The organism is Streptomyces sp. NPDC043176, from assembly GCF_056436715.1.
Map to the genome: position 1 here is coordinate 114,417 of NZ_JBWKCA010000007.1, position 229,422 is coordinate 343,838.

The following is a 229,422-nucleotide window of genomic DNA, read 5'->3' on the forward strand; positions in this document are numbered from 1 at the left end:
CGGGATGCGTCCCGCGACCCGGCCGCCGATCAGACCGCCGACGACGGCCGCCGCCGTGACGGTCAGGGCCAGGCCCCAGTCGAGGGAGACGCCGGAGAGGTGGCCCGCGAGTCCGGCGAAGGACTTCATCGCGATGACCAGGAGCGAGGTGCCGACGGCGATGCCCATCGGCAGACCGCCGAGGACGGCCAGGGCCGGTACGACGAGGAACCCGCCGCCCGATCCGACCAGGCCGGTGACCGCGCCGACCGCGAGGCCCTCGACGGCGATGTGTGCCAGGGGGAGATCCGTGTGCGAGGGCCGGGAGCGCTCGCGGCCGGGCCTCGGTCCGCGCAGCACGGCCGCCGCGGTCGCGAGCATCATCAGGGCGAACGCGAGGAGCAGGACCGTGCCGGGGACGTGCTCGGCGAGGCGTCCGCCGCCGTAGGCGCCGGCCATGCTGAAGGCGCCGAAGAGCAGGCCGGTCCGCCACCGGACCCGGTGGGCGCGGGCGTACGGGACCAGGGCGGCGATGCTGGTGACGCCGACCACGAACAGCGAGGTGGCGATCGCCTCCTTGGTCTCCTGTCCGGCCAGGTACACCAGGATGGGCACGGTCAGGATCGAGCCGCCGCCGCCGAGGACGCCGAGGCTGACCCCGATCAGCAGCGAGGCCGCGACGACGAGCGCGGTCACCGCCCGCTCCGCAGCTCCGCGATCACCGCGCTGACGTCGGTCCGGGGCCCGCGGTCGTACGGGAGCTTGGACAGCAGGACGCCCATCGTGCAGGAGTCGCTGAGCGCCGCGTAGGCGAGCCCCGCCCCCACCGCCGTACCGACGAGGTGGGCGCCCGGCACGAGAACGCCGACGAGGCCGGTGGCCAGCACGATCGAGCCCGCGACGAGCCGGACCTGGCGCTCCATGTCCCAGCGCTCGGGTCCTCGCCGCACGGGCGCCTCGGCCGCCTCCCAGGCGTTCATGCCCCCGTCCAGCACGCGCAGGTTCGGCAGCCCGACCTCGGCGAGCGCCTCCTCGGCCTGCGATGCGCGCGCGCCGGAGCGGCACACGAGCACGACCTCCTCGTCGAGGTGGGAGCGCAGTTCCGCGCGGTGCTCGCGCAGGGTGTGCAGCGGCACGTTGTACGAGCCGGGGATGTGCGCGGTGCGGAACTCGGCGGGGGTGCGCACGTCGAGGAGGCGTGGCGCGTTCCCCTCGTCGGTGAGTTCGCGCAGTACGGCGGGGGTGATGGCCTGGACGGTGCGCTTCACGCTCATGGGAGTCTCCGAGGGTTGAATACGGGTCGGGGTATGTGCAGGGGTGTGGGGCCCCGGGGCGGGTGATTCGGGGGTGGGGTGGAGGCCCGCGTCGAGGCCGTCGGGGCGGCGTGCGGCTCACCGCGACGGAGTCGGTGGCGGGCCCGCGGGGCCGGCGGGCGGTCAGACGGTGGCGGCGGGGTCCGCGACGAGGGCCCAGGCCGCGTAGCCGTCGAGGACGTCGGAGACGTCCTGGATGCCGCGGTGGCGCAGCAGGCTGGCCGCGATGGACGAGCGGTGGCCGCCGGCGCAGTGCAGGACGAGCGGCCGGTCCGTGGGCAGTTCGCCCGCGCGCGTGGGGAGCTCGCTCAGGGGGACGTGCAGGGCTTCCGGGATGAAGCCGTCGGCCTCGCGCTCGCCGCAGGTGCGGACGTCCACGACGAGCGGCGGGTTGTCGCCGGCGAGGGCGGCCTTCAGGTGCGCCGCGGTGAGGCGGCCGGCGGGAGTGACGTCGGCGTCCATGACCCTGAGGGCGTCCTCGGGGTTGCGCAGGTAGCCCGCGACCCGGTCGAAGCCGATGCGGGCGAGCCGGGTGACGACCTCCTCCTCGCGGTTCTGCGGCGCCATGACGACCAGCTCGTCGGACGGGTCGAGGACGGTGCCGGCCTGTTCGGCGAACCTGCCGTCGGCGGGCACGTTGACCGCGCCGCGCAGGTGTCCGGCCGCGAACTCCTGCGGGTCTCGGGTGTCGACGACGACCGCCCCGCCGGCGCGCAGCCCGGCGAACTCGCCCAGTGTCAGCGGCCGGCCCGCGGCCGTCATGTCGTAGCGGACCCGGTCCTTGCGGTTGAGCTCCGCGTCGTACGCGAAGTAGCCCGGCGCGGCGGACCGGCCGGCGGTCACGAGCGCGACGAACTGCTCGCTGCTCATCGGCGCGCACGCGTAATTGGTGGCGCGCTGCTCGCCGATGGTGGACTGCTTCTCGGGCGACAGGTTCTTGCCGCAGGCCGATCCGGCGCCGTGCGCGGGAAAGACGCGGACCGCGTCCGGCAGGCCCATCAGCTTGTTCTGCACGCTGTCGTGGAGCATCGCGCCGAGCTCCTCGGCGGTCACGCCCGCGGACGCGAGCAGGTCGGGGCGACCGACGTCGCCGACGAACAGGGCGTCGCCGGTGAGCGCACCGTACGGAACCTCGTCACCGGCCCGCTCGTACACCAGCACGCTGATCGACTCGGGCGTGTGCCCCGGAGTCTCGAGGACCTCCAGGACGACGTCTCCGAGCGTGATGCGCTCACCGTCCGCGAGCTTGCGGATCGGGTACTCGGTCTCGGCGCGCGAGCCGTACCCGATCCAGGCGCCGGTCTCGTCCGCCATCTCCAGGTGCCCGGCGACGAAGTCCGCGTGGAAGTGCGTGTTGATCACGCCGACCACGGTGAATCCGCGCGCTCGGGCGTCGGCGAGGTACTCGGACACGTCCCGGCGCGGGTCGACGACCACGGCCTGCCCGGTCGTCTCGTCGGCGATCATGTACGACGCCTGGGAGAGGCAGTCGAGGTAGTACTGACTGAAGAACACGGCGTATCCCTTCCGAAAGGACGCACACTCGCGTCGGCGTGCGACGGCCGAATGCCGGGGTGCCCCGCCCGGTGGGGCGGGGCGTCGGGGTGCCGGGCCGTCGGGGGCGAGCCGGCACGGCGAGGGGCGCCGTCCGTGGAGACCGTGGGGCGGCGGTGTTCGGCTGCCGGCGATGGCCGGAGTACCCCCGGGGGTATTGATGTGCTCGACCGTAAGTCCACTCCGTGCGGGAAGTCAAATACCCCCCCCGGTATCCGAACGGTCGGGGCGGCCGATGTCTCGATGGCGACGAAAATACGGGTGGGGGTATGCTCATCTGCGTGTATGGGGGTCGCCCCGCTTCGGCCTGAGATCACCACCCGCGGCTCCGCACGTGCGGACCGGCCCGCATCGCCACCGGCGCACCTGCCGTCCCGCCCGCGGCCGCGTACCCCGCTCCGACGGACGGATCGCCGAATTCACTTGCGCGTCCTCACCGCACAGGTGAACGTCACCCTCGACCCACGACGAAGGCAGAAGGACATGAGCACGCGAACCCACCCCGTCGACCACGAACTCATCGAGGCCGCAGCGCACATCGCCCGGACGCGATGCCGGGGCGACGACCACACCATGGCGGCTGCCGGCCGCACTCGGGACGGCCGGATCGTCACCGCCGTGAACGCCTACCACTTCACCGGCGGCCCCTGCGCCGAGCTGGTCCTCGTCGGCACGGCCGCCGCCCAGGGCGCGTACGAGCTGAGGACGATCGTCGCGGTGGGCGACAACGACCGCGGCGTTGTTCCTCCCTGCGGCCGGTGCCGCCAGGTCCTCCTCGACTACTTCCCGTCCCTCGACGTCATCGTGGGCGAGGGCGACCGCCTCCGCGCCGTCCCCATCCGCGACCTGCTGCCGGAGAGCTACGTCTGGGCCGATCACCGACTCGACGCCGAGTGAGGCTTTCTCGGTGGCATCCGCAGGAGAATCTGCGTCCCGAGACATCGCGTGACCACGAGGTGGCACGACTGCTCGCCCTCGGTGCCACCTTCCTCACCGATCACCGGCATCCCGACGGCTCGGGCTGGGCCGTCCTCGCCGACCCCGAAGGCAACGAACTCTGCGTTCTGCGCAGCGAGTCCGACCGAGCCGCAACGAATTCCTGACGCTCCCGCACCACCCTGACCCGTCACGTCGCCCACCGGGAAATACGGATGAGGGGCCCCTGGCCCGCTGCTACCGTGGCGTGATGGGAACGATCAAGGAAGTCCAAGTCACCTTCGACTGTGCCGAACCGGACCGCGTCGCTCGTTTCTGGTGCGAGGTGCTGGGCTACGTCTCACGGCCGCCGGAAGGGTTTGCCACGTGGGAGGAATTCGATCGTTCGCGCCCGGAGGGACATGAGGTGTCCTGGTCCGCGTGCACCGACCCGACGGGCAAGGGGCCGCGGCTCTACTTCCAGCGGGTTCCTGAAGGCAAGGTCGTCAAGAACCGTGTACACCTCGATGTGCGGGTCGGCACCGGTCTCGTGGGGGCGGAGCGACTCGCCGTGCTCGAGGCCGAATGCGCGCGGTTGACCGCCCTGGGCGCGGTACGCGAGCGACTGCTGCCGGCCGACGGTGTCAACGAGTCCTGCATCGTGATGCAGGACGTCGAGGGCAACGAGTTCTGCCTCGACTGAGCGTTGCCCCGGGCGGCGCGAGGTCGATTCGCCGCCCTGGCGTGCTGCCGAACAGCATGAGGGGCACCGGCAGCCGTAGTGACCGAACGCGGATCGCCGGCGGCGGACCGCGCCATTTCTCGCGGGGGGTCCTGGCGGTGTCGCGTAGGCGTGACGAAGGGCGGATGGAAGCCCGTTTCCTCAGCATTTCCGAACTGGGCGAAGCCCCATCCGTGGCAGTCGTCGTCGACGTCATGCGTGCTTTCACCGTGGCGGCGTGGGCCTTCGCCCAAGGGGCGGAAAAGATCGTTCTGGCCGGGTCCCTGGACGACGCCCTGGCACTCAAGACCCGCCACCCGGACTGGGTGGCACTGAAGGACGGACCGCCGGCGCCCGGGTTCGACGCCGTGAACTCTCCGGGAATGCTGCGGTCCGTCGACCTCGGTGGACGGACCGTCGTGCAGAAGACCACGGCGGGGACCGTCGGCGCCCTCGCCGTCAAGGACGCGTCCCTCGTGCTGTGCGCCGGCTTCGTGGTGGCGGAGGCGACGGCTCGACTGCTCCGGACCCGACAGTGCGAGAGCGTCACCTTCGTGGTCACCGGCGAGGACGGACGCGCCGACGAAGATCTGGCGTGCGCCCAGTACATCGCCCGCAGGGCCACCGCAGACGGGGCCGGCGCCGCCGAGTTCCTCCGCCGCGCCGCCCAGTCGCGTGCCGCCTCCGAACTGACGAACGGCGTACGCCAAGGAGTGCACCCCGACGACGTCGCCCTCTGCCTCGAACTCGACCGGTTCCCCTTCGCCATGGTGGCCTCCCCGGAGGACTCGCTCATGGTGCTGCGCCCGTCCGTCGTGCCCTCGACGACCGACGAACCGTCCGCCTGACAGCCAGGGCGTTCCTTCTGGATCACTCCCGCAGGAGAGGGGGGCCAGCGCGGCGCGGGAGGAGTGGGCGGCTTGCGGCGGGGGTCAGTTGTCCAGGGCTTCGTCGAGGGAGAGGGCGGCGGTGATCAGGGCGAGGTGGGTGAAGGCCTGGGGAAAGTTGCCGAGTTGTTCGCCGGTGGGGCCGATCTCCTCGGCGAAGAGACCGACGTGGTTGGCGTAGGTGAGCATCTTGTCGAAGGCGTAACGGGCCTGTTCGAGCCGGCCGGCGCGGGCGAGGGCGTCGACGTAGAGGAAGCTGCACAGGGAGAAGGTGCCTTCGGAGCCGCGGAGGCCGTCGGGGGAGGCGGCGGGGTCGTAGCGGTAGACGAGGCTGTCCGAGACGAGTTCCTTGTCCATCGCGTCCAGGGTGGAGAGCCAGCGGGGGTCGCGGGGAGCGACGAATCCGGTGACCGGCATGAGCAACAGGGAGGCGTCGAGTACGTCGCTGCCGTAGTGCTGGACGAAGGCCTGGCGCTCGTCGGACCAGCCGCGCTCCATCACCTGGTGCAGCACCGCGTCACGGGCGGCGGTCCAGCGGGTCAGGTCGGCCGGGCGGCCGAGTTCGTTGGCCATCCGTACGGCACGGTCGAAGGCCACCCAGCACATCACGCGGCTGTACGTGAAGTCCTTCTGGCCGCCGCGGGTCTCCCAGATCCCCTCGTCCGGGCGGTCCCAGTGCTCGCACAGCCAGTCCACCGTGGCGGCGAAGCGCTGCCATCCGTCGTAGCCGGCCAGCTGTGCCAGGTCCCGGGACTGGGCCAGGGCGTAGACGGCCTCGCCGTAGATGTCGAGCTGGAGCTGGTCGGCGGCGCCGTTGCCGGCCCGGACCGGTGCCGACCGGCGCCAGCCCTCCAGGTGGTCGAGGACCTCCTCGTGCAGATGCGGGTCGCCGTCCACCCGGTACATGATCTGCAACGGCTCGCCGCTGACCGTACGACCGGCCCGCAGCCGCGCGCCCAGCCAGCGGCGGAAGGCGTCCGCCTCCTCCGTGAAGCCCAGGTCGACCATGGCGCGCACCGACAGGGAGGCGTCCCGGACCCACGTATAGCGGTAGTCCCAGTTCCGCTCGCCCCCGACCTGCTCGGGCAGCCCCATGGTGGCGGCGGCCACCGGCGCGCCGGACGGCGCGTACGTCAGCAGCTTCAGCGTGATCGCCGAACGGTTGACCTGCTGCTGCCAGCGGCCGCGGTACCGGCAGCGGCTGATCCACTCGTGCCAGAACGCGCGGACGTGATCGAAGGCGCCCTGCAGACTCGCCGCGTCGGCCGGCGCGGGCGGCTCCCCACCGGGCACGTCCACGGTGAACACGGCGGCCGCCCGCTGCCCCGCCGACAACTCCACCGTGGCACGGACGTCCTCGCCGTCCCGCTCCAGGGGAACGGCGCCGAGCACCTGGAGACGCGCGGCGGCCGACGTACCCGTGAAGCGGGCCACGGCACCGTCGAGCACCAGCTCGTGCGGCTCCCGGCCGTAGTCGAACCGCGGCCGGCACTCCAGCGCGAAGCGCACCGTGCCACGGACCACCCGCAGCACCCGCACCAGGGTGTGCCGGTCGGCGGGCACGGTCGGATCCGCCGCGAGCGGCATGAAGTCGGCCACCTCGCCGACTCCGTCAGGCGTGAGGAAACGCGTGAGCAGCACCGCGCTGTCCGCCAGGTACAACTGACGCACCGTCGTCCCCGGCGTCTCGACGGTGACCGAGAAGTGCCCGCCGCGCTCGTGGTCCAGCAGCCGCCCGAAGACGCTCGGCGAATCGAACCGAGGCGAGCAGAACCAGTCCACCACCCCCTCGGCCGACACCAGCGCGCACGTCTGCAGGTCTCCGACGAGACCGTGGTCGGCGATCGGCGGGTAGCGATGCATCGGCGGCGTCCTCGTGGGCTCGGAGTCGGGGCTTCAGGCGGTCCTCAGGTCCACCCTCCGACCCACCGGACTCCCGAGCCACCGGTACTGCTCCGAACAGGAACGCAGCTCCCGACCGGCCGCGGCAGGGGCCCGGGGCCCGGCAGGGCCCCTCCCGTCGACTGCCGGGAAACAGGCGGGAAACAGGCGGGGCAGTGAGGGGAAACCACGGGCCGCGCCACTCCGCTCAAGCGATCATGGACCCGATGCCTCCCTCCGTACGAAAGGTCGCCCGCCATGCTGATCTACGCCTTCCGTGACGCCGACGGCGCTTGGTACGGAGACCCCGACGCCGCCATCCACGACCTCCAGCCCCGGCGCGGCACCCTCACGCTCCCCGCCACCGCCCAGGGCCAAGACCCTGGTGTGTTCGACGGCCGGCAGATCGAGGTTCTCTACGCCGCATGCGAGGCCGAGCCGAGCCGGACCACCTATCGGCTCGACGACGGCAACGCCGTCCCGGCGACCTGGCAGGTCCACGAGTTACTGGCTCCTGCCTACCGGCCCGGTCTCCGCGAGTTCGCCGAATCGCCGGATGCCGCGGCGGTGACAGGGGCAGCGTCTCCCTCCCCGCCGGCTTCGTCGCAGGCGCGGGAGACCTCGACCGTACGGCTCGAGCTCGGCAACGCGCACCGCCGTTACAGCCTGCACGCCGACCTCCTGCCCGGAGGGCGTACGGCGATCAGCGTCGTCGTCTGCACCCCCGACGGCCTCATCGTCGGCGAACTCGCCGGAGAGGTGGACGCGGCCGACCTCGGCGAGATCAGCCGCCTCTTCGCCTCGGCCCCCGTCGCTCCCGCTCCTTCCCCCAGCCTGCCCGCCCCCTCTCCCTCTTCCGAGTCGGGCCACTCGGTACCCGCCGCCCCCGTCTCGGCCCGCGCGGCTTCCGACGTCCCCGACCTCCCGGCGCCGCCCTCCGGTGCGCCCGCTGCGACGACCGACCCACCCGCCGGCACCCCGGCCGACACCAAAGCCACCCGCCACGGCCAGGCCTGGACCACGGAAGCCATCGCGCGACTCACGGAGCAGTACCGAGCGGGTACAAGCCCGGCTCGACTGGCCCAGGAATTCGGGCGCAGCGAGAAGTCCGTCCGCTGGAAGCTCTACGGCCTCGAACTCGCGCCGCACCCCGGAGACCCCGCCCCCGCTCCCCGCCCTCCGGCCGAGCCCGAGGTGGCCAAGGCGTACACCGTGGACGAGAAGCGGCAACTCCACCCCAACGCCTACAAGCCCTGGGAGGCCGCCGACGACCTGCGGCTCGCCGAGCGCTGCGCCCAAGGGGCCTCGCTGTCCGAGCTGTCGCAGGAGTTCGGCCGTAACGAAGGCGCCATCGCCTCTCGGCTGCTGAAGGTCGAGGCCAAGGGCCCCGCCGTCGAGGAGGCGTACGAGTACGGCGGGTAGGCGAGGCGTGGAGCGCCTCGCGGTGTCCGTGCCCGCGTACTCGTCCGTATCTGCGTCCGTGCCCGCGTACTCGGCCGTGGCCGTGGCCGTGTCCGGGTACTCGTCCGTGTCCGGGCACTCGCCCCTCAGTACGTGAAGGTCGCTTGCGGCCCGGGCAGGGACTGCTCACCGAACGCGTTCGTGACGATGACGGGGACGGTGCCCAGGATGCCCAGGACGGGCGGGACGACCACGAGGCTGTGGGGTGAGGCGGGTACGACGCTGAGGGCGCCGACCCCGTTGAAGGTGACGGTGGTCGCGGCGTCGAAGCCGTGGCCCGTGATCGTGGCTTTGCCGCCGCTCCCCAGCACGCCGAGTGCGGTGTTCGGGCTGATGCCGGAGACGAGGGGAGGGTTCACGCCGATCTCGATGGAGAGGTCGTCGAGGACCGGAACGATCGGCAGCGCCAGGCCGACGGCGGCGGTCGGATTGGTACTGGTGCTGCTGGGCCGCATCTCGTCTCCCTGCACGAGCAGCCCGATGACCTCGTCGGCGGCGTTGACGAGTACGGATCCGGAGTCGCCGTGCCACAGGAACAGCCCGCCGAACGGGAAGGTGTCCACACGGAGGCGCTCGATCCCGACCTGTCCGGGATTCATGTGGGCGACGACGACGCCGCTGGTGAATCCGGTCGAGCGACCGCGCTTCCTGACGGCACTCCAGAGGTGAGTGCCGGGTGGGGCGCCGGACGAGCCCGCGAGAGCGCCGATGTCGAGCACGCTGCAGTCAGGCGTCCCACGGCCCGCGTCCGGTGCGAGGACGGCACAGTCCCAGTCGGTCCCCGCCTGTTCCACGGTGCCCAGGAGCTTGGACTGGGCGGCGAGCGGCTGCGGCTGGAACATCTCGAACCCGGGGGCGGGGGTCACGTGGTCCGCCGTGAGCAGTCGCCTGGCTCCGTCGCCGCGTCGCTGTGCCACACAGCCCAGCGTCCCCACGTGCACCTGGAACGGGTCCTCCCAGCCGATGGAGATGCCTCCGCGCGGCGCGTCGAAGAAGGTCGAGTCGTTGACGAGCACGACCGGCTCGGGATGGCTCTCCACGACGTCGGTCGCGTACCCCTCCCACGTCCGTGGGATCGTCACTTCCGGAGTCAGCCGGGCCTCCGGGCGTTTCTCCGGGACGTAGACGATCAGTGCCACCTCTTCGACGTACGTACGGCCGATCCGCTTCAGACCGACGCCGAACGACACCTCGGCCGGCTGCACGCGCGCGTACGCCTCCCTGAGGCCCTCCAGGGCCTCGTACGCCTCTGACGGAACGACTACGGGCTCTCCGGGCTGCAGCATCTCCATCCCTCCGCTCGGGCCGAGAGGAACACCGCTTCTTCCCGTGCGGGGGTGGGCCATCGGCCGGGGCTGCCGTGCTCGGCACGGGAGCCGGCGCCCGGATGGCCCGCTCCGGCTGGGGGTTCAAGGCTGAAGAGCGCTGTTCCTCAGTCTGAACGTGGCGTCCCTGCGGTAGTTGTCGTTGTCCTGGAACTCCTCCGCCCACATCTCGAAGTCGCGGTCTTGAAGTGGTGGCGGAGATAGGAATCGTCCGGGGGCCAACACCTCGAAGGGAGTGGTGACGCCTGTCGAAGAGTCCTGGCGCCAGCCAGAAGTTGCTGTCCCTCCAGCCGGACTTCCTCGAAAGATCGGGGTCGAGGAATGCTTCGAACGTGCGATGACGAACGAATCTGGCAACCGGGGTGTTGACGGCGAGGAGCCTTGCCGGCCGGCTGAAGTATCGGACACGGCTGATTCCTCCCCTCGGGGCTGGACCGAAGGGGGCAGGGAGCGGAGCTCGACCTGACGCGCCGCATACGGATGTGTCGCGTAGGGGCACACCGGCCCTTCACCTCGATTTTCCCGCCCTTGCGACCGGATCGCGAGTCGGGTAGCGGTGAACTCGCCTCAGAACAGGGTGAACTGGATGGGCCCTCCCCTTTCCGTGACGGAGAGTTGTCCCGTCCCCTCTCCTCACGACGCGCGTCGACGCAGGAAGCGGAGGCGGCCCGGCGGGTGTTCCTCGCCGGGCCGGAGAGCGTTCAGGGCGCAGGGGTCGTGCCGCCTCGAGCGTGGACAGCGCTCCGAATCCGTAAAACGAGCACTGTTAACATGCTCGACATGATCATGACGGGGTCGAAGAAGCGCGTACCCGACGGGGCTGAGTCCGGTCCCCAAAAGGCTCTGATCATCGCGTGTTTCGTCAGTAGGGTCGGAAACGGGCTCTTCAATGCCGCGGCGATTCTGTATTTCACGTTTGTGGTGCACCTGCCTGCGGCGCAGGTGGGGATCGGGCTGACGGTCGCGGGTCTGAGCGGGCTGGCGGCGGGGATACCGGCGGGGAACCTGGCTGATCGGTACGGGCCGCGGACGGTGTGGCTGACGAGCCTGGGGTTGCAGGCCGTGACGATGGCGGCTTTCGTGTTCGTCGACGGTTGGCTCGCGTTCGTGGCGGTCGCCACGCTGGACCGGCTGGCGGCCACGGCGGGCGGCGCCGCGGGCGGCGGGCTCGTCGCGCGGGTGGGCGGGGAGCGTCCTGCGACGTTTCGGGCGAGGCTGCGGACGTACGTCAACCTGGGCGTCGTCGTCGGGACCCTGGGGGCGGCGGTCGCCCTCCAGATCGACACGCGTCCCGCCTACACCGTGCTGATCCTGGCCAACGCCGCCAGCTTCGCCGTCGCCGGACTGATCGCGTTCTTCGGGGTCCCGGACTACCGGCCGCTGCCGCGGCCGAAGGAACACCGGCAGTGGTCGGTGCTGACCGACCGGCCGTACGTGTCCTTCGTCGCGCTCTACAGCGCCATGGGTCTGCAGTACCAGACCGTCTCGCTGCTGCTGCCGATCTGGTTGAGCGCGCACACGGACGCTCCGCGGTGGACCGTGGCCGCGGTGTACGCGGTCAACAGCGGGGTCTGCGTACTGCTGCAGAGCCGGCTCGGGTCCAGGGTGGAGACGACGGGGCAGGGCGGCCGGGCGTTCCGGCTCGCGGGACTTCTGTTCCTGGTCAGCTGTCCGTTGATGGCGTTGACGGCCGACGTGCCGATGTGGGTCGCGCCGGCGCTCGCGATCCTCGCGGTGTGCATTCACAGCGTCGGGGAGGTCTACGAGTCCTCGGGCGGTTACGCGCTCGGCTTCGGGCTTGCGCCCGACCACGCCCAAGGCCAGTACCAGGGTCTTTTCGGCATCGGCTTCGACGCGGGCCAGGCACTTGCCCCGGTCGTCCTGACCGGCGTCGTCCTCGCGCTCGGACACCCGGGCTGGCTCCTTCTGGGCGTCTTCTTCGCGGCCGTCGGCGCGGCGGGACCTCCGGTGACCGCCTGGGCCGAACGGACCCGGTCCACGCAGGCGAAGGCGGACGCGGACGGGGCGGGTTCCGTGCAGGAGCCGGCGAGGTGAGTCGCCGTAGCCCTCGCCCTCGTCGACGACGACTGAGCTGAGGGGCGAGACCGTCTGTCAGCGAGGCCACCGGCGTCCGCCTCGGCGACCTCGCCGCCCGCGCCGAGACCCCACCGCTTCGTAGACGTCCGACCACTCGCGTCGGCCTCCGTTGTGGTGATCCACCACCGCTTCTCCGCCGACGGCGGAATCCGCGTGATGCCGCGCACACAGCGGCGGCGGCCCGCGTCGTGCGTGTTAGCTTCCGGCGGTGATTCCTCCGACGGCGGACGCCCGCGAAATTGTCGCAGTAAAGCCTGGTCAGGATCCGGTGACCGGTCCGGCGGCTCTCGACGGCACGGACCCGCTGGGGCTGCTCGACCTGTTCGGCGCACCGTTCGTCCGTGACCCGTACCCGTGGCTGGACCTGCTGAGGGAACAGGCGCCCGTGCACCACGACCCGGCTACCGGGTTGTGGTTGGTCAGTCGGCATGAGGACATCGGCCGCGTCCTGCTCGACACGGACGCGTTCCTGCCGGACAACGCGCAGAACGCGGTCACGCCGCTGCCGATCGCGGTCATGCGGATCCTGGTGCGCGCCGGGTTCACCCTGCCGCCGGCGCTCGCCAACAACGGGAGTCCGAGCCACGCGGGGCTCCGCCGGGTGGTCGCGCGTTTCTTCGACGCGCGACGGGTCGCGGCGGCCACGCACGTGGTCGAGCGCATCGCCGACGAGGTGCTCGACGAATCGCTGGGTGAGACATCGGGCGGGGTGTCGGGCCTGGTGCTCGACGAAGCGCTCGGCGAGGTGGGGAGGAGCGGGGCGAGTCCCGCAAGGCGTGACCTGTTCCGTTCGTACGCGCAGGTACTTCCCTGCCGGGTGCTGATGGAACTCCTGGGCATCCGCGGTGTCGAGCCCGCGACCCTGATCGAGTGGAGCGACGCGGCGCTGGAGCTGTTCTGGGGCAGGCCTTCGCTCGCGCGGCAGCTGGAACTCGCGGAGCTCGTCGCGGAGTTCCACCAGTGGCTCACCGCGACCGTGGGGGATGGCATCGCCCCGGCCGACTCGTTCGTCGGAGCGCTGGCGGCGCACCGCCTGCCGGACGGCACGCTGCTCGACGTCGGGACGGCGGTCGCCGCGTGCTTCTTCGTGTTCATCGCGGGGCAGTCCACGACGGGGCAGCTCATCGCGACGGTGCTCCGCAGGGCACTGGACGAGCCGGGGATCTGGGCGCGTGCCGCCGAGGAGGAGGGGACGGCGGAGGCGTGGGTGGAGGAGGTGCTGCGGCGTGAGCCGCCGGTGACCACGTGGCGGAGGGTGACCGCGCGGGCGACGCGGCTGGGCGGGGTGGAGCTGCCGGCGGGTGCGCAGGTGCTCCTGATGCTGATGGGGAGCGGTTCGGACCCCAGGGTCTTCGCGGAGCCGGAGCGGATGTGTCCGGGGCGGGCGAACGTCCGTCGGCATCTGGCCTTCGGGGCCGGCCGCCATCTCTGCCCCGGGGCTTCGCTGGCCCGGATGGAGGCGGCGGTGGCCCTGCGGGCGGCAGCCCGGCGTCTGCCCGGCATCCGCCTGGCGGAGGGGGCTGCGGAGTCCCCGATGCTGGGTCTGCTGTCGTTCAGGGCGCCGCTGGAGGTGGTCGTGGAAGCCGGCGACGGCGATGGGCGGTGTCCGGAAACCGGTCGCTGAGCAGCGGTCTCGCGCCGAGGGCGAATCGGGGACGTGGCGGGGAGCGTGCAGGTCGGCGCCCTTCACGGGGGTCGCCTGGCAGTCATGTGCCCGACATGGGGTGCAGTCCTGAAGTTGTCGTCTCTATGGCAACGCACGCCACACTTCGACGCCCGGAAGTGGTGGGACGACATGTGGGCGGGAGTGACCCGCTCTCTCCAGGATGGCGGCATCCCCACCCCCATCTGGAGACGCGAATGAAGATCAGAAAGCTCCTCGTGGCCGCTCTGGCGGCCGTCGGTGTCGCCGCGACGACGGTCGGCGGTGCGAGCGCCGCGGTTCCCGCGCCGACGCAGGGCTCGCTCCAGCAGTACAACATCAGTGCGACGTACGTGAGCGGGCTCTCGTCCGGCGGGTTCATGGCGAACCAGATGCACGTCGCCTACTCGGACGTGTTCAAGGGCGCGGGCATCTTCTCGGCGGGCGCCTACGACTGCGCGCAGAACAACCTCAACACGGCTTTGTACGCGTGTATGGACACCTTCATGGCCCGCAAGACCCCGGCGCAGCTGGAACAGTTGACCCGGGAGCGGGCCACGGCGGGGAAGGTCGACCCGGTCGGCAACCTGTCGGGCGACAAGGTGTGGCTGTTCCACGGCACCAACGACGGCACCGTCGACGCTCCGGTGAACGACGACCTCGCCACCTACTACCGCGACTTCGGCGCCGACGTCGTCTACGACGACACGTCCGCCGCGGGCCACGCCTGGGTCAGCCCGATCGGCCCCAACTCCTGCTCCTCCACGGACTCGCCGTACGTCAACAACTGCGGCGGCGACCCGGTGCGGAACATGCTGACCCACCTGTTCGGCAGCGTGGCACCGGCGAGTTCCTCGGCCCTGACCGGCAGGCTGGTCCGGTTCGACCAGAGCACGTACGCCCCCGGCGGCAGCCCCGGTGCGATCAGCATGGGCAACGAGGGCTTCGCGTACGTCCCCCAGTCCTGCCGGAGCGGCGCGGCCTGCAAGCTGATGGTCACCCTGCACGGCTGCTACCAGTACTTCGGTCTGGTCGGCAACGCCCTCATGGACAAGGCCTATCTGAACGAGTACGCCGACACGAACAACATGATCGTCCTGTACCCCCAGGCCACCACCATGACCGGCAACCCGCGCGGCTGCTGGGACTGGTGGGGATACAAGTCGGCCGACTACGCGCAGAAGAGCGGCCCGCAGATGACGGCCGTGATGAACATGGCCAGGGCGCTCGGCGCCGGCACCGCGGGCGCCCCCGCACTGCCCGCCCCGACAGGGCTCGCCGTCACCGCCACGACGGGCGACAGCGCCGCACTGTCCTGGAACCCCGTCTCGGGCGCCGCCTCCTACAACGTCTTCCGTGACGGCACCAAGGTCAACAGCGCCCCGGTGACCGCCACCACGTACACCGACTCCGGCCTGACCGCCGGCACCACCTACGCCTACGCGGTCGCCGCCGTGGACGCCTCCGGCACCGTCGGCGCCAGGACCTCGCCCGTCAACGCCACCACCACCGGGGCCGCGATGTGCGTGACGGCCGGCAACTACGCCCACACGCAGGCCGGCCGGGCCCACCAGTCCGGCGGCTACACCTACGCCAACGGCTCGAACCAGAACCTCGGACTGTGGACGCTCCTCGCCACCAGCACCATCAAGGAGACCTCCCCGGGCTACTGGGTGAAGTGCTGACTCCTACGGGGACAAGGCCTTGCCCGTGATCCCACGGGCAAGGCCTCTTCCCGGTGCCGGGGAACCGGCGGCCGCTGCCGGACGGTACCGGCGCGCCGGGGCGTGCCGGGGGAGTGGCCTCAGGGGACGAGCCTTCCGTCGCGGAGGGTGAGGACGCGGTGGCTGACGTGTCGGACCGCGGCGTGGTCGTGGGAGATGAGCAGGAAGCCGAGCCCCAGGCCGTCTTGGAGGTCCATGAGCAGGTTGAGGATCCCCGCGCGCAGGGACGGGTCGAGTGCGGAGGTCGGCTCGTCGAGTACGAGCAGATCGGGCCGTGTCGCCAGCGCGCGGGCGATGGCCGCCCGCTGGCACTGGCCTCCGGACAGCTCGTGCGGGAACCGTTCCCCGTGGGCGGGTGAGAGGCCGACGAGGTCCAGCAGCTCGTCGACCCGGGCCGAGGCGCCGGTGTCCGGGCGGCGTCCGTGGACGCGCAGCGGCTCCGCGATCTGGCGGCGGACCCTGTGGCGCGGGCTGAAAGCGGCGTACGGATCCTGGAAGACCGGTTGGAACCGGGGGCGCAGAGGCCGGAGTTCGCGTTCGCGCAGACCGGTCAGTTCGATGCCGGCGAAGCGCACCGACCCGGAGCGCGGACGCAGCAGGCGCAGCACCGCCTGAGCGGTCGTCGACTTGCCGCAGCCCGAGGGGCCGACCAGCCCGACGGCCTCCCCGGAGCCGACGGTGAAGGACACCCGGTCGACGACCGTCCGCGCCCCGTAGCCCACGACCAGGTCGCGCACGTCCAGAAGCGGGTTCACGCCGCCTCCCCGAAGGGGTGGTGACAGGCGACGTCCCGCCCGTCGACCGTCCGCAGCTCCGGCTCGTGTCGTCGGCATCGCTCACCGGCGTACGGGCAGCGGGCCGCGAAGGGGCAACCCGGACCCTCCGTCTCCGGGAGGGGCGGAGCCCCGGCGAGGACGGGCAGCCGCGAGCGGTGGGGCCGCCCGGGGCCGGGCAGCGAGGCGAGCAGCCCTCGCGTGTACGGGGCGGCCGGACGCTCCAGTACGAGCTCCGCCGGGCCCCGTTCGGTGATGCGCCCGGCGTACATGACGGCCACGCGGTCGGCGTGCCGCCGGATCGCCGCCAGGTCGTGGCTGATGAGCAGCAGCGCCGCCCCGGTCGCGGCGCAGCGCTCCCGCAGCAGCGTGAGGACGAGTTCCCGGCGTCCCGGGTCGAGCGCGGTGGTCGGTTCGTCGGCCACGACCAGAGCGGGCCGGTTGACCAGGGCCATCGCGATCACCGCCCGCTGCCGCATGCCACCCGACAGGGCGTGCGGGAACGCACCCGCCGCTTCCGGTCCGAGACCGACGCCGGCGAGGGCGCGCCGCGCGCATTCCCGCGCCTCGCGGCGCCCCACGCGCGTCACACTCCTTACGGCGAAGGCCAGTTGGTCCTCGACGCGGTGCACGGGCGACAGGGCCGACATCGCGTCCTGGGGAATCCACGCGAGGCGACGCCCGAGATCGGCCGGGGAGACCGCGCCACCGTCCAGCAACACCCGACCGTGGACCACGGCCCCGTGCGGGACCATCCCGAGCAGGGCCCGCGCGGTGAGGGACTTGCCGGCACCGGACTCGCCCACCAGGGCGAACACACCGCCGGCGGGCAGGTCGAACGAGACGCCCCGGACGGGCTCGCCGCCGGCGAGGCCGATCCGCAGACCGTCCACCCGGAGCAGGGGAGCGGGGGGCTCAGTCGAGGAGAGAGACAAGGGAACGGGCTTTCCGTGACGTGAGAAGGAGACAGCGACGGGCGCGTGCGCGGGCACCGGAGCGAGGGGGTGTCCTGCCGATCGGACCGGGCTCGCGAGGCTCGGCACGCTTGCTCGGGCGCGCCGGGCCGCGGCCACCCGGCCCGCCGAGAGACGACAGACAGACGGCGAGGGCGGCGAGCAGCGCCAGGGCCACCGCAGGAGAGAGCGCGGCGACCGGCGCCCGCTCCACGTAAGGGGCCGACTCGTCGAGCAGCAGCCCCCACTCGGGCGACGGGGGCTGCGCCCCGAGCCCCAGGAAGCCGAGCGACGCCAGCGCGAGCGCGATGCCGGGCAACCGCAGCACGGCGTGCCGCGCGACCGGTCCGGCCACCGACGGCAGGACGTGCCGGGTCCAGATCCACAGGGGTCCCGCGCCGATGGCCCGCTGCGCCACCAGGAAGTGGGACGCCCGCGTCTCGCGGACCAGGGCCGACGCGTGTGCCGCGAGCGGCGGCCAGGACACGAGCGTCACCGCGAGTGCCGCCGCCCCGCTCCCCGGCCCCGTCACCGCCGCGACCAGCAGCCCGGTGAGCACCGGCGGAAGCGCGTTCGCGACGTCCGCGAGCCCCGCCGCCGCCCCGGGGACGAAACCGAGCACGAGCGCGACGAGCCAGCCGGCCGCCGTCACGGCCGCGGCCGTGCCCACCGTGGCCGCCGCGCCGTGCCCGAGCCGGGCGAGTACGTCCCGGCCGAGCGCGTCCGCACCGAGCGGAAGCGACCCCGAGGGAGCGGCCAGCCGGGCCGCCACGTCCACCGCGTACGGATCCCGCAGGAGCCCCCAGCCGATGACCGCCGTCAGCACCGCGGCGAGCGCCGCCGGCACGGCGGGGCGGACCCGCCGCCGACGCGGCGCGGGCAGGCCCAGCACGGCCTCGCGTGACGCGGGCCCGAGCAGCCGGCGCCGTACCACCGAGGCCGCCGCTCCCACGGCGAGACCGGTGCCGAGCAGGGCGAGGACGCACCCCTGGAGCAGCGGAAGATCCCGGGACGTGGCCGCGCCCAGCGCCGTACGGCCGATGCCCGGCAGCGCGAACACCGCCTCGACGGCGACCGCGCCGCCGGTCAGACCGACCGCCACCATGCCGAACTGCCCGGCGAGCGCCGGCATCGCCCGCCGCGCCGCCGCACCGGTGATCCGCCATCTGCCGACGCCCGCGCCCCGCCAGGTCTCCACCCACCGCTCGCCGAGTACGGCCGGCAGCGCGTCGGCGACCAGCCGGCCGAGCAGCGCCCCGGCGGGGACGCCGAGGGACAGGGCCGGCAGCACCAGGTGCGACGGACCCGTCCAGCCCGACGTGGGCAACCACCGCAGCCACACCCCCGCACCGAGCAGGAGGACCACGGCGAGCAGGAACTCGGGAACCGCCGCGAGCACCGCGGCCACCGCACCTCCCGTGGCACGGCCCCGCACGAGGGCCGGGGCGGCGAGCAGCGTCCCGACGGCGAGCGCGACCACCAGCGCGGCGGCCATCAGCGTCAGGGACACCCCGAGACCCGTCACCACGGAGGGCAGCACCTCGGCGCCCGACACCCACGACACTCCCACGTCGCCGTGGAGCAGTCGCGTCAGCCAGCCGCCGAGCAGACCCGCCGGGCCCGCGTCCAGGCCGAGATCGGCGCGGATCGCGGAGAGCGCCTCGGCGGTCGGCGCCTGCTCGGCGGACCGGGTCCGCAGCAGGGCGAGCGCCGGGTCCTCGCCCGACAGCCACGGCAGCAGCCCGACCGCGGCCACGACGGCCGCCGTGGCGACGAGCCGTACGACTCCGGCCCGAACGGCCTCCGCCGCACGCGGGCGGTGTCCTTCCGGCACGTCGACGACCGGGCGGCCCCCGCCGGGTGCGGCCACGCCCGTACGGCCGTCTTCGCGGCTCAGGACGGGCGACTTCACCGTACGAAGGTGTCGAGGGTGACGAGTTCACGCTCGCGGGGGTCGTGGGCCGCGCCCACGACACCGGCGGCGTCTCCCTGGATCACCCGCTCGTGCAGCAGCGGCACGGCCGCGTCGGTGGCGAGTACGGCGGCTTCGGCGGCGACGACGGCCTTCCTGCGGGCCGTCCCTGTTCCCGTCGCGGCGGCGGTGGCGAGCGCGGAGTCGACGGCGGGGTCCGAGAGCCGGGAGATGTTGAAGGACCCCGAGCCCGCGAAATCGCTGTACAGGTAGGCGGCGGGGTCGCCGGAGTCGAGGACGGTGGCCCGGGACAGGACGAACGCGTCGAACTTCCCCGCCAGGGCGTCGGCTTCGATGTGCGCGTACTCCCGCACCTCCAGCTCGACCTTGAACCCGGCCTCGCTCAGCTGCCGTTGGAGGAGCTGTGCGACCTCCGGCAGTTCGGCGCGGTCGGTGAAGGTGCCGATGGTGATCGCCGCACCCTTCGGGTCCGCGGGGGCCGGCCGCCGTACGGGCCGGCGCAGCTCCGCCGCCCACGGCAGCGCCGGCCCGAGCAGTCCGCCGGCGACGTCCGCCCGGCCCTCGTACACGCCGGCGACGAGGGCGCCGGCGTCCACGGCCGTACGGGCCGCCGCGCGCAGCGCCGGATCGCGGAAGGCGCCGCGCTCGGTGTTCAGGTACAGGGTGTTGGTCCGGGGCATGGGGACCTCGGTGACGAGGCGGCGGTCCAGCAGCCCGGCCTGGGACACCGGCACCGCCTCGACGATGTCCGCCTCGCCGCTGCGCAGCGCGGCGGCGCGGGCGGTGCCGTCGGGCACATAGCGCACGTCGATGCCGCTCGCCTTGGCGCGCCCGCCCCAGTAGCGGTCGTACCGGTCGAGAGTCGCCGAAGCGGTGCCGTCGGCGCGAACGAGGACGAACGGCCCGGTTCCGGCGCCGACGGGGTCGACGGTCCCGCCCCGGTACGCCTTGGCGGCGAGGATCGACAGCTGGGGCGAGCTGAGCCGCTGCGGTACGAGGGGGTCGTCCTGCGCGGTGGTCACGCTGACCGCGTGCGAACCGACGGTCCGCACGGTGAGGTCGAGACCGTCGAGGATCCGGGGCTTCGGGGAGGCGGTCGCGGCCGCGGCGAGCGAGCGGACGACGTCGTCGGCGGCGAGCGGACTGCCGTCGTGGAAGGTGACGCCCTCCCGCAGGGTGAACGTCCAGGTCCGTCCCCGCTGTCGCCAACCCGTCGCGAGCCACGGGAGGGCGTCGCCGTCGCCGTCCAGCCGGACCAGCGTCTCGGCGGTCGACCAACGCGACAGCTTGAAGGCGTCGTCGGACAGCGGCGAGAGCCCCGACCGCGGCGGCTGCATCATCGCCACCCGTAGGCGCCCGCCGCCTCCACCGCCTCCCTCCGTGTCCCCCGGGCCGGCGGCGAAGCAGCCGCCGAGCAGGGTCGACGCGGTGATCGCGGAGAGGGCGGCGAGGGTGGGGCGCCGGAGGCGGTGGGTGCGCGGGGGACGGCGAGACACGGGATTCCTCAGGGGTGGGGGACGAGGATCCAGACCCTAGCAGAACGATAATCATTTTCATTAAGGGGGGTGTGAGTGCCTCTCGGGGTGAGGTCGCCGTGCGGGGGCCCCGGGGTGGGGGAGTCGCGGGAAGGGCCGGGAGTGCGGGGGCGTCGCGCCCCGGTCTGTCGGGTCAGGCCGTCTCGAGTGCGGCGAGGGTGTCGTGCAGCCAGGCGATCTCGGCCTGTGACGTCGCACGGGCGATGAGCAGGACGCCGCTGCGGAACGGGTCGGTGATGTCCTCCGCGCGCAGGGGACGGGTGCCCTCGTAGAAGAAGCTGGCGGGCTCGCCGAGGAAGGCGAGTCGCCGTCGCAGTACGGCCGCCTGGTCGGCGGGGGCGTCGAGGTGGCGCAGGAACGCGAGCACGGTGAACCAGCGGTTCTCGTCGCTGATGTCCAGGTCCTCGGGTGCGCGAAGCCGGGCCAACAGCGCGGTGCGCCCGGCCGGGGTCAGGTGGAGGGTGTGCCGGGGTGCGGCGACGGTGCCCGGTTCGGTCTCGCGCGTGAGCAGGCCGTCGGTTTCCAGGCGCTTGATCGCCGGATAGAGCGTGCCGTCGCTGATCGGGCGGACGTGTCCGGTGAGGGCGGCCAGGTGGCGGCGCAGTTCGTAGCCGTGGAGCGGCTGGTCGTACAGGAACCCGAGGATCGCGAGCTTGAGCATGCGGACATGCTTTCAGATTCCCCGACCTATGTCTCGCTTCCGATATACCTCGGCATCGAGGTATGGTCGGGCGTCCTGATGCCCGAGTGAGGAGTCGGCCATGCGCCATGCCCCCGTGACCCCGAACGACGACCTGATCCGCTGGGTGGAGATACCCGGCGGCGGGCCCGCCCGGGTCTACCTCCACGGCCTGGGCGCCAGTTCGCCGGTGTACTGGTCCGCCGCCGCCGCGCACCCCCTGCTCACCGGCCGCCGCTCACTGCTGCTCGACCTCCTCGGCTTCGGCGTCAGCGACCGCCCGACCGCCTTCGCCTACACCCTCGAGGACCACGCCGACGCCGTGGCCGCGGCCCTCACGGCCGCCTCGGTGACCGGCGCCGAGGTCATCGGGCACAGCATGGGCGGCACCGTGGCGATCCACCTCGCCGCCCGCCACCCGCACCTCGTCTCACGACTCGTCCTGGTCGACGCCACCCTGGACCCGGCGCCACCGGTCCCCGCCCCGGGCAGCAGCGCCATCCACACGTTCGCCGAGGAGGAGTTCCTCACCCACGCCTGGCGGCGCACCCGCGAGCGGGTCGGCCCCGCCTGGTGGTCGACCATGCGCCTCGCCGGCCGCGAAGCCCTGCACCGCAGCGCCGTGAACCTCGCCCGTTGCGGCACCCCCACGCCCCGCGAGCTCCTCCTCGAACTCACCCTGCCCCGCACCTACCTCCACCCCGCGGCGGACGCCCCGGCCGACGGTGAACGGCTCACCCACGGGGGAGTCACCCTCGTCCCCGTCCCCGACAGCGGCCACAACATCATGCTCGACAACCCCGAGGCCTTCGCCCGCGCAACCGCCGCCGCACTGACAGGACGTGACTGAACAGCCGGGTCCGACCTCCCGGCCCTGCCACGTTCCTCGGCGCGTCGGCCATGGGCCCCGACACAGGTGAAGCCGCCTCGGCGGAAACGGAGGCGACGGCTCTGCTTGCGGGAACCGTCACCGGACCCCTCGCGGTTCGGCAAAATCGTTTGAGCACGGGCGGTGGTAGCGACAGGATCGTCGACAGACCGATGAGTTCTGCCCGGCGCCGCAGTCTGTCAGGGGGACCTGCCACGTGCGGAGGACAGTCAGATGACGGAAGGCACCATGCTCGCACCAACCGCAACACCCACAGTCTCACCTGCCCGCGTCACCGCCGTGCTGCGGATCCTCGTGCTGTCGACGTTCGTCGTGCTGCTCAACGAGACGATCATGGTCAACGCGATTCCGCGACTCATGCGGGAGTTCGAGGTCACGGCGGCGGCCGCGGGATGGCTGTCGACCTCCTTCATGCTGACGATGGCCGTGGTCATCCCGGTGACGGGATGGTTCCTCCAGCGCGTGACGACCAGGACCGCCTTCGGCCTGGCCATGGCACTGTTCCTCGCCGGTACGGCACTGGCGGCCGCCGCGCCCGCGTTCCCGGTGCTGCTGGCCGCTCGGGTCATCCAGGCCAGCGGCACCGCCGTCATGATGCCGCTGCTCATGACGACCCTGATGACCCTCGTACCCCCGCACGACCGCGGTCGTGTCATGGGCAACATCACGCTCGTCATCTCCGTGGCGCCCGCCCTCGGCCCCGCGGTCTCCGGCGTGCTGCTGCAACTGGGGCCCTGGCGCCTGCTGTTCCTGGCCGTGCTGCCCATCGCGGGCGCCATGGCCCTGTTCGGTCACCGCAAGCTGGTGAACATCGGCGAGCCGCAGGCCGGCCCGATCGACTGGCTGTCCGTCCCGCTGGCGGCGGCGGGGTTCGGCGCCCTGGTGTACGGCCTGAGCGAGCTCGGCGCCGGGGACGCGGCGAAGGGCCCGGTGCCCCCGTCGGTCACCACCCTCGTCGGCGCCGTGTTCGTGGCCCTGTTCGTGTGGCGGCAGCTGGCCCTCCAGCGCACGTCCACGCCGCTCCTCGACCTGCGTGCACTGACGTTCCGTCACTTCTCCGTGGGCCTCACCCTGATGTGCCTGTCCTTCATGGGCCTCATGGGCGCGTTCATCCTGCTGCCGATCTACCTGCAGGAGGTCTGCGACCTCACCTCGCTCCAGACCGGACTGCTGCTCATTCCCGGCGGCCTGACCATGGGTCTCCTCGGACCGCAGGTCGGCAAGCTCTACGACCGCTTCGGCGCACCCCGCCTCGTCGTGCCCGGCGCCGTCCTCACGGCGCTGTGCCTCGCGGTGTTCGCCCTCACCGGCGAGAAGACCTCGCCGTGGGTCATCCTCGCCGTGCACGTGGCCCTCAGCGCCGGCATGGCGTTCGTCTTCACCCCCATCTTCACCTCCGGCCTGTCCGTGCTGCCCCCGCACCTCTACCCCCACGGCTCCGCCATCCTCGGCTCGCTCCAGCAGGTCGCGGCCGCCGCCGGCACCGCCCTGGTCATCAGCGTCATGACGGGGCACACGGCCACCGCCCTCGGCGAGGGCGCGGAGCCCGTCAGCGCCCTGTCGACGGGCATCCGCTGGGGCTTCGGCGTCGGCGCCGTACTCGGCGCCCTCACCGTGCTGGTCGCACTGCTGGTCCGCACCCCGCCCACTCCGCAGATGCCCGGCGCGCCCGAGGCCCAGGACGAGGACGGCACCACGACCGGCAAGACCGCGAGCGCGCCCAGCTGACGCTCCGGTGGACGGCCGACCGGGACCCGTACCACGGTCCCGGTCGCTGCCGTCGCCTCCGGGGCACGAGACGGTCCGGGGTCGGAGTGAGTACGCGTACCCACTCCGACCCCGGTCTCCGCGCCCATCCGCCACGCCCGCCGGGCCGCATAGTCTCCCCGCATGCCCGACGAGATCACGCCGAACACCGCCCTCCCCGACCCCACGGGGTCACGGGCCTCCTCCTTCCTCCGCGCGACCCTGGGATGTGGGGGCGCCGCGCTCGCCGGCGTACTCGTCCTGGTCATCGCCCTGGCCTGGGGCGCTTCGGGCTCGACGGACTACCCCCGGGCCGCACCCGAGGAGATGGCGAACCGCGCCCTCCAGCGGTCCCAGGAGGCGTACGACGTCCTGGGGTTCGAGCGCACCATCGAACCCGGGGTCGAGGACATCGGCGTCAGCACGCAGAACACCCTCGGCTCGGCCTTCTGCCACGACGGCGGCCTGTTCGGGCTGGAGGACAGGACCGTCGACGGCGCCTACTCGATGAGCCACCGCTGGGCGCTGGACCACGTGCCGGCCGACCAGGCGGAGCCCGGACTCCGCCGACTGCACCGGTACTTCGAGGACCACGACTGGAAGATCACGGCCTACCGCGAAGGCGGGCAGGGCAGGGACTGGGAGTTGTTCGTCCAGCGCGACGGCGGCGACGAGCGGATGTCCTTCACCTGGTACGCGGACCGGGAGTACTTCACCGGCGGAGCCGGCGTCCCCTGCGCCTACGACCCGGAGTGGAAGGACGGCGACGTCGGCCCCTCCGGCGACGACCAGAGGCCGCCCGCCTTCGGGCCGGCGCGGCACCGGTAGGGCCCCGAACGGCGGACCTCGCCGACGGCCGGGCGGCACCGTCGTCCTTCGTGGCATCGTGGAGGCACGACCTTGGAAGTCCGCCCGGCATCGGTGTTCGAGGACGTCCGTGCCCTGCTGGGGCCGAAGTCTCCTGGCGCCGACGTCTGCTGGTGCCTGAGCTACCGGATCCCCGCCAAGCTCAACAAGGAACTCCGGGGGCCGGCCCGTGGCGAGCACGTCGGCGAACTGTGCCGCAGGCAGCCCCCTCCGGGAGCGATCGCCTACGACGGCGACGAGCCGGTCGGCTGGGCCGCCGTGGCACCGCGCGCGGACACGTCCTTCGCCCGCAGCCGCACCATCCCGCACGTCGACGAACTGCCGGTGTGGTCCCTGTGGTGCGTCCGCGTACGCCCCGGCCATCGCAAGCAGGGGGTCTCGCACGCCCTGATCGCCGGGGCGGCGGAGTTCGCCCGCTCCCACGGCGCCCCGGCGATCGAGGCCTACCCCCTGGACAACGGGGACGCCAAAGTGGACACGACGATGGCGTACGCCGGGATCCGGAAGGACTTCGAGCGCGCGGGCTTCACCCACGCGGCCGACACCACCTCGGTGCCGGCCGGACACCCCAGGGTCCTCATGCGACTCGACCTGCGCTGAGGTCACCGCCCCGGCGCGCGGGCGGCTCGCCTCCGGTCAGGACGTCACCGGGGCGGAGGCGGCCTCGGGGACCGGCGCCTCGTCCGGGTCCTCGTCGCTGAGCTGGTCGCGCAGGTAGTTCCAGAAGACCGCGATGACGGCGGCCAGGGGGACGGCGAGCAGGCTGCCCACGATGCCGGCGAGGCTGCCGCCCAGCGTCACCGCCAGCAGGACGACGGCCGCGGGCAGGCCGAGGCCGCGACTCTGGATCATGGGCTGGAAGACGTTCCCCTCCAGCTGCTGCACCACGACGATGATCGCCAGGACGATCAGCGCGTCGGTGAGGCCGTTCGACACGAGCGCGATGAGGACCGCCACGAAGCCGGCGAACAGGGCGCCGATGATCGGTACGAACGCGGAGACGAAGGTCAGCACCGCCAGGGGCAGGACCAGCGGGATGTCGAGGATCCACAGACCCACGCCGATGCACACGGCGTCGAGGAGACCGACGAACGCCTGGCTGCGCACGAACGCGCCCAGGGTGTCCCAGCTCCGCTCCGCCACCACCGGGACGTCGACGGCGAGCCGACCGGGGAGCTGGCGGGTGAGCCACGGCAGGAACCGGGGGCCGTCCTTCAGGAAGAAGAACATCAGGAAGAGGGCCAGGAAGGCCGTGACGACGCCGTTGAACACCGTGCCCACCCCGGTCGCGACCGCGGTGACCATGCTGCCGATGCTGTCCTGGACACGGGCCATGGCCGTGTCCAGGGCACCGGAGATCTCGTCGTCGCCGATGTTCAGCGGCGGCCCGGCAGCCCACTCGCGCAGTCGCGCGATTCCCTCGACCACACCCTTGGAGAGCTCCCCGGACTGAGACGCGACCGGTACCGCGATGAGCGCGACGACACCGGCGACGAGGAGCAGGAAGGAGACCGTGACGACGCCCGCGGCCAAGGCCGGCGGCCAGCCGTGCCGCCGCAGGAAGCGCGTCAGCGGCCAGGTCAGGGTCGTGAGGAACAGCGCGACGACGAGCGGCCAGACCACCGACCACATGCGGCCCACGATCCATAGGGTCACCCCGGCCATCAGCAGGACCGACAACGACTCGACGGACACGCGAGCCGCCGTACGCAGCGCGGCGGTGGCTTTCGTGGAACGCAAGGTGGCAGACATGGGGACCACCCTATGAACCCCGGGCGGGCACGGTGCCGTCGGGTGCTCCTACTCCTCCGTGGGGCCGAGGTCGGCGGTGGAACGGAGCTCGACCGTACGGGCACGGGGGCCGGCGTGGAGTTCCAGGACGACGATCACGTTGGTGCCGGCGCGCAGCACCGGGGCCGGGACGTACAGCGACCGCTGCGGGCCGCGGGACCAGTACCGGTCGAGCGGGAAGCCGTTGATCCGGGCGTTGCCCTGGGTGAAGCCGTCGAGGTGGAGGTGGGTGTCGGCGGGCTTGGTCACCTCGAAGGTACCCCGGTGGAAGGCGGGGCCCACCGGAGTCGTCGCGGTGGCGGCGAAGGGGACGTCCGCCGTCGTGGTGAGCGGCAGGGGACGGTTCGTCCAGGCCGTCGGCTCGACCCCGTCGAGAAGGACCTGCCCGAGCAGGCCCTTGCGGTCGTGGATGCCCTCGCCGTAGTTCACCCGGCCCTGGTTCTCGACGAGGATCGACAGCGTGCTGCCCGCCCGGGGGGCCGTGAAGGCCAGAGCGTGCTGGTGGTTCTCGCGCTCCAGGACGCCGACGGGTTGTCCGTCGACGAAGACCTGGGCGCGGTCGCGGACGTGTTCGATCTCCAGGAGCGCCGGGCCCTTGAGGGGCAGCGTGGTCTCGTACAGGACGAAGCCGAAGTCCTGCTCCAGCTCCTCCATGGTCAGCGGCCGCCGGGAGTCGATCCGCGGCGCCAGCCCGGCTGCGTTCGGCAGCAGTTCGGCGCTCTCCGTCAACGCGACCGCGGGGACGGCGAGTTTGGGGCCGGGTGGGGGACGGGGCCGTCCGGCACGGGGGCGACTCGGTCGCGGTGGGCCGCTCGTCCGAACCACGCGTCACCGGTGGGTCGACTCGCGCGCCGTGAGGTCGCGCGACTCGACCACGCGTCACCGGTGGTTCACTCGCCGGGGAACGACACGTCCAGGTCGCGGCGGATGCCGTCCAGGACGCGCATGATCCCCAGCGTCTCGGAGAGCGGCATCAGGTCTGACTCCAGCCGCCCGGAGCCGATGCAGCGGGCGGCTTCGGCGGCCTGGTAGCAGAGGCCGCCGGTGAGCGGGTCGGGGACGAAGGTGTCGAGGAGCTCGTGGTTCGGGCCGATCAGCCGGACCTGGGCGGGTCCGTAGAAGTGGCCGTCGATCTCGAGGCGCGCGTGCGTTCCCGAGACCGAGGCCGTGGTCGGCGTACGAGCGAAGATCGTCGTGTTGAGGACGCCGTGCCCTCCGGAACCGCCGGTGACGACGATCGACGCCTGGCCGTCGACCCCGGTGAAGGCCTTGGTTCCCACCGCCGTGACCGAGGCGAACGGTCCGAGGACCATCGACGCGAAGGAGACCGGGTAGATGCCGAGGTCGAGGAGCGCTCCGCCCGCCAGTTCGGGGGCGTAGAGACGGTGCGTCGGGTCGGGCTCGGCGGGGAGGCCGTGGTCGGCCATCACGGTGTGCACCTCGCCGAGCAGCCCCGACGCGAGGACCTGGCGGACCACGTCGATGTGGGGCAGGAAGCGCGTCCACATGGCCTCCATGAGGAACACCCCCCGCTTGCGGGCGGCCTCGATCAACTGCTCGGCCTCGCGGGCGTTGCGGGTGAACGCCTTCTCCACGAGCACGTGCCGGCCCGCGTCGATCGCCTGCATCGCCTGCTCGAAGTGGCCCGAGTGCGGGGACGCGACGTAGACGATGTCCACGTCGCGGTCCTCGACCAGCTCGGCGTAGCTGCCGTACGCCGACGGGATGCCGAAGCGGTCGGCGAACGCACGGGCACGGCCGGCGTCGCGCGAGCCGACGGCCACCACCTTCTGGTCGGTGTGGGTCTGCAGCGCCTCGACGAAGGAGGTGGCGATCCAACCCGGCGCGACCACACCCCACTTGAGGACGGGAGCGTCCCGGGGAGAGGGCGTCCGCGGGGCGGGCAGCACCATGCGGGCCGTGCCGTGCTCTTCGGCTGACTGGTCGTGCGGCATGAACTTCCCATCGGTTCGGGTGCGGAGCGGGTGAGCCGGGCTTACGACGGCGTCTCGCCGGCGCTCGGTACGTGTCCCTCGGCTTCCGTGCACACGGCGCGGAGACCGGCACCCCACCCGTCGGGACGCCGGGCGGTGGCACGTGGAGAAACGTGGTCTCGATCGCCGCGGTCGGGGACGGACGAAGGGCCCCCCGCGACTGCTCCGACACGCCGCGCAATCGATTGCGCTACGGTAGTTCGAGAGCGCCGGAGGCTGTCAAGTCCCCTGTCTCGCATCGTGGATCAGGTCCTCGGAGGCGACCGGCGGGAGGCCGTGACCGTCCTGGCGGCCGAAACGGACCGGGCACCTCGAGAGCGGGCCCCGGCCGAGGTCAGGTCGATTCGCGCGGGACGAACCGGGTGGACAGGGCGACCCGCACGGGGTCGGCGCGACCGTCCAGGCGCTCCAGGAGCAGACGTCCGCAGGTGGATCCCACCTCGTAGGCGGGGTAGCGGATCGTGGAGAGTCGGGGACGTGTCAGCGAGGCGACCTCGATGTCGTCATGGCCGATCAGTGCCAGATCGGACGGGATCCTCAGGCCCATGTCCTCCGCCGCCTCCAGTACGCCGATGGCCGAGCGGTCGTTGACGCAGGCGACGGCGGTCGGCGGATGCGCGCGGGACATCATGCGGCGCAGGCCGGCGGCGCCGGCCTCGCGGGTGTGCTTCCCCCGGACGACGAGATCGGCCGGCAGTTCCAGACCGTGCCGGCGGGCGGCGGCACGGTAGAGGGCCAGGCGCGGGTCGCCGTTCGGTGTGCCCGCCGGTCCCGCGACCATGCCCAGTCGGCGGTGCCCCCGCTCGGCGAGGTGGCCGACCGCGTGGTCGATCGCCTCGCGGGAGTCCGCGCGTACCAGATCGAGACCGGCCAGCTCGCTGTCGGCGCTGACCACCACCGGGATGCCCGCGGCCCGGAGCGGGCCGAGGTCGTCCGCCACCAGCCACTGCGGAGTGATGACGACCCCGTCGAGTCGGCGCCTGACCACGTCGTCGAGGTAGGACAGCTCCTCCGCGCGATCCGCGTTCGTGTTGCAGACGACGACGTGCAGGCGCTCCCGCCGCAGCGCGTCCTGCAGGCCCCGGGTCAGCTCGGCGTAGAACGGGTTGGCGATGTCCGGGATGATCAGCGCCACCATGCTGGACCGCCCGGTACGCAGGCTCTGGGCCACCGTGTTCAGCCGGAATCCGAGCCGCGCCACGGCGGCCTGGACCGCCTCCCTCGTGGCGGGCGCCACGGGCCGCTTGCCGCTGAGGACGTAGGAGACCGTGGTCACCGACACCCCGGCGGCGCGAGCCACGTCGCTCATCGTCACCGGCTGCTGTTCCATCTCGCGTCTCCCTTTCCCGTGCCCGACGCGACCGTCTGCCCGACGCGCATGTCCGGCCCACCTGACCGCCTGCCCGTCCGGTTCGCGCTCGAAGTCCGTCCGAGCGAGATCGCCTACGCCTACTGGACCACCCGCAAGGTCCTCGACGCCATCGGCCACCGGGCCTCGTTCGGTCTGAACTGGGCCCCGTCCCCCATGATGTAGCAGGACATCGACCCCGCCGCCCCCGCCCTCGGCGTCGTCGCGGAGACCGGAGGGCGCCACGTCCTCCACTTCTGGCGCAAGCACACCCCCGCCCTGCTCGACGGCGAACCGGAAGGACGCGCCCGCAGACTCGGCTTCCTGCGCAGGGCCGTCGATGTCGCCGCCGGGCTGGAAGCCGAGGCGGTGTCCTTCTTGAGCGGCGTCCCCGAACCCGGCATGGACCACGACGAGGCGCTCAAGCACCTCCAGGAGGGATGCGCCGCGGTCGGCTCCCCCGCCGACCCCGCCGACGGCCCCCTCCTGCTGTGCTCCCGCGCCGCCCACGCCCGCGACCGCGTCCACACCACCGAGGTCAAGCGGTTCCTCCTCGCCTGCCCCGACGAAGCGCTGACGATCCGACGGCTGTGGGCGACCCCCGCACCCCGACCTCTGTGAACAGTATTGAAAAGACATGTGACATGTGCCATTTTACTGCGCAGCCCGTCGTCGACGGGACCTCTACTCCCTTCCCCAGGAGTGCATCGTGCGTACCAAGGCGCTCGTCACCGCCCTGCTCCTCGCCGCCTTCGCGGCCACCCCCGCCCAAGCGGCCCCGGCCGACCCCAAGCCGGACCACGTCTTCGCCGATCCCGGCCAGCGCCCGGCGCACGGCACCGCCAAGGGCGCTCCCGGAGCGACCGGCGCCACCGGCGGCAAGCTGGAATCGCGCATCCTGCCGATCGTCCACGACTGCAGCCCGTCGCTGCGCATACGCGCCCAGGAGATGACGGCCGCCCAACTGGCGGCGACCTGCGCGAGCCTGGCCAACCAGGACGCGTACTTCCACGGCGTCGTCAAGGACTCGGGGCCGGTCGCGAACGACTACAACACCACCCTCGAGGTCGACGTCTTCAACTCCAGCGCCGACTACAAGACGTACGCGGGCCGGATCTACGGCATCGACACCGACAACGGCGGCATGTACCTGGAAGGCGACCCGGCCAAGGCCGGCAACCAGCCCCGCTTCATATGCTACGAGCGCACCGACGTGAGCCCCGGCTGGCAGATATGGAACCTCAACCACGAGTACACGCACTACCTCGACGGCCGCTTCGACCTGTACGGCGACTTCGGCGCTGGCCAGACCACGCCCACCGTCTGGTGGGGTGAGGGCATCGCCGAATACGTCTCCTACTCCTACCGCGGCCTCACCTACGCCAACGCCGTCGCCGAAGCGGGCAGGCACACCTACTCCCTGCGCACCCTCTTCGACACCACCTACGCCAACAGCGACGTCAACCGCACCTACAACTGGGGCTACCTCGCCGCCCGCTACATGGTCGAGCGGCACCCCGCCGACGTCGCCACCGTCCTCGGCCACTACCGCACCGGCAACTGGGCCGCCGCCCGTTCCCACCTCACCGCGCTCGACTACGAGGCCGACTGGAACGCCTGGCTGACGGCCGTGGCCGCCGGCGCCTGACCCGTACACCCGCCGCCGGGGGCAGCCGGAGCCGTCCGTCCGCCGCGTCGCGGTCGCCGGCCGCCCCCGACGGAACGACGAAGTCCCGCCCTCTCGGAAACGGGCGGGACTTCGGCCTTCGACGAACGGTCGGACGTCAGAGGTGCTCCTCGAGGAACGCCCGGACCTCGACCGTGCTCGCGGGCCCCGTGCCCTGAGCCACCGCCTCGCCGTCCCTCAGCAGCACGTAGGACGTGGCCCCGGCGATCCCGTACCGCTCGGTCGCCGCCGGATGACGCGTGATGTCGACACGGACGGCCGTCAGACGACCCGCGTACTCGTCGGCGATACCGCCCACCACGAGGTCCATCACCCTGCTGGGCTCGACGGCCTTCGGCCAACTCCCGGTGAAGTACGCGAACACCGGGCCTTCGCTCACCCTGAGGATGAAATCGAACTCCGCGTCCTCGCGGGGCTGGTGAACCCGCTTCGCTGACATAAAAGCTCCTGACCTCACGTTCCGCAGTCCACGTCCATCATCTCCCGCCGACCGCTCCGGCCCCGTCACGGACCACTCGGCACGCGAGGCCGCGGACCGTCGCCCCCGGGCGACGACAGCGCCGCCCGCACGGCGGCCTCGGCATGCAGGCGCGCGGTGGGAAAGACCGGGACGGGACTGTCCCCGCCACCGATGAGCAGCTCGATCTCGGTACAGCCCAGAATGATCCCCTCCGCGCCGCCGGCGACCAGCCCCGCGATGACCTCCCGGTACGCCCCGCGTGACTCCTCCCGCACGATGCCCAGACACAGCTCCTCGTAGATCACCCGATGGACGACCCCCCGCCCGGCGGCATCGGGGACCAGCACCTCAAGCCCGCGGGCCTCGAGGCGGCCCCGGTAGAAGTCCTGCTCCATCGTGAACGCCGTCCCCAGCAGCCCGACGCGGCGCAGCCCCGACGCGCGCACCGCCTCCGCGGTGGCGTCCGCCAGGTGCAGCAGCGGGACGGAGAGCGCCCCTTCGACCTGATCGGCCACCTTGTGCATGGTGTTCGTGCAGATCAGCACCATGTCCGCCCCCGCCGCCTCCAGTGCCCGAGCCGCCGCGGCCAGCACCTCCCCGGCCTCCGCCCACCGTCCCTGGACCTGCAGTTGCTCGATCTCCGCGAAGTCCACCGAATAGAGCACGCACCGCGCCGAATGCAGCCCCCCGAGCCGCTCACGCGTGAACTCGTTCACCAACCTGTAGTACTCCGCCGTCGACTCCCAGCTCATCCCGCCGATCAGCCCGATCGTCTTCACCGCCACGCCCCTCGCCTCGACTCCCGCCGGTAGCGGCGGGAAGCCCCGACCGCTCATCCATAAGGCACTCAGCATGCCAGGCGGTTTGACATAAGCCTCACTTGGGGAAGCCCGTGGCGGTGGACATGGCGGCCACGTGGACGGGGGGGGGCTACGCCGACGCGGAGGGTACGTCGGCGTGGAGGCTACGTGGACGTGGAACTACGTGGACGTGGAGCTGGAGGAGGGCGTAGACGTAGACGTGGGTGAGGAGGAGGACGAGGACGGAGACGAGACTGAGGAGGCGGACGTACTCGACTCGGGATCCCAGTCCCAGTCGCCGAAGTAAGCCGCCACCCCGGACCGGCGGGCCTCCGAGAAGGCGGCCAACCGGGCGAAGTCCCGTACCGGCATCAGCGGCCGCCACTCCTCCAGCGGCAGGAACCCGGTCATCGAAGTCCCCGCTTCCCGGCCTCCGGAGCGGGGACGAGGAGGCTGCGGTCGAGGCCGGGCTCATGGGCGATCGGATCGCCGGGCTCCAGGAAGTGCAGCGCGACCGGCGCGCCGGCCCGGTAGGCGTCGAGCCCGGCCCGGCAGTACGCGACCATCGGCTCCGGCAACGCGTCGAACGGGAACCACCCCATCGCGTCGCACTTGTCCGGTTCCATGACCTCCGGGGTGCCCCGCCAGCGACGGACCTCGAAGAAGAAGCCCACCCGTTCCCGCCCGCCGGGCGGCCGATGGTGCACCGTGACCGCCGCCCGCACATCGGCCGGCTCCACCACGAGGCCCGTCTCCTCGAGCGTCTCGCGTACGACGGCGGCGACGACGGTCTCCCGCTCCACGTGGCCCGACGGCGCGTGCCACAGACCGGCCGCGTACACCTCACCGGCCCGCCGGGACAGCAGTACCTCCGGCCCTCGCTCTCCCTCGCGGACGGCGATCACATGCACGTCCACCGGCACGGTGTGCCGCATGCCGCCGCTCACGCCCCACCTCCCGGTCGCCGTGCCGACGGCACGGGGAACGCCGCGCCCCCCGCCGGCCCGGTCCGTTCGGCGGGTCGCCCCGGCAGTGGTCGCGCCGGTGCGGCGCTCGGGGGGTCTGCGGCAGCGAGCGCGGGCAGCGCCCATCGCAGAGCATCCGCGCCGCCGTCGGAGGTGACATGCTGCGGTCCGTCGCCATCGGGAATGTCGACCCGGTACACGTCCGGCCGCCCGGCGCGTACCCACCGGTCGTGGACGGCCTCGAGATCGGCCCACACGTCCCGGCGTCCCCGCACACGGACCACCCCCTCCCCGGGACCGGGCACGGCCCAGGAGTCGTCGTCGGGCGCGACGATCCTCATCGCCCCGTCCTGGAAGTCCCATACGAGCCCCTCGGCGAGATACGCGGCCGCGAGCCAGAAGCCGTACGCGTCCCGATCCGGCGGCGCGAGCCGCGTGGTGCGCGGGCGGCCGGGGTCGGCCTCGACACGGGGGCGGTGGTGGACGGCGGTCAGCCACCGGTAGCCGAGCAAGGGCCGGGTACCGCGCTGATCGCCCCGGAGTACGGCCTCGAACCGGCCCCGCGGGGTACGAGTGACGAGCACCTGCCCGGGCCAGCTGGGCGTCCTGGTGGCGAGCGTCGTCACCAGCCGTCCGCCCGGGGCGAGTTGGTCGAGCCACGCTGCCGGGACGCTGGGAACCCCGAACCCGGAATGGACCCGGTCGTACGGAGCCGACGCCGCATGCCCGTCGAGCGCGTCGGCGGCCACGACCCGGACGCCGAGCCCGAGCCGGTCCAGGTTCCTCTGCGCGAACGCGGCCATGTGCCGGTCCTGTTCGACGCCGATGGCGTTCCCGGGGCCGACGACGGTGGCCGCGAGCGCGAGGGAGATGCCCGGGCCCGGCCCGAGATCCAGGAACCGCTGCCCGGGTGCGAGCCGTAGTGTCTCCAGCGCCTTGACGGTGGCCGGGAGCCCGGTGGACATCGAGGTCATGTGGCCACCCGTGACCGGCCCGCGCCCCAGCGCGTCGAGGGGTTCTCCGTCCCGCTGGAGGAGGACGGAGTCACCGTCGTACACCAGGTCGAGCCATTCCTCCCGGTCGTCGGGATGGCGGCCGTCGAGGAGGCGCCAGTCGATCGGATCCGCCGCCGGGCCACTGACCCGTACATAAGCATGCGGAAGAAGAACCTCCCTGCGCACCCGCAGCAGAGCGTCCCGCAGACGCGGGTCCTGGAGCACACCGTCGGCTTCGAGGCCCTGGACCAGCGCGGCGCGCCTGCTGTCCGGATCGGCGGAGACCCTGGACAGGTCACTGCTCATGACGATCGTCCTCCTTAAGCGAGAGGGAACGGGGAGGTGCTGAGGGTCGTGCCGGTGCCACCGTGTCCACGGCCACGGCCGGCGTCAGGGGCCGCGGGGGAGCGGGGGAGCCGGCGAGCCCGGCCAGGAGACGGCGGGCGCCGAGGCCGTGACGCGGACGGCCCGGAGCCGTACGCGAGTGTGCCGCGTCCGCGGATCCGGCGGCGGCGAAGCAGCTCAACGCACCCACCCCGTCTCCGTATACGGCCGTCCGGCCCGGATGCCTTCGATCGCCGTACGCGTGTAGGCGACGATCGGCTCGGGCAGGTCCTCGACGCCGCACCACTGCCAGCCGACGCACTTGTCCGGCTCGCGCACCTCCGGCACGCCCTCCCAACGGTCGGCGCGGAAGAAGAGCTGGATCCTCGGCAGTCCGCCGGGCTCGACCAGGTGCACCGTGTGGACGAGGGAGAGGTCGGCCGCCTCGATGACCAGCCCGGCTTCCTCGTACGCCTCGCGCACCAGGCACGCGGTCGCCGCCTCCGCCTCGCAGTGACCCGCCAGGGTGTGCAGGAAACCGCCCGCGTACGCCGAATCGGGATGCCGGCGCCCCAGCAGGACCTGGCCGTCGCGCTCGAGATACAGATGGACACCGGCGATGTGCGGCACGGTCCCAGGAGGCCCCGCCGCCGAGGCGACCGCACCCGCGTCCAGCTCCGTTGCCCTCGCCGTTGTCGTGGTGGGGGAGTCCGCGGACCCTGTACGGCGACGGGCGGAGGAGGGAGTCGTCATGACAGCACCTCGCCCTCACCGAGCGGGCCACCGGGCTCGCTCGCCGCGTCCTTCCCGGGGTCGGGCTGCTTCGGCACCGGCACCGACGGGTTCCTGAACTGACGGGCCTGGAGCTCGTACGCCTCCCGGAACGCTCCCGTGCCGGTGGCAGGGTCCATGAGCTCGGCGAACGTACCGTGCTCGACGACCCGCCCCCGGTCGAGGACGTAGATCAGGTCGGCGTGGCGCACGCTGTGGAGACGGTGGGTGATGAGGACGGTGGTCTGTCCGGTGCCGGCGAGCCGGTGGATCTGGTCGAAGACGCGCTGTTCGGCCGCCGGGTCCAGCGCACTGGTCGGCTCGTCGACGATCAGGACCTGCCCGTCGCGGGCCTTCCCGCGAGCCAGACCGATCCGCTGCCACTGTCCGCCGGAGAGCTCCTGCCCGCCGCGGTAGCCGCGGGCCAGCAGGGTGCCGAGGCCGCGGGGGAGTCCGGAGACGACCTCGTCCGCTCCGGCGTACGTGGCCGCCGCCGCGATGACCGTGTCGTCCATGGCGGCACTGCTGCGGCCGATGCCGATGTTCACCCGCGCGGTGAAGGGCCACCGCTGGAAGTCCTGGGCGACCAACGCGACCCGGGAGAAGATCCGTGCCCGGCAGGCGTCGGCGGCACTGACGTCCCCCCACATCACCCGCCCCTCGGCCGGCAGGTGCAGACCGCACAGAAGCTTCGAGACGGTCGACTTCCCGGACCCGTTCCTGCCCACCAGGGCCACGGTCCGGCCCCGGGGAATGACCAGGTCCACCTCCCGCAGGGACGGCTCGTCGGCACCGTGGTAGGAGAAGCCGACCTTCTCGAAGCGAATCGCGTCGAAGTCCTCCGGCACGTCCACCCCGGTCTCCGGGATCGCACGCCGCTCCGCCTCGACGCAGAGCCGCTCCAGGTCGGCGACGAACAGGGACTCCTCCTGGATGTCGGTGACCCGCAGCACGAGATCGGTGATGCTCGCCGACCCGGCGCGGATCGCGAGCACGGCGGTGCCACCCACGGCGAGCGCCATCTGCCCGTTCCACAGCAGCAGCCCCAGCACTCCGTACGCGGCCACCGTCGCCACCCCCCGGGCGCCGTCCGCCAGCAGCCCCGTACGAGCCGCCACCCAGGCGAGCCGGGTCTGCTCCCGCTCACTCGTCTCGGCCATGCCCCGGAAGTGCTCCAGCAGGAACGGGCCCACGTCATGGACCCGGACCTCGCCCGCCGCCTGCTGGTCGATCAACAGACCACTGATCAGCTTCGCGGCACGCGCGTGCTGCACGAACCGGTGCCAACTCGCGTACCGCGCCCTGGCCATCGTCAACGACCCCCACGCACTGGGCAACGCCATCGCGGCCAGCAACGGCAGCAGCGCCCAGTGCAGCACCGTCAGCACACTCGCCGCCGCCACCAGCGAGATCGCCGAGGCCACCACGGCCGTGCAGTAACCGACCATCCGGCGGGCCCCGTCCGCCCCCCACTGCGCCGAGTCCATCAGCTTGTGAAACGCGTCGTCCTCGATCGCGTCCATCTCGACCCGCGCGACCAGCCCCAGATACCGCTCGGTGGCCACCCGCTGGACCTTCGGCTCCAACACCCCCGTCGAAGCCGTCGACGCCGACCTCAGCAACGAGGACACGACCGCCATCACCGACACGACCGCCAGCGCCGGCACCGACGCCCTCAGCCGGTCCACCAACGCCCCTGCCGCCAGCAACTCGCCCAGCAGCCCGTTCACCGCCACCAGGCTCAACGCCTGCGTCAGCCCCCGCCCGGCCTCACTGGCCCCCACCGTGTACAACGCCCGCCGGTCCGCCGCCCTGGCCAGCCGAACAGCCACCGCCACCTGCCGGGGAAAGCCCACGGCCATGCTCCACATGCCCAACTTCACCCAGGTCCCGCGATACTGGTTCCAGCCCTGCTCGTAATCGAGCCGCCCCCCGAACAGCAACTCCTCGGACGCCGAATGCCCACCCTCCTCGTCATCGACCGACGTGCTCTTGCCATGAGGACGAGGGGGAACGGAACGCATGGCGATCTCCAGGGGCCGGGCCTGCGGGTGTCGACAGGCTCAACGACCACCCCAGGCCGGTCGAACACACGTCTTTCGGACGCCGTGCGAACCCCGGGACTGAGCGAATCCGCGTGCGTGCCGAGTGCACCGACCCTTGCGGCCACGGGGCCGTGGCCCGGCGGAATCATGGCCGAAACGCCGCCATGGCCCACCGCGACGACCGCCGGCCGACGGCACACGGTGGCGGGCCCGGTCGACACCGCCCCTGCCACGCCCTCAAGGAGCGGCTGTGACCGGCACGTTCACCACGGAACCCAGACGCGTTCCAGTGCGCGGTGCGGGGGAGCGGGAAGTTCGATCTCCACGGGATCGTCGGGGTGGACGGTTCCGCCTCGACGGACGACGGCCACGAGCAGCACCCCCATAGCGATGTCGATCGCTATGGGGGTGAGCACCCTGGCCAGGGTCGGTCTCACTGTCTCGTCGACTCGCATGGGCCCAGTCTGGACGCACACCTCACACCGGTGCCCATCGCCCCCTCACCACCCCAGCTGCGGCTCTCCCAGCACCGCGCCGCCGATGCGCGCGGCAAGCTCCCGTGCTCGGGTCGAGCCCCCGCGGTTCCCGCTTCCGTGGACGAAGACCGTGTGGTGCTCGGCCCACCGGTCGAACTGGGATTCTTCGCCGTGGAACACGATCTGGACCCCGTCGTGGTCGGCGCTCGCGTATCGGCCCGTCTCCGGGTCGTGCGGCCACAGGCCGCGCCAGCGCACATCGGCCAGGCCCTGGCCGAGCGCGGCCACGAACCGCTCCTCCACCGTCCCTCTCGGAACCCTGGCCATGACGTCCCACGGCAGGTGTGCCTCCAGCGACGCGTCGTCCGCGCCGGCCACGTCGAGGTCGAACCGGAGGGCCTCACCCGTCGGGCCGGTGCGCAGGTCCGCGTAGTCGAAGGTTCCCTCGGGCAGGACCGCCACCATCCGGCGTACCTCCTCGACCGTTCGCAGCTCGGCGTAGAGGTCGGCCTCGTCCTCACACTCCGCCATCAGCGCACGGAGGCGCTCGGCCCGCGCGTACGCCATGGTCGCGTCGGTGGTCCGGAAGACGGGGTGCGCCCGGGAATTGCCCATGGCCGAACCGTCACACGTATCTGCGGGGCTCCGCCACCGTGATTCGGTGATCGGCGCGGCCGGGCGCACCTTGGCGGACCCTTGGGCGAGACGCAGGGCCGGCGGTGACGCCGCCGCATGGGCGGCCTCGACAGGGTTGCCGAATATGTAGACCGGTCTATTCTGGTGTCATGATGGGAACCAAGGGAGCCGAGACCAGCTCACGGCTGGCGGAGTCGATGCTGGAGCTGATCCAGCGGCACGGGTACAGCGGTACGGGACTGAACGCGGTGGTGGAGCACGCGGGGGCCCCGAAGGGGTCGCTCTACTTCCATTTCCCGCGGGGGAAGGAGGAGCTGGGGGAGAGGGCCGTCGAGCTGGCGGCCGCGAGGTTCGGGTCGCTCGTGGGCGGCTCGGCGGCGGCGCCGGCGACGGTGGGTGAGGTGCTGGGCCGGGTGATCGAGGAACTGGCGGGGATGCTCGAAGGGAGCGACTTCCAGCTGGGGTGTCCGGTCTCGGTGGTGACGCTGGAGATGGGGGCGGAGAGCGAGCGGCTGCGCGGCGCCTGTGCCGACGCGTTCGAGTCGTGGATCGCACCGGTGGGTGAGCTGCTTGTCGCGCACGGCCGGCCTCGCGCCGTCGCCCGTGCGCTCGCGACCGCCGTGGTGAGCATGGTGGAGGGGGCGGTGATCGTGTCGCGGGCGCAGCGGTCCACCGAGCCGCTGCGCTGCGCCGGCCAGGCGATCGACGTACTGCTGGCGGCGCAGGACGGGGAGGACGCGGAGTGAGAGCGGACGAGCGGCACGCGCTGGTGCTGGGAGCGAGCGGCTTCATCGGGCGCCACGTGGTGCTCGCGCTCGGTCGGGCCGGTGTGCGCGTGAGTACGGCCGGCCGGAGCGAGGAGTCGTATCAGCGGCTGGCCCGGTGGCTGGACGGCCGCGGGCACGGCAAGGCGCCGACCGACCTCAGGGTCGACTACGGCAAGGCGTCGCTGATCGAGGGGGAGTGCGGCGACGTCACCGAGATCTACAACTGCGCCGGTGCCTTCAGGTTCGGGATGTCGGTGGACGAGGCGCGTCACGCCAACGTCGACAGCGTGCGCACGGTCGTCGAGTTCGCGGCGCGGTTGCCGGACCTGCGCCGGCTGGTCCAGGTCTCCGGGTATCGCGTGAGCCGGCTGGACTCCGCCCCGTGGAGCGAGGAGCGCCGACGCGAGACCTATCGGGACCTCGGTCCCTACGAGGCGTCCCGGGTGGAGGCGGACGCCGTGTTCCGCGACCTGGCAGAGCGGCGGGGCGTCCCCTGGTCCATCGTCAACCCGGCCAGTGTCATCGGGGACAGCACCACCGGGGAGTCCGACCAGTACCTCGGGCTCGCCTCCAACCTGCAAGAGCTCTGGGAGGGCGCGCTCCCCGCCCTCCCGGGCGACGGGCGGACGTTCGTCCCCGTGGTCGCGGCCGACCACCTCGCCCGGTTCATGACCCTGCTGCCGACGGATCCGGCGACCGAGCGCGGCGCGTACTGGCTGCTGGACGACGACACGCCCGCACTGCCCGACCTGCTGACGTTCGTGGCGGAGCACTACGGCGTCAAGGCGCCCCGGGCGCGGATACCGGTGCCCCTGCTCAAGAGGCTTCCCCGCCGGCTCACCAAGGCCGATCCGGAGACCCTGACCTTCCTGTCGGCGGACCGCTACCCGACGGGTTCCGCTCATGCCTTCGCCGGCCGGCACGGCCTCGTCATGCCGGACACCGCGACGACGGTACGCCGCTGGGCCGACCACCTGGCGGCCCACCGCTTCGGCGGCGCGCCGGCGAGCGACCGGCGGTTCACGAATCCGGGCGGAGTGCGGACGTTCGAACTGGGGGAGGCGGGCGCGTCGACGGTCGTACTGCCCGGTCTGCCGGTCAACGCCGACACCTGGGCGCCGGTCGTCGCGGCGGTCGGGCACGCCCGGGCCGTCGACCTGCCGGGCCTGGGCATGAGTTCCGGAAGCCGCGACGACTGGCTCACGTGGTCGACCGCGCTGGTGACCGAGGAGGGCGCCCGTCACCTGGTCGGCCACTCCGTCGGTGCCGCCGCCGCCGTCGAGGCCGCGACCGCGCATCCCCACGCGGTGGAGCGGCTCACCCTCGTGGCACCGTTCTTCCTCCAGGGCCGCCCACCCCGTGTCATGACGTGGACGCCGCTGACCCGCCTGCTCCTGAGCCGGACGACGCCCGAAGCGCTCGCCGAGCGGCTGACCGGTGCCACGGCCCACGCGGCCCCGCTCCGATCCGCCGTCGCGGACCTCCGCCGCGGGACCGTCGCGGCCACCACCGCCCGGCTCCTCGCCGCCGCCGCGAGCGCGCGGTGGCGCGAAGACCTCGTCGGCCGGCTGCGGCGCTACCCAGGGCCCGTCCACATCGTCGTCGGCTCCCACGATCCACTCACCGGTGACGGGCGGTCCCTCCTGGACTCACTTCCGCACGCCACCGTGACAGTGATCGACGGCGCGGGGCACCATCCCCAACTGACACACCCGAAGGACGTCGCCCTGGCCATCGGCGGAGCACGCGCCCGTCAGGCGTAGGGCGATCACCGGCTCCCCGCCGCGCGAGAAGCAGGGCGTCGCATCGGCGCCCGACGACGTCACCCGCGAGTTCGGCACCGCACTCGACGTCGCCCTGCTCGGGGCGTTGCTCGCCGACGGCTACCGCAGCGCCGTCGACGGCCGGCTGCGGGGCATCCCCGAGGGCCCGGCGGACACCGCCCGGGAGGGCGTCGCCAACGCCGTCCAGGCAGCGGGCGGCGCCGGCCGACGCGTCGCGGAGGCAGGCCGGAATGCCGTGTGACGTCGGCACGCGGCCGCGGCTCCGGCCCGCGCGACGAACCGCGGGCACCCGCCCATACTGAGGAGGACGGCAGCCGTCCACGGGTGCGTACGGACAGGAATCGCGGTGGCATGGAGCAGGTGCCCTTCGACGAGGTGACCACCAGCGCGGCCCGGGACGCGGGCGGATGGCTGGGGGCGCTGCCGGTCGCGGTGGTGGCCACGGGCGCGGACGGGGCGATCGTCCGCTGGGACCACGCGGCGGAGTGCCTGCTCGGCTACACCCCGCACGAGGTGCTCGGCCGGCACATCGCCGACCTGCTCCACCCGGGTGCGGACCGCAGTCTCGGCCGGTCGTTGTGGGAGGGCGCCGCCACCGGGCGCGGGGTCATGGGAACGGTGACCGCCTGGCACAGGGAGGGACGTCCGCTGGACCTGGAGATCTGGGCGTGCCCGGTGCCGGCCCGGCACCGGGGCGGGACGACGGTGCTGGTGTTCGCGGCGGAGGCGGAGGCGGCACGGCGGATCCGCGGCTCGTCGGCGGTGTGGGACGGACTGTTCTCCCGTTCCCCCGTCGGCATCGCGGTCCTGGACACCCAGCTGCGGTTCCTCCGCGTCAACCCGGCGCTGGAGGCCATGAACGGGCTTTCGCAGGCCGCCCACATCGGGCGCCGCCTCGTCGAGATCCTGCCCGACGTCAACGCCGCGGACATGGAGCGCGCGATGCGCCGGGCCCTGGACGAGGGCAGGCCCGTCCTGGATTCCCGCCGTACGGGCCGCACGCCGGCCGACCCGGACCGCGACCACGTGTGGTCGGGGTCGTACGTCCGGCTGGAGGACTCCGACGGACGCCCGATCGGGCTGGCCGCCACGCTGATCGACATCACCGCCAAGGAGCAGGCGCAGCTCGAAGCCGAGAAGGGCCGGCGCCACCTCGCCCTGGTGAACGAGGCCACGATGAAGATCGGCACGAGCCTGGACCTGGAACGCACCGCGCAGGAGCTCGCCGACATCGCCGTGCCCGACCTCGCGGACGCCGTCACCGTCGACGTCCTGGAGTCCCTGGCCGCCGACGGCGAAGCCGGCGCGGGCCTGCTCGGGGGCGCCATGCTGCGCCGGCTGGCCAAGGCCCCGCTGACGGGCTCACCCGTCACGACCGTCCTCGCCCCGCTGGGGCGCACCCTCGTCTTCCCCGTCAACGCGCCCTACACCCGCGCGCTCGGCGAGCGCCGCCCCTATGTCGTGTCCGAGTTCGACGAGCAGGCCGTCGCACCGGCCGCCGGCCACTCCGGGAGGCCCGCGGAGCTGCTCGGGCTGGGAGTGCACTCGTTCATGATGACCCCGCTGCTCGCCCGCGGCGTGGTGCTGGGCCTGGCCACCTTCTACCGGACCCGTCCCATCGGCCCGTTCACCGAGGACGAGGTCGACCTCGCCCGCGAACTGGCGGCCCGCGCCGCGGTCTGCGTGGACAACGCGCGCCTCTACCACCGTGAGCACGACACCGCCGTCGTGCTGCAGCGCAGCATGCTGCCGCAGCACATCACCCCTCCGCCGGGGATCGAGGTCGCCCACCGCTACCTTCCCGCCAGCGACGTCAACGAGGTCGGCGGCGACTGGTACGACGTCATCGCGCTGGAGGACGGCAGGGCCGTACTCGTCATCGGGGACGTCATGGGGCACGGCACGGCCGCCGCCGCGGTGATGGGGCGGCTCTCCGCGAGCGTCAGGGCCCTCGCCCGCCTCGACCTCGCCCCCGAGGACATGCTCAGCCAGCTGGAGGCCGCCCTGCGCGATCTCGCCGACCCGATGATGGCGACCTTCCTGTCCGTGGTGGTCGACCCGGCCACCGGCCACTGCCGCATCACCCGGGCAGGCCACCCGCCCCCCGCGGCCGTCCTCCCCGACGGCACCGTGCGCCTGCTCGACGTACCGCCGGGCCTGCCGCTGGGCGTCGGCGGCGTCGCCTTCACGACCACCGACCTCACCCTGCCCCTCGGCAGCCTCCTCGTCCTGTACACCGACGGCCTCGTCGAGGCCCGGAGCAGCGACATCGACGCCCGCCTGACCGAGCTGACCGATCTGCTCGCCGAACCCGTCCCGTCCCTGCATGCTCTCTGCGACCGTCTGCTGACCCACCTGGTACCGGCTTCCTCGGACGACGACATCGCCCTCCTCGTCGTCCGGATCGGCACCCCTCCCTGAGCGTGCGGGGCGCCGGCCGTGGATGTGCGAAGCGCTCCGGCGAGTGCTGCAATGGGTTCGGTACCGGCTCCGGTCACGTCCGCCGACACACGACGGGACGGGGGTTGGGCTCGGTCATGTCCTCCCGACAGTGTGTGGAGCGGTGATGAGCAACGAATTCCAGGACATGGGTCCGGTCGACTATCTGGTCATCGAGTTTCCGGGCAACCGGATGACGGGCAAGGGGATGTCCCTCCTCCTGGACCTGGTCGACCAGGGCATCGTCCGCATTCTCGACTTCACGTTCGTCCGGAAGGACGCCGACGGCAGCGTCACGGCGCTGGAACTGCGGGACCTCGACGCCGACGGCGAGCTGGACCTGTCCGTCTTCGAGGGCTCCTCCTCCGGACTCCTCGGGCAGGACGACCTCGACGAGGCGGGGATGGCCCTGGAACCGGGCAACTCGGCCGGCATCCTGATCTACGAGAACGTCTGGGCCGCCCCTCTCGCGCGGGAACTGCGGCGGAGCGGTGCGCAGCTCGTGGCCGGCGGACGGATCCCCGTCCAGGCGCTCCTGGCCTCGCTGGATGCCGCGGAGGGCGGCAGCGCGGCCGCCTGACGGCTGCGGACGCCCCAGGACCAGGGCACCGATCCACTCGAACAACGGCCAAGGAGGAACGACATGCCAGGACTTCTTCGAGGTGTGGCGCGTACGGCAGTGGTGGCCGGGACGGCGACCGCCGTCTCCAACAGGGTCTCGCGACGCCAGGCGGGCCGTTGGGCCCAGCAGGAGGAGGTCGCGGCCGAGCGGTACGCGCCGCCACCGGTCGCGGCACCCGCACCGGCCGCACCGGCCCCCGACATGAGCAGCAAGATCGAGCAGCTCAAGGAACTCGGACAGCTGAAGGAGCAAGGTGTGCTGACCGAGGAGGAGTTCGCGGTGCAGAAGGCCAAGATCCTCGGCTCCTGAGCGTCCGGCGGTCCTGTCGCGGGTGGTGCCCCCGACGGGCCGTCGTGGCGTCGGCCGTGCCCTGCCGGCGTCAGTCGTGGGGTACGACGGCGACCGGTGCGCGGCTGTGGTGCAGCACCGCGTGGGCCACGCTGCCGATGTGCGCGCCCAGGGCCGGACGCCGGGTGCGGCGGCCGACCACCACGAGGGAAGCGTCGCGGGAGGCCTCCACCAGTTCCAGGCCGGCCGAGCCGGTCCGGACGTGGTGGACGGCGCTCACCTCGGGGTACTTCGCCCGCCAGGGCGCGAGGACCTCGTCGAGCGAACGCTCGATCTCGGGTGCGGCGGCGAGCCGGATGTCCGGCACCATCGCGGGACCGAGCCCCGCGAGCAGCGGAAGCTGCAGTGCGAACACCGCGTGCACCGGCACACGTCGCCGAGCGGCCTCGTCGAAGGCGAACCCCAGCACCGTGTCGGCGGCCTGCCGCACGTCGACCCCCACCGTCACCGGTCCCCGCGGACCGGGTGTGCCGTCGGCCCGTACGAGCACGACGGGCCGGTCGACCGCGCCGGCGACCGTCAGGCCGGTCGAACCGAGCAGATAGCCGGCCATGGTGCCGAGCGCGCGCGAGCCGAGCACCAGGAGGCAGCCCTCCTCGCCCGCGGAGACGAGGGCCGGGACGGGCCCCGAGGCCGACAGCCGCGTGGTGACCGAGAGTTCGGGATGCCGGGCGCGCAGACCGGCCGCCGTACGGGTGAGCAGCTCCTCGGCCCATGACTCGTCGGGTTCCCGGGACACGAACGGCAGCAGGACATCGGGCGAGGGTTCCTTCGCGTGCACCAGGCGCACGCCGGTGCCGCGCAGCACGGCCTCGTCCGCGGCCCACTCGGCGGCGGCGCGCGCCTGCTCCGTGCCGTCCACGCCGACCACGATGTCCTGTGTCATGATCGTCCACCTCCCGGTGGGATGTCGTCGTTCTCGTACGGGAGCCGGTGCGCGAGAGCGGGACGACCCCGTCGACGGTCACGCACATGCGTACGATCGCCGGGATCGTGCCCCGGTACGGCACGGTGCTGCCGACCTCCACCCGGCCGTCGCGCACCTCGACGTTCGGCCGGGCGGGATCGAGGCCGAGGGTGCCGACGAGCACGTCCTCGGTGATCTCGCGACGGATGTCGGAGTCCTCGCGCAGGAAGACCCCCAGCCTGTCCCGGCGGCTCACGATGCCGACCGGCCCGTCCTCGTCGTCCACGATGACGAGCCGCTTGACGCCCTGCACCTCCATCAGACGTGCCGCCTCCACCGCCGTCCACTCGGGGCCGGCGCACACCGGGGGAGCAGACATCAACTCCTCGGCCTCGGCCCGTTCCCACGCCTCCAGCCCCGGCACGGCCGGCATGTCTCCCGAAGCGGCCGCCCGGTCCGCGGTCCCGCGCGGCAGATCGCCTTCCGAGACGACCCCGATCACCCGGTCCCCCCCCCGTCCACCACCGGCACCGCGGTGACCCGGTGCCGCGACAGGATCCGCACGATCTCCTTGAACGGCGCGTCACCGCGGACAATCACCACGTCACGGGTCATCAGCTCGCCGATCCTGCGATGGCGCATCACCTGCGCCTTCCGCGCGCAGGCGCTCTCCGTGGACCCCACCCTGATACGCGGACCCTCCCGGCAGGAGTGCCGAACTGGCCCCTTCCGGGACCGTTGGTCCCTTGGAGGGCGGTCCGTTCGCCCGCGGGGTGAGGGAAAGGCCTGGTGGCCGGGTCACGTCGCACTCGGCAGGTGGTGGCAACGAGGGGATCGCCGGTGAGGGAAGGCCCCGTGGTCGTGGGCGCGGACGGTCCCGACGCCGGCCTCACGACCCTGGACTGGGCGGTCGACGAAGCCCTGTGGCACGGCCGGCCGCTCCGTACCGTGTACGCCTCGCTCTGGGAACGGTACGAAGGCGTCGCACCGTCCGCGAGCACCGACCGGCCCTGGGGACAGATCGTCGCGGAGAACGTCGTCGGCACGGCTGCGGAACGGGCCCTGCGCCGCGCACCCGGTCTCGACCCGTCCACGGAGGTGCTCGCCGAGGACGCGTCGAGCGCGCTGCTGAGGGAGGTGCAGGAGGCCATGGTCCTGGTCGTCGGCTCACGGGGTCGGGGAGGGCCGGCCGACCTTCTGCTCGGATCGGTCGGCCTCGTCGTGGCCGCCCGGGCCCAGGGGCCGTCGCCGTCGTCCCCCAGCGCGTCGACGCCCCCTCGGAGGGAGACCAGGGAGGAATCGAGCCCGGCACCGGGTGAACCGGGTGGGGATGCCAGGATTCCGTGCCGGTGGCCACGGGCCAGGGGCCGCGGTGGCCGAGCGCTCTCGGTCGGGACCGAACGGCCCGTGCCCCGGATCGCCGTCACCGTGCCAGCCTGGGAGGTGTCGCTCCAGGGCGCCGCGCCCGGCGCCCGGTCGTCGCCGGAGGAGGAACCATGAACAGCGAGATTCCCGTCCGGCCCGGGCTGGGCGATCTCGTCGTGGGAGTCGACGGGTCCCCCTCGGCGCGCTCCGCCGCCCTCTGGGCCGCCGCGGAGGCGGACCGCAGGGGCCGTTCCCTGCGTCTGGTGCACGCCGCCGACATCGACCGGCGGTCCTACTGGTCCGATGCCGAGACGATGGAGTCGGTGCGCCGAGCCGGCCACGACCTGCTGATCAACATGACCGGCTGGGTCCACGAGCGCTGTCCCGACCTGCCCGTGACCAGGGAGCTGAGTCGCCTGGAGCCGGTCGCCGGGCTGCGGGACGCCGCCGGCGACCGCGGAACGATCGTGGTGGGCAACCGGGGGCTCGGCGGTTTCTCCTCCCTCCTGCTCGGCTCCGTGAGCCTCGGCGTGGCGGCCCGGGCGGAGGTGCCCCTGATCGTCGTGCGCGGGGAGGGCGAGCGGCCCGAGACGGGCTCGGTCACGGCGGCCGTCCGTGACGCGACGGACCTCGACTGGCTCCCCCTGGCCGCGGCGGAGGCCGATGCCCGCAAGGCGACCCTGCGGATCGTGAGCGTGTGGAACGTGCTCGCGCACATGGGCCACGTCGCCACCATGCTCGACGACCTCGACGGGATCGCCCTGCGGCGCGTGTGGGAGGCGAAGTCGCTCGCCGACCGCGTGCGCGAGTCCTACCCCCGGTTGACCGTCGACCACCACGTGGAGACGGGCACGAGCACCCCGGGAATCCTGATCGACGCGACCGGCCGCACCGACCTGCTGGTGATGGGCCGGAGCCGGCGACGGCTCGGCGTAGGGCCCTCCCTGGGCCGCGTCGCCCACGCCCTGATCCACCACGCCCACTGCCCGGTCGAGGTCGTCCCGTCCGGCTTCGTGTCGAGGAGCGAGGGGCCCTGAGCGAGGCCCTGGCCGGCGTCGACCCCCGTGAACTGTCCGTCCCGGCCCTCGTCTGGGCCGCCGACGAAGCCGTCCGCAGAAGGGCCTGGGGCCCGGCTGCGACTGGTCGCCGCCGTCCCCCTCCCCCCGGTCCACGACCGTCTTCCGTACGGTGTGGTCGCTCACGAGAGCTCTCCGCACGGCCGAGCGGAGTCGGCCCTCGCCAACGCCGAGGACCTCGTGCGGGAACTGCACGAGGTCTGTGCACCGCGACGGATCTCGTCGGCGGGGCCCCGCCACCGTGCTGCGCGACAGGACGCGGGGCGCCGCACTCGCCGTGGTGGGTTCGGGGAACCTCGGCAGGGCCGCCGAAGTCCTCAGCGAGGACGCGGTGATCGTCCCGCTGACGGCACGGGCAGAATGCCCGGTCGCCGTGATCCGCGCACCCGAGCGCACCAGCCTCCCTCCGCCGCTGATCGTCGTCGGCGTGGACGGCAGCAGGGACTGTCGTGCCGCCCTCGCCTTCGCCGTGGCGGAGGCGAGTCTGCGCGAGGCACGCCTGGCGACGGTCTGGGTCCGGCCCCGGCCCCTGGTGTCCCACGGCCACGAGAGCGAGTCCCCGGCCCCGGGAGGCTGACCCGCTCGGCACTGGGGTGTCCGAGCCCCGGGCGGCACGGTGGGAGAAACGGGGGACCGGCCCCGGAGCCGAGGGGCGAGGGCGACGAGGAGGCCGAGGCGCGAGCCCCCTCGGGCTCCCCGGGCCCCAGGTGACATCCGTCTGCCCGGGTCCGTCCCCGACAGCACACGAGGAGGCAGGACGATGACCGGAGACAAGGCGGAACGCAGGCGCAGCCCTCTACGGCTCCTCCCGCCGGACCGTACGGCTCCTGACGACCGTCCCCGCCGACGACGTCGACGCCTCGTACGAGGACGGCATCCTCACCGTCCGCGCCCCGATGCCCGAGAAGAGGACCGGCACCCGGCGGAGCATCCCCGCACGGCGGGCCGAGGGCAGGGGGAGGGGAGCGGCCGTGAGCCCGATGCACGTCCTGGTGGCCCACGGCGGCCAGCACGGCGCCCACCGCCGGAATCGCCGACGAGATCGGCCGGACGCCGCGGGACGACGGGTTCGACGCCGTCCTCCTCCCTCCTGCCCGCCGACACCGACGTCAGCGGCTACGACGAGGTCGTCCTCGGCGGCGCCCTCTACCCCGGGCACTGGGAGGGCAAGGCAAGGGCGGAGACTTCCGCGACCCCGCCCGGATCCGTGCGTGGGCGCACCACATCGGAAGCGACCTCGGCGCCGCACGCTGACCGGCGCCCTTTCTGCACCCGGCGCCCCTCCAACACCGGCGCCCCTCCAGTGACCGGCGGACCGTCCCGCCCGGGAGGTGAGGCATGAGCCACCAGCAGCCGTCGGATCCGGGCCCCGGGCGCCGGAGCGGCGGGTGCGGATGGTCGGGGGCGGGGCCCAGGCCGAACGGCGGGTAGGGAGCGCTCTGCGGGGCCATGGTCATCACCTCCCCCTCGGCTTCACATGCTCACCGCAGCCGGTCGACGGCCTTGACGACGCCCCCTCTCTCTCAGGACCGCCCTCCTCCGGTGGCCGTGGGAGGGCCGTCCGGGCCCCACGGGCGGCCGTGGTCGTCGGCGTACGCGGAGAAGACCTCCTCGGGTGTCCCGCCGGTGTTCAGGAAACGCTCGTCGAGCACCGTGGCCAGGTCGTCGAGGGCAGTGCGCAGCACCGCCGCCGAGAGCCTGACGTCGGGGTGGCCCGCCGTCGCCGCCCGCTTGGCCAGGTCGGTGGCGTAACCCAGCTGGCCGGGCAGGGACGTGTTCTCGTCCCCGTCGTAGAAGTAGTACGACTCGGCGTACTGCAGGAAGTCGACCGTGATCGTGGACAGGGCCGAAGCGAGACCGTCCAGGAGAGCGGCCCCGCCATCGGAGTCGATCGCCCGAGCGGGGGCAGAGCTGCGCCGCACGTGCGAAAGCCGCAGGGCGAGAGCCCTGCGGCGGGCCAGAGCCGGGTAGACGCCGAGGATCCACGCGACCGTCGCCGACAACAGGACGAAGCCCACCAGCGCCTCCATCGGGGCGAGGGTGCGCAACCACCCCGACGTCGGCGCGATGTCGCCGAGGCCGAGGGTGGAGAGGGTGACCAGCGAGACGTAGAGCGCGTCGACGAGGCCGGCGTGCTCGGCCGGGTCGAGCCCGGTGCTGTACGAGAAGTCCTCCGGCATCCGAGGCCAGTACACGAGCCCCCAGCCGACGGCCACGGTGAGGGCCCACACGGCCACGACGGCCATCATCCCCATCGGGCCCGCCAGCCCCGCCGACCGCCACCGCGTGGCACGCAGGGCCGACAGACGCCACACCGTCCGCATCACCGTGCGGCTCAGACCACCGTGACGCGTGGGATGCCAGAGCGTATGGAACACGTCCCGGAGGATGTACAGCACCAGCACGGCTCCCGCGAGCGTGGAAAGCCACGTCATCCCGGCTCCTCGTCGGTGGTCGTGGGCTAGGCCGTCCTTCGAGCATGCGCGACCACGCAGACCTCCGCACGGGGGCGACACGCCGGGGCCCGTCGGGTCGAGGTTCCCTCAGTGACGGGATCCGGTGGCCCGCTGGTGGGCCGAGCGGACGAGGACGGAGACCAGGGCGGCCAGGTCCGCCGCTCCGGCGTCGTCATCCGCGTAACGAGTGGTCTGCAAGGGGCCGACCTGGTCCAAGCGAACTCCCTCCAGCTCCAGGACGTAGGCGAGGGCGAGCATGGCCAGGCGGGCGTTGCCGTCCGGGAAGGGGTGGAAGAAGGCCACGTCCAGAGAGACCCTGGCCGCGCGGGAGGCCAGGGGGACTCGCGTATCGGCGCTGTCGCGCAGACAGTGCTCGAAGTCGCGTCCGGTGCGTGGCGTCAGTGCGTAGCGCTCGCGGCCGCCCTTGGCGAAGGCGTCGCCCTGTCGGAACCGAACCTCGGGCACGCCAAGGATCAGCCGCTGCCATCCGGCCAGAAGCCCGCAGGCGAGAGGGCGCCCGTGGGCAGCGTCCGTGCGCGACCGAGCCAGGGCCGCGAGCAATCGGCGGCCACGATCGAGGTCAGAGGAACGACTTCCTTCCCCGCACCAGGCGGTGAGGCCGTCCACGATCGGCTCGACCCGGGCCGGCGCCTCACCCGCCGCGGAGGCCCAGTCGATCCGGTTCCTGACCTGCAGCCAGGCGGCCAGGGCATCAGTGCTCATGGTAGGGCCGCACTCCGGTCAGATCGGCTGCGAGATCCTCGCCCACCGTGTCGATCAGGGTCCGCGACGGCACCGTCCAGCTCTCGAACCGTCCACCGATCGCGGTGTCGACCGCGTTCTTCGCCTCGTCCGCCCGCATGCCCGTGGAAGAGAGGAACCACGTCAGCACCGTGTGGCAGAGCCCGTACCAGCCGCATTGGGCACCAGTACGGTCCATGACCACGGTCACGAGTCGGGTAGCCGCCCGTTCCAGGTGCCGGCTGCGATCCTCCGCGGCCGCCTCGTCGGGCGGAGCCAACCGCTCGAACCGCTCTGCCAACTCCTCCAGCCAGTCGCGCCACTCCAGCAGCGACGCCACCACGTTGGCGGCCGTTACCGCGGGTCCCCCCACGGAATGGGAGGCGCAGCACCAGTGGGTGACCACGCCCCCGCCGCCGCCCTCTCCGACCGCCCAATCCCATCCACAGGCCCACCGGCCGTACCGGGCGGCCAGAAGCGCCGTGACCTCGGTGGCGAAGCGGTGTTTCTCTTCCCACCCGACACCGTCAGGAGGCGCCATCGAGGCGATCACCGCGGTGACCTCAGACGCCTCCGCTTCGTCCCAGGCGAAGGGGATGAGACCGGGATCGACGACAGACCACGGCAGCCGGGCCGGAGCGAGTTCGACGTTGATGGCCGTGACGTTCCTCCTGCACCGAACGGGACAACCAAGCGATCATGCCAAAGGCTCGCCGTCTCGTCACGCCGTAGCCCACACGTCGCCGGACCGACTCCGGCAGAACTCCTGACCGGACCGGCAGGATTCCCTTCCGCAAGAGACCGAAGCCGGCCCGCCCGGCGCAGGGCGCCGTCACCCCAGGCGCAGGAATCTCCGGACGTCGTCGTACCCGTCGACAGCACGACCGTCCACGTCCGTCGGGTCCGCCTCGGCTCGTACCGCCAGGGACTCCGCCAGCGCCAGGGCTTCGTCGCCGAGGCCCCCGAAGCGTCGCGCGGTGTGTCCCAGGCGCAGGCCGGCCAGCCCGAGCAACGGGCTCCTCGACTCCGCCCGGGTCCACGCGTCGGCGTGGAAGACGGCCTTCGACACCGTCTTGGCCGTACGAACGGGCGACGGTGACCGGCAGGAGCCGTTCGACGCCGAAGGCGAGTACCGCCGACTCGTCGACGGAAGGTCCCGCTTCGACGGGGCGGCGGCCTTCCTAACCGCCCGTGGTCTCGGACTTCCCGTGGGGACGCCCGGTGATCCGCCGGGCCGCGACACCGTCTGGGCCGTCGCGACACTCAAGGAAAAGGCGTTCCGCGCCCTGGTCGACGCCCACGGGGCGCCGGTCTTCACGGACACGGGCCGGCCCTGGAAGCCCTTCGTCGGGCCCGGGTGCCCTGCGCCGCCGTGTCCGCTTCCCGGCACGCCCGCTCTCCCGGTCATGTCCGCTCTCCCGAAGGCTCTCGTTCCCGCGTGACGGCATCGGCCGGTACGACCCCGGGCTCGCGACCGCGCCCTATGGCGACCGCCGCGAGGCCTGCCGCCAGTGAGACCAGGCCTCCGGTGAGGAAGCCCCACCGGACGCCCCAGTGATCGGACAGGGTGCCCACGAGGAGGGCACCGAGGGGCGTCGACCCCTGGAGGATCAGCGTGTACAGGGCGAGGACGCGGCCGCGGAGTTCGGGGGGAACGCCCAACTGGACGCGGTGGTTGGCGGCCTGGGCGAAGAAGATGGCCGCGCCGCCGGTGAGGAACAGGAGGACCATGGAGGGCCCGTACGACGACACGACCCCGACCGCGGTCTCCAGTACGCCGAAGCCGACGGCGGCGCCCGCGACCAGCCCGGCCGAGGGGCGGCCACGGCGCATGGTCGTCATGAGGGCGGCCACCAGGGACCCCGCCGCGAAGACGGCGGTGACCACGCCGAAGGTCGAGGCGTCGGCGTGATGCACCTGGGCCGCGAGGAGAGGCAGGGTCAGCTGGAAGTTGAGACCGAACAGCCCCACGACCGCCACCAGCACCAGCGGCACCACGAGGTCGAATCGGCCGGCTGCCTTCAGACCGTCCGACACCCGCCCCCGGTCACCGCGTCGCAGGGGCCTCGCGGTGCCGCCCCGCATCAGACGCAGGGCGACGACGGTGGCCGCGTAGCTCGCCGCGTTCACCAGCATCACCCAGCCGACTCCGGCGGCCGAGATGAACAGACCCGCCAGGGCCGGGCCCACGACGCGGGCGACGTTGAAGTACGCGGCGCTGAGCGCCGAGGCGTTGGGAAGGAGGTCCGACCCCACGAGCTCGCCGACGAAGGCCATCCGCGTCGGCACCTCGACCGAGTTCACCACGCCGAGGGCACACGCGAACAGGTACACGTGCCACAACCGGACCCCACCGGACAGCACCAGCACCGCCAGGGCACACGCGGCCACGCTCGACAGCACGTTCACGACCGTCAGCAGGGCCCGCTTGTCATAGCGGTCCGCGAGCCGACCGCCGTACAGCGTGAACAGCAGCAGGGGGGCGAACTGCAGCGCCGTCACCGCACCCAGCGCGCTCGCCGAGCCGCCGGTGAGTCCGAGCACGAGCCAGTCCTGCGCGACGACCATCATCCACGTACCGGCGACCGACACGATCTGACCGAGGACGAACAACCGGAAGTCCCTCACACGCAAGGCGCGGAAGACTCCGCCGGCGCCCGCGCCCCCCGAACGCCCGGCGCCCGCGCCTCCCGAACGCCCGGTGAACCCGAACCGCCCGGGAGTCCGTACGCGCCCGCGGCCCGTCACGCCGCCACCGGCTCCCCAGCCACCCACCGGCTCCCTCTCCCTCCTCGGCATCCGCGCCACCACGGACCTGCCGACGCGGAACGTGCCCGGAGGTTACGGAACGCGGGTCGGGGGCCGGTCGAGCCCTGGGACACCGAGAACCGATGTGCGCGCGCCCGCGGCCCGGAGAGCGAGGTCAGTCGATGCAGAACTCGTTGCCCTCGATGTCGAGCATCGGGATGCACGCGTCCTTGCCGTCGTACAGCGTTCGCACGTGCACCGCCCCGAGGGGGACCAGACGCGCGCACTCGGCCTCCAGCGCGGCGAGGCGCTCCTCGCCCACGAGCCCGGTGCCGACCCGCACGTCGAGATGCAGCCGGTTCTTCGCGGCCTTCCCTTCGGGGACGCGCTGGAAGTACAGGCGCGGACCCTCACCCGAAGGGTCGACGCAGGCGAACCACGCGTCCCGCTCCTCCGGAGGCTGCGCAAGCCTGTACTCGTCCCACGTGGCGAAACCCGCCGGCGCCGGCGGTACGACGTACCCCAGCACCTCGCACCAGAAGCGAGCGAGACGCTCGGGCTCCGCGCAGTCGAAGGTGACCTGGAACTTCTTGGTCGCAGACACCCGCGCACCGTACCAAAGGGCCTCTTGCCGCCACCTCTTCATTTCCGCGCACTCGACCGCGCCCGCCGCCGCTTGACGGCGAGGGGACGCGGCGGCGGGATCAGTCCTGTCCGGGGCCGAAGCCGCCCGTCGGGGGTTCGGGCAGCCAGTCGCGTGTCGGGTCGTACTCCAGCCAGCGGCTGCGCCCCGCCTCCTCCGCGCAGGCGGCGGCGAGCCCGGCCAGTCCCGGGTGTCCGTCTCCCGTGCGCCACAGCAGCGACCAGGCGTACAGAGGGGTGGGATCCACCAGGGGGACGGCGCGCAGACCGGGGACCTCGGGCAGCGGCACGTCGGCGGGCACGAGGGAGAAGCGCCGCGGGTCCCGCGCCACCTCCGCGAGGAAGTGGGCGAGTCCCAGATTGACGCTCGGGGCGGTGCGCCGGATGCCGAACCGGTCGGCGAACCGGCGGAGGAAGTCGAGCCGGTCCAGGGCGCCGGGGGCCCACAGGACACTGTCCCGCAACTGGTCCGGCCGCAGGGCCGGTTCGGAGGCGAGCGGGTGCCGGGTGCTCAGGACGGCGTCCATCGGCTCGAGGCGGACGAGGCGGTGGACCAGCAGGGCGGGCAGCGGGGGATGGACCCGGCCGAACGCCGCGTCGATGTCGCCGCGCAGCAGCGCGGTCGTCACCGACGGCAGGTCGCGCCCGTGCCCCAGCGTCAGTTCCCCGGCCTGCCCGGCGACGTGCGCCAGCGTCCGCATCGGCGCGTAGAGGTGCCCCCACACGTCCACGCGCAGCGGATGTTCCGCACCGGACACCGCCGCCACCGCGGCGTCGGCGGCGGCCACGGTCTGCCGAGCCGGCGAGAGGAAGCGCTGCCCGGCCTCGGTGAGGCGTACCCCGTTGCCACCGCGATGGAAGAGCTCGGTACCGAGCAGGGATTCGAGCCGCGCGATCCGCTTCGACAGCGCCTGCTGCGAGATCGCGAGCGTCCCGGCCGCCCGGCCGAAGTGCAGCTCCTCGGCGGTGCGCACGAACGCCCGTACCTGCGCCACGTCGAGATCCATGACTCCCACCCTAGGGGGTGTCCCGTCTTGTCGATCATGCTGGGCTCACAGGCCGCAAGCGACAACCGGCGGTTGTCGACGATGCTCGTTCGTTGTTGGATCGAGGGGTGGCCGCCGGGGTTGCATCCCCTCCATGCAGAGATTGATTCCCACGGGAGAAGCGGAGCGCCCCGTCGCCTTCGCCGAGGTCTCCCAGCCCGTGCCGCGGCCGGACGAGGCACTGGTCAAGGTCGAGGCGTTCGCCCCGAACCGGGGCGAGCTGTTCCTCCTCGAAGACCCCCGGCCGGAGCTGCTGCCGGGCAAGGACGTCGCGGGGCTCGTCGTCCAGGCGGCGGCCGACGGTTCCGGTCCCGGCATCGGGACCCGTGTGGTCGGACACCCGGCGCAGGGCGGCTGGGCCGAGTACGCCGCCGTGCCCACGCACTCGCTCGCGGTGCTCCCGGACAGTGTCGACAGCGTACGTGCGGCTGCTCTGCCGCTGGCCGGGGTGACCGCCCTGCGGCTGCTGCGCACCGCCGGTTCCCTGGCCGGCCTGCGGGTGCTGCTGACCGGCGCCTCGGGCGGCGTCGGCCACTACGTCACCGAGCTCGCCGTCGGGGCCGGAGCCGGACTCACCGCCGTGACGGCCACGCCGGAGCGCGGCGAGCGGCTCGTGGAGCTGGGTGCGAAGGTGGTGCACGAGGTCACGGACGCCCGGGGGCCGTTCGACGTCGTCCTGGAGTCCACGGGTGGGGCCGATCTGCCGCTCGCGCTGTCGAAGGTGCGTCCGGGCGGCCTGCTCGTCTGGTTCGGCCAGGCGAGCCGCACCCCCGTGTCCCTCGACTTCTTCCGACTCCTCGGTGGGCCCGAGCGCGTGACGATCAGGCACTTCCACTACGCGGGCGCCCCGTACGGCTCCGATCTCGCGGCACTCGTGAGCCTCGTGGCCGAGGGCCGGTTGCATCCGGAGGTCGGCCGGGTCGCCGACTGGGCGCGGGCCGCCGAGACCCTGGTCGACCTGCGAGAGCGCCGGATACGCGGCAAGGCCGTCCTGCTGACCGGAGGAGCGCGATGAGCCCCGGCGAGTTCGCCGCCGCCCAGTGGTCCCGTGCCACCGGCGCGGGCGTGGACCCGCACGAGTACCGGCGCGTCACCGACGGCCTCACCTCCCTCGCGGACTGGGGGCCGGCCTTCCTCCGTACCGGACACGCCCACCTCCGGCGCGCGCGGGACGCGGGATCGTCCCGCTCGGCGGGGGAGCACCTGCTGGTGGCGGCCCGGTGGTTCCACCTGGCCACGCTGGCGCCTTACGCGGAAGCGCCTCGTGCCGCCGCCGAGGCGGACCAGGCCTTGGGCCGGGCCCTCGCCCTCCTGGAGCCCGGCGCGCGGCGGGTGAGCGGCGACGGGTTCACCGGTTGGCTGCGCGGCCCCTCCGACGCGCCGGGGACGGTGGTGGTCGTCCCCGGCCTGGACTCGGCCAAGGAGGAGTTCCTCGATCTCGTGTCCGCCCTGCTGGCCAGGGGGCTGGCGGTGTTCGCGATGGACGGTCCCGGGCAGGGCGTGCTCGCGGCCACCACGACCTTCGTGCCGGACTACGAACGGATCGTGGGCCGGGTCGTCGACGTCCTCGGGGTCGCACGCGTCGGGCTCGTCGGCCTGAGCCTGGGCGGCTACTTCGCGGCCAGGGCCGCGGCGCTCGAGCCGCGCGTGGCAGCCGTCGCCGGCGTCAGCGGCCCCTTCCGCCTCGACTGGGAGGAACTGCCGCCGCCGGTACGGGACATCATGGCGCGACGTGCCGGGGGAGCCGATGCCGCCCGCGAGTTCGCAGACCACGTGGACCTCACCGCCCTGGCGCCCCGGATCGCGGCCCCGCTGCTGGTCGTGGACGGCGGCCAGGACGCCATCCCCGGCGTGACGAACGGCGAGCCCCTGGCCCGCCTCGCGCCGCACGGCACCTACCTGTCCGTCCCGCACGGTGACCACCTCCTCGGCAACGCGCGGCCGGACTGGCTGCCCCACCTCGCCGACCACCTCACGCACAGCCTGACGGGAGCACCGGCATGAACCGCTCCACAGGCATGAACCGCTCCACCGGCAGGACCCTCACCGTCAACGGCGGCACCGGAAGGCACCGCCGCTGACGTCGGACGGAGGCCCGAACGTCGTCGGCGCCCGAAGTCGCCCGGCGGCTTCGGGCGCCCGGAAGAGGTGGCCGAGGCCGTGGTGTTCCTCGCCTCGGCCGACGCGTCCTGCGCCAACGGCCGGGACTTCGTCGTCGACGACGGCCTGCTCGGCGCCGTACCGACCCGACGTCGTCCGGGCGCGTACGCGCGACTCAGGCCGCCGCCTCCGCGAGGCGGGTCATGGCGGACCGCGCCCGGACCTTCGGGATGAGCAGCCACTGTCCGGCCGCGGCGCCGAGACACAACAGCACACAGGCCGCCCAGAGCCCGGTGGCCCGCCACTGCAGCAGCCACGTGCCCATGAGGGGGGCGGCCAGTGCGGCCGTGGACCAGGTCATGCCGTAGAGCCCGTAGTAGCGTCCGCGCAGGGCGGCGGGCGCGAGGGACGCGATGACGGCCTGGTTCACCGAGCTGACGGCCACTTCTCCCAGCGTCCACACGGCGACGGTGACGGCGTATCCCACCGGGGTGGACACCAGTGCCGTGGCGCCGTACCCGGCCCCGAGGACGACGATGCCGCCGATGAGGACGTGGCTGTGGTCCAGTCTGGAGAGCAGCGGGCTCGCGACGGGCTGGACCATGATGATGACGACGGCGTTGGTGGCCATCACGTATCCGAAGGTCGAGGGCGCGATGCCGTCGGTCTTCATGGCCAGCGGAAGCGTCGACAGCCCCTGGCAGAAGACGATGCCGTACGCGAACCACGATCCGAGGTAGGCCAGCATCAGCCGGTCCTTCGCGACGTCCAGATAGCTCCCGGAGCGGGTGTCCGGCTCGGCCGGGCGCCGGGGAGCCGCCGTCGGCCTGCCCAGGAACCACACCAGGAGCCCGGCGGCCACGCAGGCGACGGAGTTGACCCAGAACAGCAGCGTGAAGCCGTGGCGGACGAGCGAGCCTCCGAAGACCATGGAGAACGCGTAGCCGAGGTTGACCGCCCAGTAGAGGAGGCCGAAGGCCTTCGTCCTGTCGGCCGGGGCGTACCGGGCGGCGATCATGGAGGCCGACGCGGGCCTGTGCATCTCCGCCGCCAGTCCGACCAGGAAGGCGAACACGGCGATCAGGGCCACCTGGTCCACCGCTCCCAGGAGGAACAGGAAGACTCCCGTTCCGGTCATGCCCAGCGTCATCGTCGCCCGGTAGCCGATGCGGTCCACCAGCAGGCCGCCGCACAGCTGCGAGATGATCCCGCCGAGGCCGGACGTCGCGAGCACCACACCGACGACGGAGAGCGAGACGTTCTTCTCCTGCGTCAGGTAGTAGCTCAGATAGGGGATCACCATGGATCCCAGCTGGTTCGTCAGGGTGGCGCCCCAGACCACCCAGAACTGACCTGTGAGGGCCCCGGTCCACCGACGCCACACACCGCCGTCCTGGGCGGGCCGCGCGGTGGTCCCCCGGCTGCCCGGGGCGAGCTCCTCTTGCGGATTCGTCATGCGTCACGCCTTCCGCCGGACAACGACTTCCGGCCCGTACCTTCCGGCCCTGTACCTTTCGGCCCGTACCTTCCGGCCCTGTACCTTTCGGCCCGTACCTTCCGGCCCTGTACCTTCCGGCCCTGTACCTTCCAGAGAACCGCCTCGCCGGTGACGCGGTGAGCACCCGCGTCACCCGCGGAATCAGTCGGGGACGTAGGCGAACGCCTTGTCGGAGGCCAGGAAATCCGCCAGGTCGAGGAGCGGCTCCGGGGATTCGGCGGTCGCGATGAGGCGGGCCAGCTTGCCGCCCGACGTTCCTCGCGCCCAGTCCGGGCGGTCGCCCACCCCGTAGAACAGCTCGGCCTCGACGACCTCGTCGAACGCCGTCAGCTCTTCCACGGTCGGCACCCGGGAGAGAGTCACGTCCCGGGCGGGCGCCTGGGGGACGTACTGGCCGGTGCTGCGCAGCCGGGGGCCCATCGGCGCGATGGGGCGACCGGTGGCGATGCGGGCCATCGCGGTCACGACGTCGTAGTCGAAGCTGAGCTGGAGCATCTCGATGGCGGCTCCCCCCAGCCGGCTGTTGACCTCGATGATCCGCGGTCCGGCCGCCGTCAGCATGACCTCCGTGTGCACCATCGAGTTCCTGATCCCGACGGCGTGGATGGCCTGTGTGGCGCACTCCAGGATGGAGTCGATCCGGTGCGCGGGGAGGCTCGACGGAAAGACGTTGCCGTTCTCGCGGAAGGGTTCGGTCAGCGGGAACTTGTCGGTGACGGCGCAGTGGGTCACGGCGCCGTTCTGCACCAGCGACTCGACGCTGACGTACGGCGCGTAGCGGGGGTCGTCGTGCCACCGCTCGCCGATCAGCATCTCCTCCAGGACGAAGCGCACCGAGCCGTCCCCGCGCGGATCCGCCGTGTAGCGGGCGGTCGCCATGTCCCACAGGCCGGCCAGGTCGACGTCCTCCGTGACCTGGTAGGTGGCCATGCTGCCGACGCCGGCCGACGGCTTGAGGACCGCGGGGAGGCCCACCTCGGCCACCGCCCCGACCAGATCGGACAACGAGAGCACGGAAGCGAACCGCGGCACCGGGACCCCGCCCTTGGCCAGCGCCGCGCGCTGCTCCTCCTTGCTCCGCAACGCGGGCAGCGATTCGGGCGAGTTCGCCGGCAGCCCCAGCGCGAGGGCCGCCGCATGGGTCTCCGTCACCACCAACTCGCTGAACCCGAGAATTCCCTCCGGACGCCACTTCCGGGAGAACTCCAGAACGGCGCCCAAGGCGTCGTCGCCGCCGAGCAGGGGCGAATGGGCGCAGTAATCGTCGAGCGTGCGGGCGTGTGACGCGTCCTTCTCGGGGTCCCCTGTCGGCGCCCAGAGGACGTGCACCTCGAAGTTCGCGGTGAGTTTCGGCAGGTACCACGCCGGAGGCGGCGGGCCCGGACCGTCGAGGAAGACGAGCCTGGGCAGGTTCTTCTGAGAGTCCACGCGTAACTCCTGCAGGACAGAAGGGGAGTTGAGGCTACCGGCGAGCAACCTACGAGGGCCCGCACACCTAGTCAACACCAGAGTCACATAGATGACTTCCCCTTGCGTGGTGAAAGAGCGTCAATCGACACCATCAGGGCCAAAAGCAGTGCCTGGCTGTCTCGAATCGGGCCTCCGGGGGCGGGGAAGGGTCGCTTCTCGGCCGAAGCTGTCAACTGTCAGTCAAATGAATGACTCCTGCATTGACTCTGCTCGCGGGGGCTATCTAGCTTGAGGCCCGCAGCTCCCGAAGGACTCCACTCCACCCATCGATCCCGAGGTGTTTCGTGTCCTTGAACATCACCCTCCTTGTCGGCGGCCGGAGCACCGAACACGATGCGTCCCTCCACGGCTACCACCACGTGCTGAGCGAATTACGCAAAGAGCCGCATCGCGTCGTGATCGACTCCGTCTGCTACGTCGACCGCACCGGCGCGGTCCACTTCTTCGACAGCGGCCCCTGGCCGGAGGACGAGAAGGACCTCCTCGCGGGGGAGGCCCTGTCCCTGGGCGCGGCCGTCGAACGCCTCGGTGCGGGCGGCTCGTTCGTCTTCTCCCTGCTGCACGGCAACGAAGGCGAGGACGGCGGCTGGCAGGGACTGGCCGAAGTCGCGGGCATCCGGGGGAACTTCGGCCCCGTGCTCGCCTCCGCGCTGGGCATGGACAAGTACCTCCAGGCCACCCTGGCGACCGCTCTGCTGCCCGGCCTGCGCGCTCCGCGCTCCGTCCTCGTCCGCGCGGACTCCTTCGACGCGCGGCGGGTCCTGCAGGAGATCGGACCCGGTTCCCTCGTGGTCAAGCCCAACCGCATGGGCGCCTCCCTGCTCACCACGTGCCTGCACGATCCGGACGAGCAGGAGCTGGCGACGGCGGTCGCGGCAGCCGCGCCGTACGACAACCAGGTCCTGGTGCAGGAGTTCGTCAGCGGCCGCGAGTACTCGTGCAGCGTCTACCGGGAGGACGGACGCTTCGTCGACCTCCCCGTGGCGGAGGTCGTGGCCCAGGGCTTCTTCGGTCACGAGGAGAAGCACGTCAAGGGGCGTGCCCGTGTCGAACTGTGCGCCGAGGACCCCACCACCAAGGCCATCCGCGACTACGCGCAGTCGCTTTTCGAAGCCACCGAGGTGGCGACCTTCGCGCGCTGCGACTTCCTCGTCAGGGACGGCGAGACGTACTTCCTCGAAATCAACACCCTGCCCGGTCTGATGTCCGGCAGCATCTTCCCGATGGCGCTGGCGGCAACCGGCCGCACCATCGCCGACCTCGTCGTCGCGGCGTCCGGGGACCAGGCGTCCCGCCCCGCACGCGACAAGGTCAAGGAATACGACATCAGCCACTGACCGGGCGATCGGACCAGCACACGCATTCGGTCACGACACTGATGGGACGGTCATGTCCGTACAGCAGAAAGAACGACTCCAGCCGATTCGCACCCGCGTCGTCCGGCTCCAGCCGCACGGCTGGCGGGGCATCCTCGTGAAGGACGAGACCCGCCAGATATCCGGGGCGTTCAAGTACCGGGGCAACGCCCACAAAGTGGCGGGGCTCGCGGCCGGAAGCACGCTCGTCACCGCCTCCACCGGGAACCACGCGTCCGGTCTCGCGGAAGCGGCCTCGGCCCGCGGTCTGCCCCTCCGGGTGTTCGTCCCCCGAACGACCCCGCTGGCCAAGCGGCAGCGGATCACCGGCGCCGGCGGCGACGTCGTCCTCGTGGACGGCGGTTACGACGACTGCGAGGTCCTCGCGCGCAGGTACGCCGACGAGCACGCCGCCGTCTTCGTGCACAGCTTCGACGATCCCGACATCATCCAGGGCCACCGAAGCCTCTACCGCGAGGTGCGCGAGGAGGCCGGCCTCCCCGACGCGGCGTTCGTGCCCGTGGGCGGGGGAGGTCTGGTGGCGGCGGGCATCGCCGAGTGGGGCGACACCGCCACCAGGATCGTGGGCGTCGAGTACGAGAGCGCCCCCGCGATGCGGATGTCCCTGCGGGCGGGACACCGGATCACGCTGGATTCCGCCCGGGGTCTGCCGGAAGGACTACTGGTCCGGCGCATCGGCGCCCGATCCTTCCAGGCCTGCAGGGACTACGGCCTCGAGGTGCGCACCGTCGACGAGACGGAACTGCACCGGGCGATGCGCATCCTGTGGGCCGAGGCCGGCATCCGGGCCGAGGGAGCGGGTGCGGCGGCGTTCGCCGCCGCGTTGCGGAACCCCGACCCCCGCAAGGTGGCACTCTGCGTGGTCTCCGGCGGCAACATCGACGATCAGACCTGGAGCGACTGCATCCTCGGCTGAGCCGGGGGAGTCTCGTCGATCAGGCCCGGTCGGCAGGATCGGCAAGACCCCCTGGACCCGTCCCCTACGGTTCCCTCACGCCCAAGGTGACGCCTCGCCGTGCGAAGAACCGGGGCAACGCCTCCCACGGCACCTCGGCGAAACGCTGCGATACGCCGGGCAGGCCGGACGGGTTGTGGATCTGGAGATGGCCGGGCGAGCAGCCGACGGCAAGGACCAGGTGCCCACCGCGGCCGGGAGGCGTGGTGTCCGGCTCCCGGATCGAGGGGTGGACGGAGAGCATCACCAGCTTGCCGTCCTCCAGATGGCCGGGGATCTCCTCGATCGGCAGCGTCCCGTGGACTTCGGCCTCGAGGTCCCACCGTCGTGCGGCGTGTTCGGCGAACGGGGCGTAGATGAGGCCGTCCACGCCGTCCTCGCGCCGGACGTACGCGCCTGCGTCCAGGAACTCCCGAGCCAGCGTCAGGAGATTCGGCGGCTTCAGGTCCCAGTACTCCAGGGCCATGCGCAGACAGGCCATACCGCAGACACGCCAGGACCAGAAGGCGTATTCCTCAGCGCTCTCCGCGCCCGAAACACGCCACGCGGGATCGTCTTCGGCCTTTACCCGGCCGGAAAGAAGTTCGGGGACAAGGTCTGCGGATTCCCATTGCGAGTAATACGGCACGTCATGCCGGACTGAAATGTTCCTCATATTCCTTCCACGTGCCGGTCATTCGCGTGGGATTCGCATCTCGAGCGGAGTGAATCAGGACGATAGCATGGCGTCCGGCGTCCATCGTCGGCGCGGGGCTGATCAAGTCACCCCTCTCCGGAATGAGTCGATGTTTTTCGGCCACGCCTGTCGACCGCCTGGCACCCGTACAAAGGAACAGTCATGAGGGTATACATCAGCGCGGACATGGAGGGCATTACCGGGCTCGTGGACGCCGAGGACGTACAGCCGCCGGGCAGGGATTACGAACGCGGTCGTCGGATGATGACCGAGGACGTCAACGCCGCCATTTCCGGGGCTCTGTCCGGTGGCGCCGCCGACATCCTGGTGAACGACGCGCACGGTCCGATGCGCAATCTGCTCCTGGAGGACCTGCATCCGCGGGCCCGTCTCATCAAGGGCCGCCCCAAACCCATGAGCATGCTGGAAGGCCTGGAGGCCGACTTCGACGCCGTGCTCTGCGTCGGCTTCCACGCCCGGGCCGGGTCACCGGGCGTCATGAGCCACAGTTTCATGGGCCACGAGATCGAGGACATGTGGCTGGACGGTCGCCCGGTGGGCGAGATCGGCCTCCTCCACGCCACGGCGGCGGCCATCGGCGTTCCCGTCGCCCTGCTGACCGGTGACGACGCCGCGTGCGCGGAGATGGCGGAGTGGGACAGCGGTGTGGCGACCGTCGCCGTCAAGACGGCGCGGGACCGGTTCGTCGCCGAACTGCGGCCCCCGGCCGAGTCGCGCGCCGCCATCCAGGCCGCCGCGCACGGCGCCGTCGCCGACCGGCCGGCCCCCTCGCGTGAGCCCGTCCCGGCGCGGAGTCCGAGGACCCTCGCGGTCCGCTGGCAGTCCGCGGCGGTGGCGACCCACCTGCTCGGCATCCCCGGCGTGACACGGAGCGACAGCAGGACCGTCGAGGCGACCGCCGAGATGCCCGACCTCTACCGGCTGCTGGGAATCTTCCTGCGGGTGGCCACGACCTTGACGAACCAGCGCCCCTACTGTTGAAAGGCCGCCGCGACCACCACGCCCGTCGGTCCGATGCGCGAAAGCGAGCAGTGTTTCGCTCCACCCCTTGTGAAGAGACCATGGACGGGTCCGTACGAGTCATGGACGAGGCATGAACTTTCCTCGTAATATGTCTGCCCTTGACGCATTCGGAGAGTCAACCCTGCCGCACCACGTCCACCGGCACGTCGACCGCCCCGCTCCGGCCCACAAGGCGACCATCGGAGCGAGACCAGGAGTCATCGAGCACACGCATGCCGCTAGGGCCACTCGATCTCGGCAGGCATCCGGGACATCCCTTCGATGCCGACAGCAGCGCCGCTGTCACTCATCGCGCCGGCGGCGCCTTGCGTACGGGTGGACCGTCGAACACCGCGGGGCATGTGACTCTCCTACCGGATCAGAGGACGTTGCATGGAGATCGAGCAGCCTGCCTTCGGGCGGCGGCTGAGAAGACTTCGTCTTGAAAGCGGACTGACGCAGGGAGATCTGGCCGGTGGGCCGGTCTCCACGAGCTACATCTCGCGCATCGAGAGCGGCAGCCGCCTGCCGTCCGCGGAGACCCTGCGCCACCTGGCCGGGAAACTCGGACTGGGCGTCGCCGAGTTGGTGGCCGACGACGGCCCCCGGGAGTCCTGGGGAGCGACCATGGCCGAGGTCTCCACGGCTCTGGCCGACAACGACCTCCCCAGGGTCATCGACCTGCTGGAGTCGCACTCGGAACCGCAGACGCGACTTCCGGAGGACTGGGCCTGGCAGGCCCTCTGGGCCCGCTCTCGCGCTCGCTGCGAAATGAAGGACCCCGTCGGACGGCGCGATGATCTGCGTCAGTTGGTGGTTCTCACCAGGAAATGGGAATCTCCCTGTCTACTCGGCAGGCTGCTCGTCGAGCTTTCCGGAGCGGAACGCAAGCTAGGAGGCATCACCGAGGCCCGCACCGCCGCCCAGGAGGCGCTGTGCCTGGTCGACGGATTCCCCTCCGGCACCCAGGCCCTCAAGGTGAGCGCCCGTCTGGCGCTCATCGCCGCGGAAACCGAGGCCGGCCTCCTGGCGCAGGCCGCCGCAAGGATTCCCGACGTCCTGCACATGGCGGCCGACGCCCCCTCGGAGCTCACCGTCCAGGCGTACTGGACGTGCTCCGGGGTGAGAATCCGGCAAGGACTCTTCCAAGAGGGCCGGAAGCTGATCGAACACGCCCTGTCCGCGATGGACAGCCGACGCGACCTGCTCGGCTGGGCGCGCCTGAGACTTGCGGCGGTGTCCCTCCAGCTGCGCTGCCCCGACCCTTCCTCTCCCGAGATCCACACCTGGCTCCAGGAAGCGGCCGACGCGCTGCGCTACGTGGGAGAACCCGGCCATCACGCCGAACTCACGGCCGTGTCGGCCCGCGTGCACCTCATGGAAGGCAGACCGGCCGAGGCCGAGACGGAAGCCGCGGCCGCGGAGGACACAGGGCTCCTCGCCTTCCACGACGGACTGCGGACGAGGCTCCTGCGGGCCGAGGCCGTCATGAGACTGGGCCGGAACGAACAGGGGATCCGGCTGGCCCGGAGCGTCGCCGAGGAAGCCGAGGCCGCCGGATATCTGGACCTGGCAGCGGAAGCGTGGAAGGCGGTAGCGGTGTCCAAAGAGCTCCCACCGGCTGTGTGATGCACCCCGCCCCCCTCTTCCGTATGCGACCGATCTTCCGGACACAACGCTGACAATCTCAGGTCGCACACCTTTCAACCTATTCACCGCACTGGGAAGTGAGAACACCGAAACCAGTCAGTGAATCATGGCGAGAACTCGCGCGGTCACCCGCGCCGACGCGCGGTCCCGCCCGGCCCCCACGCCACTCACCGAACCGCGTCGCGGTCGTGTCGAAGGGAAGCCCGTCGCGTCCATCTGCGAAGACCCGGCAGGCGTTCCCCGACGCGACCGCCATCGCGTCACAGGCGGCCGGACGTAGCAGGCGGCTTCCGGGTTGATCGGGGGATATGCCTCGTGTCTCGAACTCGCCAGCCCACGTGCCTCATCAATGCCCGGATTCCGACGCGATCGATCACGCCCTCCCCGGGGTCGGGGCCGCAGCGCTCGCCGGGCACCTCAGACCGTGCCCGCCCGCAGGTCGTCCAGGACCGTGCGGGCCGCCCGCGCCCCCGAAGCCAGCGCGCCCTGGAGGGAACCCGTCGCCCGGTGGTCCCCGCACACGTACCGGCCGGAAGCCCAACGCACCTCCCGGGACAGCGGAGTGGGGCCCGGCATGGCCGGCAGGGCGTCGGTCACCGTGACGCGGTGGACGGGCTCCCAGTCGCCCGTGTCCGTGGCGTACACCTCGCCCAAGGCACCCAGGACGGTGTCCGTGTCCGCGGGGCCGGGAGAGCCGAGCACGGAGGTCGACACCAGCGCCCGTCCGTCGGTGGAGAAGCCGGGATGGACGGCGGTGAGGACACAGGTGTTGAGGAATCTGCGCCTGGAGTCGACGACCAGCACCGGCTCGTCCAGGGGAGGCCGGGCGGTCGCGTGGTACAGCGTGGTCACGGTCCGGCCGTCCGGGACGCGAAGCCCCGGCAGCAGCTCGGCCGCGACCCGCTGTCCGACGGCGACCACGACCGTACGGGACCGCACCTCGCGCCCGTCGGCGAGGACCACGCCGTCGGACGTCAAGGCGGAGACGGTGCTTCCGGTCCTCAGGACCCGCTGCGGCAGCCGTGCGGCGAGCTGGGCGGGCACCGCGCCGATTCCCCCGGCCGGCAGACAGAGGCTGCCGCGCAACATGCTCCGCCACACCAGATGGAAGTACCGCGCCGAGGTCTCCAGCCGGTCCTCCAGGAACACCCCGGAGAGGAACGGCCGGAAGAACGTCTCCACCAGCCGCGCCGACACGCCTGCCGAGGCCAGGGCGTCGAGTGTCGTCCCGTCGGCACCGTGCCGCAGCACCGACGCCGGTGCGAGGGCGTCCCGTGCCGACAGCGCCGAGAGGGCGAGCAGATCGCGCCCGGACGCGAGCCGCCCCGGCAGCAGGTCCCGGCTCTCCTTGGGGCGACGGCTCGGATCCGTGAACCGCCGCGGCCCCCGGTCGGTGTGCACGAGCACTCCCGGCGTGAACGGCCGCAGCCGCAGCGCTTTCAGGTCCAGGCGCCGCTTCACCTGCGGATACGACGTGTTGAAGACCTGGAAGCCGCGATCCACGGTGAAACCCTTCACCCGGTCGGTACGCATCCGGCCGCCGACCACCTCGCCCGTCTCCAGGAGCAGCACCCGCAGGCCCGCCGCGCACAGGTCACCGGCGCAGGCGAGGCCGGCCGCCCCGGCGCCGACCACCACCACGTCGTACCGTGTGCCGTCCTTCGTCTCCATGCCGTCCTCTTTCCCTGGGGTTTCCTGACGAGGGGGCCGCTCGTCCGCCTGCCGCCTGCCGCCTGCCGCCTGCCGTCTGCCGCCGACCGGTGACGGAACCGGGGCCGAGGGGCCGGGCCACGAGCGGGGCCGTCGCCGCCGGGGTCCGGGAAGGACGGCCCCAGCTGGTCCCCGAAGAGCCGGTGTGCGTCCGCCATGTCCCGTCCTTCCTCGTCCGCGCGGGGTTCCGTCGCACCGTCTCCGCGCAGGCGGTCGGCCCGACCTCCGTGGCCGCGTGTCACTCCTCGCCCTTGTCCGCTGAAGGCCTCGGCCCGGTGGATCCCGTTCGACGGGTCTTTCACCCGCGGCCCGGCGTCCGGATGCGGTGGGGCTGTACGCGGTGCGGCGGGTCGGCAGGCGGTGCGGGGGCCGGCGTGCGGATGCGGCGGTCGGTGGACGGATGCGGCGGTCGGTGGACGGTGCGGGGGCCGGCGTGCGGTGCGGTGGGTCGGCACGCCGTGCGGCAGGCGATGTCACGGTTCGGCACGCGGTGCGGCGTGGTCCGCCCGCCCGCCGCGCATCCCCGCGGGACGTCGCGGGAGAACCCTCCCCGGAAGGTACGAGAGCACGCGCGGAGCGCAGGAGGTCGTGGCGATGGCCGGTGGGAAGACGCTCGTCGTCGGGGCGACAGGGATGATCGGAGGGCTCGTGGCGCGGCTGCTGGCCGAGGGAGGCGGAGCTACGGCGCTGGCGGGCCGCGACACGACCCGGCTCGCGGCCCTGTCGAGCGATACGGGCGGCGGTCCGTGGCGCGCCTTCGACGCGTACGACCTGGACCGATGCGCCGGCCTGGCGCCCTGGGCCGCCCGGGCCCTCGGGGGACTGGACGCCGTCGTCGTCACCTTCGGTGTGGCGGGATTCGGGCGCGCCGAGGACGTCACGGAGGCCGCGGCGGAGCACCTCATGACCGTGAACGCCCTCGCCCCCATGGCAGTGGTGCGGGGGGCCCTGCCGGTCCTGGGGCCCGGGAGCACCGTCGTCGCCGTGACCGGAGCCGTCGTCGACCGGCCGCTGGCCGGCGCGGCCGACTACACCGCGGCGAAGACGGCGCTCGCCGCCTGGCTGGGGATCGTGGGGCGGGAGCAGCGCCGACGTGGTGTCACGGTCGTCGACGTGCGGATGCCGCACCTGGCCGGGGGGTTCGCGGACCGGGCGGTGACCGGCTCCGCTCCCGCGCTGCCCCCGGGAGCGGAACCCCTCGACGTGGTGGAGCGGTACGTCCTGGCACCGATCCTCGACGGGGGCGGCCGGACCCCCTGAGGGCGTACCGACGCCTACGGGCCGCGGCCGCGCCGCGTACGCCGGTCCCGCAGCCGGGCCGCGGCGGCGCCGCGGACGTGGAGCCCCTCCTCCGAGGCCCTTGCGCATCGATATCCCTCATATCGATGCGCAAGCGATGCGAGTTGTGGCAGAGGGTGCGTCGGTCGGACCGTAAGGAGGGACGGGGTCGCCGAGGTCCCGGAGACGCCGCCCTCGTGGCGACGGCGAAAGACCCGGTGGACGCCCGATCCACCACCCGGAGGAGGAAGCGTCATGACCGCACACCGGAGGACCGAGGACCTCGCTCCCACCGCGACCGATGCGACCCTCACCGATGCCGCCGCCGCCATGATCGATGCGACTGCCACCGGCTTCAATGCGACTCCCGCCTCCACTCGGACGGCCGTCGCGGACACGGAGGCGGCCACCACGCCCGGGGACACGGCCGCCGACGACGCCCGGATCGCCCGCGGCCTGGCGCGAGGGGACGAGGACTGTCTCGCCGCCGCCTACCAGCGCTGGGGCCGCCTGGTGCACACGCTGGCAGCCCGGGCCCTGGGAGACCCGCGGGAGGCCGAGGACGTCGCCCAGCAGGTGTTCGTCGCCGCCTGGCGAGGCCGGGCCAACTTCCGTCCCGACCGCGGCACCCTGCCGGCCTGGCTCACCGGCATCACCCGTCGCAAGATCGCCGACGCCCTGACCGCCCGCACCCGCCGCACCGAGCTCGCGGCGACGCTCGGTGCCTCACTGGAGCACGAGGACAGGACGGACGAGGAGCCCGAGAGGATCCTCGACCGGCTGGTCGTCGCCGAGGGACTGTCCAGGCTGCCCCGCGTCCAGCGCGACGTACTGGAACTCGCCTACTTCGCCGACCTGACGCAGGTCCAGATCGCCGACCGCACCGGCATGCCGCTCGGGACGGTCAAGAGCCACGCCCGCCGCGGTCTCCAGCGCATGCGCCACAGCCTCGAACCCGCCCGCGCCGGCGTCGGCCGCTGACGGGCCGATCCGACGGAAACCCGATCACCGACCTGATCACCGACCCGTTCGCCGCTCCGTCCCGGTCCCCCACATCCGACCGGCCGGCGGCTCCGAACAACCGACAGCAGAGCGCACCGAGCGCAGGACAGCAGACGGCCGTCGCCGCACCGGCCGACGGCCGTCGCACGAGGGGTGGAGAACAATGAACGGACGAAGCATCGCGGTGGTGGGGGCGGGGGTGGCGGGTCTCACCGCGGCCCACTTCCTCTCCCGCGTACACGACGTGGTGATCTACGAGTCGGAGCACCGGCTCGGCGGCCACGCGCACACCCACGAACTGCCCTCCGCCGAAGGGGGCACCGTCCACGTCGACACCGGCTTCATCGTCCACAACGAGCGCACCTACCCCCACCTCCTCGGCCTCTTCCGCGAGTTGGGGGTCACCACGCAGGACGCGGAGATGAGCATGTCCGTCCGCTGCGACGGATGCGGCCTGGAGTACGCCGGCGCGCGGGGCCTCCGCGGCCTCCTCGCGGGCGGCAACGCACGTCGGCCCCGGCACCTGCTGATGCTCGCCGACGTCCCGCGGTTCCACCGCGCCGCGCGCGGCCTGCTGGCCGCCGACGACATGACCCTCACCCTCGGCGGATTCCTCCGCGCCCACCGCTTCTCCGCGCACTTCGCCAGCCACTTCGCGATCCCCCTCGTCTCCGCCGTCTGGTCCTGCGCCCCCGACACCGCCCTGCGCTACCCCGCCGTCTACCTCTTCCGCTTCCTCGACCACCACGGACTCCTCTCCGTGACCGGCTCCCCCCAGTGGAAGACCGTCACCGGCGGTTCCGCGGCGTACGTCGGACGCGTCGCCAAGTCGATCGCCTCCGTACGGACCGCGACCCCGGTGAGGGCCGTGATCCGCGGCAGCGACCGCGCCACGGTCGTCACCGCCGACGGCGAGTCCGCGGAGCACGCCGCCGTCGTGATCGCCGTCCACCCCGACCAGGCCCTACGGCTCCTCGCCGACCCCACCGAACGGGAACGCCGTGTCCTCGGCGCCTTCACCTACTCCCTCAACCCCACCGTCCTGCACCGCGACACGAGCGTCCTGCCGCGTTCGCCGCACGCCCGCGCCTCCTGGAACTACCTGATGCCTTCCTGTACGGCCCGCCCGGGCGCGGTCCAGGTCAGCTACGACATGAACCGGCTCCAGCGACTCCGCACCGACGAACCGCACATCGTCACCCTCAACCCCGGCGACCGCGTCGACGACTCGACCGTCCTGGCCCGCATGACGTACGAACACCCCGTCTACACCCCGGAGTCCGTGGCCGCCCAGCGCCTCCTGCCGACGCTCCGCACCCCCGTCACCGCGTACGCGGGCGCGTACCACGGCTGGGGCTTCCACGAAGACGGCTGCCGCTCCGGCGTCGAGGCCGCCCGCCACCTGGGAGCCCCGCGATGAAAGCCGACCGCACCGGCCTCGTACGAGACCGAGACCGAGACCGCACGCCACCCGGGAGCGCCCCGGTGACTCCCGCCGCCGTACCGGCCCTGTACGAGACCGAGATCGCCCACACCCGCGTCACCCCGGTCCGCCACTCCCTGCGCCACCGCACCTACATGTGGCTGGTCGACCTCGACGACCTGCCCGTCCTGCCCCGTCCGCTGCGCCCCCTCGCCCGCTTCGACCCCGCCGACCACTTCGACGGGGACGCTCCCACCCTGCGGGCCGGCCTCGACGCCTGCCTCGCCGCCCACGGCGAGCGGAAGGCGGACGGGCGGGTCCTGATGCTGGCCCACGCGCGCGTGCTGGGCCACGTGTTCAACCCGCTCACCCTGTACTGGTGCCACGACCGCGCCGGCCACCCGGTCTGCGTCGTCGCCGAGGTGCACAACACGTACGGCGGACGCCACGCGTACCTGCTGCACCCCGACGCGCAGGGCCGCGCCGAGACGGCCAAGGAGTTCTACGTGTCCCCGTTCCTCGACGTCGAGGGCGCCTACCGCATGCGCCTGCCGCTCCCCGGAGACCGTCTCGACCTGACCGTCCAGCTCCGCCACACGGACGGCTCCCGCCCCCTGACGGCCACGGTCCGCGGCGCCCGGCGGCCGGCCGGTCCCCGCGCCCTGCTCGCGGCCGCGCTGCGCCACCCCTGGTCGACCGCCGCCGTCTCCTTCGGCATCCGCCGCCACGGCGTCCGCCTCTACCTCAAGGGCCTTCCCGTCCGGCCCCGCGCCGCCGGGACCCCTCCGACCGTCTCCACCCAGCAGGAAGGCACCCCGTGACCCTCTCGCCTCTCCCGTCCGCCGTGTGCGCCGGCAGCGACCCGGTCGACCCGGTCGACCCGCACCGCTGGCCCGAGGTCGCCCGGCTGCCGCGTGCCTCCGCCGCACGCACCGCCGTCGCCCGCCTGCTCGTGGAGCGTGCCTTCGACCGGTTGCCCCTGCGGATACGAGCGGCCCGGAGCACCCCGGTCGGGGCCCCGCGAACCGGCGACGACGGCTCCGTACCGTCGCTCACGCTCCACGACCCGGACGCCTTCCACCGCCGGATCGGCGCCGACGGACTGATCGGCTTCGGCGAGTCGTACATGGCCGGAGAGTGGGACGCGGACGACCTCGTCGGCGTCCTCACCGTCCTCGCCCGCCACGTCGACGACCTCGTCCCCGCCCCGCTGCGCCGGCTGCGCGGAGCCTGGGTCCGGCGCAGGCCCGAGGCCGACCTCAACACCCCCGACGGGGCCCGTGAGAACATCCACCGTCACTACGACCTCTCCAACGAACTCTTCGCCCTCTTCCTCGACCCCGGCCTCAGCTACTCCTCGGCGGTCTTCGACCCCCTTCCGCACGCCGCGGAAGTGCTCCCCGACGCGGTCTTCACCGCTGCCCAGCACCGCAAGATCGACCTGCTCCTCGACCTGGCGGGGACCGGCCCGGGCACCGAACTGCTGGAGATCGGCACCGGCTGGGGCGAACTCGCGATCCGCGCCGCCGACCGCGGGGCCCGCGTCCGGACCGTCACCCTCTCCGAGGAACAGCTCGTGCTCGCCCGCCGTCGTGTCGCCCAGGCCGGCGTCGCCGACCGGGTCAGCGTCGAACTGCTCGACTACCGGCACGTCCAGGGCCGTTACGACGCCGTCGTGAGCGTGGAGATGATCGAGGCCGTCGGCGCCGACTTCTGGCCCGACTACTTCACCTCGCTCCGCCGCCTGCTCGCCCCCGGCGGCCGCGTCGCGCTCCAGGCCATCACCATGCCGCACGAACGGATGCTCGCCACCGCCCGCACCCACACATGGATCAGCAAGTACGTCTTCCCCGGCGGCCTGATCCCCTCCCCGGAGGCCATCGCCCGCGAGAGCGCCGCCGCCGGACTGCGCGTCACCCACGACACGGGATACGGCGACCACTACGCCGAGACCCTCCGCCAGTGGCGGGCCCGCTTCCGCCACGAGGAGTCCGCCGTGGCCGCGCTCGGCTTCGACCGCGTCTTCCGGCGCATGTGGGACTTCTACCTCGCCTACTCCGAGGCCGGATTCCGCTCCGGGTACCTCGACGTCCGCCAGCTCCGGCTCACCGCCACCGACCAGGAGACGGCCTCATGAACCCCGCTCACCCCGACCGGTCCGGCCACCCGGACCTGTCCGCCCACCTCGACCGGTCCACTCACCTCGACCGGTCCGCCCATCCCGACCGGTCCGCCCGACCCCGGGGCGCGGCCACGTCGGCCGTCCCGCCCCGCGCGCCGGGGAGCCGGCGCGAGGAGGCGTCATGAGCGTCGTCGACGCCGGAGCCCTCGGCCTCGTCCTCGCGTCCTCGGCGGCCACCGCGCTCGCCGTCATGCTGGTGACCTTCGCGATCGGCACCGCCAGGCGACTGCACCGGCTCGTGGACGTCGCCTGGGGGATCGCCTTCGCGGCGGTCGCGATCGTGGCCTGGTCCCTGGCGGCCGGGTACGGCGACGACGTCCGGCGGACCGTCGTCGCGCTCGCCACCGTCATCTGGGGGCTGCGGCTCGCGGTCCACATCGGCCGACGGGGACGCGGCCACGGCGAGGATCCCCGCTACGCCCGGATGCTCGCCCGGGCCCACGGCAACCCGACCCTCTACGCCCTCTGGAAGGTCTACGGCCTCCAGGGTGCCCTCGTCTGGCTGGTCTCCCTCCCCGTCCAGGTCGCGGTCCTGCTGCCCCGGCCCCTGGAGGCGACCGCGTGCCTCGGTCTCGCGGTGTGGGCCGCCGGCCTCGCCTTCGAGGCGGTCGGGGACCACCAGCTGGCCCGGTTCAAGGCGGACCCCGCGAACAAGGGACGCGTCATGGACCAGGGGCTGTGGAGCTGGACCCGGCACCCCAACTACTTCGGCGACTTCCTCGTCTGGTGGGGCCTGTACCTGACGGCCTGCGCCACCTGGCAGACCGCCGCGCTCACCCTGATCTCGCCGCTCGTCATGAGCGCCCTGCTCGTCTGGGGCAGCGGCAAACGGCTCTTGGAGGCCCACATGGCCGACCGGCCGGGGTACGCGGCCTACCGGGCGCGCACGAGCGGCTTCGTCCCCCGGCCACCGCGCGGCCGTCCGACGAGCCGGTCCCGTGCGTGAACCGACGAGTCGGCCCCGCGGGTGGAGCGGCGAACCGGCCTCGTGCCCGAGGGCGCTCAGACGTACGCGAGGGGGCTCAGGCTCCCGGGCCGCCGGCCGGCTCGTCGTACCCGGCAGACTCCTCGTACAGCCGGGAGATGAGGCCGAGCGCCGCGCGCAGCCCCTCGGGTCGCGCCATGCCCGGGCCCGGCGGCCGGCCGCGCCAGCCGGGGCCCGCGAGCAGGACCAGGGGAGCGGTGCGCGCACCTCGTACCCCGAAGGCCGTCCCCGCGACGTGCCGCGCCAGCGCGTGGTCGGCGGTGGACCGGGCCTGGGACCAGAGGACGACGGAGCCGGGACCGGACCGCCGCACCGCCGCGTCCAGGGCCTCGGCGGGCACGGCCGCGCCGAACATCCTCGTCGGTATCCCCCGCTCCGCCAGGCCTGCGGCGAGCGCCTCCAGGGGCAGCGTGTGCTGTTCCGCCGGGACGCAGGCGAGGACGACCGGAGGGGCCGGGGAGGCGGCCGCCGGGCCGGTGACGGCGGCCCGCCGCAGTGCGGTGGAGATGTGCCAGGAGAGCAGGTGCTCCACCTCGACGTAGCGGTCGTCGGACGATTCCCACTTCCGGCCCACCGCGTGCAGCGTCGGAGACATGATCTCCTCCCAGGCGGTGACCAGTCCGTACTCCGTGAGCACGGTCTCGAGCAGGCGTTCCATCGCCGGGCCGTCGAGCCGCACGGCGGCGCGGGCGAGCCCGCGGCACTCCTGGCGCACGTCACCGAGCGGCAGCCCGCTGCCCGCCGCGGTACGACGCTCCGGCGAGGGCGCCCCGAGGGACGCGACCGACTCGACGGCCGCCGGGGCCGCGGGGACACCGAGGGCCACCGGAGCCGCGGGGACGCCGAAGGCCCCCGGGGCAGTGGGAACACCGACGCCCGCCGGGACCTCGGGGACGCCGCCGGCCGCCGGGTCCGCGGAGTCGGCGGCGGGCACATCGCCTCCGGCCGTCGCCGCGGACCGCACGTCCAGTGCCGCGCGCGCCGCCTCGGCGGGCGGCACGCCGGCGGCCGTGAGACGGCACATCTCCTCCAGCATCGAGATGTCCGCGGGACTCCACCGCCGGTGCCGCCCGCCGGCGCGGACGGCGGGACCGATCCCGTACCGCCGGTCCCAGGAACGCACGGTGGTGGGGGAGACCCCCAGCCGCCGGGCCACGGCGCCGGTGGTGATCCCGTGGACGGTCTCGTACATGCTCACCACCTTACGATGCGAAAACGATGCGAGCTGAGGGCCGCCGCGCCGCGCCGCACGGCACGGTCAGGACCGTCACGCCTCGGCGGCCGACGGAAGACGGGTGACCACCTCGTCCGCCAGCCGCTCGAACTCTCCGCGGAGGAACGGGGAGGCCAGCCGGGCCCACCCCTTGAACCGCAGCGAAGCGCGGTACGTCAGCCGCGTGGCCGTTCCCTCCGCGGCGAACCGGAGGTCGTCCCGCGCGGTCACCGTCCTGTTCTCCCCGACGAACACCAGCCGGGCGGACTCACGCACGACGAGCTCGTACCGCAGGTCCGTCGTGCGGCCCCGGAACCGCGACGTGTTGCGCCACCGCGCACCCCGGCGCACCGGCCCGTCGTCGAGCCGGACGCAGCGGACGGTGCCGGGATCCCATTCCTCGGCGCGGCCGAAGTCCTCCAGGTACGCCACGACCTCGGCCAAGGGCCGACGCACCATGATCACCCGCTCCACACTGATCACCGCAACGGCCTCCCTCGTGTGCCTCCACCGGCACAGGCGACGCCGGCCGGTCGCCTGGGTTTCCGTCTCGGCGGCCGAACCGGATGCACCGGGGGCGGGCGATCGTCGAGCGCACCGTTCCCGACGGTCGAGGCGGTCGAGGCGGTTACCAAGACCACCGACGAGGCCGCCGACGCCATGGGCGCCGCCGAGCACCCCGGCATCGTCCTGATCGACACCAGCGAGCTGCTGCGCACCCTGTGCACGGACGTCGACTGCGCGACCGCGCGGACCCTCGACCCGGTCGGCGAGCGCTGGACCCTGTTGTTCATCCGCGACGTCCAGCAGTTCGGTGAGGCAGCGCGCCTGATCGTCCTCGTCCGGGACCGCGCCCCGCGCACCTGCCAGGCCATGCCGCCCCGCTCTCCCGCGCCCCGGTACGCGCAGCTTCCGAACTCGGTCACCGCGACGGGCTTGCCGTGGGCGAGGTGCCCACGCAGTTCGTCCCGGAAGCCGTCGGCGTTGTACGCGGCCCGGTAGGCGTCGACGCCGACGAGGTCGAACACGCCCCGGTCGACGAACCCCCAGGGAGCGGAGGCGTAGGTGACCCGGCCGCCGAAGTGCGTCCGGACGGCGCGGGGACGGAACGGCGGGAGCCCCCGGGCGTCCGGCTACAGCCAGGGCCGTCGTCCCGGCCCGGTCGGGTGCGTGCCGGTGACGGCCATGACCACCGAGTACAGGCTGGTCTCCGCCGCGATGAGGAGACGGTTGCGCTTGGCGCCGCCCCAGGAGATGTTGGCGACCGCCTCGGGGACGTTCAGGCGGCCGATCAGGGTGCCGTCGGGGTCGTAGCAGTGCACGCCGTCGTCCATCGCGGCGACCCAGAGCCGACCGCCTTCGTCGAAGCGGAGGTTGTCGAAGCGGGCCTTCTCGCGGGCCCCGGCCTCGGCGAAGACCCTGCCCTCGGACAGGGTGCCCCCGTCGCGTACGTCGAAGACCCGGATGAAGCCCGCGCGGGTGTCGGAGACGTACAACTGTCGCTCGTCGTGCGAGAAGACCAGCCCGTTCGGCGCGCCGAAGCAGTCCGCGACCAGGCGCACCTCGCCGGTGGCCGGGTCGATCCGGTAGACGTTGCCGGAGCCGATCTCGCTCTCGGCGCGGTAGCCCTCGTAGTCGCTGGTGATGCCGAAGTCGGGGTCGGAGAACCAGATCGAACCGTCGGACTTCACGGCCGCGTCGTTCGGGCTGTTCAGCCGCTTGTCCTGCCACCGGTCGGCCAGCACGGTGACGGTGCCGTCGTGTTCGGTCCGGGTCACCCGGCGGTTGCCCTGCTCGCAGGTGACCAACCGGCCTTCGCGGTCGAGGGTGTTGCCGTTGGTGTGTCCGGCGGAACGGCGGAAGACACCGACCGAGCCGGTCTCCTCGTCCCACCGCAGCATCCGGTCGTTGGGGATGTCGCTCCAGACCACCTGGCGCCAGGCCGGCAGGTAGATCGGGCCCTCGGCCCAACGGCAGCCGGTGTACAGGACCTCCAGCGCGTCATCGCCGTTCATGCACCGCCCGGTACGGAACCGGTCGTCAAGCATCTCGTACAGCCCGGGGCGCTCGCTGCTCATAGGGATCCGCTCCTCACGAAGGACATCGCGCACCGAATGTGAATCGGTCTGAAATGAACATTGCAAGATGAGATATGGTCCACGCAAGAAGATTCCGAATGGAGAGTTGTGGATCACATCGATCGACTCCTGCTGGCCCAGCTCCAACAGGACGCCACCCAGTCCTATGCCGCGCTCGCCCGGGCCGTCGGCCTGTCAGCCGGTGCCGTCCACGAGCGGGTGCGGAAGCTGCGGGAGCGCGGCGTCATCCGGCGCACCGCCGTCGAGGTGGACCCGGCCGCCGTCGGCAGCGCCGTCCTGGCCTACGTGATGGTCGACTCGACGTCCTGGATGGGTGATTCGGCGCGGGACTTCGCCGCGCTCCCGGAGATCCTGGAGGCACACGTCATCGCCGGCAGCGCCTCGGTGCTGGTGAAGGTCAGGACCGCGACCACCGAGCAGCTGCAGGACGTGCTGCGCCGGATCTACGCCATCGACGGCGTCAGCGGAACGCAGGCGACGGTGGTCCTGGAGACCTTCTTCGAGCGGCCGCTCTCGCCGCTGACCGCCGATCAGACGTGATCACGGCCCGCCCCGCCGCCTCCCCGGCCGGTACGACGAAGCCGACAGAACTCGTGATCTTCGACTGTGACGGCGTCCTGGCCGGCACCGAACGCCTCGCCGTACGCCTCCAGGTCGCGCTCGGAGCGGAGCTTGGCCGTCGCGGCGGCACGCGCGGCCGGGATGCGGGCCTTCGGCTACGCCGGAGGCCCCACGCCCGCCGAACGACTCGAAGGCCCGGACACCGTCGTCTTCGACGACATGCGGGAACTGCCGGCCTTGCTCGCCGGGCGGTGACACCCGATCGGGCCGCTCGGCCGCGTACCCGCGCCCCGCTGGGGGCTCGCGCTCTGCGCCGCCGCGCGTGACGGTGCCCGAAGCGCCCCGGCGGCGATCGCCGCCGGGGCTGGGACGGGCGCCGATCAGCGTGGCGCGGCTGCCGGCTCCGACCCCGGCTCCGGTTCCGACCCCGGTTCCGAGGGCGCGATGTCCCTCAGGCTTCGCAGCGTGCCGTCGGGATTCCGTACAGCCGTGTCCAGGAACGCGGCGAAGGACGCGCCCCAACTCTCCACGGTCGGGCCGGTGAAGAGGTCCGTGGAGTACTCGAAGGTGACGGTGAGCCCGCCGTCCACGGACTCCACGACGACGTAGAGCTCGTTGCGGGCCACATCCCTGGTCGGCAGCCCCCGCACCTCCGTCGACACCGACGACATCTCGAGCACGGGTGGCGGAGCGGTGACCACGGTGAACAGCACGGTGGGGAACAGCTCCTCCGGCCCCTGGTCGGAGACCAGGCGGACGACGTCCATCAGCGGCAGGTCCTGGTGGTCCAGCACGGTGAACAGCGTCGCGCCGAGTCGCCGGACCAGCCCGGCGAAGGTCTCGTCGCCGTCGATCCGGGCCCGCAGCAGGACCGAGTCGCCCACCAGGCCCACGACGTCCTCGCGCTCCGGCCGCGCACGGTTCGCACTGGACACCGGGAGCACGATGTCGCCGAGCGCACCGCTGAGCCCCGACAGCCAGGTCGAGAAGGCCGCCACCAGCACGGTGTACGGGGTCACGCCGAGCCGTGCGGCCGTCGCCGCGACCTCGGCGGAGGTGGCGTCGGCGAGGGGCAGGGAACACAGGCCGCCCCGGCCCGACAGAACCGCCGGCCGCGGCCTGTCGTACGGGAGGGCGGGACGCAGCGGTACGCCGTCGAGCTCGGCTCGCCAGAACCGTTCGAGCTCCGCCCGGCGACCGCCGTCCAGCGCGTGCTCGGCGCGGGCGAAATCGGTGAACTGGGCGGCCGGCGCCGGAAGACCGGCCTCACCGCCCTTCCGCCGCGCGTTGTACAGCTCCGCCAGCTCGTGCCAGATGATCCCCATGGACCAGCCGTCGCAGATCGCGTGGTGCAGGACGGTGACCAGCACCCAGCGGTCCGCGCCGAGGCGGGCCAGACGGAAGCGGAAGAGAGGCGCGCGGTCCAGCGCGACGACCTCGGCCGCCTGCTCCCGGCACCACGCGTCGACGTCCACGTGAAGGGCGTCGGACCCCGGTGCCGCGGGCAACTCCGTGATCGGCAGTTCCACGGGCACCTCGTCCAGGATCTCGACGACGTGCGACCCGTCCTCGCGCCGCACGGCGCGGCTGCGCAGTGCGTGATGGCGCCCCACCAGGTCCCGCAGGGCCCCGGCCAGGGCCATCGTGTCCAGGTCGCCGCTCAGATCGATGCGGTGGGCGACGTTGTAGACACTCGGGTCGGAATGCGTGTGGTGGCGCAGCCACAGCCGGCGCAGGGTGGACGGCATCGGTGCGCTGTCCACCACGCGGCCGCCGCCGGCGGGGTGCGCGGGGGCGACGGCCGCGCAGCGGGCCGCGAGCCCCCGGACGGTCGGATCCAGGAAGAAGTCGGCCATGGAGACGGGCACGTCCACCAGTTCCCGCACGCGGTTCAGCAGCCGGATGGCGCTCAGGGAGTGGCCACCGAGCTGGAAGAAGGACACGGTCACGGGCACGTGGGCCACGTCGAGCACCTCGCACCACAGGTCGTGCAGGGACTGCTCCAGGGCGGTGGCGGGCCGCACGGTGTCCTCCCGCTCACTCACCTCCGCCGGGGGTTCGGGCAGGGCGGCGCGGTCCAGTTTCCCGGAGAGGTTCACCGGCAGCCGCTCCAGGAACACCCACCGGCGTGGCACCAGATGGTCGGGGACCACGGCGGCAAGGGCGGTGCGCAGGGTGTCGGTACCGCTCGCCGGGTCGGCGGGAACCACGTAGGCGACGACCTCCGTCTCGCCGTGCCGGTCGAGGCGCGGCACGACCGCCGCGGACCGGATCCCCGGCAGCGCGGTCAGCGCCGCCTGGATCTCGCCGGGCTCGACCCGGTACCCCCGGATCTTGACCTGGTCGTCGGCCCGCCCGCAGAACTGGAGCGTGCCGTCCGTACGCCAGCGGCCGAGGTCGCCGGTCCGGTACAGCATGCCGGGCACACCGGCCGGCGCACCGTCGCGGAAGGCCGCGGCGGTCTCCTCGGGACGACCGTGGTAGCCGAGCGCCACGGGAACACCGCCCACATGGATCTCACCGACGGCCCCCGCCGGGACCATCCGTCCGGCCGCGTCGAGCAGCAGGACGCGGGCGCCCGGCACCGGTGAGCCGATCGGCGGCCACTGCCCGCCCTCGGGGTCGACCCGGTGAGAGGTCGTGATCACCGAGGCCTCCGTGGGCCCGTACTGGTTGAACAGCGCGCACCCGGGGTGCGCGGTGAGGAAGCGGCGGAACGCGCCGGTGAGCTGGAGCGCTTCGCCCGCCGAGAACAGCTCGCGCAGAGCGGGAAGCTCCGGACCGGTCTCCATCAGGTACTTCAACGGAGTGCAGGGCATGAACAGACGCTCCACACCGTGGCGGCGCACCGCCTCGGCGACGGCCTCCGGGTCGTGCCGCACCGCGTCGTCGATGAGGACGAGGGCGGCGCCCGAGGCCAGCGTGGTGAAGATCTCCTGGACGCTCACGTCGAAGGCGGGCGAGGTCCACTGCAGGGTGCGCAGCCCGGGATGGTTCTCCAGGTGTCGCAGCACCAGGTTCACCGGACCGCGATGGGGCACCAGCACGCCCTTGGGGCGGCCGGTCGAACCGGAGGTGTGGATGCAGTACGCGGCGTCCTCCGGACCCGCCCCGGGCCGAGGCGTCCCCTCCGCACGGTCGTCCGCGAGGCCGTCCGTGCCGTCGTCCGCCGTCTCGACGGCCTCCATGAGAAGAACGGGCAGGTGCTCCGCCAGCTGCTCGTGGGCGGCCAGCGCCGTGTGGTCGGTCACCAGCAGGACGGGAGCGCCGTCGTCGAGAAGACCGGCCAGCCGGGCGGTCGGCACCGCCGGATCGAGGGGCAGATAGGCGGCCCCGCTCTTGAGCACGCCCAGGAGCGCGGTGATCAATCGCGGACCACGCGGCAGCAGCACCGCCACGCGCTCCCCGCGACCGGAGCCCCGCCTGCGCAACTGCCGGGCCAGCCGGTTCGCGCGGCGGTCCAGTTCCCCGTACCCCACCCGCTCCTCGTCGCCGATCAGGGCGACGGCGTCCGGGGTGCGCAGCGCCTGACGCTCGAAGAGCCCGTGCAGCGTGTCCGCCACCGCGGGCAGCGGCTCGTCGAGGCGCCCGAGGCGGTTCAGGTGCGCACGGTCGGTGCCGGTGAGCGCGGTCAGCTCGCCGAGAGGCGCTCCGGGGGAGTCGAGCGCGCCCCGCAGCACGTGCTCCACGTACTCCACGAAGCGGTGCACGGTGTCCGCGTCGAACAGGACCGAGTCGTACTCGACCATGAAGCGGACGCCGTCGCGGTGGTGTGTCAGATAGACGCTCAGATCGAACGGGGCGCGGGCGCTCGGCACGTCGAGCAGCTCGGCCGTCAGCCGGGGCGGGTCGAAGTCCACGTCGGAGGCCTGCTCGTACTCGACCATCACGTCGAAGAGCGGGTTGCGGCCGGGGCTGCGCTCCGGAGCGAGAGCGGCCACCAGCTCGTCGAAGGGCACGTCACGGTGCTCGTACGCCGCCGTGCTGGTCGCGCGCACCCGGCTGAGGAGCGCGCCGAAGTCCGGGTCGCCGGTGAGGTCGAGCCGTAGCGGCACGGTGTCGAGGAACACGCCCACATGGTCCTCAGTGCCGGGCTGCCGGGCGGAGACCGCGGTGCCCACGACCACGTCGCGCTGACCGCTGAACCGGCCGAGCACCGCGCCGATCGCGCTGGTCAGCACCATGAAGAGAGTGGCCCGGTGGCTCGCCGCGAACGAGCGCAGCCGACCCGTGAGTTCGGCGTCCAGGCCATGGGTGAGGCAGGCTCCCGCGCCCGACCTGACCGCCGGCCGGGGCCGGTCGGTGGGCAGGGACAGCTCCTGCGCTCCGTCCAGGGCCCCGCGCCAGAAGTCCAGCGACGCGGCCCGGTCGCCGACCCCGGCTTGTGGCGGCGCGGGCAGCGCGGACAGCGCGGGCAGGGCCGGATCTCCCTGTGCCCCCGCGCGGTAGAAGGCGGCCAGGTCGCGGACGAGCACGGCCGTGGAAGAGGAGTCGAAAACGATGTGATGGGCCATCAGGAACAGCAGGTGCCGCTCCCGGGCCAGCCGCAGCAGCCGCGCGGTGACCAGCGGGCCGTCGGCCAGGTCGAGCGGCTTCCGCCCCGCGTGCAGCAGAGCGGCCCGCAGGGCCTCCTCCTCCGTCTCGCCCGAATGGTCGTCGACGGGGAGGTCCACCGGCCCCGCCTCCCGCACCTCCTGGTAGGGCACCCCCTGGTGGTCGCCGAACACCGTGCGCAGGGCCGGGTGGCGCTCCGCCACCCGGCGCAGCGCGGTCCGCAGCGCTCCCACGTCCAGCGGTCCGTCGAGCCGGACGGCCTTGGGCTCGTGGTACATGGCGGTGCCGGGGTACAGCTGCTCCACGAGCCAGATGCGGCGCTGCACGGGGGTCAGGGGAGTGCGTGCCGGAGCGGCCGCGGGCCGCCGTTCGGCGTGCCCTGCGGACAGCTCGAAGGGCCCGGCAGTACCGCCGGAGGGTTCGGCAGGCTCCTCGGTCCGGGTACGGCGCCGCACGCGGTCGAGGACGGGCAGGCCGGCCAGGACCTTCTCCTTGGCCACGCCGAAGTCCACGAAGCAGGCGATCTCGTCGGCCCCTGCGTCCACCAGCCGCCGCACGGTGGCGGCGGCGGTGTGCTCGTCGCCGATCAGGGCGCGGGACGCGCAGTACCGGTCGTAGGCGCGCCCGAGCAGGAAGTCCACGTCGTCGTCGGTGGAGTTCGCCAGGTCCACCTGGACGCCGAGACTGTTGGTCACCTGGTCGAACAGCGACAGCGAGGAACGCAGGTACGCGAGGAAGGGCCGGTACGCCTCCGCCCTCGCACGCTCGCCGTCCTCGTCCAGATAGGTGTGCGCGAGCACCACTACCCGGCCGGCCGCGGGGTCGAGCCCGTGCTCGGCCCGCGTACGGCGGTACAGCGCGATGTTCTCGGCGAGCTGCTCGACGGTCTGCGCCATCAGGTTGGTGACCACGCCCAGGCCTTCGGCGGCCGCCCGGCGGTAGCTGTCCGGGTTGCCCACCACGGCGACGTACAGGGGCAGCTGTTCCTGGACCGGGCTCGGGTGCAGCCGGATCTCGACGGGCTTGCCGTCACCCCCGGTGGTCTCCAGCCGCTGTCCCGACCACAGCTGCCGTACGGTGCGCAGCTGCTCGTACATCACCTCGCGGTGCCGTCCGAAGTGCTGGGGCGCGAGCGCGAAGTCGGTGGCGTGCCATCCGCTCGCCACGCACAGCCCCGCCCGGCCGCCGGAGATGTTGTCGACGACCGACCACTCCTCGGCCACCCGGATGGCGTTGTGCAGCGGCAGCACCACGGAGCCCGCGTTCAGCCGGATGCGGCTCGTGCGCGCGGCGAGGGCCGCCGCCAGCACGGAGGGATTGGGGAAGAGCGCGCCGAAGGAGTCGAAGTGCCGCTCCGGGAACCACAGGGAGTGGAACCCGTTGCGGTCGGCGAACTCCGACGCCTCCATGATCAGCGCGTACTTGTCGCGCGCGGCCTCCTCGGGATAGTCCCCGAAGAAGTAGAGGCTGAAGTCGCAGCCGGGGGAGGGGGCGACGGGCTGGACAGGCGCCGGGGCCGTCCTCGGTGTCGCGATCGGCGCCGATGCCCGGGCGAGGACCGCGGGCGTCGGCGGGACATGAACCGCCGGTGTCGGGAGCGGGGTTGATGCCGGGGCCGGGGCCGCGGGCGCCTGCGTGGGGACGACGGCCGCCGGAGCCGGTGCCGGAGCCGGTGCCGACGTGGAGGGCGAGGGCGAGGGCGAGGCCGAGAGGAGGGCGAGCTGCCCGCTGATCAGCCCACCGACCTGGTCCACGAGCTGTCGAGCCACCCCGAGCTGTTGCGTGAACAAATCGTGCAGCTCGCCCGATACCCGAGGCGCACCCGGTACCCCAAGTGCCCCCGATGCCCCAGGGGCGGCCGATATCCCAGGAACGGCCGATACCCCAGAGGCACGCGCCACCCCAGGAGACCCCGCTTCCCCGGGAACAGGGGAAGTCGGCTCTGCGTCCGAGTCCGTGACCCGCGCGGCGACCGGGGAGCCCTCGGGGGCCTCCGGAGCCGCTCCGGCCCGCACCGCGCCGCCACCCAGCTCCACCAGCCGTTCGGCAAGCCTGCGCGGCGTGTCCGCGGTGTCGAACAGCTCCCGCACCGGGACGCGTACGCCGTAGTGCTGGTCGAGCTCCGCCGTCAGCCCCATCAGGGACAGGGAGTCCGCGCCCAGCTCGAAGAACGAGCTGTCAGGCAGCACCTCTTCCGGCTCGTGGCCCAGTTTGCGGGCGGTCAGCTCGCACACGGAGCCGAGCAGTGCGTCCGGCGCCGAGGAGGCCACGGGTGCGGGGGAGGGCTGGGGCGATGTCATGGACACCTCGGTAGGGAGAGGCGGTTCCGGTACCGGGGAGGGACCGGGCGGGGCCGGGGGCCGCGGTGTCCGGTCGACGGGCTCGCCGAACGGTATGGGGCGCCGGCGCAGCGGATGGCCCGGCAGCGGGACGCGGCTCCCCTGGGGAGCGAGTGCACGCCAGTCCAGCTCGGCACCCCTGCGGTACAGGGTGCCGAGCGAGGTGAGCAGGCCGTGGACCTGGGGCTCAGGCGTGTCGCCCACGCCCTGCCCGGGCACCCAGCGGCTCGCCGGGACGCAGTGCCGGCCGACACCGGCGAGGGTGGCGCCGGCCCCGATCTCGACGAAGTCGGTACAGCCCCGCGCGGCGGCCGCGGCCATGGCCAGGTCGAATCGGACCGGCTGCTCGGCGTGCCGGCGGAGGTGGTCCGGGTCGGCGACCCACCCGGGGGCGCGCATCTCGCCGTCGGCCGTGGTCACCAGCGGGATCTCCAGCGGGCGGTACACCGCCTTGTCCGCGTGGCGCCGGAACTCCTCCAGCATCGGTTCCATCGCGGGCGAGTGGAACGCCCGGTCCACGGGCAGGGCCTTCCAGCGCACCCCCTCGGCGTCGAGCAGCCCGGCGGCCCCTGCGAGCACCTCGGACGGGCCGGCGAGGACGAACGCCCGGGGCCCGTTGACCGCGGCCACCACGGCGCCGGTGGTCCGGGCCACCCGCTCGGCGGTGGCCGCGTCGGTCCGGACGGCGAGCATGCCGCCGGGCGGACACTCCGTCCGCATCAGGCGCCCACGCGCCACGGTGAGCCGCAGACCGTCCTCCAGGGACAGGCCGCCGGCCGCGTACAGCGCCGCGTACTCGCCGATGCTGTGGCCGAGGAGCAGCGCGGGACGGACACCGGCGGCACGCCACACGTCGGCGAGCGCCGCCTGGTGGGTGAAGAGGGCCGCCTGGGCCGTCTCCGTGGGCCAGACCGTGTCGGCCGTGCCCCCCGCGCTGTCGTCGGCGTCCGTCGGGGCCGCCGGGTCGAGAAGCAGCGCCAGCAGGTCGCCGCCCCCCTCCTCCGAGAAGAGCCGCGCACACCGGTCGAGCGTGCGCCGGGCCGCCGGGTACGCCCGGTACAGGCCCGCGGCCATGCCGCGGCGCGCGCTGCCCTGACCGGAGAAGGCGAAGGCGACCGGCCCGAGGGGCGCGGCCGGCGCGGCCGGCGGCTCGCCGAGGGAACGCGCCAGCTCCTCGGCGTCCCGACCGACGGCCGTGGTGCGCGCGCCCCGGTGCGGCCGGCCCAGCGCCAGGGTGACCGCCACGTCCGCGGCCCGCTCCCCGGGATGCCGCCGCAGGTGGTCGCGCACGCGTCCGGCGTACTCCGGCAGTGCTGCGGCGTCGCGGGCTGACAGGGGGACCAGCACCGGCAGTTCGGACGCGGCGGCGGGCCCGGACCCGGGCCCCATGGCTGCCGGGTACTCCTCCAGCACGACGTGCGCGTTGGTGCCGCCGACACCGAGCGCGCTGACACCGGCCCTGCGCGGCACGCCGTCCGGGACCGTCCACGGCCGCAGCTCGGTGGCCAGGGTCAGCGGACCGCCCGCCAACTCCAGCTCGGGGTTGGGGCGGCTCAGGTGCGGAGTGGGCACCAGGGTGCGGTGTCGCAGCATGAGCACCGTCTTGATCAGCCCGGCCATGCCGGCGCAGCTGTCGAGGTGCCCGATGGCCGGCTTCACCGAGCCGACCGCGCAGAATCCCGTACGCCGGGTGGACTCGCCGAGGGCGCGGCCGAGCGCCCGCAGCTCCACCGGATCGCCGAGCCGGGTACCGGTGCCGTGCGCCTCGACGTACGAGATCGTCTCCGCGGGCACGTCCGCCCTGCGCAGGGCCTGGCGCACCACCTCGGCCTGGCCCGCGACGCCCGGCGCGCTGAAACCGACCTTGTCCGCACCGTCGTTGTTGACGGCCGAGCCCAGGATCACGGCGTGCACGGTGTCACCGTCGGCCAGGGCCCGGTCGAGCCGCTTGAGCAGCACGGCGGCCACACCGTTGCCGCCCACCGTGCCGTCGGCCGCCGCGTCGAAGGCCCGCAGTCGTCCGGTCGGCGACAGGATCGACCCCGGCTCGCTGACGTAGCCCGACTCCTGCGGCAGATGGACGGCCGCGGCTCCGGCCAGCGCCAGGTCCGTCTCACCGCTCAGCAGCGCCTGGACCGCGAGGTGTACGGCGACCAGCGACGTGGAGCAGGCCGTCTGCACGCCGATGGCGGGGCCCGTCAGGCCGAGGCGGTACGCGACGCGGGTGGCGAGGAAGTCCGGCTGCCGGCCGACGGACCGCTGGATGGCGAGCCCCGGCTCCGCCCCGCCGGCCGGCTCGCGCCCCGGGTGCCCGGGGCCGTCCGCCGACTGCTGCTGGTGGTCGTAGAGGTTCATGCCTGAGCCCGCGAACACGCCGATGCGCGTGCCGGGGGAGGCGGACTCGTAGCCGCCGCTCTCCAGAGCCTGGTGGCAGCACTCCAGGAAGAGGCGGTGCGCCGGGTGAGTGAGGCCGGCTTCCCTGGGACTGATGCCGAAGAAGTCCGGGTCGAACCCGTCGACACCGTCGATGACCCCGCCCACGGGTACGTGTCCGGGGGAGCGTTCCCCGCCCGCTGCCGCGCGTTCCGAGTCGCCGAAGACCCGGATGCTGTCCACGCCGTCGCGAAGATTCGCCCAGAACGCCTCCGGCGAGTCCGCGCCCGGGAACCTCAGCGACATCCCGACGACGGCGATCCGCCGCTCGGCGCCGTCCGCCGACCCGCCGGCGGGATCGAGGTCCGGGGCGGCGGTCACGGCAGGACCTGCCGTCGGAGTGACGGACTCCGCGAGGTGCGCGGCGAGCGCGGCGGCCGTGGGGTGCTCGAAGAACACCGTCTGGGCGATGTCGACACCGAGCCGCTCCGCCAGCCGGGCGCGCAGCCGCACGAGGCGCACCGAGGTCAGGCCCAGCTCGTAGAACGGGACCTTCACGTCCACCGTCGGGCCTTCGAGTACCGCGCCCAACTCCTCCCGCACCGCGCGGGCGACGGTGTCCGCGAAGGCGGTGGAGGACGGGGGAGCCGTGGCCGCGGTCGGCGCCTCGGGGGCGGCCGCCGCGTCGAGGGTCCCGGCGATGAGCCGGTCGCGCAGCTCCGCGCGGCGAATCTTCCCAGCCGGGGTGCGGGGGAACTCCCCGGCCGGTACGGGCAGGACGTGGGTCGCGGTCAGCCGGAGGCGGGTGAACAGCGCGGCACGCACGGCGGCCGCGATCCGCACGTCCTCGCGGGCGCCGCGGCTGACGAAGAGGACGGCCAGTTCGTCGGTGCCCCGCGCGCGGTCCGGGACGCCGACGGCGGCCACCTCGCCCTGGCGAACGCCGTCGACGGTGGTGGCGACCTCCTCCACCTCGTGGCAGTGGACGTTGTGTCCGTTGATGATGACGAGGTCCTTGCGGCGGCCGGTGATCACGACCTGACCCTCGGCGAGGAACGCCAGGTCACCGGTGTCGAGCCAGTCCCGGCCCGCCGGATAGGCCGCCGCGTCCGCCTCCGGGTTGTTGACGTAGCCGGGCGTCAGACGCGCGGCCGAGCGCACCTGGAGCCGGCCGATCCTGCCGTCGGGCACGAGGACGTCGTGGTCGTCGACGACGCGCAGGGTCACGCCGTGCGCGGGCGCGCCCGCCGCGACGAAGGTGACGCGGTCCTCCTCCGGCGTCCGCGGACCGGCCGCCACCGGGTCGCCGCTCAGGCTGCTCTTCAGCAGGCGGTGCACCGTGCCCGGCCGGTCAAGCCGCCCGTACGTGACCGCCGTGACCGTCTCGGCCATGCCCCAGGCCGGAACGATGTGCCCCTCGCGTATCCCGTACGGGGCCGTCGCGTCGAGGAAGCGCTCCATCACGGGCAGGACGATCTGTTCGCCTCCGCAGACCAGGGTCTTCAGGCCGCCGAGGTCCCAGCGCCGCGCCGCGGGGCCCTCCGGTCGGCGGGCGAGCGCGTCCACGACGAGCTGGTAGGCAAAGGTCGGAGCCCAGCCGTGCCGCGCGCCGTGCTCGTCCATGAGGTCGAGCCAGCGCAGCGGGTCCGCCAGCACGTACTCCGTCGGCGCGTGCACGTTGGTGCAGCCCGTGAAGACCGCGAGCAGGTGGTACAGGAGGAAGGCGCCGCTGTGGTCGACCGGCAGCCAGTTCACCGTGGTGTCGTCGGGGCGCACGTCCAGGACACGGCGGCTGCTCGCCGCGAAGTCCGCGAGACCGGCGTGGGTCAGACGCGCGGCCTTGGGCACCCCCGTGCTGCCGGAGGAGAGCATCAGCAGCGCGGTGTCGGATCCGTCCGGCTCGAAGTGGTCCTCGGCGGGCGCCGCGGACAGGCCGTCCCGCGCGAGCAGCGTGCGCAGCGAGGGCGCGGACCGCGCGAGCGCCGCCGCGCCGGCCTCGTCCGTGAGGACCAGGGGGCCGTCGAGCAGTTCGTGCGCCTGGAGCAGCCGGTCCAGGGCCGGGGAACCCGCCACGGGACGCTCGGCGAGGGCCGCGGGGAGTACGCCGCCCAGCACGCACGCCCAGAAGGCGGGGAAGAACTCGGCCAGCGGCAGCCCGCACAGCACGACCGTGTCGCCGCGGCGCACCCCTTGCTCCCGCAGCGCGCCGAGCAGGCGCCGTGCCGTGTCGAGGAGTTCGGCGTACGACCGGCCGGACGTCCGACCGTCGGAATCAAGCGTGACCAGGGATCCCGGGGCGGACCGGGCGGCGCGCAGTAACGCCTGTACGGCGTCGCGCGGATCGTCCTCCGACCTCTCGAGCTCAGGTCCTTGACAGAGTGCTCGGCCCGGTGGGCGTTTCATGTGCTCCTCGCTCGATTTCGGAAGGGTGCGGACGGCGTTCGTCGGGGCGCGCGGCGCGACGCCGGCGGGTCGAGACGTACAGCGACGTCAGCAGGGCCAGGGCGCCGCAGACGGCGACGCCGTGGAAGGCGCTCACGACGACGGGGGCGGGGAACGACTCCAGAGCCACGGCGGTGGCGATCGTGCCGAGCGCGAAGCCGGACTGCTCGGCCGCGGCCGACAGGCCGAAGAGCCGGCTGCGCAGCGGCTCGGCGGCGGCCTGGAGGCGTGAGGCGTAGACGATCTCGGTCCAGCCGTCCGCGAACCCCGCCGACGCGGCCGCCGCCACCACGAGGGCCGCGGGCAGCCCCCAGAACGCCGCCGCGAACGACAGCGCCATGGCGCAGGTGCCGAGGGCGAACGCCCGCTCCCCCCAGGCCGCCTCGCTCCTCCTGCGGCGGAGCACCAGGTGCGCGAGGAACGTCCCCACCGCCCACGTGGCCCAGAAGCGGGTCATGAACAGCGCGGCTTCGTCGGGATGCGCGTCGTGCGCGACCACGGGCAGGGCGACGTTGTGCGAGGAGGACGCGAAGGCGTCGATCCCTCTGAGCACGATCATCATGACGAGCAGGCCGGACAACGGCGCGGCTGCCCGCCGCCATCGGCGCGCGGGCTTCCTCGGCAGCCCCGCGCCCACCGGGTCCGTGGCAGGCTCCTGCGCGCCCGCGCCCGCAGCCGAGCCCGCATCCGCGCCCCCAGCCGCATCCGCGCCCGCGCCCGTCGCCCGGGTCTCCGTGCCCGGGTGCTCCGTACCGGACGAGTGCTCCGTACCGGACGCCGGCTTCGCGGTCACGGCGACCGCCGCAGGTCCGGAGTCCTGCCCGTCCTCGTCCTCGCCCCGGGCAGCCCGTCGCAGTGCCAGCAGCGCCGCCGCGGACACGGCGAAGCCGGCGGCGTTGCAGGCGAAGGCGAGCGGATAGCCGCCGAAGGCGATGACGGGAGCGGCGGAGGCGAAGCCCACCACGGTGGCCAGCGAACGTCCCATCACCAGCGAGCCGTTGGCCCGGGCGCGGGACGCCCCGCCGACCAGGGCGGGGATCCAGCTGCGCAGGGCCACGGTGGAGAACGTGTTGCCCGCGCCGAGGACGGCGACAGCCGCGGCCAGCACCCACGTCGAGGTACGTCCACCGCCGAGTGCCAGGACGACCATGGCGGTGCCCCGGGCGACGTCCGCACCGATCATCACGGTCCGGTGGTCGACGCGGGCGAGCAGCGTGCTTGCCACGAACCCCGCCACGAAGCCGCAGAAGAGCCGCAGCGCCATCATGGCGCCCACGCCGAAGGCCGTGCCGGTGACCGCGTACGAGAACAGCCCCAGCGCGATCAGGCTCAGGTAGTTGCCGCACGCCGAGACGGCGTAGGCGGAGGCGAGGAGGCGGAACCGCAGGCCCAGGGCCTCCGGCCGCCGGGCGGCGGACGCGTCTGCCGGGCGTGCGCGACGCGCACGTCCTGTGCCGTACATGGGAGTCACTCCGATCTGGTTCCGCCTCGGGCCGCCGCGGCACAGGCGCCGAGCGTTCCGCCGGTCTCGTTCGGCGCTCCTCACCCCCACCGTTCGTCCCGCCGGTCCTTGCCGCGAGGAGACGAGGTCCACGCAGGGGACGACCGTCCGGAGTGCGAACGTCCAGGCCGTGCCAGTGGATCATCTGATCGTCGGCTGACGTGTGTCAATGCATGATCGTCGGCAGACGGCCGACGCGATTGCGTACAAGTGACGCCAAGGGAACCGGGGGGATGGACCTGCCCGAGCTCTTCGATTTCCGGGGAAAGGCGCCCACAACGGCCGGCGGAAGCGTGCCGCGCGGGCCCTCGCGACCGAAGGGCCGCGAGGCGGCTCCCCACGGCGGGGTGGCGCGGTGAGTGACCTGTGCGCACATACCCTGACCTGGGCGGAAGTGGATCCTTCCCGGCACCCGTTCGAGCTGGGCGGTGGCGCTGCGGAAGCGTCGGCGGGTCTCCGTCGCTCTTCTGCCGACCGGCCCGAGGCAGGCGAAGTGCGCCGCCGACGCGCGCTGGACGTCCGTCACCGAATTTTTCGGGACGGCGACGCCCGTGACGCGTCCCGTGTCGCTCCTCCCATCGTGGTGACCCGCTCCGGAGAGGGCATCGACCCCGGGGAGGAGGAGGCCCGGGAAACACGGTCGTTGGTGGACCCGCGCTCCACCAAAGGCGCGGAGGCGGTGCCGAGTGTGGGGTGGGGAGTCCGGCGTTCCTCCATCAGCGGATGACGGGGGGACGGGCGGTCCCGAGGATCGGTGGTTGTTCGGCTGAGGAGGCCGAGTGCATCCCAGGCCCTTGGGGGAGAAGTGAACGAGTACGCAGCACCCCGTCGCATATCCGTCTTCGACACCACGCTCCGCGACGGTGAACAAGCGCCGGGCAACGCGATGAACCCGGAGCAGAAGCTCGAACTGGCCCAGCTGATCGCGGGGTTGGGGGTCGACACCATCGAGGCGGGCTTTCCCGCCTCCTCGCCCAGCGACTTCGAGGCGACCCGCCTGATCGCGCGGCACCTGACCGGAACGAAGTTCGCCACGTTCTCGCGCACGACGCGCCGGGACGTCGAGATCGCCGTCGAGGCCGGCGGCGTCGACAACCACCAGGTGCAGATGGTGGCCACCGGCAGCCAGATCCACCTGTCGCACAAGCGGGGCATCACCCGGCAGGCGGCGGTCCGGGAGGTGGTGGACACGGTGAGGTTCGCCGTCTCGCTGGGCGTCACCGACATCGCCGTCGGCATCGAGGACGCCAGCCGTGGCGAGGACGACCTCCTGCGCGCGCTGACCGAGGCGGCCGTGGACGCCGGAGCGACCTGCATCATCCTGGCCGACACGACGGGATGCCACACGCCCGAGGAGTTCGGCGCCCTCATCGGCAAGATCCGGCGGTGGGCGCCGCCGCCCGTCAAGGTCTCCACGCACTGCCACAACGACTTCGGCCTCGCCACCGCCAACACGCTGGCCGGCCTCGCGGCCGGCGCGGACGAGATCCAGGTCGCCCTCGGCGGCATCGGCGAGCGGGCCGGCAACACCTCGCTGGAGGAGGTCGCCGCCGTCCTCGCGTACAAGACCGAGCTGCTCGGGATGACCACCGGTGTCCGCCTGGAGGCCATGTACGCCGCGTACAACCGGCTGCGCGAGATCATCCGGCTGGAGGAGCCCCGCAACAAGCCGATCTTCGGCAAGTACGTCTTCGGTACCGCCGCCGGCATCCACCAGCAGGGCATGCTCAGCGACCCGAGCACCTACGAGTACGTCGAGCCCGCGCGGTTCGGCCGCGAACGCTCCCTGCTCATCGGGCGCCACTCCGGACGTACCGTGCTGCGCCACCTGATCGAGCAGCTCGACGCGGACGTCGACGAGGCCGGGCTCGACGAGTTGTACCGCGTGCACATCGCCGAGCGGGAGCAGGGCGACTGCGAGGACCTGTCGGTCGTACGCGAGCGGCTCGCGAGGGAGCTCGGCACGCGCCTGGCGGTGGCAGCGGCGCGATGAGGTATTCGTATCTGGGCCCGGAGGGCACCTTCACGGAGTCCGCCGTCCGGCGGCTCGCGCCCTCCGCCCGGCAGACCGTTCCCTTCCCCACCGTCCCGGCGGCGGTGGAGGCCCTGCGCTCCGGCAGGTTCGCCAGGGCGGTGGTGCCGCTGGAGAACTCCGTCAGCGGCGTGGTGCCGCCCACGCTCGGGGAACTCGTCGCACACGCCGGACGGCTCAGAATCGACGCCCAGGTGGCGATCGGGGTCACCTTCGCCCTGATGGCGGGCGAGGGGACCAGGCTGTCCGACGTGCGGCGGGTGGTGAGCCATCCGCACGCCCTCGGCCAGTGCCGGGAATGGGTGGAGCGGCACCTGCCGCACGCGGAGACGGTCGTCGCCGACTCCACCGCGGCGGCCGCCGTCGCCCTGGCGGAGGGCGGGTCGGCCACCGACGCCGCGATCGCCGCCCCCGAAACGGCCGCACGCTACGGACTGGACGTGCTGGCCCACGACATCGGCACCCGCCGCGACGCCACGACGCGATTCGTGTCCCTGCGCCGCAGCGGCCCCGACGGGCCGCCCACCGGCCAGGACCGCACCGCGTTCCTGATCACCTCCGACCGCTCGGATCCCGGCGTGCTCACCGGCGTGCTCGGCGAGCTGAGCCGGCGGCAGGTGTCCATCGCCTGGATCCAGTCCTGGCCCCGGCAGACCGCCCGGGGCCGCTACCACTTCCTGGTCGAGGTCGACCGGCACCTCGCGCACCCGGGACTGGCGGAGGCCGTCGAGGCGATGCGCCGGGGCGTCGACTCGCTGACCCTGCTGGGTAGTTATCCGTACATCGTCGACCGTCAGGTCAAGGGGGAGAAGGCAGCCGCATGAGTGCGACGCGCATCGCTGTGATCGGCAGCGGGCCCAGGGGAATGATGGTGCTCGAGCGGCTCGCCGCCCGGCTCGGGGAACACCCGGGCCCCCTGGACGTCCGCATCTTCCTGGTCGACGCCGTGGAGCCGGGGGCCGGCCAGGTCTACCGGACCGACCAGCCCGACTGGTTCCTGATGAACACCGTGGCGGGCCAGTGCTCCGCGTACTCGGGCGAGCCCGACGGCGGCCCGGCCCGCGCCGGAGCCGGCCCGTCGTTCGGCCAGTGGTGGGAGTCCGTCGGCGACTACCCCGGCCCGGACGCTTACGCGCCACGCGGCCAGTACGGCAGGTACCTGCGCTCGGTGCTCAGCGCGGTGACGGAGTCCCTGCCCCCCGGCGTACGGCTCCGGAGCATCAAGGAGCGCGTGGAGGAGGTCGCGCGACTCGACGGCCGGTACCGGATCGCCCTGTCGGGCGGCGAGCGACTGGACGTCGACCGGGTCGTCCTGGCCACCGGGCACTCCCGGCACCGGCTCACCGGACGGGAGGGCGACCTCGCCGACCTCGCCCGGCAGCACCCGGGACTCCGCTACATCCAGGGCGAGTCGGCGGCCGACATGCCCCTGCACGAGATCGCGCCGGGCTCCGCCGTCGGCGTGATCGGTCTCGGTCTGTCCTTCTACGACGTGATGGCGGACCTCACCATCGGCCGGGGCGGCCGGTTCGCCCCGGGCGAGGACGGCACGCTCGTCTACCACCCCAGCGGCCAGGAGCCGGTGATCGTGGCCGGATCGCGCAGCGGGATGCCGCTGCCGGCCCGCGGCCGCAACCAGAAGCCGCCGCAGTACTCCTACCGTCCGGTGCTGTTCACGCCGGGGCGGATCCGGGCCCACCAGCCGCGCGGCCCGCTCGACTTCACCCGCCACGTCCTTCCGTGGCTGAAGGCCGAGATCGAGCTCGTGTACTACGGCACGGTCCTGCGCCGCGACTTCGGCGGCGAGGCGGCCGACCGGTTCGTCGCCCAGGTGGAGACCGACGCCGAGCAGGGCGTGCCCTCCGTGGAGGCCATCGCCGCACGGCTGGGGCCGCCGGACGTGCCGCCGATCGACATCGACGCGCTCGCCCGGCCGTTCGCGCACCGCGCCTTCGCCGGCCCGGAGGACTTCGGGCGCGCGCTCCGCGAGGAGATCGAGCGGGATCTCGCGCACGCCACCGAGGGCAACGTCGACTCCCCGCTCAAGGCCGCGCTCGACGTCATGCGCGACACCCGCTGGGTCCTGCGCGAGCTGGTCGACTTCTCAGGGCTGACCGGGCGCTCGCAGAAGGAGGACTTCCTCGGCTGGTACGTGCCCAGGGCTTCATTCCTCGCCGCGGGCCCGCCCATGGAGCGCCTCCAGCAGGTGCTCGCCCTGCTCGACCGGGGGCTGCTGCGCATCGTCGGGCCGCGGACCCGCTTCGACGGCGATCCGGCCGAGGGCGTGTACGTGGTGTCCTCGGCACAGGTCCCCGGCTCGGCCGTTCCGGTGACGACGCTGGTCGACGCGCGGATCCCCAGTCCCGACCTGCGCAGCGACCTCAGCCCGCTGACCGCGAGGCTGCGCGAGTCCGGCGCGTGGACGAGCTACGTCAACCACAGCGGCGACGCCGGTTACGACACCGGCGGCGTCGCCGTCACCAAGAGCCCGTTTCATCCCGTGGCCGACGACGGCGGCATCGACGAGGACATGTACGTGCTCGGCATCCCCACCGAGCACACCAGGTGGTTCATGCAGGTGGGCAGCAGCCGGCCGGGCATGTGGAGCGACTTCGTCCACGACGCCGACGCCATCGCCGCGCACGCGCTGCGCCCCGTGTCCCGGGTCGACGCGTCCCGGACGCAGACGCCCGAGCTGGTCGGCACGGGCGGGGAGACGGCGGGCGAGCGGTCGCCCGAGAGGAAGGTGGGATGAGCATGCGTGTCGCACAGCGGTTCTCCGGCGTCGAGCGGTCCGCGACCGTCGCCCTGCTGGAGACGGTCCAGCGGCTGCGCGGGGAAGGCGTCGAGGTGCTCGACCTCAGCGGCGGCGAACCGGACTTCCCCACGCCGGAGCCCGTGGTCGCGGCGGCCGTCTCGGCACTGGAGGGCGGGGACACCCACTACACACCGAGCCGGGGCGTTCCCGAGCTGCTGCGCGCCGTGGCCGACAAGCTGGCCGTCGAGAACGGCGTCCACGTGGATCCGGCCACCGGCATCATCGTCACCCCGTCGGGCAAGCAGGCGCTTTTCACCGCGCTGATGACCGTGCTCGACCCGGGTGACGAGGTCATCGTGCCCACCCCGGCGTGGGTCAGCTACCCGGCGATGGCGGGCCTGATCGGGGCCCGAGCGGTGACGGCCGAACTCGGCGCGGAGGACGGGTTCAGGCTGTCCCGGCGGGTCCTCGAGGGCCTGGTGACGGAGCGTACGAGGGCGCTGGTCGTCAACACGCCGGCCAACCCGACGGGGCACGTGCTGGACCGGGAGGAGGCCGAGGAGATCGTCGCGTTCGCGGTCGAGCACGACCTCGTGCTCATCGTCGACGAGATCTACGAGAAGATCGTCTACGACGGTCGCGCGCACCTCAGCCTGGCGAGCCTGCCCGGTGCGGCGGAGCGGACCCTCACGGTCAACGGCTTCTCCAAGGCGTACGCGATGACGGGCTGGCGGCTCGGCTATCTGGCGGGGCCCGAACCGCTGATCTCCCAGGCCCTCAAGGTCCAGGAGCACACGGTGAGCTGTGCCGCGTCGTTCGTCCAGCGCGGCGGGGTGGCGGCGCTGACCCGGACGACCGACGACGTGGCGGCGATGCTCAAGGAGTACACCGTGCGCCGGGAGATCACGGTCTCCGCGCTGAACGCGCTGCCGGGTGTCACCTGTGCCTACCCCGAGGGCGCGTTCTACGCGTTCGCCGACATCCGGGGGACGGGGCTGTCGTCGGCCGCCTTCGCGAAGCGGCTGCTCGACGAGGCCGCGGTCACCGTGGCCCCGGGTTCGGCCTTCGGGCCGGGCGGGGAGGGATACGTCCGGCTGTCGTTCGCGGCGTCCCGCGAGGTGCTGCAGGGCGCCGGCGAGCGGCTGTCACGGCTGGCCGCCCAGTGGGCGGGGAACTGACGCGAGACCAGACGGACGCCGGGAGGCCGGCGGCCCCAGCGGGGCCGCCGGCCTCCCGGCTTGTCCGTCGTCGGCCGGGTCCGTGGGCGTCGTCGGCCACTTCCCCGGGGCGCGCGGGCGGAATTCAGGCTACTTCGACCGCTCGGGCCGGGGCGGCGGGGACGGTTTCCCCCTCCGTGGTGCACGACCGCTGGAACAGCAGCACGGCCTCCAGCCGGTTGCGGGCGCCGAGCTTGGTCAGCGCGTGGGAGATGTGGCTCTTGACGGTGGCGGGCGACACCCTGAGGCGGACCGCGGTCTCGGCGGTCGACATGCCCTCCGTGAGGTTGCGCAGCACCTCCTGCTCGCGGGAGGTGAGGGTGTGCAGGAGATCCTTGGAACCGGCGGCGGCGGGGACCGGCGCGGCGCCGGTGGGCCGGGCGTACAGGGTGCGCAGCTCGGGGGAGAGCACCGTGTGGCCGGAAGCGACCGCACAGATGGCCGTCGCGAGCTTGGCGACGTTGATGTTCTTCACCAGGCAGCCGGTGGCGCCGGCCGCGAAGAAGGAGTCGAGGCGCCGCTGGGTCCAGCCGGTGCCGACGACCAGCACCCTCACCTGACGCAGGTGCAGTTGGCGGATCAGGCCGGTGGCGTCCTCCCTGGGGGCGACCGCGAGGACCGCCACGTCCACGCGGTCGAGAGGCCACTGCCGCAGCGGCTGCTGGTTGTTCACGCTGCCCACCACGTCGAGATGGGGCGAGACGCCGAGGACGCGGGTCAGGACGTGACGGGAGATCGGGTCGTGATCCGCGACCAGCACGCGAGCTGTGTCGTCTTCGGCGGGCTCCGCGCCGAAGAGATCACGTTCCAGAGACATGAGGTACGCCCTTCGTCAGATTGTTCGATGCCAGACGAGCCTAAAAAACCGGAACGCTGTTCAGCAATGATGAACAGCGTTATGGCCAATTTTGAGCGCTCGACAGGCGAGCTTCGGGCGCTGGGGTGCGAGAACCCTCAGTTTCCAAGGTGATCGCTTGATCGTTCCTTGGTCTGGTGTTTGTTGACGCCCCACAGAGTCCCACCTACGGTCGGGCATCGGGGGCCGCCCGCCAACGCCGTCGGGTGCAGGGCTTCCGTGTGCCGCTGCAGCGGAGGGGGAAGCATGCAGGACGATGCGCTGGCCACGGCGTGGCTCCGAGGGTTCGCGCGGGCCGTCGAAGAGAACGAGGACAGACTCACCGCACTCGATTCCGCGATCGGGGACGGAGACCACGGCATCAACATGCGCCGGGGCGCGTCCCACGTCCACCGCATGCTGCTGCGCGACCGGACCCCGGGAACCGCGGGCGAACTACTGGACGAGGCCGGGCTGTTGCTCCGGGACCACGTAGGAGGCGCCGCGGGCGTTCTGTACGGCAGCGCCTTCCAGGCCATCGGTGGCGCGTTCGCGGACGACCGGGCCGAGGCGGCCCGGCTCGGCGACGCGCTGCAGGCGGGACTCGACGCCGTCGTCAGACTGGGAGCGGCGGCCACCGGCGACAAGACCATGGTCGACGCCTACGCGCCCGCCGTGGCGTCGTTCCGCGCGGTGTGCGCGCGGGGCGGCAGCCTGGGCGAGGCCGCGCGAGCCGCCGCCGCGGCCGCCGGGACGGGCGCCCGTTCCACCATCCCGATGCAGGCGCGCAAGGGCCGTGCCTCGTACCTCGGTTATCGCAGCATCGGCCACCTGGACCCCGGCGCCGCCTCCACGGAGATGCTCTTCGGGTCGCTCGCCGAGGCGGTCACGGCCGGCCCGGAACCGGAGGTGCGCTTCGTGCGGATCGCGTGCCTGCCCGGCGTGTGAACCGAAGGACGTGACGCGGCCCCGCCCGTCCCGGTCCGGGGCCCGTCCACGGACAGGCCCCGGACACGCCCTTCCGGTCACGCCCCGGCGTCCGGCCGGGAAGGCCCCCACGCGCCCACCACCATGAACGCCTGCTGGGCGTTGAGCCGCGGAGGGTACGCCGAAGTCGAGCGCTCGGCCACCCCGTCCAGGTCACCGAGGCCCCAGGCGCACTCCGCCACCGGATCCGGGGTGGTCAGCAGACGCAGCCCCGCGGCCACTCCGCCCGCCTCGACGACGGCCCGCTGGAAGGCCACGACCTCCTCGATCACCATCGACACCAAGTGGGTCCGGCGGCCCGAGCCGGCGGTGAGCGTGTTGCCGCCCATCGGGTCGCACAGCCACGCCGACGGATGCCCGGCCCGCCGCACCGCGGTCACGAGCCGGGGCAGCTCCGACGCCGCACGGGAGACGCCCATACGCGAGACGAGCGTGAGACGGCCGGGCGCCCGGTCGGGATCCAGCACACGGCACAGGCGTACCAGCTCGTCAGGAGAGGTGTCGGGGCCGACCTCGCAGGCGATCGGGTTCGCGACGCGGGCCAACCACCGGGCAGGCTCCCCGTCCGGCCGGAGGGCGCCCTCCCCGAGCCACGGCAGATGCGTGGACGTCAGCAGGGGCCGGTCCGCCGGTGTGCGCCGCAGGAAGGACGGCTCGTCGTCGGGCGCCGGAAACCCCTGACCGGTCCACACCGGATCCCCGTCGCGCCGGGCGCCGCCGTCCACCCGCTTCCGGCCGATCCGCAGCACCGGTCTGCCGCTGTTCACCCGCATGATCCCGGCCAACGCGTCGAGGAGACCCGCCTCGCGGCCGGCGACCGCGGGGTCACCGGCGAGCCGGCGCTCCTCGACGTGGTCCCCGGCATGGAGCACCTGGTACTCGCCGGCCGCGGCCCTGGCCAGCAGCCGCCGCAGGACCTCGGTGTCCTCCCGGGTCACCGGACGGGACGGCACGACCGGCTCGGCCCGTACCGTCGCGGCGTCGACCGGGACATCGGACGAGGACACGGTCAGGCCCCCGCCGACCCGGCGGTGGACGCGCCCGTGACCAGGTCCGGGCGCAGCGAGGCCGCGCCGCGCAGGTAGACGTGCGCGGCAGCGGCCCGCGGCCGGGCGGAATGGGTGTGGATCAGCACGCGTACCGCGCGCGGACTGCCGCCCGGCACGTCGATCTCGCTCGCGCACATCAGCGGCACGTCCACGAACCCCATCTCCCGGGCGGCGCGGGCCGGATACGCGGCGGTGAGGTCCGGGCTCGCGGTGAACCAGATGCTGATCAGGTCGGCCGGGTCGAGGGCGTTGCGGGTGACCAGTTCACCGAGCAGCTCGGTGGTGGCCCGCACGATCTCGTCCGGATCGTTCGACGCCGCCTGGGTGGCACCGCGCAGGGCCAGCACCCGGGGGGCGGGGGGCGCGGCCGTCGGGCCCGCGGGCTCGACGACGGGGCGTCCGTTCACTTCACTGTGTCCGTTCACTTCTTCTCCGGAGATGCCGACGGGCGGATCGAACAGGCGTGGAACGCGGGGTCATCCTGCTCGGCCCCGGGCCCCCTCGTCATCCACCGACGGACGACCCGGCCGGCCGCCACGGCCCGGGTGCGCGGAAGGAGGAGTGCCGTGCACCGGCGAAGGAGGCCTCCACCATCGGCCGATGCCCCGGCACCACACGTGCCGGGAGCATGGCGGACATGGGTTCAACGCTTGCGCAAAAGGTCTGGGCCGACCACACGGTCCGCAGGGGCGACGCAGGAGGCGACGACCTGCTCTACGTCGATCTCCACCTGCTCCACGAGGTGAACACGCCCGCGGCGTTCGACGGCTTGCGAGCGGCCGGACGCACCGTGCGGCGCCCCGAGCTGACGGTGAGCACAGAGGACCACAACGTGCCCACCACGTCCCCCCTCCACGGATTCGACGACCCCGCCGGCCGCCGCCAGTCCGTCCAGCTCCGGGACAACTCCGACGCCTTCGGGATCCGCATGTACCGGCGCGGTGACGAGGAGCACGGCATCGTGCACGTCATCGGTCCCGAACAAGGCCTGGTCCGCCCCGGCATGACGGTCGTGTGCTGCGACTCGCACACCACCACACTGGGCGCGTTCGGAGCCATCGCGTTCGGCATCGGCACCAGCCAGGTGGAGCACGTACTCGCCACACAGACGCTGTGGACGCGCCGCCCGAAGGACATGGCGGTCGACGTCACGGGCACCCTCCCGGCGGACACCACGGCGAAGGACCTGGTGATGGCGCTGATCGCGGCCATCGGCACCGGCGGAGGCCAGGGCCACATCATCGAGTACCGCGGGCCGGCCGTCGAGGCGCTGTCGATGGAAGGCCGCATGACCCTGTGCAACATGTCGGTCGAGGCCGGATCCAAGGCGGGCCTCGTCGCCCCCGACGAGACGACCTTCGCCTACCTGCGCACCCGTCCCGGCATGCCGCAGGGAGCCGAGTGGGACGCCGAGGTCGCGTACTGGACCTCCCTGCGCACCGACCCGGACGCGACGTTCGACAAGGAGATCACCCTCGACGCCTCCACGGTCCGGCCGTACGTCTCCTGGGGAACCAACCCGGCCCAGAGCCTGCCCCTCGACGGCCGTGTGCCGAGCCCCGCGGACTTCGACACCGCCACCCAGCGCGCGGCGGCCGAACGCGCCCTCGCGTACATGGACCTCGAACCCGGCAGCCGACTGACGGACATCGGGATCGACACCGTGTTCGTGGGCTCCTGCACCAACGGCCGCATCGAGGACCTGCGCGCCGCGGCCGACGTGCTGCGTGGCCGCCGGGTCGCCGACGGAGTGCGCATGCTGGTCGTACCCGGCTCCGCCGCCGTGCACCGGCAGGCCGTGGACGAGGGGCTCGACCAGGTCTTCACCGGTGCCGGCGCGGACTTCCGCCCCATCGCCGGCTGCTCCATGTGCTGCGGTCTCAACGAGGACCGGCTGCGGTCCGGACAGCGCGCCGTGTCGACCAGCAACCGCAACTTCGAAGGCCGGCAGGGCAAGGGGTCGCGCACGCACATCGCCTCCCCGGCGGTGGCCGCGGCCAGCGCCGTCACCGGCCGCATCACCGCACCCACCGACCTGTGAGGCCACGCACCTACATGGAACAGTTCACCGTGCACGTCGGTACGGCGCTGCCGCTCCGGCGCAGCAACGTCGACACCGACCAGATCATCCCCGCCCGCTTCGTCCCCTACTTCAGCCCCACCGGCCAGGGCAACGGCCTGTTCGGGGACTGGCGGGACGACCCGTCGTTCCCCGCGAACCAGGCCCAGTACCAGGGCGCCACCGTCCTCGTGGCGGGCAACGAGTTCGCCACCGGCTCCTCCCGCGAGTCCGCCGTCTGGGCCCTGCAGAAGGCCGGATTCCGGGCCGTCATCGCGGCGAGCTTCGGCGACATCTTCCGCGAGAACGCCCTCATGCGCGGCCTGCTGCCCGTCGCACTCCCCCCGGACGCCGTGGAGCGGCTGTGGGAGCTGACCGAGACGGACCCGACCACACCGCTCACCGTCGACCTGGAGCTGCGCCAGGTCCGGTTCGCCGACCGGACCGAGACCTTCGAGATCAACGAGGGCGCACGCGACCGGCTGCTGCGCGGCGCGGACACCATCAGCGACACCCTGCGCCACGAGGCGGAGATCAGCGCGCACGAGCGGCGCCGCCGACCGCTCCTGCCCACGACGACGAGGAACGGCCGATGACCCGACGCCCCGCCCTGCTGGTGCTCGACCTCATCAACGAGATCGCCCACCCCGACGGGAAGTACAACGACGTCTGCCTCGACCAGATCGAGAGCCGGGACGTCCTCGGCCACGCCCGCCGCGCCATCGACCACGCCCGCGAACGCGGCATACCGGTGGTCTACGTGGTCGTCGGCTTCTCCCCGGGGCTCCCGGACTGGTCGCCGGTCTCGCCGCTGTTCGCCGAGGCCGCCGACGGCGACCGGCTGATCCTGGGGACCTGGGGCACCGAGGTGCACGACTCCCTCAAGCCCGAGGCCCACGAGCCGGTCATCGCCAAGCGCCGGATCAACCCGTTCCTCGGGACACACCTCGAACTGACCCTCCGGACCCTCGGCGTGAACACGCTGCTGCTGACCGGAGTGACCACCGACCTCGTCATCCTGTCCACCGCCCGCGAGGCCCACGACCTGGACTTCCACGTGGAGGTGCTGGAGGACGCCACCGCCACCTCCAGTCCCGAACTGCACGAAGCGGCCCTGACCTTGATCCGCCGTACCGCCGAAGTCACCACCGTGGACGAGGCGTTGGGGCGGACGCGGGCCGCCGACGAGAACGTGACCGAAGAGAAGGAGTAACGTCGATGCAGCCGTTCTACCTCATGACCGACCGCGAGAAGGACGAACTGTACGGGGTTCTCGAGACCATCGACACCAACCCGTACGACGACTACCACGCCTTCTCCGCGGCCGTACGGCGGACGACCGAGGGCAAGGTCCCCGAGTCGCTGCTCCAGGCCGCCGAACAGATCCGGACGGAGCGCGAGGCGGGCGTCTCCGACACGCACGTGCTCCGCAACTGCCCGGTGGACAAGGACCTTCCCGAGCTGGGGCACGACGACCCGCAGGCGGACAAGTACGCCCACAAGCTGACCTACGTCGGCGAGGGCTTCCTCGAGCTCGTGGCGCAGCTGACCCGTACCCCGGTGATGGCGTACGCGACCCGCTTCAACGGGGACTTCTTCACCGACGTGTACTCCATCAGCAAGTACCACGGGAAGCAGACCGGATACAGCGACGGCGAGCTCGTCTACCACAACGACCGCACCGCCCACCCCGTGCGCGCCGACTACATCAGCCTGCTGGGCATGCGGTGCCCGGTGCAGGAGTACACCTGCACGAGCCTCGTCGAGGCCCGCACGCTGCGCGCCGGACTGTCCGCGGACACCCTGCGCGTCCTCGGGGAGGCGCACTTCGTCACCCCCTTCGACGTGGTCTCCAAGGACAACAACAGCAGCCTGACCGTCTCGGAGAAGCACGCGATCTTCCAGGGCGACTACGGCATCCGCTACCTGGACACGCACACCACCGTCGCGCCCGACGCCCCGGGCGAGGCCAAGGACGCCCTGATCGAGCTGAAGAACGCGCTCACCCGCGCGGACAAGAAGCGGCATCGCATCCTCGAGGGCGACCTGCTGATCTTCGCCAACCAGAACGGGCTGCACAGCCGCGAACTGATCGAGGTCAACGACCCCGAGCGGTCGCGCTCGCGCTGGCTGCTGAAGACGTACACCCTGCGCAGCCAGGCCGTCGCGGACGGCTTCGCGGACCGCTGGGTGGAGGGTGTCGCCGGCCGGGTCGGCGACTGACCGCCCGGCGGACCACGGACTCCGAGGGGCAGGTGCGCGGGAACACTTCCCGCGCACCTGCCCCTCGCGTTTGCACGTTACGGCGTGACCGGCGTGACCGGCGTGACCGACGCGACGGGGCGGCCCGGCTGAGGACCGGCGTCAGTCCGACACACGCCAGGCGACGCCGCGGCCGGCCCCGAGCTCGCGCGAGAGCAGGGTCGCCACATCGCGCACGGCGATCGCGTGCCGCTGCCGGTTCGCCTTGGACAGGAGGCGCTCGACGGGGCCGATGACACCGATCGCGCCCGCCGGTTCGCCGGTCCGGTCGAACACCGGCGAGGCGATGCAGGCCTCGCCCAGCGTGCTCTCCTGGTCCTCGAGCGCGTAACCGGTCTGCCGGATCGCCTCCAACTGGTCCGCCAGCACCGCGGGGTCCACCACGCTGTGCCCGGTGAGCCGGGCCAGATCGCCGTCCAGCAGTTCCCGCTGCCGCTGCGACGGAAGGAAGGACACGAGCGACTTGCCGAGCGCGGAGGTGTTCCACGGCACGCTGGCGCCGAGGTCCGGAATCTGCACCCCGCTGCGGGGCCGGAAGGCGTGGTGCACGACGAGGATGTGCCGGTCGTCGTCGAGCACCGCGACCCACACCGCCTCGCCGGTGCGCTCGGCCAGGGTGTCCGCCCAGGCGACCGAGTGGGAGCGCAGTTCCTGCGTCTCCAGATAGGAGTTGCCGAGGCGGAGCAGCGCCATCCCCAGGAGGTACTTGCTCGTCCCCTTCTCCTGCCGGACCAGCCCCTCGGCTTCCAGGGTCTGCAGCAGCGCGTGCACGGTCGGCTTGGAGACCCCGATCCGCTCGGCGAGCTCGGTGACACCCAGGCGGGGGCCTTGGGCCGCCAGCTCTCTCAGGATGCGTGCGGCACGCTGAACGGACTGCACCATGCTTCAACTCGCAATCAGTATGGCGGAACGCCGTTCAGAATAGTGCCGCGCGTCGACGTGTTCTCTGACCGATCGACGGCCGAAGTTTACGCCTTGATCACGCGGAAGGGGAGATTACGGCCCAAGGATGATCAACCGCGGAGTGCGAGGCAGGCGCGGGGCAGGGGCACCGGCGGGACTCGCGTACCGGACACGAAGCGGACACGAAGCGGACGGGAACCGGACAGGAACCGGACAGGAACCGGACGGGAAGCAGACGGGAACCGGACAGGAAAGCGGGCGGCGCGCCCCCCCGCTCCCGGACCAGTGCCGGACGCGTCGGAGCCCGCCGCCCGAGGCGATCGGAACTGCTGTCCATCGGGTCCCGGTGACGTCACCCGGCCCGGGCGGGGTCGGCACGGCGTCCGGTGACCACGGCCACCACCGAAGCCGACAGGAACGCCACCGCGGCGATGACCGCCGACGTGTGCAGTCCGTCGATCATCCCGTCCGTGGTGCCGACGAGCGTGCCGAAGAGGGCCACACCCATGGCGCTGCCCACCTGGCGGGACACGTTGAACACCGCCGACGCCGTACCGGCCTTCTCCGCGGGGCTCGCCTCCATGACGGCCACGGTCGCCGCCACGACGGTGACCGGGGTCGCGAGGCCCGTCGCCATGAGCGCGAAGAGCAGTACGGCATAAGGGGTGTCGGGACCGGCGACCAGCCAGCCCAGGAACCCGACGCCGCCGAGCAGCAGCGCGCCGGCCATGGGCACGTACGGGCCGCTGCGGGCCGTCAGGCGGCTCGACAGCGGCGCCGCGACGAAGCCCATGCAGACGGACGGCAGCAGGGCGAAGCCCGTGCTCAGCGCGCTGAGTCCACGCTCCTGCTGGAAGTACAGGGTGGCGACGAAGAGCAGGCCGTAGTAGCCGAAGCTGAGCAGCAGGCCGATGACGTTCGTCGCCGAGAGCCGCACCTCGCGGAAGAGCGACATCGGCAGCAGCGGCCGCCGGCCCTCCGGCCGTACCGCCGCGTTCTTCTCCAGGCGCAGTTCGACGGCGACGAAGGCCGCCAGGCACACGACGCCGCCCGCGAACATCGTCAGCACCTCGGGAGAGGTCCAGCCCGCGGATCCCGCCTCGTTGAGCGCGCCGGCCACGCCGAGCAGCCCGAGCACACCCAGCAGCAGACCCGCCGGATCCATCCGGCCGGGCCGGTCCTTCCGGCCCGGAGCGGGGACGTGGCGCAGGGTGAGCAGTACCGCCACCGCGGCCACGGGCAGGTTCACCCAGAACACCGCACGCCAGTCGAACCCGGCGACCAGCAGCCCGCCGACCGCCGGCCCGGCGCCGAAGGCGACCGCCGAGACGAGCCCCCAGTAGCCGACCGCCCGGGCACGCTGGGCCCGGTCGGGGTAGGCCGCCTGCAGCAGGGCGAACGACGCGGGAACCAGCAGCGCGGCCCCGGCGCCCTGAGCCAGTCGGGCACCGATCAGGACCCCCGCGGAGGGCGCCAGCGCGCAGCCCACGGACGCGGCGGCGAAGACCCCCAGGCCGGAGAGGAACAGCGGCCGGTGCCCGAAGCGGTCACCGAGCCCGCCGCCGACCAGGAGCAGCCCTGCGAAGAAGGCGCTGTACCCGTCGACGATCCACTGCAGGTCCGACGGACCGGCGTCGAGCGAGTCCTGGATGGCGGGCACGGCCACGTTCACGACCGTGACGTCCAGCATCACCAGGAAGTAGCCGAGGCTCAGTGCGATGAGCGGCGGAAGGGAAAGCGCGGGGCGCTCGGGCGGCGGCCCTGCGGAGGCGTCGGGCGCGAGAGCGGGGGAGGGCGAAGGGTCTGTGGACGTCATGCGATCCAGTCTCGGGTCGCAACATTTAGTCACCCGTCAAAGTGTGGTCGGACTACGCTGGCGGCATGGCAAGGACGACGACCGGTCGACGCCGGAACCAGGACCAGGTACACCACCAGCCCGACATCGCCCGGGCCGCGCATCTGATCGCCGACCCCTCCCGCGCCCGGATGCTCAAGGCGCTCAGCGACGGCCGGGCCGTGGCCGCCGGCCTGCTCGCCACCGAGGCGGGCGTGAGCGCCGCGACGGCCAGCGTCCATCTGGGCAAGCTCGTCGAGGCGCGGCTGGTCGTCATGGAAAGCGCCGGCCGGTGCCGTTACTACCGCCTGGCCAACCCCGACGTCAGCCTCGCCCTGGAGGCGCTGGCCGTCATCGCACCACCCCTCCCGGTCACCTCACTGCGCGAGAGCAGCACCGCAGGCGCCCTGCGCCGCTCCCGCACCTGCTACGACCACCTCGCCGGCCGACTCGGCGTGAGCCTCCTGGACTGCATGCTCAAGGACGGCCTCCTCGCCGGGCACGACGGCAGCCACCGCCCCGAGGAAGCGGTGCGCGACGGCGCGTCCGGATACGGGCACGACGTCGACTACCGGCTCACCGACACCGGCCGGGACACCCTGGCCCGCTTCGGGGTCGACCTGGACCGGCTGCCCGCCCGCCGCCCCCCGATCCGCTACTGCGTGGACTGGAGCGAACAGCGCCACCACCTCGCCGGCGCGGTCGGCGCCGCGCTCACCGCGCGCCTCTTCGCACTGGGCTGGCTGCGCTACGGATCGAGCCCCCGCGTCGTCCACGTGACCGAGGACGGCGCCGACGGCCTGGCCGCCACCTTCGGCCTGCCGCCCGCGGACTGACCGCACCACCGGCCGACGGGGACGGGAACCTCGGCCGATCGGTGTACACCTCCGGAGGAACGGGCGCCGGAGCTTCCTCCGACGAGTGATGACGTGCGGCCCTCCTGCCCCGAGCCTGGATCGGGCCGAACAAACACCGCACGACGCCGGCCCGCGGAACGCTCACACCGGCAGAAGCAAAGGGAGAACACCGACGTGCCCACTACGCCCGCCCCCGTCGGCGACCGCACGGACCGCAGCGTGACCGTCCTGCGCGACCTGCTGACCCCCGAGGCACTGGACTCCGTCGACTGGAAGCGGTGGCACGAGCCGGGCCGTACCGGCACCGCCGTCCACGCCCTGTACACGACCGACGACGACCGGCCCGCGACCGCCCAGCTCATCCGCTTCGACCCCGGCGCCCACGGAGACCTCCACGAGCACCTCGGGCACGAGCTCATGTTCGTCCTCCAGGGCGAACTCCTCAACGACAACGGCGACCGCTACCGGGTCGGCGACCTCGTCATAGAGGAGCCGGGAAGCGTCCACCGCATCAGCACGGAGACCGGGTGCACCCTCCTCGGCATCCGTCAGGCCCCCGTCGTACCGACGAACTGAAAAGGACGGGCGTGAACCTCCACAGCCCCACCGGATCCTGGCAGACCCTGCCCGCGGCGCAACAACCCGAGTACCCCGACCCGGAGACCCTGCGCGAGGTGATCGCGGACCTCCGGTCCTTCCCCCCGCTCGTCTTCGCCGGCGAAGCCGACCAGCTGCGCGCCCGCATGGCGGCCGTCGCCAGGGGAGAGGCCTTCCTCCTCCAGGGCGGCGACTGCGCGGAAGCCTTCGACGCCGTATCGGCCGACGACATCCGCGACAAACTCAAGACCCTCCTGCAGATGGGCGTCGTCCTCACCTACGCCGCCTCCGTGCCGGTCGTCAAGGTCGGCCGCATCGCCGGCCAGTACTCCAAGCCCCGCTCCAGCCCCACCGAGACCCGCGACGGAGTCACCCTCCCCAGCTACCGGGGCGACTCCGTCAACGGCCAGGCCTTCACCGCCGCGGCCCGCACACCCGACCCGCAGCGCCTGAAGCGCATGTACCACGCCTCCGCCTCCACCCTCAACCTCGTGCGCGCCTTCACCACCGGCGGCTACGCCGACCTGCGCGAGGTCCACGCCTGGAACCAGGACTTCGTGAAGTCGTCCCCCTCCGGCCGTCGCTACGAGGCGCTGGCCCGCGAGATCGACAACGCGCTGACCTTCATGGAGGCCTGCGGCGCCGACCCCGAAGAGTTCAGGACCGTCGAGTTCTTCTCCTCCCACGAGGCCCTCCTCCTCGACTACGAGTCCGCCCTCACCCGTGTGGACTCGCGCACCGGGCAGCTCTACGACACCTCCGGCCACATGGTCTGGATCGGTGAGCGCACCCGCCGGCTCGACCACGCCCACATCGAGTTCGCCTCCAGGATCCGCAACCCCCTCGGCGTGAAGCTCGGCCCCACCACCACGGCGGACGAAGCCCTCGCCTACATCGACCGCCTCGACCCGGACCGCGAGCCCGGCCGGCTGACCTTCATCGTCCGCATGGGCGCCGACAAGGTCCGCGACAAGCTCCCCGAGCTGGTCGAGAAGGTCACCGCGTCGGGCGCCCTCGTCGCCTGGGTCACCGACCCCATGCACGGCAACACCTTCGAAGCCTCCTCGGGCCACAAGACCCGCCGCTTCGACGACGTGCTCGACGAGGTCAAGGGTTTCTTCGAGGTCCACAAGGCACTCGGCACCCACCCCGGCGGCATCCACGTCGAACTCACCGGTGACGACGTCACCGAGTGCGTGGGCGGCGGCGACGAGATCCTCGTGGACCACCTCCACCGACGCTACGAGACCGCCTGCGACCCCCGCCTCAACCGCAGCCAGTCCCTCGACCTCGCCTTCCTCGTCGCGCAGATGTACCGCGAACAGACCCGCAGCGCCTGAACCCCGCGTGGCCGCACCGGCAGGAGACCGGTGCGGCCACGCGACTGTTCTCGACGGGCTCCCCTCATGCAGGGGTCAGCGCTTGGAGATGCGGACCACTCCGGTCTCGGTGCCCTGGTAGAGGGTGCCGTCCGGGGCGGCCGTCCCCCGCATCTGGAGCGGGTTGTAGACCAGCCCGATGCCCAGGTAGGAGCTGCTCAGCTTGGCGCCGGTGGCCGGGTCGAGCACGGCGTGGTGGTACTGGGCGAAGGTGTTCAGGCCGGCGCTGCCGGTCGGCCCGGTCACGGAGACGGTGTAGATCCTTCCGTCGGCGAGGGACAGCCGGGGCAGCGCGGCGGACTTCACGGGGCTGTTCCACACCACCGAGCATCCCGTTCCCGCCGCGTCGACGTCGATCCGGCTGAGTCCCCCGTCGAAGTTCGCGGAGGAGGGCTCGCTCGCCGGAGCGCCCTCGGGCAGGGCGGGATAGGGGTAGCCGTAGGTGTTGGTGACGAAGACGCTGCGGCCGGAGGCGATGACGGCGTCCTCGGTGCCGCTGCGGGCGTACTGGGTGAGCACGGGGACCCGGCAGATCGGCTCCGGCCCGCCGGCCACCCGGTAGACGAGCAGGTTCCCGTGCGGGTCGGCGTTGTCGACGATGGTGACGTACTCGGTGCCGTCGCCCGGCCCGAAGAAGCTCGGCGTGGTGCCCGTGCCCCAGCTGAGCTGTCCGGGCTTGCGGGCCGGACCCCGGTCGTACGGGGCCCGCCAGTCGACGACGGGGGTTCCGTCGGGCCCGGCCGACAGGAGGTAGAGGGCGTGGTCGGTGGCGACGGCGGTGCGGCCGGGAACGGTGGAGATGCTGTTCTGGACGCCCTCGCCGGTGCCGATGGCGCGCACCGCACCCGTGCCGGTGTCGACGGTCCCGATCACCCCGCCGCTGGTGGCGAACCAGACCCTGCCGTCCCAGTCCGGTGTCAGGCCGACGATGTCGTCCCCGGCGGGGACGGCGTTCCCGAGCGGCGTGGACTGCTCGATCCGGAGCGTCCATCCGGACTCGGTGCGGCGGTGGCCGACGCGGAGCAGGTTGTCGTTCCCGTCGACGACGACCAGGCGGTCGGTGGCGTCGAGGTAGGCGTAGACGCCGCCGAAGAGGCTGCCCTTGGGCAGGGCGAGGGAGGCGAGGTCGGCTCCGGTGGCGGGGTCGAGCAGGTGGACCGTCGGCGTCTGCCCGAAGATGGTGGTGCAGAGGGCGACCACGTAGCCGTCGCTCCCCACGAGCACGGTGGGGCAGGCCGAAGCCAGCGCCGTACGGGAGTAGTCGACGCCGGCGGTTCCGGGACCCGGGTACGGGCTGGTGCCGCTGGAGGCGCTGTCGCCGTGCATGGTCGCGGAGCCGTTGGCCGCCGTGGCCGGGTTCTGCGGCGGCTGCGGGCCGAACGGGGAAGCCGGGCCTGCGGCCGCGGGGGTTCCCCCGAGGGCCACGGCGAGGGAGAGGGCGAGCACGGCGAGGCGCCCGCCCGCGGGCAGGGAGAACGGCATCAGGGGGTCCTCGTGGCTGAAGGGGAGGAATCGGTGGGAGATCGCGCGGCCCACGCGCCCCCGGGAGGTGCCGGGTGCTGCGGCACAGCGGGGCCCGCGGACGCGGCGGGAACAGCCGGCGGAACGGCGGCCGATGGTGCGGCCGGGCCCCTGATTCCGTGTGGCGGTTGCTCCCCGGAACGGCTCTGCCCGAGACGCTAGCCGCCGACCCCGCGATCCGGATCCCTCCGCGGACTCCCGCCACGGCGTGTTCACACGGTTCACGTTCCCGCAGCACCCGAGCAACACCCGGACGGACAAAGGCCGGGGGAGGGGGCGCCGGACCGTCGGCGCGATCACTCCTCCTCGCGCCCAGAGGACCCGCCCGGGGCGGCGGTCGAAGCGGCGGGCGTCCGATCGTTGCCGCGGCACGGCGAACTCATGCCAGCCGCCGTGCGATCCCTGACACCGGCGTCCGCCTTGTGCGACATCCCGTCACCAGCGATTCTCCCCTTGAGCGTTGACGCGCCCGGTCCTACCGGCGGCACGCGCGCCCGGGCGGCCGCCGCCTCCAACGGCCCACCGGACGCGCCCGCGCCGTGGGGTCTGCCCCACCCCGCTTCAGGGGGCTCGTCGGCGTGTCCCAGCCCGGCGCCGCGTGATCGGCTGTCCGTACGGGATACGCGTGACGAAAGGCGGACAGGTGAAGGCACGGATCGGTCATGGGGCATGGATTGTCGGCGTGGTGCAGTTCTTCGTCGTCCACGTGATCGCCGAGTCGGCGTGGGCCCGACCGTACAGCTGGGCGCGGAACAACATCAGCGACCTGGGCAACGTTCACTGCGCCCTGCAGTCCGAACCCGAGCCGCGGTACATCTGTTCACCCGAACACGCCCTGATGAACAGCTCGTTCACAGCCCTGGGCGTGCTCCTCCTCGTCGGCGCGGCCCTGACCGGCGGTGCCCTGTGGCGCCCCGGCCGGGCCGCCGCCACGGCCCGCCTGCTGCTGGCCGCCGCCGGAGCGGGATTCGTACTGGCCGGACTGGCGCCCGCGGACGTCGACGAGAACCGACACGTCCTGGGCGCCCTCCTCATCATGGCGGCCGGCAACATCGGCCTCGTCGTCGCGGGATTCGCCCTGGCACACCACACACCCACGCTCCTGCGGTGGGGCGCCGTCCTCTCGGGCGCCACAGCGCTCACCGCCCTCGGACTGTTCCTCTCCCACGCCTACCTCGGTCTCGGCATGGGAGGCATGGAACGGGTCGCCGCCTTCCCCCTCCTGCTCTGGTCGCTCGCCGCCGCCACTCACGGCGTCATCGCCCGGCCGCGACGTACCCGACGGGCACCGGCCCATGACACCCTCCCTGCGGCTACGGAGCCTGAGACGAAGTCGCCGATCACACCGCCGCCACCGCCGAACACGACCGCCGGCCGCGGCTGAAACAGAATGGTCCGAATCTTCTCCGCCGGGAGCCCGAGGACGTACGCCGGATGGACTCCGCGCTCGGCCGTCACCTGACCTGAGGCCTGCGAGCAGCCGTTCGCGGCCCGCGCGGGCACCCCCGCTATCCGATGGGAACGACACGTGCCCAGGCCGGCGGGTCGTCAGGGGTGTAGTCCGGGTCGTCCTCGTCCACGGCGCGGGCGGGCCGCGGGAAGAGACCGACGACGGTGCGGCAGGGCGGCTGCGCGGAAGGCCAGGGCGTCTGCCCGTCGGTGAGGGCGACGATCACGTCGGGGCGGGGCCGGGAGCGCAACGCCCGGGCGAAGCCGGACCGAAGGTCCGTGCCGCCGCCACCGATGAGTTCGAGGTTCTCGGCGCGGCACAGCGGTACGGCGACGCCTGCCGCCGCGTCACAGGAGATCACCGAGACCAGGTCGCGCCGGCCGCCCACCGCCCGCGAGATCGCCGCCACCTCCAGCAGCGCGCCGCCCAGCTCCGCGTCGCTCACCGAACCGGAGGTGTCGATCACGACGCAGACGCGGGGTGGCATGCGGCGCAGGCTCGGCAGCACGACGCCGGGCACACCGGCCGAACGGCGGGACGGACGCCGGTAGCTGTGGTCCTCGCCCACCCCCGGCGCGCCCGCGGCCGCGCGGACCGCGGCGCCGAGCAACTGCCGCCACGGCTGCGGTGGATGGAACGCCTCGTCCGCCCACCGCCGCCACCCCTCCGGGGCTTCCCCGGGCCGGCCGGTGATCGCCTCGGAGACCCGGAAGCGCACCGCGTCCCGCTGCTGCCTGCTCAGCCCGTGTGCCCCCTCGGGCCCCAGCTCCCAGGGCCGCGCGTGCCCGTCGGCGCCACTGCCGCAGTCCAGCCAGGTCAGCCGCGAAGTGCGGCCCGCCATCGAGGACGTGCGCAGGTACTCCTCCATGAGCAGCCCGTCCGGCAGGCCCAGCATCGACGGCCGCACCGCCCCCGTCGGCATCGGCAGGCCGTCACCGTAGATGTCGTCGTTGATCTCGAAGTCCGCCGCGATGTTCTGCCGGAGCCGCTGCCCGGGCCCGCGCTCCCCGTGCTCCCGCGCGTACCGCTCGCTCCGCCCGTGGTGGTCCCGGAGCAGGTGGGAGACCTCGTGCACCCACACGCCCGCCAGCTCCTCCAGCGGGGTGCGCGCCACGAACAGCGGGGAGACGTAGCAGCGCCAGTACGCGTCCACCGCCATGGTCGGTACGGACCGGTCCTCCACCACGTGCAGCGCGAAGAGCGCGCTGGCGAGGTACGGGCGGACCGTGACCGCGTGCAGCCGGGCGGCCAGCAGCTTCTCCGTGTCCAGAGGGACGGCCGGCCCCGGCGGGAGGTGGGGCACGGCGACCCGCACCGGCCTGGGCGGCGGGGGAGGGGCCATCGGACGGGGCAGGGGGCGAGCCGACGGGTCTGCCTGGCGCCGCTTCGGCTGCTTCACGGCTCCGGTCATGCGCGACCACCCACCGAGCTCCCGGCGCCCACGGCCGCCGCGGTCCGCGCCACCGAATCCTCCGCCCGCCGGGCGAGTCCGATCACCGAGGCGAGGCGTTCCACCGCCTCCGGCACCTCCCAGCCCTCGCGCCGCAGCGCGGCCAGCGCCTTCGCCGGGCCCACCAGCAGGTCCGGTGCGCCGGTCTCCAGCGCCCTGACCAGCAGCGCCCAGCCCGCCTCCCAGCGCTCCCGCTCCGGGCGCGCGCCGACGGCGGCCACGACCGCGTCCAGCGTGGCCTGGCGCAGGTCGCCGCGCTCCGGCAGTTCGGCGGCGGCGGGATCGGCCAGCAGCACATCAGGGTCGGGCAGCTCCATCCGGTCGATGTGGGCGAGCAGTTCGAGCCCGGGGCCGTCCCCGACCGCGCCCCGGACCAGCAGCGCCAGCACGTCCCGGGAGACGGAAGCGGCCGTGCCGAAGGCGAGCAGCGTCATCGCGGCCTCCCAGCTGCGGGGCGAGGGCCAGGCCCCGCCGCGCCGGGTCTCGGTGGTCGGCAGCCGGTGGATCAGCGTCGGCCGCGTGCTCAGGAAACCGCACACCGCGCGGCGGGCGAACGCCACGGCGTCCGGCAACCCCGCCGCGTCCAGCCGGGGCAGTTCCGCACGGGGCCAGACCCCGCCGAGACCGCGCACCACCACCTCCCGGTCGTGCACCCAGTACAGGTGCACGAACCGGTTCGCCAGCGGCGGGCTCAGCTCCCAGCCGTCGGCAGCAGACGCCCGGGGGTTGGCGGCGGCCACGATCCGTACGCCGGGGGGAAGCCGAAGCGCCCCGACCCTCCGCTCCAGGACGACGCGCAGCAGCGCGGCCTGCACGGCCGGGGTGGCCGTGGACAGCTCGTCCAGGAAGAGCAGCCCCCGCCCGGCGCGCACCAACTCCACGGCCCACTGCGGCGGGGCCATGGGCACCCCGTTCACCGCCGGGTCCTCGCCCACGATGGGCAGCCCGGAGAAGTCGGTCGGCTCGTGGACGCTGGCGATCACCGTGGTCAGCGGCAGGTCGAGGGAGGCGGCGAGCTGGGTCAGCGCGGCGGTCTTGCCGATGCCGGGCTCGCCCCACAGGAGTACGGGCAGGTCCGCGGCGACGGCGAGGGTCAGTGCCTCCAACTGCTCGTCGTGGCGCGGCTCGGTGGTGGTCGTGCGCAGGAGGGACAGGAGGTCCTCGGCGAGGCCGAGCTGCGGCAGGTCGGCGGCCGGCGGTACGGGCACGGAGAGGACGGTGCTGGAAGTCATGGGCATCACCTGGGGGAATTCGTGGACGGAAGGTCCGGACTGGTCGAGCGGTGTACGGCACGCACATCACGCACGTCATGCAGAGCACGCACCTCATGCAGAGCGCGCACAGCGCGATACGTGCCGGGAGATCGGGCGGGGCGCCGGGCCCGGCGCGGGGTCGGTCGAGCCGCCGGGGCTTTCGGGGCCCGGGGCGGGTCAAGGGGGAGCCGGTAGGCCGAAGACCCCGGCACGGGCGGTCCTGCGGGCGGCAGGTCGCCGCAGGTTTCGGGCCGTCAGTCGCGCAGGCAGGTCCGTGGCCGGGTACGGCTGCCGCGCTTGCGGCGCAACTCCGACGGCAGACGACGGTCGAGCCGGGGCCGGTAGCCGTTGTCCCCGGCCACATCCGCGGCAGGATGCACCGGTACGAGACCCGAACGGAACAACCCGTGACCCAGGCGACCGGCCACCGCACCCTCCAGGGCGTCACGCAGGGGCCCGTCGCGCAGGAGTGCACCGGGACCGAGCAACCCCTCGACCACGACCAGGGCGCCGGTCACGTCACCGTGGCCGAGCCGCTCGCGGACCGCGGGCAACGCCTCCGGGCTGCGGTGCACGGTGTCGATCGCCCGCAGGCAGGGGAGCCCCGGCCCGCCCAGCGCCATGAGGAGCTCCTCACGGGCCAGTTGGGCCGGGTCGTGATCGACCGCCACCAGTACGCCGTCCCGCAGGGCGATCCGGTGTCTCTCTCCCAGGCACTCGACCCGGTGCGGGTCCGCGGACCCGCCGTCCGGACTCACGTCCGCACCGCGGGCCGGGCCCGCGTCCCGGCCGGAGTCCGGCCCCCGGCCGCCCCGCGGACCGATCACGGCCGCCCCGGCGGGTGGCGGCGAGCCCGAAGGACCCACGACTCCCGGAGTCGACAGCGCCGCCGCGACCAGCGGGTGCAGCCGTTCGGCGGGAAACAGCCCTGCCCGCAGGAGTTCCAGGTCAGGAAGCTTTCGTGCCGCGGCTTCCGGCAGCACCGGGAGCGCCGCGACCTGCTGCGGCGACAGCACCTCCCGCACCGGCCTGAGCACGGGGGCATGGCTGTCGTCGGGGGCGACGAGTTCGAGCACGGAGCGGCTGCGCGCACCGAGCCGTACGGTCAGAGCGCCGCGCGAACGGCCCTCGGCCCGCAGCAACAGCTCCGCCTCCGCCGCCCAGTGGTCCGACGGCCGCGGAAGGTCGTGGTCGCCGGGCCCGTACGGCGCGTCCGGGCCGCACCGTCGCGCCAGTTCGGCGCTGCGGGTGGCGTCCCAGAGGTGACGGTGCAGATCGAGACGGAAGCGCCGGTCGGGGTGGGGATGGGGGTGATGCCTGGGCGCGTCTCCCCGGGACTCCTCCCAGAGCGCCAGGGACATCCGCTGGCCCGCGTCCGCCCAGGCCGGTGGCGTCCGCACGACGAGATGCGGTGCCGCGGCGCCCGGGCCTCCGTAACGGGCCAACGACAAGGTGAGGCCGGGCCGGAGCCGCCCGTCCGGGGCGATCCGGGGCATGTGCCAGCGCAGCAGATCCGGCGCCAGGCGACGCAGATCGGCCCGGAGGCGAGCGGCGAGTTCGGTGCCGTGGCGGACGCGCACGGCGCGCAGATCGAGATCGACGTCGACCCGGGCGGCGGCGCAGGCTCCCGCCCAGTCACCGGTCACCCGGCGGGCGGTCGCGATCTCGATCATGGACGGTGGCACGGCGTACTCGCGTACGCGCTGCCACATCGACAGGCGGGCGGGAATCGGTTCCGCGAAGTGAGTGGCCATCAGCACTCACCTTGCGCGGACGATTCCCCCCATCCGGAGAGGGGGAAGTTCTTCATCGCGGGCATCGTAAGCACCGCCGGGACGATCTGTCAGCCGCATTTCTCCGGGCGGTCGATCCCGGCCCGCTGCCGGACCCGATCTGCCCGGCGTCGTGCTGCCGGCACCCTGACGGCAGCCTTCTCGCCATCGGGAGAGAAGGGCCCGTTCTGCTACCACCTGGCCGTGCCCTCGCCTCGATCGAACCAGGCGAACCGAACACCCGCGTCGTCCCAGCCCGCCGAACCAGGCGTCACCGCCCCGTCCCCCGCGAGGGACAAGACCTTGCTCGGCGCCTGGGTTCAGCCGGTTCGGCCGACCTGTCTAACCGGCTGAACCGGCTCAGCTGGACTCCACGGGACTCAGCGGACCAGTTCCGCCGCCAGCAGGTCCATCAGCAGACCGTCGTGCCAGGTGCCGTCCGCGCCCCGTTCGTACTGGCGCATCACACCGACGGCCCGGAACCCGACCTTCTCGTAACAGCGGATGGCGGCCGTGTTGTCGGCCGCCGGATCGATGACCAGCCGGTGGTACCCGCGGTCGTCGACGAGGTGCCGGGCCAGCGTACGGACGGCGTCGGTGCCCAGCCCCCGGCCGTGCACCGACGGATCGAGGAAGAGGTCGATCCCGGCGTGCCGGTAGTCCTCGTCCTCCTCGGAGTACCACTGGATCATGCCGACGATCCGGCCGCCGTACCGGACCGTAAGATAGCGGGTGGAGGAGTCCTCCAGATCGGAGACCACCTCCCCGACCAGGTCTTCCCCACCGAGCCACCGCGCCCGGACCTCGGGCGTGGCCCGGATGGCGGCGAGTTCGGGGACATCCCCGAGGACGGAAGGACGCAGGACGACAGAGGTCCCGTACAAGTCGCTCATGATGCCCAGCCTGCCACCCGCACCCGCCCTCACGGCGTCGGGCGACATCGAGCGACACCGCGCCCGAGGCGTTCGCCGGCGGTCGCGCCGGCCGTCGCCTTCCCATCTTGACGGCAATCTGGTCCAGACCTATCGTCTCGGCTTAACGCGCCTGTTCACCAAGGTGCTTCACGTTCACATACGAGAACGGAAGGCCCCGCTCATGCGCAGAACCGGACTCCTCGCAGCTGTCGCCGCCCTCGTCGCCGGTGTCCTCGTCTGGCCGGCCGCACCCGGCGCCGGAGCGGCCCCCGCCGTCTTCACCCACCCCGGAGTCGCCGTCTCCCAGGGGCAGCTGGACTTCGCCCGCTCCAAGGTCCTCGCCGGCGCCCAGCCCTGGAAGGGCGCCTACGACCAGATGATGGCGAGCAAGTACGCCGACCCGAACCGCGCCCCCAAGCCCCGATCGGTCGTCGAGTGCGGCTCGTACTCCAACCCCAATTACGGCTGCACCGACGAACGCGAGGACGCCATCGCCGCGTACACCAACGCCCTCGCCTGGTACGTCACCCGTGACGCGCGCTACGCGCAGAAGTCCGTCCAGCTGATGGACGCCTGGTCCGCCGTCATCACGGACCACACCAACAGCAACGCCCCGCTGCAGACCGGCTGGGCCGGCTCGTCCTGGCCCAAGGCCGCCGAGATCATCAAGTACACGTACACGGGCGGCTGGCCGAACTCCGGCCGGTTCGCGACCATGCTCCGCAACGTCTACCTGCCCGAGATCATCAACGGCTCGAATTCCAACGGAAACTGGGAGCTGTCGATGATGGAGGCCGCCGTCGGCATCTCCGTCTTCCTGGAGGACCGGACGTCGTACGACAAGGCCATGGCGAAGTTCCGCACGCGCACCGCCGCCTACGTCTACCTGGCCTCCGACGGCGCACTGCCGAAGACCGTGCCGAGCCAGAACCTCGACACCCGCGACAAGATCGTCAACTACTGGCAGGGCCAGTCGACCTTCGTCACCGGCCTCACCCAGGAGACCTGTCGGGACCTCACGCACACCGGCTACGGCATCTCCGCCATCTCGCACGTCGCCGAGACCAGCCGCATCCAGGGCCAGGACCTGTACGGCACGGACGTCGGCGAACGCCTGCGCCAGGCCCTCGGGTTCCAGTCCAAGTACGAACTCGGCACCGCCGTCCCCAGCTGGCTGTGCGGCGGCTCCCTCCACCTGGGGCTCGGCCCGGTCACCGAGGTCGGCTACAACGCCATGCACCACCGCCTCGGCTTCGCCATGACCAACACCGAGACGCTGACCCGGCGCAACCGCCCGGCCGGCAGCAACAACCTCTTCGTCGCCTGGGAGACCCTCACGCACGCCGACAACCCCTCCTGACCGGGAACCCGCGGCAGCTTCCACCGCACCGAGCGCCGCGACGAGCGATCGGAAGGCCCGCCTCCGCAACCCCGGATCCGCCCGGCGTGCGGTGACTCCATCGGGTGCGTCTTCTTCATCCCGTGGAGTGGTGGAGTGACCGCACCTCGCCGACCCGTTCCGCACCCGGCACACGTCCACGACCGGGGCTCACCAGCCACCGCCACAGCCGTGCCGGCGTGTGTCGAGGCGGCCTCGCGCACCGGTGCGAGGTACTCCGGAGAGGGATGCCGCCGAACGGGGCCGTTCTCGCGTGTCCCGTCTCAGCAGCCCGCGACGCCGGTGTCAGGGTGGACAACCCGTGCCTCGGGTTCCTCGGGTTCCCGGTTTTCTCGGGTTCCTCGGAAGGGTCGTCGGGGGCGGGGCGGCGGACCGACCGCCATCTGGTGGGCCGTGGAGAGGTGGAGGTGGGCGAGTGCCCCGGGGTCCGCTGTTGTCCCTGCGCGGGATCACCAAGCACTACGGCGGGGTCGTGGCCCTCGACTCGGTCGACCTGGAGGTGGACCGCGGACAGGTCCTCGGTCTGGTCGGCGAGAGCGGAGCCGGCAAGAGCACACTGGTCAAAGCCGTGTCCGGGATCGCCCCGCCGGACTCGGGGACCATCGAGTGGCAAGGCGTTCCGGTCGATCTCGACCGGCCCGCCGAAGCCCAGCGGCTGGGCATCGCCACCGTGTACCAGGACCCGTCACTCGTCGACCGGATGGACGCGGTCTCCAACCTCTACCTCGGCCGTGAGCTGCGCCGGTTCGGCGTCCTGCGGCAGATCGAGATAGAGAAACGTTCCCTCGCGCTGCTCGACCAGCTCGCCATCACCCGCCCCGACCTCCGGGTCCCCGTGCGTACGCTCACCCTGGGCGAGCGCCAGACGGTCGCCATCGCCCGGGCGCTGCTCGGCCGCCCCCAGCTGGTGGTGCTGGACGAGGCGACCGCCACGCTCACCGTGGAACAGACCTCGAGGATGCTCGACCTGATCCGCCGGCTGCGCGACCAGGGCCACGCCGTGATCATGGTCAGCCACAACCTGGACGACGTCCAGGCCGTCGCCGACCGCATCGCCGTGCTCCGGCTGGGCAGCAACGGCGGCGTGTTCGACGCCCGGTACACCAGCCAGGAACAGCTCGCGGCAGCCATCAGCGGCGGGCACCCGCTCGCGGTGACCCTCCAGCAGAGCCTGCTGCCGCGGGGGCTGCCGGCACAGGACGCGGTGGAGGCGGCCCACCGGTACCTTCCCGCACACGCCGGAGTGGGCGGCGACTGGTTCGACGTGATCCCGCTGTCCGGCGCCCGCGTCGCCCTCGTGGTCGGCGACGTCGTCGGACACGGCCTCCACGCCGCCGCCACCATGGGACGGCTGCGCACCGCCGTGCACAACCTCGCCATGCTCGACCTGCCGCCCGACGAACTCCTCACCCACCTCGACGACGTCGTCGCCCGTATCGACGAGGAGCAGACGGCCGGCGGCGGCGAGGCGGCCGTCATCGGCGCCACCTGCCTCTACGCGATCTACGACCCGGTGACCCGCCGTTGCCGGCTCGCCCGCGCCGGTCACCTGCCCCCCATCCTGGTGAGCCCCGACGGTACGGTCGACATCCCCGACACGCCCGCCGGCCCACCCCTGGGTCTACGCGGGCTCCCCTTCGCCACGATCGAGCTCGACATTCCCGAGGGAAGCCGTCTCGTCCTGTACACCGACGGGTTGGTGGAGTCACGAACCAGGGACATCGACGTCGGCCTCGACCGACTGCGCGCCGCCCTCTCCCACCCCGGGCACAGTCCGGAACAGACCTGCCAGGCCGTACTGGCCGCGATGCTCCCGGCCGATTCGGCCGACGACATCGCCCTGCTGGTCGTGCGCACCAAGGCACTGCCCGGCGACCGCATCGCCGAATGGAACGTCCCGCCCGACCCCTCGGCAGTGGCCGCGAGCCGAGCCGCGGCCACCGCCCACCTGCGTCGCTGGGGTCTGGAGGAACTGGTCCTCGGCACCGAACTGATCATCAGCGAACTGGTCACCAACGCCATCCGCTACGGCGCCGCCCCCATCTGCGTCCGCCTGGTCCACGCACGCACGCTGATCTGCCAGGTCGCCGACGGCACCGGCACCTCACCGCGCGTGCGCCTGGCCGCCGACACCGACGAGGGCGGCCGCGGCCTCTTCCTGGTCGGGCAGATCGCCCAGCGCTGGGGGACCCGGTACACCGAAACCGGAAAGGTCATCTGGACCGAACAGTCACTGCCCTGACCACAGGGCACACCCCGCCGCGGCGACCGTCGGCGACCAGCGGTGATGCGGCGCCGTCCGCCGTCCGCCGCTCGTCGCGAGGCCGTCAACCGCTGCCTCGCTCCAGCAGGCTCATCAGCGCCCGGGCCGCCGGGCTGGTGGTCCGCGGCGGGGGCAGCAGGGCCACCGTCTCGTACACCGCGTCACCGGTGTCGGCGAGGGGGATGGCGTGCAGGGAGTCCCGCTTGTGCCGGAAGTGCCGAGGTACGGCCGCGACGCCGAGGTCCTCCTCCACCAGGTCGAGGAGGCTGTGCACGTCGTTCACCTCCAGGCTCACGGTCCGCGGCACGTCCGCGGAGGCGAAGGCCGCGTCCGTGGCCCGACGCGGTCCCCAGCCGGGGTGGAAGTCGACGAAGACCTCCCCGGCCAGGTCCCGAAGCGCGAGGACCGGCCCGGCCGCGGCGAGCGGGTGCCCGGGGTGGCACAGAAGCGTCATCGGCTCGGCCGCCAGCGGCACCGAGCGCAGGTGGTCGGAGTCCGCCCGGGTGCGGTACGCGAAGGCCAGGTCGAGGCGTCCCGCGGCCACGTCCTCCGCCAAGGAGAGCCCGCCTTCCTGCCGGAGCCGTATCTCCACCTCCGGATGCCGCCGCCTGAACGCGGCCAGCAACCCCGCCACGTGCACTCCGGCGACGCACTGCTCGGCACCGAGGGACACCGTTCCGCGCACCACCCCCTGCACGGCCGCCACCGCCTCGTGCGCGGCCCGCACCTGCGCCAGGATGCGCTCCGCCTCGACGAGCAACGCCCGCCCGGCCTCCGTCAGCGTCACCCGGCGGGTGCTCCGTACGAACAACGGCGCCCGCAGGTCCCGCTCCAGGGCCCGGATCGATGCCGAGAGACCGGACTGGGAGACCATCAGCCGCTCCGCGGCCCGCGTGAAGTGCCGGTCCTCGGCGACGGCGACGAAGTGCTGTAGATGCCGCAGTTCCATGACTCAGAACCCTAAGCGCTGAATCCCATCGGATTCTCCTGTTGGATTCATGGCCACGGCTCAGGGGAGATTGGTCAGGCCACCACGAACCCGCCGGCGCACCGACCACAGTGCGCCGGTCCCACACCACGGAGCCGCGTTGTACGCCGCACACTCCCACCGTTACGACGACATGCCCTACCGGCGCTCCGGGCACAGCGGCCTGAGGCTCCCCGCCCTCTCCCTGGGGCTGTGGCACAACTTCGGCCCCGACCGCCCCGCCCAGGCCCAGCGCGCCATCCTCCACCGCGCCTTCGACCTCGGGATCACCCACTTCGACCTCGCGAACAACTACGGCCCGCCACCCGGCGCGGCCGAGTCCGCCCTCGGTGACCTCCTGCGGACGGACTTCGCCCCCTACCGCGACGAACTGGTCGTCTCCACCAAGGCCGGATACCTGATGTGGCCCGGTCCGTACGGCGAGTGGGGCTCCCGCAAGTCCCTGCTGTCCTCGCTGGACCAGAGCCTGCGCCGGCTCCGCCTCGATTACGTCGACGTCTTCTACTCGCACCGCTTCGACCCGGACACGCCCCTGGAGGAGACCATGGGCGCCCTGCACTCCGCGGTCCAGCAGGGCAAGGCGCTGTACGTCGGCGTCTCCAACTACTCGGCCGCCCAGACCCGCGAGGCCGCCCGCATCCTCGGCGAACTCGGCACACCCCTCACCCTGCACCAGCCCCGCTACTCGATGCTCGACCGACGCCCGGAGGACGAGGGCCTGCTCGACGCCCTCGACGACCTGCGCGTCGGCTCCATCGCCTACTCCCCGCTCGAACAGGGCCTGCTCACCGGACGCTACCTCGACGGCATCCCCGAGGACTCCCGGGCCGCGAGCGACAGCCCCTTCCTCGACCGCGACGCCGTCACCGAGGACCTGGTGACCCGCCTGCGCGCCCTGAACGACCTCGCCGCCTCCCGCGGCCAGACCCTCGCCCAGCTCGCCCTCGCCTGGGTCCTGCGCGGCGGCCGCCTCACCTCCGCCCTGGTCGGAGCGAGCAGCGCACGCCAGATCGAGGACAGCGTGGCCGCCCTGCGCAACCTCGACTTCGACACCGAGGAACTGACCCTCATCGACACCCTGACCCGCCCCTGAGCCACGGACGCCGCACCCCGACGCGAGAGGCCACGACACCGCCAGGCGCGGCGGGCCGCCACCGCGACGGGGGAGCGGCCGACGGCGTCGGGCCACCCGGGAAGATCATGGACAGGCGTCCAGGTATCATGGACACCTGTCCATGATCTTTGAGCGAAGGTGCCCCCATGAACGTCACCGCGCAGGTACTGGTCGCGCTGATAGCAGCGCTGCACGCGTACATCCTGGTTCTCGAGATGTTCCTGTGGGAGAAGAAGCCGGGCCGCGACCTTTCCGGCTTCGACGCGGACCTGGCCCGCGCTACCGCCCCGCTCGCCGCGAACCAGGGCCTCTACAACGGCTTCCTGGCCGCCGGACTGGTCTGGGGGCTGATCGCAGGGGACCCGACCGGGTTCCAGGTCCAGGTCTTCTTCCTCGCCTGCGTGATCATCGCCGGCCTGTACGGCGGTTTCACCGCCAACCGGCGCATCTTCGTCGTCCAGGCCCTGCCCGCGACCCTGGCGCTCGCCGCCGTCCTGCTCGCCCGGTGACCGCAATGCAGGCGGACCCCCGCACGGCACGGACCCGCGCCAAACTGCGCCAGGCGCTCCTCGACGAATGCGCCGACCGCCCCCTGGCGGAGGTCAGCGTCGCAACGCTCGTACGCAGGGCGGGAGTCGGCCGCGCGACCTTCTACCTGCACTACGCGGACCTCGAGGCGCTCGCCGTCGACGCCTGCGCCGACATCGTCCGCGAAGCCGTCGACGCCCTCCACGCCTGGCGCGGCGCGCCCGATCCGTCCACCCCGCCTCCGGCCCTGCCGGCCTTCTTCGAACGCCTGGCTCTGCACGCCGACCTCTATCGCGAGCTCCTCCGCCCAGGAGGCAGCGGCCCCCTCGGCCACGTCCTCCACCAGGACCTCCGCACCCGCAGCCGCACCGAGCGCGCCCTGGTCGGCGCGCCGGAGCCCGACCTGGTCGCCTCGGCCGTCGCGGCAACCTTCGCCGGCGTCCTCGCCGACTGGCTGCACGGCCTCATCGAAGCCACCCCCACCGAAATCGCCCAACGCGTCTGGCGCCTCCTCGTCAACCTGCACCGCACCCCGCTGTCGGACAGACCTGCTTCATGAGGTCCTTGCCGAGGGTGACGAGGGCTACGCAAGGACGGAGGATGCCGGACCACGGGCCGATCGGGCCGATCAGCCGTAGTAGCTGATCTGCAGGACGGTCACGGTCTTGAGGGTGTCGCCGACGAGGAGCACCGCGAAGGCGGCGTCGGTGACCAGCACCCGGATGACGCCGTCGTCCTCCCCGTAGGGCTGTGTGGCACCGAGGGGGTCACCGCAGGCGGCCGCGAGGGCGAGCGTCAGCGCCTCACTCGGGGTGGCCGGCATCGCTTCGTGTACGGCTTCGGCGGCCGGGTCGTACTTGAGGCGGTACACCTTGGTGGTCCTTTGATTTCCGGGCACCACGACGGGTGCGACGAAATCACTGGACGGCAGACAGTGATCCTTCACGACACAGCGTAGCGGCTCGCTGACTGTACGAAGAACCGATCGCCCTCACGCGGCGCCGCTGGCGCGAGTCCGCTCCGCGACGGCCCGGATCTTGGCCGTCGCGTCGACCCACGTCCCGGGCGACTCCTCGCCCCGACCGTCATACGCCGCCAGCTTCCGCCCTCGCTCCACGGCGGCCACGGTGTCCTTCGCGATCCGCTCCCACTTCGCGAAGACGGTGAGCAGTTCATGGGCCGGCGCCCGGTTGATCTCCCCCAGGAAGCGCTGGCTGAGGGCGGGGTTTCCGAGAGCATCGCAGATCCGTTCGATCGTCCACGGTTCTCTGCTCATCCTGGCCCTCCAGTCGGAATCACCATTCCTGTTTCCACCGTAGCGCAGAACGTAAGCCCGCTAACGTTCCTGGCTGACGTTCCCCTCTGACGATCGGGGTTAACGGTCCGGTTAGTGGCGAGGGTTAACGGTCCGGTTAGTGGCGAGGGTTAACGGTCCGGTTAGTGGCGCGGGTCAACGGTCAAGGTTGGCGGCGCGAGTTAACGGTCGGGGTCAACGGTCCGGGTCAGCGGTCGGGGCCACTGAGACCCGGCCCGGTCGCCCTGGGTCGAACGGCCGGGCCGAGGTCCCCCTCGACGAGTGTCTGGACGATCGGGGGTCGGCGAGGGCGCCGGGACGGGCGGTGGGGGTACGCAGGCGGGGCAGCCCGGCGACAGGCGCGAGGTCGAAGGGCGTGCCGCCCCAGGCGCCGAGGGAGAGGACCTCCAAAGCGGGATGGGCGGCGGCCCGGACGGTCTCGAGGAGGCCGCTGCCGACCCTGGCGACGATCGGCAGCTCGTCTCCGTGCCGGTCACGGCTTTCCTCCCGCCGTCGGACCAGGACGAAATCGGTGAGGGAATCGGCCACGAGCTCGGCGCCGAGGCTCTGCTCGCGATCGACCAGGATGGCCTGCCCGAGGCGTCCGCCCGGGCCCGGTGCCAGGTCGACCGCGGACGTGTCGCCGCCGTTGCTCCCGAAGCCGATCCATCCCGGTGAGCCGGCCAGGCCCTGCACCGCGGCGTCGGGCGCCGTCATGACCGCGCGCGTCGCACCCGAGTTCCGGTCGAGGTGGCGCACCGTCCTGTCGATGCCGTGCAGGTCGTCCAGACCCCGGAGCTCGCAGCCCACCGCATCGTCGGCGCGGTCCGCCGCGTCGAAATCGTCATGCCAGTCCACCCGAGCCACCCGGTAGAGCACTTTGAGCTCATCGGACAGCGTGACCCCGAGACGCGCTTCGGCGGCGGCGATCTCCTCCTCGCTCGCGCCCACGGCATCGGGCAACCGTGCCCGCATCGTCCGCTCCAGTGCCTCCGGATCCGCTGTGGGAGCCGGCGCGGCCCCATGCACAGGAGCGGGACGCCGCAGCCAGGGCTCGGGAAGGGAGTCGTCATCGAAGAGGACCACGGGGCCCATCAGCGCAGTCACTCGTAGAGTGTGGCGCAACCTGCGGACAGAAGCGCATCACGGCAAGCCTGAGCTCTACGTCCACACGCCACATGAGAGGACGTCTACGGGCGGCGTCGAGGAGGCGGATCGACGCCCGTACGTCGGTGTGGTGCACGGCGATGCGAGAGGCGGGTTCGGCCTGACGCAGGCCGAGCCCGACCGTCACCGCGTGCAGCAGGTGCGCGAGTCGCAGGGGATCGGGGTGCTGCGGCGACAAGCCGCTCCGGTCGCGCCGGCAGGGAAGTCGGCCTGGTTGTCGTCCACATCGCCCCCACCTAGCATCTCTCGCTGAGCGAGGTTGTCGGACTGGCGAGAGAGCAGGGTCACCGTGTCCGTATCCGTGCCGGATTCTTTCCGTGTCGCCTACGACGAGGTCCTCCGCGAGTGGACCGTCCCGGTCCACCGCGCCGACCTGCCGACGCCTTACGGGACAACCAGAGTCAACACCTGCGGCCCCGCCACGGCGCAGCCGCTCGTCCTGCTGCCGGGCGGCGGGGCCACCTCCACGGTGTGGGGCGCGTGCGCCGCGGCCGGGCTCGCCCGCCGGTTCCATGTGCACGGCGTCGACCTGATGGGGGATCCAGGGTTCAGCATGCCCCGGCCCGGGCGGCCCGTCCGCTCCGTGGACGATCTCGTCGGCTGGCTGGACGCCGTCCTCGACGGGATCGGTGCCGCGTACTCCGGTGCGGGACCGGTGCTGCTCGGCGGGCACTCGTACGGGGCATGGATCGCCGCGCACTACGCGGCCCGGAGGCCTGAGCGGGTCGGCGGCCTTGTCCTGCTCGACCCGACCCGGGTCTTCACCGGCCTGGCCCCCGGTTACGTCCTGCGCGCGCTGCCGATGCTGGTACGGCCCACCCCGCGACGGATCCGCTCCTTCCTCGCCTGGGAAACCGGCGGAGCCGCGCTCGACCCGGCGTGGCTGAAACTCCAGGAGGAGACTGCCGGGTTCCCGACCGTCCGCCCGGTCGACGGCCCCCCACCGGACCTCGCCCCACTGCGGGAGCTGCCGGTGCGCGTACTGCTGGCGGGGCGCGCCCGCTGCCACCACTCCGAGCGCGTCGCCCGGGCCGTCGCGGAGACGCTCCCGGGAGCGCGCACCGAGATCCTGCCGACGGTCTCACACCACGCGTTCCCGCTGGCTGCCGCCGACGAGATCGCAGGGTGTCTGGAGGCTGTGGCCGACCAGGACTTGTCCGCCCGACCGGGCGCGGAGCCAGACGACGGGGGATGACCATGCGTTCAGGGACTGCCCGGGACCAATTCCTGTCCCCTGTCCGGCGGTTGCCCTACCTTGGGATCTTCGCGACCACCCAGGGGGATCACGCATGGGGCACACCGAACTGTCCGTTTCGCCGCAGACCGGCGCCCTGCCGCTCGACGGCGGTCCCGTGCGCGTGAAGGGCTGAACTCTCCACCGTGGAACAGCTGACGGGGGAGGACCCCGCGCACATCGGCCCGTACCGCCTGATCGCCCGCCTCGGCGCGGGAGGGATGGGCCTGGTCTACCTGGGCCGCTCCGACCTGGGACGTACGGTCGCCGTCAAGGTCGTCCAGGCCGAGCACGCTCAACACCCCGAGTTCCGCAAGCGGTTCGCCCGTGAGGTCGCCGCGGCCAGGAGGGTGGGCGGCGCGTGGACGGCCGACGTCCTGGACGCCGACACCGAGGCCGCCGTGCCGTGGGTGGCGACCCAGTACATTCCCGGGCCCGACCTGACCACCGTCGTGGCCCAGGACTTCGGGCCGCTGCCCGAGCGGTCGGTCCGTACCCTCGCCAACCGACTCGCGCTCGCCCTGCGAGCCGTGCACGACGCCGGCCTGATCCACCGCGACCTCAAGCCGTCCAACGTCCTGGTCACCGTCGACGGCCCCCGCGTCATCGACTTCGGCATCGCGCGGGCGATGGACAGCCTGGCCGGGGACAGCCTGCACACGCGCACCGGCATGCTGATCGGCTCACCCGGATTCATGTCGCCGGAACAGGCACGCGGCCTCGAACTCGGCCCGGCGTCCGATGTGTTCTGCCTGGGTGCGCTCCTCGTCTACGCCGCCACCGGGCGCCTGCTCTTCGGCGCGACGGAGACAGGCCTAAACGCCCACCTCTTCCGCATCGCCGAGGAGGAGGCGGACCTGACAGGCGTGCCCGATTCGCTCGTGGAGCTGGTACGCGCTTGTCTGCACAAGGATCCGGCCAAGCGGCCCACCCCCCGGGAAGTCGCCGAGCGCACCGACGCCGACCATCCCGACGAGTGGCTGCCGGGCGCCGTACTGGCTCAACTAGGCCGCCGCGCAGCCCATCTGCTGGACTACGCCCCCGCCCCGCCCGCGGGTCGGCCCGCCGGTGTGCCCGCCCCCCGGGTCCGGCACGCCCAGCCACAGCCCGCGCCGCCCGCCTACACCCCGACCGCCCCCGCGCACTTTGGGGCGACGCCCCTCCACGGGGTGCCCCTGGTCCCGTCCCCCGGCGGCCCGGCCGCTCCCACTGCCCCGGCCCGGCACACGGACCCGACCGTCCCCCTTCCCCAGCGGTGGCGGGGACTGCTGGCGCTCGCCCTGGCGCAACTGATCGTGCTGTTCGACGCGGCGTTCTCCATGATGGCGATGTGGAGGGGCGGATACTCGGAACTGAGGTACGCCGTAGAGGACGTGCGGGTGACGTCCACGGTCTACCTGGACGTGGTGCCGACCCTCTACGTGCTGGCCTTCGCGGTGACGCTGCTGTTCGGCGCCCGCCTCACGGACCGCGTGGGCCGCAAGAGGACGCTGATGATCGGCCTGGTGGGTTTCGCGGTGGCTGCCGCTGCCGTCGCCGTGGCGAGCACGCCCGCCATGCTCACCGTGGCCCGCGTGCTGCAAGGCGTCCTCGCCGCACTGGTCTCCTCCTCCGCGCCGGTCCTCGTGTCCACCTCCTTCACCGACCGGGAGCAGCGACGCAAGGCCTTCGGGATCCACCTCGTCATCGCGGGCGTCGGCCCGGCGCTCGGCCTGCTGACGGGCCTGCTGATCCTGGAGAACCTGGCCTGGCGCTGGTGCGCCGTCGCCGTGATCCCCCTCGTCCTGGTGGCCGTGATCGGAACGGCGACCCAGGTACACGACAGGCCGGGGCGCCCCGGCACCCGCTTCGACGTGCCCGGCGTACTCCTCGGCTTCGGCGCGATCACCGCCGTCAGCGGCGCCGTTCCGTACTTCACGAGCCAGGAACTGGTCCTGCCCCTGGCCGCAGGCATCCTGGTCACGGCCTTCCTCTGGTGGCAGACCCGGACGGCCGGCGCGCTCGTTCCCCTGCCCGGCGGCGACGTGCGGGCCCCGGTCGGCTACGTCCTCGCGTCGGCCCTGGTCGGCGTCGGAGCCGGGCTGCTGTTCTCCGCCTTGGGGCACGGGTACTACTGAAACGTGGAGCGCGAGGTGGTGTGCGGGCCGGTCACGGCCGGTTCAGGGGCCCTCGGTGCGCACCACGCGTGCTTCGGTGGCCATCGGTGCGCACCGCGGGTGCTTCGCTTCGGTGGCCAGCGATGCCGGGAGAGGAGCACGCGAGGGCGGGTGCGGCGCCGCCAGGGTGACGAGGTCCCCCTGCGCGTGATGCGGACCAGCTCCCGCGAGGCGAGGAATCCGTGGTCGACGCGGCTGGTCGGGTGTAGTTCGGCACCTGCCTCCGGCGCCCTCCGCCCGGAGCGGCGCGCCGCCGGATTACATGGACCTGCACCTCTGCGCGAGGCGTACCGGCGCCCTCCGCGGCCGGATCCGACGATCGAAAGAGCGCAATGGCAGAGCGCGACCCTCACCACCCCACGAGCCGCAGCCCGCTACGACGCGGGCTCGCCGCTGCCGTGCTCGCGGCCGGCATGCTGGTGGCCGCGACGGCACCCGGATACGGGACCGTCGTGGCGACTCAGGCGCCCGGCGCGCAGTTCACGCCCTTGACGGCCTCGGTGATGACCGAACCGACGCCGTTCGTCGCCACGGACGGAAGGACACACCTCTCGTACGAGCTGCTCACCACGAGCGCACTCCCCAGCAGTACGCGGGTGCGGCTCGACCGTGTCGACGTCCGCGACGCCCGCACCCACCGGGTCATCGGCTCGATGAGCGGGCAGGCGCTGGCCAAGGCCGCCAACCCGGTGGGCGACCCGCTGCCGGGCGCGGACGGGTACACCCCGCCGCCCCCGGCGCCGACGCCGACCGTCATCCAGGGCTCCCAGCAGTGGGTCATCTGGCTCGACCTGGTCCTCGACCGCGGTCAGCAGGCCCCCAAGGCCCTCGAACACCACCTCTCGGGTGCCGTCCTGAGCGCCTCCGGCGCCTCCGCGTTCGAGGAGACGGTGCAGACCACCCCCACAGGCCGCACCGCGCCCCTGAACCTGGGCGCCCCGGTCCTCCCCGGCACCTGGTACTCCAGCGAGTCGTGCTGCGGCAACACCCACCACCGACGCGGCCTCGCTCCGATCAACGGTCGCTTCGACGTGCCGCAGCGCTTCGCCATCGACTGGTACCGGGTCGGCGAGCAGGGACAGACCTGGCAGGGCGACCCCGCACAGCTCACCAGCTACCTGAGTTACGGTCAGCCCGTCGTGGCCGCCGCCCGCGGCAGAGTGGTCGAGGTCCAGGACGGAATCGCGGACAACCCGCCGCCCCTCACCCCGCCCGTCCCCCCGATCGAGAACACCGTCGGCAACCACATCACCCTGGAAGTCGCACCGGGCCGCTACCTGCTCTACGCCCACCTGAAACCCGGCTCGCTCACATTCCGCGAGGGCGACTGCGTCGAACCCGGTCAGGTCCTCGGCCTGATCGGCAACAGCGGCAACTCGACCACCCCGCACCTTCACTTCCAGGTCACGACCACAGCCGAGTTCTTCCCGACCGACAGCCCCCCGTTCACCTTCCGGCAGTTCCGCGTCGTCGGACAGGTCGAACCCCGCATCTGGGACGACAACCTGGGCCTGCAGCCGACCGGTGTCCTCCCCATCACACCCTCCCCCCACCAGGGCCCTCACCGTGCCCGCTATCCGCTCGACCGCGAGGTACTGGAGTTCTGACCGGACTCCGGTCGGCCCGGCCGGCCGACCACCGCTGCGGAAGGCCCTCACGGGCCGGTCCGCCGTGCGGTTCACGGGGCCGTACCCGCCCATGGGCGGGTACGGCCCGCACGCGGATCCGCTGCACCGACGAATGCGAGGGCGTGACCTGGCGGTTCCGCACCGAGCTCGGCGTCGAACAGGGCGCCGGGTGCGGGAGCGGCCACTTGCTGGACCTGCCGTGCACGGCGGCGAGCCCGCAGCCGGACCGGACGGTCACCCTCAATGCCCCGTCCAGCACGCGGCCCGCCGCAAGGGACTGATTCAGTCATCCTGCGGACACGGCAAATGCGGACTGATGCACTCCAGCTCGACTGCCACCGGAGCCGAAAGCTCGTCGGCGTGGACCGTTCGAGAGCTGCGGATGGCAGCGGAGTGGAAATCGAACGCGGGCGGTGCTCCCGTGGCTCGCCATTGCCCTCGCGGGCGTTGCGCGACCCGCGGGCGGGTTCCCCGTGTGAGGGGTGCGCGGTCCTGGGACGTCGAGGTCGACGGGCGCGCGCGGCCGTCGTGGGACCGCTCGGGCGGCGGTCTGCGGAGTCGGACCGTCTTCCCGAGTGCAACGTCTGTCTGTAATTTGCCGACACTCTTTTCGCGCCTCTCGTCGCGAGGCCGGCGGCCTTCGCGGACGCCCCAACAGGCGGCACACGGGCGGGTCTACGCGCGGTGACCGAAAGTGCGCCTTGTCGCGGAGGGGCGGCGGAGCCGAGGATTCCCCTCGTCGAGAGTTTGGCAGGTGCATGGCGATGACCGTCGCCCGCCTCCACTCGACTCCCGAGTCGTCCACCCAGCGGCTCGGCTACCCCCCATCGGAGGATGCAGTGATCCGTTCTTCCCGTATCCGCGCCACCAGGGCTCCCCGGCTGATCGCCGTCGTCGGGGCCGTCGTCGCCGCTTCCGCCCTGGCCGCCCCCACCTCCTCGGCCCAGCCGACCGCCGCCGAAGCCACCACCGCCGAACTGGCCTCGGTCAGCCGCGCCGTGCTCGACGCCGACGTGGCGGGCTCCGCCTGGTACGTCGACGGGGCCACCGGCAAGGTCGTCGTCACGGTCGACTCCACCGTCTCCCAGGCGGAGATCGCCACCCTTCACAAGGCGGCCGGTGACAACGCCAAGAACCTCAGGATCGAGCGGACCAACGGCAAGATCAACAAGCTCATCGCCGGCGGTCAGGCCATATACGCCGGCGGCGGCCGCTGCTCCCTCGGCTTCAACGTCCGTAGCGGCAGCACCTACTACGCCCTGACCGCCGGCCACTGCACCAACATCGGCAGCACCTGGTACACCAACTCCGCCAACACCACCGTGCTCGGCACCCGTGCGGGCACCAGCTTCCCCAACAACGACTACGGCATCATCCGTCACTCCAACGCCTCCGCCGCGGACGGGCGCGTCTACCTCTACAACGGCAGCTACCGCGACATCACCGCCGCGGGCAACGCTTACGTCGGACAGTCGGTCCAGCGCAGCGGCAGCACCACCGGCCTGCGCAGCGGCACCGTCACCGGCCTCAACGCCACCGTGAACTACGGCAACGGCGACATCGTCTACGGCCTCATCCAGACCAACGTCTGCGCCGAGCCCGGCGACAGCGGCGGCGCCATGTTCTCCGGCACCACCGCCCTCGGGCTCACCTCCGGCGGCAGCGGCAACTGCTCCAGCGGCGGAACGACCTTCTTCCAGCCCGTCACCGAGGCCCTGAGCGCCTACGGCGTCAGCGTCTTCTGATCCGGTCCCCGAAGGACCCCCGGCCGGCCAGGATCTTCCCCCGGTCCACCCCGCCCGCTGCCCGCAAGGGCAGCGGGTTCCGACCGGGGACGCACGTCCCCGACGGACCGGCAGGGCTTCACGGGCGTGGCCTGCTTGACCCGCCAGGCCGCCGCCTGCACAGTCGGGATGCGGCACCGTGGCAGCGCCGCATCCCTCTGCCGGCCGGTCCCTGGTTCATGGGTGGCGGACGGCCCTGACGCCCAGGAGCGACTGATCCGATGGTCCTCGACCTGATGGTGATCGGTACGGCCATCTCTCTGGGGCCCTTGCACAACAGCGCCTTCATCCTGCTGCTCTCCTCGCGGCACGGCGTGCGCAAGGGTCTGGCATTCCTGCTGTCGTGGCTGGCCAACCTGATCGCCGTGATCACCGTCGTGGTGCTGCTCACCGGCGGCCAGCCCCCGGCCCGCCACAGCGCGCCCTCGACCGCCGCGATCGCCGCGAAACTCGCCATCGGTCTGGCACTGGTGCTGTACGGCGCACACCGGCGGCACCGGCCGCCCCGCCCGCACGGCCCACCGCGCTGGGCCGCCCGGATCGACAACGCCTCCTGGATCACGGCAGCCGGTCTGGCGTGGCTCCTGCAGCCCTGGGGACTGGTCGGCGCCGGTGCCGCGACGGTCTTCGAGGCGAAGCTCTCCACCGCCGGCGACTGGATCGCGCTGACCAGCTACTGCCTGCTGGCCACCCTCAGCCTCATCGTCATGGAGATGTACGCCGTCTGGGCACCCGAGGCCGCGAACGCCCGGCTGAACGCCCTGCGGGACTGGCTGGGCCGGCACCAGGAGCAGCTGATCGTCACGCTTTCCCTCCTCGCCGGCCTGTGGCTGACGGCCGCGAGCATCTACGAGCTGGTCGCCTGACGCGGGCGGCCTCAGCCACCATCACCACCTCCGTCGGACTCGACGGCGATCGACAAGAAACCCTTCCGGGAGATGCCAGAGCCGGCTTTCCGACGCCCGCCGTCCCGCGCCGGGACCGCCGCCATGGAGCGCTTCGTCACGGCCGTCGAACGGGTGGTGCGGGAGAGGCGCCGTCGAACGGGTGGCGCGGGAGAGCGGCAGTGACAAGCCTTTCCGGATGCGCGACAAGCCCAGCAGTCAGCTGCCCGTCCTCTACCGCTGCCAGTTGCGTCGGACCAAGGAGAGGTTCAGCGCCGTGGCGAAAAGACACCAGGCGCCGTAGGGGACGAGAGCCGCGGCAGCCGTACGGTCGATGACGGCGAGACGGCGGATGAGGAGGACGTTGCTGCCGTCGAGGAGCACGGTGCCGACCAGACCTGCTCCTGGGCTTCTGAAGCGGAAGAACAGATGGTTCCACGCCGCGTTCAACGCCAGATTCGTACCCAGGTCGGCTGCCAGCCGGGCGCGCTCACCGCTGCCGGCCCGGCCCAGCCCCCGGCCGGCGGCCCACGCGATGGACGCGTACAGAGGAGTCCACACCGCACCGAAGGCCCAGGACGGAGGCTGCCACCCCGGCTTGTCGAGCGCCTGGTACCAGTCGCTGTCCGCATCGACGGCCCGGGCTCCGGCTACCGCCGCCGCAGCCACGGCCACCGCGGCGAACGCGTGACTCCTCCACCTGGCGTGGGTGACGGGTGGTGTCTGCTCGCTGATGATCCTCATAAAACACGTATGCCCACGATCCGTACGGCTGGGCGGATCCAGTGAACGGATATGGATCCGCCCCGAGGCAGAAGGCCGGCCGACAGCAGTGAGCGCCATCAGCCCGGATCCGGATCCGGATGCGGATGCGGATGCGGATGCGATCAGCCTTGCCCAGGGCGGGCTTCTCGTTCACCTGTGCGTCGTCCGCATCCATCACCGGAGCGAAGCCAGAAGAGGAGGTACGGGCGCCACGCACGGTGCCGTCTCGGATCGCCCGCCTTCGGGGTCCGGGACATGTCCTGACGGATGGGATACCTCCATGGAGACGGAAATCCTGGCCACCTCGGTTCTGGCGGCAGGCGTTTGGCAGTCCGGACTCGCCCAGGTCCTTGGCGGTCTGATCGTGGTCGCCGTTCTCATCGGTGCATTCGCGTTCGGAATCAGGCTCAAGAACAAGGAGCTCCCGCCCCCGGATCCCGAGTCGCAGCCGCACCGGCCCGACACGGGCGAACTGCCCGGCGAGGTCTCCGAGTACCGCAAGCCCGCCGAGATGCCGCACACCGACGGCGAGCACCGCCTGATGCCGTACAACCTGAAGAGCTCTGGTGAGCCTGACACCGACCCGCCGAGCGAGGAGAAGCGCAAATGGCACGGGATCTCCAGCGGCGGCTTCGGAAGTGGCGGCACGGGTCACGGTGACTGACGGACGGCAGGTCAGCCGATGCGCCCGGCCTCTCCGGGTGACGGGTTCGCAAGCCGGCCGGCTCGCGAACCCGTCACCCGGCTGAACTGAGCCGAACGCGGTACGCCGCGGGGATTCGGGCCGCGAGGATGATGCCGAGCGCCTGCACGCGGGCGGGTCCAGGCGCTCCGTCATCCAGTATTGGCCACTCGGTCCGCCCGCCCTCCGGGACAGACACGAGCGGATCAAGGCAGAACCGTAGGCCCGGGGCCGGGCGCTTGGTTCATCCCCCTTTCGTTGCGTCCTGGCCGCATCCGGCAGAGGGTGCGGCGCCGAATGCCTCGTGAAGACGTTTTTCCCACCCATGGCCGTTCCCGTCACAGGGCCGGACCCAGGAGGAGGAAGCAGCATGAACACCTCGCGCATCACCCGCCGCGCCGTTGCCGCCGCCGCAGCCGTCATCCTGCCGGTTTCGTTCGGTGTCATCGCCCCGCAGGCCTTCGCCCAGGGCACGGGCGAGCCGTTCGGTCCCGGCTGTGCGTCGCTCCCGAAGGAAGGCCAGGGCAGCGTCGACGGCATGGCCGACGACCCGGTCGCCACGGCCGCGTCGAACAACCCGGAGCTGTCCACGCTCGTCTCGGCCGTCAAGGCCGCCGGCCTGGTCGACACGCTCAACAACGCCGAGGACATCACCGTGTTCGCGCCGACGAACGCCGCCTTCGCGAAGATCCCCAAGGCCGACCTGGACAAGGTCCTCGCGGACAAGGCGACTCTCACCAAGATCCTCACCTATCACGTGGTGGAGGAGGAGGTCGACAAGAGCGACCTCGCCGACGGCTCGTTCAAGACGCTGCAGGGGGGTTCACTGACCACCGAGGGCTCAGGTGACGCCTACACGGTCAACGACACCTCGAAGATCGTCTGCGGAGACGTGCCGACCGCCAACGCCACTGTCCACATCGTCGACACCGTCCTCATGCCGCAGTGACGGATCCACGCCGCCTGAATCGACCGCGACGACAGCCGGAGGCCTCGAACCACCGGCTGTCGGCTGGCACTCCGATTGATTGCCCACGCTCGGGCCCGTCCACCGGTCCGGGCCGGACCTCAGCCGCCGTCACCTCTGCGCTCCGCCGCACGGGCTGCGAGAGAAGCAGGGACCAGGAAGACTTCGTCGACGTAACACCACGCCCAGGATCCTTCGGCCGCGAGAGCGATCGGATGCCCCGTGCGGGAGGCATGCTGGTAGGCGTGGGCGCCGGGGGAGCTGTCGCAGCAGCCGTTGTGTCCGCACCGCAGGCACACTCGTAGACGGACCCAGTCGCTGCGGTCCGCCGCCACGCATTCGGCGCAGCCGGTGACGGGGAGCCGTGCCGGGAATGGACTCTCGTCCACGAGGTGCCGGCAGGGCAGGGGCTCCGCTCGTCCGCCGTCGGGGGCGACTTGCCAGCCTTCCGCGGGCACCACGACCGAGCAGGCCTGATGGGCGTGGTCCCTCATGCTCGTCGACACGCCGCTCGTGTTCATCAACGCGCCGCTCGTGTTCGTCGACGCGTCGCCACGGGGGTCGAGCGCCGATTGCCGGGGTGTCGCGCCTGCGTTTCCTCGTGTCGTCGCCATGACCCGCCTTGATTCGTCCATCTCGTCACTCATTCGTGTGCGGGTCTCCTGGTGCTCACCGGCGAGCGGCGGACGAACCGAAACTCACGCGGGAGACATCGACCCCGGACCCTGACCGGCCGCACGTCCTGCGCGGCGGTTACGTCAGTTCGCAAGGTGACCGGCCGGCGCGCCCAGGGCCCTGCTCAGATCTCCCCGGCCCGAAGGCCGGAAGGGACTCAAAAGCCGGCGATCCGGGCGATGAAGAAGGCCGCCACCATGAGGGCGCCGAGCACGATGACGCTGAGCAGTGCCCTGGGGTGCTCCCACAGGCCGCCGTCGGGGCGTTCCTGGTGTGCCTCCGCCGTTGATCCTTCCACGGGCGGCGTTTCGCCCGGCGGGTTGTTGGGTGTGGACATGGTGTCCTCCCGAGGTCGGGATCCTGTTCCCGGTGAGTTCCCCACACGGGTTCGGGGCTCCGCAGGCTCTGCGCGCAGGCTCACCAGCCGGCGCTGCCAGGGAGCCCCTTGAAGGGGCCGACTATCTCCCCGGTGATCCACCCTCCGTAGAAGTCACCGGGCTGTGGCAGCACCCGTTCCCCGTCGACGGTGCAGCTGTCGACGCGGCTGGGATAGAAGGCCACACGGCCGGCGAGCGCCGCGTACGCGGGATCGGGCTCGTCGTAGCTCCAGGCCACGTCCTCGACGATCGTCCCGAGAACCGTCAAGGTCCAGTAGGACGCCGCACCCTTCCACTCGCAGACCGTGACCCTGGCCGATCGTGTCAGCAGGCCCATGCGAGCGTCCTGCCAGGGGACGTAGAAGACCGGCGCGTGGCTCGTCTCCAGAACGCGTACGCACCGGTCAGAGTCCGCGAGGACGACGCCGTGGTGGCGGACGACGATCCGGCGTGCGTCGGACACCACGCGGGGAGGTCTGGGGTACTCCCAGACCGATTCGGTCGGCCTGAGCCCTCGCCGGACCTGACTCATAGCGATCAGCCTCCTCTCGGATTCTTCTTCGGCCGCGGACCCCGTGGATGCAGGAAAGCCGGAAGGATTGCGTCAGTCGTGTCCGGGGGGCACCTGCTCGGTGCGTCCCCGCAGCTGGTACGGCCGGAGCCGTTGCTTCTGGCTGCTCCGGGGGACCTCCAAGGCGCGGCGGAACTCGGAGGTCGCTCCCGGCAGGCGGTCGGTGACAGGGCGGCGCGGCTGTTCGTGGGGGAGGGGTGGCGCCGTCTCCGTCGCGTGGAGGCGTGTTCCCAGGACGAAGCCGGCGATGAGCACCGTGACGACGATCAGTCCGATGAGGGTGTGCAAGAGAACCTCCGATGAGGGATTCGGACGCTTGACACCATCTACGGGGTCATCACCTCCTTCGGATGCCTGGATTTTCTTTGTCACCCGATCGGCCCGTTCCGGGGAGGCAGGGCGTGCACGGGCCCGGTGGCTGTGTGTGCGGACGTGAGGCCGCGACTCGGCCTGGCCCTGGTACGAGGTGGACAGGTTCGCGCGCCACGTCGTGACGCTGCGGTGGGGTGAAAAGGTGCGGAACCTCCGCGGATTCCACAGCGCCCGGCGGCAAGCGGGACCGGTCCGCAGCAGGAGTGATGGAAGGCTCCGGGACGGGGGACGCCCGAAAACCGGTCTCACGGTCGGCCCGCGTGGGATGGCGACCGGTAGGCGGCCCCTGTGTTCCGCTGAGCCCCGTGGCACCTCTCTGCTGCGGCCTCGTCCTGAGCGACCCGTTACGGCCGTCAGCACCGCGACCCCGTCCCTGATCAGGCGTCCCGCATCCCTTTCGGACAGCGTGGCGAGAGGAGGCTCACCTACCGTGCACGAGCTCGTTAGGGCGTGTGTCGGAAGTGCTCTAGGTTGGCTGACGTGAGTACGCGGGGGCGGAGTTACCGATACGTCGGACCGGTCGAGCTAAAGGCTGCGGTCCGGCCTGACAGCGGCGGGTACCGAATCGGCTCGGCGGCTGACTTCGACAGCTGGATCGCTGAGCGATCGGCAGCAGAACTGACCGAACCGTTCACCTTCGTGGTTGGCGTGGATGGTGTGCTTCGGCTGGCGCCGCGACGGAGCGAGCACGTGGCCTGTGCCGGCGGGGACATGGTTCTGAGTGCTGGCGAGATCAGCTTCATGCGCGAGGCAGACCGGTGGGCCGTGGACGAGGTCAGCAACCAGTCCACCGGATACTGCCCCGACGTCACCTCCTGGTCGGCAGTCGCTCGTGCTCTGGACGACGTAGGGATCGAACGGCCTTCCAGCTTCACCCACGAGGTGGTGTTCCGCCGGTGTCTTGACTGCCAGGAGCACAACATCGTGCGCGAGGACGACTTCGTCTGCGTCTTCTGCGGCAGCGATCTGCCGGAGACCTGGAACGTGGATCCCATCGTGTGATGGCCGAGGGTCACAGCCACTCGTCGCGGCTGTCAACGAGTGGCTGTGACCAGTACTTTCACAACCGGCTCCGGGGCCAGTGCGAGAAAAACGGCTCGCGAGGCTCATGAGGCGGATGGCAGGGTGCGGCGCATGGCCCCCCAATATCAGATTCGTGCCGATTACGACGCTCGCACGATCGTGGTCTACCAGGCGTACGCGCCTGCCATCGCTGACGCGGCACTGCGGGCGGGCCGCTTCGTTGCGCCGTTCTCATTCCACAGGATGACGTGGATCAAGCCGTCGTTCATGTGGCTGATGCACCGGAGCAACTGGGCCCGCAAACCCGGTCAGGAGCGCGTTCTCGCGGTGCGGATAACGCGCGAGGGCTGGGAGGAGGCCCTATCCCAGGCCGTGCTCACGACCGCAGACCCAGCAGCCGTGGCCCAGGCAACCGTGCATGTCCAATGGGACCCGGAGCGCTCGCCGCGTGGCGCGGCGCTCAACCACTACAGCATCCAGGTCGGCATAGGCCGCCATCTGATTCGCACGTTCACCGACGACTGGATTGTCAGTCTCACCGACCTCACCCTGCACGCCCGCAAGGCTGCTTCCCTGATACAGACTGGGCATGCTGCAAAAGCCCAACGGCTGTTTCCCACAGAACGCGCCTACCCGCTGCCCAGGACACTGGAGAAGCGCCTTTCCTCGGGTGGGTGACCGCCGACCGCCACGAAACCGGGCCACCCCGCACCGATTGCCATCGGACGTCGATGAGCCGACCCCCACCAGCACTTTCGCAACAAACCCCACAGAACTAACGAAAAGACCAGTAGAGCGTGTGTCGGAAGTAGAGCCCACCGAGGTGGAGATCCTGGTGTGTGACTAGAGTCAGAGGCATGGCAACACCAGTGCTTCAAGCAGTTGAGGCGAACGGAACAACCTGGGACGACCCCTCCGAGGAACAGCTGCACGACCTGCTGGCCGACATGAGTCTCGGATCGCGATTTGTCGTCGTGCGACGGCTTGATCTGGAGCCTGCAGATCAGCACTACATGCAGGTCTATCTCAATGACGACCTGAGCTACCAGGTGGAATACCGCGAGGGAGGGCCGGACAAGCACTTCCAGGCATGGGTACCCCGCGAGCACGAGGTCTTCGCAGTGGAACCTGTGGCGGAGGTGCTCCAGGGCTGGGCCCATGAGCGACCCGGCTGGCGTGACACTCTTTCCTGGGGCCCGTGGTCACCCGCAGAGTCATGCGCCCGTCACCACCCCCTCACAGCCACTCGTTGATAGCTGCCACCAGAACAGTCGCTTCGTAGCGGACGGCTAGTTTGTCGTACCTCGTGGCCACGGCTCGGTGCCTTTTGAGAGGGTTGATGCCGCACTCGACCGCATCACCGCTCGCGGTAGTCGACCGGGTCCCAGTGCGATGGCCGGTCACCGCGGGAGCCAAGCTTCTAACGGTTGCGCGCCTGATCGGCCTTGTCCGGATGGTGCAGCGGACCCCCGGCGGCGCAGATTGGCCCGGTTCTTACGGGAGGCGTACGTCTTATCCGCCAGCACCTGATCGGGACGGACACGTGGCCGGCCCGGCCCGATACACTTCTGCGACACGCTTCAAGGCGTGTCGCTGCTTTGACCGCGAAGGTCCGCCCGGTTCTCAGCCGGTCCTTGGAGTAGCTCTCAGCAGGCGCGTCATGGTTCCTGCCATGCCTCGATCAACTGCCGAACTGCCGAACTGCCGCCTGTCACCGCGGACGCCTTGAGCAAGCCGTCCAACTCGCCGTCACCACTCTCCGGGAGGCGTCCCCAAAGGTCTGGGACGGCAGGCAAGGCCGGCTCGTTGGAGTAGGACTGCTGGGAGACCGTCGAGCACATCGCCGACAACCTCTTCTGCCACGCCGTCCAACTGTGCTTCGAGAAAACGCCGCTGGACACCCACGTCCCGTTCGCGATGAGGCGCAGCAGGTCCGGAGGTCCAGTGAGCTTCACTTTCGCGGAACACGATTCCGGACCGGCCAACATGCTGCAAGTGCTGGAGCCAGCTGCGCGCTGCTTGCCGCCATGGTGCGGACGAAGCCGTCAGAGACCCGCGCCCACCATGGCAGGGGAGTTTCGGATCCCGAGGGGTTCGCCGTGATGGGCGTCGTGGAGACCCTGGTGTACACACGTACGATCTGGCCGACGGGCACGGGCTCGCCTGAACCCGTCGGCCAGATCGTACGTGCGCGGGCACGGGCAGGGCTGAGGACCGGCGCCGCGCACGCCACTTCAGCGTGGCCGGCGCCACCATGAGCACACCTACTGGAGATGTTCCGCCTGCTCACGCGCAATCGCGCTTCGAAGGCGCCGCCTCAGCGCTGTGCTGACGCCTGGCGGCGCCCAGGAGTCGAACCCAGGACTGCACCATGGGCCGACGTTTCAGCAGAGCGCGTCGCTCCCGTTCCGTCATCCCACCCCAGACGCCGTGCTCGATCCGTCCGTCCAAAGCGTGTGCCAGGCACTCGGCCCTCACGGGGCAGCCGGTGCACACGGCCTTCGCCTGATTCTGAGCAGCCCCTTCGACAAAGAGATCATCCGGGTGCACCGTCCGGCACAAAGCCGACGTCATCCAGCGCTCGTCCATGTTCCCCCGCCCTGGCCCCGCGCCGCCTCGGAGTCGGCGGCGCTGACAGAGCAGGGACGCTACGGAGGCATGTGCCACGGGTCTACGGCTCGGTGTCCACTTCCCTCTTTCGGGTGACGCGGAAAGATGCCCTCAGCTAGGAGTCGCAGGCATCCGGCCACCAGCGCGGGGGAGCGGAGCGCGGACCGTCCAGTTCGACGCCGCCGGCAACCGCGCCCCACGCCATACGGGCCCGCGCTGCCTGTTCGCCGTTCGACTGCGCCGCTGGGCATGGGTCCGCGGCCGCACTGTGTCTGCCGTGCCCCTGCCCCGTCCTCGATGGCCGTGGGGGTGCGTCGGCGTCGGCGTCGACTGGCATCGGCATCGGCGTCGACTTCGGCGTCGACTTCGGCATCGTGTGTGGTGATCCGGGGTCGGTCAGGCCCGCGTGGTGTGGGTGCGGCGAGCGTACGCGCGGGCGGCGCGGGCGCGGTCGCCGCAGCGGACGGAGCACCACTGGCGCCGGCCGTGGCGCAGCAGGTAGCGGGTGCAGGGAGGGGAGCCGCAGGCGGTGAGGCGTTCGGCGTCGGTGCCGGTCAGCAGGTCGGCCGCGTTGGCGGCGAGGGTCGCCAGGGCGCGGTCGAGGATCTCGTGGGTGGGGCACTGCGTCGCGCGGTAGGGGCCGGTGTTCTCGTCCCAGTGCAGTAGCGCGGCCGCGGGGGCTTTGTTCAGTGCGTCGTTGACGGCTGACAGATCCGCGGGCAGGGCGGGCAGTCCGTCCACCCGTGCGGCGAACAGTGCTCTGAGGTGTTCGCGCAACGAGCGCAGCTGCACAGCGCACGTCTCCTGTACCCCGGCGTCGGACGGAGCCAGTCCGTGTTGTGTGAGCCAGTGGTTGGTCGTCGCGGGGGTGTCCAGCAGGTCGACGTACTGCCCGCCGGGCAGCGCGATGGCGCTGTTGACGAAGTCGAGGGCGAGGTAGTCCTCGGCTCCCGGTGTGGGCGGCGGTACGGCGTCGCCTGTCTGGGACTCATCCATGCTTCTCATGTTACCGCTTGCTCTTATCCGTGAGAGGGCGCTAGCTTCCTCTCACGGATAAGAAACTTCTCAAACGTGAGGCATCCTGATGACGGCGATACCTGTCCGTGTCTTCGGCGGTCCGACGGCCCTGTTCGACTACGGCGGCCTGCGCTTCCTGACCGACCCCACCTTCGACGAGCCCGGCGACTACGAGGTGCCCGGCGCGCGGCTGACCAAGACCACGCCCTCCGCCGGCGTACCCGACCACGTCGACGTGGTCCTGCTCTCGCACGACGAGCACCCGGACAACCTCGACACCTCCGGACGCGCCTTCCTCACCGAAGTCCCGCTCACGCTCACCACGCCCGGGGGCGCTCGGCGACTCGGCGGCGGCGCCAAGGGGCTGGCCGACTGGGAGTCGATTGAGCTGCAACGGCCCGGCGGAGGCACGATCACGGTGACCGGAGTGCCCGCGGTCCACGGCCCCGGCGCCCGCGAGGACGTCGAACCGTTCACCGGCCAGGTCGTCGGCTTCGTCCTGACCGGACAGGGCCTGCCCACCCTCTACGTCAGCGGCGACAACGCCTCCCTCGACGCCGTCAAGCAGATCGCCGAACACTTCGGCCCCGTCGACACCGCCATCCTGTTCGCCGGAGCACCGCGCTTCGACGTCCTCTTCGGCGGAGCGGTGATCGTCCTGGACAGCGCCCAGACCGCCGAGGCCGCCAGGATCCTCGACGCCCGCCGGGTGGTCCCCGTCCACTACGAGGGCTGGGCCCACTTCACCGAAGGCCGCGACGCCCTGCGAGCCGCCTTCACCGCCGCCGGCCTCGCCGACCGCCTCGACCTGAACTGAACCGACCCCTCAGGCCTCCCGCGGAAGGGCCAGGGCCGCCACTGCGCAGCCCCGTCCTTGTCGTGGAGGCCCCGCCGGACGACTTGCCCGGGCTGGACACCCTGCCCGAGCCTGACACCGAGACCGCCACCCCCCTCGGTCTCGCCCGCATTCCGTACGGGTCCGGCACGCGCAGGTGTCGCTAGGCGTTGTTGTTCTTTCGTTGCGGCGAGTCCACGGGCGGCGGGGTGCTGTCCGGGAAGGCGGCGTCGATGTCCACGTACTTGCCTTCCGTGCCTGGGGGGAGGGCTTTGTGCGTGGCTCGCAGGAAGGCTTGGAGGGCGCCGGTCGGGGCGTACATCAGCGCCTCGCCTTCGGGTGAGCTGAGAGCGATGCACACGGTGCCCTTCCCCTTCATGGAGGGCCACACGCGCACGTCCCCCGTGCCGACGGGGGTGCGGACGCCACCGGTGAGCAGTTCGCGCGAGAAGACCCATTCGACGGTTTCCTCCGCGCCGGTGTGGAACGTCATCCGCACGGCGTACGGGTCCGAGACGCGGTAGACGGCTTCGGCGGGAACGGGGAGGGAGGAGCTGTCCGAGACGACCAGTCGGAGCGTGAAGCTGCAGATCACTTCAGTGGTCTCGGGCTCCCCTTGGGTGCGGACGGTCCACGCCTTCGCCGGCGTCACCGGCTTCTGCCGCTCGACAGCGGCCTTGCGCGCACGGAGCAGTTCCAGGAAGGTCCGCAGGATCGCGCGCCGCTCGGTTGCCTCGGACGGAGGCGTCGTCCGTTCCGCGTCGTCCTGCACAGCGGCTGCCGGGCTCTCCTCCGCCTCCTCGTTTCCGAGGACATCGGCATGCTGGGCGATGCGCCGCAGGGCGGTCGTGGTCGCCCGCGACCTCAGCTGCGTGGCCGCGGAGGTGGCGAGGCTGCTGCGCTCCAACTGTGCCACGAAGCCCACGACGCCGGCGGCGGTCCGGACCTCCACGGGATCCAGATCCTCCTCCAGGTCCAACTTCACGTAGAGAGCGTGGAGTTCGTTCATGCAGGAGTCGATGCGGGCACGTCCGGAAGGCGGCACGCGCAACCGGAGCAGGCGGACTCGTGCGATGGCCTCGGCCACCATCGTGGTGGTGAGCTCTTGGGGTTTCATTCGGCGTCCTCCCCGTCCTTGCTCGGGTTCCCGGATGCGGCGGGCGGTGCCGCCGGCGGTGGTCCGCTCTGATGAGGTGGGCGTTTGCGCCGCAGGCGTGACAGACGCATCGTCACGGCGGCCGCTGACATGCTGAGATGTTCGCCGACCTCTTGCCTGCTGTAGCCCATCATCGACAGCAGCACGGCGGTGCGCGTGTCCTCGTCAGCGATGTCGGCCAGGAAACTCTGGACGGCCCTGCGCCCGATGATCTCGTCCTCGGTGGAGGGACGGTGGTCGGCCAGGATCAGGGCCGCGGTCTCCAGTCCGCCGGGGACGCAGGGCGGTCTGCGGGAGCGTTCCCTGGCCCAGCGGTCGTAGACCGTGCTGAACTCGCCCAGGACCGCGCCGATGAAATAGGTCTTGAGCGAAGCCCCGCCTTCCGGTTTCCAGCGCCCCTTGATCAACGCGTGTTCCCGGAAGACCCTCAGCGCCCGGGCGATGGTCTCGCACACGAGCTCCTCGCGCTCGTCACGGTCGGCCAGCAGCGCCTCCCAGTCGTGCTGCGTGCGGTGTACGGGCCGCTGGCGTGCCGCGCACAGGCTGATGATCTGGCCGGTGTAGAGCCAGTTCATCGCGACCGGATACGCGTAGGCGGCCAGGGAATCGGCCATGAGGTCCCAGACGACACCGCTGAAGTCCGCGTCCGCCAGCATCGCGTAGGTCGCGGTGTCCTCGGCGGCGCGCGCGGTGTCCTCGGCAGCCGCCTGACGGGCACTGAGGACGATCTCCTCGGTGCTCGCCTCCGCCCTGGTGTAGTAGAGGGGCGGGTGCGGATGGTCGCCGAGCGTGGGGTGTTGCTCGGACACGTCGCCTGACGACGGTGGCGGCGATCCGTCCTGCTGATCGTTGTGCATGCGTCTCCTTGGTGCACGCCCGGTTCTGACTCTGCGTGGGTGCTAGGGGAGCGCGGGCCGACCGTCTAACGAGGATTCCGGGAATTCCTCCGGGATCGTCGTCGCGGAGCCGGGCGGGACGAATCCGGCAACAGGTCCTCGCCCTCCCCGGACCACATGTCGTAAGCCTCGCGCGGATCGATGGACGGCTCGGCGCCGGATGCAGAACCGATGAGAGCACGGAAGAACATCACCCCTCCCGCGAATGCCGCCCCAGCGCTCAGCAGCGCGGCCGCAGGCGTTCCACCCCCACGGGCGGTGAGCAGCCCGGTGCATGCTCCGGCCAAGGAGCCCAGCAGGAAGATGAGCGCGGCACGGACGGTGAGGAGAGGCTCTTGATCCGAGGACGGGCGCGGTCGCATGGTGCATCACCTTCAGGTGTACGGGAACGGGTCGCGGCTCGACGCGGTCGTGGAGCCGCACATGGTGCTACCGAGGCTCTAGGTACGGACCCGCTTCGAACCTCACGCCTCCACCTGCGATGAAACGGCGCCGTTCCGGCTCGGCTCAGCCCCAGCCTCCGCCGTGCTCCGAACGACCCGAGGCGAGCAGCCGCCGCTGCCGGCCGCCGCACCCGCGCCCAGCAGGGCGCCACCTGCCCCATCCGCCCACCGACACGCCCAGCGGCGCTGCCGGAGCCTCTGAAAATCGGCGGGGCCCCAACCCTCTGCGAACCGCGTTGACCATCGGCTCTGTCGGCCTGCATATGCTGCTGACGTGCAGTTGGAATTGAGACATCTTGAAGCCGTCTGCCGAATAGCGGAGGCGGGCAGTCTTGGGCGTGCGGCGGCGTTGCTGGGGGTGTCCCAGCCGGGCCTGTCCGCCCAGCTCCGGCGGATCGAACGCGTCACGGGCGGAGAGCTGTTCGTCCGCAGCCAACACGGTGTGAAGCCGACTCCACTGGGTGAATTCGTACTGTCCAAAGCGCGCCGGGTCCTGGGCGAGATGGACGCCCTCGCGGCCGGCGTCCGAGCCGCCGCACCGCATCCGACCCTGCGGCTCGGCTCCATCCTGCTGGTCCTGACCGACCGACTGTTCGGACACCTTGAGCGGGAACTGCCCGGCCACGAGATCGAGGTGGCCATCGAGCACTCGGCGACCACCCTCACCCGCATGCTCGGCGCCGGACAGTACGACGCGATCATGTACGGAGAGGTCGCCGACCACGAGGTACCACTCCCCGACGGCGTGGCGGCCCGCACCCTCATACCCAGGGAACCGGCCTGCGTGCGCCTGTCGGCCGCCCATCCGCTGGCCGTGCGCAACGAGATCCACCTCGCCGACCTGGCAGAAGAAACCTGGCTGACGATCGTCGAGGACGACGACGGTGGCCCGGAAGCCATGATCGACGTTTGCGGCAAAGCCGGTTTCACACCGAAGCTGCGCTACCGGATCGCCGACCGCACGACGCGCTACGCCCTGATCGCCGCCGGACGGGCCATCTCCCTGAGCCAGCCGACCTCGCCGCACGCGGAAGGCACCGTACTGCGCCCCCTGGCCGGCGACCCCGTCACCGGCCGCATCCGCCTCGCCTGGAACCGCGCCGCGCTCTCCGAGCACCGCGCCCGGATGCTGTACCGAGCGGCGGGACGCGCGTATCTCGACAGCGTCCCCAACAACACCTTCTACCGCTCCTGGTGGGAGTCCCGCCCGGAGCTGCACCCGAACCTTGACTGAACACACCTGGGCGAACTGCGGATACGAATGGACCGACGGGCATCCCCACCCGTCGCCGCATCGGCGGCGCCTTCTGTGAGGACCTCTCAGGCGCCCGTCGGCCCGTGATCTCCGGGGCTCAGGCGCCGTCGGCGGTAACGAGGGCGGGATCGCACGTCCGCAGCCCCGTGACGTAGTTGCCCCCCGTCCCGTAGCCGGAGAAGGTCGCCCAGCCGCCGGGCTCGATGACGCGGCACGGGGCCCACTGGCCATTCGTGTACTCGACCGTGACGGAGACGGTGTCGCCGCAACCGTTGTGGACGTCGGTGTAGCGCCAGCTCTGGAAGTACTCCACGCACTCCGGGGCCGGTGAGCCGGTGGTCGCTCCAGCGGACGGGGCGGTGACCAGGGGCATCGAGAGAGCCGCCGCGGTCATGGCGACGAGAACGACGGGACGCGATATGCGTGTCATGTGGTTTGCCATGTCCCGCATCCTCAGACCACATGACCGTCGATGCAAGTTTCTGCAAAGCTTTTCAGTCAAGATCCTCTTCTGGGCAACACTCAGCAGGTCAACTACCTTTTCTGGGATTGAAAGATGTTGCAACGCCGTCGAGAAGGCGTACGTGGTGTCGGCCTCGCTCCATGAGGCAGCCGGTGCGGGCACTTGTCGGGCAGGTCCTGGGAAGCCGGTTGTCGGGGGTGTCCCTGTGGTCACCGTCAGGGGGGTGAGTGGCGTCCGTGACGGCCGGCCTTGCGTGGGGAGCCCGATTGGCCAGGGCCAACGACTCTGATCACGGAGTCGGCGTCGTGGAACGAAGGTCGTGCGGATGAGGGTTCTGTTCTTCCCTGACGAGGATGGGTTGGATGCCGTAGACCGCGTACCAGTGGGTGGCGAGGTCGGTTGCCATGACGGCGCAGGCGAGGTCCGATCCCCGGCGTTTCCCTCTCACCGGGAACGCGGCGGCGATGACGCAGACCGATGTGACCGCCCGGCGCGGGGTGTGGTGCATCCCATCGATGATGCCGCGGATCGTCCCGCCTGCGGCTGCTGCCTGTCAGGGAGCCGGCCTGCGATAACGGGTGAGAGCGGCTGCGCTCCGCCCGAAGGCCGGGAGTGCTCGGCCGTGTGCCCGTAGAGGCGGTGTCGGTGTACGTGGTCATTTCGGCTCGTCGTGGCCACGAAGGCGATTGCGGCCGGTTCGTGGCGGCGCAGGTGGACCACGGCAGGCGGCGGCGGGCGTCCGAGGGCCCCGGCCGCTGCCTGCCTGTCGGTGCGTCAGGCCACGGCGAGCCGGTTCACCAGCAGTTCCACCCGCTGTGCGGCGTCCTGCGGCAATAGCCGTCGCGCCCGGGTCAGGGTCGCGAGGCCGTGCAGGGACGCCCAGAACACCTCGGTGAACAGCCCGGGGTGGACGCCGTCCCCGGCGACCTCGCCCAGGCTCTCCATCAGCGCGGCGAAGGCGTCCTTCAGCGGCTCGGGGGTGTCCTCCTGCGCGTACGCCAGGCCGCCGTCGAGTTGGAACAGGGCGTCGTAGACCGCCGGGTTGTTTCTGGCGAAGTCGAGGTAGGCGTGGGCGAGGGCGGCGACCCGCTCGCGGGGGCCGTCCGCGGCGGAGGTCGCGGCCCGCACCGCCGCGGCCATCTCGGTGGCGCCCTCGAGGGCCACGGCGCCGATGATCTCGCGCTTGCCGCGGAAGTGGCTGTAGAGGACGGGCTGGCTGTACTCGATGCGCTCGGCGAGCCGGCGGGTGGTGACCGCTTCCCAGCCCTGCTGCTCGGCGAGTTCGCGGGCCGTGGCCACGATGAGCCGCTCGCGGTCCGCCCGTTCGCGTTGCTTGCGTTCCTGTACCGACATGATTCGATCCTAGCATCGCTAGACAATCGAGCGATAGCAGCGCTAGCGTTGCCTCATCACCTAGCGGCGCTAGATCCCAGGAGGGGTCATCATGCTCAACGCACTCCAGGTCTTCACCACCGTGACCGTCGGCCTGATGGTGGGGGTCGAGTTCTCCGTCGCCTTCGTCATGAACCGGATCTTCGGCGCGCTCCCGGAGGACGCCGACCAGCAAGCCCGCTCCCACGGGGGCCGGATGCTCGGCGCCCTGATGCCGTTCTGGTACATCGGCTCCCTCGTCCTGAGCGCGGGCTGGGCCGTCACCGGCTGGCACCAGCCCGGCACCGGCCTGGTCGTCATCGCCGCAGCGCTGCTCATCGTCAGCGTGATCATGTCCGTCGCACTGCTCGTCCCGATCAACAACCGGGGCAAGACCTGGACCCCCGAGAACCGGCCCGCCGACTGGAAGGCCCAGATGAACCGCTGGGACCGCTTCCACTACGTCCGCGTCGCCGTCATCATCGCCGCCTTCACCCTGCTCGTCACCGCCCTCGCCTGACACCGAGGCCGCCTCGACACACATCGGTTCGCCCTGCGCGTCGACCCTCTTGCCCCGTCAGGGGGAGCCGGGCAGGGCGTCGAGTGTCCGATCCGGCGGGCGGCCGCCGCGCCGGTGGGCAGAACCGCCACTTCCCGGGTGGCGGGCCCATCGAAATTGCGACATCCGGGAAGGCGACTTCCGCCCAGATCCCACAGCAGTGATCCCGACAAACTCGGCTGCGTTCGGCTGCGTTCGGCCGGGATCGGCCGGGATCGGCCGCGATGACCCTGATCGGCGGCGTCCTCGCGGCCCGATCAGGCCCCACACGACTCATCAAGCTCCATGAAGCTCACCAAGCTCACCAAGCCGGCGAAGACTCGCAAGGAGACGAACGATGTCGCTGAAGAAGATCAACACCGCCCTGGTCGCCGCCTTCATCCTCTTCATCCTCTGGTTCGGGACGGAGTTCATCCTCAGCCCGGAGACGACGGCGCCTGGCTTCGGCCTGCCGAGCCGGCCGTCTGGCGACGGTAACGGCTTCCTGGTCATCAAGGGAATCCGCGACGTCGTTCTGGCCCTGGTCCTGGGCGTCCTGCTGGTGACGGGCCACCGCCGGGCGCTGGGCTGGGCGCTGCTGGTGGAGGCCTTCGCCGCGTACGGCGACATGGCCACCGTACTGGCGCACCACGGCTCCGTGGCCATCGCGCTCGGCGTCCACTGCCTGACCGCGACGCTGATGGTGGGCAACGGCCTGCTGATCATGCGCGAGACCCGCAAAGTCGCGGCCGCTCCGGCGACGTCGGCGCCCCAGGCCGCCTGACGCCGCTTTGGCACATGTCGGTACGCGCCAGTCCGCCGCCCCTTCCGGCCCATGCGCCCCACCGTCGCGTGCCTGGCCAAGGCGTCGCAAGCTACCCGCCCCGGCCCGGGACGACCTCCCGGCCGCAAGAACACCCGCCCCCACCCCGCGACGCGATGTCCGCACACCCCGCAAGACCGGCACCCCAGTGGCCTGGACCACGAAGCGAGCCCGCCCGTGAGGCGACTCCGCGGCCGGGCCGCCGACGTCGAGGGGGCCGCTGCTCAGCTCCCGTCGACGAGGTGCTGGATACCTGGGGAGTAGAGGTCCGCGAGCCGTTCGGCGGTGGTGAGGGCGGTGGCTCCGTCGGGGCGATGGAGGCTCAATGTGGTCTCGAGACAGATGAGTTGACCGGCAATGAGCTCGGCGCGCAGTCGGGCGTCGGAGCCGGTGAGAATCTCGGTGAGGTGATCCGTGATCTGTTCGCGGAAGCCCGCGCGCAGCAGGGTGCGTTCGCCCTCGATGCCGAGGGAGAAGAGCACGCGCAGGAGCGGGTCCCCGCGGAGCCGGTCGCGGAGGCCGACCATGGTCAGGACGAGGTGTCGGCCGAGGTCGGTTCTCCGGGTCGGCTTCTCCGCCGTCCGCGAGGGAGTCCCCGGCTTCACTGCCGCCCGCGAGGGAGTTGCCGGCTTCACTGCCGCCCGCGAGGGAGTTGCCGGCTTCTCTGTCGTCCGCGGGGGAGGCCGCTACTTCCCTGCCGCCCGCAGGGGAGTTACCGACTTCCCGGCGGGCGGTTCCCACCGCGTCGGCCGTGGCCAGGAGGGATGGGTTCTTCGGCGGTGCTCATGCGTTCCCCCGGGCGGCGCTGGTGGGCGGTGATGCCGCGACCGTACCGCCCGGCCGCTTCTCGTCCCACGCGGTGCCTCAGCCCGGCCGGTCGGACGGCAGGAGGAGGGCGGCGGCGAGGGCGGCGGCGAGGGCGGCGAGGGCCGCTCCGGCGGCGATCAGGAAGACCAGCAGGTAGGCGTGGAGCGTCGGTGCGGTGCGGCCGTGGGCCACGAAGGTCATACGGGCCAGTACGGCGGTGACCACGGCGCTGCAGCAGGCCTGGCCGACGGAACGCATCAGGGTGTCGAGGCCGTTGGCCGACGCGGTCTCGCTCACCGGTACGGCCCGCATGACGAGGGCGGGCAACGCGGAGTACGCGATGGCCGTCCCGCAGGGGACCACGGTGGCGTCGGCGGCGATGAGCCAGAGGCTGTGGCTGGTGAAGAAACACACCACGTAGCCCAGGGTCAGGACGACCGCCGCGACGGCGAGCGCGGTGCGGGGGCCGTACGTGGCGGAGATCCGCGCCGAGAGCGGAGACAGCGCGGCCATCGCGAGTCCGCCGGGCAGCAGGCAGAGTCCGCTGACGACGATGGAGGCGCCGAGGCCGTAGCCGGTGCTGGTGGGCTCCTGTACGAGCTGGGCGGTGACCAGGGAGTTGGCGTAGAACGAGAAGCCGATGAGCAGAGCCGCGACATTGGTCAGCAGCACGGCGGCCCGGGCCGGCACCCTCAGGTCCATGATCGGAAACGGGGTGCGCAGTTCGTACCAGCCCCAGAGCAGACCCACGGCGACCGCGCCGCCGAACAGGCCGGGCATCAGCGGAGAGGTCCAGCCCCAGCCGGCGCCCTCGGTGCTCGTCAGGAGTACGCGGATGATGCCGATGCCGAGCGGGATCACCGCGAGAGCCGCGCCCTGGAGGGCCCGGCCGGTGATCAGTACGCCGATGTCGGAGCTGACCGCGCAGAGCAGCGAACCGAGGGTGAGTACGCCGAGCGATGCGAGGAGGACCCGCCGCTTGCCGTACATGTCGCCGACCCGGCCGAGCACCGGAGGGCACACCGCACCGGTGAGGAGGGTGGCCGTCAAAAGCCAGTCAGCCAGCCAGCCCGCCGCACTCGCGCTCGCCCCGGTCAGCTTGGGCGCGTGTGGCAGCAGCGGCCCGGAGGGGGGCACGGAGGGACTCGAAGCGGTCCCGGAACGGCTCGGAACGGCCCGGGCCGGCCCGGACCGGCCGCGGAGTGGACTCAAAGCGGCCCCGGATCGGACTTCGCTGCCGGGCCGTACGCCCTCCGTCGTGCCGGGTGCGGCGGGGCGGGTGATCCTGGGGGCATGGCTGGCGCGTTCCTGCGACGGCCGTCGCCCGCCTACAGGGCGGCGGCGCGGCGGGCGCTGCGCGTCACGATCGCCGCCACGGCCGGGTTCTACGTGCTTCTCTACGGCTTCGACTCGGCGGTCGGTGCGACGTACGCCCTGTTCGGCGCGATCGCCATGGCCGGGCTGTCCCGTCTCCCTGGATCCGGACGCCAGCGGGCCATGCTGGTGGTGGGCGTGGCGCCGGTGTGCTGGGTGCTGATCACGCTCGGCACCTACCTGTCCGTGCGGACGTGGAGTGCCGTCGTCGGCATGCTGGTCGTCGGTTTCGCGCTGGCGTTCATGGCCGTCGGGGGACCACGATTCGCCGGCGCGGCCACGGGGATGCAGCTGATGTACATCCTGCCGTCGTTCCCGCCCTACGACCCCGGCTCGCTGGGCGAACGGCTGGCAGGGGCGACCTTCGGGCTCCTCCTGCTGACCATCGCGGAGATGACACTGCTGCCCGAGCCGGCGGCCCTGCCCTACCGCGAACGGGTCGCCCGGGCCGCCGAAGGCGCGGCGCGCTGTGCGGACGGGCTGCGCTCCGCGCCGTACACGCTGTCCGAGGAAACGCTGCACATCACTCAAGCGTTGAGTACGGGGCTTCGCTCCTCCCACGTCCCTGAGGCGGAACGGCCGGCCGGAGCGGGTGTGCGGCCGAGGGCGCTGGCCCACGCGGGCCTGGCGACGCGCACCCTGATCGGCCGGCTGACGGTGCTGCCACCACCTTGGCCGGGTGCCGCCCCGCCCCGGGAAGCCGTACCCGGGAGCGGGGCGCCAGAGGGAACGGAAGCCCGCGAGGCAGTGGGGGGCGACAAGGCAGCGAGGGGCGGCAAGGCGGTGGGGGACGCGGGCCGGGAAGGCCGAGCGGGAGCAACCGACGTAGCGGAAACCGGGGGCCCGGACCCGCTGCGGGCGGTCGCGGACACGGCGAGGGAGACCGCCGCCCGGCTACGGGGTCTGATCCCCGATGGCCGGGCGCATGCCCGTCTGCGGCAGGTCCGGCAAGACCTGACGGCGGCCGACGACGGGCCTCCCGCTGTACTGCGCCGCAACGCGGCGCTCCTGGAGGTGGCGGACGCCGCGCTCGCGATGTCCACCGCCGCCGACATCGCCGTAAGGGGCCGAGCGGCTGACATGCCGCCGCCGGGCCCGTTCTGGTATGCGCGGATGCGGGCACCACGGCTGTGGTGGCGGCGTCTGTCGGGGCATGTCGGTGGCCGTTCGGTGTTCTTCCAGAACGCGGTACGGATCAGCCTGGCCCTGGCGGCGGCCCGGCTGATCGCGGGCATCGACACGCTCCCGCACGGCTTCTGGGTGCTGCTGGCCACCCTGACATTGACGCGTACGACGGTACGGGAGACCCGGACGGCGGAGCGGAAGGCACTGACCGGCACCCTCGTCGGTGCGTTGGTCGCGGCGGCCTTGCTGGCCGGCGTCGGCACCGACATCGAGGTCTACGCCGTGGCGCTGCCGCCGCTGATGCTCGTCACCTTCACCCTGGGGCCGGTGAAGGGCGTCGGGTGGGCGCAGGCACTGTTCACGGTGGTGGTCTCCCTGGTCTTCGCGCAGCTGGCGCCGGCCACCTGGCAGCTCGCCGAGTTCCGGCTGCTCGACGTGCTGGCCGGCAGCGCGATCGGCGCCCTGTTCGGGCTGCTGGCCTGGCCGCGGGGCGCCCATGACGAGTTGCGGCGCTCGGTCGCGATGCTGCTGCGGACCGCCGCGGAAATCGTCGTGGCCACGACGGCGCAGGTCACGGAGGGCGGCCGACGCGTGCCGCTGGTCACCGCACCGGGTCACCGTTCCCTGCAGCACGCACTGGTCATGGCGGAGTCGGCCTACGCGCAATACCAGAGCGAACCCGCCGGGCCCACTCCGCCGCCCGTCGGCCAGGACTGGCAGGCCGCGCTGATCGCCGGGCACCACACGCTGTGGGGCGCCGACCGACTTCTCGTGCCACCCGAGCCGGTCGTGGTTCCGCCGCTGGGGGGCGAGGCCGCGGAGTCCCTCATCCGCACGGGCGACCGGGTCGCTGCGGGCATGCTGCTGACCTCGGCCCGCATCGACCCCACCGGGGACGCTGCGGAAGCCACGGGGCTACCCCACCCCATGACGGTCTCCACTGCCATCGCGGACGACCCGCCGGGCGCCGCACCGCGCGTGTACTACGCGACCGTGTCCTGGCTGGCCTCACTGACGACGGACCTGGCACGCCTCGCAGGCGCAGGCGATGGCGACCTCGATAGGGATGTCGCCGGCAGCGGCGGTACCGGTACCGGTACCGCCGCTGCCGGCGACGACCCGTCCGGACGGGACAGCACGCATCTGACGCCCGGGGTCTGACCGGCGCGTGCGAAGGCGTGACCGTACCGCCCGACGGCTAGGGCAGCTCGTGGCGCACCAACGCACGCGCGAACGGTTCGCCGGTCCTTCGTGCGTACGTCAGACGCTCGCGCACCTCGCTGAGCGTGCGCGGACGATAGCCAGGGCCGCCACAGCAGCTCTTGTGAAAGCGGACGCCGGCATTCAAGAGCACCGACAAGGTCCGCCAGGCAGCAGTGTCGCGCCGCCGCGGCGCGGCAAAGGCGGAACCCACATGGATCAACGGCTCGGCACAGCGGGGGCAGAGCCGGTCGTGGTCACCGAGGTAGGGCTGCTTGTAGGAGGCCCGACAAGGCAGGCAGACAAAGGAGGTCTTCGCGTGGGCCATGCCGGTCAGAGTACGACCCGCCCGTGACGAACTCGAACGGGTTTCCGCGGCCTTCAGCAAGATCGAAGGGACAGACCCTGGCACCACCGGCTTCGCCGTGCTCCTCCCGGCGGCCGGGCGGCGGGTCCGCGCGTGCCTGCGGTGTCAATCGGGTGTCAGCTGGTGTCAGCCGAGTGTCAGCCGGTGTTCGTCCGGTCGGCCGGCTCCGGAATGCCGGCATCGGTCTTGCTCGGGCGGCGGGTGATCTCCTGGGCGGTCAGCACGGATGCGAAGCCCTTGCGGAGGACGGCGAGTTCTGGCTCCTGCCGGGATGCGTCGTCGGTGGCCGTGACGTCTGCGCCGAAGACGACTTTGTAGCCGCGTTCGTACGCCTGCCGGGCTGTGGTGCCGCAGCAGTAGTTGGTGAGCGTTCCCCTGACGATGACCGTGTCGCGGCCGAGGCCGCGGAGCAACGTGTCGAGCGGAGTGTCGTAGAACGCTCCGCAGGAGGGCTTGCGGATCACGGGCTCGTCGGGGCGCGCGCCCATCTGGTCCCATACCTCGGCGGGGCCCGGCCGGCGCCAGTCGGTGTCGGAGCGCGGAAGGTGTCGCAGGGCGTTGGGGCGGTCCAGCCGAGATGGGTGTCGTCGAAGATCGTCCAGATGACCGGGACGGAGGCGGTTCGGCATGTCTCGATGAGCCGGCGCCGTCGTGGTGACATCCGTGTCGCGGCCGGCACCCGGTACGGGCTCCAGCCGGGCCGGACGAATTCGTCCTGCATGTCGACGACCAGTAACGCCGTCCGCTCCGGCCGTACGTCGAAGGACGCCTGGCCGTGCTCATAAGCGTCACGCGCCCGAGCGGTCACCCCTTCCTCGGTGTACATCCCTACCCCCCTTATCTCGATCCGAGATACCTCGACTCGAGATACCTCGTTTCGATGTGCGAGGGCAGCAGCATGCTCGAACTCGCGATCCTGGGATTCCTCGCCGACGGGCCGCTCCACGGCCACCAACTGCGCCGCCGCACAGCCCACTTGTCCGGCCACACCCGTCCGGTCAGCGACGGCAGCCTCTATCCGGCGATCACCCGACTGGTCAACGCCGGGCTCCTGGACCGCAGAACGGAGCCCGGCGTCTCGGCCACTCAGCGGCACACGCTGACCCTGACCCCCGCCGACCGCACCGAACTCCTGCACCGGCTGCGCGACGCGGACGGCCTGGACATCGGCGACAGCACCCGGTACTTCACCGTCCTGGCCTTCCTGTCCCAGCTCCCGGACACCGCTGACTAGCACACGGTACTGGCGCCGCCGCCTGGAGTTCCTGCAACAGTCCGCAAGCTTCCTCCACGACCACGACCACCCCCTGCGCGCCGAGGACACCGCCGACCCCTACCGTCGCGGCCTGCTCACCATCGCCCGCGCCACCAACCGCGCAGAACAGTCCTGGCTCAAAGAGGTCCTGGACTGACGACAGCGGCACATCCCCTGCCGCGGCACTCACCTTGATCATCGCGCGGGAGCGCGCCGGCCGCGCTCCTCTACTTCGTAAGCGAGCGGCCGGGGCGGCTTGCCGGGCACGACTTCGACGAGTTCGGCGTACCCGAAAGCGTTGATCGCCCATGGCGCAACCGCATGACGGAGATACGGATCCGCTGTGCGCTGGGGTACCCAAGCTCCGTAGCAAGGTCACCCGCAGCGCCGGCGCCGGCGGCTCGGCCGCCGCCTTGGCCATGGTTTCCAAGCTCGTCGAGTCCGCCCCAGTCCGCCCGTCGCGACGCTCGACGGAAAATCGATCGCACTGTCCAGCACCAACCGGTCAACGGCCCACGGGGCGAACTCCTCCCGCCGCCACTCCACCGCCTCCCACGTCGGCTCAGAGAAGCCTTCCATTCCTTGTGACCGGCTCTCGAGCCTCCCGCGGTGCACCGCCGGATCCGAACCACCACCTTGAGGAACACCACCTTGAGGAACACCACGGCATACCATGACGAGCTGTCAGCGAGTGCCACTGCTCCCGGCCCCTTCACCCTCTCCGTCGTCATCGTGGTCACCGTCGCAGTGCGGTGCCCAGTCCGACCACCTCATCCCGCCCCGCCTTGACGAATCTCACCAGCTCTTCGCTCGTAGGAGCATTCTTGGTGCTGTGCCGAACGCCACGGTGCTGATCTCGTATGGGCTGGTGGGACACGGAGGGGAAGCTGCGCTGGGCAGCTTCGTGCACCGGGCTCGACCCCCAGCGGTTCGAAAAGTCGGTTCCGCGGCGCAAGCAGCCCGCCGGAGTCGACCGCGTAGCCCGGAGCAGAAGGCAGGAGCCTGCATGTCCGAAGCCGCGCACTGACCATTCAGGCCCTGTAGGACCACGGTCTAAGCCGCCGCAGACAGCAGAAAATCGGCGAAGAGTTCGGTCAGGGGCTGGCCGGTTAGCGGTTCCAGGAACAAGAACTGGCCCTGTGGGTTCACTTCAAGCCATACCGGCTCGCCCTCCGATGTCAGTTTCAGATCCACCACGCCCATGCGAAGCCCCAGGCGGCGCAGCACTTCTTCTACCTGCCTGCTCACGTACTCGGGAACGGGCCAAGCCGAAATGGGCACATTGAGGTCGGGGCGCCAGTCGAGCGCTTCTGTCGCGATGAGAGCTCCGTACATGTGGTCACCGAAACAGTTGAGCCTCACGTGTCGATTGCCTTCGATGTACTCCTGGTAGGTGGCGGGGCAGACCTCGAACGACCCTTCAGGGATCGACTCCGGTCCCTCAACCCAGCTCGTGTAGAGCGAAGGTCCCCGGGCGCCGACCACGGGTTTGACAATGGCCCGTCCGACTTCCTTGGTAAAGGCGATGACATCCTCACGTGACTGCGAGACCAGGGTCTGCGGCACCCGGAACCCTGCCTCCCTTGCTACCGCCAGTTGATACACCTTGTCCGAGGACCGGTCGGTTGCTTCAGGGGACGAAATCCAATCCCCGTGGAAGGCGGCGGCGAGGACGCCGGCGAGCGCGCCGCGGCAGTCGTTGTTGATCAGACTGCGCTGGTGGGCACTGTCCACTCTCTCGCTGATCTCCTGGTCGGCCCTGGCTCGCCGCCACCAAAGACGGCTCGCCTCCTCCGGGTCGACGATCGCGCCCTCGGACGTCACCAGGGTCGCCCTTCCCGGGGCATGACTCTTTCCGGCTCCGTGTGAATGCCACGAGAGAGCCGCTCGTCCACCGATGGTGTCGCACTCCACGATGTGAAAGTCATGACCTCGACTGCGCACCGCGTGCTGTACCGCGACCGCATGGAAGTCCTCACGGTAGGAGACGGCCAGGATCATGCCAAGTCGCACATGTCGCTGCGAGATGTGAGGTCGACTTCGCAGCCGGATTCGCAGACGTGACCCGCGATACTGTCGGCAACTATCTCAAGGCCTGTGGTCAGGCGCACTGCCTCTTCCCACGCCCGGAGTTCCTCGGGGCTCTTCAGCCGAACGTAACCGGTCGGCTGGGCCTTGAAGACCACGGGGGGTGGAGTGTTGACGAATTCCGTGCTTTCATCGATTCGATCGCCCAGCCTGAATTCAGACATCGCCCGACCTCCTCGGCTTGCGGTAGTGGATACAGATTTCCCCTGATTCCACTGAACCACCGATACGTCCTTGGTGCAGCCGGGCCGCGGCGATGACGATGCGAGGGGGAAGTCGCTGTCGTGGCGGAACGTCACGCACGTCACCCAGAGCTACATTTCCCCATGCTTTCCGGCTCTCGACGTCACGCCGATCCGGGCTTCACGCCGAGGGTCCGCACACACCTCGTGCCGAGCGGTGAGAGCCGGATGCAGCGACTCGGCCGCCACCGCTGGACCATCGAACGCAGCATGGCCTGGCTCGCCGGCTGCCGCCGCCTGCCCCGCCGCTACGAGCCCGTAGCCGAGCATTTCCTCGCCTTCACCGGCATCGCCCGCACCCTCATCTGCCACCGCAGACTCGCCGAATGAGCTGATCTCTCAGGCGGCCCTCAGGCGGCCTCCGTGCTGACCTTCTCCGCGCCGATCCGCTGGATCCGTTCCTGTCCCCATACCCCCAGGGATTCCAGAGCGGCATTGAGGGAGACGCCGTGCTCCGTCAGGGAGTACTCGACCTTGGGTGGCACCACGGGGTACACCTCGCGGTTCACGAGGCCGTCTTCCTCCATCTCCCGCAGGTGCTGGACGAGCATCTTCTCGCTGACGCCTGGGAGACCGCGCCGCAGCTCCGCGAAGCGAAGCGTGCCGTGCTCGTGGAGCTCCCAGAGGATCAACGACTTCCACTTCCCGGTCACGACGTCCATCGCCGCGTCGATCCCGCAGAAATAGGGCCCTCGTCGTGCCGACGTCGCCATGCGCGCCTCCGTTTCGCCCGGGGGGTACGCACCTCCGGGTGAGTACCGCACTGAATAGTCCGTACTGGTCAACTCTACTGTCGGTGTTGAGCATTGAGTCATCAGCGAAGTTCGACGAGCGACTCGATGGAGCATTGGCATGACGGAGAACCACGACACCCACGTGAGCGTCCTCGGGCTCGGTGCGATGGGCGGCGCCCTCGCCGAGACCTTGGTGAAGGCCGGGCTTCGGACCACGGTGTGGAACCGCTCGGCGGGCAAGGCCGACGTGCTCGTCGCGCGCGGGGCGACGGAAGCGGCATCGGCCGCCGAGGCGGTCCGGGCGAGCCGGCTCGTGATCGCCTGCCTCTTCGACCACGACTCGGTGCACGAGGTGCTCGACCCGCTCGTCGGCGACCTGGCCGGGCGGACTCTGGTCAACCTGACCACTACCAAGCCCGAGCAGGCGAGGCAGTCGGCCGCCTGGGCCGCCGAAGCCGGGATCACCTGTCTCGACGGCGGCATCATGGCGGTGCCGTCCATGATCGGGCAGCCGGGGGCCTCGATCCTGTACAGCGGTTCGCAAGAGGCTTTCCGCCGGCACACGGCGCTGCTCGACCTGTGGGCGACCAGCACCTACTACGGCGAGGACGCGGGCCTGGCATCGTTGTACGACTTCGCGCTGCTGTCGTCGATGTACGTGATGTTCGCGGGGTTCATGCACGGCGCGGCCATGCTCGCGCCGGCCGGCGTGTCCGCGGCGCGGTTCGCGGAGATGGCCGCGCCGTGGCTGACCGCGATGACCGGCGAGCTCGCCGGGTACGCCGAGGTCATCGACGGCGGGGACTACACGGTTGCGGGGCAGCAGAGCCTGGAGTTCTCCAACCTCGACCTGTTCATCGAGGCGAGCACCGAGCAGGGAGTGAGCCCCGAGCCGATCGCCATGGTCCAGCGGCTGGTCCAGCGCCAGGTGGATGCGGGCCGCGGCGCGGAGGGATTCGCCCGGATCATCGAAAGTATCAAGCATCCCACTGCGTGACTGGAAAGGACGAGGTTTGAGCCGCAGCCCTGTCAGGCGCGGAGGGCGGGAGCGGGGGCGTTGGGGTCGGTACGTCGACCGGAAGCCGATCGTTCCCACCACATCCACCTCATCCCCGTCTCCAACGCCCCGCCATCTCGCAGCACCAGTGCTCCGGCCGTACGCGTGAACTGGCCGGACTGATGCCGCGGTCGGCCCGGGAGGAGCGGTTCCGCCCGGCGGGACTGCCCGGTGTGCGGCGTGACCGAGGGGATCAGCCTGAGGGGCGGCCCGGGATGTGGCGCAGGGCGGACACATCGAGCCCGGTGCGACGGCCCCGGCCGCCGTCAGCGCGGCCCTTCCCGCCTGCGTCGTATCCAGATCCCGGCGACCGCTCCGACGAGCGAGGCGACCACGAGCCCGACCGCGGGCAGCCAGGGATCCCAGGTCTGGTCGTCCTGGTCTTCGGCTGCGGGGTGCGACGCCGAGGAGGACCGGGAAGCATCCGGAGCCGGTGAGGTCTCCTGCGCCCCCGGCAGCGTGTGAGAGGGCGTAGCCGCGGTCCCGCCCGAAATCGACGAGGCATCGTTCGACGGGGCGCTGGTCGGCGGGGCACCGGTCAAGGAGGCGCCGGTCGACGGAGCGACGGCGGCAACGGTCAACTGCCGCTCGGCGTGCCCCAGCGCGGGCTGGCCGGCTGCGACGGTGACCTTCCAGTCGCCGGCCGGCAGGGCTTCGGTGGTGGTCCAGTCGGTGGGGCGGGCGCCGCGGACGAGTTTCCAGGGACCGGCCGTACGGCTGCCGTCCGCGCTGACGGCACTGACCAGTGCGGCGACCTGCTCGTCGACGGCGTCGCCGTCGTTCTCCCAGGTCACTGTGGTCAGGACGTGGCCGTCCCGGTGACCGGTGATGACCACTTCCAGGTTGTCGCCGTGTGCGGCGGCGGGCTGCGGCAGGGCGAGGCCGATGGTCGGTCCGAGGACGAGCGCTGCTGTGAGGACGAGTGCGGGTCGGGTGGCGGTGTGCATGACGGTGCTCCGGTCCGGCGGTGGGGTGAAGGCCTGGGCTCACGAGGAGTGTTGCTGGCGAGGAGTGGGGCTCGCGAGGAGTGGGGCTGGCGAAGAGTGGGGCTCGTGAGGAGTGGGGCTCACGAGGGCGGGGCTCGCGAGGGCGGGCCGCCGATCGGCGGCCCGCCCGAGGTGCGACGGGGATGCGGTCTGCGGGTCGGCTCAGCCGGCCCGGCGGGCCGTCCAGATCTGCGCCGACCGTCCGTCCACGCGCTGAAGGTCGAGCAGCCAGGACCCGTAGTACGGACGGTTGCTGACGGTCAGGGCGTAGGAACCGCTGCGGTCGGTGAGCGTGACCGCGCCGTTGACGACCGTCATCCGCCACTGTTGGGCCGGGGAGCCGGCGGCACAGGGCTGCTGGGCCACCCACATGCCGGGGGCGGGCGTGCCGCCGGGCTGCAGGCACTTGGCGGAGGCCGCTGACCGGATGCGTACGAGACCACTGCCCGCGTCGTCGAAGTACCACTGCTGCTGCTCGTAGCCGTTGCTCTGAGCGGCGACCAGGACCGTGCCGTCGGCGCTGCGGCCGCCCCACAGCTGGGCGCTCAGCCCGGTGCTGCCGTTGGAGAGCAGATAGCGGGTGCCGGGGGTGGTGGTGCCGCCGGCCCCTGCGGTACGGAAGCTCGTCACCCTGCCCGGTCCGCTGTCACGGCCCTGGCCGTCGCGGACGGAGACGGCGACGGTGTGCGAGGTGCCCGGCCGCAGGTTGTAGATCCGCAGCGCGGTGCCCTGGACCCAGGTCAGGTGCCTGCCGTCGAGGAGTACCTGGTACCAGGACGCTCCGCTGACCTGGGGCCAGCTCACCACGACGGAGTCCGACTGGATCTGGCCGACCGTCACGTCCGGTCCGCTGCCGGGCCGCGGCCCGGTCGGCGTGGGTGTGGGCGTGGGGGAGGGGGTGGGTGTCGGGCTGGGCGTGGGGTTCGGGTCCGGCCCGGTGCCGCCGCCCTTGTTGCGCATGAGGAACTGGTTGTCGGCGATGTTCCAGTGCGTGGCGAGATAGCTGCCGGGCCGCGGGCTGGTGTGGAAGTAGTCGTCGTGGTTGCAGTCGAGGATGTTCTCGGAGGCCCGGTTGGTGCAGACGTTGCGCATCTGTGGGTAGTACGGGCTGTCGGAGTAGCACATCACGTCCCACTCGTCCGTACAGTGCGCACCCCGGCTGGTGTTGGGCGCGCTGTTGTTGACCGCGCCCAGGTTGTGGCCGAGTTCGTGGGCCGCGGTGTGCCCGCCCCAGCAGCCGCTGTCGGTACGCCCGTACGAGGGGCCGAAGTTGCTCTGGTTGGACTGGCCCGGCCGCTCGTCCCCGGCGAAGGTGCCGATGCCGCAGTACACCTGCGCTTCGGCGAAGATCATGTACTTGCGGTCGCGCCGGTCGAGGCCCTTGGCGGCGAGCGCGCGGTTGGTGGCGCTGAACTCGGCCAGTGCGGAGTCGGTGAGTTCGATGTTGAGGACGGTGGGCGTGCAGTCCGCGGCCGTCACGTACCGGATGTGGCGGACGCCGCCGGTCTCCTCGGCACTGGCCGAGTAGATGAGGTCGGCGTCGGCAGCCCACTTGCGGAAGGAGGCGAGGTACTCGGAGTACCGGTCCCGTCCCGGGCCGTGGACGTACACGACCTGGACCCGGTTGCCGGTGCTGCCGTCGCCGTCGCACTGGACGGTCTGCCCGGCGGGCCCTGCGGCCGCGGTCGTGGTGCCCCCGGTGGCGGCCGGAGCGGCGGCCGCGGAGGGACCCGACGACGGGTCAGCAGCCGCCGTACGGGGGGCCTGAGCGTCGACGGCGGGCGTGTCCTGCGAAGGCCCCTGGCTCTTACGGGGCGCGGGCTGCGGCGCGGCCGGCTCGGAGGGATCGGCCGCGGGCGCCACGGCCTTGACCGCCGGCGGCGTGTCCTTCTTGATGTCCACGCCCTTGGGCGGCGCGTCGGGCCCGTGGGTGCACAAACCGGTGCCGGTCGCGTAGACGCCCGCACAGCGGTCTCCCTCGGGCGCCACCTTGAGCCCGTCGTACACCATGCCCCGAGCCGGCTCGTTCGTCGGCTTCTTCCGGATCGGCTCGGGCTCCTCGGCCCTGGCCGGCGCGGCGGCGGGGACGACGATGTCGGTCACGGGGGTCTCGATCCGGGCGAGCGGCGTCCCGCCCGCCTCCGGGCGCCCCACCTCGTAGACGATCCCCCCTGCCACCACCGCCGCGATGGCCATCGCGGCGGTGACACCTATGAAGGGTCTGCGAGGCCGCGCCCCGCGTGCCTGACTCTCCTTCGGCTTCCTATGTCTAGACATGCACACCTCAACTCTTTGGTCAGAAGACTGGGTGCGCGGAAGCCTGTCAGAACCTCCCGGTGAAGAATTCGGACAAAGGGGAGAGTGTTCAAAGAATCCATTCCGTTACCTACGCCACCGTATCTGATGAACACTCAATTGCCTTTAAAATAAGCATAGTTACGCGCGTCGCGGAGTCTTGGTCCAGGCCTTTCCGGTGATCCTGTTATGTAATCGAAATAAACACCGACACTTATTGACATGAATTCAGTGAAGGATTCATCTAATTTCTCACGTCGCGAATCCCCTCGATCACCACCCGTAAGCGCCCCTGACGGCCCGCCCGGCCCGCAGACCGCCGAAGCGGACGCCCATCCCCGCAAGGCCAGGTGCAACGTGCTGGGTTGATACCGACGATGTGTGTGCCGAAGGCTGAGGCTTGCCGCTGCGAGGGGGAACATGGCGGGACTGCCGGATCCGGGAGTGTCGGAGTCTGAGTGGGAGGAGGAGCCCAGGCGGGCGCTGGCGTTCTCCCGCGGGTCGACGCGCACCCCGTACGCGAACTGTCCGGCCTCCACGTCCGAGGAGCGCAGTGGCGCGAACGAGACCTCTGCGGTCTCCTCGCTTTCCGGGTAGAGGCGACGCAGTGGCGAGGTCGCTGAGCTGTGGCCCGTGCGGGAGAACCGGCTGCCGGCCGTCGCTGGTCATGCGGAGCCCTGCGTCCGTCAGTTCGGTGGGAGTCCCGGGATGTACGGGGCGGCACCGGCCAATCGCCAGGCCCACACCGGGAACGGGTATCGAACCGCGACGGCCATTGTCGAAAAGTGTGTGGACGCTATCTCGGCCCGACCTGCCGACACCCTGACGGCCGGCAGCCGGACATCGGAACAGAGTCCGACTCCGCCCCACCTGCTCTGTCTTCCTCCCCTTCACCCCGCCACTTCTCGCCCTGGAGCCCGCGGTCTATGCCATCGTGCCCCGAACTCCAGCCCGAATTAGAGGTACTTTCCAAGCCGAGGCCGCCGCGTGATCGTCGGTTGTCCACACAACGCCTGATGATCAACGGCGGCCTCACGTGCTCGGACGCCACCGAAACCAGTAGTCAAGCCCCTCTACCCGGTAGCGAGCGCCGGCCACGAACCGCATCTCGCCCGCAAGCCGCCGCGCGTCGTCCGGTGCCTGGCGGTGTGGCGCCAGCAGCAGCTCCAGCTCGTCATAACGGGCGTCGATCCCGCCGTGGCCCGGATGGTCTTCCGGTCCGACCTCGCCGGCCTCAAGACGCTTGTTCCACCTGGTGAAAATCGCCCACTGCTCACGTTCCAGCTTCACTGCGGCCTGGCTCGCGGGCCAGACCTGGTACTCATCGGTTTCGTCGGCCTGGTCGTGGTCGTAGTCGTGACTCTCGAAGTAGTGAGGCTCCCCGTTAATGTCAGCAAGGCCGACGCGCGGTCCGTCGTACCACTTCAACTCGGTGTACACACGCTCGAAGCCGTCCGCGATCACCTGCTCTTCGGTCCAGGTCTCAGCCACGCGGGCAGGCTACCGGCGAGCGGCCTCCGCATCCATGAACACGGTCTACGGCCGGAGTGCCAAGGGCTGTCCCGCAAAGATCTTGGCTTCGGGTACGGAGCAGCCTGAAGACTGGTGAGGTGCTCAGCCGGTGTTTCGTGAGGTGTTCAGGGACCGGGCGTAGCCGGCGAGTGCGCGGAAGTCGTTCTGCCGTAGGCCGATTCGCGGGTTGACGTGGTGGAGGAGCCCGGGACCTTGGTGGTGGGCGGTCACGTACGTCTGGTCCAGCTGGCTCTGCTCGTCGTCCACCCAGGCGAAAGGACGGCCGCCTGCGTAGTCCACCAGCGGCCCGGTCTTCCAGTGGACTCCGTCAGGGCGCTCCTGGAGCAGGACGTCGCCGAAGTCCACGAAGGGAAGTTTCGGAAGGCCGAGGACCGGTGCGATCCACCGGTTGGCGTCGTCCATCCATGTGGTGGCCCAGCACAGCTCGAAGCCGAGCTGGAGCAGGATTCGCCCGTGCTCTGGGTTGAGCCAGACACGTAGGGGGCGTCGTCGGGACGAGGGGCCCATGTCGTCCTCGTGGGCGTCGTTCCGGGGGACTCTGAGCGTGGTGTAGCCCTCGGGACGCCTCTCCGGCTTGGCCGCGTAAGGATTGAGCGGCCCGTCCACGTCGAGGAACAACAGTGGTCGGTTCACGGTTTCCCCCGGTCTTGCGCACTGTGGGCTGCCCCGATCAGCGTAACTGGGGGATTGCCTCGGCATGGGGCCGACGCCGTGATCACTCAGGAGGGACGGAAGTTCCGTCTCACAGATCACGGTCTGTCGGAGCCGGGGTGCCACTCGGCCAGCACGATGGTGGCGTCGTCCCGAAGGCGGTGGTCCTGATGTTTCAGGAGTTCCTGCAGCAGGCGGCGCAGGGCCTCCGGGGCCGGAGCACCCGCGGCCATGGCGCGGATCACGGTGTCGGCGAGTCGTTCCTCGCCGAAGAGGTCCCCCTGGGCGGAGCGGGCCTCGGTGACGCCGTCGCTGTGGAGCAGGACCCGGTCGCCGGGCTGTAGACGTGTCCGGTGCACTGTCGGCGGGGAGGCGGTGTGGAAGGCCCAGCCGAGAGGGAGGTCGGGCTCCCGCTCGAGCATGCGCGGCAGTACCTGGCCGTCGCGGATCAGGAGCGGCGGCGGGTGAGCGCAGTTGACCCAGGTGAACGTGCCGTCGAGGATGTTCAGGTTGGCGATGACCGCGGTCATGAGGCGGTCGGTGAACCACTCGTTCAGGATGGTGTCGATCGCCGGGATGATGTCAGCGAGGGTGCCCCCGGAGCGGCGTGTGGCCCGGCAGGCGGCGAGGCCGGCGGCGCTCGCTCCGCCGGACGCGAGGTCGTGCCCCATCGAGTCCAGCAGTGTCAGGTGCAGCGAGTCTTGGGTGAGGTTGTGGTCGAAGGCGTCGCCGCCGATGTCGTACGCGGGCTCGAGCACCGCGGACGACGTCACGCGCGTCGTTCCGATCGTGCGGGGAGGCAGGAACGCCCACACCAGCTCGCCCTGCACGGTCATCTTCCGGCGCCGCCCCGCTTCGATCAGCAGGTCGTTGTACGGCGCCTTCGACACCAGCAGCAGGGCGGCGACATCCGCCAGCGCCTCGCACCACCTGATCAGTTCCTCGTCGAGATCGGGGGCGGTGGCCTTCAGCACGCCCAGGCGTTCGATTCCGTCGATCACCGGCACCCAGACGGTGCCGCCGTCCCGCGAACGCTGTGTCCGCTCCGTGCGGTAGGCCAGGCCCGCCAGCGAGCCGTCGATGTCCAGCATCTGCGCCTCGGCCGCCACGGGCTGCGGCAGCGCCACCAGGCTGGTCTGCTGCAGGTCGGTCACATATATGCAGGTGCCGTCCAGGCCCATGCGCCGGCCCGTCCGGAACACGAGCCCGGCCAGTTCCCGGCCCGCCACCGTGTGTGAGTCGGCAACCAGGTCCGACAACACCTTCTCGCGCGACTCCATGGCAAAGCCTTTCCGTGGGCGCACCGGGCACAGTCCCACCAAATACTGAGCGTAGCTGCCCACGCGAGTGCCGACCGGGTGGCGTGCCCGGTCACGCAGCGGCCGGATCCCGCCAGAAGCGACCGAAGGCCGCCCACCAGGGCCGTCCCACGGGGCGGGGTGAACAGGCATCGTCGTGGTTCCACGTGGATGACGTGGAATGGACGATGCCACTTGGCACGGGTGCTTGGCACGCCCCCTCGGTACAGGCGCGGAGTGCCTGGAAATGCGGTGCGGTCCGTGGTGAGGCGCCGGAAGCGTGCCTCGGGCCCGGTCGGTATTCTCCCGATCGGGCCGTGACGCCCTCGCCGCGAGACGTATGCCTCCCGACGAGCGGCCGTACGCCCCCGCCGCTGCCGAGTCCCAAGCCGGAGGCGCGGGAGCTTCGCGTCAGGGCCGGAGTCCGACGTGGTTGAGGGCGATCATGCTGAGGTCGGTGATGGCTTGCCGGTCCCCCTGACGCCACGCGTCGGCCCATCCGCCCGGCGGGGCCGGGAGTCCGGCGAGTGCGCCCGGAGGACCCGTGAGAGCGCGCAGCGCGAGCAGGTCCGAGCCTCCCGGAGCTTCCGCGAGGCGGCGCAGGGTGCTGCTGCGCCGGATCCAGAGCAGACGCGGTGGGAGCCACAGCAGCAGGACGAAGAGCACCGGGACGAGGATGAGGGCCGCCGTGATTACGTTGGCGACCTCGGTGACCGTCTCCTGAAGCGATACTCCCGCGTCGGCGAAGCCAGAGCCCGCGCTGGCCGCGGCCTCGAGCGGCTTCTTCAGGATGTCGCCGATGAACGGCACATCCGAGGCCGCCTCTCCCGCGTTGCCGAGCTCCTCGGCGAGGCTGTCGCCGGCACTCTCCACCTTGCGCCCTGGTTCGGCCAGCAGCATGATCGCCTCGCGGACGGCGAAGGCCGCCCACACGGCAGCGGCGATCAGGGCTACGGCGATCAGGTCCACAAGCACCTGACGGTTCCGGCGTGCGGGTGTCTGGGCGTAGAAGCGCAACCAAGAGCTCCTGTTCGAGTCCGGGCGTCGAGGAGGTCCGGCCGCGACCCAGCCGACCGCCGTCGGATCCCACTCTCCCACCGCACCTCACCGGCAAACGTGCAAGACACGAGACACCTCGGGAGTCCTACGCCAATGCCCCGCCCGCCGTCCGTCAGGGGCCCGCAGACGGAGGACCGTGTCGCTGCGGGCGAGGGTCCGTCCGTCCGTGCCAGTAGATGACGACAGATCCGGTGCCACCGTGGACTACCGCGTCGCCTGCAGCACCGCCCCACCCGAAGGCGAAGGCGACGAAGCCTCATGGCGCCGGAGGCCGCCCTGGACGCGCCCTGCCCCGACAGCGAAGGCGGCCGGGAAGCGCCGCCCGAACCCCATGGCCCGCCGACTGCTTCTGGTGCGCCGCGCTCGCCGACCGCCGCGCCTACGCCACCGAGCTCGACCATCTGTACGGCGCCGCCACCATCATGCAGGTGGATCTCGGTCTGAACGAGATCCGGGCTGCCGCCCAAGCGCCGCGTACTTTCCACACGGACCCGGGGAGCACGAGGAGGAAGCGTTTGCGTCAGTGCTGCCCCGGGAGGCTGGCCGCTCCCTCCCACGGCCGTTGTGGGTGCTTGCGGTCTCTGCCAGCCGTCAGCGCGCAGGCCAATTCGTCTCTGCAGTGGGCAGTGTTGGCGGTAGACGTCGCTGGGCAGGATCTTCTGGCTCGCGGCGTCAAGCTTGATGTTCTTGGGAGGGGGAAAGGAGCTTTCCGGGCGCCGTGATGATGCTGTCCCGCCCGTTGACGTCGAGGATGCCCCCAGCGATTGTCATGAGCCCGGCGTCGAGATTTGCGATGTCCGCGTGCGTCTTCGTGATGCCGTACTTCCCCAGGATGCCTTCTGCAATCGCAACGAGCTCGCTGAGGCCGGGACCCACCGCGCCTTCGGCCACCTGGGCGGGAGTCGCCAAAAAGGCGGGTGCGACGGCCTGGGCGGGAGCCGTCAGGAACAGGGGTACGGCCGTGAGGGCGATGGCCCCCAGTGCGGTGCGTGGCTTCATGGCGTGATCAACGGTCCAGGGAATCACGAGATACGCCTCAACACCACGAATGGGGCCAAATGCTGCACTTCCGGGCTGTCCTGGCTCCGTGGTCGAGTCCTCCGGGTTTGTCCTTCCCGCTCCAGGGACGGTGCTGCCGAGATGCCGTTCGAACAACAACGCCTCCTATCCGCGTGAGTCATCTGCTGCCGCCTTTCTCGCGAACAGAGCACCGGGGAGGAGAAGACACGCCTCGTGTCGGCATACGGCGACGGGCCAGGGACCGGGATGCGTCGCTCCGCCGCTAGACCTGGGGCGGACGCCCATTGGGGTGGCCTGGCTGGTGGTACTGGTGTTGGCGTTCGGGGTTGTTTCGCGGCGGCCTGGTGTTTGCGAGGGGCGCTTGAGCTTGAGCTCTCGATTTTTGCTGGATCCGTACAACCATCCGCACGCCCAAAGGGTCGTATGAGGCGAGTGCGCCGTAGGCGCGTTCGTTCGTTTCGTTTCCCGGGGGACTCACATGACTCACCACATATCCTCGCGTGTCCGCATGCTTCCGGCGGTGGCCGCGGCCGGGCTGCTGGTGCCCGTCGTCGCGGGCGCGGCGCCTGCTTCAGCCGCCACCGCGCCGCAGGTCAGCTGCACGTCGGGCAAGGCAGGGCTGGCGGCCAAGCTTCAGAGGGACATCGCTGCCGTCCTCGCCACGCGCGCCGGTACGGTCGCCGTCGGCCTGCATGACCGGACCACGAACACCACCTGCACCCTGCGCGCCACGACCGCCTACGACTCGGCCAGCGTCGTGAAGGTGACCGTCCTCGCCACGCTCCTGTGGGACGCGAAGAGGAGCAATCGGTATCTGACCGCTCGCGAGTCCACCCTCGCCACCGCCATGATCACCAAGTCCGACAACGCGGCCACCACCTCCCTGTGGAACCAGCTCGGCGTCACCAAGGTGAAGGGCTTCCTGACTGCCGCCGGCATGACGCGGACGGTGCCGGGGTCCGGCGGCTACTGGGGCCTCACCCACATCAACGTCGCCGACGAGCAGCGACTGCTCTCGCTGATCACCGGCAGGAACAACGTCCTGAGCGACACCTCCCGCGCCTACATCCTCAAGCTCATGGGCAACGTCGTCACCTCGCAGAAGTGGGGCACTCCCGCCGGTGCGCCCTCCTCGGTCTCCGTCGCCGTCAAGAACGGCTGGCTCCAACGCGCCACTCGCGGCTGGCGCGTCCACAGCGTCGGTGCGTTCAAGGGTGCCGGCCACGACTACACCATCACCGTGCTCACCGACGGCAACGGCACGATGAACTACGGCGTGAACACCATCCAGGCCGTGGCCAACGTGATTCACCGGGACCTGATCCCGCCGACCGCGACCGCCGCGACCCGCTACAGGCCGACCACCACGCCGAGTGAGGCATACATCGCGGTGCCCCAGGGCTGAGCAGAGATCCGGCCTCGTTCCATGCCGCGGCTCCACGGTAGGCAGGGAGTCGCGGAGGGCGGGGCCCCTCTCAAGCAGGCACAGGTACCTAAGCAGGCCCATGTGCCGAAGCAGGCCCATGTGCGCCTGGCGCCTCGTGGATACGCGCGCTGAGGTCTGACGGCCGGCTCGGGCGGTGCGGCTGCCGACGCACGGCGGGGTGATCGCTGTCGCCCCCCGTGCAGGCAAACTCCTCGCCGGGTGGGCCGGGTGGGCCGGGTGGGCCGGGTGGGCCGGGCGGGCTGAGTTGGCAGGATTGGCAGGATTGGCTTGGTTGGGTCAGTCCTGCGAAGGAATACCCCGAGCGTGCTCCTGAGCGCGGCGGCCATGGTGGTTGCTCCGGCCGGCCGGCCGGCCCGCCCCCGCCACCCCGGATCCCGCCCGGCGCAGCCGCTCGCCTCGGCGCCCGGTACGGCATCGCGCCATGTCCCGCGACGAGCGGCGCCCCCTGGTGTGTCTCCTGCCGAAGGTCTAGCCCTGTGGCAGATGGTGATGGTGTGGACACGACCCGATAGCGGACGCCACACTCGCCTCAGCTGTCGGGCGCCACACCCGCCCAGCCCTCGTGGCGGGTAATCAGAAATCAGGAATCAGGACGGAGATGCGATGGCACGTCGTACGATCCAACTCATTCTCTCGATTGTCATGGTCATGGCTTCAGCGGTCGGTGGCCTGCTGGCCACGGCCGGACCGGCCCAGGCCGACGAGTGCTACAGCTGGAGCCGCACCCTGTCCGCGGGCATGTCGGGCGCCGACGTGACGCAGCTGCAGATCAGGGTGGCAGGGCATGCGGCGTACGGCGAGGTCATGGCCGTCGACGGCGACTTCGGACCGGCCACGAAGGCCGCGGTGACCCGCTTCCAGCAGGCGTACGGGCTGCCCGCGGACGGCGTCGCGGGCCCCCAGACGTTCAGCAAGATCTACGCCCTGCAGGACCCGGACTGCACGCCCGTCCACTTCACCTACGCCGAGCTGAACAAGTGCAACTCCGACTGGTCCGGTGGCGCGGTCAGTGCGGCGACGGCCAAATCCAACGCCCTGCGCACGATGTGGAAGCTGGAGGCCATGCGGCACGCCCTGGGCGACGTGCCGATCACCGTGAGCAGCGGATTCCGCTCGTACGCCTGCAACAGCGCGGTGGGCGGAGCCTCGAACAGCCGGCACCTGTACGGTGACGCCGCCGACCTGGTCGGCAGCCCGTCGTTCTGCAGGCTCGCCCAGCAGGCCCGCTACCACGGCTTCGGCGGCATCTTCGGCCCCGGCTATCCCGGCCACGACGACCACACCCACGTGGACGGACGCACCAGCCGCTCCTGGTCCGCGCCCAGCTGCGGCATCTGAGAAGCGAGTTCGGCGGACCATCAGCCCACCTCCCCGAGCCGGTCCCGGTCCGGGGAGGACCCGCACGGCCCTCAGTGTGGCCCACCGAACCGGCCGCGGACGGCAACCACAGCGAAACCCGGCACGGAGCAGACCTGTGGCCGCGCCGCGCTCCCTTCCCCTGCCCCGTATTCCGAGTAGGAGTGCCCTGATGTCGTCCCGCGTCCCCTGGCGTACCCGCGCCGCGACGGCCACGCTGGCGGCCCTGGCCGGCGTCGGTGCGTTCGCCCTCCCCGGCCCGGCCGCGGTGGCCGCCTCATCGCCCGATTCCGGCCGGCAGACCGTCACCTACCACGGTTACCGCATCGAAGTGCCCGCCGACTGGCGGGTCGTCGATCTGGCCGAGAACCCGCGCGCCTGTCTTCGGTTCGACAGACCCGCCGTCTACCTGGGCGAGCCCGCCGAGCAGAGCGACTGCCCCGCACACGTCGTCGGCCGTACGGCGGGCGTGATGGTGGAGCCCCTCACCGCGCGCTCCGCCGACCGGGCGACGGCGGCGACCGCGCGGACCCGGCGCGGCGAGGCCGGCGCGCCGACGGCCGTGTCCGGCGACGGCACCATCCAGATCGCGGTCGAGGACGCCGGCGTTCTCGTCACCGCCGTCCACACAGCGACGACCGAGAGCCTGGTGCGCGGCGTACTCGGCTCGGCCGCGATCACCAAGGGCGCCCAGCGCACCGAGCTGCCCCCCGCGCGGCAGCGGTCCGACGCCACCCCGCTGGCCGCTGCCGGGCCGCAACCCGGCAGCTACCTGGGCAAGGGCTTCGACGCTTGCGCCGCACCCTCCCAGGCCGCCATGGACGCCTGGCGGTCCAACTCGCCGTACGGTGCCGTCGGCGTCTACATCAGCGGCTCCTTCCGCGGCTGCGCCCAGCCGAACCTGACCGCGAGCTGGGTGACCAACCAGACCGGCAAGGGCTGGCGGCTGATCCCCATCGACGTCGGCCGCCAGGCCCCGTGCACCGGCTACTCGCTGAAGATGTCCGCCGACCCCGCCACGGCCAAGTCCCAGGGCGTCACCGCGGCCGCCACCGCCATCAGCGCCGCGGCGAACCTGGGCATCCCCGCGGGCAGCGCCATCTACAGCGACATCGAGGCCTACACCTCCACGGCCTCCTGCAAGGCGGCCGTGCTGTCGTACCTGTCCGGCTGGACCGAGCGGCTGCACAGCGGCGGCTATCTGTCGGGCTTCTACTCCAGTGCCGCGTCCGGCATCAAGGACGCGGCCGGCGAGTACGCCAACAGCGCCTACACGCGGGTCGACCACATCTTCTACGCCTGGTGGAACGGCGCCGCCGACACCAACACCGGTTCCTACGTGCCCTCCACCTACTGGTCCGGGCACCAGCGGATCCACCAGTACGCGGGTGAGGTCACCGAGTCCTACGGCGGCTACACGATCAACATCGACCGCGACTACCTCGACGTGGGCACCGGCACCCCGTCCACGCCCACCTGCACGGGTGCGAGCCTCGACTTCACCTCGTACCCGACCGTCCAGAGCGGCTCGACCGGCGGCCAGGTCAAGGCGGCCCAGTGCCTGCTGAAGGCCGCGGGCTACGACCCGGGCACCCCGGACGGGATCTTCGGCCCCTCGACGACCACCGCCGCACGGAACTTCCAGACCAGCAGGGGTCTCACCGCGGACGGCGTGATCGGTGCGAAGACCTGGACCGCCCTGCTGTCCCGCGGCTCCACCCCCGTCGTCCAGAACGGCGCGACGGGCGAGGCCGTCACCCGGCTCCAGCGCGCCCTGACCGCCGCGCTCAACCGGACGGTGGCCATCGACGGTGCCTTCGGTCCGGGGACCGATCAGGCCGTACGCGACTACCAGTCCTCACGCGGGCTGACAGTCGACGGCATCGTCGGTGCGGGCACCTGGGCCGCCCTCCAGTCCGGAAAGTGAGGAAGAAACCGTGAGACGACTCGTACGCATCACGATGCTGTTCGCCGCGCTGGCAGGACTGCTGATCGGGCTGAGTGTCCCCGCGCAGGCCTTCTCCCAGGCCGCGTTTCCCCTGGTGAGCGACGGCAACCGGGGCTCCGACATCGTCGCGTTGCAGCACCTGCTGGCCGCGCACGGCCGCCCCGTCCCGGTCGACGGTGACTTCGGTTCGGGCACGCGCAGCGCCGTGGTCGGCTTCCAGCAGTCCAAAGGGCTTACCGCGGACGGCATCGTCGGCCCCGCCACCTGGAGCGCGCTCGCCCTGACCGTACGCCAGGGCGACAACGGGCCGGCGGTGAAGGCCGTCCAGTCGCTGCTCAACGCCAAGCGAGGTGCCGCCCTCGCCGTCGACGGCGCCTTCGGACCCGGCACCGACACCTCCGTCCGGACCTTCCAGTCCCACGCCGGCCTCGGCGCGGACGGCGTCGTCGGACCGGTCACGTGGAAGAACCTGCTCTGGCATTACGAGAACATCGACTTCGGCACCGGCACGATGTGCGCCCAGAGCCCCGACGGCAACGCCGGCGCCCACTGGGCGACGGCCGGCGCCGTCGGCCAGCTGGAGGCGGCCGCCGCCGCGTTCGCCGCCACCGGAAACGGCAGGCTGCCCGTCGGCGACGCCGGCTTCGAGCACGGCGGGGACATCCCCGGCCACGCCAGTCACGAGGTCGGGCTGGACATCGACGTGTGGCCGATCCGAACCGACTCCGCCCAGTGCACCGCGGGACGCATCACCTGGCAGTCGGGCACCTACGACCGCGCGGCCACCCGCCGGCTCGTGCAGGAGATCCGGGCCAAGGCCCCCGGCCATGTCGCGCTGATCTACTTCAACGACCCACAGCTCATCTCCGAAGGGCTCACCACGAGCTACCCGAACCACGACAACCACCTCCACATCCGGTACCGCTGACCTACGCCCCTCCTGAGGCGGATCACCTGCCTGCCCGACGCCTGTGAGCCACGCGCCGCCGGCCTCGGGCGGGCTTTCGTTGGCGTCGGCGGCTCATGGCTCGGGGATCTTGGGGCCGGGTGCGGGTGATCTATCTTGGGCGGTAGTGAGACGAGCGGGAGGTTCCCTGTGTCATCCGGGCAGCAGGCGCGTGCTCAGGCGGCCGCGATCACGCCGGGCAGGCGTGCGTCCGAGGCCGAGACCGAGGCCGGGGCGGCTTCTCCTGCCGAGCGGCTGCGGGCGCTGTTCGGCGGGCACCGGCTGTCTCCCGCACAGCGGCGTATCGCCCAGTTCCTGACCGACCACCTCACCGAGGCCGCGTTCCTGTCCATCACCGAGCTCGCGGAACGGGTGGGGGTCAGTCAGCCGTCGGTGACCCGGTTCGCCTCCTCCCTGGGGTTCAGCGGCTATCCCGCGCTCCGGGAGGCGCTGCAGCCCATCGCGCTGAGCGCGGTCGCGGGCGTGCCGGGGGAGGGGGAGGAGCGGCACCGCAACGAGCTGCAGTCGGCGATCGACGCCGAGATCGAGAACCTGACCTCGCTCCGTCGCGCGCTCGCCGATCCCGACCGGATCGTCGGAATCGGCCGCGAGCTGGCCCGCTCCGTCCCCTTGACGGTGGTGGGCCTGCGGATCTCGGTCTCTCTCGCCGAGTACTTCGGGTACGCGGCCCGGCGCATCCATCCTGATGTCCGGGTGGTGACGCGGGGCGGCAGCGTCGCCTACGACGGGCTGCTCCAAGCGCGCGAGGCGGGCGGCACGTGGGTGCTGGCCTTCGCGATGCCGAGGCACGCCAGGGAGACCCTCGCGCTGGTGCGTGCGGCCCGCGGTGTCGGCCTGCGCGTCGCGCTGATCACGGACCTCGCGCTCGGGCCGCTGGCCGAGGAAGCCGACGAGGTGTTCGCCGCGGGCACGGGCTCGCGGCTCGTCTTCGACTCGTACGCGGCGCCGGGGGTGCTGTCCGCGGCCATCCTCCAGGCCATGGCGGACGCGGATCCGGAGCGCACGCAGGCGCGGCTTGAGAAGTACGAGCACGCGGCGGACCAGCACGATTTCTTCCTGGACGACTGACGCGGGCTGAGGCTGACCGAGACACTCCCCGGGCAGGGTTCCGGCCCCCGGCGAACATTTTCCGGCATGAAAATTTTCATACCCTTGCTTACTCGACGGTATATATATTTACTACAGGGACCCCAAGGGCCCGAACCGACCATCGAAGGCCGCCCCCTCCTCCTCGGACGGCGCCGATGGCTCGACGGCCCGCGCCGCGTGATCGCGGGCGCTCTGTGGTGGCCCCGACCGACCCCTGGGCCGGGGCCACCGCGCAGAGCCGCACATGGGCAGTCGGCCCGCTTCGGTGGGGGTGCTGCGCTCCGTCGCCGGTCGGAGTCCTGAGGATCCGGCATCGAGCGACGTTCCGGACGTCATCCCCGTCCGTGGTTCCAGGGACGCGAACACGGCCTTCGTCCGATCCTGCGATCCGACCGAAGAGACGCCCGGCCAGTGCGAAGGCCGTGGCGGAACGAGTCTGCTGCCTCACGATGTCCGGCGCGATGCGCTCGTGGTGGCGCCACGCTTCCGGGACACCTTCTGCACCTGTCTCCCCGCACACCGTGACGAACGGTTCAGGTAACGCTAGTTCCATATGCCTATTGAATTGCAAAGTTGTAATGAGTGATACTTCTTGCCCGGAAGAGCAACCAGCCAAGGTGAGGGGTCGCTATGCAGCGCGAGGAGCATGACCTGATCGGTGACCGGGAGGTGGAAGCCGCGGCGTACTGGGGCATCCACACCCTCCGAGCGCTGGAGAACTTTCCCCTCACAGGGATACCTCTCTCGTCGCACCCCGAGCTCGTCGTCGCTCTCGCCGCCGTGAAGGAGGCGGCGGCGTTGGCCCACCTGGATCTCGGGACGCTTCCCGAGGAGCGGGGGCGGGCCATCGCGACTGCCTGCCGGGAGATCAGGGAGGGGCGCCTCCATGACCAGTTCGTCGTGGACGTCTTCCAGGGCGGTGCGGGTACCTCGGCGAACATGAACGCCAACGAGGTCATCGCCAACCGGGCCCTGGAACTCATGGGGCACGCGCGCGGCGACTACGAGCACCTGCACCCCCACGACGACGTGAACCGGTCGCAGAGCACCAACGACGTCTACCCGACAGCGGCCAAGCTCGCCCTGTATGCCGCCGCCGGCCGGCTGTTGGATGCCATGACGGTGTTGCGCAACGCCTTCGCCGAACGAGGCGGGGTGTTCGCCAAGACCGTCAAGCTCGGACGCACCCAGTTGCAGGACGCCGTGCCCATGACGCTGGGCCAGGAGTTCGACGCGTTCGCGCTCACCGTGCGCGACGATGCCGAGCTCATCGGCCTCGCAGCAGATGGTCTCCTGGACGTGAACCTGGGAGGAACGGCCATCGGTACCGGTCTCAACGCCGACGCCGGTTTCGCGGGTCTGGCCATGGGGCACCTCGCCGTCGTGTCGACGGCACCGGTCCGGTCCGCCCGTGACCTGGTGGAGAGCACGCAAGGGGTCGGAGGCTTCATCCGGCTGTCAGGGGCTCTGAGACAGTTCGCCCTCCGCCTCTCCAAGATCTGCAACGACCTTCGGCTCCTGGCCTCGGGCCCTCGGGCCGGGCTGGGAGAGATCAGGCTGCCGGAGTTGCAGGCGGGGTCGAGCATCATGCCGGGGAAGGTCAATCCCGTCATGCCCGAGGCGGTCAACCAGGTCTGCTTCGACGTGGTGGGGGCGGACGCCGCGGTCTGCGCGGCAGCCCACGCGGGGCAGCTCCAGCTGAACGCCTTCGAACCCTTGATCGTCCATCATCTGCTCAACTCGGCGAACCGGTTGAACGCTGCGTGCACTCTCCTTGCCGAGCGCTGTGTGGCAGGCATCCAGGCCGACGAGGAGCATCTGCGGGTTCTCGTGGAGAGCAGTTCGGGGCTGGCCACCGCCCTCAACCCGGTGATCGGTTACCAGCAGGCCACTGCTCTGGCCCGCAGGTGCCAGCAGACCGGGGTGCCCGTCCGGGAACTCGCCGCTCGCGACGGACTCGTCCCCGACGAGCAGCTCACCGAGCTGCTCGACCCGTGGCGGCTCGCTCGGCCCGTCTGAGGCGGCGGCACCCGGGGGTGGCGGTCGGAGGCATCGCCGCAGGGCGGCAACCCCGTGGCCGGACCACATACGGGTCCGGCCACGGGGCGTGGGGGGAGCTGGTCAGCCCTTGGTCACGGTGCAGCTGTAGCCGGCGGTTCCGGACCCGCTGTACGCCTCCATGTCGAGGTAGTAGGTGCCGGTACCGGAGCCGGTTCTCGTGAAGGACACGGACTCGTCGGTGCCGGCCCCGTCGTTGACGGACCGGGTCAGGGTGCTGCCGTTGGCGTCGAGCCAGTACAGGTCGGCGTCATAGGCGGAGGGGACGGCGCAGTTCACGGAGACGGTCTGGCCCGCCGCCAGGTTCAGCTTGAAGTAGTCCCGATCGCCGCTCGACCTCATGTCCCCGGTCAGGGTGCCGGGAGAGGTCAGGGCGGTGGCGTCGTCGGCCGTGTCACGGGTGTCGTTCGGCTCGCTCTCGCCGACGGTGGCACCGCCGCCCTGGTTGCCGCAGTCGGTCACCGGGGTGCCGTTGTACAGGTTGGGGTCGGCGACTCCGCCCGTGACGCTGCGGAGGTAGTAGCCGCAGGTGGGGCGGTTCTTGAAGTCGAAGGTCGAACCGGGCGTCAGGCGCCATATCTTGAAACCGCTGTAGGTCAGGGGCTTCCGGTCGACGGCCTGTTCCGGCTGGTGGTCGGCGAGGACGACGTACGCGTCCTTGCCGTACTGGGTCGCCATGCCGTTGCGGTCGAGGAACAGTGAGCCGCCGCCCTCCTCCACCCCGACACCCCAGACCGCGCCTCCGGGTGCGAGGCCGTCCTTCACCGCCCTGGCGAGAAACGACATGGTACGGCCCATGCGGTCGCGCGTGACGAAGTGCGAGTCGTTGACGACGGCGCCGTAGTTCGCCCACTCGAACATGCCGGTGGTGAAGCTGATGTACCGGTCGTAGGGGTTGGCGAGCGCCTCGGCGCTGGTGACGCTGCCGTTGCAGGCGTCGTAGACGATCGGGCTGTTGATGTGATGGCCCGCGCTGCCGCCGCCGGAGCCCCCGCCCTTGGCCACCACCGACTCGACGGAAGCCTCCAGGGCCGTTCCCTTCCAGGCGGCGTAACGGCACTGGTCACCGCCGGCGAAGTAGACGAACTCGGCGTTGCGGACATCGGTGTTGACCTGGCTGTTGTTGCCGTCGCTCGCCGCCGTGAGCGACCACGTCGTACAGGAGTTGACTCCGGCCAGCCCGGTGATGGCGTCACACTCGGGAGTCTTGCTTCCGGACGTCGGCGACGAGCCGGCCAGAACGACCACGTCGAGGGTTCCGGTACCGCCCCTGATGTCGTCGATGGCGCGGCCCATCGAGGCGGTGACGATGCTGCCGGCACCGTTCATCGTGAACGCCGGGCCGTTCCATGACCCACGGGCGACATCGGCTGTGCTGCCGAGCCGAATCCTGTCGGCTGCCGCGTGTGCCGGCTGATGCGCCATCAGCGCTGTGGCCATCGCGGCGAGTCCGACGGCAGCCGAAGTGAACCTGAGTGAACGGAGGGGCATCTGCGCTCCAAGCGAGGGGGAATCGATCCGGTACGCCTTGGCTCCTCAGGGGCCAAGGGCGTTGGTTGCGGAACATACAAGTAATGGAAATGAAGCGGAAGATGTAAGGGGACTTCGGTCTTCATTCGCCTCCTGCCGGGAAATATCTGCTCTCAAATCGGTCATAGGGCCCATAGCGCCAACCGTGAGGGTGCGTTACGTGAACGTAATGAGACTTACATCTAGTCAGTGATGACGTTGATCTGTAACTTCTCTGGTGTGCCTGACGGCCAGAATCCGTCGGCAGAAAACCACCGAGAGGTTCCACGCGATGAACGCTCGTATCGCACGCCCCGCCGCGGCCGCCACTCTCGCGGCGGCCATGCTCGTGTCCCTGTCCGCCTGTGGAGGCGAGGGCACCGCCGCCCCGCCCGGCAAGGTCGTCATCGCCGGCGCGGAGATCGTCAAGGACCAGAAGCTGCACGATCTCCTCCCGGAGAAGATCAGGAAGGCGGGTGAGGTCCGTGTCGCGACCGATGTTCCGTACCCGCCGTTCGAGATGTTCGTGAAAGAGGGCGAGCCCACCCTGACCGGGCTGGACTACGACCTCGGCCAGGCTCTGGGAGCCAAGCTCGGCGTGAGGTTCTCCTTCACTCCGCAGAAGTTCGACGGCATCGTCCCTGCCATCCAGGCCGGCAAGTTCGATGTCGCGATGTCGGCCATCACCGACAACAAGGAGCGACAGAAGGTCGTCGACTTCGTGGACTACTCCCAGTCCGGCTCCGGCATCCTGGTCGCCGAGGGCAACCCGTCGAAGGTGACCACCCTGGACGACCTCTGCGGGCAGAAGGTCGCCGTCCAGACGGCGACCAACCAGCTCGACCTGCTGAAGTCCCGCCAGGCGGCCTGCTCCACCGCAGGCAAGGGGAAGATCGACATCCAGACCTTCCCCAAGGACTCCGACGCCCAGCTCGCCCTGCGCTCCGGCAAGGTGATCGCCCAGGTGCTGACCAAGCCCGCCGCCGGGTGGGTGGCCAAGACCGCGGGCGACGGCAAGGCCTTCGACCTCGCCGAGGACCCCACTGCCCCGGGCGGCTACAACGCCTCACCGAACGGCATCGCGGTCAGCAAGCAGCTCCCCGAGCTGACGGACGCGATCTTCCGGGCTCTCCAGTCCCTCATCGACGACGGCGACCTCGTCCACATCTACAACAAGTACGGCGTCGCGTCGATCGCCATCCCCAAGGCCACCAAGAACGCGGCGGTCGACTAAAGATGACCGACACCAAGACGCCGTCCGCAACCATGCCGCGCGCGCAGGAACTCGAGGTCGTTCCCGTCCGCAACCACGGGCGCTGGATCGCGGCGGTCGCCTCGCTGATGGCCCTCGTCGGCCTCGTCGGATCCCTCGCCAAGAACGACAACCTGCACTGGGACATCGTCGGCGACTACCTCTTCGCCGACCTCATCTTCGACGGCCTGACCACGACGCTCTGGCTGACCGCCGCCGCCATGCTCCTCGGCCTGGCGCTCGGCACGCTGATCGCCGTCATGCGGCTCTCGTCCAGCCCCGTGCTGTACGGCCTCGCCAACGCCTTCGTCTGGGTCTTCCGCGGCACTCCGCTACTCGTCCAGATCATCTTCTGGGGCTACGCCGCCGCCCTCTACAAGTACGTGAAGATCGGCATCCCCTTCACCGACATCACGTTCTTCCAGACCGAGACGAACACGCTGCTGACACCCGCGGTCGCCGCCCTGCTCGCCCTCGGGCTCAACGAGGCCGCGTACGCCTCCGAGATCGTCCGTGCCGGCATCCAGTCCGTCGACCCCGGCCAGGCCGAGGCCGCGCACTCGCTCGGCATGCGCCCCGCACTCACCATGCGCCGGATCGTGCTGCCCCAGGCCATGCGCGTGATCATCCCGCCGATGGGCAACGAGACCATCAACATGCTGAAGATGACCGCCCTGGTGTCGGTCATCTCCGCCCACGACCTGATGTCCAACATCCAGGACGTGTACGCCCAGAACTACCAGGTCATCCCCATGCTGGTCGTCGCCAGCATCTGGTACCTGGCCCTCGTCACCCTCCTCAGCGTGCCCCAGGCATGGCTGGAACGGCGCTACGGACGCGGCACCACACGTGCCGGTCACGTCTCGCCCTTCCGCCGCCTGCTCGGCGGAACCGTGGAGCGGCTCGGCAAGAACAGCAAGGAGCAGAGCCGATGAGCACCCCGATGGTGCGTGCCGAAGGCGTCCGCAAGCACTTCGGAAAGCTGGAGGTCCTCAAGGGCATCGACCTCACCGTCGAACGCGGCCAGGTCTGTTGCCTCCTCGGCCCCTCGGGTTCGGGAAAGTCCACCTTCCTGCGCTGCATCAACCACCTGGAGAAGGTCGACGGCGGCAAGCTCACCGTCGACGGAGAACTCGTCGGCTACCGCCAGCAGGGCAACAAGCTCCACGAACTGCGCGAACGCGAGGTCGCCGACCGCCGCCGCGACATCGGCATGGTCTTCCAGCGGTTCAACCTCTTCCCGCACATGACCGCCCTCGACAACGTCATGGAGGCCCCCCTCAAGGTCGCGTCGGTCCCCAGGAAGGAGGCCCGCGAACAGGCCCACGCCCTGCTCGGACGGGTGGGGCTCGGGGACCGCGCCCAGCACTACCCGGCCCAGCTCTCCGGCGGGCAGCAGCAGCGCGTCGCCATCGCCCGCGCACTCGCCATGAAGCCCAAGCTGATGCTCTTCGACGAGCCGACCTCCGCATTGGACCCCGAACTCGTCGGGGACGTCCTGGACGTCATGCGGCAGCTCGCCGCCGACGGCATGACGATGGTCGTCGTCACCCACGAGATCGGCTTCGCCCGGGAAGTCGGCGACACCGCCGTCTTCATGGACGAGGGAGTCGTCGTCGAAGCGGGAGACCCCCGCCAGGTGCTCGTCCACCCGGAGCAGGAACGCACCCGCGCCTTCCTGTCCAAGGTCCTGTGAGCGCCCCCACCCGCCGGCAGGAAAGGCTCGACCACTTCCTCGACCTGGCTCAGACCCGCCGCCCCCGCTACCTGGGCGACCTCGAACAGCTCGTTTCCATCGACTCCGGCTCCTACAGCGCCGACGGCGTCAACCAAGTGGCCGACTGGATCGAGCGCCGCCTTGAGCAGATCGGGTTCGACGTCGAACGCGTCAGCTTCCCGCCCTCGCCCGATGGCCACCGAACCGGCGACGCTCTCATCGGTCGCAGACGCGGCGGACTCTCCGAATCGGCAGGAGGCCGCAGGATCCTCCTCGCCGGTCACATGGACACGGTCTTCGAGGACGGCACCGCTGCCGCACGCCCCTTCCGCATCGACGGCTCCACGGCGTACGGACCCGGGGTCAGCGACGACAAGGGCGGCCTGCTCGCGGGCCTCACCGCCCTGGAGATCCTCACCGACGACGGGGTCGACGCCTACGACGAGCTGGTCTTCCTCGCCACCCCCGACGAGGAGATCGGCTCACCGGCCAGCCGCACCCTCATAGAACGCACCGCCGCGCACGTGCACTACGGTCTCGGGCTGGAATGCGCCCGGGAGAACGGTGACGTCGTCATCGCCCGCAAGGGCGTCGCGGACTTCCGCCTCACCGTCACCGGCCGGGCCGCCCACGCCGGCATCGAGCCCGAGCGCGGAGCGAACGCCGCCCTCGCCGCCGCCCACCTCACCGTCGCCATCCAGGCCCTGAACGGCCACTGGGACGACGTGACCGTCAACGTCGGCGTCGTCCGGGCCGGTACCCGCGCCAACATCGTCTGCCCTCAGGCCGAACTGCGCATAGAGGTCCGCGCCGCCACGACGACCGACATCCAGCGCGTCACCCGGGCCATCCAGGAAGCGGCAGACCACCCCGGCGTGCCCGGTGTCACCGTCGAGGTCGAGCAGCTCGACCTCTGCCCGCCCATGGAGGACACGCCCGCTTCCCGGCGGATGCTGGAGCACGCACGCCGCGCGGCCCTCGCGGCCGGCATCGAGCTCGGCGCCGCGGCGACCGGCGGGGTGGGGGACGCCAACCTCATCGCCGGCACCGGAGTCCCCGTCCTGGACGGACTGGGGCCCGTGGGAGGCGCCGACCACACCCCCCGGGAATGGCTCGACACCACCAGCGTTCCCCAGCGCATCGCCGTACTCGCCGACCTGATCACCTCCCTCGGCGACGCCGGTACCCCCTGAGCGGCACCCACGCACGGCGGAGGGCGGCTTCCCTCCTCCGCCGTGCCCGCCTGTCGACCCGGCCGGATCGACACGGCACGTACACCTCCACGGAAGACCCTCCACTCCCCCTACCGCACACGGAGGCACCATGCGCATCCCGTCCGCTCCCACGCGCCGCACCGTTATCGCCGGCGGCCTCGCCGCCGCACTCCTCACCATCGCCTCCTCCGCCCAGGCCGACCCCCGGCCGGCCCGGATCCACGCCGGCTCCCTCGTCCTGATCGGCGGGGGCCTCAAGGAAGACAACACCCAGGTGTACGGCGAGATCATCAAGCGGGCCGGCGGTCCGGGGGCCCGCATCGGCGTCATCACCGCCGCCTCCGTGCCCGAGAGCCAGGACCCCCACGCCGCCGACCCCGACCTGTGCAGCAACTCCGCGTGCAACGGCGCCTACTACGCCGACCTCTTCAAGCGCCACGGTGCCGCGGACGCCCAGTGGATCCCCCTCGACCTCGACCACGTGGCCAACGCCGACTCGGACGCCGTCGTCGCCCAGGTCGAGTCGATGACCGGCTTCTTCTTCGGCGGGGGCGACCAGTACCGTTACGTCACCACTCTCCTGCGTGGCGACAAGCACGAGGACTCCAAGGTCCTCGCCGCCATCCGCGCCAAGCTCGCCCACGGCGCCGTCGTCGCCGGCTCTTCGGCCGGCGCCCAGATCGCCTCCGGCCCCGACATGGTCAGCGGCGGTGAATCCTACGATGCCCTCCGAAACGGCAGCGCACCCGGCTACTTCGACGACCCGGCCCGACTCGGCTACCTCACCCGGGGAGGGTTCGGCTTCCTCCGCTCCGGGCTCATCGACACCCACACGGGCGCCTACGGACGCGAAGGCCGAGCGCTGCGACTCGCCTCCGACACCGGGCACGACCGCGTCTACGCCCTGGACGAGAACACCGCCCTGGTCGTCGACCGACCCGGCACCCACCACGAGCAGGTGACCGTCCTCGGCCCGAACGGGGTCGCCGTCCTCGACCTGCGCAATGCCCGTGCCCACGAATCGGGCAACGGCTGGGCCCTCCGCCGGGCACGGTACAGCTACCTCACCGACGGGGACCGGTACGACACCCGCACCTGGAGGGTTCAGGTCGCACCGGGCAAGCACGCGTCGGCCCCCACGGCCACGACGGCCGTGCCGGCCAACGGCGACGTCTTCTACTCGGCCGCGAACCCGGACGGCACCGCCTATTCCTTCCGGACCACGGCCCGAGCACTCGCGTCGACCCGAGCGCAGGACAGCGCGACCGCGACGACCTTCGAGACCGACCCGCAGTTCACGGTGACCTTCACGAAGGCGAGAGGCTTCGCCGCCTTCACCGGCGACGGCGCCACCGCCCGAACGCTCGTCGCGCTTCAGATCGACATCGCCCCCGGGCGATGAGCGAGCGGCGGAGCCGACATCCCCGGCCGGAGCGGCTCCGCCTGCCTTGTCCCTCTGCCGCCTTTCGGAATGACACTCCCGTCCGCGATCACCGCATTCGAGGCGATGGTCACCCCTGAGAAAGGCCGCTCATGTCCGTTCGCCCCTTCACCACGGCCGTCGCACTCGCCGTTCTCACCATGCTCGGCTCCGGTTGCGCCATCCGCTCCGACACCTCGTCCCCCGGCCCTGTCCGGTCCGAGATGGCCGGTCCCGCGGTGGTTCTGCCCGGCCTTACGGTCAAGCCCGACCCCGAGCTCTACGCCATGCTCCCGCCGGCCGTCCGAGCCACGGGGACCGTGCGGGTCGCCACCGATGTTCCCTACCCTCCCTTCGAGATGTACGCCGGGGAGGGAAGCACCCGGATCACCGGAATCGACCACGACCTCGGCCAGGCTCTGGGGGCCCGCCTCGGAGTCACGTTCGACTTCGCACCGCAGAAGTTCGACGGGATCCTTCCCGCCGTCCAAGCGGGGAAGTTCGACGTCGTCATGTCGGCCATGACGGACAAGAAGGCCAGGCAGAAGTCAGTGGACTTCGTCGACTACCTCAACGCCGGCCCCGGGTGGCTCGTGACGAAGGGCAACCCCGAAGACATCGCCGTCGTGACGGACGTCTGCGGCAAGGCGGTCGGGGTCCAGACCGGAACCAACCACCAGAAGCTGCTTCAGCAGCGTCAGGAACTGTGCAGGGCGAAGGGCCTTGCGCCCATGACGATCCTTGCGTTCTCGAAGGACTCCGAGGCCCAACTGGCCCTCCGCAGCGGCAAGGTCGTCGCCGACTACCTGGACGAGGTCACGGCCGCGTACGTCGCGGCCACTGCCGACGGCGGCAAGTCGTTCTCCACGGTGACGGGACGCAAGGCAGTGGGGGAGTACAGCGCCTCCCCGATGGGCATCGGCGTGTCGAAAGACCAGCCGGGCCTCAAGGAAGCCATACGGGCAGCCCTGCAGTCCCTCATGGACGACGGCACGTACGGCAAGGTCCTCATGAAGTACCAGGTTTCGAACATCGCGATCGCCGAGGCCACCGTCAACGGAGCCCTCGACTGACCGTCCGACGCCAACCGCCCCTGGAAGGAGAGAACGCCCTCTACAGGAGTCCGGTGCGCCGGGCGATCCTTTCGGCTTCCTTCATGCGTTCGTGGCCGTCGCCGCCGACCCGCTCCAGGACGGCGGCGACGAGCGACTCGACGATCGCCAGGGCGGGCGTCAGACTGTCGTAAGGGGAGTCCGAGGAGACCTGGGTGATGAGGACGACGTCTGCGTGGGCGGCGGCGGGGGAGAGCCACGGGTCGGTGAACACGATGACCTTGCCGCCCCGTTCCCGGGCCAGTTCGGCGATGAGCGTCTTGTCCGCCTCGTAACGCCGGTAGTCGAACAGGACCGTGACGTCACGACGGGTGAGCTGTGTGAGGAAGGACGTCCGCTCCACGTCCTTGTGGGGGAGGAGGCTCACCTGGTCGCGAAACTGCATCAGATGCAGGCCCAGATACTCGGCCAGAAGGTGCGTGAATCGTCCGCCGGCCAGGTGCACCCGGCGCTTGGGATCGCCGAGGAGGCTTACCGCGTCCTCGAACTCGTGCGGCGCCACTTCGTCGAAGGTCTGCGACACCGCCTGCCGCAGGAGCGCCGAGCGTTCGCCGAGATGCGTAGCGGAAGAGCCCTGCGGGGGCGCCGCCGCTTCCTGGTCCGCCGCCTCCGCAGCGGTGTACAGGGTGATGGGCGAGGCGTTGCGGGCGTCGAGCTCCTTGCGAAGAACCGCCTGCAGATCAGGAAAACCCTTGTACCCGAGTCGCGAGGCGCACCTCAGGACCGTGGGCGCCGACACGCCGGCTCGCTCCGCGATCGTGGCGACCGTTTCGAAGACCGCGGCGGGGTATCCCGCCAGAAGGATGCGCGCGACCTTGCGTTCGGCAGGGCTCAGTTCTCCGAGCCGACTGCGGATCTCGTCGGCCAGCGTGGAACTCATGGCTTTCCCTTCTGCGGCGGGTCGCGCCGAGAGCTGTGCGCAGTCGGGCGGCCGTGTGATCCGGCCTTCCGCGTTTCAGACAGTAGAGCTTCGGACAGCAAATGTACTGCCTATTACGGAATCTGCCCACCCCTGTCGCTCCGAGCCCCTGGCGTCGAGTTCCGGGCGGCACCGCCGCGCCGCGGGGGCAGTCAGCACATTCCGTCGAGCGGCAAGCCGATCTCTGCCGCGGCCGACGACTGCGCCCCTGGGCCAGGACGGCTCAGGGGCGCAGTGCGAAACGAGTCACGCACTTCGGCCGCGGAACTAGGCGAACGCGGCGGCCCAGGTCGCCGGCCCGACGACACCGTCCACGGTCAGCGCTTTGCGCGACTGGAAACTGCGGCAGGCCGCATCGGAACCTTGTCCGTACTGGCCGTCCACGGTGAGGGAGTAGCCGTGCGCGCTGTTCATCCGGAACTGCCAGGTCGCCACGCTCGCGTGCACGAGGCCCGGGGGCTGGCGGAAGCTGACCCCGGGGTAGGGCAGGGGGCCGCCCCCGGGGTTGACCGCACCACTGACGACGTGGGCGTACAGGTTGCCCGGACAGCCGGTCGAATGGTGGTCGCGATGACCCGTGATGGCCGGCGCGGCACCGCCCGACACGCGGAGGCGGGTGATTCCGTACCGGATGGCGTCGATCAGCCCCGGTGTGACCACGTCGTAGTCACCGCTGGTTCCACCGGTCAGCGCACAGACCGCGTACCAGTCGTCATTGCCCTGTGTGGTGCCCTGGGCCGCGGTACGCACCTTCTCGCCGCGTCCCTCGAAGAGGGAGCCGTGGACGCAGGCCAGGTGGCTGTAGGCGATGTCGGACCAGCCGTTCGAATCCATGTGGAAGTCCTGGACGGCCCGCACCTGGGTCGCGCAGTCGGTGTGGTCGGCCTCCGCCACCTTGACGGCGTCGACGTGGTGCACGACCACGCCGCCTTGCTCCGGGGTGATGTTGCCGCTGACCTCCCGGGGCGCTCGGGCCCCCCACTGCGCGCGAGTGACGAACGTGGCCATCAGCTCCCGCCCCCTCGGCCCACGGCGCAGTCGACGGCAGCGTTCAACGGCTCGGCGTGCGCGTTGCGGGCGGCTGCGGAGCCGTATATCGCGGCGCTCTGGCGCGGGTGGGTCACGAAGGGGTTCTTGTCGCTCTTCGTCGAGGGGCTGGAAGCACGGGCGGCTCCGGCGCCGATGGCGGGCAGTGCGAGCGCACTGCCGACTGCCGCGAGCAGTGCGGCGCGGCGCGAGGGTCCTCTGGTCAACGGTCCTCCTGCTGGGGTGAGTGGTCGTGATGGTCCGGGGCGCGGGGTGATCGCCGCGGGAACGCGGCGACGCGCCGGCGCCCCGGTGCCGGCGCCCGCCCGCCGTCGAACGGTGTGTCCGACGGCGAGCGGGTACGCCGTGTCGGTTGGGCAGGTCACCGACCTGCCGGACGTGCACCAGGCGGACGGGGAGGCGGTCAGCAGCCGCCGCAGTTGTAGAAGGTCACGTCCCAGTGGTTGCCCTCGTCGGCGTAGACGTTGCCGGCGCCGGACTTCCACTGCGGGGCTCCGTCGCCGCGCAGCCCGATGTAGGTGAACGTGTTCTTGATGTAGTTCCCGAGGCAGGTGTACTTGGAGAAGTCGAGCTTGTAGCCGTTCCAGTGCGAGTAGGTGCCGCTGGAGTGTCCGGTCTCGGTGCCGCCGGTGATGTTGAGGGCGCAGCCGCTGGCGCTCTTGAGGGTCTGGGCGCCCTGGGCGGTGGCGAGGTTGAGCTGCTCGAAGGACGTGCAGGTGGGGTTGTTCCGGTCGGAGCAGTTTCCGGAGGACGACCAGGTGATCCCGGAAGCGCTGAACATCGACGTGGCGGTGGAGTGGCTGATCTTGGTGACGGCGTGGGCGTCGGTGGCGGTGGACAGGGCGCCGAATCCGGGGGCGAACAGCGCGCCGGTGACGAGTGCCAGTGCGGTCATGACGGACCGGATTCTCATGCTGCGTCTCCTGGGTGAGAGGTGGATGGAACGGCCCTTCGGCGCGGATGCCGCACATGAAGGACAGATGGGGGCCCGGCGAACCTGGCGATGTGAGGGCACCGTCTGTCGTCCTCGGTGCCGTATACGGAAAGGCGCGAAGGCGGGCGGCGTAAAGGGCGAGAGGGTGCCTTGCGTGGGGTCAGGGGGTGAGGCGTTCGTCTCCGTCGTGCGCGTATACACGCGGAACGCGCGTCCCGATCCGGGTGACGATCTCGTACACGATGGTGCCGGCCGCCTCCGCCCAGTCCTGGGCCGTCGGTTCGCCCCGGCTTCCCTGCCCGAACAGGACGGCCTGCGTGCCCGGCTCCGGTTCGTCGCTGCCGAGGTCGACCATGAACTGGTCCATGGCGACCTGCCCGGCCACCTGGCGGACGTCGTCCCCGACGAGAACGGGGCCGCGGCCCGAGGCGTGCCGGGGGACTCCGTCCGCGTACCCGAGAGGGATCAGTCCGATGACCGTTTCGTCCTCGGTGACGTAGTGCTGCCCGTACGAGACGCCGTGACCGCCGGGCAAGCGCTTCACCAGGGCCAGGCTCGCTTTCAGCGACATCGCCGGCCGCAGGCCGAGTTGGGCGGAGGTGCCGATCTCGGGGCTCGGCGAGAGTCCGTACATGGCGATGCCCGTCCGGACCAGGTCGAAGTGGGCCTCAGGGAGGGTGAGGGTCGCCGGCGAGTTGGCGATGTGCCGGACCTCGGGCTCGACCCCTGCCTTCTCCGCTTGCTCGATCATCGAGCGGAAAACGTCGACTTGCGTGGCGTTCAAGGGATGGCCGGGTACATCTGCGCAGGCCAGGTGCGACCAGAGGCCGGTGACCCTGACCAAGCCGTCCTCCTGCGCTTCCAGTGCCTCGCCGACGAGCCGGGGCCAATCGGCGGGCCGGCAGCCGTTGCGGCCGAGCCCCGTGTCCGCCTTGAGTTGGATGCGGGCGGTCCTCCCGGTGGCCCGAGCGGCCGCGCGCACCTCGTCGAGGGCCCACCTGTCGCTCACCGACATGTCGAGCCCGGCCTCGATGCCCCGGTCCCACGGATCGCCGGGTGCCCACAGCCAGCACAGGACCGGCACGTCGGTGATGCCGGCGGCCCGCAGCGCGAGTGCCTCGTGAGGCGTGGCCGTGCCCAGCCAGGAGGCGCCCGCGGCGAGCGCCGCTCGGGCACAGCGGACGGCGCCGTGACCGTAGCCGTCGGCTTTGACCACTGCCATCAGCTGGACGTGGGGGGCGACGCGGGCACGGAGCGCTCGGACGTTGTGGCGCAGCGCACCGAGGTCGATCTCCGCAGTGGCTCGGCCAGGTGGTGAGGTTTCCGTCGTCATTGGCTCTCCCTTCAAGAGGCGTCCGGTACGGACGCGCCGAGGACGTGTCGGCAACCGGACGTCCGGTACGCGTCCGGCCTGTCGGGACGGGGAGTGGAGAGGGCGATCGCTTCCCGGCGGCCGTCTCCGGGGTCAGGAAGTGCAGCCGGAGGACGGAAGGGTCCACGGAGACGGCGGAGCGAGACCGTCGTACAGGGCGACCAGCAGCTGCCGGGGGCAGACGGATGCGCCCTGCCGGAAGATGCCGAAGTGGAGATGGGGGCCGGTGGAGTTGCCGGTGTCGCCGGTGCGGGCGACCGGCTGACCGGCGGTCACGCGGGTTCCGTCACTCACGCTGCGGCTGTCGAGGCGGCAGTACTGGTAACCGACGCCGTCATCGCCGTCGACCGCCACGCCCGGACCGCGGGAGTCGTCGAGTCCGCCGTTGAGGCGGGCGGTGCCGGAGGTGATGGCGTACGCAGGGGTTCCCGAGGTGGCGGGCCCGACGATCCCGTCGGCCGCGAGCCCCTGGCTTTGCCGGTAGGAGGTCACGGCGCTTCTGGTCTGTGCGTCGAACTCGGCGTCGGCCGTGACGCCTCCTCCCTGCCGGCGCAGGAGGAACTGCAGGCCGGCCACGTTGTTTCCGGTCGCCCCCTTCTGCAGCAGTGGCCAGTTCGGAACGGTCGCATGGGCAGGGACGGCGGACAGCAACCCGAGGAGCAGTACCGCGATGAGCGTGGTGACCACTGCTGGCGTGTCTCTGTGACGGGAACGGTGCGGGGCGGAGGTGGCGGATGCTGAGACCACGGGCGGTCCTCTCTGCTCGTACGGTTGCCGACCTCGGTGACCTCGAGGGAGACGGGTTCTCCGGGAGGACGGAGCATCGCGGCCGCTCGTTGTGAGCGTGGCCGGCAGGCGTACGGTAAGAACCAGGCCGACTGTCTTGAAATGGACGGGATGTCGATCCGTCCGCAGGTTGCTTGGACTGTTTAACCCTGTGTGGGGACGGTGTTCCGGTATCTCTGCTGATGGGGGAGGGGTGTTCCCACTGCGCGGGCCGTCAGCGCCAGCCAGAGGTCGACCCGGTCTTCGGCTCGGTCCTGCTGTCGTCCCGTCAGTCTGGCCACCTTCTCGATGCGGTTCTGGACGGTGTGCCGGTGCAGGCCGAGCAGAGAGGAGGTCTCGGCCCAGGAGCCGTTCGTTTCGAGCCAGACCCGAAGGGTTTCGACGAGCTCCCCTGCGGGGTCGGCCGCGTCGATCGGCGCCAGTACCGTGTCGGCGAACGCCGCCAGCGTCGCGGGACTTCCGAGGCTGAGCAGGAGCCTGACGGAACCGGCCTCGGACGCGCTGACAGGACGCCCCAACTCGGCGCTGGAGGACAGGAGCGCGATCGCCTGGCGCATGGAAAGGGCTGCGTGCTGGGGGGCGACCGCCGGGCCGATCCCCGCCGGCCGGCCCGGCGCGAAGCGGCGGAGCACCGCCGATGTGTCCAGGTCCTCCGAGACGACCATCTCCACCCTGCCGCCGGTCACGCGTGCCAGTCCTCCCGGCACCGCCAGGGCGAGGTCCGCCGCGAGTTCGACCGGCTCGCCGGCGGCGAGCACTGCTACGGCCCGGATGGTGGAGGAGGGAACGTCGGCGGTCTGCAGCAAGGCCCGGGCCTGCTCGGCTGTGATGTCGCTCTGGAACAGGCGGGCGAGAAGGGCCGCCCGGCGACGGCGTTGTGGCTCGTCCGCCAAATGGCGGCGTTCCAGTTCGACCGAGAGCAGGGACACCAGGACACTGATGAGCAACCGCGCTTCTGCCGAGTCCGCGTTCAGCAGGATGAGGAAGCCGCGCAGCCTCGTGGTGCCGAGAGGCTGGACCACCAGTTTTCCGCACGGCAGGTCGGCGCCACCGCTTCCCCGGAGCCCGTGCAGAGCGACGGTCTCGATCACCGAGGCGGCGTTCGTCAAGAGCTCTTGTCCGTCGGTCCCGGCCGAGCCGAGCAGGCGGCCCGAGGCGTCACAGACGGCGACGCCCGAGTGCACTGCCTGGAACCAGGACGACAGCAGCCCCGTCAGCCCGTCGCCGGAGGCCGCCGCGGAAGACAGGCGACGCTGGGTGCGGAGGGTCTTCTCCAACAGGCGTCGTTCCTCGGACGCGCGAGCCGCGAACACGGCTTTGGTGATGGAGGCGAACGCGACGCTCGGCGGCGCTGCGAGCACGGGCATACCGGCCTGCTCCGCATGGTGGCTCAAGGCGGGTGGCACTGTCTGCAGGGGAAGGCCCGGGCCCACTCCTACGATGAGGGCTGCCGCCTTGCCGGCACCGAGCTCTTCGACGTACGCCGCGTAGTCGCTCTCGTCGGCCGACAGCAGCAGACCGCTGGTCATCACCACTTCGGCGCCCTCGAGCCAGGACGCAGGACGGGTGTTCTCGGTGGCGTGCGCTGCCTCGACGACCCGGCCGAGCCCCGTACTCCCGGCCACCAGGCGGAGTCGAAGAGAGGGGATGGCCAACAGGTCGCGAACGGTGAGAGGCATGGGACGCATGGTCCACGAAGCGGTCTCGGCTGTCGACCGTACGTCCAAGGCCGATGCGAAGACCGTCCGGGACGACGCATCGGCGCGTCCATCCCACAGGGGCCGTGCCGACGGGGCCTTCTGCGGCGGCCCTCAGGCGGGCGGGACGCGGACGGCAGTGCGGCTGGGCGGGGCAGGGCCGCGGAGCGCACGGCGAGAGCCACGCGTCACCGACCGCCCCCTGCACCAGGGACGGTCGGTGCTGGTCGGCGGTGTCAGCGCGAGGGGCGTGACAGCCTGCCTTGACGCTGGATTCGGTCCACGGCTGCCACCGCGTACCAGCATCCTGCCGGAGCTTCGGCATCGTGGTAGGTGATTCGTCTCCCGCCGGGGACCACCGCGACAAGGGTGGCGCGTCCGGCATGGGGACGGGGGCCGGGATCGGTCAGGAAGCGGTATATCGCGTAACGGAAAGGGCTGTCCTTGCTGCCCGGCGCACCTGCGGAGACGCGGAGGACGGCAGCGCCGGTGGAGGATTCCCGCCGGACCTTCACGACGGGCCGGAGCGGGCGAGGCCGCTTGTCCAAGCGGGTCGGCAGCGGGCCCAGGACGGGTTCCTGCCAGTGGGCCAGCCGCATGGCGGCGAAGTCTCCCACGCGATCCGCCCGGACGTCCTTGGCGCTGAAGAACAGGTCACCACCGATTTCGGGAAGTGTGGCGTTCAACGTCAGATGGCGTGTGAGCTCCTTGCCGTCCTGCCAGGGCGCCGGCTGGCCGGCCGCCCCGGACTTGTAGACCGCCTGCCCGATCCACAGCTCGGTGTCCGTGTCCCTGACCACCTCGGCCCACCACGGTGCGAGGACCGCGTAGTCGGCCACCGGCAGTCCGATGTGCCAGTACACCTGAGGCGCGATGTAGTCGAGCCAACCCTGCTGCACCCAACCTCGGGTGTCCGCGTGCAGGCCGTCGTAGGACTGGAAGGCGGCGGTTCGTGACCCGCGTGGATCCGTGGTGGCATTGCGCCAGACGCCGAAAGGGCTGATGCCGAAGAGCGCGTTCGGTCTGACGGCACGTACGGCGTCCCGCATCTCACGGACCATGAGGTCCACATTGGCGCGACGCCAGGCGGCCTTGTCCGTGTGGCCCGCCCCATGGACCCGGAACGTCTCCTCGTCGGGAAAGTCCGAACCCGCCAGCGGATACGGGTAGAAGTAGTCGTCGAAGTGGACGCCGTCGATGTCGTAGCGCCGGACGGCGTCGAGCATGGCTTCCTGGCAGAAGCGCCGGGCGGCCGGCACGCCCGGGTCGTAGTAGAGCTTGCCGCCGTAGGAACGGGTCCACTCCGGATTCGTGCGGGCCGGATGCCGGGGGTCCAGTCTGGACGGGTCGGCCTGCATCGACACCCGGTAGGGGTTGAACCACGCGTGAAACGCGAGGCCCCGCTGGTGCGCCGTCTCGATCATGAAGGCCAGCGGGTCGTATCCCGGGTCCTGTCCCTGCGTGCCGGTGAGCCACTGCGACCAGGGTTCGAGAGGTGAGGGCCAGAAGGCGTCGGCTGTCGGACGGACCTGCACGAACAGCGCGTTGAACCCCGTGGCGAGGGCGTCGTCGGCCAGCCTTGTGAACTCCGCGCGTTGTGCGGCGGGGTCCAGGCCCGTGCGTGACGGCCAGTCGATGTTGACCACGGAGGCGATCCAGACCCCCCGCATCTGCCGCCTGAGGGAAGGGCCGGAGGGCGCGGCGGCATGAGCTGCCACAGGAGGGAGTGCTGCAGTGCAGCCGGCCGCTGCGAGGGCTGTGAGTACCGCTCGGCGGTCGAGGGCAGGACGGAGCGATGAACCGGTTGCGTCTTTCGATGACATGGCTGCCTCCGCGGGGGAAGTGACGTCGGCCTGTGAGACGGACAGTGCTGCACCGGGTGTCGTGGGGCGTCCAGGAGATGAGGCGAGGGGCGCGCAGCCATCCGCACACAAGTAACGGACGTAAGGCTGGCCGTCCTGAGGCTCCATATGTATCGTCTGTTTCGGCTTCCGGGGCCCCGCGGCACGGTCGGCACCCCCTTGTCGAGCGCGCGGTCCGTGTCGTTGCCTCCGGCAGTCAAGCGCAGGGACCGCGTACCAGCCGCCGCGCACAGCCATGCTCCGCCCTGAAGGACGCAAGCCGGTAACGACTCGATGTCCACTGCCCTGAAAGGAGCTTGGACATTCCGTCGGTCGTCTGCCCATCGGCCGGATACCTACCGTGTCGCCCCGGCCCCACTCCACGAGCCGTCCCTCAGCTGCCCCGTCCAGGGCTGCCAACCGCCTCCCCGAAATGAGCACAGCGCACATGAACACCGCCCGCTCCACCGTCCTGGCGGCATCCGTCGCTCTCACCCTCACCCTGGTCGCCACGGCCTGCGGACCGGCAGAGTCGACGAAGCCGAACAACGCGTCCCACAAGCCCGGCGGCGCCTACTCGGTCGCGCTGACAGAACCGGACCACCTTCTGCCGGGTCGGACCACCAGCAGCTACTCCCTGCAGGTTCTGCAGGGGCTCTTCGACCCGCCTGCCTCCCTCGACCCGAAGGACGGCACCGTGAAGCCGCTGGCCGCCCTCTCCTGGCTCACCGAGGACAACATCGTCTGGACCCTCACATTCAGATCCGGAACCACCTTCCACAACGGCGAGAAGGTCACGGCCGCCAGTTTCGCGGACGCGTGGAACGCCGCCGCCTACGGGCCGAACGGCTGGGACAGCAACTACTACTTCGCCCAGATCAAGGGATACGACGCGCTCAACCCGACGGAAGAGGGCGCCAAGCCGACCGCCCGGACCCTGTCAGGACTCAAGGTCGTCGATGAGACGACCCTGCAGGTCACCCTGAAGGCCCCCTTCGGCCAGTTCCCCATGCTGCTGTCCTTCCCCGCCTTCGCCCCCCTCCCCAAGGCGGCCGTCGCCAAGCCGGACGCCTTCGACGTCGCGCCGATCGGCAACGGCCCCTATCAACTCGACGGCCAGTGGGAGCGCAACCAGAAGATCAGGCTGAAGAAGTTCGCCGCCTACCACGGGCCCCGCCAAGCCATGGCCGATCGCATCGACTTCAAGATCTACACGAGCCGCGAGACCGCCTTCACCGAACTGCAGGCCGGCAACGTGGACGTCCTGACGACCGTCCCGGCCGCCAACTCGACCCAGGCGAAACGCCTCTTCGGCGAGCGCTTCTCCATACGCCCCAGCGGAACCATGGACTACCTCGGTCTGCCCGTGAAGGACCCCCGCTTCGCAGACCCCCGGATCCGCAAGGCCATCTCCATGGCCATCGACCGCAAGGGCATCACCCAGGCCATCTACAACGGCGTCTACAAGCCCGCCACCTCGATCGTGGGCGACATGATCCCCGGATACCGTCCTGACGCGTGCGGCAGGACCTGCGCCTACGACCCGGCCGCCGCCAGGCGGCTGTTCGAGGAAGCCGGGGGATTCGACGGCCCGCTGGAGCTCTACTTCTCCAACTCCGATGCCACCTACGAGCAGTGGATGACCTCCGTCGCCAACCAGCTCAAGGACAACCTCGGCATCCAGGACGTCAAGTTCCGCAAGATGGCCCCCGCCGACCTGTCCTCGCTGCTCAACGAGGGGCGGAACAAGGGCCCCTTCCGGCAGAACTGGGTGATCGACTACCCCAGCATCCAGAACTACCTCGACGGCCTCTACTACCCCGGCAACCGATCGGGCTGGAGCAACGGCGAGTTCGACGCCCTCGTGGCGAAGGGCAACGCCGCCAAGGGAGCCGAAGCCGTCGCGGCGTACCAGAAGGCAGAGGACATCGCGCTGCGCGACCTGCCGTACATCCCGCTGTGGAACTGGCAGGACCAGTCGGCGTGGAGCGACCGGATCGGGAACGTCGTCATTGACTCCTATGCCGCCGGCCTCCACCTGGACCGCGTCACCGTCAACGACTGAGGCCGTCACCGACCCTCTGCCGGCACTCCTTCCGGAGCGCCACGCAGACCGATTCCCTGGGGGCCGTCCGTCGTGTGGAGATTCGTCGCCCGTCGCCTGCTGCATGCCCTGCCCGTACTCCTCGGCACCACCTTCCTCATCTACACCCTCGTCTTCGTCCTGCCGGGCGACCCGATCCAGGGCCTCGCCGGCGACAAACCCGTCCCGCCGGCGGTCCTCGCCGAGCTGCACGCCCGCTACCACCTCGACGACCCGCTGTGGATGCAGTACACGCACTACCTCGCCGGCCTCCTCACGGGTGACCTCGGAACCACCTTCACCGGCCGCGACGTGTCGGACCTGCTCGCCGACCGCTGGGCCGTCACCCTGCAGCTCGGCCTGACCGCCTGGGTCCTGGAGCTCGTCCTCGGCATGGCTCTCGGCGTGTGGGCGGGTCTGCGAAAAGGAAAGTGGGACGACAGCGCGGTGCTCTTCGGCACCACGCTGATCATCTCCATCCCCGTCTTCGTGGTCGGGTACCTGGCCCAGCTCGTCTTCGGCGTACAGCTCGGCTGGCTCCCGGTGGCGGGCACCGAGGGCGGCTGGCCCCTGGCCTACCTCCTTCCCGGTCTCGTCCTGGCCTCCTTCGGGCTCGCCTACGTCGCCCGGCTCACGCGCAGTTCCCTCATCGAGAACCTCCGGGCCGACTACGTACGCACCGCCCATGCGAAGGGACTGAGCCGACGGCGCGTCGTGGTCAAACACACCCTGCGGAACTCTCTGATCCCGGTGGTCACCTTCCTCGGGCTGGAGCTGGGCGGTCTCATGGCCGGCGCCGTCGTCACCGAGTACATCTTCAACCTGCCGGGCGTCGGCCAGCAGCTCTTCCAGTCCATCCAGCTCCGAGAGGGGTCCGTCGTCGTGGGCACCACCACCGCCCTCGTGCTCGTCTTCCTGCTCGCCAACCTGCTCGTGGACCTGCTCTACGGGCTGCTCGACCCGAGGATCCGTCATGACTGACACCACCAGGACCCTGGAGGCCACGAGCGACGCAGCCGACGACACGACGCCCCCGCCGTCCAGGCAACGGGCCTCCCTCAGCCAGGACGCGTGGCTCGAACTGCGACGGCGCCCCACGGTATGGGCCGCCCTGATCACCCTGCTCCTCATGACGGCCATGGCCCTGGCGCCCGGCGCACTCACGTCGCTGCTCACCGAAGCCGGAGACCGGTGCGACCTGGCCGACTCCAAGCTCGGCCCCTCCGCCGACCACCCCTTCGGATTCGACCTGCAAGGGTGCGACTACCTCGCCCAGGTCATCCGCGGAACCCGGCCCTCACTGCTGGCCGGCCTCGCGGTCACCGCGGCCTCCCTGCTCATCGCCGTCGTCCTCGGCCTCCTGTGCGGCTTCTACGGAGGCCGGCTCGACGCACTCGTCTCCCGGGTCACCGACATCTTCTTCGGCCTGCCCTTCGTGCTCGGAGCGACCGTCATCCTGGTCGCCTTCCCCGACCACGGCCTCGGCGCCATGATCCTGGTCCTCACGGTGCTGGGCTGGACGACCATGACACGCATCATGCGCTCCCAGGTCATCGCGCTGGCCGAGGCCGACTACGTGAAAGCCGCCCGCATGCTCGGGGCACGGCCCGTGCGCCTCATGCTGCGTCACATCCTCCCCAACGCCATCACCCCCGTCGTCGTCGTCGCCATGCTCAACGTCGGAGCGGTCATCTCGGGCGAGGCGACGCTCGACTTCCTCGGAGTGGGCCTGCAGTACCCCCAGGTCTCCTGGGGACTGCAGCTGAACGCGGCACAGGCCTTCGTCCTCGACCATCCCCACCTGCTCCTCTTCCCCGCCCTCTTCCTGTCCGCGACCGTCCTGAGCTTCATCCTCCTCGGGGACGCCCTGCGCGACGCCTTGGACCCCCGGCTGAAATGAGCGCCCATGTCCACCGCCATCCCTCCGCTGTTGGAGGTCGACGACCTCTGCGTCGAATTCCGCACCCGACGCGGCGCCATCCGCGCGGTGAACGGTCTGTCCTACACGCTCCGCGAAGGCGAGACCCTGGCGCTGCTGGGCGAATCCGGCTCCGGTAAGTCCGTCGCCGCGCAGGCCGTCCTGGGGCTGCTCGACACCCCGCCGGCGCACATCACCCGCGGCGCCGTCCGGCTCCGCGGCGACGACCTGCTCTCCCTGCCACCGGAGCACCACCGGGCCGTGCGGGGCACCCGCATCTCCATGATCTTCCAGGACGCGCTCACCGCGCTCAATCCCGTCCTGACGGTGGGCGACCAACTGTCCGAGATGTTCAGGGTGCACCGCGGGGAGGGACGCAAAGCCGCGCTCGCCCGCGCTGTCGCGCTCATGGACCGCGTCCGCATCCCGGCCGCCGCCCGCAGGGTCCACGACTACCCCCACCAGTTCTCCGGCGGCATGCGCCAGAGGGTCATGATCGCGATGGCGCTCGCCCTGGACCCGGAAGTCGTCATCGCCGACGAACCCACCACCGCCCTCGACGTCACCGTCCAGGCCCAGATCATGCGGCTGCTCGAACAGCTCCAGGACGAAACCCGCATGGGTCTGCTGCTGATCACCCACGACCTCGGCGTCGTCGCAGAGGCAGCCGACCGCATCACCGTGATGTACGCCGGACGCGCGGTGGAGTCCGCGGGGGCGGAGGACCTCTACACCCGGCCCGGCCACCCCTACACCCGGGGCCTCCTCGATGCGGTCCCCCGGCTGGACCGCATGGGCAAGCCGCTCGTCCCCATCGGCGGTGCTCCACCGCTGCCCTCCTCCGTTCCCACCGGGTGCGCCTTCCACCCCCGCTGCCCCCGCGCCGAGCCGCGCTGCGGCAGCGAAACACCTCCCTACCAGACCCTTTCGCCCGCAGGACATCGCAGTGCCTGCCACTTCGCCGAAGAGGTTCACCGTGCCCCCGTTGGCTGAGGCCGCTCCGCCCCTCCTCCAGGCAACAGCGCTCACCCGTCACTTTCCGATCACGGAAGGCGTCCTGCTGAAACGCCGCACAGGAGCGGTCAGAGCGGTCGACGGCGTCGACCTGACCGTTCGGCCGGCGGAGACGCTCGGCATCGTCGGCGAATCCGGGTGCGGCAAGTCGACCCTCGCTTCTCTCCTGATGGCCCTCGACCGTCCCACCTCGGGCAGCGTCGTGATCGACGGGCAGGACCCGTTCTCCCTGTCCTCCCGGGAACTTCGCACGGTCCGCCGTCGTGTCCAGATGGTGCTGCAGGACCCGTACACCTCCCTCAACCCGCGGATGACCGCCGGGCAGATCGTCGGAGAACCGTTCGCCATCCACCCCGAAGCCGCCCCCAGGGCCGACCGCGGGCGCCGCGTGGACGAACTCCTCGAGACGGTCGGCCTGGACCCCACACACCGGGACCGCTACCCGCACCAGTTCTCCGGCGGACAACGCCAGCGTCTCGGAATCGCACGCGCCCTGGCCCTCGGGCCACAGCTGCTGCTGTGCGACGAGCCGGTGTCCGCTCTCGACGTCTCCGTCCAGGCGCAGGTCCTCAACCTGCTGCAGGAACTCCGCCGCGACCTCCGCCTCGCCTGCGTGTTCATCTCGCACGACCTCGCGGTCGTACAGCACCTCTGCGACCGGATCGCGGTGATGTACCTGGGGAAGATCGTGGAGACCGGAACACGGGAGCAGATCTACACGACCCCCCGCCACCCCTACACCCGCGCGCTCCTTGCCGCGGCACCCGTTCCGGACCCGAGACGCCGTGCGGCCGACGAGGAGCACCTCCTGGAAGGGGACCTCCCTTCCCCCGCCGCGCCACCGTCCGGCTGCCGCTTCCGCACCCGCTGCCCCTACGCGCGCGAACAGTGCCTGGTGGAACCGGAACTGCGCACGCGTGACGGAGCCGATCACCCCACAGCCTGTCATTTCCCCATCACGAGGAGGAACGCATGACAAGACCCGTCCCGCGTCGACGAGTGGCCGGCGCAGCAGCCGTCGTGACGGTCCTGATGACCGCGGCACTCGCCACGCCCCCTGCGCAGGCGCGGTCGTCCGTGGCCACCGAGCACGACACCGGCGCCGGGAAGTCGTCCCGCGCGGAACTCTTCCGCGAGGCCGGCGAGCGCCACCACGTGCCCGAGACGGTCCTGCTCGCGGTCTCGTACCTCCAGAGCCGCTGGGACGACCACCGCGGCGCGCCCAGTGTCGACGCGGGTTTCGGCCCCATGCACCTGACCGACGCCCGGGCGGCGCTCGCCGAGACGCACCACCACTCGAGTGGTCACGAGGACCCACGGGGCGACGCGTCCCGGCCGCCCCTCGTACACCGTGAAGCACCCGTCCATCAGGAACGGCTCCCCGCCTCACTGGAGACCCTGGGCCGAGCCGCAGCACTCACGGGACTGCCCGCGAGCCGCCTCCGAACCGACCCCGCGGCCAACATCGAGGGCGGCGCCGCGCTCCTCGCGGACCACCAGCGGTCCGCGGGACTGCCCCTGAGCGCCGACCCGGCCCAGTGGTACGCGGCGGTCGCCGCCTACTCGGGCGCCGGCGAGACGGGCGCGGCCCGCCGATTCGCCGACGACGTCTTCTCGCTGATCAACGCGGGAGAGTCGCGCCGCACCGACGACGGGACCGTCGTCACCCTTTCTCCCGCGCCCGTCCGGCCGGAGACCCGGCAGTTGGAAAGACTCGGACTGAAGGCCACCGTGCCGGGCGCCGAGTGCCCCCGTGACCTGGGCTGTGACTGGACGCCGGCCCCGTACCAGATGCTCTCCGCAGAGCCGGGCGACTTCGGAAACCACGACCTCTCGGACCGCCCGCACAACCAGGCGATCGACTACATCGTCATCCACGACACCGAAGCCACCTGGGACACGACCCTCAAGCTGGTCCAGGACCCGACCTACGTGTCCTGGCACTACAGTCTCCGTTCCGCGGACGGCCACATCGCCAACCACCTGCGGGCCAAGGACGTCGGCTGGCACGCCGGCAACTGGTACGTGAACTCCAAGTCCATCGGTCTCGAACACGAGGGCTTCCTGGCCGAGGGCGGCCAGTGGTACACCGAAGCCATGTACCGGACGTCCGCCCGCCTCGTCCGCCATCTCGCCAAGGAGTACGGCGTCCCCCTGGACCGGGCCCACGTCATCGGCCACGACAACGTGCCGGGCACCGTGCCCGCCAACGTCGCCGGCATGCACCAGGACCCCGGCCCCCACTGGGACTGGGACCACTACTTCGACCTCCTGGGCAAGCCGTTCAAGGCCCACGGAAAGCCCACCTCGCCCCTGGTGACCATCCGCCCCGACTACGACTCGAACACGGAGCCGTACTACTGCGGAGCGACCCCGGCCGACCTCTGCCCGGTGCACGGTTCCGCCTCCATCACACTGCGCAGCGAACCCCGTGACGACGCCCCGCTGGTCACCGACGTCGGCATCCGGCCGTCCCCCGGCACCTGGTCCGTCTACAACCACGCCGCGCGCGTGAGCACCGGGCAGAAGTACGTGGTCGCCGAGCGCCGCGGCGACTGGACGGCCCTGTGGTACCTGGGACAGAAGGGCTGGTTCAAGAACGACCCCCGCCACGCGATGACGCTGCCCTCCAAGGGGCTGGTGGCGCAGCTGCGCCCCGGACTCGACAGCGCGCCGCTCTACGGCCGCGCCTACCCCGAGCCCGCCGCGTATCCCGCAGACGTTCCCGTGCAGCCCCTGGTGCCGCTGCAGTACACACTCCGGGCAGGACAGTCCTACAGCGTCGGTCAGACGGTCAACGGCGAGTACTACCACTCCAAGACCTTCGAGCTCGTTGGCCACACCGTGGTCCGCGGCGCGCTCACGTACCACCAGGTGCAGTTCGGCCACCGCATCATGTTCGTCAAGGCGGACGACGTCGTCCTGACATCCGCCGCCAGACTGCCTCGCGTACCGGACCAGGGGCTGACCAAAGACGGGCCCTGACCGAAGACAGGCCTGACCGAAGACAGGCCTGACCAAAGACGGGCCCTGACCGCAGGCGACATCCGGAGCGGCCTGGAACTCCTCCTCGGGAAGTCCAGGCCGCTACCATGTGGGGCCCGCCCGCCACCAGCGACAGGCAGGGTCGTACCGGAGCTACGAGAGAGCGGCAGGAAGACCGTGACAGGCGAGAACCGTGGGCGAATGAACGACCCACTCAAGCCCCAGGCGGTGCTGCACCGCTGGTCAGAGGCCTGTCACTTCTCCGACGCCACCTTCAGGGGAACGGCCTGGTCAGACGGAGCCCTGCGACTGGAGAACGCCGAAGGGCAAGAGGCCTTCGTGGATCAGCACGGCCACGCCACGCTCGAATGGGATTACGCGACCTGCTCCACCGGCTGGCGTGAGCTGCCCTTCCCCGCCGAGGAACTCATTCCCTCATGGACGGCGCTCACCCCGGCGGGAACCCGGCTGATGGTGAGACTCCGTGTACGCGACGCACAGGGAGACGCCTCTCCCTGGTACGTCATGGCGCACTGGACATCGAACGACGACGTGGTGCACCGCACCACCGTGCCCGGCCAGGCCGATCCCTTCGGAACGGCGGACGTGGACGTCTTCGTGGCGTCCCCCGGCCGGCCCGCGCTCGCCTACGAACTCGAGGTCCGGCTGGCGCGCACCCCAGGCACGTCTGAAGGACCCGCCGTGCAGGCCCTCTGCCTCGCCGCCTCGTCGACACCTCCCGACCACCACCAAGCGGTAAGCGCACCGGCCGGGGCATGGGGCAAGGTCCTCGACGTACCGCGCCGCTCCCAGGAAGTGCACACCGGCCACAGTCCGCAATGGGACGGAGGCGGAGAAGCATGGTCGGCCCCCACCTGCACCGCGATGCTGGTCGAGTACTTCGGCCACGGCCCGAGCGATGACGAAACGGCGTGGATCGACCCCGCCGACACCGCCCCCCAGGTCGACTTCACGGCCCGCGCCGTGTACGACTACGCCTACAAGGGATGCGGCAACTGGGCCTTCAACGCCGCCTATCCCGCCCGTTACGGACTCAGGGGCCTGGTCACGCGTCTACGCTCACTGAGCGAGCTCGAACGCTTCATCTGCGCGGGCATTCCGATCGCCACGGCCCAGAGCTTCCGCATCGGCGAACTGGCGGGCGCCGGATACTCGCCGGCCGGCAGCATCAAGATCGTCTGCGGGTTCACGGACGACGGAGACGTCGTCGCCAACGATCCGCTCTCCGCCACCGACGAAGACGTACGAAGGACCTACCCGCGCGGGGAGTTCGAACGCGTGTGGCTGTCGGCGTCCGGCGGCGGGGGAGTGGTCTACCTCCTGTACCCGCCCGACCTTCCTCTCCCCGCACACGTACCCGGTCTGGACCCCAACTGGTGACCCGTAGGGCACTCCTGGCCCCCGCCTCCTAGGGCTGCCTCGCAGGCCATGCCGGGCTCGCGAAGCACGGCACCGTGCCCCGCCCCTCGGGCGCCGGTGGTCACGGGCCTGGAGCCAGGCACCCCCAAGGCCACGACTCCCTCCTCGCCTTCCGAGGCGACCCCCCCTCCCCGGACGGGCCGTGACGCCTTCCGGAACAGAGGCCGCGCCTCGAACGGACCTTGCCGACAGGACGGTTCCGAGGACCGACGAAACGTCGTGCCCCTCGTTCCGGGCCGGGACCTTTTGTTGATCGCCCGAGTCCGGACCGTCTCTCTAACGTGTGGGTCATGAGAACGGCCCCGCCGCACAGCCGCGGTTCACGTGACGGCACGGTGCGCATCTGCCCGCCGCCATAAGGCACCCGGCGCCTGCGCGTCGGGCCCGCCCCTGCGCATGGCCGACTTACCCCGGTCAGAGGCAGGCCCCTGTTCGCCCCGACGACACCTGCGGCCGGCAGCCGCCCAGCCGTACCCCGCACGTGTGCTCCCTCGCGCCCTGAGACCTGACCAGCGAGATACCCGGCGCCCGAGGTCCGCTCGGCAGAAGAAGGAACACACACCGCCACCCCTCCCGGATCGTGTCCGACTCCGGGCACGAACCCTCCGTGATCGATCTTCGCGACGCCCATTCGCATGGGCACAAGGCGGTAACCCGATGAGTCACCCTTCCGCCGCCCGGACCACGCCGAGTGCTTTCCGGGCCTGGACCTCCCCCCTCACCGCCGCGGACGTCGCCCGCCAGGACGGCACGCCCGGCTGGGTCTCCCTGGTCGGCGACGAAGTCTGGTGGGACGAACCACGACCGCACGAGGCCGGGCGCCGCTGCGTCGTACGCGCCGGGCCGGACGGCGGGGTCGAGGACGTGCTCCCGGCCGGCTTCGACGCCCGGAACGGTCTTCACGAGTACGGCGGCCGGAGCTGGCGTCCCACCGGTGACGGCCTCGTCTTCACCCACTGGCACGACCAGCGTCTCTACGTCCACCGCCCGGACGGTCCCGAGGCGCCCAGGCCCCTGACGCCGACGCGCAGGAACGTCACCTACGGCGATCTCTACCTTCCTCCGTCGCGTGGTGAGGTCTGGGCGGTCCGCGAAACCCGCCTCGGCGGAGTACGCGACGTCGAACGCGCCCTCGTGGCCGTCTCCCTCGGCACGGGCACCGAACGAACGATCGCCGCGACCCACCGGTTCATGACGTGCCCCCGCATGTCCCCGGACGGCCGGCACCTGTCCTGGATCGGATGGAACCATCCGAACATGCCGTGGGACGGCACGGAGTTGTGCGTCGCGCCCTTGCGGGCCGACGGGACGGCCGGCGTCCACGGCATCAGAGCAGGCGGTCCCCGGGAGTCCGTGGTCCAGGCCGAGTGGAGGGACGCCGACAGCCTCTGGGCGGTCACCGACCCCGACGGCTGGTGGAACCTGCACCTCGTGCCCGCCCGGGGAGGCCCCGCACGGGCCGTCGCCGCCGCCGAGGAGGAGTTCGGCGGCGCCCTGTGGAAACCGGGCACTTCATGGTTCGCTCCCCTTCCTGACGGACGCGCGGTAGCCATCAACGGAACAGGCGCGGGACGACGGATCTCTCTGGTGGATCCCGGTGCCGGGCCCGGGCTGCCCGCACTGACACATCTCGACCTGCCCTACACCGACTTCGTCCAGAGCATCGACGCCGGCTCCGGCCGCCTGGTCGCGGCCGGAGCCGGCACGACCCTTCCCTACGCGGTCTTCACCGCCGCGATCCCCGCCACTGGCGCCGCCCATGACCACGAGGCGCGGATCGTCTCCTCCTCATCGGCACCGTGCGTCGACCCGGCCTGGCTGCCCCGCCCCACAGCCCGCACCTTCCAGGCCGACACGACCGAGTCCACTCAGGGCCGGACGGGGACCGCCGACTTCCCGGTGCACGCCCACACCTATCCACCCACCCACCCCCACCACGCCACCCCCGACGGAGAACGCCCGCCCTGGGTGATCTTCGTGCACGGCGGTCCCACAGGCGACTACCCGATGGTGTACGACCTCGAGATCGCCTACTTCACCAGCCGTGGCATCGGAGTCGCGACCGTCGACTACGGCGGGTCCGTCGGATACGGCCGCGCCTACCGAGAACGCCTGAACGGTTCCTGGGGGATCGTCGACGTCCGAGACTGCGTGACCGTCGCACGAGCCCTGGTCGCCGAAGGGCTCGCGGACCCCGACCGACTGGCGATCCGGGGCGGGAGCGCGGGCGGCTGGACCGCGCTCGCCGCCCTGACGCACACGGACACCTTCGTCGGTGCGGTCTCCTTCTACGGCATCACCGACCCCGTCAGCTGGGCGGACACCACCCATGACTTCGAGTCCCGCTACCTGGACGGCCTGATCGGCCCCCTGCCGCAGAGCGCCGCGCTCTACGAACAACGCTCCCCGGTCCTCGCGGCATCCCACGCCAGTGGGCCCGCCCTGCTGCTCCACGGCCTGGAGGACGCCATCGTGGACCCCGCCCAGTCCTCCGCCATGGCCCGTGCCCTGAGAGCGGCCGGCATCCCCTACGAGCACGCGGAATTCCCGGGAGAACGGCACGGCTGGCGGCGCGCCGAGACCATCCGGGCAGCACTCGAGGCCGAGATCCGCTTCTACGAGCGGATCTTCACCCCTCCCGAAGGTCGCGGTGTGAGCCCGAGCCGACCCGTGGGCTCCTCTCTCACGGCGCATCAGCCGTGACGGCCGCCACCGCGGGCAGCGCTTGGTCAGAAGACGCCGCGAGAAGGCCCCGTCTGCTCCCACCGCTGCTGAGACCCGGTGACACCGTGGCCGTCGTCGCACCGGCCGGGCCGGTCGGCGCGACCGAGATGTCCGCTGCCCGGAGCCTGTTGGAGAGCTGGGGTCTCACCGTGCGCTCCACCTCCCGGCTCTTCGCCACCAGCCTTGGCTACCTGGCAGGCTCCGACGAAGAACGCCTCGAAGACCTCACCGAGGCATGGCTCGATCCCGAGGTCCGGGCAGTCGTCTGCGCACGGGGTGGCTACGGAACCCAACGCGTGGCGGACCGCCTCGACTACCCGCGCCTCGCTGCCGCCGGCCCCAAGTTCCTCGTCGGCTCCAGCGACATCACGTGCCTTCATCAGGCATGGGGCGACCGGCTCGGCCTGGTCACGCTCCACGGCCCCATGCCTGCCTGCCGGCCGCTTCATGATGACGAGGAAACCGCCCGTCACCTCCACGTGGCCCTGTTCGGGCCCTCCGCGCCCTCGCTTCCCCTCACCGGACCCGTCCTCGTTCCAGGACGGGCCGAGGGACCCCTCACCGGGGGAAACCTCTCCATGCTCGCCTCGTCGATCGGAACCCCCACCGCACCCGACACCGCAGGCCGCATTCTCGTCCTCGAAGACGTCGGCGAGGACCCGTATCGCCTGGACCGGGCCCTGACTCAGCTCAGACGCGCCGGCGCTCTGCACCGAACGGCCGGTGTGGTGCTCGGTGACTTCTCCGGGTGCGGCCCCCCGGACCAAGTGGAGGACGTACTGCGTGACCGCCTGTCCGACCTGGGCGTCCCCGTGGCAGCCGGACTGCCCGCCGGTCACGGACCGCGGCAGTTGACCGTTCCCCTCGGCGCGGACGCGGTACTCGAGACCGCCCGGCACCGCATCGCCCTTCCCCCGCAGAAAAGGACGTCCTGATGACACGCGTACTCATCTCCGCGGACATGGAGGGCGTCACCGGCGTCACGTGCCCGGACGACGTCGAACCCGGCACCGCCTCCTGGGAACGACTGCGGCCGCTGTTCACCGGCGACGTCAACGCCGTCGTCGACGGACTCCTCGCCGGCGGCGCCGGCGACGTCATGGTCAACGACGCCCACTACACCCAGCGCAACCTGCTCATAGAGGCCCTCGATCCCCGCGCGCGCCTCCTCACCGGCCGCCACAAGCCGCTGGGCATGATGGAGGGGATCGACCGGGCCGACGCGGTCGTCTTCCTCGGTTATCACACCGGTGCCGGGCAGCAGGGCGTCCTGTCGCACACCTATCTCGGAACCGGCCTGACCGCCTTCCGCATCGACGGTGAGCCCGCCGACGAAGGACGTATGAACGCCCTGATCGCCGAGGAACACGGCGTGCCCGTCATTCTGGTCACCGGCGACGACCGCACCTGCGAGGCCGCCCGGGCATGGGCCCCGGACGCCCGCTTCGTCGCGGTCAAGGAATGCGTCAGCCGATACGCCGCACTGTGCCTTCCTCCCACGCGGAGCGCCGAGCTGCTGCGCGCGAGGGCCACCGAGGCCGCCCGCGCACACGGTGCCCACACCGAGCGCTTGGACGGACGGACACGGCGCGTACGCAGCAGTCCCGCACGACCCCACCGCTTCGAGCTCGACTTCCACGCCCCGCATCTGGCCGAGGCGGTACTCGCCGTCCCGACCGTCGAGCACAACGGCCCGCGCGGCATCGCCTTCACGTCACCCGACGCCACCACGGCGGCCAGGACCTTCAAGGTGTGCACCTCCATCGCGGGCGCCGCGATGGAGGACCACTTCGACTGACCGTCCCCCGGCTTCCCCGTCCCGACTCTCCGCGGAGACCTCCGTGACTCTCGCCCCACCGCACGGTCTGCACGACGGCTTCGCCAACGACGTCGCCCAGCTCTGCTCGGACCTTCTGCGCATCGACTCGACCAACGCCGGGGACGAAACAGGACCCGGCGAGCGACAGGCCGCCGAGTACGTCGCAGAAGCCCTCGACCAGGCCGGCGTCGCCACCACCCTCACCGAACCCAGGCCCCGCCGTACCAGCGTCCTCGCCCGGGTCACCGGGCAGGACCCGCATCTGCCTCCGCTCCTTGTGCACGGGCACCTCGACACCGTGCCCGCCGAACCTCACGACTGGACCCGGCACCCCCTCTCCGGCGACCTCCACCACGGCTGTCTGTGGGGACGGGGAGCGGTGGACATGAAGGGGACCGTCGCCATGACCCTCTCCCTCGTCCGCGCTTGGGCGCGCACCGGCCACCGCCCCCGACGCGACCTGGTCCTCGCGTTCCTGGCAGACGAAGAGGCGACGGGAGAATACGGGTCCCGCCACGTCGTCACGACGCACAGGGACCACTTCGCCGGGGTGGAGGAGGCGATCAGCGAATCAGGCGGGTTCTCGATCACCACACGGCCGAGGCACGCCGGGACGGACGCACGCGTGTACCCCATCGCCGTCGGAGAGCGCGGCACCGCTTGGATGCGCCTCACCGCCCGAGGCACAGCCGGCCACGGATCGGGCCCCGGGCAGGACAACGCCGTCGCAGAACTCGTCCACGCCCTCTCACGACTCACCACCCACCGATGGCCCACCGCCGTGTCGCCGGCGGTCGGCACTCTGCTGGACACCCTCGACCGCATACTGGGCATCCGCATCGACCGCACCCGACTGGAGGACGAGGCCGACCGCCTCGGACAGTTGGGTGAACTGTTCGACTGCACCATCCGCAACACGACCAACCCCACCGTGCTCCAAGCCGGTCACAAGGTGAACGTCATCCCCTCCCGCGCCCGGGCCGAGGTGGACGGCAGGTTCCTTCCCGGCGCACAAGCCACCTTCCTGGAGACCGTCGACCGGCTCCTCGGCCCCAAGGTGACGAGGGAGTTCGTCAACTGCGAAGAGGCGGTCGCGGCCGACCACGAAGGACCGGCCTTCGCCGCCATGGCCGATGCCCTCCGCAGCCAGGACCCGCACGCGCATCCCGTGCCCTTCATCCAGTCCGGCGGCACCGACGCCAAAGCCTTCGCGAAGATCGGGATCAGCACCTACGGGTTCACACCCCTCCTGCTCGACCCTCACCTGCACTACTTCGGCATGTTCCACGGAGTGGACGAACGCGTGCCCGTGACCGGCCTCGACTTCGGAGTCCGCGTCCTCCACCGGTTTCTGACCACCTACTGAACGCCCTTCGAAGGGGAACCACCGTGCACCCTCCTCAGCACCTGTGGCCCGTCACGACCACCAGCGGCACCGAAGGCATGAAGATCGGCGGAATGCTCCTGAGCGATCTCGCCGAAGAGTTCGGCACCCCCGCCTTCATCCTGGACGAAGAGGACTTCCGCGGGCGCTGCCGATCCTGGCGTGACGCCTTCAGCGGCCACGACGTCTACTACGCCGGCAAGGCGTTCCTCTGCCACCAAGTCGCCACGTGGCTCAAGGAGGAGGGCCTGGGAATCGACGTGTGCTCCGCCGGCGAGCTGCGCACAGCCCAGCGCGCGGGAGTGCCAGGCGCCTCGTTGATCTTCCACGGCAACAACAAGTCGGCAGCCGAACTCGCGGAGGCCGTCGCCTACGGAGTCTCGCTCATCGTCATCGACTCCGAAGACGAGATATCGAGGCTTTCGGCCCTCGCCGTGCTCCACGGCGTGCGCCAGCAGGTCCTCATCCGAGTGACTCCGGGCGTGGAGGCCCACACGCACGCCCACATCACCACCGGTACCGACGACCAGAAGTTCGGCTTCTCGCTGTCCACCGGAAGCGCCCACCGTGCGATCTCCCGAGTCCTCGGCGCACCAGGGCTCGAACTCGTCGGCCTGCACAGCCATCTCGGCTCGCAGATCCTGCGCCCGGACGTCTTCGAACTCGCCTCCGACCGACTCGTCGGCCTCATGGCCGACACCGCACGCACGCACGGAGTTCTGCTGCGCCGACTCGACCTGGGAGGGGGACTGGGCATCGCCTACCTCCCCGACGAGAGGCCCCTGGACGTGCGGGACCTCGCCCCGGTCATCATCGACCGGGTTCAGAAGGCGTGCGCCGAAGCGGGCCTCCCCATGCCGCGGCTGGCCGTCGAGCCCGGACGGGCGATCGCGGGGCCCACTACGGTCACCCTCTACACCGTGGGCACGATCAAGCGCCGGCCCGGACTGCGCACGTGGGTGTCCGTGGACGGCGGTCTGAGCGACAACATGCGTCCCGCCCTGTACGACGCCTCCTACACGGCTGTCCGCGCGGGCCGCCCCACGGGGAGGGCCGCCGAGGAAACGGTCACCGTCTGCGGCCGGCACTGCGAGTCCGGAGACATCGTCGTGGACTCCACCCCCCTCCCAGCCGACCTCGCCATCGGCGATCTTCTGGCCGTGCCCGCGTCCGGCGCCTATCACCGCTCCATGGCGAACAACTACAACTGCCAGCCACGCCCACCTGTCATCGCCGTCCGCAACAGCACGGCACGCGTCATCGTCCGGAGGGAGACCATCGACGACGTGCTACGGCTCGACGTCGAGTGAGCGACCTCCGGCGGACGGAGCACGACGACGCCGCCACCGCTCGACGAGGCATTCGGTGCCCACCGGCGCACGGTCCTCGCCCCTCATGTCCGCTCACCCGAGGTGACCGGGCGCCGCACCCGCTGGAAGGGAAGGGAAAGACGCATGCTGCACCAGGAAAAAGTTCAGGCCGCGTTGCGAAAAGCAACGATGGAGGGCGTCGTGGGAGAGAGTCACCCGGTCGCCGGCTTCATCGACATTCAGGGCGTACGCGACAGCGTCACCGCACTCCATGACGCTTTCGCCCACGTGCCGGACGTCCTGCACGCCTTCGCCGTCAAGGCATGTCCGCTCGTTCCGGTCCTGCGGCTGTTGGCAGACGCCGGAATGGGCTGCGAAGTGGCCAGCCCCGGCGAGACCCGCCTGGCACTGGCCGCGGGATTCACCCCCGAGCGCGTCGTCCTCGACTCGCCGGCCAAGACCCGAGCAGAGATCCGAGAGGCGCTCACCCTGGGAATCGCGCTGAACGCGGACAATCTCGACGAGCTCGATCGCATCGACGCCCTGCGTCCCCACCCTTCCCGATCCGTCATCGGCCTGCGCGTCAACCCGCAGGTCGGGGTCGGCACCATCGCGGCCATGAGCACGGCGACACCCCACTCCAAGTTCGGGGTCGCCCTGGACGACCCCGGGGCCCGTGCACGCGTGCTCGAAGCCTTCCTGCGGCGCCCTTGGCTCACCCGCCTCCACGCCCACGTCGGCTCGCAGGGTTGCCCCCTCCCACTGATCGCGAGGGGACTCGCCGCGCTGCACCGACTCGCGGAGGACATCAACGAGTACGTCGGCAGACGCCAGGTCACCAGCCTCGACCTGGGCGGAGGACTGCCGGTCAACTTCTCCGACGACACGACCAAGCCGACGTTCAAGGACTACGTCCACGTCCTCACCGATGTCGAACCGGCCCTGCTCGACGGCCGCTACCAGCTGGTCACCGAATTCGGCCGGTCGCTGCTCGCCAAGAACGGCTTCACCGCGGCGGTGGTCGAGTACGTCAAGACCTCGGGCGGCCGGCGGATCGCGCTCACCCACGCCGGAGCGCAGGTCGCGACCCGTACGGTGTTCATGCCTGACGCCTGGCCCGTCCGGATCACCGGTCACGCCTCGGACGGCATGCTCAAGACGACTCCCGCGGTGCCCCAGGACGTCGCCGGGCCCCTCTGCTTCGCGGGGGACGTGGTGGCGCACGAGCGCCTGCTGCCCGAACTCTCGGAAGGCGACCTCGTGGTGTTGCACGACACCGGGGCCTACTACTTCTCCGCGCCGTGGGCGTACAACAGCCTGCCGCGACCGGGGGTGTACGGAGTCCTCCACCAAGCCGGGGACACCGTGCTCATTCCGGTGCGCACGCCCCAGCCGGTGGACGAACTGGTGGAAGAGAGCGGTGGGTGTCATGCCGAAGCATTGCTGGGGCTGTGACCGCATAGGTCCACCGGCTCGGGCGCGGATGGGGCCCGGCCCAGGAGCACGGTCAGGCCCACTCGGCCCGGTCTCACCTTCGCGGGAGCGCGGGCGCGTCAGGCAAGACCGGCGTCGCGGGCCAGGAGCGCGGCCTGCACCCGGTTGGTGACGTCCAGAGCGGTGAGGATGCGGCTGACGTGGGCTTTGACCGTGCTTTCGCGCATGCCCAGGGAGGCGGCGATGTCGGCGTTGGTGTCCCCCTGTGCGAGCAGGGCCAGGACGTCGCATTCGCGGGGCGTGAGCTGGTCGAGCCGGGCGCGGGCGTTGGCGGCTTGTGGCAGCCCGGACCGGTGGTAGCGGTCGATGAGACGGCGGGCGGCGGCGGGGTGGAGCATCGCGGAGCCGGTGGCGACCAGATGGACGGCGCGCAGGATCTCGGCCGGGTCCGTGTCTTTGAGCAGGAAACCGTCGGCTCCGGCGGTCAGGGCGTCGTAGACGTATTCGTCGAGGTCGAAGGTGGTCAGGGTGATGACCTTCGGCGGATGGGGCAGGGCGCGCAGGTGGGCGATGGCCGTGATGCCGTCCATGCGGGGCATCCGGACGTCGACCAAGGCCACGTCGACGCGGTGCGCGGTGGCCTGTTCGACCGCCTGCAGGCCGTCGGAGGCCTGAGCGACGACGCTGATGTTCTCGTCGCCTTCCAGGAGGTCTGCCAGGCCGAGGCGGACCAAGGCGTCGTCGTCGACGATCATCACGCGGGTCATGGGCGGGAGCCGTTCTGTGTGGGGGGCGCGGGCCGGGGGATGCGGGCGGCGAGCCGCCAGGATCCGGCTCCGTGAGGCCCTGCGTGCAGGTGCCCGCCGAGGGCGTGGACGCGCTCGGCCAGGCCCACCAGTCCGAAACCGGACGGGGCGGTGTGCTCGGCCGGTTCACCGGCGGTGTTGATGATTTCCACTACGGTGGCGGGCGCTCCGTACTCCAGACGAATCCGCACCGGTGCGCCGGCTGCGTGCTTGCGGGCGTTGGTCAGGCCTTCCTGGACGAGACGGTAGAGAGCCAGGCGGTGCGCGGCCGGTGCCTGTTCGGCTTGGCCGCTGACCTCGAGTTCGACCTGTTGGCCGGCTTCTCGCGCCTGCTCGACGAGCTCGTAGACGTCACGCAGGACGGGAGCGGGAGGAGCGGCGCCGGTGGTGGGGCCGCGCTCGTGCAGGGCCCCCAGAACGTCGCGCAGGTCCGCCAGGGCTTCGGTGGAAGCGGTGCGCAGCAGCCTGAGGCGTTCGGCGACCGGGGCGGGCAGCGCCGAGGCACGGGTGGACAGGACTCCGGTGTGCAGGGCGATGAGACTGAGGCGGTGGGCGAGCACGTCGTGCATCTCGGCGGCGATGCGGGAACGTTCCGCGGCCCGTGCCGTCTCCTCTCGGAGTTCTCGCTCGACGCGCAGATGCTCGACCTGGGCGTTCAGCGCCGTGACCAGACGGCGGCGGTTGCCCATCCAGAGCCCGCCCACCACGGCCAGAAGCATGAAAAGGACAGGGCCGTACTGCTGCGGGCGCCACAAGGAGATCGCCTCCGGAGCCACGGGGGAGGCAGCCAGGACAACGGCACAGCTGCCCACGGCCATCGCGATGCGGCGGCCCGTGGCCAGGTCGAACAGCGCGACGAGGAACAGCGACAGCATCGGCCACCCCCACAGGCTTGTTGCCACCACCGCTACGAGCGGGGCCACGAACCACGGAAGCCTGGGACCTGCCAGCAACGCCGCACCGCTCAGTGCCGCGACCGCGGTGCGCGGCGTCAGGTACTGGCCGTCGGCGGTCACCGCACCGTTGAGGACGGCGGTGGCGGTCGCCAGGACCACCACCCCCTGGCGGGCGTACGTGCTCCATCCGGAAGAGAGCGTCCAGCTTGCTTTCACCCTGGGAATTTTAGAATCGGGTGGGCGGAACGACCTCAGGCCATCGTCCACCTCTATCCCCTACTTTCGTAGGGGCAGGTGATCTCACATTGGCGGATTCCAAGGATCAGTGCGGTTTCTAGCGTGGAGTCCATGGAAAAGTGGGCCTCTTCACACGAACGTGTCATCGCACAGCGCCATGCCGAGGGATGGATGTTTCTCCTCGAGGCCGCTCGCGACATCCGTACCACCGGTGCCATCGCACCCAGCGGCCCCTCCTTGGCCCGTACTCTGACCGACCCTGTGCGCGCCCGGGCGGACCGACCCCTGAACATCCTCGAGGCAGGCGCGGGGACCGGGGCGGTCACCCGCGCGCTGATTCCCCGGCTGTCGCCCGGAAGCCGCCTGGACATCGCCGAGGCCAACCCGCGCTTCACCACCCGACTGCACCATCTCGTGCACACGCACCCCCACCTCGCGGGTCGCGGTCAGCAGGTCCGTGTCCACCCCCGGCGCGTGGAGGACCTGGATGCCGATCGGCGCTACGACGTCATCCTTTCCGGCCTCCCCTTCGCCAACTTCACGCCCCTCCAGGTCGAGACGATCATGGACCGGTACCTCGAGCTGCTGCACCCCGGCGGCACTCTGACCTACTTCGCCTACCTCGGCACCCGCCTGGCCCGCTCCCTGCTCGCGTCCCGGGCGCAGACGCGCCGCCACCAAGCAGTGGAAGAGGTGCTGCGCGGCTACCAGCGCCAGTACGCCACGGGATGCTGGACGGTCTGGGCGAACCTTCCCCCTGCCAGGGTCTGGCAGCTCACGCTTCCGGCGCCTGCGATCCCCAGCTCCCAGCGCACCGCATCCGGAGCCGACCGGTGAACGCTCTGACCACCGCCCTCGGCCACGTCCCGCCGGCAGGAGCGTATGCGATCGTCGTCCTGGCGGTCATGGCCGAGTCGGTCCTGCTCATCGGCGCCTTCGTCCCCACCCTGACCCTGCTTCTCACGGCAGGCGCACTGGCCCGCACAGGGCAGCTCAGCCTTCCGCTGCTGATCGCGACCGCAGCATGCGCGGTGGTTGCGGGTGACTTCCTCGGCCACCGCACGGGCCGCGCGCTCGGCCCCCGCCTGCGTACCGGCCGTCTGGGCCGCCGCTTGCCCGACGCCGCATGGCAGCGCACAGAGTCGCTGATGGCCCGCCGCGGCGGCCAGGCCGTCCTGTTCTCCCGCTTCCTGCCGGTGATCCGCACCCTCGTTCCCCACCTCGCCGGCGCCACACGCGTGCCCTACCACCGCATCGCCCCCTACAGCCTCGCCGCCGCTCCGCTGTGGGCCACCCTCGAAGCGGGCACCGGATACGCAGCCACCGCATCTCTTCAGCACGCCCTCACCCTCGGCGGCCCGGCCCTCGCCGCGGCCGCAGCCGCCCTGGCGGCGATCCTGGGATGGATGAAGCTGCGCCACCGCGGCCGGACCCGCATGCTGTCACCGGCTGGGCGCCGGTAGCAGACCGGGCCTTCTTCCGCTTGACCGAGGGCCTGGAGGCTCTTCGCGATCGGCTGCGGGGGACACCGCGTGATGTTCGCTGTCACACGATGTCGATCAACGGCCCCGCGGCAGGGGAGCCAGGGCGCGCACGCAGGCCGAGCAGCCATGGCGAAGATGACTTTCGGATAGCCAGGGGACTTGAGGTCCCTCGGGCTGGTCCGCTACGCGTTCCATGTCGGCTGTGGGCCTGCCGCAGACGGTCATGTCGCCGGGAGCTCCTGGCAGGTCGGAGGCAGGGAGCGCGGCATGGACCGCAACGGATGCCGTCGTCTCGCCCGAGAGGGCGCCTTCACGGTTTTCCCTACGCAGCTCTCGCAGCACCACAATGGTCATGGGATCACCCTCCCCGCTGCACCTTGATGCTGCATGCCGAGGCCGGGCATCCGGAGGTAAGCGAACCGGTCACGGACTTTCCCATAGGGGCCGCACCTCTCGCCCGTTGCTCGTTGACCGAGCGGTCAAGACATCGGCCCGACGCCTGGGCCGTTCCGTCGGCGTGCGACGAGCGCGTTCCGCCGAGGACGGCTTCGCCCGCGGGATGTCAGCCTCATCGTCGAAGGGGGCCAGTGCCGGTCACGCTACCGGTCGGGACGGCATGGTCGCGTAGCGGAAGCCGTCGGCGCTCCACTCGGCTCCGACGGATTTCAGTCAGCTACGGCCGAGTGCGTCAAGACGTCGAGCGGCAGACGGATCGCGCTGACCCACGCGGGAGCGCAGGTGGCGGCCCGTACCGTGTTCATGCCAGAAGCGTGGCCGGTGCGGGTCACCGCCCACGCCCCGGACGGCACGCCCATGAAGACCCCATCGTCCCGCAGGACATCGCGGGTCCTCTCTGCTCCTCCGGCGACGTGGTGGCACACGAACGCGCGCTGCCCGAACTGTCGGAGGGCGACCTGACGAGCTCGTGCACGGCAAGTAGTGAGGCGTCGAGCCTCGGATGCTTGACCATGGCCGGGTGAGGGGAACCGCGACTCGTGCGGTGATCGTCGTCAATCGCCGGATCACGGGCCTGTCGGCCGATGTGATCGCTGAACTCATCACTGAACTGCGCCCGTTGTGGCATGAGCGTCACCAGGCCAAGCCGGCCTCTCGACCGCGGGGCCACCCACGACGTGCCGGCCTGCTGGTTCGGAGTCGACCGCTCCACCATCACCCGGGCCTTCGTCCTGGTCCGACGTAGCCACTTGTAGGAACAGGTCCGGCTGATGACGTAGTAGCGGCAGGTCAGCGAGACGTTGCCGGTGACTTCCTGAGGGCGGCGCAGGACCGCCGGGCGGTGCTGCGCCGGGCGGTCCTGCTGCTGTCGCAGCGAAGGGGCATGGCAGATCTCCGTCACGGCCGGAGACCCCGAGTGTCGACAACGTCCAGGGACGAGCTCCGCGACGCGGTTCGAGAGCCCGTCCCCCCATGCGCGGCTGCCTCAGCTGCTGAGCAGCACGCGGGCAGCCCGGGCCAGGAAACGGGGGTCGGTCAGGGCCTTCGGCGGCAGCTGCATGTTCACGACCCCCATGTACTGCGTGTTCACGGCGGAATCGAGCACGGACGCCTCGGTGAGCTTGTCGGCGACCCACTTCTGCACGCGGTAGCCGCGGGGGTAGGGACCGGTGACGTGGGGCTGCGCGAGGTCGGCGGCAGTGGAGAGCTGCCATGCTCCGTCCACGACGGCTTCGACGAGGCGGAAGTAGTCCCAGGCCGGATCGCGCAGGTCGGGGTTGGTGCGGAGGTGGGCGCCGAGGGCGTTGGCCGCCAGGGCCGCCAGCGTCAGGCCTTGCCCGTAGACCGGGTTGACGCTGGCCAGAGCGTCTCCCACGACGACCAGGCCGCCGGGGAACCGGTTCAGGCGGGAGTGCACCCGGCGGCGGCTTTCGACGAAGCGGTACGTCTTGACGTCGCCGATCATCTCGCAGACGTCCGCCACCGTCCGGATCGGCGCGACGCAGCGGCGCATCCTGCGGAGGAACTCCTCGGGGTCGGGGCCGGGCCGGTAGTCGGCGTAGCCGGCCAGGACGACCGACCAGCGCTCGCCTTCCACCCCCACCACGGCGCCGGGCTCCGTCACCTTGGGCTGGTAGTCGCTCGCGGGCCCCGGACTGGAGTGAGCGACGACCGTGCTGCCCAGCTCATCACCGCGGCGGAAGGCAGCGGTGGCGTATCCGAGGTCGATCCTCATGCTGTCCACGGGCGCCTTGTCCCAGCCGTCCCGGACAAGCCACTCCTCCAAAGGGCTGTTCCGACCCATCGCGTCGACCACGACCTCTGCGTCGAACGTCTCCCCGGCCCCGTCGCCGCTGTCGGGCGCCGCAGTCGCCACGCCCACCACACGGCTCTCGCGGAACACGAGGCCGGTGGCCTGCGCCTGGCTGAACCGCACGTTCTCAAGAGCGGCGACGCGGCGCCGCAGGTGACTCTCCAGAAACGGCCGGGTGGCGCCGAGCATGCGTGCGCCCACCGCCGGGGCCTTCAGGCGCCCGTCCAGATAGAACTGCACGTCATCGCCCTCGCCGAGGAGGGCGCCACCCTTCACCAGCTCCTCGGTGATCCCGGGGAACCACCTCTCCAGCTGCGTATGCCCCATGGACAGCAGAGCATGGAGCTGATGCCGCTGCGGAGCGTGCCGACCGAACCCGTCCTCCGCTATGTCATCGGACTCCACCACCACGACGTCCTCGGCGTAGTCGCTCAGCACACGGGCAGCGAAAAGCCCTCCGTAGCTTCCGCCCATGACGATGGCCCGCTTCACATGACCCCCCACCTCAGCACAACGGCCGAGTTTCGAAAGCTTGTTGATGGATGCCGTGCTCTGCGCCGGCCGCTCAGGACACTACCGCGCGCCCTTCAGAGGCCCCCGGGAGCCGACGCCACGGGCCCGCAGCTCTCGCAGTGCCGAGGCGACCAGCGGATGGTTCAGGTGGCCGGCGAGGGGCAGCAGGCTGCTCCGCTCGCCAGATGCAGCCGTGTACTCCCCTGGAAGCGCAGCGACCGGGGCGCGTCCGAAACCACCGGCCGCGCCTGCCGCGCACGAGCAGCGTGAACCCGAGCCGCCTGAAGACGAAGGCCGGCATCGCGCAGCACGGCCGCCGTCACGATGGCCTGCCGCAACCGCCGTCCGTCCGGCCCGAGCTCCATCAAGAAGACCTCTCCCTCCTCGAACTCCGGCCAGCGCACGTAGATGCGGTCCCGTCCCACCAGGACCGCGAAGCCGGGCTGACCACGCTGGGCATCCTTCTGCACGCGGAAACCGAACAGCGGATTCGGATCCGGAGCGTCAAGGTGGGACCCCCTCCAAGCCCCACAGCCCGACGCAAGATCCACGGACAAGCTCCGTGCGACAGGGCACTGGTCACAGCTTCAACCGCTTCGGTTTTACTTCGAGTTCCGTGGTGATCGAGCTGGATGCCGGAGCCGTACGGGGTCGGTAAGAGGCCATGGGGGTGCGGTGATCCGACACTCGATCGTCGCGTGCCGTCAGCTGGGTGATGTCGACTGACCCAGTGCCGGTGTGGGGGCGGGGTACGAGTGCCCAGAGAGCGGCCAAGACGGCGGCGGTGGCGAGGAGGGCGACGGGCCCCCGGCCTTCCCTTCCCGCCCAGCGCCGAAGACCTGCGGGCCCTGGCCCTCCAGCTCGACCGGGCCGGCGGCGCGCACACCTGGCACACTTCCGCCGCGTACCAAGACGGCCCCCTCGTCTCCGCGTCTGCCGACAGCCCGCCACCCCCGTCCGAGCTACGCCGGACCGTACGGGCCGACGGCAACGCCGCGTACCAGCGCATCGAACACGACGGCCGCCCGTGGCTGGCACTCGCCATGCCCGTTTCATACGCCGGCAAGCCCGCACCGGCCGACGGTACGAGCAAGCCGTCCGGCCTGACCGTCTGCGCCTCCTTCCCGCTCGACGACGACCAGGCCGACATCGCCGCCCTCCTCACCGCAGCCCAGGTCGGGGTGATCCCCGCGCTCGCCCTCACCCTCCCGCTCGACCCCACTCCGCCGGAATCCCGATGACCCCCCGTGTCCGTGCCCGTGCCTGTACCCGTGCCCTGGCAGGGGCCATCGCGGCAGCACTCCCCATCCTGACCACCGTCGGCTGTGGCATCACGCCCACCGACCCCACCCCTGCCGGAGCGCCCGCCTCCGGCATCCAGCGCCCCGGCACCGAGGCACGCACCGTCCAGCTCTACTTCGCCGGCCCGTACGGCCTGCGTGCGGTCGACCGCCCCACCGACCGCCCGCTCAGCCCCCAACAGGCCCTCGACCTCCTCCTGGAAGGCCCCACCCCGGCCGGGCGTGAACGCGGCCTGATCACCCAGGTCCCGCCCATGGCCGGCCAGCTCACCGCCACCACCACCGAAGGCGCCGTCGACCTCTACATCCCCCGCTCCGTCAGCAGTGGCGACCTCGACGTCACCGCCGTCGCCCAGCTGGCCTGCACCGCTGCCCACGCCCACATCCCCGGCAATCGCCCCGCCACCCGGGTCGACATCCGCATCCACGGGAACCTCACCCCCTCCCCGACGCCCTGGACCGTCCGCTGCGGCCCCAACGGAGTCGTGACGCCCGTCACCGGCGCCGAACCCACTCCCTGACCAGCCTCAGCCGCCATCGGCTCCGCATGGAAGCCGAGTTGACCGGTTGACCGCTAGGGGATGCCGCCGGCGCAAGACCGACCGCTACGCCCTCGCCCTGAGACAGCTGAAGAGCCGCGGGTCAGCGAGCACGGCCTCTGCCGCGAGCGACGAGACCCCACAGTGAGCCCAAGCCATGCACGCCGGCTCCGTGGTCGCACCCGCCGGCTCTACCCGGTGACGCGGATCCGCAGCTTGTACGGGGCGCCGGTGCTGATGGCCTGGGCCTGCTCGGTGAGGTCGGCGGCGGTGAAACCGAGGAGCGACCGGTCGGCGATGGTGGAGTTGAGGAGCGCTCTGCCGGCGGCCGCGCGGAGTGGCGGCACGATCTCGGCGAGGGGACGGCCGAGGTTTGCGGCCTCATCGCTCCACCCCGGCCGGCGCGGGTCTTGAGGCCGCCGCGCGACCCGGACGCGCCAGGGCTCGACGAAGGCGGCGACGGCGCTGAAGGCTGACCGCGACCGCGCGGGAGCATGATGACCGCGGTGTCCCGTCGGCGGTGAGCGGGTCAGGCCGTGTCGTCCAGCAGGCCGGAGAGACGGTCGAGCACGTGGGGCCAGCCTTTGCCCATGCCTTCGTACGCCTGCCGGCCCATGGGGGAGTCGAGGTCGAAGCCGGCATGGGTGAGGACGAGGCGGGTTCCTCCGGGTTCCGGGCGGAGCGTCCAGGTGAGCGTGGTGTCGAGGGTGCCTTCGGCGAAGCGGTAGGCGAGCAGTTGCTCGTCCTCCACGGCGGTGACCTCGCAGGGCTGACTGCCGAAGGCGCCCATGTCGAGCATGAAGCGGTGGCCGACGACGGCCCTGACGTCCCCGGCGGCCCACCAGCGGGCGTGCAGACCGGGGTCGGTCAGGGCGCGCCAGACCGCCGCAGGGGGGTGGGGCAGGAACTTCTCGCAGGTGATCGTGGTGCGGTCGGTCATGAGTCGCCTTCCTCGTCCAGGAGATCGGACAGCGCGTCCAAGCGCTGATTCCAGTAGTGCTCGAAGGGATGCAGCCACTGGCTCACCTCGGCCAGCCGGCCCGGCTGGAGGTGGTAGAAGCGGTGCCGGCCCCGCGGCTCCTCACGCACCAGCCCGGCGGTGCGGAGCACCGCGAGGTGTTCGGAGACCGCGGGTCTGCCGAGATCGAACATCCCGGCCAGCTCCCCGGTGGAGCGGGGTCCCTCCCGCAGGCTTTCGAGCAGTCTGCGGCGTACCGGGTTGGCCAGCACGCCGAACACGTCTGTGGGCATGACCCCACAATACGTCGGAGAAATCCGACGCGTCAAAAATATCCGACGCGTAGTCGGGGCGCCCACGAGGCGGAGCTGACCGACTGACCGGGCCGGAGCTCCTGCTGTCCGGGCCTCTCGATAGGCTTTGGCAGTGCGCACGGTCGAGCTTTTGTTGGACGAGGCGGCGGACCTGGCGGTTCGGGAGGCCTGGCGGCGACTCGCGGACGCGGGGCTGCCCAGCCAGGCGCACCACCGCTCACCGACCAACAGCCCGCATCTGACTCTGGCGTCCTGCCCGGAGCTGACCGCCTCGATTCGGTGGGAGCTCGCCGAGGTGGCCGCCGTCCTGCCGTTGCCGGTGCGGTTCACCGGGGTGGTCCGTTTCGAGCGGCCCGCCTCGGTGCTGGCCTGGGGGCTGGAGCTGGACTCCGCGCTGACCGGTTTGCACCGCCGGGTGTGGGAGGCGGTGGTCTCGGACAGTCCGTCCGAGACCCTCAATCCGTTGCATGAACCCGGGCGTTGGAGCCCGCACATCACCCTCGGTCGCACCCGGCGGGCGGGTGCCTTCGCCGGTCGGCGCGTCCTCGACCTGCTGCCGCCGCCGCCCTCGGCCCGGCTCGTCAGCCTGCGCAGCTACGACACCGAGACCGGTGCCATTGAGGTGGTGGAGGCCCGCCCCTGAGACGACCCCGACGCCGACCGGCCGGCGCCCCTTCGTCGAAGTCGAAGGCGAAGAAGGAGGACCCGGGCAAGCAGCGACGGCGGCTTCAGGACGCGGACGCCGCCCGTTAGCCGTCGGGCAGCTGCGTCTGCCCCAGCCCCGGCCCCAGCCCCGGCCCCAGCCCCGGCCCCGGCCCCGGCCCCGGCCCCGGCCCCGGCCCCGGCCCAGCCCCGGCCCCGGCCCCGGCCCGGCAGAACCGGATCCGCGACATCGGCGCACGCTGTGATGCGCGCTCTGCCTCTCCTTCGGCACCCCACCGCCTCGCTGGGGTGACAGGACCGGGCCTCGCCCACCGAATGGAGCACATGAGGGGCCCGCGGCTGAAGGCCAGTCGTCCGAACAACTCACCAGCAGTCGGCGGCGGACCATCATCCCGTCCGTTCCGACCATGAACAACACGGTCTGACCGCGTGCCCCGCCGCACCACACCGCAAATACGGCGGCGGGCCCGGTGACGATCAGGACGGGCCGGGCGGTGACCTGCTGGTGGAGGCCGAGGATCGTCAGCGTACGGATCCGGGCGGCGAGGGTATGAAAGGCGGGACGGGGGTGCGCGCCGTCCGACGAGACGTCAACTTCCCTCCGTCAGATCCCGGTCGAGGACGCCAATGAGCCGTGCTCCCGCGCGGTCGGTCCCGCGGCGCCCTTGCTTCGCGTCCGCCGAGGCCCTCTCCAGCCGCAGCCGTGCTGTACGTCCACGCAGTGTCAGCGTCATCAACTGGTTGCCGAACCACGGCCCGCCGGTGCGTTCCCAGCGGACCGCCGGTCGCGCGATCCGTCCGTGGCGGGCGAGGAGGTGCCCGATCCCCTTGGCGAGCCGGCTCCAGCCGAAACGGAACCCGGCCCGCATGGCCGCGGGCACCGAGTTGTGCAGCGGTGAGCAGGTGAACTGGAAGACGCGGGAGCGCGGCGGCTGCCCGGTGGTCCAGACGGGCTCCGCCACATAGGCGTGGTGGACGTCCCCGGAAAGCACGCACACCGTCGCCGGGGCGGTGTCGGCCCTTCCCACCTCGGCGACCGTCTCCGTCAGTCTTTCGAACGACGAGGTGAACGCCGCCCAGTGCTCCAGGTCCGCCCGCCGACGCAGCCACTCGCCGAGGCGCGCCCAGCGCGGGCCGCGTTCGCCCCGGCAGAGCGCCGCGTGCCAGCTCTCCGCGAAGTGGACCATCGGAGGCAGCAGCCACGGGAGTGAGGTCCCGACCAGCAGGTGGTCGACGCCGCCGAGCTCGTCGAAGGCCTGTGTCCGCAGCCAGGCCGCTTCCTGAGCGTCCAGCATCGTCCTGCGCTGCTCCTCCAGCACCCGCGCGGCCCGGGTGTCGACCATCAGCAGCCGGGTGCGACCGAAGTCCCTGCGGTAGCTCCAGCGCGCCGACGCCGGGTCGGCGTCGGCGCGTTCGGCGAACGCGCGCAGCACTTCTGTGGCGTCGTCGGCCGCCAGGACCGCCGCGTACAGCTCGTCCTCGGCGAGCTCGGCGGGGGAGAGGTTCCCGAGGTGCTGGTAGACCCAGTACGACATCAGGCCGCCGGTGATCCGCTCGTGCCACCAGGGCGTCGCCCGCATCTCGGCCACCCAGGCGGCGCTGGTGTTCCAGTCGTCGATGACGTCGTGGTCGTCGAAGATCATGCAGCTGGGCACGGTCGAGAGCAGCCAGCGCAGTTCGGGGTCGCCCCAGGACTCGTCGTAAAGGTGGGTGTACTCCTCGTAGTCGGCGACCTGGTCCGGCGGGGCGGCGGAGCCGGTGCCGGCGGCCCGCCGGTGCCGGGCGATCCAGGCGCGGGTGTCGGCGGACGTCTCGTCCGCGTACACCTGGTCTCCGAGGAGGAGCAGAACGTCCGGACGCTCGGCCTTCGGGTCGGCGGCGAGCCGGGCGGAAAGGGTGTCCAGGGCGTCGGGGCCCACCGGATCGGACTCGCCCACGGCAGGCGCCGCCCACCGGCACGAGCCGAAGGCGACCACCGCGCCCGTCGCCGGGACCGGCGGCGTGTGGATGGTGCTGGGTGGCTGGGACGAGTCCGCGAGGGGCCACACCCGCTCACCGTCGAGCAGCACCTCGTACGCCGTGGCGGACCCAGGAACGAGTCCGGTCACCACCACCAGCGCGTAGTGGTGGTCGGCCACGCGGAACGTCGGAGCCGAACCCCCCGCGCCGTCCGGGCACCGTACCTCCGCCGTGCACGCCCGGTCGGTCTCGACCCACACCGTCGCGCTCGTGCCCGACTCCCAGTCGACGTGCCGCAGGAGCGGTCCCAGCCTCAGACCGGCCATCACGAGTCCCCTTCCTGCGCTCCGCACGGTATGGAGCAGCCGCTCTGTACGGTACTGAACCCGCTGCGGAAACAGTGCCGCTGCGCCGCCCGGACGTCCCGCGCCGGGCCCGACGGACCCGCGAGTAGCGTCGGCTCGCGCCCCGCGTCGGCGAGGACAAGACGGTCAAGATCGACACCGACGTGAAGGGGAACAGGGAGAAGGTCACCGCGACTGTTCTCGCGGCCGTCGCCGAGCGGCTCGGTCCCACACTCCTGCGCCCAGCCCCGAAAACCGGCGAGGGATACGGCTCGTCACCGCCGTCGACCGCGAACCTTCACCGCGACCGCGAGTGCTGCCAGGCCCGCGGCCACCGCCACGGCCCCCGATGACACGGCGGTCGTGCCGACGCCGTCCGCCGGTTCTGGCACAGATCTTGGGGAGCCGTCGCGAAGGATGATGGCGCTGTTCGATTGAGAGGGTCCACACCCCGGTTGATCGGCCTGAAGGCTCACCTCATACCCTCCGCACATGGCTGATGATCCGTTCCGGTGCCGCTGTGTCCTCTGCCATGACCACGGTGACCGGGACGAAGCGGACCACATGGATCCGACGGTCATCGAGCACGTGCAGCAGCACGGATGGCACGTCGTGATGGTCCCCGAAGACGAGATCGGTCCTGGGTCCCGACGCCCCCTCCGCGCGTCGGTCCGCTGCATGCGATCGGCCTCGCTCGACGGCGGTGGGCGGGATCAGTCCAGGGCTCACTGCCGGAATCATCGATTTCGGCGGCATTAGCATCCCGCCCCGTTTGCCTCGAGACACCCGGCCGTCGCGCCGCGACGGCCGGGTGACAGCCGGTTGCCGTATCACACACCGTGTCGGGTGCCCGTCGAGGGCCGAACGCCTGATAGAGCTCTCGTGTGAGCACGCTCCCCCGCTTGAAGCGCTCGGTCGTCACCGTCGTCACCTGTGCCGTTCTGGCCGCCTGCGGCACGGCCCAGCCCACCCGCGTGACCGCACGTCAGGCGACCCCGACCGCTCCTCCGGCCACCACTCCGTCCACGGCGCCACCGAAGCCGTCGCCCACTCCGTCCCGTATCGAGCCCCATCCGGTGGACTGCCGCAAGGCTCGTTGCGTGGCCCTGACCTTCGACGCCGGTCCTGGCCCCTACACGGCCCGACTCCTGGACATCCTCAAGGCCAAGCGGGTCAACGCCACCTTCTTCCTCATCGGGAAGAGCGGCATCGCCCGCTTCCCCGACCTCGTACGCAGAGAGGTGGGGGAGGGGCACGAGGTGGCCAACCACACCTGGAGCCATCCCCGGCTGACCGAGGTCCCGGAGGCCGAGATCCGCCGCCAACTC

Annotated in this window: 198 protein-coding genes and 12 pseudogenes (2 of these 210 running past the window's edge); 112 read left to right on the forward strand and 98 right to left on the reverse strand. The window is 71.5% G+C overall.

The features are described from left to right. From AC067A_RS13925 to AC067A_RS13935, 3 genes are all read right to left on the reverse strand, one after another. A protein-coding gene (locus AC067A_RS13925) for a sulfite exporter TauE/SafE family protein (RefSeq protein WP_478619048.1) crosses the window boundary here: on the reverse strand, nt 1–675 show its 5' portion. 249 nt of this gene lie to the left of the window's left edge; only the first 675 of its 924 coding nucleotides appear in the window; it begins with the start codon at nt 673–675; the stop codon falls past the left edge of the window. Then, a complete protein-coding gene (locus AC067A_RS13930) occupies nt 672–1,253 on the reverse strand; it encodes a rhodanese-like domain-containing protein (RefSeq protein WP_478619051.1) in 582 nt (193 codons plus the stop codon). The genes AC067A_RS13925 and AC067A_RS13930 overlap by 4 nt, the downstream gene beginning before the upstream one ends. Before the next feature lie 162 nt (nt 1,254–1,415). Further along, complete coding sequence (locus AC067A_RS13935; RefSeq protein WP_478619053.1) at nt 1,416–2,807, reverse strand: MBL fold metallo-hydrolase; 1,392 nt, start codon at nt 2,805–2,807, stop codon at nt 1,416–1,418. Between the two features lie 522 nt (nt 2,808–3,329). Between AC067A_RS13935 and AC067A_RS13940 the strand changes: the two genes are divergently transcribed. From AC067A_RS13940 to AC067A_RS13955, 4 genes and pseudogenes are all read left to right on the forward strand, one after another. Continuing rightward, on the forward strand, nt 3,330–3,743 hold the full coding sequence (locus AC067A_RS13940; protein WP_478619055.1) for a cytidine deaminase family protein: 414 nt from the start codon (nt 3,330–3,332) through the stop codon (nt 3,741–3,743). Then, a pseudogene (locus AC067A_RS13945) lies at nt 3,671–3,949 on the forward strand (VOC family protein); the annotation flags it as partial. The gene AC067A_RS13940 and the pseudogene AC067A_RS13945, both read left to right, overlap by 73 nt. A gap of 83 nt (nt 3,950–4,032) precedes the next feature. Then, the gene (locus AC067A_RS13950) at nt 4,033–4,464 is read left to right on the forward strand and encodes a VOC family protein (RefSeq protein WP_478619058.1); all 432 of its coding nucleotides are present in this window, start codon (nt 4,033–4,035) and stop codon (nt 4,462–4,464) included. Nucleotides 4,465–4,628: 164 nt separating this feature from the next. Next, nucleotides 4,629–5,330: a 2-phosphosulfolactate phosphatase gene (locus AC067A_RS13955; protein WP_478619061.1), complete on the forward strand. Its 702-nt coding sequence runs from the start codon at nt 4,629–4,631 to the stop codon at nt 5,328–5,330. Between the two features lie 84 nt (nt 5,331–5,414). Here the strand turns inward: AC067A_RS13955 and AC067A_RS13960 are convergent, their stop codons facing one another. Continuing rightward, nucleotides 5,415–7,232, reverse strand: coding sequence for a glycoside hydrolase family 15 protein (locus AC067A_RS13960; protein WP_478619064.1), 1,818 nt, complete (start codon nt 7,230–7,232; stop codon nt 5,415–5,417). Nucleotides 7,233–7,508: 276 nt separating this feature from the next. On the opposite strand from AC067A_RS13960, the gene AC067A_RS13965 reads away from it, so the two are divergent. Further along, nucleotides 7,509–8,672, forward strand: coding sequence for a hypothetical protein (locus AC067A_RS13965; protein ID WP_478619067.1), 1,164 nt, complete (start codon nt 7,509–7,511; stop codon nt 8,670–8,672). 125 nt (nt 8,673–8,797) lie between these two features. Here AC067A_RS13965 and AC067A_RS13970 read toward each other — a convergent pair whose 3' ends face one another. Next, nucleotides 8,798–9,997, reverse strand: coding sequence for an IPT/TIG domain-containing protein (locus AC067A_RS13970; RefSeq protein WP_478619070.1), 1,200 nt, complete (start codon nt 9,995–9,997; stop codon nt 8,798–8,800). Between the two features lie 810 nt (nt 9,998–10,807). Between AC067A_RS13970 and AC067A_RS13975 the strand changes: the two genes are divergently transcribed. The 3 genes from AC067A_RS13975 (at nt 10,808) to AC067A_RS13985 (ending at nt 15,460) form a co-directional block, all read left to right on the forward strand. Next, on the forward strand, nt 10,808–12,091 hold the full coding sequence (locus AC067A_RS13975) for an MFS transporter (RefSeq protein WP_478619073.1): 1,284 nt from the start codon (nt 10,808–10,810) through the stop codon (nt 12,089–12,091). Nucleotides 12,092–12,341: 250 nt separating this feature from the next. Beyond that, on the forward strand, nt 12,342–13,757 hold the full coding sequence (locus tag AC067A_RS13980) for a cytochrome P450 (protein ID WP_478619075.1): 1,416 nt from the start codon (nt 12,342–12,344) through the stop codon (nt 13,755–13,757). A gap of 236 nt (nt 13,758–13,993) precedes the next feature. Continuing rightward, complete coding sequence (locus AC067A_RS13985; RefSeq protein ID WP_478619077.1) at nt 13,994–15,460, forward strand: extracellular catalytic domain type 2 short-chain-length polyhydroxyalkanoate depolymerase; 1,467 nt, start codon at nt 13,994–13,996, stop codon at nt 15,458–15,460. A 119-nt stretch (nt 15,461–15,579) separates the two neighbouring features. On the opposite strand, the gene AC067A_RS13990 is transcribed toward AC067A_RS13985, so the two are convergent. The 5 genes from AC067A_RS13990 to AC067A_RS14010 form a co-directional block, all read right to left on the reverse strand. Beyond that, a complete protein-coding gene (locus tag AC067A_RS13990) occupies nt 15,580–16,254 on the reverse strand; it encodes an ABC transporter ATP-binding protein (RefSeq protein ID WP_478619080.1) in 675 nt (224 codons plus the stop codon). Beyond that, entirely contained in the window at nt 16,251–17,207 is a 957-nt protein-coding gene (locus AC067A_RS13995) for an ABC transporter ATP-binding protein (RefSeq protein ID WP_478619083.1), read from the reverse strand. Before AC067A_RS13995 ends, AC067A_RS13990 begins: the two co-directional genes overlap by 4 nt. Further along, a complete protein-coding gene (locus AC067A_RS14000) occupies nt 17,188–18,981 on the reverse strand; it encodes an ABC transporter permease subunit (protein WP_478619611.1) in 1,794 nt (597 codons plus the stop codon). The genes AC067A_RS13995 and AC067A_RS14000 overlap by 20 nt, the downstream gene beginning before the upstream one ends. Before the next feature lie 152 nt (nt 18,982–19,133). Further along, on the reverse strand, nt 19,134–20,654 hold the full coding sequence (locus tag AC067A_RS14005; protein ID WP_478619086.1) for an ABC transporter substrate-binding protein: 1,521 nt from the start codon (nt 20,652–20,654) through the stop codon (nt 19,134–19,136). A 172-nt stretch (nt 20,655–20,826) separates the two neighbouring features. Beyond that, a complete protein-coding gene (locus AC067A_RS14010) occupies nt 20,827–21,354 on the reverse strand; it encodes a PadR family transcriptional regulator (protein WP_478619088.1) in 528 nt (175 codons plus the stop codon). A gap of 100 nt (nt 21,355–21,454) precedes the next feature. On the opposite strand from AC067A_RS14010, the gene AC067A_RS14015 reads away from it, so the two are divergent. The 4 genes from AC067A_RS14015 to AC067A_RS14030 all read left to right on the forward strand — a co-directional run bounded on the left by AC067A_RS14015 (nt 21,455) and on the right by AC067A_RS14030 (nt 25,474). Then, on the forward strand, nt 21,455–22,222 hold the full coding sequence (locus AC067A_RS14015) for an alpha/beta fold hydrolase (protein WP_478619090.1): 768 nt from the start codon (nt 21,455–21,457) through the stop codon (nt 22,220–22,222). A 252-nt stretch (nt 22,223–22,474) separates the two neighbouring features. After that, nucleotides 22,475–23,989 (forward strand): DHA2 family efflux MFS transporter permease subunit, encoded by a 1,515-nt coding sequence (locus AC067A_RS14020; protein ID WP_478619093.1) that lies wholly within the window; start codon nt 22,475–22,477, stop codon nt 23,987–23,989. 162 nt (nt 23,990–24,151) lie between these two features. Continuing rightward, a complete protein-coding gene (locus AC067A_RS14025; protein ID WP_478619095.1) occupies nt 24,152–24,835 on the forward strand; it encodes a hypothetical protein in 684 nt (227 codons plus the stop codon). Between the two features lie 72 nt (nt 24,836–24,907). Continuing rightward, the gene (locus AC067A_RS14030) at nt 24,908–25,474 is read left to right on the forward strand and encodes a GNAT family N-acetyltransferase (RefSeq protein ID WP_478619098.1); all 567 of its coding nucleotides are present in this window, start codon (nt 24,908–24,910) and stop codon (nt 25,472–25,474) included. A gap of 36 nt (nt 25,475–25,510) precedes the next feature. On the opposite strand, the gene AC067A_RS14035 is transcribed toward AC067A_RS14030, so the two are convergent. The 4 genes from AC067A_RS14035 to AC067A_RS14050 all read right to left on the reverse strand — a co-directional run bounded on the left by AC067A_RS14035 (nt 25,511) and on the right by AC067A_RS14050 (nt 29,989). After that, entirely contained in the window at nt 25,511–26,626 is a 1,116-nt protein-coding gene (locus AC067A_RS14035; RefSeq protein WP_478619100.1) for an AI-2E family transporter, read from the reverse strand. A gap of 48 nt (nt 26,627–26,674) precedes the next feature. Next, on the reverse strand, nt 26,675–27,394 hold the full coding sequence (locus AC067A_RS14040) for a hypothetical protein (RefSeq protein ID WP_478619102.1): 720 nt from the start codon (nt 27,392–27,394) through the stop codon (nt 26,675–26,677). Nucleotides 27,395–27,555: 161 nt separating this feature from the next. Beyond that, complete coding sequence (locus AC067A_RS14045) at nt 27,556–28,620, reverse strand: Gfo/Idh/MocA family protein (protein WP_478619105.1); 1,065 nt, start codon at nt 28,618–28,620, stop codon at nt 27,556–27,558. Between the two features lie 373 nt (nt 28,621–28,993). Further along, entirely contained in the window at nt 28,994–29,989 is a 996-nt protein-coding gene (locus tag AC067A_RS14050; RefSeq protein ID WP_478619108.1) for a LacI family DNA-binding transcriptional regulator, read from the reverse strand. A gap of 75 nt (nt 29,990–30,064) precedes the next feature. On the opposite strand from AC067A_RS14050, the pseudogene AC067A_RS14055 reads away from it, so the two are divergent. The 3 genes and pseudogenes from AC067A_RS14055 to AC067A_RS14065 all read left to right on the forward strand — a co-directional run. Continuing rightward, nucleotides 30,065–30,190: pseudogene (locus AC067A_RS14055) on the forward strand (sugar phosphate isomerase/epimerase); the annotation flags it as partial. Between the two features lie 186 nt (nt 30,191–30,376). Further along, a complete protein-coding gene (locus AC067A_RS14060; protein ID WP_478619111.1) occupies nt 30,377–30,628 on the forward strand; it encodes a hypothetical protein in 252 nt (83 codons plus the stop codon). Between the two features lie 259 nt (nt 30,629–30,887). Continuing rightward, nucleotides 30,888–31,649, forward strand: a pseudogene (locus tag AC067A_RS14065) (collagenase); the annotation flags it as partial. A 142-nt stretch (nt 31,650–31,791) separates the two neighbouring features. Here the strand turns inward: AC067A_RS14065 and AC067A_RS14070 are convergent. Further along, nucleotides 31,792–32,133 carry a thioredoxin family protein gene (locus AC067A_RS14070; RefSeq protein WP_478619114.1) on the reverse strand — a complete coding sequence of 114 codons (342 nt, stop codon included), beginning with the start codon at nt 32,131–32,133 and terminating at the stop codon, nt 31,792–31,794. A gap of 65 nt (nt 32,134–32,198) precedes the next feature. After that, nucleotides 32,199–32,933: an aspartate/glutamate racemase family protein gene (locus tag AC067A_RS14075; RefSeq protein WP_478619614.1), complete on the reverse strand. Its 735-nt coding sequence runs from the start codon at nt 32,931–32,933 to the stop codon at nt 32,199–32,201. A 178-nt stretch (nt 32,934–33,111) separates the two neighbouring features. Between AC067A_RS14075 and AC067A_RS14080 the strand changes: the two genes are divergently transcribed. Beyond that, nucleotides 33,112–33,261, forward strand: a complete 150-nt coding sequence (locus tag AC067A_RS14080) for a hypothetical protein (protein WP_478619117.1) — start codon at nt 33,112–33,114, stop codon at nt 33,259–33,261. Nucleotides 33,262–33,361: 100 nt separating this feature from the next. Here AC067A_RS14080 and AC067A_RS14085 read toward each other — a convergent pair whose 3' ends face one another. From AC067A_RS14085 to AC067A_RS14100, 4 genes are all read right to left on the reverse strand, one after another. Then, complete coding sequence (locus tag AC067A_RS14085; RefSeq protein WP_478619120.1) at nt 33,362–33,901, reverse strand: NUDIX hydrolase; 540 nt, start codon at nt 33,899–33,901, stop codon at nt 33,362–33,364. Continuing rightward, nucleotides 33,898–35,220: a methyltransferase domain-containing protein gene (locus AC067A_RS14090; protein ID WP_478619123.1), complete on the reverse strand. Its 1,323-nt coding sequence runs from the start codon at nt 35,218–35,220 to the stop codon at nt 33,898–33,900. The genes AC067A_RS14085 and AC067A_RS14090 overlap by 4 nt, the downstream gene beginning before the upstream one ends. A gap of 216 nt (nt 35,221–35,436) precedes the next feature. Beyond that, nucleotides 35,437–35,991, reverse strand: coding sequence for an NUDIX hydrolase (locus AC067A_RS14095; protein ID WP_478619125.1), 555 nt, complete (start codon nt 35,989–35,991; stop codon nt 35,437–35,439). Continuing rightward, nucleotides 35,988–37,574 (reverse strand): ATP-binding cassette domain-containing protein, encoded by a 1,587-nt coding sequence (locus AC067A_RS14100; protein WP_478619128.1) that lies wholly within the window; start codon nt 37,572–37,574, stop codon nt 35,988–35,990. The genes AC067A_RS14095 and AC067A_RS14100 overlap by 4 nt, the downstream gene beginning before the upstream one ends. Here AC067A_RS14100 and AC067A_RS14105 point away from each other — a divergent pair. Then, on the forward strand, nt 37,567–37,929 hold the full coding sequence (locus tag AC067A_RS14105; protein WP_478619130.1) for a hypothetical protein: 363 nt from the start codon (nt 37,567–37,569) through the stop codon (nt 37,927–37,929). The genes AC067A_RS14100 and AC067A_RS14105 overlap by 8 nt on opposite strands. Nucleotides 37,930–38,317: 388 nt before the next feature. On the opposite strand, the gene AC067A_RS14110 is transcribed toward AC067A_RS14105, so the two are convergent. After that, nucleotides 38,318–38,509, reverse strand: coding sequence for a hypothetical protein (locus tag AC067A_RS14110; protein WP_478619133.1), 192 nt, complete (start codon nt 38,507–38,509; stop codon nt 38,318–38,320). 45 nt (nt 38,510–38,554) lie between these two features. Beyond that, on the reverse strand, nt 38,555–39,145 hold the full coding sequence (locus AC067A_RS14115; RefSeq protein ID WP_478619136.1) for a hypothetical protein: 591 nt from the start codon (nt 39,143–39,145) through the stop codon (nt 38,555–38,557). 170 nt (nt 39,146–39,315) lie between these two features. On the opposite strand from AC067A_RS14115, the gene AC067A_RS14120 reads away from it, so the two are divergent. The 6 genes and pseudogenes from AC067A_RS14120 (at nt 39,316) to AC067A_RS14145 (ending at nt 45,087) form a co-directional block, all read left to right on the forward strand. Next, nucleotides 39,316–39,912, forward strand: a complete 597-nt coding sequence (locus tag AC067A_RS14120; RefSeq protein ID WP_478619137.1) for a TetR/AcrR family transcriptional regulator — start codon at nt 39,316–39,318, stop codon at nt 39,910–39,912. Next, a complete protein-coding gene (locus AC067A_RS14125) occupies nt 39,909–41,696 on the forward strand; it encodes an alpha/beta fold hydrolase (RefSeq protein WP_478619140.1) in 1,788 nt (595 codons plus the stop codon). The genes AC067A_RS14120 and AC067A_RS14125 overlap by 4 nt, the downstream gene beginning before the upstream one ends. A 1-nt stretch (nt 41,697) precedes the next feature. Beyond that, a pseudogene (locus tag AC067A_RS14130) lies at nt 41,698–41,958 on the forward strand (MFS transporter); the annotation flags it as partial. 110 nt (nt 41,959–42,068) lie between these two features. Continuing rightward, entirely contained in the window at nt 42,069–44,138 is a 2,070-nt protein-coding gene (locus AC067A_RS14135) for a SpoIIE family protein phosphatase (RefSeq protein ID WP_478619143.1), read from the forward strand. A gap of 145 nt (nt 44,139–44,283) precedes the next feature. Further along, nucleotides 44,284–44,736 carry a DUF6325 family protein gene (locus tag AC067A_RS14140; RefSeq protein WP_478619145.1) on the forward strand — a complete coding sequence of 151 codons (453 nt, stop codon included), beginning with the start codon at nt 44,284–44,286 and terminating at the stop codon, nt 44,734–44,736. Nucleotides 44,737–44,799: 63 nt separating this feature from the next. Further along, nucleotides 44,800–45,087: an SHOCT domain-containing protein gene (locus tag AC067A_RS14145; RefSeq protein ID WP_478619148.1), complete on the forward strand. Its 288-nt coding sequence runs from the start codon at nt 44,800–44,802 to the stop codon at nt 45,085–45,087. A 70-nt stretch (nt 45,088–45,157) separates the two neighbouring features. On the opposite strand, the gene AC067A_RS14150 is transcribed toward AC067A_RS14145, so the two are convergent. Together AC067A_RS14150 and AC067A_RS14155 are read right to left on the reverse strand one after the other, a co-directional pair. Further along, nucleotides 45,158–46,012, reverse strand: coding sequence for a universal stress protein (locus AC067A_RS14150; protein ID WP_478619151.1), 855 nt, complete (start codon nt 46,010–46,012; stop codon nt 45,158–45,160). Next, nucleotides 46,009–46,675: pseudogene (locus AC067A_RS14155) on the reverse strand (CBS domain-containing protein). The gene AC067A_RS14150 and the pseudogene AC067A_RS14155 overlap by 4 nt, the downstream one beginning before the upstream one ends. 198 nt (nt 46,676–46,873) lie before the next feature. Between AC067A_RS14155 and AC067A_RS14160 the strand changes: the two are divergent. From AC067A_RS14160 to AC067A_RS14170, 3 genes are all read left to right on the forward strand, one after another. Continuing rightward, entirely contained in the window at nt 46,874–47,533 is a 660-nt protein-coding gene (locus AC067A_RS14160; protein ID WP_478619154.1) for a universal stress protein, read from the forward strand. Continuing rightward, a complete protein-coding gene (locus tag AC067A_RS14165; RefSeq protein WP_478619156.1) occupies nt 47,530–48,435 on the forward strand; it encodes a universal stress protein in 906 nt (301 codons plus the stop codon). The genes AC067A_RS14160 and AC067A_RS14165 overlap by 4 nt, the downstream gene beginning before the upstream one ends. Before the next feature lie 280 nt (nt 48,436–48,715). Beyond that, a complete protein-coding gene (locus tag AC067A_RS14170) occupies nt 48,716–49,051 on the forward strand; it encodes a hypothetical protein (protein ID WP_478619158.1) in 336 nt (111 codons plus the stop codon). A gap of 946 nt (nt 49,052–49,997) precedes the next feature. On the opposite strand, the gene AC067A_RS14175 is transcribed toward AC067A_RS14170, so the two are convergent. From AC067A_RS14175 to AC067A_RS14205, 7 genes are all read right to left on the reverse strand, one after another. Then, entirely contained in the window at nt 49,998–50,909 is a 912-nt protein-coding gene (locus AC067A_RS14175; protein WP_478619159.1) for a potassium channel family protein, read from the reverse strand. Nucleotides 50,910–51,017: 108 nt separating this feature from the next. Further along, entirely contained in the window at nt 51,018–51,653 is a 636-nt protein-coding gene (locus AC067A_RS14180; RefSeq protein ID WP_478619161.1) for a Fic family protein, read from the reverse strand. Beyond that, nucleotides 51,643–52,224, reverse strand: coding sequence for a hypothetical protein (locus AC067A_RS14185; RefSeq protein ID WP_478619164.1), 582 nt, complete (start codon nt 52,222–52,224; stop codon nt 51,643–51,645). The genes AC067A_RS14180 and AC067A_RS14185 overlap by 11 nt, the downstream gene beginning before the upstream one ends. A gap of 279 nt (nt 52,225–52,503) precedes the next feature. After that, nucleotides 52,504–52,740: a hypothetical protein gene (locus tag AC067A_RS14190; RefSeq protein WP_478619166.1), complete on the reverse strand. Its 237-nt coding sequence runs from the start codon at nt 52,738–52,740 to the stop codon at nt 52,504–52,506. 335 nt (nt 52,741–53,075) lie between these two features. Beyond that, nucleotides 53,076–54,299, reverse strand: a complete 1,224-nt coding sequence (locus tag AC067A_RS14195) for an MFS transporter (protein WP_478619617.1) — start codon at nt 54,297–54,299, stop codon at nt 53,076–53,078. Between the two features lie 295 nt (nt 54,300–54,594). Then, on the reverse strand, nt 54,595–55,023 hold the full coding sequence (locus AC067A_RS14200) for a VOC family protein (RefSeq protein WP_478619169.1): 429 nt from the start codon (nt 55,021–55,023) through the stop codon (nt 54,595–54,597). A 100-nt stretch (nt 55,024–55,123) separates the two neighbouring features. Continuing rightward, complete coding sequence (locus tag AC067A_RS14205; RefSeq protein WP_478619171.1) at nt 55,124–56,068, reverse strand: LysR family transcriptional regulator; 945 nt, start codon at nt 56,066–56,068, stop codon at nt 55,124–55,126. A 133-nt stretch (nt 56,069–56,201) separates the two neighbouring features. Between AC067A_RS14205 and AC067A_RS14210 the strand changes: the two genes are divergently transcribed. The 3 genes and pseudogenes from AC067A_RS14210 to AC067A_RS14220 all read left to right on the forward strand — a co-directional run. After that, the gene (locus AC067A_RS14210) at nt 56,202–57,122 is read left to right on the forward strand and encodes a zinc-binding dehydrogenase (RefSeq protein ID WP_478619174.1); all 921 of its coding nucleotides are present in this window, start codon (nt 56,202–56,204) and stop codon (nt 57,120–57,122) included. Continuing rightward, entirely contained in the window at nt 57,119–58,111 is a 993-nt protein-coding gene (locus AC067A_RS14215) for an alpha/beta hydrolase family protein (protein WP_478619177.1), read from the forward strand. Before AC067A_RS14210 ends, AC067A_RS14215 begins: the two co-directional genes overlap by 4 nt. Nucleotides 58,112–58,243: 132 nt before the next feature. Next, a pseudogene (locus tag AC067A_RS14220) lies at nt 58,244–58,441 on the forward strand (hypothetical protein); the annotation flags it as partial. On the opposite strand, the gene AC067A_RS14225 reads toward AC067A_RS14220, so the two are convergent. Both AC067A_RS14225 and AC067A_RS14230 read right to left on the reverse strand, forming a co-directional pair. Then, a complete protein-coding gene (locus AC067A_RS14225; protein WP_478619179.1) occupies nt 58,383–59,663 on the reverse strand; it encodes an MDR family MFS transporter in 1,281 nt (426 codons plus the stop codon). The pseudogene AC067A_RS14220 and the gene AC067A_RS14225 overlap by 59 nt on opposite strands. Before the next feature lie 183 nt (nt 59,664–59,846). Continuing rightward, a complete protein-coding gene (locus tag AC067A_RS14230) occupies nt 59,847–61,133 on the reverse strand; it encodes an ATP-grasp domain-containing protein (protein WP_478619182.1) in 1,287 nt (428 codons plus the stop codon). Between the two features lie 332 nt (nt 61,134–61,465). Between AC067A_RS14230 and AC067A_RS14235 the strand changes: the two genes are divergently transcribed. Together AC067A_RS14235 and AC067A_RS14240 are read left to right on the forward strand one after the other, a co-directional pair. Continuing rightward, nucleotides 61,466–62,512, forward strand: a complete 1,047-nt coding sequence (locus tag AC067A_RS14235) for a D-alanine--D-alanine ligase family protein (protein WP_478619185.1) — start codon at nt 61,466–61,468, stop codon at nt 62,510–62,512. A 52-nt stretch (nt 62,513–62,564) separates the two neighbouring features. Continuing rightward, nucleotides 62,565–63,467 carry a threonine ammonia-lyase gene (locus AC067A_RS14240; RefSeq protein ID WP_478619187.1) on the forward strand — a complete coding sequence of 301 codons (903 nt, stop codon included), beginning with the start codon at nt 62,565–62,567 and terminating at the stop codon, nt 63,465–63,467. Nucleotides 63,468–63,531: 64 nt separating this feature from the next. On the opposite strand, the gene AC067A_RS14245 is transcribed toward AC067A_RS14240, so the two are convergent. Beyond that, entirely contained in the window at nt 63,532–64,161 is a 630-nt protein-coding gene (locus AC067A_RS14245) for a C39 family peptidase (protein ID WP_478619190.1), read from the reverse strand. Nucleotides 64,162–64,344: 183 nt separating this feature from the next. Between AC067A_RS14245 and AC067A_RS14250 the strand changes: the two genes are divergently transcribed. Together AC067A_RS14250 and AC067A_RS14255 are read left to right on the forward strand one after the other, a co-directional pair. Then, nucleotides 64,345–65,184: a M55 family metallopeptidase gene (locus tag AC067A_RS14250; RefSeq protein WP_478619192.1), complete on the forward strand. Its 840-nt coding sequence runs from the start codon at nt 64,345–64,347 to the stop codon at nt 65,182–65,184. A gap of 414 nt (nt 65,185–65,598) precedes the next feature. Continuing rightward, nucleotides 65,599–66,834, forward strand: coding sequence for a helix-turn-helix domain-containing protein (locus AC067A_RS14255; protein WP_478619195.1), 1,236 nt, complete (start codon nt 65,599–65,601; stop codon nt 66,832–66,834). 438 nt (nt 66,835–67,272) lie between these two features. Here AC067A_RS14255 and AC067A_RS14260 read toward each other — a convergent pair whose 3' ends face one another. After that, a complete protein-coding gene (locus AC067A_RS14260) occupies nt 67,273–68,526 on the reverse strand; it encodes an NAD(P)/FAD-dependent oxidoreductase (protein ID WP_478619198.1) in 1,254 nt (417 codons plus the stop codon). Nucleotides 68,527–69,159: 633 nt separating this feature from the next. Between AC067A_RS14260 and AC067A_RS14265 the strand changes: the two genes are divergently transcribed. The 7 genes from AC067A_RS14265 to AC067A_RS14295 all read left to right on the forward strand — a co-directional run bounded on the left by AC067A_RS14265 (nt 69,160) and on the right by AC067A_RS14295 (nt 75,396). Beyond that, nucleotides 69,160–69,825 carry an SDR family NAD(P)-dependent oxidoreductase gene (locus AC067A_RS14265; protein ID WP_478619201.1) on the forward strand — a complete coding sequence of 222 codons (666 nt, stop codon included), beginning with the start codon at nt 69,160–69,162 and terminating at the stop codon, nt 69,823–69,825. A 273-nt stretch (nt 69,826–70,098) separates the two neighbouring features. Further along, nucleotides 70,099–70,824: a sigma-70 family RNA polymerase sigma factor gene (locus AC067A_RS14270; protein WP_478619204.1), complete on the forward strand. Its 726-nt coding sequence runs from the start codon at nt 70,099–70,101 to the stop codon at nt 70,822–70,824. Nucleotides 70,825–71,008: 184 nt separating this feature from the next. Further along, entirely contained in the window at nt 71,009–72,265 is a 1,257-nt protein-coding gene (locus AC067A_RS14275; protein ID WP_478619207.1) for an NAD(P)/FAD-dependent oxidoreductase, read from the forward strand. Between the two features lie 65 nt (nt 72,266–72,330). Continuing rightward, on the forward strand, nt 72,331–73,089 hold the full coding sequence (locus AC067A_RS14280; RefSeq protein WP_478619210.1) for a DUF1365 domain-containing protein: 759 nt from the start codon (nt 72,331–72,333) through the stop codon (nt 73,087–73,089). After that, nucleotides 73,086–74,405, forward strand: a complete 1,320-nt coding sequence (locus AC067A_RS14285) for a class I SAM-dependent methyltransferase (protein WP_478619213.1) — start codon at nt 73,086–73,088, stop codon at nt 74,403–74,405. The genes AC067A_RS14280 and AC067A_RS14285 overlap by 4 nt, the downstream gene beginning before the upstream one ends. Continuing rightward, nucleotides 74,402–74,575: a hypothetical protein gene (locus AC067A_RS14290; protein ID WP_478619216.1), complete on the forward strand. Its 174-nt coding sequence runs from the start codon at nt 74,402–74,404 to the stop codon at nt 74,573–74,575. Before AC067A_RS14285 ends, AC067A_RS14290 begins: the two co-directional genes overlap by 4 nt. After that, nucleotides 74,572–75,396 carry a DUF1295 domain-containing protein gene (locus AC067A_RS14295; RefSeq protein ID WP_478619219.1) on the forward strand — a complete coding sequence of 275 codons (825 nt, stop codon included), beginning with the start codon at nt 74,572–74,574 and terminating at the stop codon, nt 75,394–75,396. Before AC067A_RS14290 ends, AC067A_RS14295 begins: the two co-directional genes overlap by 4 nt. 76 nt (nt 75,397–75,472) lie before the next feature. On the opposite strand, the gene AC067A_RS14300 is transcribed toward AC067A_RS14295, so the two are convergent. Continuing rightward, nucleotides 75,473–76,627 (reverse strand): MerR family transcriptional regulator, encoded by a 1,155-nt coding sequence (locus AC067A_RS14300; RefSeq protein ID WP_478619221.1) that lies wholly within the window; start codon nt 76,625–76,627, stop codon nt 75,473–75,475. A gap of 75 nt (nt 76,628–76,702) precedes the next feature. Continuing rightward, on the reverse strand, nt 76,703–77,131 hold the full coding sequence (locus AC067A_RS14305; protein ID WP_478619224.1) for an SRPBCC family protein: 429 nt from the start codon (nt 77,129–77,131) through the stop codon (nt 76,703–76,705). A gap of 177 nt (nt 77,132–77,308) precedes the next feature. On the opposite strand from AC067A_RS14305, the gene AC067A_RS14310 reads away from it, so the two are divergent. Next, on the forward strand, nt 77,309–77,650 hold the full coding sequence (locus AC067A_RS14310) for a hypothetical protein (protein ID WP_478619226.1): 342 nt from the start codon (nt 77,309–77,311) through the stop codon (nt 77,648–77,650). A 131-nt stretch (nt 77,651–77,781) separates the two neighbouring features. On the opposite strand, the gene AC067A_RS14315 is transcribed toward AC067A_RS14310, so the two are convergent. After that, on the reverse strand, nt 77,782–78,726 hold the full coding sequence (locus tag AC067A_RS14315) for an SMP-30/gluconolactonase/LRE family protein (RefSeq protein WP_478619229.1): 945 nt from the start codon (nt 78,724–78,726) through the stop codon (nt 77,782–77,784). 108 nt (nt 78,727–78,834) lie between these two features. Here AC067A_RS14315 and AC067A_RS14320 point away from each other — a divergent pair, with 108 nt between their 5' ends. Both AC067A_RS14320 and AC067A_RS14325 read left to right on the forward strand, forming a co-directional pair. Then, the gene (locus tag AC067A_RS14320; protein ID WP_478619231.1) at nt 78,835–79,287 is read left to right on the forward strand and encodes an Lrp/AsnC family transcriptional regulator; all 453 of its coding nucleotides are present in this window, start codon (nt 78,835–78,837) and stop codon (nt 79,285–79,287) included. Nucleotides 79,288–79,428: 141 nt separating this feature from the next. After that, nucleotides 79,429–79,563: pseudogene (locus AC067A_RS14325) on the forward strand (HAD family hydrolase); the annotation flags it as partial. 125 nt (nt 79,564–79,688) lie between these two features. Here the strand turns inward: AC067A_RS14325 and AC067A_RS14330 are convergent. Then, nucleotides 79,689–90,977 (reverse strand): amino acid adenylation domain-containing protein, encoded by an 11,289-nt coding sequence (locus tag AC067A_RS14330; RefSeq protein WP_478619233.1) that lies wholly within the window; start codon nt 90,975–90,977, stop codon nt 79,689–79,691. Next, nucleotides 90,937–92,478 (reverse strand): MFS transporter, encoded by a 1,542-nt coding sequence (locus AC067A_RS14335; RefSeq protein WP_478619236.1) that lies wholly within the window; start codon nt 92,476–92,478, stop codon nt 90,937–90,939. The genes AC067A_RS14330 and AC067A_RS14335 overlap by 41 nt, the downstream gene beginning before the upstream one ends. An 844-nt stretch (nt 92,479–93,322) precedes the next feature. Here AC067A_RS14335 and AC067A_RS14340 point away from each other — a divergent pair. Genes AC067A_RS14340 through AC067A_RS14355 form a run of 4 tightly spaced genes read left to right on the forward strand, consistent with a single transcriptional unit; the run spans nt 93,323 to nt 98,485 of the window. Further along, nucleotides 93,323–94,510, forward strand: coding sequence for a LeuA family protein (locus AC067A_RS14340; protein WP_478619238.1), 1,188 nt, complete (start codon nt 93,323–93,325; stop codon nt 94,508–94,510). Then, nucleotides 94,507–95,373, forward strand: coding sequence for a prephenate dehydratase (pheA, locus tag AC067A_RS14345; protein ID WP_478619240.1), 867 nt, complete (start codon nt 94,507–94,509; stop codon nt 95,371–95,373). Before AC067A_RS14340 ends, pheA begins: the two co-directional genes overlap by 4 nt. Further along, on the forward strand, nt 95,370–97,304 hold the full coding sequence (locus AC067A_RS14350; protein WP_478619243.1) for an FAD/NAD(P)-binding protein: 1,935 nt from the start codon (nt 95,370–95,372) through the stop codon (nt 97,302–97,304). Before pheA ends, AC067A_RS14350 begins: the two co-directional genes overlap by 4 nt. Further along, nucleotides 97,301–98,485 carry a pyridoxal phosphate-dependent aminotransferase gene (locus tag AC067A_RS14355; protein WP_478619245.1) on the forward strand — a complete coding sequence of 395 codons (1,185 nt, stop codon included), beginning with the start codon at nt 97,301–97,303 and terminating at the stop codon, nt 98,483–98,485. The genes AC067A_RS14350 and AC067A_RS14355 overlap by 4 nt, the downstream gene beginning before the upstream one ends. 124 nt (nt 98,486–98,609) lie before the next feature. On the opposite strand, the gene AC067A_RS14360 is transcribed toward AC067A_RS14355, so the two are convergent. Further along, nucleotides 98,610–99,341, reverse strand: a complete 732-nt coding sequence (locus tag AC067A_RS14360) for a response regulator transcription factor (protein ID WP_478619248.1) — start codon at nt 99,339–99,341, stop codon at nt 98,610–98,612. Nucleotides 99,342–99,626: 285 nt separating this feature from the next. On the opposite strand from AC067A_RS14360, the gene dhaL reads away from it, so the two are divergent. Continuing rightward, complete coding sequence (gene dhaL / locus AC067A_RS14365) at nt 99,627–100,307, forward strand: dihydroxyacetone kinase subunit DhaL (RefSeq protein WP_478619250.1); 681 nt, start codon at nt 99,627–99,629, stop codon at nt 100,305–100,307. A gap of 77 nt (nt 100,308–100,384) precedes the next feature. Here the strand turns inward: dhaL and AC067A_RS14370 are convergent, their stop codons facing one another. Beyond that, the gene (locus AC067A_RS14370; protein ID WP_478619252.1) at nt 100,385–101,353 is read right to left on the reverse strand and encodes a 3-deoxy-7-phosphoheptulonate synthase; all 969 of its coding nucleotides are present in this window, start codon (nt 101,351–101,353) and stop codon (nt 100,385–100,387) included. 2 nt (nt 101,354–101,355) lie between these two features. Then, nucleotides 101,356–101,802, reverse strand: coding sequence for a chorismate mutase (aroH, locus tag AC067A_RS14375; RefSeq protein WP_478619254.1), 447 nt, complete (start codon nt 101,800–101,802; stop codon nt 101,356–101,358). A 230-nt stretch (nt 101,803–102,032) separates the two neighbouring features. On the opposite strand from aroH, the gene leuC reads away from it, so the two are divergent. The 4 genes from leuC to AC067A_RS14395 are packed head-to-tail and all read left to right on the forward strand — an operon-like array spanning nt 102,033 to nt 105,677. Next, on the forward strand, nt 102,033–103,436 hold the full coding sequence (gene leuC, locus AC067A_RS14380; RefSeq protein ID WP_478619256.1) for a 3-isopropylmalate dehydratase large subunit: 1,404 nt from the start codon (nt 102,033–102,035) through the stop codon (nt 103,434–103,436). Between the two features lie 14 nt (nt 103,437–103,450). Continuing rightward, nucleotides 103,451–104,050, forward strand: a complete 600-nt coding sequence (leuD, locus tag AC067A_RS14385) for a 3-isopropylmalate dehydratase small subunit (protein ID WP_478619258.1) — start codon at nt 103,451–103,453, stop codon at nt 104,048–104,050. Beyond that, nucleotides 104,047–104,667: a cysteine hydrolase family protein gene (locus AC067A_RS14390; RefSeq protein WP_478619260.1), complete on the forward strand. Its 621-nt coding sequence runs from the start codon at nt 104,047–104,049 to the stop codon at nt 104,665–104,667. The genes leuD and AC067A_RS14390 overlap by 4 nt, the downstream gene beginning before the upstream one ends. A gap of 5 nt (nt 104,668–104,672) precedes the next feature. Further along, nucleotides 104,673–105,677: a TauD/TfdA family dioxygenase gene (locus AC067A_RS14395; protein WP_478619263.1), complete on the forward strand. Its 1,005-nt coding sequence runs from the start codon at nt 104,673–104,675 to the stop codon at nt 105,675–105,677. A 141-nt stretch (nt 105,678–105,818) separates the two neighbouring features. Here AC067A_RS14395 and AC067A_RS14400 read toward each other — a convergent pair whose 3' ends face one another. Further along, nucleotides 105,819–106,598 carry an IclR family transcriptional regulator gene (locus tag AC067A_RS14400; protein ID WP_478619266.1) on the reverse strand — a complete coding sequence of 260 codons (780 nt, stop codon included), beginning with the start codon at nt 106,596–106,598 and terminating at the stop codon, nt 105,819–105,821. Between the two features lie 373 nt (nt 106,599–106,971). Further along, the gene (locus AC067A_RS14405; RefSeq protein WP_478619268.1) at nt 106,972–108,435 is read right to left on the reverse strand and encodes an MFS transporter; all 1,464 of its coding nucleotides are present in this window, start codon (nt 108,433–108,435) and stop codon (nt 106,972–106,974) included. Nucleotides 108,436–108,500: 65 nt separating this feature from the next. Between AC067A_RS14405 and AC067A_RS14410 the strand changes: the two genes are divergently transcribed. From AC067A_RS14410 to AC067A_RS14420, 3 genes are all read left to right on the forward strand, one after another. Then, nucleotides 108,501–109,289 carry an ArsR/SmtB family transcription factor gene (locus tag AC067A_RS14410; protein WP_478619271.1) on the forward strand — a complete coding sequence of 263 codons (789 nt, stop codon included), beginning with the start codon at nt 108,501–108,503 and terminating at the stop codon, nt 109,287–109,289. 195 nt (nt 109,290–109,484) lie between these two features. Further along, nucleotides 109,485–109,886: a cupin domain-containing protein gene (locus AC067A_RS14415; protein WP_478619273.1), complete on the forward strand. Its 402-nt coding sequence runs from the start codon at nt 109,485–109,487 to the stop codon at nt 109,884–109,886. Nucleotides 109,887–109,897: 11 nt separating this feature from the next. Further along, a complete protein-coding gene (locus AC067A_RS14420) occupies nt 109,898–111,247 on the forward strand; it encodes a class II 3-deoxy-7-phosphoheptulonate synthase (RefSeq protein ID WP_478619275.1) in 1,350 nt (449 codons plus the stop codon). 75 nt (nt 111,248–111,322) lie between these two features. On the opposite strand, the gene AC067A_RS14425 is transcribed toward AC067A_RS14420, so the two are convergent. Further along, nucleotides 111,323–112,768: a hypothetical protein gene (locus AC067A_RS14425; RefSeq protein WP_478619277.1), complete on the reverse strand. Its 1,446-nt coding sequence runs from the start codon at nt 112,766–112,768 to the stop codon at nt 111,323–111,325. Between the two features lie 721 nt (nt 112,769–113,489). Here AC067A_RS14425 and AC067A_RS14430 point away from each other — a divergent pair. Continuing rightward, on the forward strand, nt 113,490–114,191 hold the full coding sequence (locus AC067A_RS14430) for a DUF998 domain-containing protein (protein ID WP_478619280.1): 702 nt from the start codon (nt 113,490–113,492) through the stop codon (nt 114,189–114,191). 124 nt (nt 114,192–114,315) lie between these two features. On the opposite strand, the gene AC067A_RS14435 is transcribed toward AC067A_RS14430, so the two are convergent. The 4 genes from AC067A_RS14435 to AC067A_RS14450 all read right to left on the reverse strand — a co-directional run bounded on the left by AC067A_RS14435 (nt 114,316) and on the right by AC067A_RS14450 (nt 119,625). Next, entirely contained in the window at nt 114,316–115,668 is a 1,353-nt protein-coding gene (locus AC067A_RS14435; protein WP_478619283.1) for a vWA domain-containing protein, read from the reverse strand. Then, entirely contained in the window at nt 115,665–116,939 is a 1,275-nt protein-coding gene (locus AC067A_RS14440) for an AAA family ATPase (RefSeq protein WP_478619285.1), read from the reverse strand. The genes AC067A_RS14435 and AC067A_RS14440 overlap by 4 nt, the downstream gene beginning before the upstream one ends. Before the next feature lie 275 nt (nt 116,940–117,214). Beyond that, nucleotides 117,215–118,714 (reverse strand): hypothetical protein, encoded by a 1,500-nt coding sequence (locus AC067A_RS14445; protein WP_478619288.1) that lies wholly within the window; start codon nt 118,712–118,714, stop codon nt 117,215–117,217. A gap of 398 nt (nt 118,715–119,112) precedes the next feature. After that, nucleotides 119,113–119,625 carry a GNAT family N-acetyltransferase gene (locus AC067A_RS14450; protein WP_478619291.1) on the reverse strand — a complete coding sequence of 171 codons (513 nt, stop codon included), beginning with the start codon at nt 119,623–119,625 and terminating at the stop codon, nt 119,113–119,115. Between the two features lie 202 nt (nt 119,626–119,827). Between AC067A_RS14450 and AC067A_RS14455 the strand changes: the two genes are divergently transcribed. From AC067A_RS14455 to AC067A_RS14465, 3 genes and pseudogenes are all read left to right on the forward strand, one after another. Then, nucleotides 119,828–121,006, forward strand: a complete 1,179-nt coding sequence (locus tag AC067A_RS14455) for an alginate lyase family protein (RefSeq protein ID WP_478619294.1) — start codon at nt 119,828–119,830, stop codon at nt 121,004–121,006. 511 nt (nt 121,007–121,517) lie between these two features. Continuing rightward, a pseudogene (locus AC067A_RS14460) lies at nt 121,518–121,964 on the forward strand (ATP-binding cassette domain-containing protein); the annotation flags it as partial. Nucleotides 121,965–122,186: 222 nt separating this feature from the next. Continuing rightward, nucleotides 122,187–123,287: pseudogene (locus tag AC067A_RS14465) on the forward strand (SpoIIE family protein phosphatase); the annotation flags it as partial. Nucleotides 123,288–123,372: 85 nt separating this feature from the next. On the opposite strand, the gene AC067A_RS14470 reads toward AC067A_RS14465, so the two are convergent. Continuing rightward, complete coding sequence (locus AC067A_RS14470; RefSeq protein WP_478619296.1) at nt 123,373–124,257, reverse strand: LysR family transcriptional regulator; 885 nt, start codon at nt 124,255–124,257, stop codon at nt 123,373–123,375. A gap of 139 nt (nt 124,258–124,396) precedes the next feature. Between AC067A_RS14470 and AC067A_RS14475 the strand changes: the two genes are divergently transcribed. The 3 genes from AC067A_RS14475 to AC067A_RS14485 all read left to right on the forward strand — a co-directional run bounded on the left by AC067A_RS14475 (nt 124,397) and on the right by AC067A_RS14485 (nt 126,497). Continuing rightward, complete coding sequence (locus AC067A_RS14475; protein WP_478619299.1) at nt 124,397–125,389, forward strand: aldo/keto reductase; 993 nt, start codon at nt 124,397–124,399, stop codon at nt 125,387–125,389. A 167-nt stretch (nt 125,390–125,556) separates the two neighbouring features. Beyond that, nucleotides 125,557–125,919, forward strand: coding sequence for a DUF1304 domain-containing protein (locus AC067A_RS14480; RefSeq protein ID WP_478619302.1), 363 nt, complete (start codon nt 125,557–125,559; stop codon nt 125,917–125,919). Between the two features lie 5 nt (nt 125,920–125,924). Further along, a complete protein-coding gene (locus AC067A_RS14485) occupies nt 125,925–126,497 on the forward strand; it encodes a TetR/AcrR family transcriptional regulator (protein ID WP_478619620.1) in 573 nt (190 codons plus the stop codon). A gap of 69 nt (nt 126,498–126,566) precedes the next feature. Here the strand turns inward: AC067A_RS14485 and AC067A_RS14490 are convergent, their stop codons facing one another. The 3 genes from AC067A_RS14490 to AC067A_RS14500 form a co-directional block, all read right to left on the reverse strand. Further along, the gene (locus tag AC067A_RS14490) at nt 126,567–126,884 is read right to left on the reverse strand and encodes a hypothetical protein (RefSeq protein WP_478619305.1); all 318 of its coding nucleotides are present in this window, start codon (nt 126,882–126,884) and stop codon (nt 126,567–126,569) included. Nucleotides 126,885–126,929: 45 nt separating this feature from the next. Further along, nucleotides 126,930–127,214, reverse strand: coding sequence for a hypothetical protein (locus AC067A_RS14495; protein WP_478619308.1), 285 nt, complete (start codon nt 127,212–127,214; stop codon nt 126,930–126,932). Nucleotides 127,215–127,427: 213 nt separating this feature from the next. Further along, nucleotides 127,428–128,339 carry an SMI1/KNR4 family protein gene (locus AC067A_RS14500; protein ID WP_478619310.1) on the reverse strand — a complete coding sequence of 304 codons (912 nt, stop codon included), beginning with the start codon at nt 128,337–128,339 and terminating at the stop codon, nt 127,428–127,430. 361 nt (nt 128,340–128,700) lie between these two features. Here AC067A_RS14500 and AC067A_RS14505 point away from each other — a divergent pair, with 361 nt between their 5' ends. From AC067A_RS14505 to AC067A_RS14525, 5 genes are all read left to right on the forward strand, one after another. Continuing rightward, nucleotides 128,701–129,594: an alpha/beta fold hydrolase gene (locus AC067A_RS14505; RefSeq protein WP_478619313.1), complete on the forward strand. Its 894-nt coding sequence runs from the start codon at nt 128,701–128,703 to the stop codon at nt 129,592–129,594. A gap of 185 nt (nt 129,595–129,779) precedes the next feature. Beyond that, the gene (locus tag AC067A_RS14510) at nt 129,780–131,750 is read left to right on the forward strand and encodes a bifunctional serine/threonine protein kinase/MFS transporter (RefSeq protein ID WP_478619316.1); all 1,971 of its coding nucleotides are present in this window, start codon (nt 129,780–129,782) and stop codon (nt 131,748–131,750) included. 371 nt (nt 131,751–132,121) lie between these two features. After that, nucleotides 132,122–133,396, forward strand: a complete 1,275-nt coding sequence (locus AC067A_RS14515) for a M23 family metallopeptidase (protein WP_478619318.1) — start codon at nt 132,122–132,124, stop codon at nt 133,394–133,396. Between the two features lie 785 nt (nt 133,397–134,181). Then, nucleotides 134,182–135,162 carry a S1 family peptidase gene (locus AC067A_RS14520; RefSeq protein WP_478619321.1) on the forward strand — a complete coding sequence of 327 codons (981 nt, stop codon included), beginning with the start codon at nt 134,182–134,184 and terminating at the stop codon, nt 135,160–135,162. A 260-nt stretch (nt 135,163–135,422) separates the two neighbouring features. Next, nucleotides 135,423–136,067 (forward strand): GAP family protein, encoded by a 645-nt coding sequence (locus tag AC067A_RS14525; RefSeq protein ID WP_478619324.1) that lies wholly within the window; start codon nt 135,423–135,425, stop codon nt 136,065–136,067. Between the two features lie 252 nt (nt 136,068–136,319). On the opposite strand, the gene AC067A_RS14530 is transcribed toward AC067A_RS14525, so the two are convergent. After that, on the reverse strand, nt 136,320–136,829 hold the full coding sequence (locus AC067A_RS14530; protein ID WP_478619327.1) for a TspO/MBR family protein: 510 nt from the start codon (nt 136,827–136,829) through the stop codon (nt 136,320–136,322). A gap of 88 nt (nt 136,830–136,917) precedes the next feature. On the opposite strand from AC067A_RS14530, the gene AC067A_RS14535 reads away from it, so the two are divergent. Together AC067A_RS14535 and AC067A_RS14540 are read left to right on the forward strand one after the other, a co-directional pair. Next, a complete protein-coding gene (locus AC067A_RS14535) occupies nt 136,918–137,514 on the forward strand; it encodes a DUF6479 family protein (RefSeq protein ID WP_478619329.1) in 597 nt (198 codons plus the stop codon). A gap of 388 nt (nt 137,515–137,902) precedes the next feature. Beyond that, nucleotides 137,903–138,481 (forward strand): fasciclin domain-containing protein, encoded by a 579-nt coding sequence (locus AC067A_RS14540; RefSeq protein ID WP_478619332.1) that lies wholly within the window; start codon nt 137,903–137,905, stop codon nt 138,479–138,481. 119 nt (nt 138,482–138,600) lie between these two features. Here the strand turns inward: AC067A_RS14540 and AC067A_RS14545 are convergent, their stop codons facing one another. The 4 genes from AC067A_RS14545 to AC067A_RS14560 all read right to left on the reverse strand — a co-directional run bounded on the left by AC067A_RS14545 (nt 138,601) and on the right by AC067A_RS14560 (nt 140,410). After that, a complete protein-coding gene (locus AC067A_RS14545; protein WP_478619335.1) occupies nt 138,601–139,146 on the reverse strand; it encodes a UBP-type zinc finger domain-containing protein in 546 nt (181 codons plus the stop codon). A 185-nt stretch (nt 139,147–139,331) separates the two neighbouring features. Beyond that, nucleotides 139,332–139,511 (reverse strand): DUF6480 family protein, encoded by a 180-nt coding sequence (locus tag AC067A_RS14550; RefSeq protein WP_478619338.1) that lies wholly within the window; start codon nt 139,509–139,511, stop codon nt 139,332–139,334. A gap of 80 nt (nt 139,512–139,591) precedes the next feature. Beyond that, complete coding sequence (locus AC067A_RS14555; protein WP_478619341.1) at nt 139,592–140,017, reverse strand: DUF427 domain-containing protein; 426 nt, start codon at nt 140,015–140,017, stop codon at nt 139,592–139,594. 138 nt (nt 140,018–140,155) lie between these two features. After that, on the reverse strand, nt 140,156–140,410 hold the full coding sequence (locus AC067A_RS14560) for a DUF6479 family protein (RefSeq protein ID WP_478619344.1): 255 nt from the start codon (nt 140,408–140,410) through the stop codon (nt 140,156–140,158). Between the two features lie 564 nt (nt 140,411–140,974). Between AC067A_RS14560 and AC067A_RS14565 the strand changes: the two genes are divergently transcribed. From AC067A_RS14565 to AC067A_RS14575, 3 genes are all read left to right on the forward strand, one after another. After that, entirely contained in the window at nt 140,975–141,496 is a 522-nt protein-coding gene (locus AC067A_RS14565) for a hypothetical protein (RefSeq protein WP_478619345.1), read from the forward strand. A 132-nt stretch (nt 141,497–141,628) separates the two neighbouring features. Beyond that, a complete protein-coding gene (locus AC067A_RS14570; RefSeq protein ID WP_478619348.1) occupies nt 141,629–142,195 on the forward strand; it encodes a DUF4291 domain-containing protein in 567 nt (188 codons plus the stop codon). 179 nt (nt 142,196–142,374) lie between these two features. Then, nucleotides 142,375–142,770, forward strand: a complete 396-nt coding sequence (locus tag AC067A_RS14575) for a hypothetical protein (protein WP_478619351.1) — start codon at nt 142,375–142,377, stop codon at nt 142,768–142,770. A gap of 1,033 nt (nt 142,771–143,803) precedes the next feature. On the opposite strand, the gene AC067A_RS14580 is transcribed toward AC067A_RS14575, so the two are convergent. Together AC067A_RS14580 and AC067A_RS14585 are read right to left on the reverse strand one after the other, a co-directional pair. Beyond that, nucleotides 143,804–144,106, reverse strand: a complete 303-nt coding sequence (locus AC067A_RS14580) for a WhiB family transcriptional regulator (RefSeq protein ID WP_478619354.1) — start codon at nt 144,104–144,106, stop codon at nt 143,804–143,806. A 417-nt stretch (nt 144,107–144,523) separates the two neighbouring features. Beyond that, nucleotides 144,524–145,123 (reverse strand): CGNR zinc finger domain-containing protein, encoded by a 600-nt coding sequence (locus AC067A_RS14585; RefSeq protein ID WP_478619357.1) that lies wholly within the window; start codon nt 145,121–145,123, stop codon nt 144,524–144,526. 88 nt (nt 145,124–145,211) lie between these two features. Between AC067A_RS14585 and AC067A_RS14590 the strand changes: the two genes are divergently transcribed. Then, nucleotides 145,212–145,961: an MBL fold metallo-hydrolase gene (locus AC067A_RS14590; protein WP_478619360.1), complete on the forward strand. Its 750-nt coding sequence runs from the start codon at nt 145,212–145,214 to the stop codon at nt 145,959–145,961. A 181-nt stretch (nt 145,962–146,142) separates the two neighbouring features. Here AC067A_RS14590 and AC067A_RS14595 read toward each other — a convergent pair whose 3' ends face one another. Both AC067A_RS14595 and AC067A_RS14600 read right to left on the reverse strand, forming a co-directional pair. Continuing rightward, nucleotides 146,143–146,631, reverse strand: coding sequence for an SsgA family sporulation/cell division regulator (locus AC067A_RS14595; protein ID WP_478619623.1), 489 nt, complete (start codon nt 146,629–146,631; stop codon nt 146,143–146,145). Nucleotides 146,632–147,092: 461 nt separating this feature from the next. Next, nucleotides 147,093–147,992, reverse strand: a complete 900-nt coding sequence (locus tag AC067A_RS14600) for an RNA polymerase sigma factor (protein ID WP_478619363.1) — start codon at nt 147,990–147,992, stop codon at nt 147,093–147,095. Between the two features lie 756 nt (nt 147,993–148,748). Here AC067A_RS14600 and AC067A_RS14605 point away from each other — a divergent pair. Beyond that, on the forward strand, nt 148,749–149,708 hold the full coding sequence (locus tag AC067A_RS14605) for a LysR family transcriptional regulator (protein ID WP_478619366.1): 960 nt from the start codon (nt 148,749–148,751) through the stop codon (nt 149,706–149,708). 118 nt (nt 149,709–149,826) lie between these two features. Here the strand turns inward: AC067A_RS14605 and AC067A_RS14610 are convergent, their stop codons facing one another. The 3 genes from AC067A_RS14610 to AC067A_RS14620 form a co-directional block, all read right to left on the reverse strand. After that, nucleotides 149,827–150,159 carry an alpha-amylase gene (locus AC067A_RS14610; protein WP_478619369.1) on the reverse strand — a complete coding sequence of 111 codons (333 nt, stop codon included), beginning with the start codon at nt 150,157–150,159 and terminating at the stop codon, nt 149,827–149,829. Nucleotides 150,160–150,481: 322 nt separating this feature from the next. Next, complete coding sequence (locus AC067A_RS14615; RefSeq protein ID WP_478619372.1) at nt 150,482–150,700, reverse strand: hypothetical protein; 219 nt, start codon at nt 150,698–150,700, stop codon at nt 150,482–150,484. 266 nt (nt 150,701–150,966) lie between these two features. Beyond that, nucleotides 150,967–151,545 carry a TetR/AcrR family transcriptional regulator gene (locus AC067A_RS14620; protein WP_478619375.1) on the reverse strand — a complete coding sequence of 193 codons (579 nt, stop codon included), beginning with the start codon at nt 151,543–151,545 and terminating at the stop codon, nt 150,967–150,969. A gap of 91 nt (nt 151,546–151,636) precedes the next feature. Here AC067A_RS14620 and AC067A_RS14625 point away from each other — a divergent pair, with 91 nt between their 5' ends. Both AC067A_RS14625 and AC067A_RS14630 read left to right on the forward strand, forming a co-directional pair. Then, nucleotides 151,637–152,083 carry an anthrone oxygenase family protein gene (locus AC067A_RS14625; RefSeq protein WP_478619378.1) on the forward strand — a complete coding sequence of 149 codons (447 nt, stop codon included), beginning with the start codon at nt 151,637–151,639 and terminating at the stop codon, nt 152,081–152,083. Nucleotides 152,084–152,459: 376 nt separating this feature from the next. Next, nucleotides 152,460–152,885: a DUF4267 domain-containing protein gene (locus tag AC067A_RS14630; protein WP_478619381.1), complete on the forward strand. Its 426-nt coding sequence runs from the start codon at nt 152,460–152,462 to the stop codon at nt 152,883–152,885. A 263-nt stretch (nt 152,886–153,148) separates the two neighbouring features. Here the strand turns inward: AC067A_RS14630 and AC067A_RS14635 are convergent, their stop codons facing one another. Together AC067A_RS14635 and AC067A_RS14640 are read right to left on the reverse strand one after the other, a co-directional pair. Further along, on the reverse strand, nt 153,149–153,559 hold the full coding sequence (locus AC067A_RS14635; protein ID WP_478619384.1) for a TetR/AcrR family transcriptional regulator: 411 nt from the start codon (nt 153,557–153,559) through the stop codon (nt 153,149–153,151). Nucleotides 153,560–153,788: 229 nt separating this feature from the next. After that, nucleotides 153,789–154,868 (reverse strand): MFS transporter, encoded by a 1,080-nt coding sequence (locus AC067A_RS14640; protein WP_478619386.1) that lies wholly within the window; start codon nt 154,866–154,868, stop codon nt 153,789–153,791. Between the two features lie 156 nt (nt 154,869–155,024). Here AC067A_RS14640 and AC067A_RS14645 point away from each other — a divergent pair, with 156 nt between their 5' ends. Continuing rightward, complete coding sequence (locus AC067A_RS14645) at nt 155,025–157,391, forward strand: FUSC family protein (RefSeq protein WP_478619388.1); 2,367 nt, start codon at nt 155,025–155,027, stop codon at nt 157,389–157,391. Between the two features lie 37 nt (nt 157,392–157,428). Here the strand turns inward: AC067A_RS14645 and AC067A_RS14650 are convergent, their stop codons facing one another. The 3 genes from AC067A_RS14650 to AC067A_RS14660 form a co-directional block, all read right to left on the reverse strand. Next, complete coding sequence (locus AC067A_RS14650; protein ID WP_478619391.1) at nt 157,429–157,758, reverse strand: deoxyxylulose-5-phosphate synthase; 330 nt, start codon at nt 157,756–157,758, stop codon at nt 157,429–157,431. Between the two features lie 176 nt (nt 157,759–157,934). Further along, on the reverse strand, nt 157,935–158,285 hold the full coding sequence (locus AC067A_RS14655) for a cysteine hydrolase family protein (protein ID WP_478619394.1): 351 nt from the start codon (nt 158,283–158,285) through the stop codon (nt 157,935–157,937). Next, nucleotides 158,258–158,623, reverse strand: a complete 366-nt coding sequence (locus AC067A_RS14660) for an isochorismatase family protein (protein ID WP_478619397.1) — start codon at nt 158,621–158,623, stop codon at nt 158,258–158,260. Before AC067A_RS14660 ends, AC067A_RS14655 begins: the two co-directional genes overlap by 28 nt. A 72-nt stretch (nt 158,624–158,695) precedes the next feature. Here AC067A_RS14660 and AC067A_RS14665 point away from each other — a divergent pair. Continuing rightward, nucleotides 158,696–159,209, forward strand: a pseudogene (locus AC067A_RS14665) (PadR family transcriptional regulator). Between the two features lie 896 nt (nt 159,210–160,105). Here the strand turns inward: AC067A_RS14665 and AC067A_RS14670 are convergent. Both AC067A_RS14670 and AC067A_RS14675 read right to left on the reverse strand, forming a co-directional pair. After that, entirely contained in the window at nt 160,106–161,053 is a 948-nt protein-coding gene (locus tag AC067A_RS14670; protein WP_478619400.1) for an ATP-grasp domain-containing protein, read from the reverse strand. Then, nucleotides 161,050–161,304 carry a hypothetical protein gene (locus AC067A_RS14675; protein WP_478619403.1) on the reverse strand — a complete coding sequence of 85 codons (255 nt, stop codon included), beginning with the start codon at nt 161,302–161,304 and terminating at the stop codon, nt 161,050–161,052. The genes AC067A_RS14670 and AC067A_RS14675 overlap by 4 nt, the downstream gene beginning before the upstream one ends. Before the next feature lie 252 nt (nt 161,305–161,556). Here AC067A_RS14675 and AC067A_RS14680 point away from each other — a divergent pair. Further along, nucleotides 161,557–161,712, forward strand: a pseudogene (locus AC067A_RS14680) (IS5/IS1182 family transposase); the annotation flags it as partial. A 20-nt stretch (nt 161,713–161,732) separates the two neighbouring features. On the opposite strand, the gene AC067A_RS14685 reads toward AC067A_RS14680, so the two are convergent. Further along, nucleotides 161,733–162,095 (reverse strand): winged helix-turn-helix transcriptional regulator, encoded by a 363-nt coding sequence (locus tag AC067A_RS14685; RefSeq protein WP_478619406.1) that lies wholly within the window; start codon nt 162,093–162,095, stop codon nt 161,733–161,735. Nucleotides 162,096–162,234: 139 nt separating this feature from the next. On the opposite strand from AC067A_RS14685, the gene AC067A_RS14690 reads away from it, so the two are divergent. After that, nucleotides 162,235–163,113 (forward strand): NAD(P)-dependent oxidoreductase, encoded by an 879-nt coding sequence (locus AC067A_RS14690; protein WP_478619407.1) that lies wholly within the window; start codon nt 162,235–162,237, stop codon nt 163,111–163,113. Between the two features lie 326 nt (nt 163,114–163,439). Here the strand turns inward: AC067A_RS14690 and AC067A_RS14695 are convergent, their stop codons facing one another. The 7 genes from AC067A_RS14695 to AC067A_RS14725 form a co-directional block, all read right to left on the reverse strand. Continuing rightward, nucleotides 163,440–164,120, reverse strand: a complete 681-nt coding sequence (locus AC067A_RS14695) for a hypothetical protein (protein ID WP_478619410.1) — start codon at nt 164,118–164,120, stop codon at nt 163,440–163,442. A gap of 201 nt (nt 164,121–164,321) precedes the next feature. After that, nucleotides 164,322–166,355 carry an RICIN domain-containing protein gene (locus AC067A_RS14700; RefSeq protein WP_478619413.1) on the reverse strand — a complete coding sequence of 678 codons (2,034 nt, stop codon included), beginning with the start codon at nt 166,353–166,355 and terminating at the stop codon, nt 164,322–164,324. Nucleotides 166,356–167,486: 1,131 nt separating this feature from the next. After that, complete coding sequence (locus AC067A_RS14705) at nt 167,487–167,945, reverse strand: hypothetical protein (RefSeq protein ID WP_478619416.1); 459 nt, start codon at nt 167,943–167,945, stop codon at nt 167,487–167,489. 123 nt (nt 167,946–168,068) lie between these two features. Next, nucleotides 168,069–168,620: a hypothetical protein gene (locus AC067A_RS14710; RefSeq protein WP_478619417.1), complete on the reverse strand. Its 552-nt coding sequence runs from the start codon at nt 168,618–168,620 to the stop codon at nt 168,069–168,071. Nucleotides 168,621–168,736: 116 nt separating this feature from the next. Next, nucleotides 168,737–169,918 carry a PP2C family protein-serine/threonine phosphatase gene (locus AC067A_RS14715; RefSeq protein WP_478619418.1) on the reverse strand — a complete coding sequence of 394 codons (1,182 nt, stop codon included), beginning with the start codon at nt 169,916–169,918 and terminating at the stop codon, nt 168,737–168,739. 429 nt (nt 169,919–170,347) lie between these two features. Next, nucleotides 170,348–170,953: a hypothetical protein gene (locus AC067A_RS14720; protein WP_478619421.1), complete on the reverse strand. Its 606-nt coding sequence runs from the start codon at nt 170,951–170,953 to the stop codon at nt 170,348–170,350. 714 nt (nt 170,954–171,667) lie between these two features. Next, on the reverse strand, nt 171,668–172,021 hold the full coding sequence (locus tag AC067A_RS14725) for a hypothetical protein (protein WP_478619424.1): 354 nt from the start codon (nt 172,019–172,021) through the stop codon (nt 171,668–171,670). Nucleotides 172,022–172,493: 472 nt separating this feature from the next. On the opposite strand from AC067A_RS14725, the gene AC067A_RS14730 reads away from it, so the two are divergent. The 6 genes from AC067A_RS14730 to AC067A_RS14755 all read left to right on the forward strand — a co-directional run bounded on the left by AC067A_RS14730 (nt 172,494) and on the right by AC067A_RS14755 (nt 180,841). Further along, on the forward strand, nt 172,494–173,420 hold the full coding sequence (locus AC067A_RS14730; RefSeq protein WP_478619427.1) for a serine hydrolase: 927 nt from the start codon (nt 172,494–172,496) through the stop codon (nt 173,418–173,420). Between the two features lie 645 nt (nt 173,421–174,065). Further along, nucleotides 174,066–174,800 (forward strand): D-Ala-D-Ala carboxypeptidase family metallohydrolase, encoded by a 735-nt coding sequence (locus tag AC067A_RS14735; RefSeq protein WP_478619429.1) that lies wholly within the window; start codon nt 174,066–174,068, stop codon nt 174,798–174,800. Nucleotides 174,801–174,990: 190 nt separating this feature from the next. Beyond that, a complete protein-coding gene (locus AC067A_RS14740) occupies nt 174,991–176,745 on the forward strand; it encodes a glycoside hydrolase domain-containing protein (RefSeq protein WP_478619430.1) in 1,755 nt (584 codons plus the stop codon). 10 nt (nt 176,746–176,755) lie between these two features. After that, nucleotides 176,756–177,694, forward strand: coding sequence for a peptidoglycan-binding domain-containing protein (locus tag AC067A_RS14745; RefSeq protein WP_478619432.1), 939 nt, complete (start codon nt 176,756–176,758; stop codon nt 177,692–177,694). 168 nt (nt 177,695–177,862) lie between these two features. After that, on the forward strand, nt 177,863–178,801 hold the full coding sequence (locus AC067A_RS14750; protein WP_478619435.1) for a MurR/RpiR family transcriptional regulator: 939 nt from the start codon (nt 177,863–177,865) through the stop codon (nt 178,799–178,801). A gap of 651 nt (nt 178,802–179,452) precedes the next feature. After that, a complete protein-coding gene (locus AC067A_RS14755; protein ID WP_478619438.1) occupies nt 179,453–180,841 on the forward strand; it encodes an aspartate ammonia-lyase in 1,389 nt (462 codons plus the stop codon). A gap of 102 nt (nt 180,842–180,943) precedes the next feature. Here the strand turns inward: AC067A_RS14755 and AC067A_RS14760 are convergent, their stop codons facing one another. Next, a complete protein-coding gene (locus AC067A_RS14760; RefSeq protein ID WP_478619441.1) occupies nt 180,944–182,209 on the reverse strand; it encodes a pre-peptidase C-terminal domain-containing protein in 1,266 nt (421 codons plus the stop codon). Between the two features lie 472 nt (nt 182,210–182,681). Between AC067A_RS14760 and AC067A_RS14765 the strand changes: the two genes are divergently transcribed. From AC067A_RS14765 to AC067A_RS14790, 6 genes are all read left to right on the forward strand, one after another. Further along, nucleotides 182,682–183,623 carry an ABC transporter substrate-binding protein gene (locus AC067A_RS14765; protein WP_478619444.1) on the forward strand — a complete coding sequence of 314 codons (942 nt, stop codon included), beginning with the start codon at nt 182,682–182,684 and terminating at the stop codon, nt 183,621–183,623. 2 nt (nt 183,624–183,625) lie between these two features. Continuing rightward, on the forward strand, nt 183,626–184,576 hold the full coding sequence (locus tag AC067A_RS14770) for an amino acid ABC transporter permease (protein ID WP_478619447.1): 951 nt from the start codon (nt 183,626–183,628) through the stop codon (nt 184,574–184,576). 8 nt (nt 184,577–184,584) lie between these two features. Continuing rightward, nucleotides 184,585–185,337 carry an amino acid ABC transporter ATP-binding protein gene (locus tag AC067A_RS14775; protein WP_478619626.1) on the forward strand — a complete coding sequence of 251 codons (753 nt, stop codon included), beginning with the start codon at nt 184,585–184,587 and terminating at the stop codon, nt 185,335–185,337. Beyond that, entirely contained in the window at nt 185,334–186,551 is a 1,218-nt protein-coding gene (locus AC067A_RS14780) for a M20 family metallopeptidase (RefSeq protein WP_478619450.1), read from the forward strand. The genes AC067A_RS14775 and AC067A_RS14780 overlap by 4 nt, the downstream gene beginning before the upstream one ends. A gap of 130 nt (nt 186,552–186,681) precedes the next feature. Further along, on the forward strand, nt 186,682–187,974 hold the full coding sequence (locus AC067A_RS14785; protein WP_478619453.1) for a cyanophycinase: 1,293 nt from the start codon (nt 186,682–186,684) through the stop codon (nt 187,972–187,974). Between the two features lie 131 nt (nt 187,975–188,105). Then, nucleotides 188,106–189,065: an ABC transporter substrate-binding protein gene (locus AC067A_RS14790; RefSeq protein WP_478619456.1), complete on the forward strand. Its 960-nt coding sequence runs from the start codon at nt 188,106–188,108 to the stop codon at nt 189,063–189,065. Between the two features lie 40 nt (nt 189,066–189,105). Here AC067A_RS14790 and AC067A_RS14795 read toward each other — a convergent pair whose 3' ends face one another. From AC067A_RS14795 to AC067A_RS14830, 8 genes and pseudogenes are all read right to left on the reverse strand, one after another. Then, nucleotides 189,106–189,984 (reverse strand): MurR/RpiR family transcriptional regulator, encoded by an 879-nt coding sequence (locus AC067A_RS14795; RefSeq protein WP_478619459.1) that lies wholly within the window; start codon nt 189,982–189,984, stop codon nt 189,106–189,108. 306 nt (nt 189,985–190,290) lie between these two features. After that, entirely contained in the window at nt 190,291–191,031 is a 741-nt protein-coding gene (locus tag AC067A_RS14800; protein ID WP_478619462.1) for a peptidoglycan recognition protein family protein, read from the reverse strand. Beyond that, a complete protein-coding gene (locus tag AC067A_RS14805) occupies nt 191,031–191,276 on the reverse strand; it encodes a hypothetical protein (RefSeq protein ID WP_478619465.1) in 246 nt (81 codons plus the stop codon). The genes AC067A_RS14800 and AC067A_RS14805 overlap by 1 nt, the downstream gene beginning before the upstream one ends. 197 nt (nt 191,277–191,473) lie before the next feature. After that, a complete protein-coding gene (locus tag AC067A_RS14810) occupies nt 191,474–191,983 on the reverse strand; it encodes a hypothetical protein (protein ID WP_478619468.1) in 510 nt (169 codons plus the stop codon). A 181-nt stretch (nt 191,984–192,164) separates the two neighbouring features. After that, a complete protein-coding gene (alr, locus tag AC067A_RS14815; protein WP_478619471.1) occupies nt 192,165–193,337 on the reverse strand; it encodes an alanine racemase in 1,173 nt (390 codons plus the stop codon). A gap of 132 nt (nt 193,338–193,469) precedes the next feature. Then, complete coding sequence (locus tag AC067A_RS14820; protein WP_478619475.1) at nt 193,470–194,063, reverse strand: peptidoglycan DD-metalloendopeptidase family protein; 594 nt, start codon at nt 194,061–194,063, stop codon at nt 193,470–193,472. Nucleotides 194,064–194,305: 242 nt separating this feature from the next. After that, on the reverse strand, nt 194,306–195,850 hold the full coding sequence (locus tag AC067A_RS14825) for a PucR family transcriptional regulator (RefSeq protein ID WP_478619628.1): 1,545 nt from the start codon (nt 195,848–195,850) through the stop codon (nt 194,306–194,308). A 590-nt stretch (nt 195,851–196,440) separates the two neighbouring features. Continuing rightward, a pseudogene (locus AC067A_RS14830) lies at nt 196,441–197,682 on the reverse strand (glycoside hydrolase family 10-like protein); the annotation flags it as partial. 451 nt (nt 197,683–198,133) lie between these two features. On the opposite strand from AC067A_RS14830, the gene AC067A_RS14835 reads away from it, so the two are divergent. From AC067A_RS14835 to AC067A_RS14895, 13 genes are all read left to right on the forward strand, one after another. After that, nucleotides 198,134–199,765, forward strand: a complete 1,632-nt coding sequence (locus tag AC067A_RS14835) for a peptide ABC transporter substrate-binding protein (RefSeq protein ID WP_478619478.1) — start codon at nt 198,134–198,136, stop codon at nt 199,763–199,765. A 72-nt stretch (nt 199,766–199,837) separates the two neighbouring features. Beyond that, entirely contained in the window at nt 199,838–200,764 is a 927-nt protein-coding gene (locus AC067A_RS14840) for an ABC transporter permease (protein ID WP_478619481.1), read from the forward strand. Next, nucleotides 200,757–201,683 carry an ABC transporter permease gene (locus tag AC067A_RS14845; protein ID WP_478619484.1) on the forward strand — a complete coding sequence of 309 codons (927 nt, stop codon included), beginning with the start codon at nt 200,757–200,759 and terminating at the stop codon, nt 201,681–201,683. The genes AC067A_RS14840 and AC067A_RS14845 overlap by 8 nt, the downstream gene beginning before the upstream one ends. A gap of 6 nt (nt 201,684–201,689) precedes the next feature. Further along, on the forward strand, nt 201,690–202,694 hold the full coding sequence (locus AC067A_RS14850; protein WP_478619487.1) for an ABC transporter ATP-binding protein: 1,005 nt from the start codon (nt 201,690–201,692) through the stop codon (nt 202,692–202,694). Further along, nucleotides 202,678–203,691 (forward strand): ABC transporter ATP-binding protein, encoded by a 1,014-nt coding sequence (locus AC067A_RS14855; protein WP_478619490.1) that lies wholly within the window; start codon nt 202,678–202,680, stop codon nt 203,689–203,691. Before AC067A_RS14850 ends, AC067A_RS14855 begins: the two co-directional genes overlap by 17 nt. After that, nucleotides 203,688–205,700 (forward strand): N-acetylmuramoyl-L-alanine amidase, encoded by a 2,013-nt coding sequence (locus AC067A_RS14860; RefSeq protein WP_478619493.1) that lies wholly within the window; start codon nt 203,688–203,690, stop codon nt 205,698–205,700. Before AC067A_RS14855 ends, AC067A_RS14860 begins: the two co-directional genes overlap by 4 nt. A 201-nt stretch (nt 205,701–205,901) precedes the next feature. Beyond that, nucleotides 205,902–207,101 carry a C39 family peptidase gene (locus tag AC067A_RS14865; protein WP_478619496.1) on the forward strand — a complete coding sequence of 400 codons (1,200 nt, stop codon included), beginning with the start codon at nt 205,902–205,904 and terminating at the stop codon, nt 207,099–207,101. A 696-nt stretch (nt 207,102–207,797) separates the two neighbouring features. Next, on the forward strand, nt 207,798–209,843 hold the full coding sequence (locus AC067A_RS14870; RefSeq protein ID WP_478619498.1) for a S9 family peptidase: 2,046 nt from the start codon (nt 207,798–207,800) through the stop codon (nt 209,841–209,843). 86 nt (nt 209,844–209,929) lie between these two features. Beyond that, nucleotides 209,930–210,799 carry a S66 peptidase family protein gene (locus AC067A_RS14875; RefSeq protein WP_478619501.1) on the forward strand — a complete coding sequence of 290 codons (870 nt, stop codon included), beginning with the start codon at nt 209,930–209,932 and terminating at the stop codon, nt 210,797–210,799. After that, the gene (locus AC067A_RS14880; RefSeq protein ID WP_478619503.1) at nt 210,799–211,662 is read left to right on the forward strand and encodes a M55 family metallopeptidase; all 864 of its coding nucleotides are present in this window, start codon (nt 210,799–210,801) and stop codon (nt 211,660–211,662) included. Before AC067A_RS14875 ends, AC067A_RS14880 begins: the two co-directional genes overlap by 1 nt. A gap of 43 nt (nt 211,663–211,705) precedes the next feature. Beyond that, the gene (locus tag AC067A_RS14885; protein ID WP_478619505.1) at nt 211,706–213,049 is read left to right on the forward strand and encodes a M20/M25/M40 family metallo-hydrolase; all 1,344 of its coding nucleotides are present in this window, start codon (nt 211,706–211,708) and stop codon (nt 213,047–213,049) included. After that, the gene (lysA, locus tag AC067A_RS14890) at nt 213,046–214,377 is read left to right on the forward strand and encodes a diaminopimelate decarboxylase (protein ID WP_478619631.1); all 1,332 of its coding nucleotides are present in this window, start codon (nt 213,046–213,048) and stop codon (nt 214,375–214,377) included. Before AC067A_RS14885 ends, lysA begins: the two co-directional genes overlap by 4 nt. Before the next feature lie 144 nt (nt 214,378–214,521). Next, entirely contained in the window at nt 214,522–215,832 is a 1,311-nt protein-coding gene (locus AC067A_RS14895) for a type III PLP-dependent enzyme domain-containing protein (protein ID WP_478619508.1), read from the forward strand. A gap of 98 nt (nt 215,833–215,930) precedes the next feature. Here AC067A_RS14895 and AC067A_RS14900 read toward each other — a convergent pair whose 3' ends face one another. After that, a complete protein-coding gene (locus AC067A_RS14900; RefSeq protein WP_478619511.1) occupies nt 215,931–216,578 on the reverse strand; it encodes a response regulator in 648 nt (215 codons plus the stop codon). Then, nucleotides 216,575–217,729, reverse strand: coding sequence for a sensor histidine kinase (locus AC067A_RS14905; RefSeq protein WP_478619514.1), 1,155 nt, complete (start codon nt 217,727–217,729; stop codon nt 216,575–216,577). Before AC067A_RS14905 ends, AC067A_RS14900 begins: the two co-directional genes overlap by 4 nt. 132 nt (nt 217,730–217,861) lie before the next feature. On the opposite strand from AC067A_RS14905, the gene AC067A_RS14910 reads away from it, so the two are divergent. From AC067A_RS14910 to AC067A_RS14920, 3 genes are all read left to right on the forward strand, one after another. Continuing rightward, nucleotides 217,862–218,587, forward strand: a complete 726-nt coding sequence (locus tag AC067A_RS14910; RefSeq protein ID WP_478619516.1) for a class I SAM-dependent methyltransferase — start codon at nt 217,862–217,864, stop codon at nt 218,585–218,587. Continuing rightward, entirely contained in the window at nt 218,584–219,213 is a 630-nt protein-coding gene (locus AC067A_RS14915; RefSeq protein WP_478619519.1) for a DedA family protein, read from the forward strand. Before AC067A_RS14910 ends, AC067A_RS14915 begins: the two co-directional genes overlap by 4 nt. A gap of 401 nt (nt 219,214–219,614) precedes the next feature. Further along, a complete protein-coding gene (locus tag AC067A_RS14920; protein ID WP_478619521.1) occupies nt 219,615–220,214 on the forward strand; it encodes a hypothetical protein in 600 nt (199 codons plus the stop codon). Nucleotides 220,215–220,675: 461 nt separating this feature from the next. Here AC067A_RS14920 and AC067A_RS14925 read toward each other — a convergent pair whose 3' ends face one another. Beyond that, on the reverse strand, nt 220,676–221,977 hold the full coding sequence (locus tag AC067A_RS14925) for an FAD-dependent monooxygenase (RefSeq protein WP_478619634.1): 1,302 nt from the start codon (nt 221,975–221,977) through the stop codon (nt 220,676–220,678). A 182-nt stretch (nt 221,978–222,159) separates the two neighbouring features. Continuing rightward, nucleotides 222,160–222,486 (reverse strand): hypothetical protein, encoded by a 327-nt coding sequence (locus tag AC067A_RS14930; protein ID WP_478619524.1) that lies wholly within the window; start codon nt 222,484–222,486, stop codon nt 222,160–222,162. Between the two features lie 573 nt (nt 222,487–223,059). On the opposite strand from AC067A_RS14930, the gene AC067A_RS14935 reads away from it, so the two are divergent. Both AC067A_RS14935 and AC067A_RS14940 read left to right on the forward strand, forming a co-directional pair. Further along, nucleotides 223,060–223,257 carry a hypothetical protein gene (locus tag AC067A_RS14935; RefSeq protein ID WP_478619527.1) on the forward strand — a complete coding sequence of 66 codons (198 nt, stop codon included), beginning with the start codon at nt 223,060–223,062 and terminating at the stop codon, nt 223,255–223,257. Further along, the gene (locus tag AC067A_RS14940; protein ID WP_478619530.1) at nt 223,254–223,838 is read left to right on the forward strand and encodes a GerMN domain-containing protein; all 585 of its coding nucleotides are present in this window, start codon (nt 223,254–223,256) and stop codon (nt 223,836–223,838) included. Before AC067A_RS14935 ends, AC067A_RS14940 begins: the two co-directional genes overlap by 4 nt. Before the next feature lie 209 nt (nt 223,839–224,047). On the opposite strand, the gene AC067A_RS14945 is transcribed toward AC067A_RS14940, so the two are convergent. From AC067A_RS14945 to AC067A_RS14955, 3 genes are all read right to left on the reverse strand, one after another. Beyond that, entirely contained in the window at nt 224,048–224,203 is a 156-nt protein-coding gene (locus AC067A_RS14945) for a hypothetical protein (RefSeq protein WP_478619533.1), read from the reverse strand. Nucleotides 224,204–224,385: 182 nt separating this feature from the next. After that, nucleotides 224,386–224,796, reverse strand: coding sequence for an SRPBCC family protein (locus AC067A_RS14950; RefSeq protein ID WP_478619535.1), 411 nt, complete (start codon nt 224,794–224,796; stop codon nt 224,386–224,388). Continuing rightward, nucleotides 224,793–225,107 carry an ArsR/SmtB family transcription factor gene (locus AC067A_RS14955; protein WP_478619538.1) on the reverse strand — a complete coding sequence of 105 codons (315 nt, stop codon included), beginning with the start codon at nt 225,105–225,107 and terminating at the stop codon, nt 224,793–224,795. Before AC067A_RS14955 ends, AC067A_RS14950 begins: the two co-directional genes overlap by 4 nt. 133 nt (nt 225,108–225,240) lie before the next feature. Between AC067A_RS14955 and AC067A_RS14960 the strand changes: the two genes are divergently transcribed. Then, complete coding sequence (locus AC067A_RS14960; RefSeq protein ID WP_478619541.1) at nt 225,241–225,771, forward strand: 2'-5' RNA ligase family protein; 531 nt, start codon at nt 225,241–225,243, stop codon at nt 225,769–225,771. Nucleotides 225,772–226,381: 610 nt separating this feature from the next. On the opposite strand, the gene AC067A_RS14965 is transcribed toward AC067A_RS14960, so the two are convergent. Then, nucleotides 226,382–228,076 carry an alkaline phosphatase D family protein gene (locus AC067A_RS14965; RefSeq protein WP_478619543.1) on the reverse strand — a complete coding sequence of 565 codons (1,695 nt, stop codon included), beginning with the start codon at nt 228,074–228,076 and terminating at the stop codon, nt 226,382–226,384. A gap of 902 nt (nt 228,077–228,978) precedes the next feature. Between AC067A_RS14965 and AC067A_RS14970 the strand changes: the two genes are divergently transcribed. Continuing rightward, nucleotides 228,979–229,422: the 5' portion of a polysaccharide deacetylase family protein gene (locus AC067A_RS14970; RefSeq protein WP_478619546.1), read on the forward strand. The gene runs 366 nt beyond the window's last position; only the first 444 of its 810 coding nucleotides appear in the window; it begins with the start codon at nt 228,979–228,981; its stop codon lies off the right edge, out of view.

Bases quoted from the DNA above. Each gene is read 5' to 3' on its own strand.
- AC067A_RS13930 (WP_478619051.1), bottom strand. From the start codon at position 1,253: ATGAGCGTGAAGCGCACCGTCCAGGCCATCACCCCCGCCGTACTGCGC.
- AC067A_RS13940 (WP_478619055.1), top strand. From the start codon at position 3,330: ATGAGCACGCGAACCCACCCCGTCGACCACGAACTCATCGAGGCCGCA.
- AC067A_RS13950 (WP_478619058.1), top strand. From the start codon at position 4,033: ATGGGAACGATCAAGGAAGTCCAAGTCACCTTCGACTGTGCCGAACCG.
- AC067A_RS13955 (WP_478619061.1), top strand. From the start codon at position 4,629: ATGGAAGCCCGTTTCCTCAGCATTTCCGAACTGGGCGAAGCCCCATCC.
- AC067A_RS13960 (WP_478619064.1), bottom strand. From the start codon at position 7,232: ATGCATCGCTACCCGCCGATCGCCGACCACGGTCTCGTCGGAGACCTG.
- AC067A_RS13965 (WP_478619067.1), top strand. From the start codon at position 7,509: ATGCTGATCTACGCCTTCCGTGACGCCGACGGCGCTTGGTACGGAGAC.
- AC067A_RS13970 (WP_478619070.1), bottom strand. From the start codon at position 9,997: ATGCTGCAGCCCGGAGAGCCCGTAGTCGTTCCGTCAGAGGCGTACGAG.
- AC067A_RS13975 (WP_478619073.1), top strand. From the start codon at position 10,808: ATGCTCGACATGATCATGACGGGGTCGAAGAAGCGCGTACCCGACGGG.
- AC067A_RS13985 (WP_478619077.1), top strand. From the start codon at position 13,994: ATGAAGATCAGAAAGCTCCTCGTGGCCGCTCTGGCGGCCGTCGGTGTC.
- AC067A_RS14010 (WP_478619088.1), bottom strand. From the start codon at position 21,354: ATGCTCAAGCTCGCGATCCTCGGGTTCCTGTACGACCAGCCGCTCCAC.
- AC067A_RS14015 (WP_478619090.1), top strand. From the start codon at position 21,455: ATGCGCCATGCCCCCGTGACCCCGAACGACGACCTGATCCGCTGGGTG.
- AC067A_RS14020 (WP_478619093.1), top strand. From the start codon at position 22,475: ATGACGGAAGGCACCATGCTCGCACCAACCGCAACACCCACAGTCTCA.
- AC067A_RS14025 (WP_478619095.1), top strand. From the start codon at position 24,152: ATGCCCGACGAGATCACGCCGAACACCGCCCTCCCCGACCCCACGGGG.
- AC067A_RS14035 (WP_478619100.1), bottom strand. From the start codon at position 26,626: ATGTCTGCCACCTTGCGTTCCACGAAAGCCACCGCCGCGCTGCGTACG.
- AC067A_RS14045 (WP_478619105.1), bottom strand. From the start codon at position 28,620: ATGCCGCACGACCAGTCAGCCGAAGAGCACGGCACGGCCCGCATGGTG.
- AC067A_RS14050 (WP_478619108.1), bottom strand. From the start codon at position 29,989: ATGGAACAGCAGCCGGTGACGATGAGCGACGTGGCTCGCGCCGCCGGG.
- AC067A_RS14070 (WP_478619114.1), bottom strand. From the start codon at position 32,133: ATGTCAGCGAAGCGGGTTCACCAGCCCCGCGAGGACGCGGAGTTCGAT.
- AC067A_RS14090 (WP_478619123.1), bottom strand. From the start codon at position 35,220: ATGAGCAGTGACCTGTCCAGGGTCTCCGCCGATCCGGACAGCAGGCGC.
- AC067A_RS14095 (WP_478619125.1), bottom strand. From the start codon at position 35,991: ATGACGACTCCCTCCTCCGCCCGTCGCCGTACAGGGTCCGCGGACTCC.
- AC067A_RS14110 (WP_478619133.1), bottom strand. From the start codon at position 38,509: ATGCGAGTCGACGAGACAGTGAGACCGACCCTGGCCAGGGTGCTCACC.
- AC067A_RS14115 (WP_478619136.1), bottom strand. From the start codon at position 39,145: ATGGGCAATTCCCGGGCGCACCCCGTCTTCCGGACCACCGACGCGACC.
- AC067A_RS14120 (WP_478619137.1), top strand. From the start codon at position 39,316: ATGATGGGAACCAAGGGAGCCGAGACCAGCTCACGGCTGGCGGAGTCG.
- AC067A_RS14135 (WP_478619143.1), top strand. From the start codon at position 42,069: ATGGAGCAGGTGCCCTTCGACGAGGTGACCACCAGCGCGGCCCGGGAC.
- AC067A_RS14140 (WP_478619145.1), top strand. From the start codon at position 44,284: ATGAGCAACGAATTCCAGGACATGGGTCCGGTCGACTATCTGGTCATC.
- AC067A_RS14145 (WP_478619148.1), top strand. From the start codon at position 44,800: ATGCCAGGACTTCTTCGAGGTGTGGCGCGTACGGCAGTGGTGGCCGGG.
- AC067A_RS14150 (WP_478619151.1), bottom strand. From the start codon at position 46,012: ATGACACAGGACATCGTGGTCGGCGTGGACGGCACGGAGCAGGCGCGC.
- AC067A_RS14165 (WP_478619156.1), top strand. From the start codon at position 47,530: ATGAACAGCGAGATTCCCGTCCGGCCCGGGCTGGGCGATCTCGTCGTG.
- AC067A_RS14175 (WP_478619159.1), bottom strand. From the start codon at position 50,909: ATGACGTGGCTTTCCACGCTCGCGGGAGCCGTGCTGGTGCTGTACATC.
- AC067A_RS14180 (WP_478619161.1), bottom strand. From the start codon at position 51,653: ATGAGCACTGATGCCCTGGCCGCCTGGCTGCAGGTCAGGAACCGGATC.
- AC067A_RS14205 (WP_478619171.1), bottom strand. From the start codon at position 56,068: ATGGATCTCGACGTGGCGCAGGTACGGGCGTTCGTGCGCACCGCCGAG.
- AC067A_RS14210 (WP_478619174.1), top strand. From the start codon at position 56,202: ATGCAGAGATTGATTCCCACGGGAGAAGCGGAGCGCCCCGTCGCCTTC.
- AC067A_RS14215 (WP_478619177.1), top strand. From the start codon at position 57,119: ATGAGCCCCGGCGAGTTCGCCGCCGCCCAGTGGTCCCGTGCCACCGGC.
- AC067A_RS14225 (WP_478619179.1), bottom strand. From the start codon at position 59,663: ATGACGAATCCGCAAGAGGAGCTCGCCCCGGGCAGCCGGGGGACCACC.
- AC067A_RS14240 (WP_478619187.1), top strand. From the start codon at position 62,565: ATGTCCGTACAGCAGAAAGAACGACTCCAGCCGATTCGCACCCGCGTC.
- AC067A_RS14245 (WP_478619190.1), bottom strand. From the start codon at position 64,161: ATGAGGAACATTTCAGTCCGGCATGACGTGCCGTATTACTCGCAATGG.
- AC067A_RS14250 (WP_478619192.1), top strand. From the start codon at position 64,345: ATGAGGGTATACATCAGCGCGGACATGGAGGGCATTACCGGGCTCGTG.
- AC067A_RS14255 (WP_478619195.1), top strand. From the start codon at position 65,599: ATGGAGATCGAGCAGCCTGCCTTCGGGCGGCGGCTGAGAAGACTTCGT.
- AC067A_RS14260 (WP_478619198.1), bottom strand. From the start codon at position 68,526: ATGGAGACGAAGGACGGCACACGGTACGACGTGGTGGTGGTCGGCGCC.
- AC067A_RS14265 (WP_478619201.1), top strand. From the start codon at position 69,160: ATGGCCGGTGGGAAGACGCTCGTCGTCGGGGCGACAGGGATGATCGGA.
- AC067A_RS14270 (WP_478619204.1), top strand. From the start codon at position 70,099: ATGACCGCACACCGGAGGACCGAGGACCTCGCTCCCACCGCGACCGAT.
- AC067A_RS14275 (WP_478619207.1), top strand. From the start codon at position 71,009: ATGAACGGACGAAGCATCGCGGTGGTGGGGGCGGGGGTGGCGGGTCTC.
- AC067A_RS14290 (WP_478619216.1), top strand. From the start codon at position 74,402: ATGAACCCCGCTCACCCCGACCGGTCCGGCCACCCGGACCTGTCCGCC.
- AC067A_RS14295 (WP_478619219.1), top strand. From the start codon at position 74,572: ATGAGCGTCGTCGACGCCGGAGCCCTCGGCCTCGTCCTCGCGTCCTCG.
- AC067A_RS14300 (WP_478619221.1), bottom strand. From the start codon at position 76,627: ATGTACGAGACCGTCCACGGGATCACCACCGGCGCCGTGGCCCGGCGG.
- AC067A_RS14310 (WP_478619226.1), top strand. From the start codon at position 77,309: ATGGGCGCCGCCGAGCACCCCGGCATCGTCCTGATCGACACCAGCGAG.
- AC067A_RS14315 (WP_478619229.1), bottom strand. From the start codon at position 78,726: ATGAGCAGCGAGCGCCCCGGGCTGTACGAGATGCTTGACGACCGGTTC.
- AC067A_RS14330 (WP_478619233.1), bottom strand. From the start codon at position 90,977: ATGAAACGCCCACCGGGCCGAGCACTCTGTCAAGGACCTGAGCTCGAG.
- AC067A_RS14335 (WP_478619236.1), bottom strand. From the start codon at position 92,478: ATGTACGGCACAGGACGTGCGCGTCGCGCACGCCCGGCAGACGCGTCC.
- pheA (WP_478619240.1), top strand. From the start codon at position 94,507: ATGAGGTATTCGTATCTGGGCCCGGAGGGCACCTTCACGGAGTCCGCC.
- AC067A_RS14350 (WP_478619243.1), top strand. From the start codon at position 95,370: ATGAGTGCGACGCGCATCGCTGTGATCGGCAGCGGGCCCAGGGGAATG.
- AC067A_RS14355 (WP_478619245.1), top strand. From the start codon at position 97,301: ATGAGCATGCGTGTCGCACAGCGGTTCTCCGGCGTCGAGCGGTCCGCG.
- AC067A_RS14360 (WP_478619248.1), bottom strand. From the start codon at position 99,341: ATGTCTCTGGAACGTGATCTCTTCGGCGCGGAGCCCGCCGAAGACGAC.
- dhaL (WP_478619250.1), top strand. From the start codon at position 99,627: ATGCAGGACGATGCGCTGGCCACGGCGTGGCTCCGAGGGTTCGCGCGG.
- leuC (WP_478619256.1), top strand. From the start codon at position 102,033: ATGGGTTCAACGCTTGCGCAAAAGGTCTGGGCCGACCACACGGTCCGC.
- leuD (WP_478619258.1), top strand. From the start codon at position 103,451: ATGGAACAGTTCACCGTGCACGTCGGTACGGCGCTGCCGCTCCGGCGC.
- AC067A_RS14390 (WP_478619260.1), top strand. From the start codon at position 104,047: ATGACCCGACGCCCCGCCCTGCTGGTGCTCGACCTCATCAACGAGATC.
- AC067A_RS14395 (WP_478619263.1), top strand. From the start codon at position 104,673: ATGCAGCCGTTCTACCTCATGACCGACCGCGAGAAGGACGAACTGTAC.
- AC067A_RS14400 (WP_478619266.1), bottom strand. From the start codon at position 106,598: ATGGTGCAGTCCGTTCAGCGTGCCGCACGCATCCTGAGAGAGCTGGCG.
- AC067A_RS14405 (WP_478619268.1), bottom strand. From the start codon at position 108,435: ATGACGTCCACAGACCCTTCGCCCTCCCCCGCTCTCGCGCCCGACGCC.
- AC067A_RS14410 (WP_478619271.1), top strand. From the start codon at position 108,501: ATGGCAAGGACGACGACCGGTCGACGCCGGAACCAGGACCAGGTACAC.
- AC067A_RS14425 (WP_478619277.1), bottom strand. From the start codon at position 112,768: ATGCCGTTCTCCCTGCCCGCGGGCGGGCGCCTCGCCGTGCTCGCCCTC.
- AC067A_RS14435 (WP_478619283.1), bottom strand. From the start codon at position 115,668: ATGACCGGAGCCGTGAAGCAGCCGAAGCGGCGCCAGGCAGACCCGTCG.
- AC067A_RS14440 (WP_478619285.1), bottom strand. From the start codon at position 116,939: ATGACTTCCAGCACCGTCCTCTCCGTGCCCGTACCGCCGGCCGCCGAC.
- AC067A_RS14445 (WP_478619288.1), bottom strand. From the start codon at position 118,714: ATGGCCACTCACTTCGCGGAACCGATTCCCGCCCGCCTGTCGATGTGG.
- AC067A_RS14450 (WP_478619291.1), bottom strand. From the start codon at position 119,625: ATGAGCGACTTGTACGGGACCTCTGTCGTCCTGCGTCCTTCCGTCCTC.
- AC067A_RS14455 (WP_478619294.1), top strand. From the start codon at position 119,828: ATGCGCAGAACCGGACTCCTCGCAGCTGTCGCCGCCCTCGTCGCCGGT.
- AC067A_RS14470 (WP_478619296.1), bottom strand. From the start codon at position 124,257: ATGGAACTGCGGCATCTACAGCACTTCGTCGCCGTCGCCGAGGACCGG.
- AC067A_RS14480 (WP_478619302.1), top strand. From the start codon at position 125,557: ATGAACGTCACCGCGCAGGTACTGGTCGCGCTGATAGCAGCGCTGCAC.
- AC067A_RS14485 (WP_478619620.1), top strand. From the start codon at position 125,925: ATGCAGGCGGACCCCCGCACGGCACGGACCCGCGCCAAACTGCGCCAG.
- AC067A_RS14495 (WP_478619308.1), bottom strand. From the start codon at position 127,214: ATGAGCAGAGAACCGTGGACGATCGAACGGATCTGCGATGCTCTCGGA.
- AC067A_RS14515 (WP_478619318.1), top strand. From the start codon at position 132,122: ATGGCAGAGCGCGACCCTCACCACCCCACGAGCCGCAGCCCGCTACGA.
- AC067A_RS14520 (WP_478619321.1), top strand. From the start codon at position 134,182: ATGACCGTCGCCCGCCTCCACTCGACTCCCGAGTCGTCCACCCAGCGG.
- AC067A_RS14525 (WP_478619324.1), top strand. From the start codon at position 135,423: ATGGTCCTCGACCTGATGGTGATCGGTACGGCCATCTCTCTGGGGCCC.
- AC067A_RS14530 (WP_478619327.1), bottom strand. From the start codon at position 136,829: ATGAGGATCATCAGCGAGCAGACACCACCCGTCACCCACGCCAGGTGG.
- AC067A_RS14540 (WP_478619332.1), top strand. From the start codon at position 137,903: ATGAACACCTCGCGCATCACCCGCCGCGCCGTTGCCGCCGCCGCAGCC.
- AC067A_RS14545 (WP_478619335.1), bottom strand. From the start codon at position 139,146: ATGAGTGACGAGATGGACGAATCAAGGCGGGTCATGGCGACGACACGA.
- AC067A_RS14550 (WP_478619338.1), bottom strand. From the start codon at position 139,511: ATGTCCACACCCAACAACCCGCCGGGCGAAACGCCGCCCGTGGAAGGA.
- AC067A_RS14570 (WP_478619348.1), top strand. From the start codon at position 141,629: ATGGCCCCCCAATATCAGATTCGTGCCGATTACGACGCTCGCACGATC.
- AC067A_RS14575 (WP_478619351.1), top strand. From the start codon at position 142,375: ATGGCAACACCAGTGCTTCAAGCAGTTGAGGCGAACGGAACAACCTGG.
- AC067A_RS14580 (WP_478619354.1), bottom strand. From the start codon at position 144,106: ATGGACGAGCGCTGGATGACGTCGGCTTTGTGCCGGACGGTGCACCCG.
- AC067A_RS14585 (WP_478619357.1), bottom strand. From the start codon at position 145,123: ATGGATGAGTCCCAGACAGGCGACGCCGTACCGCCGCCCACACCGGGA.
- AC067A_RS14590 (WP_478619360.1), top strand. From the start codon at position 145,212: ATGACGGCGATACCTGTCCGTGTCTTCGGCGGTCCGACGGCCCTGTTC.
- AC067A_RS14600 (WP_478619363.1), bottom strand. From the start codon at position 147,992: ATGCACAACGATCAGCAGGACGGATCGCCGCCACCGTCGTCAGGCGAC.
- AC067A_RS14610 (WP_478619369.1), bottom strand. From the start codon at position 150,159: ATGACACGCATATCGCGTCCCGTCGTTCTCGTCGCCATGACCGCGGCG.
- AC067A_RS14615 (WP_478619372.1), bottom strand. From the start codon at position 150,700: ATGCACCACACCCCGCGCCGGGCGGTCACATCGGTCTGCGTCATCGCC.
- AC067A_RS14620 (WP_478619375.1), bottom strand. From the start codon at position 151,545: ATGTCGGTACAGGAACGCAAGCAACGCGAACGGGCGGACCGCGAGCGG.
- AC067A_RS14625 (WP_478619378.1), top strand. From the start codon at position 151,637: ATGCTCAACGCACTCCAGGTCTTCACCACCGTGACCGTCGGCCTGATG.
- AC067A_RS14630 (WP_478619381.1), top strand. From the start codon at position 152,460: ATGTCGCTGAAGAAGATCAACACCGCCCTGGTCGCCGCCTTCATCCTC.
- AC067A_RS14645 (WP_478619388.1), top strand. From the start codon at position 155,025: ATGGCTGGCGCGTTCCTGCGACGGCCGTCGCCCGCCTACAGGGCGGCG.
- AC067A_RS14650 (WP_478619391.1), bottom strand. From the start codon at position 157,758: ATGGCCCACGCGAAGACCTCCTTTGTCTGCCTGCCTTGTCGGGCCTCC.
- AC067A_RS14655 (WP_478619394.1), bottom strand. From the start codon at position 158,285: ATGGGCGCGCGCCCCGACGAGCCCGTGATCCGCAAGCCCTCCTGCGGA.
- AC067A_RS14660 (WP_478619397.1), bottom strand. From the start codon at position 158,623: ATGTACACCGAGGAAGGGGTGACCGCTCGGGCGCGTGACGCTTATGAG.
- AC067A_RS14670 (WP_478619400.1), bottom strand. From the start codon at position 161,053: ATGATCCTGGCCGTCTCCTACCGTGAGGACTTCCATGCGGTCGCGGTA.
- AC067A_RS14675 (WP_478619403.1), bottom strand. From the start codon at position 161,304: ATGTCTGAATTCAGGCTGGGCGATCGAATCGATGAAAGCACGGAATTC.
- AC067A_RS14685 (WP_478619406.1), bottom strand. From the start codon at position 162,095: ATGGCGACGTCGGCACGACGAGGGCCCTATTTCTGCGGGATCGACGCG.
- AC067A_RS14690 (WP_478619407.1), top strand. From the start codon at position 162,235: ATGACGGAGAACCACGACACCCACGTGAGCGTCCTCGGGCTCGGTGCG.
- AC067A_RS14695 (WP_478619410.1), bottom strand. From the start codon at position 164,120: ATGCACACCGCCACCCGACCCGCACTCGTCCTCACAGCAGCGCTCGTC.
- AC067A_RS14700 (WP_478619413.1), bottom strand. From the start codon at position 166,355: ATGGCCATCGCGGCGGTGGTGGCAGGGGGGATCGTCTACGAGGTGGGG.
- AC067A_RS14715 (WP_478619418.1), bottom strand. From the start codon at position 169,918: ATGGAGTCGCGCGAGAAGGTGTTGTCGGACCTGGTTGCCGACTCACAC.
- AC067A_RS14730 (WP_478619427.1), top strand. From the start codon at position 172,494: ATGACTCACCACATATCCTCGCGTGTCCGCATGCTTCCGGCGGTGGCC.
- AC067A_RS14735 (WP_478619429.1), top strand. From the start codon at position 174,066: ATGGCACGTCGTACGATCCAACTCATTCTCTCGATTGTCATGGTCATG.
- AC067A_RS14740 (WP_478619430.1), top strand. From the start codon at position 174,991: ATGTCGTCCCGCGTCCCCTGGCGTACCCGCGCCGCGACGGCCACGCTG.
- AC067A_RS14755 (WP_478619438.1), top strand. From the start codon at position 179,453: ATGCAGCGCGAGGAGCATGACCTGATCGGTGACCGGGAGGTGGAAGCC.
- AC067A_RS14760 (WP_478619441.1), bottom strand. From the start codon at position 182,209: ATGAACGGTGCCGGCAGCATCGTCACCGCCTCGATGGGCCGCGCCATC.
- AC067A_RS14765 (WP_478619444.1), top strand. From the start codon at position 182,682: ATGAACGCTCGTATCGCACGCCCCGCCGCGGCCGCCACTCTCGCGGCG.
- AC067A_RS14770 (WP_478619447.1), top strand. From the start codon at position 183,626: ATGACCGACACCAAGACGCCGTCCGCAACCATGCCGCGCGCGCAGGAA.
- AC067A_RS14775 (WP_478619626.1), top strand. From the start codon at position 184,585: ATGGTGCGTGCCGAAGGCGTCCGCAAGCACTTCGGAAAGCTGGAGGTC.
- AC067A_RS14785 (WP_478619453.1), top strand. From the start codon at position 186,682: ATGCGCATCCCGTCCGCTCCCACGCGCCGCACCGTTATCGCCGGCGGC.
- AC067A_RS14790 (WP_478619456.1), top strand. From the start codon at position 188,106: ATGTCCGTTCGCCCCTTCACCACGGCCGTCGCACTCGCCGTTCTCACC.
- AC067A_RS14795 (WP_478619459.1), bottom strand. From the start codon at position 189,984: ATGAGTTCCACGCTGGCCGACGAGATCCGCAGTCGGCTCGGAGAACTG.
- AC067A_RS14800 (WP_478619462.1), bottom strand. From the start codon at position 191,031: ATGGCCACGTTCGTCACTCGCGCGCAGTGGGGGGCCCGAGCGCCCCGG.
- AC067A_RS14810 (WP_478619468.1), bottom strand. From the start codon at position 191,983: ATGAGAATCCGGTCCGTCATGACCGCACTGGCACTCGTCACCGGCGCG.
- alr (WP_478619471.1), bottom strand. From the start codon at position 193,337: ATGACGACGGAAACCTCACCACCTGGCCGAGCCACTGCGGAGATCGAC.
- AC067A_RS14825 (WP_478619628.1), bottom strand. From the start codon at position 195,850: ATGCGTCCCATGCCTCTCACCGTTCGCGACCTGTTGGCCATCCCCTCT.
- AC067A_RS14835 (WP_478619478.1), top strand. From the start codon at position 198,134: ATGAGCACAGCGCACATGAACACCGCCCGCTCCACCGTCCTGGCGGCA.
- AC067A_RS14845 (WP_478619484.1), top strand. From the start codon at position 200,757: ATGACTGACACCACCAGGACCCTGGAGGCCACGAGCGACGCAGCCGAC.
- AC067A_RS14850 (WP_478619487.1), top strand. From the start codon at position 201,690: ATGTCCACCGCCATCCCTCCGCTGTTGGAGGTCGACGACCTCTGCGTC.
- AC067A_RS14860 (WP_478619493.1), top strand. From the start codon at position 203,688: ATGACAAGACCCGTCCCGCGTCGACGAGTGGCCGGCGCAGCAGCCGTC.
- AC067A_RS14865 (WP_478619496.1), top strand. From the start codon at position 205,902: ATGAACGACCCACTCAAGCCCCAGGCGGTGCTGCACCGCTGGTCAGAG.
- AC067A_RS14870 (WP_478619498.1), top strand. From the start codon at position 207,798: ATGAGTCACCCTTCCGCCGCCCGGACCACGCCGAGTGCTTTCCGGGCC.
- AC067A_RS14880 (WP_478619503.1), top strand. From the start codon at position 210,799: ATGACACGCGTACTCATCTCCGCGGACATGGAGGGCGTCACCGGCGTC.
- AC067A_RS14895 (WP_478619508.1), top strand. From the start codon at position 214,522: ATGCTGCACCAGGAAAAAGTTCAGGCCGCGTTGCGAAAAGCAACGATG.
- AC067A_RS14900 (WP_478619511.1), bottom strand. From the start codon at position 216,578: ATGACCCGCGTGATGATCGTCGACGACGACGCCTTGGTCCGCCTCGGC.
- AC067A_RS14910 (WP_478619516.1), top strand. From the start codon at position 217,862: ATGGAAAAGTGGGCCTCTTCACACGAACGTGTCATCGCACAGCGCCAT.
- AC067A_RS14920 (WP_478619521.1), top strand. From the start codon at position 219,615: ATGCTGCATGCCGAGGCCGGGCATCCGGAGGTAAGCGAACCGGTCACG.
- AC067A_RS14925 (WP_478619634.1), bottom strand. From the start codon at position 221,977: ATGGGCGGAAGCTACGGAGGGCTTTTCGCTGCCCGTGTGCTGAGCGAC.
- AC067A_RS14935 (WP_478619527.1), top strand. From the start codon at position 223,060: ATGCCCGTTTCATACGCCGGCAAGCCCGCACCGGCCGACGGTACGAGC.
- AC067A_RS14940 (WP_478619530.1), top strand. From the start codon at position 223,254: ATGACCCCCCGTGTCCGTGCCCGTGCCTGTACCCGTGCCCTGGCAGGG.
- AC067A_RS14950 (WP_478619535.1), bottom strand. From the start codon at position 224,796: ATGACCGACCGCACCACGATCACCTGCGAGAAGTTCCTGCCCCACCCC.
- AC067A_RS14955 (WP_478619538.1), bottom strand. From the start codon at position 225,107: ATGCCCACAGACGTGTTCGGCGTGCTGGCCAACCCGGTACGCCGCAGA.
- AC067A_RS14965 (WP_478619543.1), bottom strand. From the start codon at position 228,076: ATGGCCGGTCTGAGGCTGGGACCGCTCCTGCGGCACGTCGACTGGGAG.